Annotated in this window: 183 protein-coding genes, 3 tRNA genes and 1 pseudogene (2 of these 187 cut by a window edge); 112 read left to right on the top strand and 75 right to left on the bottom strand. The window is 56.9% G+C overall.

Annotated elements, in window-relative coordinates:
* The 24 genes from GRX76_RS16995 to GRX76_RS16880 all read left to right on the top strand — a co-directional run.
* Positions 1 to 2,630: the 3' end of an FG-GAP-like repeat-containing protein gene (locus tag GRX76_RS16995; protein ID WP_160154389.1), read on the top strand. Its footprint begins 5,359 nt before the window's first position; only the last 2,630 of its 7,989 coding nucleotides appear in the window; its start codon lies off the left edge, out of view; its stop codon occupies positions 2,628 to 2,630.
* 65 nt (positions 2,631 to 2,695) lie between these two features.
* Complete coding sequence (locus GRX76_RS16990) at positions 2,696 to 3,448, top strand: putative capsular polysaccharide synthesis family protein (RefSeq protein WP_160154388.1); 753 nt, start codon at positions 2,696 to 2,698, stop codon at positions 3,446 to 3,448.
* A gap of 3 nt (positions 3,449 to 3,451) precedes the next feature.
* Positions 3,452 to 4,351 (top strand): glycosyltransferase family A protein, encoded by a 900-nt coding sequence (locus GRX76_RS16985; RefSeq protein WP_160154387.1) that lies wholly within the window; start codon positions 3,452 to 3,454, stop codon positions 4,349 to 4,351.
* Positions 4,348 to 5,637: an O-antigen ligase gene (locus GRX76_RS16980; RefSeq protein ID WP_160154386.1), complete on the top strand. Its 1,290-nt coding sequence runs from the start codon at positions 4,348 to 4,350 to the stop codon at positions 5,635 to 5,637. The genes GRX76_RS16985 and GRX76_RS16980 overlap by 4 nt, the downstream gene beginning before the upstream one ends.
* On the top strand, positions 5,603 to 6,352 hold the full coding sequence (locus GRX76_RS16975) for a WecB/TagA/CpsF family glycosyltransferase (protein WP_160154385.1): 750 nt from the start codon (positions 5,603 to 5,605) through the stop codon (positions 6,350 to 6,352). Before GRX76_RS16980 ends, GRX76_RS16975 begins: the two co-directional genes overlap by 35 nt.
* A gap of 541 nt (positions 6,353 to 6,893) precedes the next feature.
* On the top strand, positions 6,894 to 8,417 hold the full coding sequence (locus tag GRX76_RS16970) for an MBL fold metallo-hydrolase RNA specificity domain-containing protein (RefSeq protein ID WP_160154384.1): 1,524 nt from the start codon (positions 6,894 to 6,896) through the stop codon (positions 8,415 to 8,417).
* A gap of 71 nt (positions 8,418 to 8,488) precedes the next feature.
* Complete coding sequence (locus GRX76_RS16965) at positions 8,489 to 9,853, top strand: UDP-glucose/GDP-mannose dehydrogenase family protein (protein WP_160154383.1); 1,365 nt, start codon at positions 8,489 to 8,491, stop codon at positions 9,851 to 9,853.
* Between the two features lie 12 nt (positions 9,854 to 9,865).
* Entirely contained in the window at positions 9,866 to 10,969 is a 1,104-nt protein-coding gene (locus tag GRX76_RS16960; protein ID WP_160154382.1) for an acyltransferase, read from the top strand.
* Positions 10,966 to 12,084, top strand: coding sequence for a glycosyltransferase family 4 protein (locus tag GRX76_RS16955; protein WP_160154381.1), 1,119 nt, complete (start codon positions 10,966 to 10,968; stop codon positions 12,082 to 12,084). The genes GRX76_RS16960 and GRX76_RS16955 overlap by 4 nt, the downstream gene beginning before the upstream one ends.
* 468 nt (positions 12,085 to 12,552) lie before the next feature.
* Entirely contained in the window at positions 12,553 to 13,236 is a 684-nt protein-coding gene (locus tag GRX76_RS16950; RefSeq protein ID WP_160154380.1) for an O-antigen ligase, read from the top strand.
* The gene (locus GRX76_RS16945) at positions 13,233 to 14,204 is read left to right on the top strand and encodes a sulfotransferase (RefSeq protein WP_160154379.1); all 972 of its coding nucleotides are present in this window, start codon (positions 13,233 to 13,235) and stop codon (positions 14,202 to 14,204) included. Before GRX76_RS16950 ends, GRX76_RS16945 begins: the two co-directional genes overlap by 4 nt.
* 17 nt (positions 14,205 to 14,221) lie before the next feature.
* Positions 14,222 to 15,397, top strand: coding sequence for a glycosyltransferase family 2 protein (locus GRX76_RS16940; protein ID WP_160154378.1), 1,176 nt, complete (start codon positions 14,222 to 14,224; stop codon positions 15,395 to 15,397).
* 171 nt (positions 15,398 to 15,568) lie between these two features.
* A complete protein-coding gene (locus tag GRX76_RS16935) occupies positions 15,569 to 16,582 on the top strand; it encodes an NAD(P)-dependent oxidoreductase (RefSeq protein WP_160154377.1) in 1,014 nt (337 codons plus the stop codon).
* Positions 16,583 to 16,618: 36 nt separating this feature from the next.
* Complete coding sequence (locus GRX76_RS16930; protein ID WP_201276853.1) at positions 16,619 to 18,067, top strand: mannose-1-phosphate guanylyltransferase/mannose-6-phosphate isomerase; 1,449 nt, start codon at positions 16,619 to 16,621, stop codon at positions 18,065 to 18,067.
* 64 nt (positions 18,068 to 18,131) lie between these two features.
* Positions 18,132 to 19,451: a flippase gene (locus GRX76_RS16925; protein ID WP_160154376.1), complete on the top strand. Its 1,320-nt coding sequence runs from the start codon at positions 18,132 to 18,134 to the stop codon at positions 19,449 to 19,451.
* Positions 19,452 to 19,552: 101 nt separating this feature from the next.
* Positions 19,553 to 20,593: an acyltransferase gene (locus tag GRX76_RS16920; RefSeq protein ID WP_160154375.1), complete on the top strand. Its 1,041-nt coding sequence runs from the start codon at positions 19,553 to 19,555 to the stop codon at positions 20,591 to 20,593.
* A gap of 443 nt (positions 20,594 to 21,036) precedes the next feature.
* Positions 21,037 to 21,450, top strand: coding sequence for a VanZ family protein (locus GRX76_RS16915; RefSeq protein WP_160154374.1), 414 nt, complete (start codon positions 21,037 to 21,039; stop codon positions 21,448 to 21,450).
* A 229-nt stretch (positions 21,451 to 21,679) separates the two neighbouring features.
* Positions 21,680 to 23,089, top strand: a complete 1,410-nt coding sequence (locus GRX76_RS16910; protein WP_236250441.1) for an undecaprenyl-phosphate glucose phosphotransferase — start codon at positions 21,680 to 21,682, stop codon at positions 23,087 to 23,089.
* A gap of 234 nt (positions 23,090 to 23,323) precedes the next feature.
* Positions 23,324 to 24,520, top strand: coding sequence for an outer membrane beta-barrel protein (locus GRX76_RS16905; protein WP_160154372.1), 1,197 nt, complete (start codon positions 23,324 to 23,326; stop codon positions 24,518 to 24,520).
* A gap of 50 nt (positions 24,521 to 24,570) precedes the next feature.
* Positions 24,571 to 25,128, top strand: a complete 558-nt coding sequence (locus GRX76_RS16900) for a polysaccharide biosynthesis/export family protein (RefSeq protein ID WP_160154371.1) — start codon at positions 24,571 to 24,573, stop codon at positions 25,126 to 25,128.
* Positions 25,129 to 25,137: 9 nt separating this feature from the next.
* Positions 25,138 to 27,411, top strand: coding sequence for a polysaccharide biosynthesis tyrosine autokinase (locus tag GRX76_RS16895; protein ID WP_236250440.1), 2,274 nt, complete (start codon positions 25,138 to 25,140; stop codon positions 27,409 to 27,411).
* Positions 27,408 to 28,133 (top strand): tyrosine-protein phosphatase, encoded by a 726-nt coding sequence (locus tag GRX76_RS16890; RefSeq protein WP_160154370.1) that lies wholly within the window; start codon positions 27,408 to 27,410, stop codon positions 28,131 to 28,133. Before GRX76_RS16895 ends, GRX76_RS16890 begins: the two co-directional genes overlap by 4 nt.
* Before the next feature lie 25 nt (positions 28,134 to 28,158).
* Positions 28,159 to 28,944, top strand: a complete 786-nt coding sequence (locus GRX76_RS16885) for a VpsP family polysaccharide biosynthesis protein (protein ID WP_160154369.1) — start codon at positions 28,159 to 28,161, stop codon at positions 28,942 to 28,944.
* A 291-nt stretch (positions 28,945 to 29,235) separates the two neighbouring features.
* A complete protein-coding gene (locus GRX76_RS16880; protein ID WP_160154368.1) occupies positions 29,236 to 31,059 on the top strand; it encodes a DEAD/DEAH box helicase in 1,824 nt (607 codons plus the stop codon).
* A 119-nt stretch (positions 31,060 to 31,178) separates the two neighbouring features.
* Here the strand turns inward: GRX76_RS16880 and GRX76_RS16875 are convergent, their stop codons facing one another.
* Complete coding sequence (locus tag GRX76_RS16875) at positions 31,179 to 31,727, bottom strand: cytochrome b (RefSeq protein WP_160154367.1); 549 nt, start codon at positions 31,725 to 31,727, stop codon at positions 31,179 to 31,181.
* Positions 31,728 to 32,021: 294 nt separating this feature from the next.
* Here GRX76_RS16875 and GRX76_RS16870 point away from each other — a divergent pair, with 294 nt between their 5' ends.
* Complete coding sequence (locus GRX76_RS16870) at positions 32,022 to 34,286, top strand: TonB-dependent siderophore receptor (protein WP_160154366.1); 2,265 nt, start codon at positions 32,022 to 32,024, stop codon at positions 34,284 to 34,286.
* A gap of 11 nt (positions 34,287 to 34,297) precedes the next feature.
* Entirely contained in the window at positions 34,298 to 34,975 is a 678-nt protein-coding gene (locus tag GRX76_RS16865; RefSeq protein WP_160154365.1) for a Fe2+-dependent dioxygenase, read from the top strand.
* A 34-nt stretch (positions 34,976 to 35,009) separates the two neighbouring features.
* On the opposite strand, the gene GRX76_RS16860 is transcribed toward GRX76_RS16865, so the two are convergent.
* Positions 35,010 to 35,927 (bottom strand): LysR family transcriptional regulator, encoded by a 918-nt coding sequence (locus GRX76_RS16860; protein ID WP_160154364.1) that lies wholly within the window; start codon positions 35,925 to 35,927, stop codon positions 35,010 to 35,012.
* Positions 35,928 to 36,082: 155 nt separating this feature from the next.
* Between GRX76_RS16860 and metE the strand changes: the two genes are divergently transcribed.
* Entirely contained in the window at positions 36,083 to 38,332 is a 2,250-nt protein-coding gene (gene metE / locus GRX76_RS16855; RefSeq protein WP_160154363.1) for a 5-methyltetrahydropteroyltriglutamate--homocysteine S-methyltransferase, read from the top strand.
* Positions 38,333 to 38,426: 94 nt separating this feature from the next.
* Here the strand turns inward: metE and GRX76_RS16850 are convergent, their stop codons facing one another.
* From GRX76_RS16850 to pepQ, 3 genes are all read right to left on the bottom strand, one after another.
* A complete protein-coding gene (locus tag GRX76_RS16850; RefSeq protein ID WP_160154362.1) occupies positions 38,427 to 39,308 on the bottom strand; it encodes a hypothetical protein in 882 nt (293 codons plus the stop codon).
* A complete protein-coding gene (locus GRX76_RS16845; RefSeq protein WP_160154361.1) occupies positions 39,308 to 40,579 on the bottom strand; it encodes a hypothetical protein in 1,272 nt (423 codons plus the stop codon). Before GRX76_RS16845 ends, GRX76_RS16850 begins: the two co-directional genes overlap by 1 nt.
* 165 nt (positions 40,580 to 40,744) lie before the next feature.
* The gene (gene pepQ / locus GRX76_RS16840; RefSeq protein ID WP_160154360.1) at positions 40,745 to 42,049 is read right to left on the bottom strand and encodes a Xaa-Pro dipeptidase; all 1,305 of its coding nucleotides are present in this window, start codon (positions 42,047 to 42,049) and stop codon (positions 40,745 to 40,747) included.
* A 113-nt stretch (positions 42,050 to 42,162) separates the two neighbouring features.
* Here pepQ and purU point away from each other — a divergent pair, with 113 nt between their 5' ends.
* The 4 genes from purU (at position 42,163) to GRX76_RS16820 (ending at position 46,329) form a co-directional block, all read left to right on the top strand.
* On the top strand, positions 42,163 to 42,999 hold the full coding sequence (gene purU / locus GRX76_RS16835) for a formyltetrahydrofolate deformylase (RefSeq protein ID WP_160154359.1): 837 nt from the start codon (positions 42,163 to 42,165) through the stop codon (positions 42,997 to 42,999).
* Positions 43,000 to 43,017: 18 nt separating this feature from the next.
* Positions 43,018 to 43,425: a hypothetical protein gene (locus tag GRX76_RS16830; RefSeq protein ID WP_160154358.1), complete on the top strand. Its 408-nt coding sequence runs from the start codon at positions 43,018 to 43,020 to the stop codon at positions 43,423 to 43,425.
* A 111-nt stretch (positions 43,426 to 43,536) separates the two neighbouring features.
* Entirely contained in the window at positions 43,537 to 44,271 is a 735-nt protein-coding gene (locus GRX76_RS16825; protein ID WP_160154357.1) for an MHYT domain-containing protein, read from the top strand.
* Between the two features lie 240 nt (positions 44,272 to 44,511).
* The gene (locus GRX76_RS16820; protein WP_160154356.1) at positions 44,512 to 46,329 is read left to right on the top strand and encodes a hypothetical protein; all 1,818 of its coding nucleotides are present in this window, start codon (positions 44,512 to 44,514) and stop codon (positions 46,327 to 46,329) included.
* Positions 46,330 to 46,436: 107 nt separating this feature from the next.
* On the opposite strand, the gene gcvP is transcribed toward GRX76_RS16820, so the two are convergent.
* A complete protein-coding gene (gcvP, locus tag GRX76_RS16815; RefSeq protein ID WP_160154355.1) occupies positions 46,437 to 49,328 on the bottom strand; it encodes an aminomethyl-transferring glycine dehydrogenase in 2,892 nt (963 codons plus the stop codon).
* Positions 49,329 to 49,802: 474 nt separating this feature from the next.
* Here gcvP and GRX76_RS16810 point away from each other — a divergent pair, with 474 nt between their 5' ends.
* Positions 49,803 to 51,569: a diguanylate cyclase domain-containing protein gene (locus GRX76_RS16810; protein WP_160154354.1), complete on the top strand. Its 1,767-nt coding sequence runs from the start codon at positions 49,803 to 49,805 to the stop codon at positions 51,567 to 51,569.
* 194 nt (positions 51,570 to 51,763) lie between these two features.
* Positions 51,764 to 51,994 (top strand): DUF2007 domain-containing protein, encoded by a 231-nt coding sequence (locus GRX76_RS16805; RefSeq protein WP_160154353.1) that lies wholly within the window; start codon positions 51,764 to 51,766, stop codon positions 51,992 to 51,994.
* Between the two features lie 30 nt (positions 51,995 to 52,024).
* Here the strand turns inward: GRX76_RS16805 and argS are convergent, their stop codons facing one another.
* The 4 genes from argS to GRX76_RS16785 form a co-directional block, all read right to left on the bottom strand.
* Complete coding sequence (argS, locus tag GRX76_RS16800) at positions 52,025 to 53,761, bottom strand: arginine--tRNA ligase (protein ID WP_160154352.1); 1,737 nt, start codon at positions 53,759 to 53,761, stop codon at positions 52,025 to 52,027.
* A 121-nt stretch (positions 53,762 to 53,882) separates the two neighbouring features.
* Complete coding sequence (locus tag GRX76_RS16795) at positions 53,883 to 54,335, bottom strand: VOC family protein (RefSeq protein WP_160154351.1); 453 nt, start codon at positions 54,333 to 54,335, stop codon at positions 53,883 to 53,885.
* A gap of 165 nt (positions 54,336 to 54,500) precedes the next feature.
* The gene (locus GRX76_RS16790; RefSeq protein ID WP_160154350.1) at positions 54,501 to 55,637 is read right to left on the bottom strand and encodes a DUF1501 domain-containing protein; all 1,137 of its coding nucleotides are present in this window, start codon (positions 55,635 to 55,637) and stop codon (positions 54,501 to 54,503) included.
* Between the two features lie 3 nt (positions 55,638 to 55,640).
* The gene (locus GRX76_RS16785) at positions 55,641 to 56,984 is read right to left on the bottom strand and encodes a DUF1800 family protein (protein WP_160154349.1); all 1,344 of its coding nucleotides are present in this window, start codon (positions 56,982 to 56,984) and stop codon (positions 55,641 to 55,643) included.
* Between the two features lie 195 nt (positions 56,985 to 57,179).
* Between GRX76_RS16785 and sbcB the strand changes: the two genes are divergently transcribed.
* Both sbcB and GRX76_RS16775 read left to right on the top strand, forming a co-directional pair.
* Entirely contained in the window at positions 57,180 to 58,646 is a 1,467-nt protein-coding gene (sbcB, locus tag GRX76_RS16780; RefSeq protein WP_236250439.1) for an exodeoxyribonuclease I, read from the top strand.
* Positions 58,647 to 58,820: 174 nt separating this feature from the next.
* Positions 58,821 to 59,837, top strand: a complete 1,017-nt coding sequence (locus tag GRX76_RS16775; RefSeq protein WP_160154348.1) for an aspartate carbamoyltransferase — start codon at positions 58,821 to 58,823, stop codon at positions 59,835 to 59,837.
* Positions 59,838 to 59,909: 72 nt separating this feature from the next.
* On the opposite strand, the gene GRX76_RS16770 is transcribed toward GRX76_RS16775, so the two are convergent.
* The 3 genes from GRX76_RS16770 to GRX76_RS16760 all read right to left on the bottom strand — a co-directional run bounded on the left by GRX76_RS16770 (position 59,910) and on the right by GRX76_RS16760 (position 63,728).
* Complete coding sequence (locus GRX76_RS16770) at positions 59,910 to 61,184, bottom strand: aminotransferase class I/II-fold pyridoxal phosphate-dependent enzyme (protein WP_160154347.1); 1,275 nt, start codon at positions 61,182 to 61,184, stop codon at positions 59,910 to 59,912.
* A 228-nt stretch (positions 61,185 to 61,412) separates the two neighbouring features.
* Positions 61,413 to 62,282: a DUF6279 family lipoprotein gene (locus GRX76_RS16765; RefSeq protein ID WP_160154346.1), complete on the bottom strand. Its 870-nt coding sequence runs from the start codon at positions 62,280 to 62,282 to the stop codon at positions 61,413 to 61,415.
* A gap of 102 nt (positions 62,283 to 62,384) precedes the next feature.
* Positions 62,385 to 63,728: a substrate-binding domain-containing protein gene (locus GRX76_RS16760; RefSeq protein WP_160154345.1), complete on the bottom strand. Its 1,344-nt coding sequence runs from the start codon at positions 63,726 to 63,728 to the stop codon at positions 62,385 to 62,387.
* 456 nt (positions 63,729 to 64,184) lie between these two features.
* Between GRX76_RS16760 and nagK the strand changes: the two genes are divergently transcribed.
* The 4 genes from nagK (at position 64,185) to GRX76_RS16740 (ending at position 68,799) form a co-directional block, all read left to right on the top strand.
* Complete coding sequence (gene nagK, locus GRX76_RS16755; protein ID WP_160154344.1) at positions 64,185 to 65,135, top strand: N-acetylglucosamine kinase; 951 nt, start codon at positions 64,185 to 64,187, stop codon at positions 65,133 to 65,135.
* Between the two features lie 68 nt (positions 65,136 to 65,203).
* Complete coding sequence (gene nagB-II / locus GRX76_RS16750) at positions 65,204 to 66,247, top strand: glucosamine-6-phosphate deaminase NagB-II (RefSeq protein WP_236250438.1); 1,044 nt, start codon at positions 65,204 to 65,206, stop codon at positions 66,245 to 66,247.
* A 21-nt stretch (positions 66,248 to 66,268) separates the two neighbouring features.
* Positions 66,269 to 67,396, top strand: a complete 1,128-nt coding sequence (nagA, locus tag GRX76_RS16745) for an N-acetylglucosamine-6-phosphate deacetylase (protein ID WP_160155035.1) — start codon at positions 66,269 to 66,271, stop codon at positions 67,394 to 67,396.
* 71 nt (positions 67,397 to 67,467) lie between these two features.
* On the top strand, positions 67,468 to 68,799 hold the full coding sequence (locus GRX76_RS16740) for a sugar MFS transporter (RefSeq protein ID WP_160154343.1): 1,332 nt from the start codon (positions 67,468 to 67,470) through the stop codon (positions 68,797 to 68,799).
* A gap of 331 nt (positions 68,800 to 69,130) precedes the next feature.
* On the opposite strand, the gene GRX76_RS16735 is transcribed toward GRX76_RS16740, so the two are convergent.
* Positions 69,131 to 70,177 (bottom strand): LacI family DNA-binding transcriptional regulator, encoded by a 1,047-nt coding sequence (locus GRX76_RS16735; protein ID WP_160154342.1) that lies wholly within the window; start codon positions 70,175 to 70,177, stop codon positions 69,131 to 69,133.
* Positions 70,178 to 70,544: 367 nt separating this feature from the next.
* On the opposite strand from GRX76_RS16735, the gene pgi reads away from it, so the two are divergent.
* The 12 genes from pgi (at position 70,545) to GRX76_RS16675 (ending at position 87,401) form a co-directional block, all read left to right on the top strand.
* Positions 70,545 to 72,275 carry a glucose-6-phosphate isomerase gene (gene pgi / locus GRX76_RS16730; RefSeq protein WP_160154341.1) on the top strand — a complete coding sequence of 577 codons (1,731 nt, stop codon included), beginning with the start codon at positions 70,545 to 70,547 and terminating at the stop codon, positions 72,273 to 72,275.
* A gap of 46 nt (positions 72,276 to 72,321) precedes the next feature.
* A complete protein-coding gene (gene edd / locus GRX76_RS16725; protein WP_160154340.1) occupies positions 72,322 to 74,154 on the top strand; it encodes a phosphogluconate dehydratase in 1,833 nt (610 codons plus the stop codon).
* Positions 74,155 to 74,218: 64 nt separating this feature from the next.
* Positions 74,219 to 75,676 (top strand): glucose-6-phosphate dehydrogenase, encoded by a 1,458-nt coding sequence (gene zwf / locus GRX76_RS16720; RefSeq protein ID WP_160154339.1) that lies wholly within the window; start codon positions 74,219 to 74,221, stop codon positions 75,674 to 75,676.
* Positions 75,677 to 75,756: 80 nt separating this feature from the next.
* Positions 75,757 to 76,467, top strand: a complete 711-nt coding sequence (gene pgl / locus GRX76_RS16715) for a 6-phosphogluconolactonase (protein ID WP_160154338.1) — start codon at positions 75,757 to 75,759, stop codon at positions 76,465 to 76,467.
* Positions 76,468 to 76,538: 71 nt separating this feature from the next.
* Positions 76,539 to 77,168, top strand: coding sequence for a bifunctional 4-hydroxy-2-oxoglutarate aldolase/2-dehydro-3-deoxy-phosphogluconate aldolase (locus GRX76_RS16710; RefSeq protein WP_160154337.1), 630 nt, complete (start codon positions 76,539 to 76,541; stop codon positions 77,166 to 77,168).
* A 113-nt stretch (positions 77,169 to 77,281) separates the two neighbouring features.
* Complete coding sequence (gene gap / locus GRX76_RS16705; protein ID WP_160154336.1) at positions 77,282 to 78,295, top strand: type I glyceraldehyde-3-phosphate dehydrogenase; 1,014 nt, start codon at positions 77,282 to 77,284, stop codon at positions 78,293 to 78,295.
* A 185-nt stretch (positions 78,296 to 78,480) separates the two neighbouring features.
* Positions 78,481 to 79,917 (top strand): pyruvate kinase, encoded by a 1,437-nt coding sequence (gene pyk / locus GRX76_RS16700; RefSeq protein ID WP_160154335.1) that lies wholly within the window; start codon positions 78,481 to 78,483, stop codon positions 79,915 to 79,917.
* Positions 79,918 to 80,335: 418 nt separating this feature from the next.
* Positions 80,336 to 82,987, top strand: a complete 2,652-nt coding sequence (locus tag GRX76_RS16695; protein ID WP_160154334.1) for a TonB-dependent receptor — start codon at positions 80,336 to 80,338, stop codon at positions 82,985 to 82,987.
* A 63-nt stretch (positions 82,988 to 83,050) separates the two neighbouring features.
* Positions 83,051 to 84,571, top strand: a complete 1,521-nt coding sequence (locus GRX76_RS16690; protein ID WP_160154333.1) for a tryptophan halogenase family protein — start codon at positions 83,051 to 83,053, stop codon at positions 84,569 to 84,571.
* A gap of 104 nt (positions 84,572 to 84,675) precedes the next feature.
* On the top strand, positions 84,676 to 85,356 hold the full coding sequence (locus GRX76_RS16685) for a DUF6445 family protein (RefSeq protein WP_160154332.1): 681 nt from the start codon (positions 84,676 to 84,678) through the stop codon (positions 85,354 to 85,356).
* 172 nt (positions 85,357 to 85,528) lie between these two features.
* Positions 85,529 to 86,245 (top strand): SapC family protein, encoded by a 717-nt coding sequence (locus GRX76_RS16680; protein WP_160154331.1) that lies wholly within the window; start codon positions 85,529 to 85,531, stop codon positions 86,243 to 86,245.
* A 103-nt stretch (positions 86,246 to 86,348) separates the two neighbouring features.
* The gene (locus tag GRX76_RS16675; protein ID WP_160154330.1) at positions 86,349 to 87,401 is read left to right on the top strand and encodes a sulfite exporter TauE/SafE family protein; all 1,053 of its coding nucleotides are present in this window, start codon (positions 86,349 to 86,351) and stop codon (positions 87,399 to 87,401) included.
* Positions 87,402 to 87,539: 138 nt separating this feature from the next.
* Here the strand turns inward: GRX76_RS16675 and GRX76_RS16670 are convergent.
* The 11 genes from GRX76_RS16670 to GRX76_RS16620 all read right to left on the bottom strand — a co-directional run bounded on the left by GRX76_RS16670 (position 87,540) and on the right by GRX76_RS16620 (position 96,494).
* A tRNA-Gln gene (locus GRX76_RS16670) sits at positions 87,540 to 87,614 on the bottom strand.
* A gap of 38 nt (positions 87,615 to 87,652) precedes the next feature.
* Positions 87,653 to 87,729, bottom strand: a tRNA-Met gene (locus tag GRX76_RS16665).
* Between the two features lie 117 nt (positions 87,730 to 87,846).
* On the bottom strand, positions 87,847 to 88,761 hold the full coding sequence (locus GRX76_RS16660; RefSeq protein WP_160154329.1) for a DMT family transporter: 915 nt from the start codon (positions 88,759 to 88,761) through the stop codon (positions 87,847 to 87,849).
* Positions 88,762 to 88,884: 123 nt separating this feature from the next.
* Entirely contained in the window at positions 88,885 to 89,976 is a 1,092-nt protein-coding gene (gene ychF / locus GRX76_RS16655; RefSeq protein WP_160154328.1) for a redox-regulated ATPase YchF, read from the bottom strand.
* Between the two features lie 81 nt (positions 89,977 to 90,057).
* Positions 90,058 to 90,675 (bottom strand): aminoacyl-tRNA hydrolase, encoded by a 618-nt coding sequence (gene pth / locus GRX76_RS16650; RefSeq protein ID WP_160154327.1) that lies wholly within the window; start codon positions 90,673 to 90,675, stop codon positions 90,058 to 90,060.
* 31 nt (positions 90,676 to 90,706) lie between these two features.
* Positions 90,707 to 91,333 carry a 50S ribosomal protein L25/general stress protein Ctc gene (locus GRX76_RS16645; RefSeq protein ID WP_160154326.1) on the bottom strand — a complete coding sequence of 209 codons (627 nt, stop codon included), beginning with the start codon at positions 91,331 to 91,333 and terminating at the stop codon, positions 90,707 to 90,709.
* 152 nt (positions 91,334 to 91,485) lie between these two features.
* The gene (locus GRX76_RS16640) at positions 91,486 to 92,415 is read right to left on the bottom strand and encodes a ribose-phosphate pyrophosphokinase (RefSeq protein ID WP_160155034.1); all 930 of its coding nucleotides are present in this window, start codon (positions 92,413 to 92,415) and stop codon (positions 91,486 to 91,488) included.
* Positions 92,416 to 92,727: 312 nt separating this feature from the next.
* Positions 92,728 to 92,802, bottom strand: a tRNA-Gln gene (locus GRX76_RS16635).
* Between the two features lie 21 nt (positions 92,803 to 92,823).
* Entirely contained in the window at positions 92,824 to 93,708 is an 885-nt protein-coding gene (gene ispE, locus GRX76_RS16630; protein ID WP_160154325.1) for a 4-(cytidine 5'-diphospho)-2-C-methyl-D-erythritol kinase, read from the bottom strand.
* Between the two features lie 133 nt (positions 93,709 to 93,841).
* Positions 93,842 to 94,504 carry a lipoprotein insertase outer membrane protein LolB gene (lolB, locus tag GRX76_RS16625; protein WP_160154324.1) on the bottom strand — a complete coding sequence of 221 codons (663 nt, stop codon included), beginning with the start codon at positions 94,502 to 94,504 and terminating at the stop codon, positions 93,842 to 93,844.
* Complete coding sequence (locus GRX76_RS16620; RefSeq protein WP_236250437.1) at positions 94,488 to 96,494, bottom strand: tetratricopeptide repeat protein; 2,007 nt, start codon at positions 96,492 to 96,494, stop codon at positions 94,488 to 94,490. The genes lolB and GRX76_RS16620 overlap by 17 nt, the downstream gene beginning before the upstream one ends.
* A gap of 452 nt (positions 96,495 to 96,946) precedes the next feature.
* On the opposite strand from GRX76_RS16620, the gene hemA reads away from it, so the two are divergent.
* Genes hemA through GRX76_RS16600 form a run of 4 tightly spaced genes read left to right on the top strand, consistent with a single transcriptional unit; the run spans position 96,947 to position 101,132 of the window.
* Positions 96,947 to 98,251 carry a glutamyl-tRNA reductase gene (hemA, locus tag GRX76_RS16615; RefSeq protein ID WP_160154323.1) on the top strand — a complete coding sequence of 435 codons (1,305 nt, stop codon included), beginning with the start codon at positions 96,947 to 96,949 and terminating at the stop codon, positions 98,249 to 98,251.
* On the top strand, positions 98,252 to 99,337 hold the full coding sequence (prfA, locus tag GRX76_RS16610) for a peptide chain release factor 1 (RefSeq protein ID WP_160154322.1): 1,086 nt from the start codon (positions 98,252 to 98,254) through the stop codon (positions 99,335 to 99,337).
* A gap of 4 nt (positions 99,338 to 99,341) precedes the next feature.
* The gene (prmC, locus tag GRX76_RS16605; protein ID WP_160154321.1) at positions 99,342 to 100,181 is read left to right on the top strand and encodes a peptide chain release factor N(5)-glutamine methyltransferase; all 840 of its coding nucleotides are present in this window, start codon (positions 99,342 to 99,344) and stop codon (positions 100,179 to 100,181) included.
* 51 nt (positions 100,182 to 100,232) lie between these two features.
* A complete protein-coding gene (locus tag GRX76_RS16600; protein ID WP_160154320.1) occupies positions 100,233 to 101,132 on the top strand; it encodes a cation diffusion facilitator family transporter in 900 nt (299 codons plus the stop codon).
* A gap of 48 nt (positions 101,133 to 101,180) precedes the next feature.
* Here the strand turns inward: GRX76_RS16600 and GRX76_RS16595 are convergent, their stop codons facing one another.
* The 6 genes from GRX76_RS16595 to GRX76_RS16570 form a co-directional block, all read right to left on the bottom strand.
* On the bottom strand, positions 101,181 to 103,247 hold the full coding sequence (locus GRX76_RS16595) for a prolyl oligopeptidase family serine peptidase (protein WP_160154319.1): 2,067 nt from the start codon (positions 103,245 to 103,247) through the stop codon (positions 101,181 to 101,183).
* A complete protein-coding gene (locus GRX76_RS16590; protein ID WP_160154318.1) occupies positions 103,244 to 105,085 on the bottom strand; it encodes a hypothetical protein in 1,842 nt (613 codons plus the stop codon). The genes GRX76_RS16595 and GRX76_RS16590 overlap by 4 nt, the downstream gene beginning before the upstream one ends.
* Positions 105,082 to 106,077, bottom strand: a complete 996-nt coding sequence (locus tag GRX76_RS16585) for an ABC transporter ATP-binding protein (RefSeq protein WP_160154317.1) — start codon at positions 106,075 to 106,077, stop codon at positions 105,082 to 105,084. Before GRX76_RS16585 ends, GRX76_RS16590 begins: the two co-directional genes overlap by 4 nt.
* Before the next feature lie 15 nt (positions 106,078 to 106,092).
* On the bottom strand, positions 106,093 to 106,515 hold the full coding sequence (locus tag GRX76_RS16580; RefSeq protein WP_201276851.1) for a GntR family transcriptional regulator: 423 nt from the start codon (positions 106,513 to 106,515) through the stop codon (positions 106,093 to 106,095).
* A gap of 282 nt (positions 106,516 to 106,797) precedes the next feature.
* A complete protein-coding gene (locus tag GRX76_RS16575; RefSeq protein WP_160154316.1) occupies positions 106,798 to 108,315 on the bottom strand; it encodes a succinylglutamate desuccinylase/aspartoacylase family protein in 1,518 nt (505 codons plus the stop codon).
* A gap of 143 nt (positions 108,316 to 108,458) precedes the next feature.
* Complete coding sequence (locus tag GRX76_RS16570; RefSeq protein WP_160154315.1) at positions 108,459 to 109,823, bottom strand: MATE family efflux transporter; 1,365 nt, start codon at positions 109,821 to 109,823, stop codon at positions 108,459 to 108,461.
* 149 nt (positions 109,824 to 109,972) lie between these two features.
* On the opposite strand from GRX76_RS16570, the gene GRX76_RS16565 reads away from it, so the two are divergent.
* Positions 109,973 to 110,599 carry a DoxX family protein gene (locus tag GRX76_RS16565; protein WP_160154314.1) on the top strand — a complete coding sequence of 209 codons (627 nt, stop codon included), beginning with the start codon at positions 109,973 to 109,975 and terminating at the stop codon, positions 110,597 to 110,599.
* A 127-nt stretch (positions 110,600 to 110,726) separates the two neighbouring features.
* Positions 110,727 to 112,232: an ATP-dependent RNA helicase RhlB gene (gene rhlB / locus GRX76_RS16560; protein WP_160154313.1), complete on the top strand. Its 1,506-nt coding sequence runs from the start codon at positions 110,727 to 110,729 to the stop codon at positions 112,230 to 112,232.
* A gap of 88 nt (positions 112,233 to 112,320) precedes the next feature.
* Here rhlB and cysZ read toward each other — a convergent pair whose 3' ends face one another.
* The 6 genes from cysZ to gatC all read right to left on the bottom strand — a co-directional run bounded on the left by cysZ (position 112,321) and on the right by gatC (position 118,555).
* Entirely contained in the window at positions 112,321 to 113,250 is a 930-nt protein-coding gene (cysZ, locus tag GRX76_RS16555) for a sulfate transporter CysZ (RefSeq protein ID WP_160154312.1), read from the bottom strand.
* A 4-nt stretch (positions 113,251 to 113,254) separates the two neighbouring features.
* Positions 113,255 to 113,551: a PA4642 family protein gene (locus GRX76_RS16550; protein WP_160154311.1), complete on the bottom strand. Its 297-nt coding sequence runs from the start codon at positions 113,549 to 113,551 to the stop codon at positions 113,255 to 113,257.
* A gap of 15 nt (positions 113,552 to 113,566) precedes the next feature.
* Positions 113,567 to 115,132: an amidase gene (locus tag GRX76_RS16545; RefSeq protein ID WP_160154310.1), complete on the bottom strand. Its 1,566-nt coding sequence runs from the start codon at positions 115,130 to 115,132 to the stop codon at positions 113,567 to 113,569.
* A 144-nt stretch (positions 115,133 to 115,276) separates the two neighbouring features.
* Entirely contained in the window at positions 115,277 to 116,728 is a 1,452-nt protein-coding gene (gene gatB, locus GRX76_RS16540; protein ID WP_160154309.1) for an Asp-tRNA(Asn)/Glu-tRNA(Gln) amidotransferase subunit GatB, read from the bottom strand.
* Between the two features lie 11 nt (positions 116,729 to 116,739).
* Positions 116,740 to 118,203: an Asp-tRNA(Asn)/Glu-tRNA(Gln) amidotransferase subunit GatA gene (gatA, locus tag GRX76_RS16535; RefSeq protein WP_160154308.1), complete on the bottom strand. Its 1,464-nt coding sequence runs from the start codon at positions 118,201 to 118,203 to the stop codon at positions 116,740 to 116,742.
* A 64-nt stretch (positions 118,204 to 118,267) separates the two neighbouring features.
* Positions 118,268 to 118,555: an Asp-tRNA(Asn)/Glu-tRNA(Gln) amidotransferase subunit GatC gene (gatC, locus tag GRX76_RS16530; RefSeq protein WP_160155031.1), complete on the bottom strand. Its 288-nt coding sequence runs from the start codon at positions 118,553 to 118,555 to the stop codon at positions 118,268 to 118,270.
* 374 nt (positions 118,556 to 118,929) lie between these two features.
* Here gatC and GRX76_RS16525 point away from each other — a divergent pair, with 374 nt between their 5' ends.
* The 7 genes from GRX76_RS16525 to GRX76_RS16495 all read left to right on the top strand — a co-directional run bounded on the left by GRX76_RS16525 (position 118,930) and on the right by GRX76_RS16495 (position 129,279).
* Positions 118,930 to 119,964, top strand: a complete 1,035-nt coding sequence (locus GRX76_RS16525; protein ID WP_160154307.1) for a rod shape-determining protein — start codon at positions 118,930 to 118,932, stop codon at positions 119,962 to 119,964.
* A gap of 107 nt (positions 119,965 to 120,071) precedes the next feature.
* The gene (gene mreC, locus GRX76_RS16520) at positions 120,072 to 120,902 is read left to right on the top strand and encodes a rod shape-determining protein MreC (RefSeq protein ID WP_282450215.1); all 831 of its coding nucleotides are present in this window, start codon (positions 120,072 to 120,074) and stop codon (positions 120,900 to 120,902) included.
* A gap of 5 nt (positions 120,903 to 120,907) precedes the next feature.
* The gene (mreD, locus tag GRX76_RS16515; protein WP_160154306.1) at positions 120,908 to 121,387 is read left to right on the top strand and encodes a rod shape-determining protein MreD; all 480 of its coding nucleotides are present in this window, start codon (positions 120,908 to 120,910) and stop codon (positions 121,385 to 121,387) included.
* A gap of 229 nt (positions 121,388 to 121,616) precedes the next feature.
* Positions 121,617 to 122,282 (top strand): nucleoside triphosphate pyrophosphatase, encoded by a 666-nt coding sequence (locus GRX76_RS16510; RefSeq protein ID WP_236250435.1) that lies wholly within the window; start codon positions 121,617 to 121,619, stop codon positions 122,280 to 122,282.
* Between the two features lie 13 nt (positions 122,283 to 122,295).
* Complete coding sequence (gene rng, locus GRX76_RS16505) at positions 122,296 to 123,783, top strand: ribonuclease G (protein WP_160154305.1); 1,488 nt, start codon at positions 122,296 to 122,298, stop codon at positions 123,781 to 123,783.
* 48 nt (positions 123,784 to 123,831) lie between these two features.
* Positions 123,832 to 128,235 carry a YhdP family protein gene (locus GRX76_RS16500; RefSeq protein ID WP_236250434.1) on the top strand — a complete coding sequence of 1,468 codons (4,404 nt, stop codon included), beginning with the start codon at positions 123,832 to 123,834 and terminating at the stop codon, positions 128,233 to 128,235.
* Positions 128,236 to 128,439: 204 nt separating this feature from the next.
* Positions 128,440 to 129,279 carry a hypothetical protein gene (locus GRX76_RS16495; RefSeq protein ID WP_160154304.1) on the top strand — a complete coding sequence of 280 codons (840 nt, stop codon included), beginning with the start codon at positions 128,440 to 128,442 and terminating at the stop codon, positions 129,277 to 129,279.
* A 198-nt stretch (positions 129,280 to 129,477) separates the two neighbouring features.
* On the opposite strand, the gene GRX76_RS16490 is transcribed toward GRX76_RS16495, so the two are convergent.
* Positions 129,478 to 129,759 (bottom strand): peptidylprolyl isomerase, encoded by a 282-nt coding sequence (locus tag GRX76_RS16490; RefSeq protein ID WP_160154303.1) that lies wholly within the window; start codon positions 129,757 to 129,759, stop codon positions 129,478 to 129,480.
* A gap of 95 nt (positions 129,760 to 129,854) precedes the next feature.
* Positions 129,855 to 130,763 (bottom strand): neutral zinc metallopeptidase, encoded by a 909-nt coding sequence (locus GRX76_RS16485; protein ID WP_160154302.1) that lies wholly within the window; start codon positions 130,761 to 130,763, stop codon positions 129,855 to 129,857.
* Between the two features lie 85 nt (positions 130,764 to 130,848).
* Here GRX76_RS16485 and GRX76_RS16480 point away from each other — a divergent pair, with 85 nt between their 5' ends.
* The 15 genes from GRX76_RS16480 to GRX76_RS16410 all read left to right on the top strand — a co-directional run bounded on the left by GRX76_RS16480 (position 130,849) and on the right by GRX76_RS16410 (position 148,462).
* Positions 130,849 to 131,502, top strand: coding sequence for an LON peptidase substrate-binding domain-containing protein (locus GRX76_RS16480; protein WP_236250433.1), 654 nt, complete (start codon positions 130,849 to 130,851; stop codon positions 131,500 to 131,502).
* A 73-nt stretch (positions 131,503 to 131,575) separates the two neighbouring features.
* Positions 131,576 to 134,341 carry a DUF2339 domain-containing protein gene (locus GRX76_RS16475; protein WP_160154301.1) on the top strand — a complete coding sequence of 922 codons (2,766 nt, stop codon included), beginning with the start codon at positions 131,576 to 131,578 and terminating at the stop codon, positions 134,339 to 134,341.
* 186 nt (positions 134,342 to 134,527) lie between these two features.
* Positions 134,528 to 135,826 (top strand): glutamate-5-semialdehyde dehydrogenase, encoded by a 1,299-nt coding sequence (locus tag GRX76_RS16470; protein WP_160154300.1) that lies wholly within the window; start codon positions 134,528 to 134,530, stop codon positions 135,824 to 135,826.
* Between the two features lie 234 nt (positions 135,827 to 136,060).
* Positions 136,061 to 136,729 carry a nicotinate-nucleotide adenylyltransferase gene (gene nadD, locus GRX76_RS16465; protein ID WP_160154299.1) on the top strand — a complete coding sequence of 223 codons (669 nt, stop codon included), beginning with the start codon at positions 136,061 to 136,063 and terminating at the stop codon, positions 136,727 to 136,729.
* Positions 136,730 to 136,756: 27 nt separating this feature from the next.
* Positions 136,757 to 137,119: a ribosome silencing factor gene (gene rsfS, locus GRX76_RS16460; protein ID WP_160154298.1), complete on the top strand. Its 363-nt coding sequence runs from the start codon at positions 136,757 to 136,759 to the stop codon at positions 137,117 to 137,119.
* 9 nt (positions 137,120 to 137,128) lie between these two features.
* Positions 137,129 to 137,605, top strand: coding sequence for a 23S rRNA (pseudouridine(1915)-N(3))-methyltransferase RlmH (gene rlmH / locus GRX76_RS16455; RefSeq protein WP_160154297.1), 477 nt, complete (start codon positions 137,129 to 137,131; stop codon positions 137,603 to 137,605).
* 200 nt (positions 137,606 to 137,805) lie between these two features.
* Complete coding sequence (gene mrdA, locus GRX76_RS16450) at positions 137,806 to 139,764, top strand: penicillin-binding protein 2 (protein ID WP_160154296.1); 1,959 nt, start codon at positions 137,806 to 137,808, stop codon at positions 139,762 to 139,764.
* On the top strand, positions 139,757 to 140,902 hold the full coding sequence (rodA, locus tag GRX76_RS16445) for a rod shape-determining protein RodA (RefSeq protein ID WP_236250432.1): 1,146 nt from the start codon (positions 139,757 to 139,759) through the stop codon (positions 140,900 to 140,902). Before mrdA ends, rodA begins: the two co-directional genes overlap by 8 nt.
* A 177-nt stretch (positions 140,903 to 141,079) precedes the next feature.
* Positions 141,080 to 142,069 carry a lytic murein transglycosylase B gene (gene mltB / locus GRX76_RS16440; RefSeq protein ID WP_160154295.1) on the top strand — a complete coding sequence of 330 codons (990 nt, stop codon included), beginning with the start codon at positions 141,080 to 141,082 and terminating at the stop codon, positions 142,067 to 142,069.
* Positions 142,070 to 142,275: 206 nt separating this feature from the next.
* A complete protein-coding gene (locus tag GRX76_RS16435; RefSeq protein ID WP_160154294.1) occupies positions 142,276 to 143,226 on the top strand; it encodes a septal ring lytic transglycosylase RlpA family protein in 951 nt (316 codons plus the stop codon).
* Positions 143,227 to 143,346: 120 nt separating this feature from the next.
* A complete protein-coding gene (locus GRX76_RS16430; RefSeq protein ID WP_160154293.1) occupies positions 143,347 to 144,498 on the top strand; it encodes a D-alanyl-D-alanine carboxypeptidase family protein in 1,152 nt (383 codons plus the stop codon).
* 189 nt (positions 144,499 to 144,687) lie between these two features.
* Positions 144,688 to 144,969, top strand: a complete 282-nt coding sequence (locus GRX76_RS16425) for a YbeD family protein (RefSeq protein WP_160154292.1) — start codon at positions 144,688 to 144,690, stop codon at positions 144,967 to 144,969.
* Positions 144,969 to 145,691: a lipoyl(octanoyl) transferase LipB gene (gene lipB / locus GRX76_RS16420; RefSeq protein WP_160154291.1), complete on the top strand. Its 723-nt coding sequence runs from the start codon at positions 144,969 to 144,971 to the stop codon at positions 145,689 to 145,691. The genes GRX76_RS16425 and lipB overlap by 1 nt, the downstream gene beginning before the upstream one ends.
* A gap of 28 nt (positions 145,692 to 145,719) precedes the next feature.
* A complete protein-coding gene (gene lipA, locus GRX76_RS16415) occupies positions 145,720 to 146,748 on the top strand; it encodes a lipoyl synthase (protein ID WP_370463959.1) in 1,029 nt (342 codons plus the stop codon).
* Positions 146,749 to 147,196: 448 nt separating this feature from the next.
* Positions 147,197 to 148,462, top strand: a complete 1,266-nt coding sequence (locus GRX76_RS16410) for a sugar MFS transporter (RefSeq protein WP_160154290.1) — start codon at positions 147,197 to 147,199, stop codon at positions 148,460 to 148,462.
* A gap of 83 nt (positions 148,463 to 148,545) precedes the next feature.
* On the opposite strand, the gene GRX76_RS16405 is transcribed toward GRX76_RS16410, so the two are convergent.
* Positions 148,546 to 148,872, bottom strand: coding sequence for a DUF1540 domain-containing protein (locus GRX76_RS16405; RefSeq protein WP_236250430.1), 327 nt, complete (start codon positions 148,870 to 148,872; stop codon positions 148,546 to 148,548).
* A 254-nt stretch (positions 148,873 to 149,126) separates the two neighbouring features.
* On the opposite strand from GRX76_RS16405, the gene GRX76_RS16400 reads away from it, so the two are divergent.
* Positions 149,127 to 150,611, top strand: coding sequence for a catalase (locus tag GRX76_RS16400; protein ID WP_305075867.1), 1,485 nt, complete (start codon positions 149,127 to 149,129; stop codon positions 150,609 to 150,611).
* 175 nt (positions 150,612 to 150,786) lie between these two features.
* Positions 150,787 to 154,320 (top strand): NahK/ErcS family hybrid sensor histidine kinase/response regulator, encoded by a 3,534-nt coding sequence (locus GRX76_RS16395; RefSeq protein WP_160154288.1) that lies wholly within the window; start codon positions 150,787 to 150,789, stop codon positions 154,318 to 154,320.
* Here the strand turns inward: GRX76_RS16395 and GRX76_RS16390 are convergent.
* Both GRX76_RS16390 and acs read right to left on the bottom strand, forming a co-directional pair.
* Positions 154,313 to 155,038, bottom strand: a complete 726-nt coding sequence (locus GRX76_RS16390; protein ID WP_160154287.1) for a response regulator transcription factor — start codon at positions 155,036 to 155,038, stop codon at positions 154,313 to 154,315. The genes GRX76_RS16395 and GRX76_RS16390 overlap by 8 nt on opposite strands.
* Positions 155,039 to 155,231: 193 nt before the next feature.
* Positions 155,232 to 157,199, bottom strand: a complete 1,968-nt coding sequence (acs, locus tag GRX76_RS16385) for an acetate--CoA ligase (RefSeq protein WP_236250429.1) — start codon at positions 157,197 to 157,199, stop codon at positions 155,232 to 155,234.
* A gap of 270 nt (positions 157,200 to 157,469) precedes the next feature.
* Between acs and GRX76_RS16380 the strand changes: the two genes are divergently transcribed.
* From GRX76_RS16380 to GRX76_RS16370, 3 genes are all read left to right on the top strand, one after another.
* The gene (locus GRX76_RS16380) at positions 157,470 to 158,816 is read left to right on the top strand and encodes a DcaP family trimeric outer membrane transporter (RefSeq protein WP_236250428.1); all 1,347 of its coding nucleotides are present in this window, start codon (positions 157,470 to 157,472) and stop codon (positions 158,814 to 158,816) included.
* 77 nt (positions 158,817 to 158,893) lie between these two features.
* Positions 158,894 to 159,229, top strand: a complete 336-nt coding sequence (locus GRX76_RS16375) for a DUF4212 domain-containing protein (protein WP_160154285.1) — start codon at positions 158,894 to 158,896, stop codon at positions 159,227 to 159,229.
* 3 nt (positions 159,230 to 159,232) lie between these two features.
* Positions 159,233 to 160,933 carry a sodium:solute symporter family protein gene (locus tag GRX76_RS16370; protein ID WP_160154284.1) on the top strand — a complete coding sequence of 567 codons (1,701 nt, stop codon included), beginning with the start codon at positions 159,233 to 159,235 and terminating at the stop codon, positions 160,931 to 160,933.
* 73 nt (positions 160,934 to 161,006) lie between these two features.
* On the opposite strand, the gene GRX76_RS16365 is transcribed toward GRX76_RS16370, so the two are convergent.
* The 3 genes from GRX76_RS16365 to GRX76_RS16355 all read right to left on the bottom strand — a co-directional run bounded on the left by GRX76_RS16365 (position 161,007) and on the right by GRX76_RS16355 (position 166,214).
* A complete protein-coding gene (locus GRX76_RS16365; protein WP_160154283.1) occupies positions 161,007 to 161,525 on the bottom strand; it encodes a GNAT family N-acetyltransferase in 519 nt (172 codons plus the stop codon).
* A gap of 67 nt (positions 161,526 to 161,592) precedes the next feature.
* Positions 161,593 to 163,971: an autotransporter outer membrane beta-barrel domain-containing protein gene (locus tag GRX76_RS16360; protein WP_160154282.1), complete on the bottom strand. Its 2,379-nt coding sequence runs from the start codon at positions 163,969 to 163,971 to the stop codon at positions 161,593 to 161,595.
* Between the two features lie 257 nt (positions 163,972 to 164,228).
* Positions 164,229 to 166,214 (bottom strand): choline BCCT transporter BetT, encoded by a 1,986-nt coding sequence (locus tag GRX76_RS16355; protein WP_160154281.1) that lies wholly within the window; start codon positions 166,212 to 166,214, stop codon positions 164,229 to 164,231.
* 143 nt (positions 166,215 to 166,357) lie between these two features.
* On the opposite strand from GRX76_RS16355, the gene arfB reads away from it, so the two are divergent.
* From arfB to GRX76_RS16330, 5 genes are all read left to right on the top strand, one after another.
* On the top strand, positions 166,358 to 166,774 hold the full coding sequence (gene arfB / locus GRX76_RS16350; protein ID WP_160154280.1) for an alternative ribosome rescue aminoacyl-tRNA hydrolase ArfB: 417 nt from the start codon (positions 166,358 to 166,360) through the stop codon (positions 166,772 to 166,774).
* A gap of 76 nt (positions 166,775 to 166,850) precedes the next feature.
* Positions 166,851 to 167,903: an Ldh family oxidoreductase gene (locus tag GRX76_RS16345; RefSeq protein WP_160154279.1), complete on the top strand. Its 1,053-nt coding sequence runs from the start codon at positions 166,851 to 166,853 to the stop codon at positions 167,901 to 167,903.
* Between the two features lie 105 nt (positions 167,904 to 168,008).
* Positions 168,009 to 169,070, top strand: coding sequence for an oxidoreductase (locus GRX76_RS16340; RefSeq protein WP_160154278.1), 1,062 nt, complete (start codon positions 168,009 to 168,011; stop codon positions 169,068 to 169,070).
* A gap of 133 nt (positions 169,071 to 169,203) precedes the next feature.
* Entirely contained in the window at positions 169,204 to 170,658 is a 1,455-nt protein-coding gene (locus GRX76_RS16335) for an amidase (protein ID WP_160154277.1), read from the top strand.
* Complete coding sequence (locus GRX76_RS16330) at positions 170,655 to 171,863, top strand: pyridoxal phosphate-dependent aminotransferase (protein WP_160154276.1); 1,209 nt, start codon at positions 170,655 to 170,657, stop codon at positions 171,861 to 171,863. The genes GRX76_RS16335 and GRX76_RS16330 overlap by 4 nt, the downstream gene beginning before the upstream one ends.
* Positions 171,864 to 171,969: 106 nt before the next feature.
* On the opposite strand, the gene GRX76_RS16325 is transcribed toward GRX76_RS16330, so the two are convergent.
* Positions 171,970 to 172,992, bottom strand: a complete 1,023-nt coding sequence (locus tag GRX76_RS16325; protein WP_160154275.1) for an AraC family transcriptional regulator — start codon at positions 172,990 to 172,992, stop codon at positions 171,970 to 171,972.
* 179 nt (positions 172,993 to 173,171) lie between these two features.
* Here GRX76_RS16325 and GRX76_RS16320 point away from each other — a divergent pair, with 179 nt between their 5' ends.
* Together GRX76_RS16320 and GRX76_RS16315 are read left to right on the top strand one after the other, a co-directional pair.
* Positions 173,172 to 174,674: an NAD(P)/FAD-dependent oxidoreductase gene (locus GRX76_RS16320; protein ID WP_160154274.1), complete on the top strand. Its 1,503-nt coding sequence runs from the start codon at positions 173,172 to 173,174 to the stop codon at positions 174,672 to 174,674.
* Positions 174,675 to 174,696: 22 nt separating this feature from the next.
* Positions 174,697 to 175,479 carry an alpha/beta hydrolase gene (locus GRX76_RS16315; protein WP_201276849.1) on the top strand — a complete coding sequence of 261 codons (783 nt, stop codon included), beginning with the start codon at positions 174,697 to 174,699 and terminating at the stop codon, positions 175,477 to 175,479.
* Between the two features lie 21 nt (positions 175,480 to 175,500).
* On the opposite strand, the gene mnmH is transcribed toward GRX76_RS16315, so the two are convergent.
* Both mnmH and selD read right to left on the bottom strand, forming a co-directional pair.
* Positions 175,501 to 176,613: a tRNA 2-selenouridine(34) synthase MnmH gene (gene mnmH, locus GRX76_RS16310; protein WP_236250427.1), complete on the bottom strand. Its 1,113-nt coding sequence runs from the start codon at positions 176,611 to 176,613 to the stop codon at positions 175,501 to 175,503.
* Complete coding sequence (gene selD / locus GRX76_RS16305; RefSeq protein ID WP_160154272.1) at positions 176,610 to 177,665, bottom strand: selenide, water dikinase SelD; 1,056 nt, start codon at positions 177,663 to 177,665, stop codon at positions 176,610 to 176,612. The genes mnmH and selD overlap by 4 nt, the downstream gene beginning before the upstream one ends.
* A gap of 164 nt (positions 177,666 to 177,829) precedes the next feature.
* Between selD and GRX76_RS16300 the strand changes: the two genes are divergently transcribed.
* The gene (locus tag GRX76_RS16300; protein WP_160154271.1) at positions 177,830 to 178,489 is read left to right on the top strand and encodes a peroxiredoxin-like family protein; all 660 of its coding nucleotides are present in this window, start codon (positions 177,830 to 177,832) and stop codon (positions 178,487 to 178,489) included.
* Positions 178,490 to 178,516: 27 nt separating this feature from the next.
* Here the strand turns inward: GRX76_RS16300 and GRX76_RS16295 are convergent, their stop codons facing one another.
* From GRX76_RS16295 to can, 4 genes and pseudogenes are all read right to left on the bottom strand, one after another.
* Positions 178,517 to 179,287 carry a glycerophosphodiester phosphodiesterase gene (locus GRX76_RS16295; protein ID WP_236250426.1) on the bottom strand — a complete coding sequence of 257 codons (771 nt, stop codon included), beginning with the start codon at positions 179,285 to 179,287 and terminating at the stop codon, positions 178,517 to 178,519.
* A gap of 212 nt (positions 179,288 to 179,499) precedes the next feature.
* The gene (locus GRX76_RS16290; RefSeq protein WP_160154269.1) at positions 179,500 to 180,063 is read right to left on the bottom strand and encodes a flavin reductase family protein; all 564 of its coding nucleotides are present in this window, start codon (positions 180,061 to 180,063) and stop codon (positions 179,500 to 179,502) included.
* Between the two features lie 96 nt (positions 180,064 to 180,159).
* Positions 180,160 to 181,814, bottom strand: a pseudogene (locus GRX76_RS16285) (FAD-dependent oxidoreductase).
* Positions 181,815 to 182,077: 263 nt separating this feature from the next.
* Complete coding sequence (gene can, locus GRX76_RS16280; protein ID WP_236250425.1) at positions 182,078 to 182,734, bottom strand: carbonate dehydratase; 657 nt, start codon at positions 182,732 to 182,734, stop codon at positions 182,078 to 182,080.
* Between the two features lie 245 nt (positions 182,735 to 182,979).
* On the opposite strand from can, the gene GRX76_RS16275 reads away from it, so the two are divergent.
* Positions 182,980 to 183,189, top strand: a complete 210-nt coding sequence (locus GRX76_RS16275; protein WP_160154266.1) for a hypothetical protein — start codon at positions 182,980 to 182,982, stop codon at positions 183,187 to 183,189.
* Between the two features lie 32 nt (positions 183,190 to 183,221).
* The gene (locus GRX76_RS16270) at positions 183,222 to 183,740 is read left to right on the top strand and encodes a GNAT family N-acetyltransferase (RefSeq protein ID WP_236250424.1); all 519 of its coding nucleotides are present in this window, start codon (positions 183,222 to 183,224) and stop codon (positions 183,738 to 183,740) included.
* 74 nt (positions 183,741 to 183,814) lie between these two features.
* On the opposite strand, the gene GRX76_RS16265 is transcribed toward GRX76_RS16270, so the two are convergent.
* Positions 183,815 to 184,660, bottom strand: coding sequence for an SPFH domain-containing protein (locus tag GRX76_RS16265; RefSeq protein WP_160154265.1), 846 nt, complete (start codon positions 184,658 to 184,660; stop codon positions 183,815 to 183,817).
* Positions 184,661 to 184,761: 101 nt separating this feature from the next.
* A complete protein-coding gene (locus GRX76_RS16260) occupies positions 184,762 to 185,223 on the bottom strand; it encodes an NfeD family protein (RefSeq protein ID WP_160154264.1) in 462 nt (153 codons plus the stop codon).
* 293 nt (positions 185,224 to 185,516) lie between these two features.
* Between GRX76_RS16260 and GRX76_RS16255 the strand changes: the two genes are divergently transcribed.
* The 5 genes from GRX76_RS16255 (at position 185,517) to GRX76_RS16235 (ending at position 190,982) form a co-directional block, all read left to right on the top strand.
* Positions 185,517 to 186,239, top strand: coding sequence for a hypothetical protein (locus tag GRX76_RS16255; protein ID WP_236250423.1), 723 nt, complete (start codon positions 185,517 to 185,519; stop codon positions 186,237 to 186,239).
* A 209-nt stretch (positions 186,240 to 186,448) separates the two neighbouring features.
* Positions 186,449 to 187,522, top strand: a complete 1,074-nt coding sequence (locus GRX76_RS16250) for a phospholipase A (protein WP_236250422.1) — start codon at positions 186,449 to 186,451, stop codon at positions 187,520 to 187,522.
* Positions 187,523 to 187,589: 67 nt separating this feature from the next.
* Positions 187,590 to 187,994 carry an NUDIX hydrolase gene (locus GRX76_RS16245; RefSeq protein ID WP_160154263.1) on the top strand — a complete coding sequence of 135 codons (405 nt, stop codon included), beginning with the start codon at positions 187,590 to 187,592 and terminating at the stop codon, positions 187,992 to 187,994.
* 145 nt (positions 187,995 to 188,139) lie between these two features.
* Positions 188,140 to 190,155 carry an aminotransferase class I/II-fold pyridoxal phosphate-dependent enzyme gene (locus GRX76_RS16240; protein ID WP_236250421.1) on the top strand — a complete coding sequence of 672 codons (2,016 nt, stop codon included), beginning with the start codon at positions 188,140 to 188,142 and terminating at the stop codon, positions 190,153 to 190,155.
* Positions 190,156 to 190,187: 32 nt separating this feature from the next.
* Positions 190,188 to 190,982, top strand: a complete 795-nt coding sequence (locus tag GRX76_RS16235) for an SDR family NAD(P)-dependent oxidoreductase (RefSeq protein WP_160154261.1) — start codon at positions 190,188 to 190,190, stop codon at positions 190,980 to 190,982.
* Here GRX76_RS16235 and GRX76_RS16230 read toward each other — a convergent pair.
* A complete protein-coding gene (locus GRX76_RS16230; RefSeq protein WP_160154260.1) occupies positions 190,947 to 192,179 on the bottom strand; it encodes an AraC family transcriptional regulator in 1,233 nt (410 codons plus the stop codon). The genes GRX76_RS16235 and GRX76_RS16230 overlap by 36 nt on opposite strands.
* Before the next feature lie 132 nt (positions 192,180 to 192,311).
* On the opposite strand from GRX76_RS16230, the gene GRX76_RS16225 reads away from it, so the two are divergent.
* The 4 genes from GRX76_RS16225 (at position 192,312) to GRX76_RS16210 (ending at position 196,871) form a co-directional block, all read left to right on the top strand.
* Positions 192,312 to 194,558 (top strand): TonB-dependent siderophore receptor, encoded by a 2,247-nt coding sequence (locus GRX76_RS16225; RefSeq protein WP_160154259.1) that lies wholly within the window; start codon positions 192,312 to 192,314, stop codon positions 194,556 to 194,558.
* An 81-nt stretch (positions 194,559 to 194,639) separates the two neighbouring features.
* Complete coding sequence (locus tag GRX76_RS16220) at positions 194,640 to 194,921, top strand: hypothetical protein (protein ID WP_160154258.1); 282 nt, start codon at positions 194,640 to 194,642, stop codon at positions 194,919 to 194,921.
* Positions 194,918 to 195,229, top strand: a complete 312-nt coding sequence (locus GRX76_RS16215) for a hypothetical protein (RefSeq protein ID WP_160154257.1) — start codon at positions 194,918 to 194,920, stop codon at positions 195,227 to 195,229. The genes GRX76_RS16220 and GRX76_RS16215 overlap by 4 nt, the downstream gene beginning before the upstream one ends.
* Before the next feature lie 22 nt (positions 195,230 to 195,251).
* Complete coding sequence (locus tag GRX76_RS16210; RefSeq protein ID WP_160154256.1) at positions 195,252 to 196,871, top strand: PepSY domain-containing protein; 1,620 nt, start codon at positions 195,252 to 195,254, stop codon at positions 196,869 to 196,871.
* 116 nt (positions 196,872 to 196,987) lie between these two features.
* On the opposite strand, the gene GRX76_RS16205 is transcribed toward GRX76_RS16210, so the two are convergent.
* From GRX76_RS16205 to GRX76_RS16180, 6 genes are all read right to left on the bottom strand, one after another.
* Positions 196,988 to 198,748, bottom strand: a complete 1,761-nt coding sequence (locus tag GRX76_RS16205; RefSeq protein ID WP_201276848.1) for a hemopexin repeat-containing protein — start codon at positions 198,746 to 198,748, stop codon at positions 196,988 to 196,990.
* A gap of 256 nt (positions 198,749 to 199,004) precedes the next feature.
* Positions 199,005 to 199,706: a UTRA domain-containing protein gene (locus tag GRX76_RS16200; protein WP_236250420.1), complete on the bottom strand. Its 702-nt coding sequence runs from the start codon at positions 199,704 to 199,706 to the stop codon at positions 199,005 to 199,007.
* A 125-nt stretch (positions 199,707 to 199,831) separates the two neighbouring features.
* Positions 199,832 to 200,638, bottom strand: a complete 807-nt coding sequence (gene phnX / locus GRX76_RS16195; RefSeq protein WP_160154254.1) for a phosphonoacetaldehyde hydrolase — start codon at positions 200,636 to 200,638, stop codon at positions 199,832 to 199,834.
* A 71-nt stretch (positions 200,639 to 200,709) separates the two neighbouring features.
* The gene (locus GRX76_RS16190) at positions 200,710 to 201,288 is read right to left on the bottom strand and encodes an HD domain-containing protein (protein ID WP_160154253.1); all 579 of its coding nucleotides are present in this window, start codon (positions 201,286 to 201,288) and stop codon (positions 200,710 to 200,712) included.
* Positions 201,269 to 202,468, bottom strand: a complete 1,200-nt coding sequence (locus tag GRX76_RS16185) for a TIGR03364 family FAD-dependent oxidoreductase (RefSeq protein ID WP_160154252.1) — start codon at positions 202,466 to 202,468, stop codon at positions 201,269 to 201,271. The genes GRX76_RS16190 and GRX76_RS16185 overlap by 20 nt, the downstream gene beginning before the upstream one ends.
* Before the next feature lie 45 nt (positions 202,469 to 202,513).
* The gene (locus GRX76_RS16180; protein ID WP_201276847.1) at positions 202,514 to 203,854 is read right to left on the bottom strand and encodes a DUF5690 family protein; all 1,341 of its coding nucleotides are present in this window, start codon (positions 203,852 to 203,854) and stop codon (positions 202,514 to 202,516) included.
* Positions 203,855 to 204,117: 263 nt separating this feature from the next.
* On the opposite strand from GRX76_RS16180, the gene GRX76_RS16175 reads away from it, so the two are divergent.
* On the top strand, positions 204,118 to 206,715 hold the full coding sequence (locus tag GRX76_RS16175; RefSeq protein WP_160154251.1) for a TonB-dependent receptor: 2,598 nt from the start codon (positions 204,118 to 204,120) through the stop codon (positions 206,713 to 206,715).
* 67 nt (positions 206,716 to 206,782) lie between these two features.
* On the opposite strand, the gene GRX76_RS16170 is transcribed toward GRX76_RS16175, so the two are convergent.
* The 4 genes from GRX76_RS16170 to GRX76_RS16160 form a co-directional block, all read right to left on the bottom strand.
* Positions 206,783 to 207,871 (bottom strand): M23/M56 family metallopeptidase, encoded by a 1,089-nt coding sequence (locus GRX76_RS16170; RefSeq protein ID WP_236250655.1) that lies wholly within the window; start codon positions 207,869 to 207,871, stop codon positions 206,783 to 206,785.
* Positions 207,760 to 208,269, bottom strand: coding sequence for a hypothetical protein (locus GRX76_RS19290; RefSeq protein WP_236250419.1), 510 nt, complete (start codon positions 208,267 to 208,269; stop codon positions 207,760 to 207,762). The genes GRX76_RS16170 and GRX76_RS19290 overlap by 112 nt, the downstream gene beginning before the upstream one ends.
* Positions 208,223 to 208,636, bottom strand: a complete 414-nt coding sequence (locus GRX76_RS16165) for a BlaI/MecI/CopY family transcriptional regulator (protein ID WP_160154249.1) — start codon at positions 208,634 to 208,636, stop codon at positions 208,223 to 208,225. Before GRX76_RS16165 ends, GRX76_RS19290 begins: the two co-directional genes overlap by 47 nt.
* Positions 208,637 to 208,836: 200 nt before the next feature.
* Positions 208,837 to 210,507, bottom strand: coding sequence for an isovaleryl-CoA dehydrogenase (locus GRX76_RS16160; protein WP_160154248.1), 1,671 nt, complete (start codon positions 210,505 to 210,507; stop codon positions 208,837 to 208,839).
* 296 nt (positions 210,508 to 210,803) lie between these two features.
* On the opposite strand from GRX76_RS16160, the gene GRX76_RS16155 reads away from it, so the two are divergent.
* A complete protein-coding gene (locus GRX76_RS16155; protein WP_201276846.1) occupies positions 210,804 to 211,928 on the top strand; it encodes a glycoside hydrolase family 18 protein in 1,125 nt (374 codons plus the stop codon).
* Positions 211,929 to 211,992: 64 nt separating this feature from the next.
* Here the strand turns inward: GRX76_RS16155 and holA are convergent, their stop codons facing one another.
* The 3 genes from holA to leuS all read right to left on the bottom strand — a co-directional run bounded on the left by holA (position 211,993) and on the right by leuS (position 216,334).
* Positions 211,993 to 212,997, bottom strand: coding sequence for a DNA polymerase III subunit delta (gene holA, locus GRX76_RS16150; protein ID WP_160154247.1), 1,005 nt, complete (start codon positions 212,995 to 212,997; stop codon positions 211,993 to 211,995).
* A 16-nt stretch (positions 212,998 to 213,013) separates the two neighbouring features.
* The gene (gene lptE, locus GRX76_RS16145) at positions 213,014 to 213,532 is read right to left on the bottom strand and encodes an LPS assembly lipoprotein LptE (protein WP_236250418.1); all 519 of its coding nucleotides are present in this window, start codon (positions 213,530 to 213,532) and stop codon (positions 213,014 to 213,016) included.
* A gap of 204 nt (positions 213,533 to 213,736) precedes the next feature.
* Positions 213,737 to 216,334 carry a leucine--tRNA ligase gene (gene leuS / locus GRX76_RS16140; RefSeq protein WP_160154245.1) on the bottom strand — a complete coding sequence of 866 codons (2,598 nt, stop codon included), beginning with the start codon at positions 216,332 to 216,334 and terminating at the stop codon, positions 213,737 to 213,739.
* Between the two features lie 97 nt (positions 216,335 to 216,431).
* Between leuS and GRX76_RS16135 the strand changes: the two genes are divergently transcribed.
* The 3 genes from GRX76_RS16135 to GRX76_RS16125 all read left to right on the top strand — a co-directional run bounded on the left by GRX76_RS16135 (position 216,432) and on the right by GRX76_RS16125 (position 218,387).
* Positions 216,432 to 216,914 (top strand): hypothetical protein, encoded by a 483-nt coding sequence (locus tag GRX76_RS16135; protein WP_160154244.1) that lies wholly within the window; start codon positions 216,432 to 216,434, stop codon positions 216,912 to 216,914.
* A 103-nt stretch (positions 216,915 to 217,017) separates the two neighbouring features.
* Positions 217,018 to 217,800, top strand: coding sequence for a YdcF family protein (locus GRX76_RS16130; protein WP_160154243.1), 783 nt, complete (start codon positions 217,018 to 217,020; stop codon positions 217,798 to 217,800).
* A 182-nt stretch (positions 217,801 to 217,982) separates the two neighbouring features.
* Positions 217,983 to 218,387: a hypothetical protein gene (locus tag GRX76_RS16125; protein WP_160154242.1), complete on the top strand. Its 405-nt coding sequence runs from the start codon at positions 217,983 to 217,985 to the stop codon at positions 218,385 to 218,387.
* A gap of 42 nt (positions 218,388 to 218,429) precedes the next feature.
* Here GRX76_RS16125 and GRX76_RS16120 read toward each other — a convergent pair whose 3' ends face one another.
* The 6 genes from GRX76_RS16120 to miaB all read right to left on the bottom strand — a co-directional run bounded on the left by GRX76_RS16120 (position 218,430) and on the right by miaB (position 225,561).
* Positions 218,430 to 219,362, bottom strand: coding sequence for a TIGR01777 family oxidoreductase (locus tag GRX76_RS16120; RefSeq protein WP_160154241.1), 933 nt, complete (start codon positions 219,360 to 219,362; stop codon positions 218,430 to 218,432).
* A 359-nt stretch (positions 219,363 to 219,721) separates the two neighbouring features.
* Positions 219,722 to 221,296 (bottom strand): apolipoprotein N-acyltransferase, encoded by a 1,575-nt coding sequence (lnt, locus tag GRX76_RS16115; protein WP_160154240.1) that lies wholly within the window; start codon positions 221,294 to 221,296, stop codon positions 219,722 to 219,724.
* On the bottom strand, positions 221,296 to 222,192 hold the full coding sequence (locus GRX76_RS16110) for an HlyC/CorC family transporter (RefSeq protein WP_236250417.1): 897 nt from the start codon (positions 222,190 to 222,192) through the stop codon (positions 221,296 to 221,298). The genes lnt and GRX76_RS16110 overlap by 1 nt, the downstream gene beginning before the upstream one ends.
* Before the next feature lie 8 nt (positions 222,193 to 222,200).
* On the bottom strand, positions 222,201 to 222,773 hold the full coding sequence (gene ybeY, locus GRX76_RS16105; protein ID WP_160154239.1) for an rRNA maturation RNase YbeY: 573 nt from the start codon (positions 222,771 to 222,773) through the stop codon (positions 222,201 to 222,203).
* 13 nt (positions 222,774 to 222,786) lie between these two features.
* Positions 222,787 to 223,848 (bottom strand): PhoH family protein, encoded by a 1,062-nt coding sequence (locus GRX76_RS16100; protein ID WP_160154238.1) that lies wholly within the window; start codon positions 223,846 to 223,848, stop codon positions 222,787 to 222,789.
* Positions 223,849 to 224,181: 333 nt separating this feature from the next.
* The gene (miaB, locus tag GRX76_RS16095; protein WP_160154237.1) at positions 224,182 to 225,561 is read right to left on the bottom strand and encodes a tRNA (N6-isopentenyl adenosine(37)-C2)-methylthiotransferase MiaB; all 1,380 of its coding nucleotides are present in this window, start codon (positions 225,559 to 225,561) and stop codon (positions 224,182 to 224,184) included.
* A gap of 194 nt (positions 225,562 to 225,755) precedes the next feature.
* On the opposite strand from miaB, the gene GRX76_RS16090 reads away from it, so the two are divergent.
* On the top strand, positions 225,756 to 226,088 hold the full coding sequence (locus tag GRX76_RS16090) for a DUF1820 family protein (protein ID WP_201276845.1): 333 nt from the start codon (positions 225,756 to 225,758) through the stop codon (positions 226,086 to 226,088).
* A 133-nt stretch (positions 226,089 to 226,221) separates the two neighbouring features.
* On the opposite strand, the gene GRX76_RS16085 is transcribed toward GRX76_RS16090, so the two are convergent.
* Entirely contained in the window at positions 226,222 to 227,202 is a 981-nt protein-coding gene (locus GRX76_RS16085) for a collagenase (protein ID WP_160154236.1), read from the bottom strand.
* A 501-nt stretch (positions 227,203 to 227,703) separates the two neighbouring features.
* On the opposite strand from GRX76_RS16085, the gene GRX76_RS16080 reads away from it, so the two are divergent.
* The 3 genes from GRX76_RS16080 to GRX76_RS16070 all read left to right on the top strand — a co-directional run.
* The gene (locus tag GRX76_RS16080; protein ID WP_160154235.1) at positions 227,704 to 229,077 is read left to right on the top strand and encodes a hypothetical protein; all 1,374 of its coding nucleotides are present in this window, start codon (positions 227,704 to 227,706) and stop codon (positions 229,075 to 229,077) included.
* Positions 229,077 to 229,895 carry a hypothetical protein gene (locus GRX76_RS16075; RefSeq protein WP_160154234.1) on the top strand — a complete coding sequence of 273 codons (819 nt, stop codon included), beginning with the start codon at positions 229,077 to 229,079 and terminating at the stop codon, positions 229,893 to 229,895. Before GRX76_RS16080 ends, GRX76_RS16075 begins: the two co-directional genes overlap by 1 nt.
* 165 nt (positions 229,896 to 230,060) lie before the next feature.
* A protein-coding gene (locus GRX76_RS16070) for a UDP-2,3-diacylglucosamine diphosphatase (RefSeq protein ID WP_160154233.1) crosses the window boundary here: on the top strand, positions 230,061 to 230,686 show its 5' portion. The gene runs 166 nt beyond the window's last position; 626 of the gene's 792 nt are visible here — the first part of the coding sequence; the start codon lies at positions 230,061 to 230,063; its stop codon lies beyond the right edge, outside the window.

The following is a 230,686-nucleotide window of genomic DNA, read 5'->3' as shown; positions in this document are numbered from 1 at the left end:
ACTGGCACTACCGCAGCTTCGCAGCCTACGGTAACACCCCGCTGTTTATCGACGGCAGCGGAACCCAGACCATGCGTGCAGACACCCGTGGTGACTTCAATATTGCCGAGCGGTTCATCGATGTAGCGGGCGCGGACAATGCCTTCGTATCCTCCTACTATGGCTGGAGCGGATGCCCCGAAGGGGAAGACTGTGTTTCCCAGATCAACTTCGATGGCAACTTCTGGAGTCGTAGTGACGGGGCCGAAGGCATGGCCACCAGCGACCGCGGCCTGATGTTCAACTCTGAACTGGTAGAAGGCGGAGCGCAGACGCGCTACACCTGGACCACATTCCGCGTGAAGGCGCCAGATGCGCTATCTCTCGCTGATATCAACGGCGTGTGGCACATCAGCAACTGGGGCCGCGAGTTCGAGCGTGGTAGCAGCTATTCCGAGGGCCATTACATCGGCAATGCGGACTGGCAATTCAATGGTGATGGCACCTGCCAGCAAGTGACACCGTTTGATTACCACGACATCTGGGCCAGCTTCGATGGACAAAACCTGGCACCACAGGGTATTGATGAAGAGTCCGGCCAAGATAACCTCGAGGCCTGTAGCTACACCGTGGATCCGGTCGCAGGCCGCGTGCTGGTCGACTTGAAACTGGGTGGTGACGACGAAAATACTGTGGTTGCACTCAACATTGATGCCGCCAAACAGCGCATGATCGCCGTTTACATGGACGATGAAGACTGGGGCGTGGGTGCGGGAATGGTCATGGCCATCAAGAAAGGCGACGCCGCCAGCTATGCGAGTAACGCAGTGCTGAACGGTACCGTTTTCATGACCGGTAACCTGAGCTTCCTCGACTGGGGCAACAGTGTAGACACGCGCTCTACCGGCGCCCGAATCGCCCGCGCCGTAATCGACTTTGACGGTAACGGCGCTACCGATGGCGAAGGCTACAACGCCTGCACCCTGCAGCGCGTAGAGAAGTTCCAGGGCCACAACCTCGGTGGTTACATTGGTAGCGATGGATGGCAGAGCGCCTGGCAGTACAGCAGTGTGAGCTACCCAAGTCAGTGCCGTTACCGGGTAAATGCCGATGGCACCGTGGATCTGGAACAGGGTGAACCGGATGAACTGGTGAGCACCGTATTCCAGCTGGATGCCAACGGCGAGCTGCTCACTGCCACCTACGTAGGTAACGGCTATTCCGAACAGCTACTGGGTGTCGTACTGAGTGGCGTGGCTGACCCGGTCATGGCATCCGTGCGGTTTATCGACTTCGGTTTCTTCGACACCGATGGCGACGGTATGGACGATAACTTCGAAATCGCTTTCAGCCTCGACCTGAACGGTGACGACAGCACCGGTGACCCGGACCAGGATGGCCTCACCAACCTCGAAGAGTTTGAAATCGGCACTAACCCGCTGGAAGCAGACTCCGACGGAGACGGCATGGACGACGCTTATGAAGCGGCCAACAACCTGGATCCCACCGTTGACGATGCGGCAGCCGATGCCGATGAAGACGGCGCGACCAACCTGGAAGAGTTCGAGGCGGGAACAGATCCACAGGATCCGGGCTCCGTTCCCAATACCGTCGCCGCAGTAAAAGACGACTTTAATGGCGATGGTAAGTCAGACATCTTCTGGCACAACCCAAACAACCTCTGGACCATGATCTGGGAAATGGATGGCACCAGTGTGACCAGCTCTCCCTGGGTCAAGCAGTATGCCAGTGGTTGGGAAGTGGTCGCGATGGCGGACTTCAACGGCGACCTGAAAACCGACATCCTGTGGCAAAATCCGGACAACCTGTGGACCATGATCTGGGAGATGGATGGCACTACTGTAACCAACGCCCAGTGGGTGAAGTCGTACGGTACCGAGTGGGAAGTTGCGGCAGTCGCGGACTTCAATGCCGATGGTAAGTCCGACATTCTCTGGAAGAGTGCGTCCTTGCAGATGACCATGATCTGGGAAATGGATGGCACTACCGTAGTGGCGTCGCCGTGGGTCAAGTCGTTTGCCAATGGCTGGGATATCGCCGCGGTAGAAGACTTCAACGGTGATGGCAAAGCGGACATCCTCTGGCAGAGTCAGGCGCAACAGATGACCATGATCTGGGAAATGGATGGCGCAACCGTGGTCAAGTCACCCTGGGTCAAGCAATTTGCTTCCGGGTGGGAGATTGCGAGCGTTGCTGACTTCAATGGTGATGGCAAAGCAGACATCCTGTGGAAAAGTGACTCGCTGCAAATGACCATGATCTGGGAAATGGACGGTACTACCGTTACCAAGTCTCCTTGGGTCAAGCAGTTCGCCACAGGATGGGAGGTGGCTGCGGTCGCCGATTTCAATGGTGATGGTAAGTCCGACATTCTGTGGCTGCACCCCGGTAGTCGCAACACCATGATCTGGCAGATGGACGGAACCAGCGTGGTTGCATCACCCTGGGTGAAGCAGTTCGCGGCCGACTGGGAAATCGTCAAAGTTGCCGATTTTAATGGTGACGGTAAGTCCGACATTCTGTGGCAGAACCCCCAGAACAAATGGACCATGATCTGGGAGATGGACGGTACTACGGTCGCCAAGTCACCGTGGGTAAAACAGTACGCCAGTGATTGGCTAGCAATGTAAACAGGGAAAGTGGCAATCCGGTATGGGGCGCGGCGCGCCCCATACTTGTTGAGAGCCTTGTCGCAATGCGTATATTCAAAAGACTAACAAGCACTTACAAAAAGCTCGCAAACGAAGAAAGTATTCTCGTTTATCAAATGGGAAAAGTAGGTTCTACCTCACTGGAGCGTTCAATTCCCGGTGCCGTGCAGTTGCATAGTCTGTATGGTCGCCCACCGTGTCACTTGCACGAAAAGAAATTGCGAGAAAGCCTGATTGGAAACCTGTGGCTAAAATTTCGGGATGCATTCACTCGCTTCGCAATAAATCGCCGCAAGAAAATTCGCATAATTACCCTGATACGAAACCCGCTCGACAGAAATGTATCCATGTTCTTTCAGGATCTGCTGTTCTGGGGGCGGGATTATGTCGATCAACATCGACCGGATACCCGGGAAGAGGGCGAGATATTCCTCGTAGAGGCCTTCCACAAAGCGTTCGATCACTTTTACTTTGATACCTGGTTTGATGAGGAAATCAAACGGTTCACGGGTATCGATGTATTCGAATATGCCAATTCAGAAAGCGGACACATTCGAATTCAACAGGGAAGGTTTGACATCCTGCTTCTGAAGACAGAGCAGCTGAATACGCCCCAGGCTCGAGAGGCAATGGCTGACTTCTGTAAGTCCGAAGTCAAACTCTCAGGGGAGAACAAGGGCGAAAATAAATGGTACGCAGAAGCCTACACGCGAGTGAAAGGCATCATAGCCAGTGACCGCGAGTACCGGGCTCAGATTCAGTCGACGCGAACCTACCGTCACTTTTACCTGGAGTAGCCCGTGTCGTCGCCATACTTCAGTATCGTCATTCCTTGCTACAACCGCACCACTGAATTAGAGCGCGCGCTAGAATCCTGTATTTCCCAAAGCTTTCACGATTTTGAACTGATCGTGATCGATGACGGTTCGGATGCGGATGTTGCGGGAGTACTCCAGCGATTTGACGATGGGCGGATCCACTATCACCGTAAAACGAATGGCGGTGCAAACTCTGCCCGCAACTTGGGTAGTCGGCTAGCCCGCGGCAAATACATCGCGTATTTGGACTCGGACGACTGCTTTTATCCCGACAAGCTACGGACGGTTCATGCGGCAATTGCCGCAGGTGGAGCCGATATTGTCTTTTCCCGGATTCAGGTTTGCGGAAATGGCATTACCTATGAACGCCCAATTCGCGAGTATTCACCGAATACCTCCCTCACCGAATACCTGGTTTGTAACGCGGAAAGCGTTCGGACTTCATCTATCGTCGTGTGCAGCGAGCTCGCACGAAGTACCGGCTGGAATGAAAGTGTCTGCTACGGTGATGACACCGATTTTTTGATTCGGGCATCGCAGGGAAAGGCACAAACCCTGATGTTACCCGAGGTGCTGGCGTGCTATGTCGATACAGATGCCGAGAACAGGCTTTCCGTGAATGTCAGCCGCAACGAGTTGGTACGCCTTGAGCAGAGCTTGGCCCCCTATTTGGATGACGACCTTTTGGCCGCACTCCGGGTATACCACTACGCCATGCTCGGCCTTACTCAGGCACCACTGGCAACCTTTGGTGATATTGGCCGAGTTGCCCTTCAGGGAAAAATGCCAGCGCAGAAACTCGCGTACTACACCTTGAGGATGCTGTTACCGCAAAGTTGGTTTCTCGCGATCAAGTCCAGTGTGTTGAGGCGCACGGCATGATTCGTCGGGATAACATACTGCCGTTATTCCTTCTGTTATTCCCATTGATCTGGGGCATGGGTGTCAGTTTCGTTGCTGTGCAGGTACTGGCCGCCCTGATACTACTTGCCGGCAGGGTCAAAGTGCACCTGGCGCCTCCGATGTTGGTGCCGATTTATTTTGGTATTTTCCTGTATACCGGATCACTAGTTGTTAACTTTCCATTGGTTCCCGTGGAGAGGATCGTAGCCTCGGCGTATAACCTTTCTTTCTGGATTTGCGGGCTACTGATCGCGCTGCAGGCCTGTCGTTCAACGTCGAATTTGGCTGTTAACCGCTTATCTTATATTAGCCGCCGCTATCTTTTGGTACTCGTTTTACTGACGGTATTTCTGTACTTCTCAGGTATCGGATTGCTATCCATAAAAACGCCGGCAGCGTATATCTTTGGCGGGGCCGGTGTTCCAGAACTAATCTCCGATTCGATTGTGCTCAACATAATTTCGCAGGATTGGTTTTTCGGTGGAGCCAAGCCCAGGTACGCATTTCTCTCTCCCTATGCCAATGCCTACGGTGCCTGCGTGTTCCTGCTTTTTGCCTTGGCCACCTATCGAGTCAACGTCTTTAGCCGGGCCTACTTCTTCACATCGTTAATGGCGATAGCCCTGGTTCTCTCCTCAAACTCACGGCTACTGCTTGTAATGTTCATTCTCCTTGTATTTGGCTCTGTGTATTTAGTATTGGATCGCCGTGGCAGGATTCTGCTGCTTCTGGTTGCACTAGCCAGCTGCCCTATATTTTTGCTGCTGTGGTTTGATGGGGTACTACTGGAATACTGGCTTGGCTTCGTGAATTCAAGAGAGGGATCAAATTCACTGCGGTTTGAATCTTATGCGAGGGCCATAGCGCAAACCTGGGAGCTTAACCCTTTGTTGGGGATCGGCGTGAAGCCGCGAGACGAATTGGGTATCCCCTTGGGCTCTCATTCAACCCTGCTCGGAACCTTCGTCAAATCGGGCGTTCTCGGCCTGATCGTTTTTGGTGTATTCGTGGCGAAGTTGCAAGCGCGTGCAATGCGCCGGATGTGGCGAGTTGAGCGTGATACCAGTGGTGCGCGACTACAACTGGCTCTGGCCATTTTCTGCCTGTTTTTCCTGTTTGAAGATATCGACGCTCCTCAGCTTGCCTGCTTTCTGTTCTTTTGCTTGCTGGGTCTTTCGATTCGCCAAAGCCTGCTCTGCGAAAACGGAGATAACAATAAAAGTGAAAGCAATGAGTCAAATACGCGATTCGCGGTATCGCCATAGTTCAGAGGCGGCCATTCGCCCTGAATTCAAGATACTTGGAAAAGGTGTTTCTCGCTATTTTCGAGAGGGCATTAACTTCTCTTTCTTGAATTTTGCGTCCATTGGTATTGTTGCGAAGATTCCGCAAGTAGACAGGGATCAGTTCTACTTCGGTTGTGACGGGGGGCTACTGCGTCAGTTCTGCAGTATCCGGAATATCCAGGTACAGAGGGCAAGCTTCGACTTTACGTCGCTCGCCCATGAAGTGTTCAGTTACTGCGAAAACAACCACAAGACGATTTACCTCGTTGGTGCCCAGCCAGAAGAAATGACCTCCTTCACTAACAAACTGAAAAAGCGATATCGCGATTTGCAAATCTGTGGTTTCCACCACGGTTATTTCCCCACGAAGCAAAAAGGATCGCTACTGGCTGATATCGTTAATGCCAGGGCCGATATACTTGTAGTTGGTCTGGGTGCTGGTAGGCAAGAGCAATTCCTGCTGGACGCCAGATCTGCGGGGTTTAAGGGCTTTGGTATCACCTGCGGTGCTTTTATTACCCAGACCGCCAACGCCAGAGGTACCCACTACTATCCCCAGCTCATTAATGCACTAAAACTGCGCTGGCTCTACCGGATGGTAAGGGAGCCTCACACCATCCGCCGCTACCTTGTGAACTATCCGGTCAATATTTGTCGCTTCTTGCTGGGGAAATACCGGTTCACTAGCGACTAAGTCCACTGCCTCCCACCCTTTGTCCTGGCATGCAAATTGCTCAAAGACTTTCGGTGGATGCGGGCCTCACCTTTAAATACATGTCCTGACTACGAGCAGGTGGAGCCCTGTGGATAAGTGCGAAAAGAGGGGGCGTAGAGGTACGGGCACATCTCCTCCTTGAATTGTCCTCGATAGCTGATAAAGTGTGACGCCTATCACATCCATTGCGTGTTTCGATTCTTATCTACTGGGGTGAGAGTCGAAAATGTGATCAAAATGTGATCAAAGTGATTGCGTACTGTACTGAAACCGCCGCAATCCTATAAGAAAGTGGGGATTGACTTGGGGGGAGTCGTGGCAGCTGCCAGGCCGCTACGCTCGCGGGGGCGAGTTCTCTACACCTTCCACACCAAATATTCCGTAAGCGGGCAGAGCTGATCTGATCCCCGCGGGGTTTTTGTTTCCGGTCATCCAGCGAAAGACGCACAAAAAACACGCTTGAACAACAACAGGCGCGGCAGGGATTTGCCGCGAAAAAGGCACAGGGATATTCGAGACCATGGCAGAAACCACAGTCATCAGTAGCAGTGAAGACACCGCACAGGCGGTGGGCTCGGCTGCGAGTGCAAAAAGTGCGGTTCCCGCCGGGTTTGGCCGTATCGTCCATCATGGTGCGGTCGATGGTGTTACCGGCTCCTGCCACCAGCTGTATCTGGATGCGCAAAGCTCCATCCTGATCGATTGCGGACTTTTCCAGGGAGCCGAAACCTCGCCCGGTGGCAGCAAGCACGACCACCTGGAAATTGAATTCCCCATCGACAGTGTAAAAGCCCTGGTCGTCACCCACGTACATATAGACCACTGTGGCCGTATACCTTACCTGATCGCTGCCGGCTTCCGCGGTCCCATCTACTGCAGCGAACCCAGTGCCGAACTCCTTCCCCTGGTACTTGAAGATGCTTTAAAAGTCGGCGTTACCCGCGATAAAGCCCTGATCGAACAATTCCTCGGCTACATCAAGGCGCAGCTGCGTCCACTGGCCTACAACCAGTGGCAGCCAGTGGTCGAAGGAGAGTCCGGCGGGCTGAATATTCGCCTGCAAAGGGCCGGTCACATACTGGGTTCCGCCTATGTGGAATGCGACCTCGTATCCAGCGCACAAGGCAATGAACAGACCCGCCGGATCATCTTCTCTGGCGACCTGGGAGCCCCCAATACCCCATTGCTCTATGGCCCAACCCCAAGTGAGGGCTGTGACGAGCTGGTAATAGAAAGCACCTACGGCGATCGCCTCCACGAAAACCGCGAACAGCGGGCAGAAACCCTGCGCAAAACGGTTGAGCGTGCACTGGAAGACGGCGGTAGCGTCCTCATCCCCGCCTTCAGCATCGGTCGCACCCAGGAACTGCTGTACGAGCTGGAGCAGATTATCCATGAGCAGGCGAAAAAGGACGGAGAGGGCAATAAAAAGAACCCCTGGATCGACCTCCCGGTGATCATCGACTCGCCGCTGGCCAGTCGCTTCACCGAAGCCTACCGCCGCCTGGAAAAATACTGGGACCAGGAGGCGAGGGACGTAATCCATCAAGGCCGCCACCCCCTGAGCTTTGAGCAACTGCTCACTGTAGACGACCACGCGACCCATCAGAAAATGGTCAACCGCCTGGCGCAGACCAAGCAGCCGGCCATCGTGATTGCGGCCAGCGGCATGTGTGCCGGAGGCCGTATCGTCAATTATCTGAAGGCGATGCTTGAGGAAAAGCGCCACAACATCGTCTTTGTGGGTTATCAGGCGAAAGGTACACCGGGGCGGGATATCCAGAAGTACGGTAAGCAGCACGGATATGTAGAGTTGGATGGCGAGCGAGTGACGATCAATGCAGGGATCGAAACGATAGGCGGTTACTCAGCCCATGCGGATCAAAGTGACCTGCTGGAGTTCATTCGGCTAATGCAGCGCAAGCCGCAAACAGTCCGCATCGTTCACGGGGATGATAAGGCCAAACAAGCCCTACAGGACAAGATCATTCGGGAAGGCTTGGCAGAAAAAGCGAAGGTTCCACGGGCTACTGACAAACTGTAAAACTTGCTGAGGCAAGAAAGAATACTGATTGGCGAGAAAAATAAATCTCGTAAAAAGGAATAAGTAAGTAAATGAAAGTAACCATCTTTGGTACAGGCTACGTTGGTCTCGTTACTGGTGCCTGCCTTGCAGAAGTGGGGCATCAAGTCATGTGCATGGACGTGGATGTCAACAAAATCGATCGTCTCAAAGATGGCATCATCCCGATTTACGAGCCCGGCTTGGAGCCTATCGTCAAAGCCAACATCGCCTCCGGAAACCTGCAATTCACCACCAGCGCCGAGGAAGCAACCAATCACGGCCTGGTTCAATTCATTGCTGTGGGCACCCCACCCGATGAAGATGGCTCGGCCGACCTGCAATATGTACTGGCGGTAGCCGACTCCGTTGCGTCGTATATGAATGATGAAAAGATCATCATCAACAAATCCACGGTCCCCGTTGGCACCGCAGATAAAGTCAAAGCAAAAGTAGGCGCAAAGTTACGTGAGCGTGAGTGTGAGTTGGCGTTCACAGTTATCTCTAACCCTGAGTTCCTGAAAGAGGGCGCCGCAGTAGCCGACTGTATGCGCCCCGACAGAATCGTGATCGGAGTGGATAGCGACGGTGAGTCACGCAGTGGGATTGAACGAACCATGCGAGAGCTGTATTCGCCGTTTAACCGCAACCACGACAAAATCATCTTTATGGATGTGCGCAGCGCGGAACTCACCAAGTACGCAGCGAATTGCATGCTGGCCACCAAAATCAGCTTTATGAACGAGATGGCGAATATTGCTGAGCATGTGGGTGCGGATATCGAGCAAGTGCGACAGGGTATCGGCTCAGACCCACGCATTGGCTACCACTTCATCTATCCGGGCTGTGGCTACGGCGGTTCTTGTTTCCCGAAAGATGTAAAAGCGCTGATTAGCACTTCAAACCAGCTGGGCTTCAAGGCAGAAATCCTGGAATCCGTTGAAAACGTCAATAACCGGCAGAAGCACAAGCTGTTTGAAATGATTTGCCAGCACTATGGCTGCGATCCGAAAGCTCCGGGCGATACGCTGAAGGGGAAAACTTTCGCGGTTTGGGGGTTGGCATTCAAGCCGAAAACCGACGATATGCGAGAAGCACCTAGCCGTGTGCTGATGGAACAACTTTGGGAGGCTGGTGCAAAAGTGCAGGCATATGATCCTGAAGCGATGGATGAGTGCCAGCGTATTTACGGTAATCGGGATGATCTGTGGCTGATGGGAACACTGGGCTCCGCTCTGAGTAACGCTGACGCGCTGGTTGTAGTAACTGAATGGCAAGGGTTTCGTAGCTTGAATGTGGAGCAGATAAAGTCAAGTCTGAATGACCGTGTCGTATTTGATGGAAGGCTGATATATAGCTGTTCGGTTTTCTCAGGTACAGGTGTTATTTACCGATCAATTGGCAGACAGCATCAATAAAGAATATTAGAAATGACGACAATGAGAAAAATACCAAGATTGCATTATCTGGACTCGATGCGAGGGATTGCTGCTTTACTTGTAGTTTTGATGCATGGTTTAAGAATTTTTGTGGAAGAGAAATTTACCACAAGCAGTATGGATTATATATTTACCAACATATTTACTGAATTTTTGGATGTTGGAAAGGTTGGCGTCGTAATATTCTTTTTTATATCTGGGTTTGTCGTTCCTTATAGTTTAATTGGAAAAGATGGCCGGGAAGGGATAGTTCAATTCTCTAAAAGCAGATTTTTTCGCCTATTTCCTGTGTATTGGTTAAGTATTTTGGTCGGTGGACTAGTGGTTTGGCCGTATGTACATGGAACTGAACCTGATGTCCTTACCTATATAGTTAACCTTACGATGAATCAGGCTGTATTTGGTGTAGATCACATTGTTGGAGTGTACTGGACACTTCAAATTGAAATAATTTTCTATGTATTAGTCGCTGCGCTATTTTATTTCGGGGTTCTTTTTTCATTTAAACACATATTTTTTATGTCAATGGGATTCTTATTTGTTTCGCTAGTGTTTTCATTGATTAGATGTGTTCTAGAAAAAAAGATTCCGGTGGCTGTTCCATTATCTCTCTCAATAATGTTTTTTGGAATGATTTATAGGGGATCAGTAGTTGAACACGATTTGAGCGCAAAAAAATATACGAAGCTTTACTTGGCTGCTTTCGTGCTATTTCTTCCGCCCATTACTGTTCTAGCGTATAGCTTTGACTCTGGACATTCAGAAACATGGTATCGATACTTTGTATCATATTTCGTAGGTATAATTGGTGCAGTTGTCTTATCGTCAAAAATCAGGATTGCGAATCATGTAAGTAGATTTTTAGGAAAGATTAGCTACTCGCTGTACCTTTTTCATATGCCTGTATTCATACTTTCTATTGGTCTCTTTCCCTTTTTTAAAAGTCTAGAGTTTTCACCTGCCGCCATTTTTGTTTTCACTGTCTTGGTGGCTATTGCTGTCTCTTCGATGTCTGAAAAGTTTGTTGAAAGACCATTTTATAAATTTGGGAAGTCTGTATTTAAAAAGCGGGTCGTTGGAGCGGTATATAAATGAAAGTTATAGTTTTAGCAAAATCCATTCCGCCTAGATCCGGAGGTATAGAAAGATATAGTTACGAGCTCGCGAAATCCTATAAAGCGGAAGGTTGTCAGGTAACGCTTATTACTAGTGGGATAAAAAGAAGTGTCAGTGAAGATCCTAACGTGGGAACGGTTGTTAGTGTTGGCTACGGCAACCAGGTATATATATTCCTGAAACTTATTCTGGTGTGTTTGAAAAATAGACTGCATATTAGTCGCGCTGACATTATACATGCGACTAGTTGGAGACTTATGCTGCCGACGTTTTTCTTGAAAAGACATAAAGAAAAAAGAATTGTCACCATTCATGGCAATGAAATTCTAAAGAAAAATAGGCTAATTCGTATCCTGATGACTCGCTCAATGTCAATGTCAGATGTAGTAGTGGCTGTTAGCCAGTACACGGCTAGCGCATTCGAAAATTTGAGTTTAAGTTGTCAGCCCTATCCCAATGTAATAGTTAGTTATAACGGCGTTTCTTTGTCTGCCGAAAGTTCTTTAGCTAAAAGGCTAAGTGAAAAATCTACTGTAAAATTCTTTACGGTCTGTAGATTGGAAAAAAGAAAAAATCTTGAAATGGCCATTCAGGCATTGGCTGATTTAAAGGCTTCCGGTGTTCTTACGACTTCAGGTTTTTTATATAAAATTGCAGGTTCAGGTCCTGAACTTGATTCTCTAAAGGCTTATGTGAAGAAAGTAGGTCTTGATCGTGAAGTTGAGATTCTGGGGCGTGTCTCTGATGAGGATTTACATAGATTATACGCTACTTCGGATATATTTTTACATCCTCAGTTGGAGTCTACGAAAGATGGCGATGTCGAGGGGTTTGGGCTGGTTGTGGCTGACGCTATGGCGATGGGGCTAGTGACATTTGCTGGAGGAAATGGCGGAACCAAGGAATTGATAATTCATGGAGAAACAGGATTTTTAGTTGATCCTGATAATGTATCAAGTTTGGCTGGTTGTATAGAGAGCCTTTTGGCTAAAAAATACAGCTACGAAAAAATTTCCAAAGCTGCTATTGAATATGCGAAAAGCAATTTCAAGTGGAAAAGACACGTAAGTAAAATAATTGAGGCTATTCACTAAATGGTAAATTTTAGTTGGGTAGCTTTTGGTGTGATAGTTTCCATTTTGTTCGCTGGCTTCATTGATCTATCACTTGGTGCTCAATATTACTCTCAAATCTTAATAATAAAGGCAGTAATTTATAGTGCCCCGGTATTAATTTGCTTTCGTTTTTACTATTTCCATCGTGAGAGTGTAAAACTGCTAACGCCTGTAATTCTTCTATTTATTTTGTATACGGTATCGGCAATATGGGGTAGTTCAGGGTTTGCGCATGCATATCAAATTCTAATTGTATGTTCAATTCTGTACTTGGTGAAAATAGTAAATTTCACAAAAAGTCAAATTGTATACCTGTCCACAATTGCATTTTCACTGGGCATTCTTCTGCTGGTAATTGATTTTCTAGGGATTTCTGAGAGAAGTAAGAATGCTATATCATCATACTTTTTTTATTCAGCATTTTTCTACTTATTGTCACGGAGCATCTTGTCTAAGGTAAGCTCAATAAAAATTATTTTTTTCCTTGCTGGTTTAACTATTCAGTCTTTCCTGTGGGATGTGCGAGCTCAACTTTTGCAAATAGTTATATTTGGAGTGACATACTTTACCGCGGTACTTTGGTTGGAGTGTAAGAATAAAGTCTATAACCTCATATTCATTATCATCTTATTTGGCATTCCATGTGTTGTATGGATGTACTCGAATATAGATCTAGTTATTAGTGAATCCCAGTTATTGGGTGGATTGGATGAGTCCGGTCGCACTTTAAAGTCCGGGCGACAAATAATTTGGCCGATTTTGACTGACCTCATTTCACAAAAACCTCTTTTAGGTTGGGGCGGAGGGGCACTTCTTCGAGAATTCTATTCAGATGAAAGTTGGTCAGCTCATAATTTATATCTACAGATTATGCTTCAAACGGGCATTCTTGGAGTGGCGCTTCTTCTCTGGCTTTTTTGGAAGATCTGGCAACGCTTAATTGGTATTGAAGATGATTCAATACGTGCCGTTGGTTGTGCATTTTTTTTAATGATTATGTTCCACAACGCTTTCGAGGTAATTCTCCTCCAAAATTTATTCTCAATAGGCATCCTCTTCTGGATATTCATAGGGATAGTGTTGAAATTTAATTCGCAACTTGAACGTTACAATTTTGGTGTGGTGAAATGAATCCGGTTTTTATTGTAGGGGTTCCAAGAAGTGGGACCACCCTTCTTCGTGAACTGTTATCGCAAAATCAAGAAATATCTATGCCTAGAGATGAGTTTCAACTTATCCCAAAATTTTGCCATAAGTACCCGGCAGATAGGCCATTGAATATAAAAGAAGTTTCTGAAATTGTAAAAACGGTAAACAAGTCAGCCTTTTATTATCACTTTGCAGGGAGGGTGGAGCCATTACGAGAAAGTGTTGTTTACAGAGAATTGGCTGAAGATCCCACATTATACAATGTCATTAAGTACATTCTGCTGTATTTTTCTGAAAATAAGAGTGGTAAGTATTTTGGAGATAAGACCCCTTTCAACCTATTTCACTTGGATGATTTATCTCAAGTTTTTCCGTCTGCAAAAATAATTTGTGTTTCGCGAGACCCAAGGGACGTTTGCCTATCTATGCGGAAGGCCTGGGGAAAGTCGTACTTAACTGCCGCCGAAAAATGGCGTGATGGAATTGAAGCGTTTTTTAAGTTCGAAAATCAGCACCCAAGTGACAGCTTGCATATATTTTACGAGGAATTGTTGAGTGATACGGATCTCGTAATGCGGCGTATCTGTGATTTTCTCGATATAGAGTATTCTTCGGAGATGCTCACCCTGAAAGAGAATCGAGAAAAAATGGGGGCTGCGAAAGGTGCGCATGGTGTTGTGAGAGATAATCATTCAAAATTTTTAGGGAAGATTTCTGCAAAAAATCTGAGTTTGATTGAATCGATTTGCATTGACGAAATGAAAATATGCGGATATGTGCCCGTTCAACCTACAGCTAATGTTAAGTATGGAACATTATATAGGTTTGGATGCAAATTTAACGATTTCATGTCTGGATTTAGGCGGCATATAAAAGAAAAAGGCATTGTGTTAGGTGTGGGCTATAGGCTTAAACAAGTAATTGACTCAGTGTTATTTAAAGTTTTTTGATTCCCTCTAGGATGTTTATGGATACCTTCGCTCTTATCGTCTTTTTTGGCTCTATATTTTTGCTGTTCTACGTGTTTATTGGCTTCCCTTTGCTGATTTCAATCTTGTCTCGTTTTTTCGGCCGAAGGTTAGCTTATGATGTTTCTTCGGATTTTCAGAGAGTTGCGATTTTAATTCCGGCGCATAATGAGCAGGAAGTTATAGAGAAAAAAATCAATAATCATCTAAATTTGAAATATCCAGAAGAAAGATTTTCAATTTGGGTGATCTCTGATAGTTCTACCGATAGAACTTCAGAAATAGCCAGTGAGTACGCTAAGAGGTACCCCGGAAAAGTTAATTTGATTGAGATCAATGACTTTTTGGGGAAAACAAATGCAATCAATAAATCTGTTTCTAAGATAGATGCCGATATCCTAGTGTTTTCTGATGCAAATGTTTACCTAGAGGAGAATGCACTTAAACACATTAATGGAACGTTTTTCGACCAGAAAGTAGGTTGTGTCGCCGGGCAATTAACATATATTAACCAAGATGAGGAGGGCGCAGCGGAATCCAATGGTCTTTACTGGCGCTATGAAGAAGCGATTAAGAAAGCTGAGTCGTTGACCGGATCCATGATGGGCGCAGATGGTTCCATCTTCGCAATCAGAAAAAAATTATTCAGAATACTTCCTAACTATGTGCTCGATGACTTTTGTACGTCTATGGGCGTCATCGCGCAAGGTTACTCTCTTAAATTTAATGAAAATGTTAAGGCCTTTGAAAAGGGCGCGGAGAGAAAGTCTGAAGAATTTTCGAGAAAAGTAAGAATTAGCAATAGGTCTTATAACAGTTATCGATATATGCGTGCTGAAATGTATAGTCAGTTTTCTTTTGTCGACCTTTGGAAATTGTTTTCTCACAAAGTTCTAAGGTGGTATTCCATATTTTTTATGATTACTGCTTTTGTGAGTAATATATATTTGGTGTTTTCATTTTCGAGTTTAATCTTTGATATTCTACTTTGGGGGCAAGTGGCATTCTATTGTTTTTCAGTTGCTTCTTCTTTTCTTGAGATTCCAGTTTTAGGTCGCGTTTTCAATATTTTTCAATATTTCCTGATGGCCAATTTGGCTTCGGGGATAGGTATAGCGCAGTCTTTGTTTGGAAAGAAAACAGTTCTCTGGAAAAAGGCGGTGTCTGCGAGATGAAATATTTCGCTCTATTATTACAAGTTTTGGTAAAAATTTTAAATCAGGCTTTGAAATTTTGTGTGTTAGCAATTCTCATTAAACGCCCGATTAAAATTTCCCTAATGCATCTATAGTTGTATTGCGTATATCTATTTTTTAGTTTGTCGTTTATTTATGTGGGTAAGTTTGATGGGAAAGGTTGCTGTAATTTTTGGTGGCAGTGGATTTATTGGGAGTCACTTTTCGGCATATTTACTTAAAAATAATTTGGTTGATAGTGTTGTTATTGCCGATTTGGTTGAGCCAAGATTTGATAAATTTGGCAATGTTGCTTCACAAGTATTGACTAAATCTAATGTCCATTATCAGTTTTGTGATGTGCGGGAGAAAATTACCATTTCAACTGGCAGCGTCGTCTTGGTTGCTAACTTTGCTGCTATTCATAGGGAGCCAGGGCATCAGTCCATCGAATATTTTGAAACTAATATTAAGGGCGCTGAAAATGTATGTGAGTGGGTATCTTCTGTTCGTTGTGAAAAATTAATTTTCACGAGTAGTATTGCTCCCTATGGCCCTACAGAAGAAGAGAAGTTCGAGAACTCGGTACCAGTACCTATCTCCGCTTATGGCGCGTCGAAACTTGTTGCTGAAAAGATTCACTTGGCTTGGCAAGCGGAAGATAAAAGTGCAAGGAAACTTGTAATTGTTCGGCCTGGCGTTGTTTATGGCCCCGGTGAAGGCGGAAATGTGACACGTTTAGTTCGAGCAGTGTTAAAGGGCTATTTTTTCTACATGGGTAACCGAAATACGCGGAAGGCTGGAACTTACGTTAAAGAACTTTGTAATGCCATGTGGTGGGTTCTGGAAAATAGAACGGACGAGGGTGTTGCACTATTCAATATGTCAATGAATCCTGGCCCTACTATCGAACAGTATGTGAATGTTGTTTGTGATACCGCAAAAGTTACTAAGTTCACGCCGAGCCTACCGTATTGGTTTCTGTACCCTTGCTCCGTATGCCTGGATATTCTTTCAAAACCATTTGGAATTCAGAACTCTATTAGTCCGGTTAGACTTAGGAAGCTGGTTAAATCTAATAATATAATTCCTAAATTTTTGGATAATAAGAACTACTCGTACATGTATAGCTTTCAAGAGTCGATGGCGGATTGGAAGTATGATTGTGAATCGGATTGGCAGTGAATCGCGTAGTGTTTTGTTCTCAAGTAGAGGTCAAGTATGAGTGAAGTTTCGCACCAGAGCCCGGCTTCGGTAATAATGCCAGTGATTTTGTCAGGTGGGTCTGGTACACGCTTATGGCCGCTTTCTCGGAAGCTATTTCCGAAGCAGTTTTTGGCTTTGGTTGGCGAGTGCAGCATGTTGCAGGATACATGCAAACGGCTAATTGGAATTGAATCTCTCGCGCCTTTGTTGATCTGCGGTGACGACCACCGTTTTACGGTGGCGGAGCAGCTGCGGGAAGCGAAGGTTTCTCATACTGGTATTGTGCTTGAACCTGCAGGTCGAAATACCGCTCCTGCAGTGGCGCTTGCAGCATTGCAATCTATGCAACAGCGAACGGAAGATCCTTTGCTACTGGTGTTAGCTGCCGATCATGTGATTAAAGATGTGGCTGCATTTCAGTCTTCGGTGAGCCGGGCAATTCCCCTGGCTCAGGCTGGGAAATTGGTTACTTTTGGGATTGTGCCGACCGCTCCGGAAACCGGATATGGCTATATTAGGAAAGCAGCAGCGTTAGATGACTCGGAGAGCGCTTTTACTGTCGAAGAGTTTGTAGAGAAACCGGACTTGGAAACGGCGCAGGAATATCTTCGTACCGGTGACTTTTACTGGAATAGTGGCATGTTTATGTTTCGTGCCAGTCGGTTTTTAGACGAGCTGCGCCAATTCCGTCCGGACATCCTATCTGCGTGTGAGCAAGCCATGCGGAACGCATCTTTCGATGTGGATTTTGTACGCCCAGAGAAGTCCGCTTTCTTGGCGTGCGCCGATGAATCTATTGACTACGCGGTAATGGAGCACACCCGGGATGCGGTAGTGGTTCCCATGAGCTGTGGCTGGAGCGATGTGGGTTCCTGGTCTGCCCTATGGGAAATCTCTGAGAAGGATGAAGCCGGTAACACTTCCCGCGGTGATGTGATTCTGCAGGATTCTCAGAACTGCTTTGTGCAGAGTGATCGTAAATTGATTGCCACCATTGGGTTGGATAGCGTGGTGGTTGTTGAAAGCGATGATGCCATTCTTGTGGCCGCCAAGGACCGGGTGCAGGACATCAAGAAAATTGTGGAGCGCCTGAAATCGGATCAGCGTTCTGAGGCGCAGGTGCACCGCAAGGTTTACCGCCCTTGGGGTTATTACGATTCCATCGACAGTGGTGCTCGTTTTCAGGTTAAGCGCATCGTAGTAAACCCGGGGGCGCAGCTGAGCTTGCAAATGCACCACCACCGTGCTGAGCATTGGATTGTGGTTTCGGGGACAGCAATGGTTATCTGTGGGGAAAAGGAATTCATGGTGACGGAGAACCAGAGTACATATATTCCACTGGGCGAAGTACACCGACTGGAGAACCCCGGTAGTATTCCGCTAGAGTTGATAGAAGTTCAGTCGGGCTCTTACCTTGGTGAAGATGATATCGTTCGATTGAAAGATCGCTACGCGCGAGTTTAACAGAAGTATTATTTTTATAGTTAGCACGAGTTACACGGTTACTCATTGATTTCTAGGGGGAAATTTGGATTCTTTGATCGAGCGTCTTTCGCGTAATCATGAATTGCTCTTTAGTACCGGACTTAGTTTTTTTGTACGTGTGATCGCTGCTCTGGCATTGTTTTTCGCAAGTATGATGCTCGGCCGCCAACTCGGCGCAACTGAATCTGGCTATTATTTTCTTGCTTTTAGTGTCGTTACCTTTGCGGCCGGGGTTTGCCGTTTGGGATTAGATAGCACTTTATTACGCTTTGTGGGTTCGGCTTACGCTGAAGGTGATTCTGCGCGAGTACATTCTGCGCTAGCTAAAGCGTTGGTCCTAACTGGCTTGGTTTCCGGGTCGGTTGGTGTGCTGTTTTATTTTGGAAGTGATTTACTGGCTGTAAAGGTATTCAGTAAACCCGATCTCGCCCCTGTTCTCGCAGCAATGGCGCCAGGGATAATAGGACTTGCAGTGTTTACATTGTTATCAATGGCGCTTCAGGGGCTACGTAAAATTGTAGCTTCAGTGCTCACTCTGAACATACTGAGTAATATATTCTTGGTGGCTCTGCTACTAGCTTTAGGCTTGTCCAGTGCTGAGTATGCGGCTTGGGGGTATAGTTTTGCATCGTTACTTACGATTGGATGTGGTAGCGTTTTTATAGTATCAAATTTGAGTCAATTAAAGAAAAATTTCCCTAACAATGATGAATCACAAGAAGTTACTTGGGCAGAGCTTTTTCAAAGTTGTATTCCTCTTTGGATAGTTTTGATAATGACGCAATTGGTACAGTGGTCAGGGCAGTTTATTGCGGGTGCTTATGTGGAGCCTGCCGGGGTGGCTCAGCTTGCTGTTGCGATGCGGACTGCATCGCTTACTAGTTTTATCCTGACAGCGGTCAATTTGGTCGTGGCCCCCCGCTTTGCTGCCATGTATAAACAGGGACGATTGGATGAGTTGGAAAAGTTGGCACTTACTTCTGTGAAGTTGATGGTTCTGTTTGCGCTTCCGATTGTATTCGTGATGTTGGCATTCCCTGAATTTTTCATGAGATTGTTCGGCGAGGGCTTTAGTGACGGTGCGTGTCTATTGCAAATACTAGTGGCAGGGCAATTTGTGAATGTTGTAACTGGATCAGTAGGGTATCTTCTAACTATGTCGGGGCATGAAAAAGATTTCCGTAACGCTGTACTCATTTCAGGTCCGATTGCTGTGCTGCTGGCTATCGTCCTCATACCTATTTGGGGAACAGTCGGTGGAGCGATAGCTACAGCTATTGCTTTGGCTTCTCAAAATCTGATTGCAGTTTGGCACGTTAAGCGGCGCTTAGGCTTTAATACACTTTCTGTTTGGCGGTTTTGATTCTATCTGTGTTGATCTTAAGTCATATCAATTAAAAATCTAAAACGTCTATTTTAGATTAACATTAATTTTCTCTGGGATCCGCTTAATAGGTCTTTTTGATGTTTTTGAATTCCTTTAATTATTTTAGGGCTGTGGCAATAACTTTGATTGTTGCTGGTCACTTTGCTGTTGTTTCAAATTTAAACTTAGACGGAATTGCGGCGCAAGTTTTCTATAATTTAGTTGTTGGGGGGACGGCTCTTTTTGTTTTCATTTCAGGTTTTATGTTTCATCATGTTTTTTATGTTAAGTTTCTCTATTCAAAGTTTTTAATTGGGAAATTGAAGAATGTTGCTGTCCCATATCTTATTTTGGGTGTGACTCCTATTTTGTACTACGTCGTTAATATGAAGTCATCTTTTGGCGATTTCTATTTGCCGGAGGGAGGTGGGCTATTTAATGAATACGTCGTTCCGGCTCTTAAGTATTATGGTACAGGTCGATTCTTAACTGCCTATTGGTATGTCCCGTTTATTTTAGTAATGTTTGTGCTAGCGCCGCTACATGTGCTCTTCGTGCGACTAAAATTCAAATGGCAAGTAATTCTAACAGTTTGTTTGGCTTCGGTGGCGTTGTTTGTCCATAGGCCGGTAGCTAATATTTCAGTACTTCATAGCGTTATTTATTATACGCCTATTTATTTGTTTGGAATTATATGCTCAATTTATCGAGATTCTGTGTATTCATTTTGGCGTGGAAAAGAGTTTTTTCTTTTTTTTGGCGCGATCTGCATCTCGTTTATTCAGGTCCATACTGGCCACTTAGGTAATTATCATAAAGATTTTTTTGAATTTGCTGGTCTTGATCTTATTTTTCTTCAAAAGATATTGTTGTGCTTATTTTTTATGGTTTGGCTTTCTCGGTATGAGGCCTTTAATAGTAAAGTTCTTAATCTTGTGGCGGGAGCCAGTTTTTCAATTTTTTTTCTTCACCCGTTCATGTTAGTCGGATTCGGAAAGCTTGGGATTTCTTCATACTTAAATGATTCGTGGGGCATATATTTTGTCGTCGTATTGGTGGTTATATTGGTTTGCATAGCCGTATCTTATTCGGTAAAAAAAATGTTTCCTCGGTATAGCCGATACTTAATTGGTTATTGATTTTGAGTTTTTAGTCGGTGATTGTTTTTTCGTGTGCTTGTCCCGTGTTAAGAAATGCCATTACTTCTTTTGGTCGTAGTTGTTGTGGTTAGTAGCAACATGGAGTTGACAATTTGAATGTTGTATTGATTTTCTCGGAGAAAGTTTATTGCATACAGTGTATCTCTAGATGCTACTGGCTTACCGCACTTTCGGGTTATAGAAGCCTCCTTAATGAAGTTGCAGTGTCGTTGTTCCTTTCTCCCGTTAAGTATTTGTGGGGCGAACCTTTTGGGCATAAATGAAATGTTAAACGGAGCATTGTCTACAGAAATTTTGAGTGTTATAGCGGTATGAAAGTTCTGTAGACTGCTTGGTTATCGTGTTTTGTGGTTCGGCGACTTTTAGTTGGGTTGGTATTTTCCTGTAGGTAAAACTGTGTACTTCCTAATTGCCAGACACCAGTGAATTCTTTGTTGACTCTTTCGGGCTATTTGATGCGCGCATCTTCCATGATAGAAATTCGTAACCTGAAGTTGGTTGCCCGCCTGCTGTTTCTTTTTGTGCTGGGTACTGCGCTTTTTGCGGGCATGAAGTCCCAGCCTGTGCCCCAGGTAATACCCCATTTTGATCTTTTGTTGCACTGCGGCGTTTTCGCAGTGTTGGCCGTGCTTTGGGTTTTTGCAGTAACCCGGCGCTGGCGGTATTGGGGAGTCTGTGGATTGTTGCTGCTGGGTGCCGCACTGGAGCTGTGGCAGGGCTGGATGATGCCCGAACGTACGGCGTCCATGGTGGATATGGGGGCAAACGCTTCGGGGGTTGTTATCGGCAGTTTTGTGGCCCTTGTTTTGGCCCGCTTTTTGCCTCATGAAGATTGAGGTTTGTTTATTCAGGTTGTTGTTTATTTGAACGAAATGTCAGTTTTTTTGTTCTTTGTCACTTTTAATATTTGAACCGTGTCACACCTATGGCATGATTTGCGCCAATTATTAGAGGCCTAAGATTGGGCTCATTTTTGGGGTAGACAGTGCCATACGTTCTGTCTGGTCGGCTGAGGATTAGTTGGCTAGGGCGTGATGGCGGGGAGAGCTTATGGGGGAAGGAGTCGTGAAACAGGGATGGATCCGCAGCCACCAATCGGGCCTGGCTGCACTGTACCGCTTGCTGGATGCACTGTTGATTCTCGGTACACTCATTGCGTGCTGTAATTTCTTTGGGATTACAGTCAGTAAAGACTGGATGATCGCGGGCCTGGGTGCCGCTATCGGTTTTGCCTTTATGGCTGAGTCTTTAAATCTTTACCGCTCCTGGCGGGCGGACAGCTATCTGCATATGTTCACGCTCACGGCTATCTCGTGGATAGCGGTATGCGTGTGCTTGATGTTGATCGCCTATTTCACCAAAACCGGCCACACCTTCTCCCGTCTCGTGGTGGGTAGCTGGTTTGCCACTGGCCTGGCGGTTCTCGGTATCTGGCGCTACGCCTTCCGGTTGTTTCTGTTTTATCTCCGCACCAATGATCACAATACCCGCACGGCGGTTGTCATCGGTGTAACGGATTCCGGCCTGCGCCTGGCAAAAGACATTGCCCGTGAGCCGCACCTGGGTATCCGTATTAATGGCTTTTACCGGGTGCCTGAATCCGAGGCCTGCGGCCAGGCTTTTGGCATGGTTGGTAGTGCACCGGTACTGGGTGGTGTGGACGAGGCGGTTGCCGCAGCCAAGGCCGGCAAGCTGGACCTGGTGTATATCGCGCTGCCCATGCGCGAAGAGTTGCGCATTGCGGAAATTCTGCAGGCGTTTGCCGATACCACCGCTACGGTGCATGTCGCGACCGACCTTTTTGTGAACAACCTGTTGCATGCGCGCTTTTATCAGGTGGGTAGCACCAGCCTGTTGAGTGTGCACGATACGCCGATTGAGGGGATCAACAGCTGGCTCAAGCGGATGGAAGACCTGGTGTTGTCCTCCCTTATCCTGCTGGCAATTTCACCGATCATGCTGGCGGTGGCCGCAGCGGTGAAGCTGACTTCCAAGGGGCCGGTAATCTTCAAGCAGCACCGCTACGGGCTGGATGGGCGTCCCATCAAGGTATGGAAGTTCCGTTCCATGACCACCCAAGATAATGGTGACAAGGTGGTGCAGGCCACCAAAAACGATGCCCGCATTACCCCGGTCGGCGCTTTTCTGCGTCGTACCTCCCTCGATGAGCTGCCGCAATTCATCAACGTATTGCAGGGGCGAATGAGTATTGTTGGCCCGCGCCCCCATGCGGTTGCGCACAATGAACAGTACCGTGCGCTGGTGAACGGCTACATGCTGCGTCACAAGGTGAAGCCGGGTATCACCGGTTGGGCCCAGGTAAACGGCTGGCGCGGTGAGACGGATACTGTCGAGAAAATGAGCAAGCGGGTGGAGCACGATCTGCAGTACATCCGCAACTGGTCCCTGTGGCTGGACATCCGCATTGTGTGGATGACCCTGTTCAAGGGGTTTGTTGGTAGTAACGCTTACTGAGTTTTATTGGGCTTCGGCCGGTAGTAAAAGAGTAAATGCGGTCTCTTTTGGGCCATAGTCGAACTGGTCACTCTGTGATAATGTTCGCCGCTGGTTGTGATTGGGGTCACAATTTATTGGGGGATACTCGAGGTTCTTCGTTCTGTTAGTGGGCGGGGGCCTTTGGGTACAGGCTTGTCGAGGGGTTAAAGGCAAGCCGTTGGAAATAATTTTAAGACCACTGGATAGGAAAAAATGACCAAGCGTAATTTGTCAGCGTCTATTTGCATGATCGTGAGCCTGGGTGCGGGAAGCTCCGCACTGGCGCAGTCGGATCCAGCATCCGTCGAACTGGGCAATGGGGTGGAATTCAAACCCAGCCTGAGCTTTGACGTCCAAAGCGATGACAACCTGCTTTATACCGACAGCGACGAGCTGGACAGCGTGATCGCGGTTATCAAGCCAACCTTCGAGCTGTTCGCCACCAACGGCACCAGCGAGTACAGCGTAAACTACTCCCTGAGCCGCGGTGAGCACTTTGACAGTGAAGATGATAACTACCTGGACCATTTCTTTAATGGTGCGGCCAAGTGGGAGCTGAGCTCCAAAAACCGTCTGTCTCTGAACGCACTCTACACCAATGGTCACGAGCCGCGCGGTACTCAGTTCTCTGAGGGTAAGGCCGAGCTGCTGGACGAGCCGGATACCTACGCCGATTCTGACTTGGGTGCTCTGTACAGCTTTGGTGCCGAGGGTGCCAAGGGCCGTATCGACGTGACTGTGGGTACCAAGGACCGCGACTACGACGGCGGCCTGCGTACTGCCAGCCGTGACCGTGGTACTAACTACGGTACTGTGGGCTTCTTCTACAACGCCGGTGGCAAAACCGAGCTGTTTACCGAAGTATCCCGTCGCAAGATCGATTACGATGCCACCGCGGCAAATACCGAAACCCTGAACAGCTCTGAAACCGACGTAATGGTGGGTATCAAGTGGGAAGGTACTGCGGCCACTACCGGTACTGCGAAAATCGGTCAGCGCCAGAAGGACTTCAAGAGCTTCGAGCGTAAAGACTTCTCTGCACCGCGCTGGGAAGTAGGCGTTCGCTGGAGCCCGCTGAGCTACAGCTCGTTTGACCTCAACACCGAGCGTCGCAGTGACGAGTCCAACGGCTACGGTAACTTCAGCGATACCAAGAGCACTACCTTGGCCTGGACCCACAGCTGGTCTGAAGCCGTATCCAGCACTTTCTCTTACAACTTCGAGAACAGTGAATACGCGGCTACCAAGCGTGAAGACGACGTGAAGAACACTTCCGCCCGTCTCGACTACCAGACTCGCCGTTGGTTGTCTTTCCACGCTGGTTTGAACATTTCTGATAAAGATTCCAACGTTGACGGGTTCGATTTTGAAAAGAACTTGGTATTCGTTGGTCTGAACGCAACTTTGTGATTGAGGCCCGGCCCCCGGGCCGGGTATGAATTATGGGATTCCTGAAGGCAATGCAACGGAGCGCTCTGCGCTCCGTTGCCCGTTTGTTGTTGGTGTTGGTTACGGTTGGCCTGTCGGTGTCGGTATCCGCGGAGGATAAGGCATCACAAAGTGATTATCGCCTGGGCTCAGGCGATAAGATCCTGATCAATGTGTATGGCGAAGCCGATCTCACTGTGGATACACAGCTGGGGGATAGCGGCCTGATCAACTACCCGTTTCTGGGGGAGTTGAAGGTGGCCGGCCTGACCATTGCCGAACTGGAATCCCTGATTCACAAGGGGCTGCTGGGTGACTACCTGGTAAGCCCCAATGTGCACGTTTCTATTCTGGAATATCGCCCCTTCTTTATTCACGGTGAAGTGGAAAGGCCGGGTGGTTTTCCGTATCAGCCGGGCATGACCGTGAGCAAGGCGGCGGCATTGGCACAGGGCTTTACCGAGCGCGCCTCTAAAACCAAGATTTTTGTCGTGCGTGGGGATGATGCCTCCCAGACCAAAGAAAAAGTGGAATTGTCGACGCTGTTGCGCCCCGGCGATGTAGTGACCGTAGAAGAGAGCTTTTTCTGAGGTAGTCTGATGAACGCTCAAAACATGAACTCTCAGAATTCTGAGATGCATCAGGAACGCATGCTTCAGGAAGAAGTAATCGATCTGCGCCAGTACTGGCGTATTGTGGACCGTTTCAAGTGGCGTATTGCGGCCTTGTCTATTGCGGTCGCCATGCTGACGGCGATGGTGGTCTTCTCCATGACCCCGCGCTACCAGGCCACAGCGACCCTGATGATCGAGGCGGAGCAGCCCAAGGCGCTGTCCATTGAAGAAGTGTACGGCCTGGACTCCAGTCGTAAGGAATACTTCCTCACCCAGTTTGAAATTCTGAAGTCCCGCCGCATTGCGGAAGAAGTGGTCAACCGGCTGAACCTGGTGAACCACCCGGAGTTCGATCCGGACCAGCAGTCTCCTTCCATCAAAGACCGTATCAAAGGTTGGCTGCCGTTCCTGGCGTCCCGCGAGATGCTGACGGAAGAGGAAGCCCGCCAGCTGAAACTGGAGAGCGTGACCGATGAAGTGAGCAGCCGCTTGTCGATCGCACCGGTGCGCAATACCCAGCTGGTAAAAATTACCTTTGAATCCGAGTCCCCGGAGCTGGCTGCGAAAGTGGCGAATATGGTGGCGGAGGTCTTTATTGACAGCCACCTGCAGGCCAAACTGGACATGACCAAGCAGGCTACCTCCTGGCTGAACGACCGCCTGGAAGACCTGCGTCTGAAGCTGGAGCAATCCGAATCCCGTCTGCAGACCTTCCAGGAGCAGGAAGGGCTGGTCGATGTATCCGGTGTACAGGGCCTGGCTGCCCAGGAGCTGAACCAGATTTCCAGCCAGCTGATTCAGGCGCGCCAGGAATTCAAGCAGGCGGAAAGCATCTACTCCCTGGTACAAAGCCGCGGCGCCGATGTGGATGCGCTGGCGAGCCTGCCGGAAGTGCTCAATCACAAACTGATTGAGAACATCAAACAGGCCGAGATCGATACCGCGCGTAAGGTGTCTGAGCTGTCCCGCCGCTACGGTCCCAAGCACCCGAAAATGATCTCAGCCCGCGATGAGCTGGAATCGGTGCAGGACAAGCTGCGCAGTGAAGTACGTCGCCTGATCAGCGGTATCCACAGCGACTATGAAACCGCGCAGTCCAATGTGGTGGCGCTGGAGCGCGAGTTGCAGCAGGCCAAGACGGATTACCAGCTGGTTTCCCGCAAGGAGACCCGTTACAACGAGCTGAAGCGGGAAGTGGATGTAAACCGCCAGCTGTACAGTGCCTTCCTGACCCGTTTCCGTGAAACTTCGGAAACCTCGGGTTTTGAAGCCGCCAATGCCCGTTTGATGGACCCGGCCGTTGCGCCGCGCTTGCCTGCCAAGCCGAAAAAGGCATTGATCGTGGCTCTGGCTCTGGTGGTAAGCGCCATGGCGGGTGTGATGCTGGCATTCCTGCTGGAAGCCTTAAACGATGGCATCCGCAACCCGGAAGATGTGGAAAACAAACTGAGCCAGCGCATGATTGGCGTGCTGCCCTGGGTGGATCACGACAAGCGTGAGCGCCTGAGCCTGGCGACCTTCTTCGACAGCAGCCAGCACAGCTTTGCCGAGGCGGTAAGAACCTTGCGCACCAGTGTTGTGCTGTCTCACCTGGATCGACCGGCCAAAGTCATCTCCGTGACTTCCTCGGTACCGGGCGAAGGTAAGACGACCGTTTCCGAGAACCTGGGCTTTGCCCTGTCACAGATGGAAAAGGTGTTGCTGATCGATGCGGATATGCGCCGGCCTTCCGTGGGCAAAGAGTTCAAGTTGCCGCCGTATCACCCCGGTCTCTCCAACCTGATCGCGGGCAGCAATACACTGGCCGAATGTATTTACCACGATGAAAAGAGTGGTATGGATATCATGCCGGCCGGTACCGTGCCGCCGAATCCGCAGGAGCTGCTGTCGTCCCCGCGTTTTGCCAAGGCGATTGAAGTACTGAAGAGCAAATACGATCGCCTGATCGTGGATACCGCACCGGCTCAGGTGGTGAGTGACGCGCTGATTGTTTCCCGTATTGCGGACTCCATGCTGTACGTGGTGAAGGCGGACAGCACCCGCCAGAAACTGGTGAACAACGGCATCGGCCGTCTGCTGCAGGTAGGCGCCAAGCTGGACGGTGTGGTGCTGAACCAGGTGGACACGACTTCCAAGACGGGTTACTACGGCGAGTACTACACCTATGCCGGTGAGTACGCGTATCGTGCGCCGGGTGTATCCGAAAACGCGCAGAACGTTAAGCCGAAAGCCACGTCGGAAGATCTGGAAGTCGCGTGATCGACCTGCATTGTCATATCTTGCCGGGCATCGACGATGGTGCCCGGGACCTTGATCAGGCTCTGGTGTTAGCCCGGGCCGCGGTCAGCGACGGTATCACTCACACCGTTGCCACCCCGCATATCCATGCGGGCCGCTTCCCCAATAATCTTTCCACCATCACCAAAGCATTCAACCAGCTGCGCGATGCGCTGGCGGCGGAAGGCATTCCGTTACAGCTGGGCATGGCCGCTGAGATCCGCCTCTCCGAAGAAATCCTCAATATGGTACTGCTCAAGCAGGTGCCTTATTTGGGTGAGTGGGAAGGGGATAAGGTGCTGCTGCTGGAATTGCCCCACAGCCATATTCCGCCCGGCACCGAGCAATTGATCCGCTGGCTGCGCAAGCAGAAAGTGCGGCCGATGATTGCGCATCCGGAGCGCAATAAGGATGTGATGCGGGATTTCAACAAAGTGATGCCGCTGGTGCGCGAGGGCTGCCTGTTTCAGGTGACTTCCGGCGCGGTAGCAGGGCATTTTGGCGAAGGCGCACAGGAGCGGGCGGTACAGTTGCTGGAGCAGGATCTGGTTACTATTCTCGCCACCGATGCCCACCACGAGGTGCGCCGTCCGCCGGTATTGAATGTTGGCCGCGAGGCCGCCGCAGAAATTGTCGGCGAAGAAAAATCCTGGCAGCTGGTACGCGACAACCCGGGTAAGATAGCGGCTTGCCATTTCGCGTGAGCCCGGAGCTTTATACTCCTTATTTATGCATACCCAAGCCTCCATCGAATCTCCCCGCACCCCGCGCCGCCGTCGTTCTCGCAAACGCGTGGGCGTTATACCCAAGCTGCGCGCTGCGCTGTGGCCGGCTCAAGTCGGCCCGCTGCAAAAGGGATGCACCTGGCTAGCCATATGCCTGTTGCTGGCGCTGTGCGTTCACGCCGGTTCTATGGGGCTGGCGTATTTGCAGGTGGTTACGGCGGAGAATCAGCTTAAATACTGGTACAAGCTCGGTAAGGTGCCGTCTGATGCATCGATGGAATCCGCGATGGCGGCTATCGAACGCGCCAATGAGCTGCACCCGAATAATCCCTATCAGCTGACCTTGCAGGCACGTTTGCTGGAGTGGCGCGCCTATAACGCGGGCCAGGTGATCCCAGAAGATTACCGCGCTGCGCTGGCGCTCTATCAGCAAGCCGTTGCGCTGCGCCCACTGTGGCCGGATAGCTGGGCGGAGATGGCGCAGGTCAAGGTGCGGCTGAATGAGTTTGATGCGGACATGGATCGCTATCTGGTTCGCGCTTCTGAGTTGGGGCCTTACACGCCAGCGGTGCACTTGGCCGTGGTGCAGTCCGGCCTGCCGAGGTTGCCGGCCCTTGAAGGGAACCTGCGCACATTGCTTCAGACCCATCTGGTACGGGGTTTTCAGGATCACCGCAGCAAGAAGCAGATTCAGGCCCTGATCGAGCAATACGGGCAGCAACCGCTGGCGTGCCAGTGGTTATCTGCGGCGGAAGAGGTGGCGAAAGCACCCAAATTCTGCGATTCCTGAGGCTTTTTGCGTCGGTCAAAAATTAAACTGGCAGTCTTCCGCCAAACTGGTAGACTGCGCACCCTCTTGTCCCCACCCGCCATCAGAAGGCGGCCTTGAGCGGGACATTAGTCATCATGGGTAACAGACCTCCTCGCCACAGGCCCCTGTCTCTGAGTTGAATGAGCTTGATATAGCGGTGCTGCTATTAATGGGCTTTTTCGCCTTGCCCAGCAATCCTCGGTTGTGCGCTATGGTTTTCTTTAAAGCCCGTGCATGGCCCGGCCCCTATGTAATTCAAGTGAACTCAAAATGACCGATAATTCTGCACCGATTGGCTTCGACCAGTTGGGACTGCCCGTTGAAATTCTGGAAGCCGTAACCAAGCTGGGTTACGAATCCCCGTCACCGATTCAGGCGGAGACCATCCCGTCACTGCTGAACGGCCACGATGTACTGGGCCAGGCCCAGACCGGTACCGGTAAAACGGCCGCTTTCGCACTGCCGATGCTGGCCGGCCTGGACCTGAAAAGCCGCCACCCGCAGGCGCTGGTGCTGGCACCGACCCGCGAACTGGCCATTCAGGTGGCTGAAGCATGCCAGTCTTATGCCGCCAACCTGAAAGGTTTCCACGTTGCGCCTATCTACGGTGGCGCCGACTACCGCGGCCAGATCCAGCAGCTGAAGCGCGGTGTACAGCTGGTGGTGGGTACCCCCGGCCGTGTTATGGATCATATGCGCAAGGGCACCCTGGATGTGTCCCGCCTAAAGACCCTGGTACTCGACGAAGCCGACGAAATGCTGCGCATGGGCTTTATCGACGACGTGCAGTGGGTACTGGAACAGATTCCGGAAGAGCGACAGATTGCACTCTTCTCCGCCACCATGCCGCGCGAGATCGCCCGTATCGCCCGCGACCACCTGAATGACCCGGTGGAAGTGAAGATCAAGGTGAAAACCGAAACCGCCGAGACCATCCGCCAGCGTTACTGGCCGGTGGGCGGTTTGCACAAGATGGACGCACTGACCCGTATTCTCGAAGCGGAGCCGGTTGATGCCACCATCATCTTCGTGCGCACCAAAAATGCCACCGTTGAAATTGCAGACAAGCTGGCGGCGCGCGGTTTCGCCAGTGCCGCACTGAATGGTGATATGGCGCAGAACCTGCGTGAGCAGGTGATCGACAAGCTCAAAGCGGGCAAGCTCGACATCGTAATTGCCACCGACGTTGCTGCCCGTGGTCTGGATGTGAAGCGCATCAGCCACGTGATCAACTATGACATTCCTTACGACACCGAAGCGTATATCCACCGCATTGGCCGTACCGGTCGTGCCGGTCGTGAAGGGGATGCCATCCTGTTTGTGGCGCCGCGTGAGCAGCGCATGCTGCGCTCCATTGAGCGCGCCACCAAGAAGCCGATCGAGCGTCTGGACCTGCCGACCGCGGCGGCCGTGAACGCATCGCGTATGGAAAAATTCCGCGACAAGATTACCTACACCATGGCGGGCCGCCGCGATCTGGCGCCTTTCCGCGATCTGGTGGAGAAGTACCTGGAAGCGAACGAAGTGGATCCACTGGACGTCGCTGCCGCACTGGCCGCCATGGCTCAGGGCGACCAGCCGTTGTTGCTGGATGAGCGCGACCCGGCTCCCCGTGAATTCCGCGAGCCGCGCGAACGCCGTGAACGTGGTGATCGTGGCGAAAGAGAATTTACCCGCGGCAAGAAAGGCGCGTTCGTAGAAAAAGACGCGAGAAAAATGCCTGCCCCGGATGAAGGGATGGAGCGTTTCCGCATTGAAGTCGGCCGCGAGTCCGGCATCAAGCCGGGCAATATCGTCGGCGCCATTGCCAACGAAGTGGATATCGATAGCTCCTATATTGGCCGCATAGAAATCTACGGCGATTTCACCACGGTGGACCTGCCGGAAGGTATGCCCAAGGAAATCTTCCAGCATCTCAAGGGCGTGCGCGTGGCTGGCAAGACCATGAACATTTCCAAATTCACCGGTCAGGGTGGGGAAAGGGGCGCTGGCGAAGGTGGCAGACCACCGCGCAAAAAAGGCGGCTCCTTCAAGAAGGGCAAGCCGCAGGGTGAAGGCCGAGGCCACCGCGGCAAGCCGCGTCGCGAGGACTGATTCGCCAGCGCGTATTTACGCGGAAAAACCCTAAAAAAAGGGGCACCTTGATTCAAGGTGCCCCTTTTTTATTACCTGCTTTTTATCGTTTTTTTGCAGCTGAATTTATTCGCTGGTGATTACTTGGTTTTGCCGAACGGCAGCATCTGCCGCAGGGTATTGTCCTTGGTGATCAGGTGATGCCACAGGGCGCCACCGATATGCAGTACCAGCAGTACTAGCAGTGCGTTCCACAGAAACTCCTTGTGCATAAATGCGATCTGCTTGGCGAGATCGGTATTTTTAGTCACGAAGGCGGGGAGGTCGAACAGCCAAAAGAGGGTGGTGTCACGCCCGGCAAATTGCCGCATTAGCAATCCGGTGAGAGGCATACCGAGCATGATGATGTACATCAGGCTCTGTACCAGCAGGGAAACCGGCTTTTGAAAGCCACTGCCATACAGGGTGGGGCGGCCGTGGGTGGCTCGGTAGTAGAGGCGCACCATGGCCAGCAGCAATACGGTAAAGCCGAGGGAGAAGTGCAGCACCATCCACCAACTGCGCATGGGATCATCGCGCTCATAAAACTCGTGCAACTCTACTGACCCCCAGGCGCAGAGAATACAAATTGCGATGATCCAGTGCAGGCCCTTGAGTACCGGGCTCCAGCTGTTGCTCGCACTTCCCATACAAAACTCCTCATTTCTTATTTAGTCGGGTCTTATTCAGCCCGAATTTGGCGCGCAAATTTGACGCCTAAGCTTAGCGATTTTTGCCGAAAAATGTTGCATTGAACGCAGTAAATCCCCGCCTTTTGTGGGGACTTGTGAAGCTTTTGGGGATTTCTGTGCCATTCCCCAAATGACAGGTTGCTGTTTTTGGTTATCTAAATGATAATGCTTCGCATTGCAGGCCTATCAGCCGAATAAATAAAACCTATCAGTAATCTCTTCAATAAGTAACGAAACCCCTGGGGCATATTCATGACTAAGCCGACGAGTACAAAGGATCAACTCGCCACTCACAATCTCGCGGATGCCTTCCGCAAGAAGCCGCTGGCCGGCCAATTCTCCCGCTTCTCGCAACTGTCGGTTGCCGCTGCGGTTGCCGGAAGCCTGATCAGCGGTGCACACGCCGAGGAAGTGCAGAGTGCCGCTGACAAAGCGAAGGCCGCGCAGAGCAAGCAAACCGCTGCGGAAGAGCGCGCGCCGGAGGTGGTTGAAGTCACCGATCGCCTGGAAGAGCGCAGCCCCAGCTCGGTGAAGTTTGCCCGCCCACTGCTGGATACTGCCCAGACCGTCAATATTATTTCCGAAGACCTGATGCAGCAGCGCGCCGCGACCACCCTGCGCGATGTGCTGCGCAATGTATCCGGCATCAGCATGCAGGCCGGTGAGGGCGGTGCCCCTCCCGGCGATCAGTTCTCCATTCGTGGTTACAGCGCGCGCACCGATATTTTTGTGGATAACGTGCGCGACTTCGGCGGCTACACCCGCGACCCCTTCAACCTGGAGCAGGTGGAAGTGGTCAAGGGGCCGTCTTCCGATTATTCCGGTCGCGGCTCTACCGGTGGCTCTGTAAACTTGGTGAGCAAGACCGCGAACCTTACCGACAGCACCCGCGCGAATATTCTTGCCGGGACTGACAGTTACGGCCGCGCCACTCTGGATGTAAACCGTACCCTCGACGGTATCGATAATGCCGCCGCGCGCGTGAATGTGATGACTCACCAACAGGATGTGGCCGGCCGCGACGGCGTCGACAATTCCCGTTGGGGTGTGGGCTCGTCCCTGGCCTTTGGCCTGGAAACCGATACCGAAGTGAATCTGAGCCTGTTCCACCTGTCACAGGACAATACCCCGGATTACGGTATTCCCTGGGTACCGGCCAACAATGTACCTCTCGCAGATTATGCGGATGATGCGCCACCTGTGGACTTCGACAACTGGTACGGCCTGAAATCCCGCGATTACGAAGAAGTGGAAACCACGCTGGGTACGGTACAGGTAAGTCAGCGCCTGAGCGATGACGCCACCCTGAAAAACACCACGCGCTGGGGGGTAACCAGCCGCGACTCTATGGTGACCGCACCGCGTTTTGTGAGCACCGACAGCACCGATATTCGCCGCAGTGACGACAAATACCGGGACCAGGAAGACACCATTTTCAGCAACATGACCGACCTTACCCTGACGGTGAATCCGGGCAGTGCCTGGGAGCACAAGATTCTGGTGGGTACCGAAGTGAGCCTGGAGTCAGAGAAACGTTACACCAAGGAAGTGACGGGCGAAGACTCGCCGGCGACCGACCTGTTTAACCCTGACCCCAGCGATCCCTACCTGGAAAACTACGTGCGTACCGGTACCTTCAGCATCGGTGAGTCCACCACCCTGGCTGCCTATGCATCTGATTCGATACAGATTGACGAGTACTGGCAGATCAACGGTGGCCTGCGTTACGACCGCTTTGATATGGAATACACCCCGGATGGCAGCCCGCTGATGGAGCGCACCGATTCCATGCTGAGCTATCGTGCCGGTGTGGTGTTCAAGCCGGTCTCTGCCGGGAGCTTCTACCTGGGTTACGGTACTTCCTTCAACCCGACCGCAGAGGGCATGGCCATCTCCACCAGCAGCCGCCAGCCGGGTATTGCGGATCTGGAACCGGAAGAAAACCGCAGCATTGAGCTGGGTACCAAGTGGGAACTGGCCGACGGTCGTATGCTGATGAGCGCCGCACTCTTCCGCACCGACAAAACCAATGCGCGCACCCAGGATCCGGATGACCCCAATGATGTATTGGTGCTGGATGGCGAGCAGCGTGTGCAGGGCGTTGAACTGGGTGCTTCCGGTGCGATTACCGAGAACTTCAGTGTGAACGCGGGTTACGTGTACCTGGATAGCGAAGTACTGAAGAGTAAGGATGCGGCGGAATTGGGCAATGAACTGTCCAACTCACCGCACCACACCTTCAACCTGTGGGCCAATTACCTGATGGGCGAGAAGCTGCAGTTGGGTGCCGGTGCCCAGTATGTGGGTGACCGCTACAACAGCACCGCCAATACCCGACAGGCGCCGGACTACTGGACCCTGGAGGCCTCCGGCGTTTACGCTTTCAGCAACAACATCAGCGCGCAGCTGAACCTGCAGAACCTGACGGATGAAGAGTACATCGACTACGTGGGCGGTGGTCACTTCATTCCGGGACTGGGCCGCACGGCGCTGCTGAGTCTGAACTTTACTTACTGAGGAATCGAAACGTGCTGTTGGAAATCCCCGAAATCCTCAGCCCGCAACAGGCCGCCGAGATGAAGGCGGCCTTGTTGCAGGCGGAGTGGGTGGATGGCCGGGTTACCGCCGGGCACCAGTCTGCGCAGGCCAAGCAGAATCGTCAGTTGCCGGAGAGCTCGCCACTGGCGCGGGAGCTCGGTGAGCTGATCCTGAAGGCCCTGCCGGCCAGTGGACTGTTTATGTCGGCGGCACTGCCGCAGCGGGTATTTCCGCCGCTGTTCAACCGCTATGAGGGCGGGGAGCATTTCAACAACCATGTGGATAACGCCATCAGGCGTTTGCCCACCGGTGGGCAGATCCGTACGGATCTGTCCTGCACCTTGTTTCTTTCCGATCCCGATGAGTATGACGGCGGCGAGCTGCTGATCGACGATACCTACGGTGTGCACAGTGTCAAAGCGCCTGCGGGCTCACTGGTATTGTACCCGTCAACCAGCCTGCACCGGGTCACGCCGGTAACACGCGGCAGCCGCGTCTCTTCATTTTTCTGGATTCAAAGCCTGGTGCGCGACGACGGTCAGCGCACCCTGCTGTTTGATCTGGATATGTCGATTAACCGCCTGCGCCAGGAGCTGGGAGATCACGAGGCGATCGTGGCGCAGACCGGGGTCTATCACAATCTGCTGCGGCGCTGGTCTGAGCCCTGATCCGAGCCCTGATCCGAGCCAAAAGAGCCGAACATCACGCGGTGCGGATACCATTCAGATTAGCGAAGCAGGTATCCCGCGCCGTGGTGAAAAAGTCCTGTAAAAAGGCCTGTTCCAGCATCTCTTCGCGCACTGCCGCGTAGAGAGTACTCCACAGGCCTGTCTTTCCCAGTCGCAACTGGCTGACAAAACCCTTCTGTAAATATTCGTGCAGTGCCCAGTTGGGCAGTGCACAGACACCGCGCCCACTGACCACCAGTTGCACCATCATCACCGTCAATTCTGCGGTGCGTACCGAGTCCGGTTCTATACCGGCCGGATCCAGAAAATGCTGGAAAATATCCAGCCGCTCCCGCTCCACCGGATAGGTGATTTGCACTTCGCCTTCCAGGTCTTCCGGTGCTATCCACTTTTTTTCCGCCAGCGCGTGTTTGCGGCTGACCGCCAGGCACATTTCGAAGCTGAACAGTGGCTCATAGTGAATACCTTTCAGTGCATCATCCGGGTTACTGGTGACCACCAGATCCAGATCCCCGCGCACCAGCGCCGGCAGAGGGGCGAAATGAAAACCACTGGAGAGGTCCAGTTCCACTTCCGGCCAGTCATCCCGATAGCTGTCGAGGGTGGGCATCAGCCACTGATAGCAGCTGTGGCATTCAATCGCGATATTCAGCCGCCCCGCCTGACCGGATGCCAAGCGCGCAATATCCCGCTGGGCCACCGCCACCCTCGGCAGTACATCATCCGCCAGTTGTAGCAGCCGCAAGCCGGCGCTGGTGAATCGCAGCGGGCGGGACTTGCGTACAAACAGGGCCTGGTCGTGCCGGTCTTCCATTTCTCTGAACAGGTGGGAGAGCGCCGACTGGGTCAGGTGCAGGCGCTCGGCGGCGCGCACCATACTGCCGGTTTCCCGCAGGATGCTCAGGGCGCGCAAATGTCGCAGTTCAATCATGATTAGTTAAATGCATGTTTAGTTAAATTCATGTTCTAGGCAAAAAATATGAAATTGATTGAACATGAGTGCGCCTGCAGAATCAACCCCGAAATTTACAGATCTCGTGCCTTGTGTTGTCTGGGCATGGGGAAACTCTATTTGGGGAAAGGAAGATGTCTCAAACACATATTCTCGGCTACCCGCGCATTGGCGCGCAGCGCGAGTTGAAAAAGGCTCAGGAAGCTTACTGGAAAGGTGAGATTGATCAGAAAGCACTGCTGGCGGCGGGTTCTCAGGTGCGCAGCCAAAACTGGCAGGCACAGCAGGGCGCGGGACTGGCACTGACTACCGTGGGCGATTTCGCCTGGTACGACCAGGTGCTGAATCACTCCCTGCTGTTTGGCGTAATCCCCGAGCGTTTCACCCAGGGCGCCGCGGAAAACAAGCTGGATCAGTACTTCCGACTGGCCCGTGGCCGCGCGCCCTCCGGAGAACCGGTGGCGGCCAGTGCCATGACGAAATGGTTTGATACCAATTACCACTACATGGTGCCGGAATTCGCCGACGACCAGACGTTTACCCTGGATGCCGAATGGCTGTTGTCGGAAGTACAGGAAGCCCAGCAGCTGGGTCACAACGTCAAACCGGTCGTTATCGGCCCTCTGACGTATCTGTGGCTTGGTCGTGGAGTGGATGACGCCCTCGACCTGTTGCCGAAACTGTTGCCCTGTTACCAAGAGTTGTTGATAAAACTGGCCGATGCCGCCGCCCAGTGGGTGCAGATCGATGAGCCGATTCTCGGCCTGGACCTGCCGGCCCAGTGGCGTGCTGCATTCGCGCCCGTTTACGAAGCCTTGTCCAAAGCTAGCGGTAGTAAGTTACTGCTGGCGAGCTATTTCTCGCCGCTGCGGGAAAACCTGGAAACAGTTTTCAGCCTGCCGGTAGACGGTGTGCATATCGATGCAGTGCGTGGATTGGAAGACCTGCAACCGGCGCTGGCCGCACTGCAAGACAAGCAAGTACTGTCTGTGGGGGTGATCAACGGACGCAATGTATGGCGCACGGATCTGGCCCGTTGGCAGAAAACGCTGCAGCCGGTGGCGGATAAACTTGGCGACCGCCTGTGGCTTTCTGCCAGCTGTTCGCTGTTGCACAGCCCGGTCGACCTGGAAACGGAAACCAAACTGGCCGACGCGGACAAGCAAAAGCTGGCTTACAGTCGCCAGAAACTGGATGAACTGAACACCTTGCAGCAGGCACTGAAACCGGGGGCGGAAGTACTACCGGCCACCGCGAAAACCGAGAGCCGCAGCGAGGCTGAAGTGCGTGCAGAACTGGATAACACCTGGCGCGCGCAAAAGTATCCACAGCGCGCGGAAGTTCAGCGCGAGCGTTGGCAACTGCCGGTACTGCCCACAACAACCATCGGATCCTTCCCGCAGACCGATGTGCTGCGCCAGGTACGCAAGCAGTTCCGCAGCCATGAGATATCCCAGCAGGATTACGATGCGCATTTACGTGCAGAAATTGCCGAAGCCATCCGCCGCCAGGAAATTCTCGGTCTTGACGTACTTGTCCACGGCGAAGCCGAGCGCAACGATATGGTGGAGTATTTTGGCGAGCAGTTGGATGGATTTATCCACACCGGCAACGGCTGGGTGCAGAGCTACGGCTCCCGCTGTGTAAAACCGCCGATTATCGCCGGCGATATTTCTCGCCCGACGCCTATGACCGTGCAGTGGAGCGAATACGCCCAGGGCCTGAGCAAAAAGCCGGTGAAAGGGATGCTTACTGGACCTGTGACTATTCTCAACTGGTCATTTCCTCGCGAGGATATCCCCCGCGCGGTGAGCTGCCTGCAGATTGCCAAGGCGCTGCGGGACGAAGTGCTGGACCTGGAAGCCGCGGGCATCGGCATCATCCAGATCGATGAACCCGCCCTGCGTGAAGGTGTGCCCCTGCGCGTATCCGGCCACGATGATTACTTTGCCTGGGCAGTGGGATGCTTCCGCTACACCTGCAGCGAAGTACAGTCGGAAACCCAGATTCACACCCACATGTGCTACAGCAACTTCAATGCAATCATGGAGGCAATTGTCGCCCTGGATGCGGACGTTATTACCATCGAGTCCGCCCGCTCTGACTTGCGCCTGTTACAGGCCTTTTCTAAAGGGGAAGGGACTGGAGAAGGTGGCGGTTACCCGAATGAAATAGGTCCGGGCATTTATGACATTCACTCGCCGAACGTGCCGGAGCGCCAGGAGCTGGTCAATCGACTGTATCAGCTATTGCAGGTAATTCCGCTGGAAAAACTCTGGGTGAATCCAGACTGCGGCTTGAAGACCCGCAACTGGGCGGAGGTGGGATCGGCGCTGTTGAATATGGTGGAGGCGACCCGTACGGTACGGGGAGAGGTGGCTTGATCTAGTTTAAGTTCGCCTGCAAACAGGCTCCTACAGGGTGCAGTACCATGAAGGAGCCTGCGAGCGGGCGAACGATATTGGAGGGCGCATCGAGCTATCCCGCCAAAGCCCGCTTTTTCTCCTCACTACCCATCTCAATAATCTTCAACCCAGTCTTATCCACCGTAGCCGGCCATTTGAGCGGAGGAAAGTTTTCGCTTACCGACAGGTCTGGGCAGGTCTTTCGAATCTCGGCCAGCTCCTGTTCCAGCTCAGGTGAGGGGGTTAACTGTACGCTGTTGATGATGTTGTCGATCAGTTCCTGCGCTGGTTTGGGGCTGATAGCAGCATCTCGTTTACTAAAATCACCAGGTGCATACTGCTGGTGAGAGAAGCTGAAAGTCAGAATTCTATTTTTAGATACAGGGAAGCAAAGGTAGGTTACACGCTGCATCCAAGGTTCACTTTGCACTAGAAATCGAACAGCGGGAACTGGAAGAGATTTTATTGGCTGCCAGTCCATAGGAGCGACATAATCGGCGGAAAAATCATCTGACAAAGTTTGCCCATATTCGGCAGTAAGCAACCCGGAAATTGCGGTCTCAAATGCTCTAGGGTTTAGAAAGTTTATTGAAGGGTTTTCAATGGCAGGTGCAACTGCAGTCAGGGAAAATATTGCGGAGGCCTGCTCTCCTGTAAACCAAGGGCCATAGAGTGCGTATTTCCTCAAAAATATAGTTCTAGAGATCCAAGTATCATTGTAAGTTTTTAGGTCATGGATAGATAAGTTTTCTAAGTCATTATCTGTCCAGCTTGATGTTAGCTGCTCCGATTCGGGGCGAAAAAAGTGATATTGTGTAGGTGCCCTGAATAGTAGTTTGTTCCCCTGTAGTCGGTAGGAATATTCCCTGGCAGTGAGTACATTAGGGGCTTTGGGAACGCAGAAGCCTTTGCGCTTGCGAAATTCAAACCTAGTATATTTTATAAAGTCCAGCATCAGAATTTGCTCTTTATTTTATTGTGTATTTTGGGCGCAAAATTTTCCGCTGTTGTCATTGCCGCATCCCCTAAACTCTTCGCCTTCTTTACGTAGGGAGCTGCCGACTGTAACGCTTTCAGGAATGCACCTAGAGCGGGTACGGCAGTGGCTCCGGCAACACCTAAGCTTCCTGCTATTGTTCCTATATTGACGCCAGCGGCGCCTGCGACTACCGTAATTACACCAGCGCTTGTCCCGACCAGAGCACTGAATTGGATTCCATCCCCTATTACCTGGCCAACTTTATATCCTTCTTCATGGCGAACACGATTTATTGTTACGGCTGGTTGTCCCAATATCCCAGTGAGGTTGAAAGCCGATACTCGACTTTGGTTTCTACCTATTTTCATTTCCAGCTGTCGTGCGCAATTAAGTATTTCCACTTGCGAGGTTTTTGGTTGAAATAGAAAAATTCGGTGTTTTGGAAGTTTTATTCGTTGGCTGGCTAATATTTTAAGCGCCTGGGCTAATATCGCCGATCCACCATATTCGGAAATCCAGCGGACATTTTTTATGGTTCTTGCATTGTACATAGTACGGGCAAGTAATTGGGCGGAAACGTGGATGTCTTGCTTGCCTAATGGCTTGAGGGCATCTTTCAGGTTTCTCATTCCCCCAATTTTTTTATCACCAGGCGTATAGTGGAGGTCAAAACCGGTTGCTTGAAGTGGGTCCTCTCCTTCCTCTTTGCTGTAATGGCTGGAGGCAATATCGGGAGCGACTGTCTTCACTGCTGAGATGGCGGTCTTATGTCTTGCATCACAAACAGCAATTAATCGACCTTCTTTAGCTTGAATTTGGCCACTTTTCTTCTCTTTCTTCGCTGTCCAGCCTGTCCGCATGCCATATGAGGCAGTGAAAATTCCGGGTGTTTCTATATCTTTTTGCAACTCCGCATACCCAGCATCCGCCTCAAAATACACAATCTTGAATGCATCCTTGCTCTGCTTCTCCACCGTCACCTTGCACCCGGGAAGAATCATCACAAATTCTTCCTCACCACCGCGATGCACCGGACCGGGTTTGATAAAGATATTGTTTTGATGCAAGCGGCCTGAGGCCAGCTGATGGAGGGCGTTTACGGTGATCTGCGCCCAGTAATTTCCGCGCCGGGCCAGGTTACGAATTTCTTTGTAAACCGGTTCTGCTTGCGGCGTGATGGTGACGGACTTTCCGGCGGATCTGCCGGCGATCTGTATTTCGGGCGGGTTGCCGTTACTGGCGATCATGATTCAACTCCCTTTGAATTCTGTGATGGGAGTGATCTTATATTTTTTGAATCGAGTTGGCTATTTATTGTGCGAAACTAGTACTTTCGTGCGAAACGTTCACCTGCCAGCAGTCTCCTACAGGGCTCCTTACCTCGTAGGAGACTGCTGGCAGGCGATTGGTATTCAGTAACAATCCCGCGTCATATTCTCCACGCGATCCGCATGCACGATCAGGTTGTCCTCGATCCGCACGCCGCCAAACGGACGCAGCTTTTCCACCTTGTCCCAGTTCACTTCGTCTGCCAGTTGAGACTCTTTCAGGTCTGCCAGCAGGCTTTCAATGAAGTAGAGGCCCGGCTCGATGGTGAATACCTGGTTTTCCTCAATTGTGCGCGTGGTGCGCAGGAAAGGGTATTCGGATGGCGGAGGCGTTTTGCCACCTTCCGGACCGGTTTGATGGCCGCCCACATCGTGTACCTGCAGACCCAGGAAGTGGCCGAGGCCGTGGGGCATGAAGGTACTGGTGAGGCCGGATTCCACGGCGCTTTCCGGGGATGTTTTGATCACGCCAAACTGTTGCAGTAGCTCGCCGATTTTGTGGTGGCAGGAGCGGTGCAGTTCCACGTAGGAGGCGCCCGGGGTCAGGCCGGCGACCAGCTCCTGTTCTTTCTCGTGCATGGCGGCGACCAGATCCGCGAATTCGCCTTCGCGGTAGGCATAGCTGCGGGTGATATCCGCGGCGTAGCCATTGCAGTCAGCGCCGGCGTCGATCAGGAAACTGCGGCGCTCGCTTTCCGGGAGTTGCACTGTGGATAAATGGGTGTAGTGCAGGATTGCACCGTGCTCGTTCAGGCCAACGATATTGCCGTAGGGCATCTGGTTTTCGCCCTGGCCGGCGGCTTTCATGTAGGCGAGATTGATTTCAAATTCGCTGGCACCCGCGCGGAAGGCGTCTTCCGCCGCTTTGTGCGCGCGCACGGCGATGCGGTTGGCTTCGCGCAGGCAGGCGAATTCGTAGGGGGTTTTGTAGGCGCGATCCCAGTGCAGGCGATCGATCAGGTGCTGCGGATTACGCTCGCCAATTTCCCAGCCTTCCAGTTTAGCGGTTTCACCGATAAAGGCCGCATTTTCCCCGCTGAGGAAAATCTTGGCTTCGTCGGGCTTGGCCAGCAGCTCGATATCGTATTCGTCGCTCCAGAAGGTCTGGGGAGCCGGGGGCACGTAGTGCCAGAAGTCCACTGGGCGGTAGAACAGCAGCTTGGGCTTCTGTCCGCGGCGGTAGATGACCCAGCTGTGGGGGTTGTCGGTGACTGGCACCAGGGCTTTGAACTGGGGGTTCACGCGGAACGGGTAATAGTTGTCGTCCAGAAACTGTACGGATGGCGCGCCACTGAAGACGTTCAGGGTCTCGAAGCCGCACTGGTCGAGGATCGCATCGTAGCGCTTGCGCAGCGTGGCCAGGTGTTCGCTGAAAAGTTGCTTGTCCATAAAGCCCCTAGGTGTAAAAGAGAAAAATTGGTCAATAATTGCCCTGCGTGGCAGGTACACGAATGCACATAGTGTATAGTCAGCGTTCTGAATAATTAGTCTGATTTTGGGCCATGGAAAAGAAGATACTGCTAACGGACTGCCCCGATGCCAAAGGGCTGATCGCGAAGATCACCAACATCTGCTACAAGCATCAGCTGAACATCACCAAGAACGACGAGTTCGTCGATCGCGCCCAGGGCCGCTTTTTTATGCGCACCGCCCTGGAGGGCAACTTCAACGATATCACCCTGCTGGAAGACCTGGATCTGGCACTACCGGAAGGCGCCGAGCGCAAGCTGGTGGCCAGCGGGCGCAAGCGCCTGGTGCTGATGGTGACCAGGGAGGCGCATTGTCTTGGTGACATCCTGATGAAGTGCTACTCGGGGGCGATGGATGTGGAGATTGCCGCGGTGATCGGCAACCACAAAGACCTGCAGCCTTTGGTCGAGAAGTTTGATATTCCCTTCCACTGGCTGCCTGCAGAGGGGCTGGAGCGGGCGCAGCACGAAGAGCAGGTCATGCAGCTGGTGGACAGCTATGCACCGGACTATCTGATCCTTGCAAAGTATATGCGCGTGCTTACGCCGCAGTTTGTGGCCCATTACAAAAAGCGCATCATCAATATTCACCACTCATTCCTGCCGGCGTTTATCGGTGCCAAACCATACCAGCAGGCATTTGAGCGCGGAGTAAAAATCATCGGCGCGACGGCACACTTTGTTACCGACGACCTTGATGAAGGGCCAATCATCGAACAGGATGTGATTCATGTGGACCACGGCTATTCTGCCGAGTCCATGGCCAGCGCTGGGCGTGATGTGGAAAAGCAAGTGTTGAGTCGCGCGTTGCAGCTGGTACTGGAAGAGCGTGTATTTATTCACGGCAATCGCACGGTTGTTTTTAAATAATTTTTGCAGGGGGGAAGAATGTCCAGACGGTTGTCATCGAATGCCTGTTTCGCACCCTTGGTCCTTTTATTGGCCGCTTGCGCCAGTGAACCCCAGGCGCCGAATCCCGGATTAAAAGAGTCTTTCCATACGGAAATCTTCGCGAACGGTTCCAAGCGCTTTACCTACGCACTGGAAATGGCGGCCCCGTTGATGCGCGGTCCTTATACGGAAAGCCCCAATATGCGCAGCGGCATGGTCCGGCAGCAGGCACCGAGTGGCGGTTCCGGTGGCCGCGGGAACCGAATGAACTTCGATCACGCGATGGAGTTGAAGCTGAAAGAGACCGGTTTCTGTCGCGATGGTTTTTTTGTCATTGATCGGGTGGTTTCCCATTTGGGGGGCGAAGTTCGCGGAGAGTGTCGGGACGCTGCCGAACGACCTTGAATGCATAGAAACTGATCTGATCATCACCGAGAAGCGTAAGAAGGTGTGCTGGGGGCATTGAGCCCCCAGCAAATACCGCTCTTAAACTCTTATGCTTCACTGGTGATCACCATGCTTGGCCAATACAGCATTCTATTGCTGATCCTTTCCTACCTTATTTCCGTACTTGGCTCTTTTGCTGCGCTGCAGCTGGTAACCGGAATCTCCGAAGCGATTGTGAAGCGTGATCGGCGCAAGGCGATCCTGTCCGCAGGGATCGCCATGGGGGCCGGCGCAATCTGGTCTATGCATTTTGTGGGCATGATGGCGCTGAAGTCGGACATGGTCATGGATTACGATGTCTTCAAAACGCTACTTTCCATTCTGGTTGCCATATCAGCCTGTAGCACCGGATTGGCGATCGTAGGTAGCGGTCGTTTTACCATCGACAAACTGTTGCCGGCATCGGTGTTCATGGGTGCCGGTGTGGCAGGCATGCACTATATGGGTATGGAAGCCATGCTGATGCCCGCTCGTATCGAGTACAACCTGAATATCCTGCTGATTTCGATCGTGATTGCGGTAGTAGCCGCTTTTGCCGCGTTGTGGATGGCGTTTCACCTGCACGGTCGCTGGCAGAAGTTCGGTAGTGCGTTGATCATGGGGGTGGCGGTATGTGGAATGCATTACACCGGCATGGCAGCAGCAAAGTACGTGCCGATGGCTGAAATGGCACAGGCGGGATTTGCCGGTGCGCTCAGCAGTGAGCACCTGAGTGTGATGACGATCTGTATCAGTGTGGCGGTGGTGGCGATGGCCCTGGGAGCCAATCATTGGTATCGGAACCGCCCCCAGATTCCCGCTTAAAAGTGCAGTACAGTTCGCAAAAAAAGCCGGTATCTCTTGCGAGATACCGGCTTTTTCTATGCCTGAGAAAACTCAGAAGCAGTCCATATAGATCTCTACCGGCTCCACTTGGCGGTTCAAATTGTGTTGCTTTATTCTAGGTTGGTGTTATTTTTGGAATTTATAATTCTTTGGTTGTTAACTGTTGTAGAGGTAGGGCTTCAATATCGTCGGTACTTAATCATTAGATTTGGGGGAACCATGAAAAGGGAAATTATCAAAGCGTGTTGCTTCGTTACTGTTGTAATGCTTTGTGGCTGTGGCGGCGGGGGAGGTGATAACTCAAATGGGCTGCCATCGGATGACGGCATAGGGAGTGGCACTTCTGTATTGACCGGCAAACTTGTTGAACCCCAGATATCAGGACTCAGGTATTCCACTGAGACCCAGTCGGGCTACACGACCTCTGATTCTGAATTTTCCTATCAAAGTGGGGAGAAAATTCAGTTTTACATAGGCGACACAGAGATTGGAGAGTTGGTGGAGGTCAACCAAGAGCTGGCTTTTGGGGCACTCTTTCCTAACGTGGGGTCTTTTCCTGGCTTCAATGAACTCAAGACCCTTTATGCCGCTAGACCCGAGACAGAAGAGCGAAAAAATTTCAATCAATTCCACAACTCCCTGGCACTGCTCGTTGCTTTTGATAGCGACTCTGACTTCTCGACCGGGATTGACCTGGCGAGTGGTCTCAATGACATCTTGAGTGGTGTGGGTTTTGATGTCCGTGCAGATATTTACCAGTTTACCATCGCGGATTCCGCTTTCACTTTCTACAGAAATAAGGCTTTTTCGGAAGGCCTTACGGGCACTGCGGCTTATCTTGCCGTAGGCATGGTCATGGATACCTACTATTCCTCTATCGGAAACTCGCCCGGTTTTTCATTGCCGATCTATGAGGAGGCGGATTTCAATGGAGATGGCATTCCTGAAACGGCTGCCAAGTATGTCTATGATGGAAAAGGCAATTTGGTGGAGGATGCATACAGCAGCACCGGAGCAGCGCCATTTGACACTAAGGTTGTGACTTACAATGAGTATGGGCGGGTACTCACATACTCCCGCGACGAGGATGGTGACGGTGTTGATGATTTGTATCAAGAGAGTGAGTACAACGCTGCAGGTGATTATTCAACTATTTGGACTGATAGTGATGCCGATGGCATGTTTGATGTCATCAGGAATTTCACATATGAGTATAAGAGCGATTCCTATAGTACGGAACGTAAACTAGATTATGACGGTGATGGTATAGATGATGAGGTCTTCCGCTTTGAATTTATTTTTGGTGAGCGCGGGCTTCTTCAAGCGGTTCTTTACAATGATGTAAATTACCAGACCCTTGAATATCGAGCGGATGGCACGCTTTCTGCCCTGCATTACTACGTGCTTAGGACGGGGGAGTTAGATCAGACCAAGACATTTGATCAGGCGGGCCGTGTTGTCGTAGACGAGAGCTTCGGGGCATCCCCCAGTCGAAGGGAGTATATCTATGACGCTCAGGGAATACTTTTGCAATCCAGCTATCAAACTGAAGCGTCCTTTGGGAGCTATCTCGACAGCTATGAATACAGTGCGACCGGGAAATTGATCTTTTGGGGAAGGGATTTTTATTCCGATGGTACATTGGAACTGAAGAGAGAGTATCTCTATGACAGTGACGATCGACTATTTCAGGAGGACTGGTATGAGGTTACACAGGGAGGCCAGGTTACTGATTGGCCCAGTTCCAGAATTTTGTATACGTACAACGAAAGGGGATTAGTGGGCGAAAAGGTTTCAGAGGATCTTACGTATGATGTACCGGATGATCCCAATGGCGGAAAGAATAGGACAATTTTCCAGTATGATTCTGATGAAAACCTGATTTTACTGGGGCAGGATTCTGGTGCGGACGGCCAGCTGGATTCTGAAATCAAGTATGAATTAGAGGTGGCCGGTTGGCGGGCGGCGCTCGATCGGATTAATTCCTCGCACACTTATGCGCAACAGCCGTTTGAGGCAAAGCCTTATACCAACTGAATGATCATTGCATGCTCAGGGAGCTTTCCGAGAGGAATGGATTTCTTTAGGACAGCGCCAGAAGCAATAAAGGCCGGGATTTCCCGGCCTTTATTTTATTGAGATGCTTAGTCCATGTAGCTCTCAACCGGCGGGCAGGAGCAGATCAGGTTGCGGTCGCCGTAGACGTTGTCAATACGGTTGGACGCCGGCCACACCTTGTGGTGCTTCAGCCATGCTGCCGGGCGACCGGCCACTTCGCGGCTGTAGGGGTGAGTCCAGTCGTCGGTCATGACGTCGTCCTGGGTGTGCGGCGCGTTGTGCAGCGGGTTGTCTTCCGCAGTGTATTTGCCGCTGGCAACGTCTTCCGCTTCCTGACGGATGGTCGCCATGGCCTCCACGAAGCGATCCAGTTCTTCCTGGGCTTCGGATTCGGTCGGCTCGATCATCAGGGTGCCGGCTACCGGGAAGGACATGGTGGGCGCGTGGAAACCGAAGTCCATCAGGCGCTTGGCAATGTCTTCTTCAGTGATACCACTGGCTTCCTTCAGCGGGCGCAGGTCGATCAGACACTCGTGGGCGACGAAACCGTTGCTGCCCTTGTACAGCAGCGGGTAGTGCTCGCTCAGCTTCTTGGCCACGTAGTTGGCGTTCAGAATCGCCGTCTCGGTCGCCAGCTTCATGCCGGTTTTACCCATCATGCGAATGTACATCCAGCTGATCGGCAGAATGCTCGCGGAGCCCCAGGGGGCAGCGGAGATGGTGCCGTTAACGGGATCGTTGCCCGGAACCTCGGTAACCGGGTGGCCGGCGAGGTAGGGTTTCAGGTGTTCGCCAACCGCGATCGGGCCCATGCCGGGGCCGCCGCCACCGTGGGGGATACAGAAGGTCTTGTGCAGGTTCAGGTGGGATACGTCACCGCCGAACTTGCCCGGCGCGGCTACGCCGATCAGGGCGTTCATGTTGGCGCCATCGATGTACACCTGGCCACCGGCGTTGTGGATAAGTTCGCAGATCTCGCGAATACCTTCCTCGAACACACCGTGGGTGGACGGGTAGGTGACCATCAACGCGGCAACGCGGTCGCCATGCTCTTCGATCTTGGCTTTCAGGTCGGTGATGTCGACATTGCCCTTGTTGTCGCAGGCAACCACAACCACCTTCATGCTGACCATCATCGCAGAAGCGGGGTTGGTGCCGTGGGCAGAGGCCGGGATCAGGCAGATATCGCGCTGGGTTTCACCCTTGGCTTCCAGGTATTTCTTGATGGCAACCAGGCCGGCGTATTCGCCCTGGGAGCCGGCGTTCGGCTGCAGGCTCACGGCGTCGTAACCAGTACATTCCGCCAGCATGGCTTCCAGCTGGGTGAACATTTCGCGGTAGCCTTCGGCCTGGTCTGCTGGAGCAAACGGGTGCAGCTTGCCGAACTCCGGCCAGGTCACCGGGATCATTTCCGCGGTGGCGTTCAGCTTCATGGTGCAGGAACCCAGCGGAATCATGCTGTGGTTCAGGGCGATGTCCTTGGACTCCAGGGTTTTCAGGTACCGCAGCATCTCGGTTTCCGAGTGGTGCGTGTTGAATACCGGGTGGGTCATGAAGTCAGTGGTGCGTTGCAGGCTGGCCGGTACGCCGGCGGGGCCTTTGGCGACCAGTTCGCTGTCCAGTTTGCCGAGGTCCAGGCCGTGTTCGCCATCGGCGAATACCGCCAGCAACTCGGAAACATCCGCCAGCTTGGTGGTTTCGTTCAGGCTCATGCCCAGCGCATCGCTGCCCACTTTACGCAGGTTGATTTCGGCGGCGATGGCGCGGTCAAAAATGGCCGACTGCTTGTCGCCAACGTTGACCGTCAGGGTGTCGAACCAGCTCTCGTGGGTGAGTTCGAAGCCCAGCTGCTGCAGGCCAGCGGCGAGGATATCGGTCAGGCGCTGGATGCGCGCGGCGATGTTTTTCAGGCCTTCGGGGCCGTGGTAAATCGCGTAGAAGGCGCTCATTACGGCCAGCAGTACCTGGGAGGTACAGATGTTCGAGTTGGCCTTCTCGCGGCGGATGTGCTGCTCGCGGGTCTGCATCGCCATGCGCAGGGCGCGCTTGCCCTTGCTGTCGACGGAAACACCGATGATACGGCCGGGGGCAGAGCGCTTGTAGGCTTCGCGGAAGGCGAAGAAACCGGCGTGCGGGCCGCCGTAGCCCATCGGGATACCGAAGCGCTGGTTGCAGCCAACCACTACGTCTGCGCCCATGTCGCCAGGGGCTTTCAGGGCAACCAGGCTCATCAGGTCCGCGGCTACGGTTACCAGGGCGTTCGCGTTGTGTACCTTGGCGATCAGGTCGGTGAGGTCGCGCACTACACCGGTGGAGCCCGGGTACTGGAACAGGGCACCGAACAGCTCTTCCGGCAGGTCGGTTTCCGGGTTGCCGACGAGAACGTCAAAACCGAAGTGCTCGGCGCGGGTTTTCACCACCGCGATGGTCTGCGGGTGGCAGTCGGCATCCACAAAGAAGGTGTTGGACTTATTGCGCTTCACCTGGCGCTTGCACATGGCCATGGCTTCTGCCGCGGCGGTGCCTTCGTCCAGCATGGAGGCGTTGGCCAGTTCCATGCCGGTCAGGTCCATGATCATCTGCTGGAAGTTCAGCAGGCCTTCAAGGCGACCCTGGGCGATTTCTGGCTGGTAGGGGGTGTAGGCGGTATACCAGCCCGGGTTTTCCAGCACGTTACGCAGGATCACATTGGGGGTGATGGTGTCGTGGTAACCCATACCAATAAAGGTGCGGAAGATCTTGTTGCGGCTCGCGAGGGCTTTCAGTTCCGCCAGCGCTTCCTGTTCGTCCACCGCATCGGCCAGGTCCAGGTCGTCGGACTTGCGGATGGCGGCGGGGACGGTCTTTTCAATCAGTTCGTCCAGGGTGGCGACACCGAGGGTGTCGAGCATGGCCTGGGTCTGCGCGGCATCCGGGCCAATGTGGCGGCGGATAAAGGCGTCGTGCTGTTCCAACTGCTTGAGGGAAGGCTGGGTCATGGTGGATGGATTCCTGTAAACACTGAATGTGCTGCCGGCGCACCGTAATCCGGGTAGGGCCCGGTAAATACAATGTGCCGGTAAAAAAATAGCAAAGTGGATCGGGTGTGATGATCCGTCTTAAGCCTGACCGTCGATTCCTGTGACCAGTGGTTTCTACTGGGGATATCCGTTTCGGTATCCGGTAATTCTGGTGTCACAGCGTCAGGTTACCCAATCGGTCGTTGTCCGATGGGAAAAGGCGCCAGAGAGGGCTCGGCTATTGCGCGCCCGGCTCTGGCCGGCGCGCATGTTAGCAATCGCGGTGATTGCGGGCAATTGATGCTCAATCAGGTCAAAAATATGCTGGGCCAGGGGCAATTTTGTGACAGATATCCTGTTTTAGCGTATCTGGCGTTATTTTATTCTGGAGCTGGGCCGACTTCAGCGGCGAAATACAGGTAGTGCACCATACTGAAGGAATAACAAGAACCTGTGGGACCTGACCTGGACTCTGCCGTGCTGCAATTGGCCAATCTCAACACCCTGCGCTTCAAGGCCTGTCTGTTTTCGCTGCTACTCGTAGTGGCCATGTGCCTGTTTTTTATCCTGCTCGGCAACGGCAGCCTGCAATCCCTCCTGACCAAAAACCGTGAACACCGCCACCTCAATTTTCAGTTTCAGATTTCCGGTTTGCTGCAGCAATCGCGCCAGGAAATGGCGCGGCTGGCGGAGCTAATCGCACTGAGCCCTCGCGGCCGTATTTCTTCCCGCGACGAATTGCGCAAAGCCATGGATCGGCAGTGGGAGATACTCCAGCAGAGCTGGGATCTGCACTCATTGAAAGTCTACGATGCCGGCGACAAGCCGCTGCTGAGCTGGGGCTCGCCTCACAGTAGTCTGAGTGCAGAGCAGGTCAGCCAGGTGTTACTGCGCGGCCAACCGATGGAGCTGGTGCACTGCGAACACACGTGTGTGCAGAGCCTGTCGGTACCCATGCGCGCACGCGGCGGTGATTATGTGCTGCAGGTGGACAGAACCCTGTCAAAGCAGCTGCAGCTTTTCCGGGAAATGACCGGCTCGGATATCGGCATTCTGTCTGCCGTTCGCAACGAGGCACCGGCAGAGGCGGGCGGCAAATTCCTGACGGCCTGGCGGCGTGAAATCCTGGCGCTAACCTCCCGCGAACGTATGTTGCCGCTGCTGAATCGGGTGGCGGCAGAAGTACAGGAGCTGGCCGCACTGCAACGTAACCGGGTATACGAGTTGGACAGCCGGGAGTTCGATATCCGCACCATGGGGGTGGATGTCGATGCGGCGGGTGCGCAGTTTGTGTTTATCGAAGATGTTTCCGGCCAGGTGGAGCACATTGATGAGTCGGTACAGCTGTTGCTGCTGTTTTCGGTACTGGGTGCCCTGATTTTCAGCGCTGCGGTCGCCGGCACCCTGTGGGGGCCCATCGTGCGTTTGCGTCGGCTGGCACAAGCGTTGCCGTTGCTGACCAACGGCCGCTTTAACGACGCGCGCCAACTGATTCGACCGGTACACAAATCCCTGGACAAGTTCGATGAGCTGGATGTACTCGATGATACCGGGCTAACGGTGTGCGAGCAGCTGGAAGACATGAACGATATGGTCAGCCGCAAAACCGCGCAGCTGGAACAGATTGCCATGCACGACAGCCTCACCGGGCTGGATAACCGCTACAGCCTGATGGAGCAGCTGGAGTTTCATCTGCAGCTGGGCATGCATCAGCCGGAAAACCGACAGGAAAAGGGCTACCTGTTTTTTATCGACCTGGATGACTTCAAGCAGGTGAACGATACCCTGGGGCATCAGGGTGGAGATGAGTTGCTCACGGTGATTGCACGGCGGCTGCTGAGTGTGATGCGCTGCGGTGACATAGTGGCGCGTCTCGGTGGTGATGAGTTCTGCGTGTTTGTGCGCAGCGTGCAGGAGCCGGAAGCCTACCGGATTCTGGCGGAAAAGATGCTGAAGACCGTGGCGCAGCCGGTAAAAATTGCTGACAATCTGGTGGCTGTGACCATGAGCGTGGGAGTGGTTGCGGTTGAGGATCGCGGCGATACTCTCGAGTCGATTCTACAGAAGGCGGACATGGCCATGTACCATGCCAAGCGCCACGGTAAAAACAAATACCAGCTGTATTCAGCGACCCTGCCTGCACTTTCTGCTCAGGGAAATGAAGGAACTGTTTTACCGCTGGAGTTGGTGCCGCCGTTCAAGCCCGCCGAAAAACGCTAAGTGCAGATTTGGCTTCAATTTCCCCGGTAACCCGGGCCTCGCTGGTCTATCTTTTTAAGTACCCCCTCCGCAAATTCGGTTGAACCCTACCCCGGAATACCGGCGCAGCGGAAAGGTAAATCCAGGGATATGGAAAGAAAAGCCAGGCCAAAAGCCCGGCGCAGTACGGATCGCAAAGGTTAACCAGTCGCAAAATGGCGAGCAAAATTTACACCACCAACGACCAGCTTCTCGGCAGTTATCTGCGCAACTTATTGGAAACGGCGGGGCACTCGGTGCTGACCCAGAAAATCCGGGTGGAACTGAGCCAGGGTGGCCTGGACTGGAATTCTGAGCTCTGGCTGATCCGGGATTCCGAACTGGCCAAAGCCCAGCAGATACTACAGCAGGCTCTTTCCAGTGAAAGAGCCAGTGAGAGAGCCTGACAGGCCCTCTATCCTTACCTCGAAACCCGCTTACATCTGCTCCAGCACTTCAATACCCAGCAGGTCGAGACCTGTGGCCAGGGTACGCGCCACCAGGTCACACAGTTGCAGTCGGCTCTGTTTTTCTTCTTCCGTCACACCTTCTTTCAGTACCGGACAGGCTTCATAAAAGCCCATGTAGGCGCTGGCCAGTTCGTACAGATAGGTACACAGTACGTGCGGGAAGGTGTCTTTGGCGACCTGGTCCAGCACTTCCCCAAACTGATTCAGCTTGATCGCGAGCGCGCGCTCGGCGTCGGTGCCCAGCACCATGTTGCCGGTCAATGCGGACGGCTCGATACCGGCGCGACGGAAGATACTGCGCACGCGGGTGTAGGCGTATTGCAGGTAGGGCGCGGTGTTACCCTCGAACGCCAGCATTGCATTCCAGTTGAACACGTAGTCATTGGTGCGGGTTTTACTGAGGTCGGCGTATTTCACGGCGCCTATGCCCACCACACGGCCAATTTCCGCCTGCTGTTCCGGGCTCAGGTCCGGGTTCTTGGCCGCCACCAGTGCAGTGGCGCGCTCCACTGCTTCGTCCAGCAGCTCTGCCAGTTTGACGGTGCCGCCGGTGCGGGTTTTAAACGGCTTGCCGTCGTCGCCCATCATGGTGCCGAAGGCGCAGTGCTCCAGGGTTTGCTCTTCGCCGATGTAGCCGGCCTTGCGCGCTACGGTGAACGCCTGCTGCAGGTGCAGGGTCTGGCGTGCGTCTACCACGTAGAGGGTGCGGTCCGCGTTGAGCACATTGGCACGGTAGCGGATAGCGGCGAGGTCGGTGGTGGCGTAAAGGTAGCCACCACCTTTTTTCTGGATGATGACGACACTGGGGTTGCCCTCTTTGTCTGCCATTTCCGGCAGGAAGGCGACGATGGCACCCTGATCTTCCACCGCGATGCCGCGGTCCACCAGGTCTTTCACCAGTACCGGCAGGTCGTCGTTGTACTGGCTCTCGGCGTAGACATCCTTGCGCTGCAGGGTAACGCCCAGCTTTTCATAGATTTCTTCGGCGTGGCTGATGGAGATGTCGATAAAGCGCTGCCACAGTTTCAGGCAGTCGGCGTCGCCACCTTGCAGTTTCACCACGTAATCGCGCGCACGATCGGCGAAGCCTTCCTCTTCGTCGAAGCGGACTTTGGCTTCGCGGTAGAAGACTTCCAGGTCTTTAAGGGCAACCTCGGCGTCCTGGTTCTCCATCTTGTCCGCCAAGTGCGCCAGCAGCATGCCGAACTGGGTGCCCCAGTCGCCCATGTGGTTCTGGCGGATGACGGTGTGGCCTTGGAATTCCAGCAGGCGGGCCAGGGCATCGCCGATGATGGTGGTGCGCAGGTGGCCCACGTGCATTTCTTTGGCGAGGTTGGGGTGGGAGTAGTCGAGAACCGCGGTTTGCGGTTCAGTCACCTTGGCGATGTTCAGGCGTTCGTCGGCGCGGGCGGCGGCGAGGGTTTCCGCCAGCCAGGTTTCGCTGAGGTGGATGTTGATAAAGCCGGGGCCGGCGACTTCCACTTTCTCGATCATCGGCTGGTCGCCGAGATGTTCGATGATTTTGGCCGCCAGCTCGCGGGGGTTGCTGCCCACTTTCTTGGCTGCCGCCATGGCGCCATTGGCCTGGTAGTCACCAAAGCCCGCCTTTTTGGCCGGGGCCACCGCCGGGTTACACTCCGCGGGAATACCCGCGTTGGTCATTGCGGTCTGGAAAATGTCGTTGAGCTGCTGGCGAATATTCATTGGGGGCCGTTAATCCGTGGAGGTTCTGCACAATATAGAAGAAGGCGGGATTTTAATGGGCGGGAGGGGGTTTGCAACCGGAAGCCAGTTAGGATTCCGGTTCTGTGAGGTCTGAGCGTCGTCAGGACATCTCGGCGGCACGCTTCTCCAGCTCGTCGTCTGGCACATCCTCGATGTGGGTCGCTACAAACCACACCATGCCAAAGGGATCCTTGAGAGTACCGCTGCGGTCGCCGTAGAACTGGTCGGCGGGTGCGCTGATGGAAGTTGCCCCCCGATCGACCGCTCGGGCGAATACCTCGTCCACCTTGTCCGTGTAGAACAACAGCCCAACCGGGCAGTTGCCTTGTGGCGCGTGCAGCGGGCCACAATCGCCGTGATCGTCGGAGATGGAGATTCGGGTATCGCCCAACTGGAGTTCTGCGTGCAGGATCAGGCCGTCGGGGCCCGGCATGCGGAAGAGTTCGGTCGCGCCGAAGGCTTCGCAGTAGAAATTGATAGCTTCTGTCCCGCCCTTTACGCAGAGATAAGGGGTGACGGTGTTCATGCCTTCTGGAATGGGGCTTACAGCCATGTGTGTTCCTCCTTGAGTGATGCTCAATGGTGTAGGCACGGGCGCGCTCTGTCTAGACATCAAATGCGCCAATAAGCGGGACGCACATCAAGTAGCGTCGTAGGTAAGCGCTGGGCCAATAAGGCAGCTATCTCCCGGGAATGGCGCCCAGGTATGACAGTGGTGTTAGTCTTGAATCCTGACGAGTTGCTCCGAGTAGGGCGGGTTTGCAGGAAAGATCTGTCGGATATCTGCATCGCTCATTTGCCACTTTTGTTGGATCACAGTGGCCAGCCAACTGTGAATGTTGGTTGTTGGCATCAGGTCACGATTTTCGAACAGCTGTGCAGCTTTCAGTCCAGGCCACTGGCCCAATACCCGCCCACCGGAAATACCACCCCCGGCGATAAACATGGCCCCTCCGGTGCCATGGTCGGTGCCGCCGGTGCCGTTTTCGCGCACGGTACGGCCAAATTCCGAGGCAATGACAACGGTGGTATCACGCCAGCGGTCAACCAATGCTATTTTCAGGGACTGTAAACCCTGATCCAGAATGGCGAGCTTCGCGTCCAGCCGTTCGTGCTGGCGGTCGTGTGTATCCCAGCCGCCCAGTTCCATGGCCGCAAAGTCCGGTCCGTCTTCTGCGATCAGAAGCTTCCCACAGGCTTCTACGAGAGTGTTGAAGTCCGCTTTCTTGGGCGCGCGGTCTGACAAAAGGGCTTTGGTCTCGACGATGTTTACCAGTTTCTGTTGCAGCAGGCGATCCGGTTCATAGAGTTGCGCCAAGTGGTCGAGCAAGTCGGCATCGGCTGGAGGGCCGTTGTCCGGATACCAGGTCATAGCCCGAACGCTGCCGCGGGATACGATGGGCAGTGATCTGGCGACTGCCAACCCTTTGGTCTTCTGCAGGTCAAGCATTCGGCTCAGCCAGCCGTTGTTGCTGTCAGTTATTGCCAGTCCGGACTCCAGAAAGTCCTGTCCGTCAAAATGTGAACGGCCATGGTAGGCGGTGCCGGTTGCAACGATTGGCAATAGCTGCCGATCCTGGTACAGGCTGAATAATGTTCGCAGCTTGGGGTTGAGGGCAAAATTCTCATTCAGCGTTAGTAGCTTTTCTCCATTGATGGTCTTTTGAAGTTGAGGGCGGTAGGCAAGCAGGTCGGGTTCGGATGTGGGAATTATCGTGTGGAGGCTGTCCAGCCCGCCGCGCAACAATATCCAGATTAATTTGGAGCTTGTTCGCCTGCGTTCAATCGCGATGGTGGGTAAAGAGAACAGAAGGGCGCTACACCCGGTACCCTTTAAAAATGCGCGTCTTTGCATCCGCTAGGCTCTCCGAAGAAATTCAGGGCTGAGGAGAAACAGAGTCAGCGCCTGATGCTGGCTGTCTGCACGATTTATGGTTTCACGGGTGTGATCCGACAGCGAATCGCCGTAGGTGGCTTCGATGACTGCGTTGATGTCGCGGCGAGAGTATTTAGCAAGCCCGTACGCCCAGTTGATCTTGCTGGCTAGAGCGGCGGCCCCACTCCAATCCTGCTGTGTATCCCCCCAGCCGGCCGGTGAATGAGCGCCATAAGGTTTTTGGCCCAACCGGGTGAGAAGGTGTATCAGCCTTTTGTCGGGAATATTTTGAGAATCTATTTCGAGGGCTCGATAGGAGGAAATCAAAAAATCGCGCGGAGTCTTGAGCTTTGCTGCCGCGGGACTCCAGGATTCATCGCCCTCGATCATGGTGGTAATCACGCTGCGCAGGTTACCTCCGGTATCCAGCCAGCGGGCAGTCATCTTAGCCACAAGGCTTTTGGGTGGATTATCGGTTACAAAGTGTCGCGCCAGCTTGGTCGATATGTGGTTGGCGGTTGCCGGGTGAATGGCAAGATCGCGCAAAATTTCCCGAATCTGCTGCTCGTCGACTTCCCTGTACGTTTTCCTCATGATGGTTTTGGGGCCTGGCTGGTGGGCTTTGGTTCGAAAGAAGCTTCCTGCATTACTGCCGCCTTGACCTCTGGATATGGTCCAGCCAGTCAATGCTTTGGCAAGCTCAATGACATCCTGTTGGCCGTAACCGCCGTTGACGCCAAGGGTGTGTAGTTCGAGCACCTCTCTTGCCAGGTTTTCATTCAGGCCCTTGTGACGTCGGCGTCCTGCCAGCGAATCCGGGCCGAAAGAAATGTCATTGTCCAGGTACTTCAGCATTGCTGGATGCAGCACCGCTGCGGTCAATAGCTGGTCGAAGTTGGCGAGCATATTGGGCGCAATCACCTCTCGCTCGTATACCGGCGCCAGATAGCCCAGTAGGCGCCCCTCGTGGCTGATGCTGAAGTGGTTTGAAAAGAATTCCAGCAGGCGGTAATTGATACTGTCCCGGGCGGTAATCGCAGCGCGAATATTATCTGCGGCCAGATGCAAGGCGATTTGGTTGAGCGACGCGTATTCCTCTTTCGGCAAACGCTGTTGGCTTTCTTTTAGCTGTCGCGCTTTCTTCTGAAGGGCAAAAAAGTGGGTAAGAAAATAGTTGGCGTCGTAGTCTGCTTTCGGTAAAGCGGCGGGACTCAATTGCTCGATCAGCCAGCGGCGCGGCGACTTCTCCGCTTCCGATATCTGTCCGGGTAGAGCGCCGTAGCCAAAACGCTGGGTAGCGGTGACTGCGTAAATAACCTTATCCATGGGACTGCTTAATCTCAGTTGCCGGGTCCTTGGAATCTGACAAGTGACATCCACCGATTGAGGAAATTGAATTCCTAATTTCTAATTCCTAGTTGAACAATAGTTATGGATCCTCGAAGTGATGCCCGTGTCCTATGAGAAAACACGGCATTCCCAATATTTGGCACCATGGGCAACCGGCAGGTAGGGGATGTTATGATGCGCGAAACATTTGGGGGTAAAGTGAGCGCAACCACACTCTATTGGCACGACTATGAAACCTGGGGCGTTGATCCGGGGGCAGACAAACCTTCCCAGTTTGCGGGTATCCGTACCGACGAGGAGCTGAATATCGTCGGCGAGCCGTTGATGATTTACAGCAAGCCTGCCAGCGACTGCCTGCCGCAGCCGATGGCGGCGCTGGTGACCGGGCTGGCGCCGCAAAAAGCCTTGGCCGAGGGGCTGCCGGAGATCGACTTTATCCGCCGTATCCTCGATGAGCTGGGGGCACCGGGTACCTGTGGGGTGGGTTACAACAGTCTGCGTTTTGACGATGAAGTCACTCGCCATACCTTGTACCGCAATCTGCTGGACCCCTATGAACGCGAGTGGAAGTCGGGCAACAGTCGCTGGGACATCATCGACATGGTGCGCCTCACCTATGCGCTGCGGCCGGAGGGCATTGTGTGGCCGCAGCGGGAATTGGCCGAGGGCGTGCGGGCGCCGTCTTTCCGCCTGGAGGAACTCACCGCGGCCAACGGCATCAGCCACGAGGGCGCACACGATGCGCTGTCGGATGTGCGCGCCACGATTGATATGGCGCGGCTGATTCGGGAAAAACAGCCCAAACTCTTTGACTATGTTTACAACCTGCGTCGCAAGCAGGAAGTTGCCAAGCTGCTGAATCCGCGCGACCGCAAGCCGCTGCTGCATATCTCCGGCAAGGTGCCCGCGACCCACGGCCATCTGACCTACGTTCTGCCGCTGGCCATGCACCCGGTCAATCGCAATGCGGTCATCTGTGCGAACCTCGCCATGGATCCACAACCGATCCTGGATCTGGACCCGGATGCCCTGCGCGAGCGACTCTACACCGCCCGCGACAAACTGGGCGAAGGCGAACTGCCCGCGGGCCTCAAGTTGATCCACATGAACCGCTGCCCGGTGCTGGCGCCGGCGAATATGCTCAGTGACCCGCGCGCCACTGAGCTGGGAATCGACAAGGCCGCTTGTGAGGCCAACTGGCAGACGCTGCAAGGGCTGGATCTGACAGAGAAGCTGCACAAGGTCTTTCTCGATGGCGACTTCCCGGCCAAAGATGTGGAAGCACAGCTCTACGGCGGCTTTATGAACGATGCCGACCGCGACCTGTGTCGTCAGTTGCACAGCGCACTGGCCAGTCGCGGTCCGGAAGCCCTGGCGGGGCAGGTCCCCTTTTCTGATTCGCGCCTGCCGGAACTACTCTTTCGCCTGCGGGCGCGGAATTTCCCCGAGACCCTGAATGCGGTCGAGCAGGAGCGCTGGGAAGAGTGGCGCTACCAGCGCCTGACCGACCCGGCCCTGGGGGCGAGTATTACCATGGAGTCCTACTTCGAGGAGATTGCCCGTTTGCGGGAGGAGTTTCCGGAGCGCAGCGACCTGTTGGACCAGTTGGAATCCTGGGGCGACGCATTGCTGGGTTGATGCTACTTCGCAACAGCCTGCTGTATTGGTGGGCAGTCATAGGTGGGCCGTCACTGGTGGGCAGTCGTCTCCGGGATCAAGAGTCGCTGTTCCACGGGCCTGCGCACGCGTAGAATACCGGCCCGGTAAAGAGCCGGTGATCCCGGCCAGATAGTGCATATTTGTGGAGCATCAATGGACTTTATCGGCGCCAATATCCTTTCCGTAAGCCAGTTCGAACGCGGTGACATCGACCGCATCTTTGCCGTGGCCGACACCATGGTCCCCTACGCCCGCCGGGAGAAAGTAACCCGGGTGCTTGAGGGCGCAATTCTCGGCAATATGTTTTTTGAGCCCAGCACCCGCACCCGGGTGAGCTTTGGTTGTGCCTTCAACTTACTCGGCGGCACTGTGCGCGAGACGGTGGGAGTTTCTGCCAGCTCACTGGCCAAGGGCGAATCCCTCTACGACACCGCACGGGTGCTGTCCGGCTATTCGGATGTGATCTGTATGCGCCACCCGCAGGCGGGTTCTGTGGCAGAGTTTGCCGCGGCGAGCCGGGTGCCTGTGGTGAACGGCGGCGACGGTGCCAACGAACACCCGACCCAGGCGCTACTCGACCTCTATACGATCCGCAAAGAACTGGCAGGCAAGGGCCGCTCCCTGGATGACTTTCGCATTGCCATGATCGGCGACCTCAAACACGGTCGCACCGTGCACTCCCTGTGCAAACTGTTGTGCCTGTTTAAAAAGGTGCAACTGGTGCTGGTGTCACCGGGCGAACTGGCCATGCCAGAAATGGTGGTAGAGAAGCTGCGCGAAGCGGGGCATGAGGTAACCATTACCGATCAGCTGGAGCCTTCCATCAAGCATGTGGATATCGTTTATTCCACCCGCATCCAGGAAGAGCGCTTTGAATCCCAGGCTGAGGCCGATCGCTACCGCGGCCGCTTCCGCCTGAACCGCGATATTTTCACCCGCCACGCGGAACCCAATACCGTCATCCTGCACCCACTGCCGCGAGATTCCCGCGCGGAAGCCAACGAACTGGACTCGGACCTCAACGAGCACCCGAGCCTGGCCATTTTCCGTCAGACCGATAACGGCCTGCTGGTGCGTATGGCACTGTTTGCAATGTTACTGGGGGTGGAAGATAAGGTGGCGGATTATGCGCGCCCGATTACCTGGCAGACGCGGCGCAATCAGGTCTAAAAACTTTTCTAAACGCACAATAAAAAACCCGGCAGTTTTGCCGGGTTTTTTATTTCAGGGCGCGATTGAAAATCAGGCTGCTTCCAGTGCCTTACGCACCGACGCCAGTTTCACACACAACACAAACACCGACATGGCGGTATCCAGCTCTTCCAGCGGCGGGAAGCTGGGGGCGATGCGGATGTTGGTGTCTTGCGGGTCCTTTCCGTAAGGGAAGGTGGCGCCGGCCGGGGTGAGTTTTACCCCGGCTTCTGCGGACAGGCGAATCACTTCCTGCGCGCAACCCGGGCGGGTGCTGAAGGAAACAAAGTAGCCACCCAGGGGCGTTTCCCATTCGCCCAGGTCGGAATCGGCAAAATTCTTTTCCAACTGTTCCAGTACACAGGCGAACTTCGGACGCAGGATTTCCGCGTGCTTCTGCATGTGTTCTTTCAGCTGGGTCAGCTCCGGGAACAGGCGCGCGTGGCGCAGCTGGTTCACCTTGTCGGGGCCGATGGTCATGGCAGACATCTGCTGCTTCAGGGAAGCCAGGTTGGCCGGGCTGGCGCTAACGAAGGCAACACCGGAGCCGGCGTGGGTCACCTTGGAGGTGGACGCGAACTGCAGTACAGAATCGGCAGTGTCGTTGCCCAGTGCGGCTTCGCGGATGTTCGGCAGTTTTACCTGATGGTCCAGGTCGTGAATGGCGTAGGCGTTGTCCCAGAAGATGCGGAAGCCGGGGTTGGCAATTTTGGCCAGTTGTGCCAGGCGGTCCACGGTATCGGCATCGTAGGTGACGCCGGTGGGGTTGGAGAATTTGGGCACGCACCAGAGGCCGATGATCTGGTCGTCTTCGCGGATCTTCTGTTCCAGTACGTCCATGTCCGGACCGGTGGCGGTCATGGGGACGGTTTCCATGGCGATGCCGAGCTGTTCGCAGATGGCGAAGTGGCGGTCGTAGCCAGGTACCGGGCACAGGAATTTGGGGGCGCTCATGTCTTTCCAGGGCTGGTTGCCGGCAAAGCCGAACAGGTAGCCGGTGAGTACCGCGTGGTACATCAGGGTCAGGGAGCTGCTGCCGCCCGCCAGTACTTCTTCAAAAGGAACCTGAAGGATATCTGCGCCCAGTTCGCGGGCGGCGGCGATGCCTTCGAGGCCGCCGTAGTTGCGGGTATCGGTGCCGTCGGGTGCACGGTAGTCGCCGTTCAGAATGCCGTCGAGGTCGTCAGACAGGTTCAGCTGGTCTGCGGAGGGTTTGCCGCGGGTGATGTCCAGGCTCAGGTTGTGCTGACAAATGCGCTGGTACTGCTGCTCCAGTTCGTTTTCCCACTGTTGCAGCTGTTCGCGTTGGGCGGTCTCGATACGCACGGAAAATCCTCTTCTCTTCACGGGTTATGTGGGGGTAAATGGCGGTTGAACTCGGGACGGGAGCTTATCAGCAGCGGGCGGATTGCGTCATGTTTTCTGTCATTTTTTTACCGGAAAACCCGATAAAAACAGGGTTTTTTGGCAGAAAATTTGTTGCAACTGAAACGGCCCTAAAGAATGACAGCTGGCGACGGGATCGAGGCCCCCCGCTGACGGTCGGCCGCAAGCTCAGTGCGCTTGCGCGGCCAAATGTCGAAAGTCGGCGGCGTATTCCAGCAGGCTGCTTTTTAGGTGCTGGCGTTGCTCCGGTGTCGCGCTGCCGAGAATCTCACTGGCAAGCTGTCGCCCCTGGGCGCGCAGCTGATCCTGCATTTTCCGGTATTCCGGGGACCAGAGTGATTGCGGGTTGATCAGCATTTCCCGCAGTTGCTGCAGGTAGCCTTCGGGTTTGCTGCGCAGGGTAGCGAGAAAGGCTTCTGACCATTGCTGGCGCTGGGCATCACGCCGTTTGGGATCGAAGGTAGTGGAGGCAAGCTGGCGGTCGATCATGGCGTCCTGTTCATCAGTCAGGTCGCCCAACCAGCGCTCCGCCTGTTTGCGGAATTCCTTTTCGCGCTTGCGCTTGGATTTTTCCCACTTCTTCAGGGAGTCCTCCCGCTCTTCCTGTATGTTTTCTGCGAGCTGGTCTATCTGGGCGTTGTCCAGTTGCACCAGGATCGGCAGCATCAGGTCGCTCAGCATCACGACCGAGCTTTGCCAGAAGGTGTCGACCTCCTCTTCTATCTGGCGGAGGCGCTGGGGACTGTGGTCGGGGTCATCGACTTCTTTGGCGAGCTTTTCAAAGTAGTCGGCGTAGCGGGGCAGTTGGGTCTGGCGATGCCAGCGGTGGAACTCGTCCACGCGCTGTTGCAGCAGTGCTTTCTGCGGGCCATCCAGATCCAGGTACTTGTTGAGGTTGCGATCCATCCACCAGTCCAGGTGGCCGTAGACCAGGCGGATGCTGGAGCAGCCAGCCAGCAATACCAGCGCCAGTGCCAACAATACGCTGACACATCGGCGGGTAACCGGGGATATCGGAGGCTGGTATGTGGTCATCATGGCGATAAATATAGTTGCTCAAGGAGCGACTTACCGTGACGACCAGGTGACTATTTAGGGAAATTGACTTGGGGAAATCGACGAGAGGTGAATGTCGCCCGCTCAGTTGATCCAGACTTCCACCCGGCTGTTTTTCACCGGCCCCTGTTCGCGGTCGCCGGTCAGGGGGGCAAAGGCGCCAACGGCCATTATCTGGCTGTCACCCAGCTGGTGATCGCGCAGGAGCGCGCCCTGTACCTTGAGGGCGCGGAAACGGGAGATGAGGTCCGAAATATTGCTGTTGGATTTACGGTCCGAAAAACCCACCAGGGTGAGGGCCAGGGTCCGATTGTCCTCTTGTGCCATAAAATCCTGCAGCCGATGCAGGTCGCGCAGGGCCCGGTTATCCAGTTCGCTACTGCCGTCGGCAAAGCGGAACGAGATGCTGAGGCGCGAGCCGCTCTCCATCAGTTGGCGGTAATTTTCTGGCGCGTTGGCGTAGGGCGCCATTTTCAGGGCGACCGGAGTCAGGTTGATGAAGCCACTTGCAGCGACGATCTGCTGGCCGCGCTGGGACTCGACGAAGTGGATAAAGGCGTCCACCTGCGGGTTGTAGCGCCCGGGGTTTCTATAAAGGTACAGGCGCCGGGTCAACGGAAAGTCTTCGGTGGCGATAACGCCGCGGTCAGGTACTACCGGGGCCAGGTCGCCGGATTTGATCGCCACCTTGTGCATGCCTTCGGCATCGGCAAATGGCAGGTAGCCGATGGCGCCGCGGTCGCGCATCACCAGCTCACGGGTTTCGTGGTTGCCGGCAACCTCGTAAGCGGAGGGGGCTGCCGGGCGACTGCCGCCAAATACTTCGCTGTCGAAAGTGGCGCGGGTGCCAGACTCCATATCCCGGTGCAGCGGCCGAATGGCCAGGTCCGGGCCACCCAGCTGGGCCCAGTTGTAGATTTCACCACGGTAGATCTGCCCCAGCTGCGCTACGCTCAATTGCGAAATCGGGTTATCGCGGTGTACGGCGATTACCAGTGCATCCAGTCCGATCACGTGTTCTGCCTGGGGGCCGGCGAAGTCCCCAAAGCGCTCCAGCATCCCGACTTCTTTGGTTTTGATTTTGCGTGAGGCCATACCGATATCGGCGCTGTCTTCATTCAGCGCTTTGAAGCCGGTACTGGAGCCCAGGGCAATAATAGGTACGACAATGGCCTCATCTTGTAGTCGGGCATCAATCCAGTGCTTTTCACCCTGGGTACGCTGGGTGATGTGGGTGGCACCGAGGGAAAGTAGGTAGTCCTTGACCAGGGCCGGGGCCAGGTCCGCACCGATGGTGTTGGATCCTGTAAGGCGAAACAGGGTTCTGGGCGCCTTGTCGGCGGCAGTGGCTGCGCCGGCAAACAGCAACACGAACGCTGTGAAGATGACATTAATAAAGGTGCGCTTGCCTGCAGGGCTGCGTTCCATCGATTCCCCCTTACCGCCTGAATTGGTTTCCTGAATGCATTGATCGGCCTGCCGCGCTTTGTGTTTTGGTGTGCGGGCGCGCGCTTTATCGCAGAAAACTGTGACGAAGTTATTGCAATTAGGTTGAACTCGTACGCGTGCTGCGTTTCTAAAAAGTCTCCGGGCCGGGCGTATTTGAGCTGTACGTTTTTCGTCCTTGGTTCCTGTAGCGCCCGGCTTCCCGGGATGTCAGCTACTGTTACGGGTGGAATGAGCGAGAAATAACCGTTTCTTGGGGGAAATCTTGGAGATTTTTTTGAAAAAGGGCATGACAACGCTGTCATTTGTCCTGTAGTATTTCTCCCATATTGGCACAGGCGTCAAACACGCCGCGCCGGATTTCACTGGGGCGCAGTCACTGCGGTGGGGAATCCGGTAAGGACACATAACAATAGAAAATCTTAGGGGCCGGTTCAGATGGTTGCTTTGAGAGACAGCAGGGAAATTCTTTATGTTGGCATCGATGGCGGTGGCAGTAAGTGCCGCGCGTCCATTTTTGATGCGAACAATCGCCTGCTGGGTACCGGTGTCTCCGGGCCCGCAAACCCCCTTCATGGTTATGCCCAGACGATTGACTCCATTGTGCGCTCTGCTGCATTGGCGGTAGCGGATGCTGGCCTGCCGGCGGAGACCATGGGTGATCTGGTTGCAGGCGTCGGCCTGGCGGGGGTCAACATGCCCCGGCTTTACAATGAAATGAACGCCTGGGCGCATCCGTTCCGGCAAATGTTCCTCACCACCGATCAACACTCCGCTTGTCTGGGCGCCCATCGCGGCGGCGACGGCGCGGTGATCATCGCCGGTACTGGCTCCGTGGGTTACTCCTGGGTCAATGGCCGCAGCGAGATTGTTGGTGGTCACGGCTTCCCCCACGGCGATAAAGGCAGTGGTGCCTGGCTGGGGATGGAAGCGGTCAAATACCTGCTGATGGCCATGGAAGGTCTGGCTGGCGGTTCCCAGCTCAAGCAGGAACTGCAGAAAGCACTGGGCACTGACGATCCCTACGATGTGATCGAAATGATGGCGGGCAAGCCCTCCAGCCAATACGCCAAACTGGCGGTACCAGTGGTGGAGTGCGCTGAGGCAGACGATCCGGTCGCGGTTGCGATCATGCGCGATGGTGCCGCTTACATCAGTGATCTTGCCGACAAGTTGATGGAAAGCAAGCCGCCAAGGCTGGCCATGATCGGCGGTCTGGCGCCGCGCCTGAAGCCCTGGCTCAAGCCGCACGTGGCCGAACGGGTTTCCGACCCGCTGGATCCGCCGGAGCTGGGCTGTGTTTACTTCGCGCAGCACTCCCTGGCAGCACTGGGTGACAGTGAATCCAAGTCGGCAGAAGAGGCCGATGCCAAGGCGCTCTTTGGATAAGAGCGACGAATCGTTAGAACACACAGGTTGTCGGAAGACGACGTCAGAAAAAGTTACGGATAGATTTTATGAGCGCAGTGACCTCTGGTGAGGCCAACAAGGTGGATGCATCTATGGCAATGACAGTAATGGAAACCGAGGCCCGTGAGGCCCCGAGTCGGATTGCCGAGCAGCTGAAGAACAACGCACCGATCATGGAAGCGTTGGGCGAGCGCCTGCGCGCCAAGCCGCCGCGTTTTGTGATGATCGTGGGCCGTGGTTCTTCCGACCACGCCGGCGTATTTGCCAAGTACCTGATTGAAATTGAGACCGGCACTCCGACCTTTGCGGCCGCACCGTCTGTCTCCAGTGTTTACGGCAAAAAACTGAAGCTTGAAGACGCACTGGTCATCGTGATTTCCCAGTCCGGCCGCAGCCCGGACATCCTCGCCCAGGCGCAAATGGCCAAAGACGCCGGTGCCTACACCGTGGCCTTGGTCAACGACGAAACCGCGCCGATCAAAGATATTGTCGATCAGGTTGTGCCGCTGAAGGCAGGCCCTGAGCTGGCCGTTGCTGCGACCAAGAGCTACCTGTGCACCCTGTCTGCGGTGCTGCAACTGGTGGCCAACTGGACCCAGGACGAAGAATTGAAAGCCGGCGTTGAAATGCTGCCGCAAACCCTGACCGACGCCATTGAATCCGACGTGCAGCTGCGCCCGGAAGACCTGGCTGCCGTGAAGAACCTGGTGGTTCTCGGCCGCGGTCCCGGCTACGGTATTACCCGTGAGCTGGCGCTGAAACTGAAGGAAGTGTGCAGCGTGCACGCGGAGTCTTTCTCCAGTGCGGAGTTCTTGCACGGTCCTGTGACTCTGGTGGAGCAAAAGCTCACCGTGGTGAACGTGCCCATCGAGGACGAATCCTACAAGGCGCACAGTGAGCAGATCGCCGACATCATCCGTCGCGGTGGCACCCTGATCAATCTGCATGTGCCGAGCAAGGGTGTACACCCGCGCGTTGCGCCGCTGCCCCTGCTGCAGCGCTTCTACATCGACGTTGCCCATGTGGCGGTAAGCCGGGGTATCAACCCGGACGAACCGGCGGGTCTGAAAAAAGTTACCCAGACCGTTTGATCGCGGATAAGGATTTTGGACGTGGTACAGGCATTTATCGCAGAAGAGTTATTCGACGGTGAGCAGCTGCGCAAGGATGTAGCGCTGACCGTTGATGGCGGCAAGGTGGTTTCCCTCGGTGGAACCCCAGCGGCCGACGCTGTGCGATTGCAGGGATTGCTGGCGCCGGGCCTGATTGATGTGCAGGTCAACGGTGGCGGTGGTGCGCTGTTCAATAACGACACCAGCGTCAATGCCCTTGGGAAAATGTCTGCGGCCCACGCCCAGTTCGGGACTACCGGCTTTATGCCCACCCTGATTACCGATCAGGTGGACGTAATGCAAAAAGCCGCGGATGCGGTCAGTGCGGCGATTAAGGAAGGTGTACCCGGTGTCCTCGGCGTGCACTTTGAAGGCCCGCACTTGAGTGCGCCGAAAAAAGGCACCCACGAAGAATGTTTTATTCGCCCGCTCAGCGATGAAGAGCTGGCGATTTATGCCCGGGATGACCTCGGCCTGAAGATGGTCACCCTGGCGCCGGAAAACGTCTCCCCGGAAGACATCGCCAAGCTGGTGTCTCTCGGTGTGAAAGTCTGCCTCGGTCATTCCAATGCCGACGGCAAAACGGCAGCCGCGGCGGTAGCCGCAGGCGCAAGCGGATTTACCCATTTGTATAACGCCATGTCGCCACTGCATTCCCGCGACCCCGGCATGGTGGGTACCGCATTGATCAGCGACGACTGTTGGTGCGGATTGATTGCGGATGGCCACCACGTGAGCGCCGAAGCCATGACTCTGGCGCTGAAGGCCAAGCCTCGCGGCAAGATCATGCTGGTGACCGACGCCATGTCACTGGTGGGCAGCGACGAGCAGAGCTTCCCGCTGTTTAACCGCATCGTCACCCGCGACGGCGACAAGCTGACCTCCAGCACCGGAGAGCTGGCCGGTTCGCACCTGGATATGATCGGCGCGGTACGCAATATCCGCGACTGGTGTGGCGTTGAGTTGACCGAAGCCCTGCGTATGGCCGGACTGTATCCGGCGGAGTACCTGGGTTTTGCCGGTGGCCGTATCGCCGAAGGTGCTGCCGCCGATATGATTTTGATTAACGACGACCTTCAGGTGCAAAAGACCTGGATCGGCGGACAGGAAGTCTTCTCCGCAGGCTAAACGCCCGCGACAAAAACAAAACTGATGACGAATTTAAACAACGCTAAATAACGATAATTAAAGGTGAGTCTATGAATACCGCAGTTATTAGCCAAAGCGAAACGCGCAGCAGCGTTTTGCCGATGACCATCATCGGCCTGCTGTTTTTTATCTTTGGTTTTGTGACCTGGTTGAACGGGGCATTGATTCCGTTCCTGCAAACGATTTGTGAGCTGAGCGCCTTCCAGGCCATGCTCGTTGCTTCCGCCTTTTATATCGCATACACGGTAATGGCGCTGCCCATGGCCGCGATTATTGAACGCACCGGCTACAAAACCGGTATGGCGCTGGGACTGGCGCTGGTGGCAGTGGGTGCCTTGATTTTTATTCCCGCCGCTTACAGTCGTATGTTCGGTATTTTCCTGCTGGCGCAGTTTGTGGTGGGTTCCGGTTTGACCATCCTGCAGACCGCATCCAACCCCTATGTGGTGAAAATCGGCTCCCCCGATACCGCTGCGGTGCGCATCTGCATCATGGGGCTGTTGAACAAGGGGGCCGGCATTGTTGCGCCGCTGGTGTTTGCCGCACTGGTGCTGTCCGGTATCAGCGGAATTTCTGAAGCGGAACTGTCTGCTCTGACTGCTTCAGCGAAAGACGCCAAGCTGGACGAGCTGGCCGGTCAGATGGTCACCCCCTATATCGGTATGGCGATTCTCGGTTTTGTACTGGCGGTAGCCATGATGTTTGCACCACTGCCGAATATCGAAGACGAGGTGATCGAAGGGCAGGAAGATGCGGCGATCACCCTGATGGGACTGAAAAAATTCCCGCAACTGATCCTGGGCTCCATCGCACTGTTCTTCTATGTGGGTGTGGAAGTGATTGCCGGTGATGCCATTGGTCTGCTGGGCAAGCAGGCGGGGCTGGATACCGCGGTTGCCTCGGTACTGACCTCTTACACCATGGTCTTCATGGTACTGGGTTATATCTACGGCACCATCGCCATTCCGCGCTTTATCAGTCAGCAGACGGCGCTGTTGATCTCTGCGGTGCTGGGTATGGTGTTCACGGTGGCGGTAATGACCGGCTCTCTGGAAAGCACGGCCATGTCTGCAGCCACCCTGGCGCACTTTGGTCTGCCTGAAATTCCGAACGCCGTTTACTTTGTGGCTCTGCTGGGCTTCGCCAACGCCATGTGCTGGCCGGCAATCTGGCCGCTGGCTCTGGAAGGCCTGGGCAAGTTCACCTCCAAGGGTGCGGCGCTGTTGATCATGGGTATTTCCGGTGGTGCGGTACTGCCGCCGCTGTACGGCCACTTCGCAGACACCGGTGACGGCCAGGCCGCCTATATCCTTGCGATCCCGGCTTACCTGTTCATCCTGTTTTACGCTCTGAAAGGGCACAAGATGCGCAGCTGGAAATAACCGACCAGGATGGTTGGCCAGCTGTCATCACAATCAGTCAGTGTGATTTTTGTTGGAAGTTTTTGGACGATGTATTGAAACGGATTTTGTGTTTTTGATTCTTCTTTATGAAGTTTCTCTCTTTGGTTCTCGTCATCTTTGCCCTCCTAGTGAGGGCTTTTTTTTGAGGGGAATCACCGCAAAGCTACTGCGCACATGCCTGGCGGCGTCCGGCGGTGCTCAGGATACTCATGTATTAATATACATTCCGTTCCTTCCGCTCCGGCGGCCACCACCAGGCATGTGCTCGCTACGCTTTCCGGCGATCCTCGAGTGGTGAGTGAATTCTTGTTTAGCTAGGGGAGTTGCCGGTGGAGTCGCGTACCAGGAGTTCGGGGACGAATTTTTTGGTGATGCCGGCGTCTTTGTTGGCGGCGGCGGTTTCGGAGGCGCTTTTGCTGCGGGCTTTGTTCAGTACCAGGGCCGCGGCGCACTTGGCGATTTCGCTGTTGGGCTGGTGGGCGGTGGTAAGCTTTGGCCAGGTTTGGCGGGAGAAGGGGCTGTCCTCAAAGCCGACGATGGACAGTTGCTCGGGAATTTCGATATGCATCAGGCGCGCTGCGAAGAGAGCGCCCGCCGCCATTTCGTCGTTGCTGGCGAAGATCGCGGTGGGGGGATTTTCCTTACCCAGTAATAGCTTGGCACCCTCGACGCCGGAATCGAAAGAGTATTCACCGGGGATGATCAGCTCCGGATCAATGCTGATACCCGCCTGTTGCAGTGCATCCTTGTAACCATCCATACGGCCGTGGGTGGAAACGTGCTCCTCACCCCCGCAGAGAAAGCCGATACGCTTGTGGCCGTGTTCAATCAGGTGTTTGGTGATGTCGTAGGCCGCTGCGGCGTCGTCCACCTGGATGCAGTTGTCTTCGTCGCCTTCGGCAGCGCCGCTGGATACGATGCGCACATAATCGAGCCCGAGCTTTTTGACCTCATCAATTACCGACTGGGTTTCAGAGAAGGGTGGGGTCAGAACCACGCCGGCCACTTTGGAGTGCTCTACCAGTGCCCGCAGTTCATCGTTCACGCTGGGGGACTTGGCGTTGCTGGGGTGAATCAGCAGTTCGTATCCCCGGGCCTTACAGGCTTCCAGAATACCGTTCTGCATGTCGATCACGTAGTAGGCGTTCGGGTTGTCGTAAATAAAGGCAATGGTGTAACTGCGGGTTCCGGCCAAATTGCGCGCCGCCAGGTTGGGCTGATAGTGGAGTTCTTCCACCGCATCCATGACTTTTTTGCGGGTCGCGGGACGCACGGAGGGCTCGTTGTTGATCACCCGGGAAACGGTCTTGATCGACACCCCGGCCTTTGCGGCCACATCATTGATGGTGCTTTTCATAGTCGGCGCTAGTTCCTTGTCTTGCCCAGCCGGGCAGTTTAACCGCTATACCATCGCGGGACGATGGCTTTCTGGTCATTTTGCCCCACTAACCGTCTCAATGTGGGTTTTTCAATGCGGTTGTCCGCAGGATAGTCGCTTTTCGCTCACTGCCGCCACTGAGCGCCAGATTGCTCCGCAGATTTTGGAGCAAAACTACAAACCCGATTGACAGCCTTTCGCAACTATGTGAATCTGCCACTAAATTGACAGCGTTGTCATTTGTGTGGGGGGTCGCTCGTAAAGGGTCGGGTTTCTCGCATTGGGGTAAATAAGAATAACCGGCAGTCGCCATTTCACCGCGCCTGCCACAGTCTGGGGGCACATCATGCACGAACCGCAATCTCACGCCGCAATTTCCCAATCCGCAATCTGGCGCCAGCTGCAGGAGCAGGCCGGCGAGATCAAGAAGCGTCACTTGTCAGAACTCTTTGCTGAAAATGCTGGCCGCGCTCAGCGTTTTTCGCTGGAGTTACCGGAATTTCTGCTGGATTACTCCAAAAACCACCTGGATGAAGCTGCGCTCGTAAATTTACTACGCTTGGCTAAAGAGGCTGATCTCGAGCAGTGGCGCGCGGACTTCTTTGCTGGCAAGCCGATTAATGCCACCGAAGGCCGGCCAGTCCTGCACCCGGCGCTGCGCGGTGGTTTGGCGCAGGATCTGGTGATTGGTGGTGAGTCGGTCACTGAGCTGGCAGAGGCCGAGTTAGAGCGCTTGAAAAAGTTTGTAGTTTTACTACATAATGGCGACCTGACGGGCTACACCGGTAAGCGGATCACCGATGTCGTCAATCTTGGCGTCGGCGGCTCTCATTTAGGGCCACAGACGGCCATCGAAGCACTGCGTGCCCACCGGAAGGGCGATGTCGCAGTGCATTTTGTATCCAATGTGGATGGAGCCCAGCTCACGGATGTGCTGGCCGGCCTGGATGCCGAATCGACTTTATTCATTGTCTCGTCAAAGACGTTTACCACCAGCGAGACAATGACCAATGCCCGCAGTGCCCTGAAGTGGCTGCAGCGGGTGGCGCCGGAGGCGTCTTTCGAGTCACTGCGCCAGGCACACTTTGTCGCGGTGACCTCCAGTCCTGACAAGGCACTGCAGTTTGGGGTGCTGCCGGAGCGGACTTTCCGTTTCTGGGACTGGGTGGGAGGGCGCTTTTCGCTCTGGTCTGCGATCGGCCTGCCTATCGCCATTGCCTGCGGATTCGAGAATTTCCGCGCACTGTTGGATGGGGCGGCGAGCATGGATCGCCACTTCCGCGAGGCGCCACTGGAAGAAAACGCGCCGGTGATTATGGCGTTGCTGAGTGTCTGGTACTGCACTTTCATGGGCTACCCGGCGCACGCGGTTTTGCCTTACGAACAGGCGCTGCACATGTTGCCGGCGTACCTGCAGCAGGCGGACATGGAGAGTAACGGCAAATCTACCACCCGTGCCGGGGATGAGGTGGACTACGCCACCGGCCCTCTAATATGGGGGCAGACGGGTATCAACGGGCAGCATGCGTTTTATCAGTATCTGCACCAGAGCCCGGAAGTGGTTCCCGCCGACTTTATCGGCAGCGTGGCCCCGGGGCACCACCTTGAGGGGCACCACGAGATTCTGCTGGCGAATATGTTCGCCCAGAGTCAGGCGCTGATGAACGGTGTGGACGCCGAGTCGGTAGAGCGCGAACTGGCAGCCAAGGGCTTGTCAGCGGATGAAATAAAAAGGCTGGCCCCGTTCAAAGTACACAGGGGTGGAAAGCCAAGTAACACAATACTCTTGAAGGAGTTGAGCCCCCATTCACTGGGAGCCCTGATTGCACTCTACGAGCACAAGATTTTCGCCCAGGGTGTGATCCTGCAAATTTATTCTTTCGATCAGTGGGGAGTGGAACTGGGTAAAGGTCTGGCCAACAAGCTTGAGCCAAAACTGGCTTCTGGTGACCTGGCTGGTGAAGACGGATCCACAGTCCAGTTGATCGAATACTACCGCCGGGTCAAAACCGGCGCGGTAACGCCCGCGGAGCCATCAGCAGTAGAGATGGCTGAGCCTGCCGGAGAACAGGCTTAAACACACTGTACGGCGTGCTGATAAAAAAACCGAAGAGTTAAACACAATGGCAAACAAAACAGCGGTAAACAGTCAGATACAGGCGGTGACCGATAGGATCACCCGCCGCAGCGAAGAGACGCGGGCCAGTTACCTGGCCCAGGTCGAGCGCGCCCAGGGTAAAGGTCGCGCGCGGCACAAGTTGTCCTGCGGTAACCTGGCGCACGCCATGGCGGCGTCCAGTGATCACGACAAAAATCTCATCGCCTCGGGCCAGGGTCCCAACCTGGCCATCGTCACTTCCTATAACGACATGCTGTCGGCGCACCAGCCCTACGGCACCTATCCGGAAATGCTCAAGGCAGAAGCCCTGCGCAACGGCGCTACCGCGCAGGTCGCCGGTGGCGTGCCCGCCATGTGTGACGGTGTCACCCAGGGCCAGCCGGGTATGGAACTGTCACTGTTTTCCCGCGATGTCATTGCCATGGCCACGGCCATCTCCCTGTCACACGACATGTTTGACGGCAGCATGTACCTGGGCATCTGCGACAAGATTGTTCCCGGTCTGGTGATTGGTGCTCTGTCCTTCGGCCACCTGCCGGCCATGTTCATTCCTGCAGGCCCCATGCCAACCGGTCTCGCCAATGCGGAAAAAGTGCGCGTTCGCCAGTTGTACGCCGAGGGCAAAGTAGGGCGCAAGGAGCTGCTTGAAGCCGAGAGCGCGTCCTACCACAGCGCCGGTACCTGTACCTTTTACGGCACTGCCAATAGCAATCAGATGCTGGTGGAAATCATGGGCCTGCAATTGCCGGGCAGTTCTTTTGTGAATCCGGGCACCGAGCTGCGCGACGCACTGAACGCGGCCGCCGTAAAACAGCTGGTGCAGAACAGCGAACCCAGCCAGTACACGCCCATTGCAAAAATTCTGACCGAGAAAGCCTTCGTCAACGGCATTGTCGGCCTGCACGCGACCGGTGGTTCCACCAACCACACCATGCACCTGCTGGCGATGGCGCGCGCTGCCGGTATCCAGATCACCTGGCAGGACATGGCCGAGCTTTCCGAAATCGTGCCGCTGCTGTGCCACGTATACCCGAATGGCACTGCAGACATTAACCACTTTGCCGCCGCTGGCGGTATGCAGTTCCTGATTCGCGAACTGCTGGGTGCAGGCTTGCTGCACAACGATGTGAGCACCGTGCTGGGCGATTCCGGTATGGAGCCTTACACCTACGATCCTTTCCTGAACGCGGACAAAGACGGCGTTGTCTGGCGCCCGACGGCGGAAGAGTCCGGCAATCCGGACATCATTCGTCCGGCCAGTGATCCTTTCTCCCCTCACGGTGGTCTGCAGTTGCTGAAAGGCAACCTGGGTAACAGCGTGATTAAGGTGTCTGCGCTGAAAACCCCGCAGCTGAAAGTCAAAGCGCCTGCGGTGGTGTTCAACAGCCAGGACGATCTGCTGGATGCCTTCAAAGCGGGCGAACTGGAAAAGGATTTTGTTGCGGTAGTGCGCTTCCAGGGCCCTCAGGCCAACGGCATGCCGGAGCTGCATAAACTGACCCCGGCGCTCGGCGTACTGCAGGATCGCGGTTTTAAGGTGGCGCTGGTTACCGACGGCCGCATGTCAGGCGCATCCGGTAAGGTACCAGCAGCGATTCACCTGTCACCGGAAGCGCTGGAAGGTGGTGTGGTCGCAAAAATTCAGGATGGCGACATCATCGAGCTGGACGCCGAAGCCGGTGTTCTCAAAGTAGAAGTAAGTGACGAAGAGCTGGCGGCGCGTCCGCTGGCGGAATGCGATTTGTCCGGAAACGACACCGGCATGGGACGCGACCTGTTCAAGAATATGCGCAAGCTCGCAAGCGGCGCAGAAACCGGTGCAAGCATTCTTTTTTAACTGAATTTCGCGCGGGGACGGCTGGAAAAACCGGCACCCGCGCCACTGTTTGAGAGCAAACACAATGGCTAACTCATTCGACATGGTACTGTTCGGTGGCGGCGGAGACCTGTCACTGCGCAAACTGATTCCGGCGCTGTACCGGGCTTACATTGAAGGCGGTCTTGCCAAGGGCACCCGTATCCTGCCGGTCTGCCGTCGTCAGGAAGATGCAGATGTATATTTGAAGACCGCGCAACAGGCACTGAAAACTCACCTGCGCGACGGCGAGTACAATGAAAAAAGCTGGAAAGAATTCAGCCCCATGTTGCGCGCGGTATCCCTGGATATTTCCAAGCCGGACGAGCAGTGGGATGTGCTGGTCGATCTCCTCGGTAACGACTCCAAGCGCACCCGTCTGTTTTACCTGGCGATTCCGCCGGCGGTTTTCGGCCCCTGTTGCGAAAACCTGTCCGTAAAAGGTCTGATTCACGAAAATTCCCGCGTAGTGGTTGAAAAGCCCCTGGGATACAACGCCAAGACCTCCGACGAGATCAACAGCAAAATTGCCGAGTACTTTGCGGAAGAAAGCATTTTCCGAATTGACCACTACCTGGGCAAAGAAACGGTTCAGAACCTACTGGCACTGCGTTTCAGCAACGTGCTGTTCGAACAGCTGTGGGATGCGAAGACCATTGACCACATCCAGATCAGTATTTCTGAAACCGTTGGCCTGGAAGGTCGCGCCGGCTTCTACGACGACACCGGTGCTATGCGGGATATGGTGCAGAACCACCTGTTGCAGCTGCTGTGCCTGATTGCGATGGAATCGCCCAACAGCATGTCCTCGCGCAATATCCGCTCGGAAAAAATCAAAGTGCTGGAAGCCCTGCGTCCATTGACCGGCGGCGATGTGGACAAAAATATCGTGCGCGGCCAGTACGTGGCTGGTGGTCTGGGCAAAGAACTGGTTCCCGGTTATCTGGAAGAGCTGAAGGCGCCCAACAGTACCACCGAGACTTTCGTGGCAATCCGCGCGCATATCGACAACTGGCGCTGGACTGGTGTGCCTTTCTACCTGCGCACCGGTAAGCGTATGGAGAAGCGTTGTGCAGAAATCGTAATTCAGTACAAAAACGTTTCTCACAGTGTTTACCAGCCGGAGGCCGGCGAAGTATTGCCCAACCGTTTGGTAATCCGCCTGCAGCCAGAAGAGAGCATCAAGCTGGTGTTGATGGCGAAAAAGATGGACAGCCTCACCATGGAATTGCAGCCGGTTGAACTGAACCTGACGCTGTCCGATACCTATGACAGCTTCAAGAGTGACGCCTACAAGCGCCTGATGCTGGATGCCGCTGCCAATAACTCCGCGCTGTTCATTCACCGCGAAGAAGTGGCTGCCGCCTGGGCCTGGGTTGACCCCATCATCGACCATTGGCGCGAAACCAGTAACCAGCCGCAGCTGTACCGCTCCGGTACCTGGGGGCCACAGGCTTCCAATCAGCTGCTGGCGGAAAATGGTCACCACTGGTTTAACCCCTGATTTCGCACGCGAATTAGTGGCAATCCGTAACACGTTATTCAATTTCACCAAACAGCATTTCCAAGACACGGTTCCTACACATGGTCGAAGAAAAATTTTTTGCAGACAGGGAAAGGCTCACACTGGCTCTGGCGAACGAGTGCGCCGCAGCGCTGCACGCCGGTATCAAAGCCAACGGGCAGGCTACCTTCTTGGTGAGCGGTGGTAGTTCCCCTGAACCGGTTTACCGCGAGCTTTCCCGTCGCCCGCTGCCCTGGCAGCAGGTCAATGTTGCCCTGGTCGACGAGCGTTGGGTGGAGAAAGATGAGGCGGGTAGTAACCTGGCATTTATTGCCAACAGCCTGCTGCAAAACGAAGCGGCCAAGGCTCCGTGCCTAGGTATGAAAAATGCCGCGGCAACGCCGGCAGAGGGCGAAGCGGATTGCGAGCGCACCTACCAAGAGCTACCGCGTCCGTTTGATGTGTGTCTGCTGGGCATGGGAAATGACGGCCATACCGCGTCATTCTTTCCTTTCGCTGAAGGCCTGGACGAAGCGCTGGATCCTAAATCCGACAAGCTGTGCAAAGCCATTACCGCAAAGCAGAGTGCGGTCACCGGCACGCACACCGAGCGTATGACGCTCACCCTTGCCGCGATTTTGCAGGCGAAAGAAATCAAATTACTGATTACCGGTGAAGAGAAGCTGAAAGTGTACCGCCAGGCTTTGCTGGGTGATGACGAACAGGAAATGCCGGTGCGCAGCATTCTCAAGCAGGGACTGAAGCCAGTCACTGTTTACTGGGCGCCCTAATTGAAAAAAGAGTCCTCGAACGCGGGCTCAGAAAACGAGAAACGAGAACAGAGTTTTAGGAAGAAGTGACGATGAATCAGAGTCTTGCCCCCGTACTGGAACAGGCTGGTGTAGTACCGGTACTGGTAATCGAAAATGTGAGCGACGCACTGCCGCTGGCTCAGGCACTGGTCGAAGGTGGCCTGAATGTACTGGAAGTAACCCTGCGTACTGAAGCGGCGCTGGCTGCGGTGGAAGAAATCGCCAAGCACCTGCCGGATGCGCACATCGGTACCGGTACGGTTTTGAACGCCAGCGATATTCGCCGCTCTGTAGACGCCGGTGCGACCTTTATGGTGAGCCCGGGCGCAACTGAAGCGCTGCTGGATGCGGCGGCGGATGTATCTGTGCCGATGTTGCCAGGCGCTGCCAACCCGTCTGAAGTAATGCGCTTGCTGGAGCGCGGTTACGGCTATCAAAAATTCTTCCCGGCAGAAGCGGCCGGTGGTGTGCCGATGCTGAAGTCCATTGGCGGCCCTCTGGCGCAAGTCAAGTTTTGTCCCACCGGTGGTGTTGGCCCCGGCAATGCCCTGAGCTACCTGAGCCTGTCTAACGTGGTATGCGTAGGCGGCTCCTGGATGGCCTCCCCGAAACTGGTGGCAGAAAAGAATTGGGCGGAAATTACCCGCCTGGCCAAAGAGGCCTCTCAGCTGAAGGGCTGATGCCCGGCGGCGAGCTTGAACGTTTAGTAGTAAGCGACGGAGCACCGGGGGGGAGTACACCCGGCTTCATAAAACAAAAATTTATTTTTTAAAGACACAGAGGGTGTAGCGATATGAAACTCAGAATTGCTATCAATGGATATGGGCGCATCGGCCGCAACGTAACCCGCGCTATTTATGAGTCCGGTTACAACGACCGCATTCAGCTGGTTGCCATCAATGACCTGGCGCCGGTAGAGGCGAATGCACACCTGACGCGTTTTGATACGGTACACGGTCGCTTTAACACCGAAGTGGCGGTAGACGGCGAAAACCTGGTGATCGGTGGTGACACCATTAAGGTTTGCCAGGAGCGCAACCCGGCAGCTCTGCCCTGGGGTGAATTGGAAGTCGATCTGGTGCTGGAATGTACCGGCCTGTTTACCAGCAAGGAAGCGGCTTCTCAGCACATGCAGGCCGGTGCCAAAGCCGTACTGATTTCCGCCCCTTCCGGTGATGCGGACCTGACCGTGGTTTACGGCGTAAATGACGACAAGCTCACCGCAGAACACAAAGTTGTTTCCAATGCGTCCTGCACCACCAATTGCCTGGCGCCGGTCGCCAAAGTACTGAACGACGCCATCGGTATCGAGCGCGGCTTCATGACCACCGTTCACGCCTATACCAATGACCAGAACACCCAGGACGCGGTGCACAAAGATATTTACCGTGCGCGCGCTGCTGCCGACAACATGATCCCGACTAAAACCGGCGCCGCTGCCGCCGTAGGCCTGGTACTGCCGGAACTGAAAGGCAAGCTGGACGGTATGGCGGTACGTGTACCGGTGAACAATGTTTCCCTGGTGGACTGCCAGTTTATTGCCAGCCGTGAAACCACTGCGGAAGAAATCAACGCGATCATGAGCGATGCCGCCGGCACCATCAAAGGTGGCGTTCTGTCTTTCTGTGAGCAGCCGCTGGTTTCTGTGGACTTTAACCACACCTCAGCGTCCAGCCACTTTGATGCCAACCACACCCGCGTGAACGGCAATCTGGTGAAGGTCATGGCCTGGTACGACAACGAGTGGGGTTTCTCCCACCGCATGCTCGACACCAGCCTGGCGATGGCGAAAGCCCAGGGGCTTTAAGGCCGGAACGCAATGACTGTAATAACAGTCGGGTAACGTCTGGCGTTACTACCGGAGTGGGTGCAATACCCACTCCGGATTTTCAATTCTAGCGCTCTGCTAAAGCGGTCAACGGCGACTGCAACTGTTACTGCGATAAAAACAAAACCTGTCTCACATCCATTTAAAAACGAATACCGCCAATTATGATTCGCCATACAAAAATTGTTGCCACACTCGGCCCGGGTACTGACAAGCCGCGTGTTATTGACGAGATTATTCGCGCCGGCGTCAATGTCGTGCGCCTGAACTTTTCCCACGGCAGTGCCGACGATCATCGCAAGCGTGTGGAAGAAGTGCGCCGTGCCGCTGCCGAGCAGAACAAGCTGGTGGCCGTACTTGGCGACCTGCAAGGCCCCAAGATTCGTATCGCCCGCTTTGCCGAAGGCAGTATCTTCCTGGAGAACAACGCGGAGTTTACCCTCGACGCCGATTGCCCGAATGAAGGCGGCAACCAGCAGCGTGTGGGTGTGGATTTCCCTTCCCTGATCGCTGACTGCAAACCCGGCAACATCCTGCTGCTGGACGATGGCAAAATTCGCCTCGAAGTCACCGGTGGCACTAACACCAAACTTTTCTGCCGTGTGCTGCAGGGCGGCAAACTGTCCAACAACAAAGGTATCAACCTGTTGGGCGGCGGCTTGTCAGCTCCGGCGCTAACGGAAAAGGATTATCGGGACATCAAACTCGCCGCCGAACTGGATGTAGATTTCCTTGCGGTCAGTTTCCCGCGCAGCGGGGAAGACCTGGAGATCGCACGCAAGGCCATGCGTGAAGCGGGTAGTAATGCGGCGATTGTGGCCAAGGTTGAGCGTGCAGAGGCGGTGGGTGACGATGCGCAGATGGATGAAATCATCCTCGCTTCCGACGTCATCATGGTTGCTCGTGGCGATCTGGGTGTGGAAATCGGCGATGCGGCACTGGTCGGTGTACAGAAGAAACTGATCAACCGTGCCAACGCCTTGAACCGTGGAGTGATCACTGCGACCCAGATGATGGAGTCGATGATCACCAGTCCGACCCCGACCCGCGCGGAAGTGATGGATGTGGCCAATGCGGTATTGGACGGCACCGACGCGGTAATGCTGTCAGCGGAAACCGCCGCCGGTGATTTCCCGGTTGCCGCCGTTGAGTCCATGGCGGAAGTGGTAGTGGGTGCCGAGCAGTACCTGGGGACCACTAATCGCCCGACATCAGCCAAGTCTGGTTCCGAAAGTATCGACACTGTGATCGCCCAGGCGGCTATCGAGTCTGCGGCGCGAGTGGAAAATCTCTGTGCCGTGGCCGCCCTGACCGAATCCGGTCGCACGCCGCGCATCATGTCCCGTGCCACGACTCAGTTGCCGATCTATGCCTTGACCCGTCATCCACAGGTTGCACGTCAGCTGGTCCTGCTGCGCGGCGTTGAGCCTATTGAGTTTGACCCTGCCTCTGTACCTCTTGGACATCTGACCGATGCCATCATCGAGGTACTGGGAGCCCGGGTGGAATTCCAGAAAGGGCAGCGCATTCTGATTACCCAGGGTGAGCGCCTGAATATGGGGGGCGGCACCAGCTCCATGCGTATTAAAGAGATCGAGTGACGGGGCTAACGTCCGCAGCCTTACTTGATGGCGCACTCAAAGCGCATCTAATGTGCATTCAACACTCCCGGCTTTAGCCGGGAGTGTTGTTTTTGGCTAGCCATTTGGGGTCATGGTTCGCTTATACAGTGGCCCGCTCTCTTGGGTTTGGATAACTTTTGTCCTATTTGGCGCCGAAATTTTGTGTCCCCGCCTTACTTTTGTCACTTTAGACAGTTTTCGGTTACAGAAATCGACAAAATACCCGGATATTTTCGCCGTAGGCCTGTAGCTTTTTAGTTTCTTTCTGTGTATTGTCGATCGTGAGAATGACAGCGCTATCATAAAACTGAATGACAGCGCTATCATTTGGCGGTACAAGGTGAATAAAAAGTTTCTAACCAAACCTTTATATCTATAAAAAAGGAAGGGGAAATCGATGCTAAAGCGCAACAAACTCGCTCTCTCGATCAGCGCAGCTGTACTGAGTGGTGGCCTGATGGCTCCGCTGGCAGTTGCCCAGGAAGCAGCTCTGGAAGAAATTACCGTTACCGGTATTCGTGGAGCTCTGCAAGACGCCGTAAATATCAAACGTGACGCAACCGACCTGGTTGACGCCGTTTCCGCAGAAGACGTGGGCAAGTTCCCCGACTCTGACGTGGGTGAAGCTCTGGGTCGTATCCCGGGTATCACCGTCGGCCGTGCCTTCGGTCAGGGTGCTTCCGTATCCATCCGTGGTGCTGCACCGTCCATGACTCTGACCCAGTTGAATGGTCAGAACGTTGCCTCCACCGGCTGGTTCGACCAGATCCCGGTTGACCGCAGCTTCAACTACTCCCTGCTGCCCGCTGAGCTGATCGGTGGCATCGAAGTTTACAAATCTTCCCGTGCTGACCTGAACGAAGGTGGCATTGGCGGTACCGTAATCGTCAATACCCGCAAGCCGCTGGACCTGGACGCGAACACCGCGTGGGTCGGTACCACTGCCCGTGTTGGCACCATCAGCGACGAAGTTGCTCCTGAAGTTTCCGGTTTGTACAGCTGGAAAAACGACGAAGAGACTTTCGGTATCCTGGTTTCTGCCGCTAAAGAAGACCGCGAATACGTTCGTCGCGGTACCGAATCTGACTACCGTTGGTCCGGTGACGTTGCACCGACTACCTTCCTGCAGGACCAAGAGCGCACTGCGCTGGACGTAACCCTCCAGTACGCACCGACTGAAGAGCTGTCCTTCACCCTGCACGCCATGTCCCTGGATATGGAAGCAAACAACACCAACACCAGCCTCTACCTGTTCACCCTGGCGGGTGACAATGTGACTTGTCACACCCAGAACGCTGCAGGTCTGTGTACTTCCAGCACCACCTCCAATTCCCAGTTTGGTGACTTGGCTCCGGGTTGGGCGAGCGGTGCACCGGGCAATGAAACCTTCAACCAGACTTGGGGACGCCTGTCTTCCATGAGCTCTGATACCTTCGATTTCGGTACCGAATACGAAGGCGACGGTTTCCGTGTAAGCGGTAACATCGGCTCCACCAAAGCTGAAGGTGGCACCGACTTCACTACCAACTTCTCTCACTTCCCGAGCGTACGCGCTGGCGACACCATGTCTCTGTGGGAAGGTTCCATCGACGCCACTGGCAAAGAGATCGTGATCAACCCGACCATGGATCCGAGCCTGACTCTGGACGACTACGGAACTACCTTGTCTCCGGAAGGCTGGGCTGTGGGTAGCGGTCCTGCCGAAGATGAAGAATCTTACGCGCAGATCGACGTTGAGTTTGACCTGAACGTTGGCATCCTGACCTCCTTCAAAACCGGTGCTCGTTGGACCGATCACGATGTTAATCGTCGTTCCTACGCGGGTCAGCTGACTCCGGTGGACGTTGCGGCAGACAAAATCTACAACGGCACTTTCCAGGTTGGTCAGCAGGGCTTCACTGCGCCGAAACCGAACCTGGGTGCCATGGTTGCTGCAACTCGCGCGAGCCTGGACAGCTGGGCTGAAGAGCGTGCGGGTTACTCCGACCTGAACGAAGAGAACACTGCGCTTTACGGTATGTTCACCTTCGAGTCTGGCGCCCTGACCGGTAACTTCGGTCTGCGCTACATCTCTACCGATGTAAGCCGTACCCAGTACGACCTCGACGGTTCTGCACTGCGCGATGGCGATATCGCTGGAAACAACGGCTACTCCTACTCTCTGAGCACTTACGGTGCTGACTACAGCGACGTGCTGCCAAGCGCGACCGTTCGTTACGAGTTGTCAGAGGATCTGGTATTGCGCGCGTCCGCTGCTCAGACGATTTCCCGTCCGAACTACGACGACATGCTGGTCAGCTACAACGGCTACGACGATAGCAACGCCCTGAACCAGACCGTACGTCTGGGTGACGAAGGCCTGCAGCCGATGAAGGCGACCAGTGCTGACATCGCTCTGGAATACTACTACGGCGACGGCAACCTGGTTTCTGCGACTTACTTCGTCAAGTCCATCGATGACTTCGTGACCTCCGATATCATTACTGGCCAGTCTATCGGCTTGGTTGACCCGGATGGTGGCGACAGCTGGAATATCGAATCCCTCCAGAACTCTGGTGGTGCCGATATCCAGGGTATCGAACTGCAGATTCAGCACGCGTTCGACAACGGCTTCGGTGTAGCGGCTAACTACACTTACACCGACGCTGAAGTGCCGACCGATGCGTACATGGACCAGCTGGCTCTGTTCACCGAGTCTTCTGAGCACGCGTACAACCTGGTAGGTTACTGGGAAAACGACACCTTCTCTGCTCGTGCGGCATACAACTTCCGCTCTGAGTACCTGATTCGTGAAGGTGGTTTCTGGTATGGTAACCGTATGCACGACGACTTCGGTTCACTGGACCTGAGCTTCTACTGGTACGCTACCGACAACCTGGACGTTACCTTCGAGGTGATCAACGTTCTGGAAGAAGACGACATCCAGTATGGTGCTGCCAGCGTGGCCAGTGCTGAGACCGGTATGAAAGGCCCTCTTCTGGACGGCTTCCCGGCTTGGTCTTTCGAAGGCGAAGCGGTGTACCAGTTGGGTGCAAGCTACAAGTTCTAAGAACCTGAGCTAAGAAAAAGCCCAGCTTTCAGCTGGGCTTTTTTTTGTCTGGAGATAAGTGAGATGAAAATCAGAAAAATTGCGATTGTCGGCGGTGGTACCGCAGGCTGGATGGCAGCCAACCACCTGGGTGTGGAGTTGTCGCGGGACCCTGACATAGAGATCACGCTTATCGAGTCAAAAGATGTGCCGGTCATCGGTGTGGGTGAGGGCACAGTGCCGAGAATCAAGGAAACGCTGAATAAATTCGGCATTTCTGAGGTTGATCTGCTGGCGAGCTGCGACACCACCTTCAAGACCGGTATCAAGTTTTCCAACTGGATGGCGGGTGCCGGGAGTGCGCGGGATAACTTTTACTACCACCCGTTTAGCACACCGTATCCGGAAGGCTTTGATGTTACCGACTACTGCCTAGGTGACGATCAATTCGATTTCTCCTGGTTGGCAGACAGTTACGCTCCAGCGGAAAAAAACCGCTGCCCAAAGCATAAATCCTCTCCTCCATATGTCGGCGCCGTCGACTATGCCTACCACTTCAATGCCGGTAAGTTTTCCGAGCTGATCGCTGCCAATGCGAAGAAGCGATTTGATGTGAAGCACAAGTTTGCAACGGTCAAGGATGTCCGCCTGACTGCAGAGGGCAGTATCTCATCGCTTGTTTATGCCGATGGGGAAGAAGAGGCATTTGATTTTTATATCGACTGTAGTGGCTTTAGCGCTGTGTTGTTGGGGGGAGCGCTGCAGACACCATTCGAAGATAAATCCGCACAGATATTGACGGATACCGCCCTGGTGCTTCAGGAGCCTACTGAGGCAACCAGTGCTATTCAGCCCTATACCACCGCCCATGCGCACAAGGCGGGCTGGATCTGGGATATTCCGCTCACTAACAGGCGGGGCCTCGGGTGCGTTTATTCCAGTCATCATCAGTCGGAAGCGGAAGCGCTGTCTGAGTTTTCGCAGTATCTGGGACGCGAGCTGTCCGCGGATGAGGTGCGTAAGATTCCGATGAAAATCGGTTTCCGGCAGGAATTCTGGAAGAAAAACTGCGTTGCCCTGGGGTTGGCGCAGGGGTTTGTTGAACCTCTGGAGGCCACCTCTATTCTGGTCACTGACTTTTCTGCCAATTTACTGGCGAAGAGCTTTCCCCGATTTGTGGAAGACATTCCCTCGCTTACCGGCTATTACAATCGAGCGGTACGTTACACCTGGGACAGGGTTATTGATTTTGTTCAGCTCCACTATTGCATTTCAGATCGCCGGGATACGCCGTTCTGGGTGGACTGTACCGAGAATGCGCCGCGCTCAGATACTTTAAATGAGCGGCTGGAAAGGTGGTCGGTAGCGACGCCAAAAAGTACGGACTTTTTCAGTACCTTCGATCTTTTCGGGGTGGAGAACTATCTGTTTGTGCTTTACGGGATGCATTTTCCCACCAGGGGCATCACGCTCGGTGAGCGGGAGATGGCCAGTTCCAAGGGTATTATTGAGAAGGCCAGAAAGCGTTCCGAACAGCTGGCTTCAGAGCTGATGTCCCACAGGGATTGGTTGACGGCCTTGCAGCGACACCTGAGCAGGGTTTGAGTCCAGTAGGGGGCCAATACCTGATGTCGAGGGTTGGAAACTACTGGAATTTCGGTGTTAGATTAGTGGCGCTTTGTATCTGATTGGATTTGATTACGTTGGACATGCAAGTACTAAACGTCGGCAATGAGAAAAATACGGTCGTTGTTATCGATGACTTCCTTGAGAGCCCGGAAGAGTTGGTGGCGTTTGCCAAAGCGTCCAGTTTCGCTCCCTGGCCGATTGCGGCGGAGCGCAAAGGTTATCCGGGGGTGAGGGCGTCGGCACCGCCGGAGCATGCGGAGCAAATTATGAGCCGCCTGGATGCCGTAGTGCGGGAGCAGTTCGCACTTGCCCCCGAAAAAAAGCTCACGATCCACCAGGAAACCCTCAACCTCATAACCGTGCCGGAAGAGGAGCTGGGGCCGCTGCAGCGAGCGCCCCATTTCGATACCAGTGCGCCCGGGCTTTACGCCATATTGCTGTACCTCTGCGATGAAACCCATGGCGGAACGGGGTTCTACCGGCACAGGAGTAGTGGTTACGAAACCATTACCCCGGAGAGGGTCGAGCACTACCTGGACTGCTGTTATCTCGAGTTCAACAAATATCGCCGCCCGCAAAAGTATTGCTTTGACTCTGACGATCTGTTCGACAAGGTGGGATTTGTGCCTGCCAGGTTCAATCGGGTGGTGATCTACAAGGGTAATCTGCTGCACAGTGCCAATATCCTCTCGGACAAAAGCATCAATTCCTGCCCCGTGGAGGGTCGCCTGACCGCCAATCTGTTTGTCAGTTACGAGTAGGGTGCTGGTCCGGTATCTATGTGCTGTTGATAGAGGGGCGGAGCATGCCTGCGATGCAGGAATTGCTGGCAACTTCTGTCTGTCTGGTGTATTTTTTGGCTTCCCTTTTTGAGTATAAAAAATATACTGACCGGGTTTTTTAGAATAACTTCAAATTTCAATAAGGTGTTGTATGGCCACTGTAGAAGCCCCAAAAATCGTTCCTCTGCGCAGCGACGTTCACGGCAAACTGAAAGTCCGTGAATTGGGGACCTTTGAGCACGTCAAAAACGCACACATGGTGCCGGTTACTGCTCACGAATTCGCCCGCCTGGGTGCTGAATACCCGATCGTTTTCGTAAAGAATTCCGAAACTGACCAGTTCCAGTCTGTTGCGCTGCTGAGCCTGAAAGTAGGCGAAAACCTGTTTGTTGACGGCGAAAGCTGGAAAGGTGTTTTCGTTCCTGGTGCTGTGCGCAACCATCCTTTCGTCCTGGCGCCTGCTGGTGAAGACAAAGAGCGCCTGATGGTGGGCCTGATCGAGAACAGCCCGGTTGTTGGCGAAGCAGAGGGTAACGCTCTGTTCAATGACGCCGGTGAAGAGTCCGAGTACCTGAAGGCGAAGAAAGAGTCTTTGGTGGGCTACCTGGAAAGCGACCAGATGACCAAAGCGTTCATCACCATCCTGGCCGAGAAAGACCTGCTGACCACCCAGAACGTAGCGGTTAACGCCGGTGGTGAGAAGATCAACCTGACCGGTATCTACATGGTTGATGAGAAGAAGCTGAACGAGCTGGGTGAAGAAGACTTCGCCGATTTCCGCAAGCGTGGTTTCCTGGCGCCGCTGTACGCGCAGCTGAGCTCCATGCACCAGTTCTCCCGTCTGGCCAAGATGCAGGCTGGCGCCTGAGCAATAGGCTGAGCGCGTCTGAGGTCGGATCGGGTTTCCGGTGCGACCTTCCCGGGGCCTCAATTCCTGAGGCCCTGATTCTCTCCCTACCTATGTTCCTCAAATGTTCCTCAAACGCTATTCCGCCTGGCTAATCTTCCTGGGGCTTTTTTATGCGCTCTGGGGGCTGCTGGTGTTTGTCCAGGGTTACTGGCCGCTGGTGTTAGAGCACTGGCCCATGGCCTTGTCCATGGCCGTTGGCAGTTACGCCGCGGGTTCTACCCCGATGGGGGGTGGCACGGTGGGCTTTCCTGTCCTAGTTCTTCTGTTTGATATGCCGGCGAGTCTCGGCCGGGACTTCAGTTTTGCGGTGCAGTCCATCGGTATGGTCAGCGCCACTATTTTCATATTCTGCCGCCGGCAGCCACTGGCCTGGTCCATGTTGCGCGGGGCGCTTGCCGGCAGTCTGGTCGCAACCCCCCTGGGTATCCTTTTCTTCGCGCCGCTGGTTCCTGAGTTGTGGGTAAAGCTGGTGTTTGCGGTGATCTGGGGGAGTTTCGGAATTCTTCATCTGTACCGACTGAAAGAGATTACCGGGCATGATCACGCCGGCGATCCGCGGTGCCCGCAGGATTTCCGTGTAGGCCTGCTGTTAGGGGCTGTGTCCGGGTTTAGCGCCGTATCGGTGACGGGCGTGGGTATCGATATGGTGGTTTACGCGGCACTGGTGTTGCTGAGCCGGGTCGATCTCAAGGTGGCGATTCCCACATCGGTAGTGGTGATGGCGTTTTCATCGGTGGTCGGAGTGGTCGTGAAAAGTCTGTCTGGAGACTGGCAGCCTGGTGTGTTCGGCAACTGGCTTGCCGCTGCGCCGGTAGTGGCCCTTGGTGCTCCCCTGGGGGTTTTTGTGGTCGGGTTGATCGGCCGACGTCCTACCCTGCTGGTGGTGGCCATGCTGTGCGTGGTGCAGTTTGTGTGGACCTGTATTTCCGAGCGTTCGACCCTGGGAGCCTCGGGGGCTGCCTTGGCGTTTATTTCCGTCATCGTGTGTCTCGGTGGTTTTGAAGCGCTGCGCTGGCTGGGGTTAAGGCGGCAATTGGCGAGGGAGCGACGGAGCGAGAAGAATGCGGCGGAAGCGATTTTTCCGGAAGGGGAGCGATTGCTGTCCGGATCCTGAGGTTCAGATACTGTCGTTGTCTGAGGGTGGCTATTTGGGAAAGACTGTTCGGGAAACGCTGTCCGAGAAAGAAATTGGCTAGAAAAACAAAAAAGGCGATCCACTGGATCGCCTTTTCGTTTCAGTCACTGCTGAATATGGCTGGGGTGGAAGGATTCGAACCTTCGCATGACGGGATCAAAACCCGCTGCCTTACCGCTTGGCTACACCCCAGTATCGGGTTTCGTGAAGCTGAATTCACGAGAAGAAGATGGTAGCAAGGGGGAGACTTGAACTCCCGACCTCAGCATTATGAGTGCTGCGCTCTAACCAGCTGAGCTACCTTGCCACAAACAAACTCGGCTAACCGAGGGCGCGAATAATAGGGGCATGAGGTGAGAGTGTCAACACCCTTTTTACTAAATTAATCAGTAGCTTAGCGCGCAAGGCGTCAGCCCTGACTCTATCAGCGCCCGCGGCCGATGGCGGCCAGCAGTGAGCCCATTACAACGGTTATGGCGCCAACCCAGCTGATCCAGTTCATCGGTTCTACCTCAATGTATTCTGGCCACAGGGCGCCGATGATACTGCTCAGGCCGAGCGTCATGAGTGGTACCAATGCCAGGGTGGCGCTGACCCTCGATGCCTCCCAGGCTGCCATGGCCTTGGCGAAGGCGCCGTAGGCAATGAGGGTGTTGGCGGTCAAAAACAGCAGAAGCGCCCAGCCCAGGGCGCCCAGCTGCAGGGCGCTGGAGGGTTTGGCGACCGGCAGGAAGCACAGGGTGCCCGCCAGATAAATCATGACGAGGAGATTTTGTGGGCGGGAGACGGCGACGATTTTTTTCTGGAAGAGGCCGTACACCGCCCAGGTAACCGCCGCAATGGCAACCAGGGCCACCCCGAACAGGTACTGCCGGTCTTCCCCGGCAACTAGCTCACCGATGCGCAGGTTGAAAAACAGCGGCAGGCCGATGCACACCAGCGCAACACCCATCCACTGGCGCGGGGAAAAGCGTTCACCCAGCCAGAAGACACTGAAAATCAGCAGCAACAGCGGTGCCAGCTGGATCAATACCTGTAGTGCTCCGGGCGTGATGTAGTTGAGTCCGGTGGCATAGGCGATGTAGTTGGCGAGGAGGCCGCCAACGGCCAGCAGGGTGTAGGGCAGAAGCTTGCCTTGCAGTAATTTTCCCAGCTCCAGTTCTCGCCGCCAGCCGTACCAGGCGCCGGCAAACAACGCCGCGCCAAAAAAGCGATACCAGGTGATGGTGGTGGAATCCATGTCGGCGATCAGGCCTTTCATGGCGATGGGGAGCAGTGCCCAGAGAAAGGCGGTGGTCAGCGCCAGCGGCAGACCGACTCTCCAGTTGGATGGGTACATGGCAACCTACTATGCGGTTGTTGCAGACATGATTTCCGCGGGTGGCGGATTTCAGAAGGGCCCCGGGACTCTTGTGGAGTCCCGGGTGGATGCCAAAACCTTGGCCGAGGGGAGACGCGAGGATCAGACGTTGAAGCGGAAGTGCACCACGTCGCCGTCGGCAACGACATATTCTTTACCCTCAAGACGCCACTTGCCCGCTTCCTTGGCGCCAGCTTCGCCTTTGTTGGCGACGAAATCGTTGTAACCGACGACTTCCGCGCGAATGAAGCCTTTCTCGAAATCCGTGTGGATTTTGCCCGCGGCCTGCGGTGCGGTGGCACCCAGGGGGATGGTCCAGGCGCGGACTTCTTTCACACCGGCGGTGAAGTAGGTGTGCAGGCCCAGCAGCTGGTAGCCGGCGCGAATCACCCGGTTCAATCCAGGTTCTTCCATGCCCAGTTCTTCCAGGAATTCCTGCTTCTCTTCGTCGTCCAGTTCGGCAATTTCTGCTTCCAGCTTGTTGCAGATAGGCACCAGAACGGCATTTTCTTCTGCGGCGATAGCAGCGACCGCATCCAGGTGCGGGTTGTTCTCGAAGCCGTCCTCATCCACGTTGGCGATATACATGGTGGGCTTGATGGTGAGCAGGCTCAGTTCCTTGAGGGCGGCCAGTTCGTCATCATTCAGGGCGAAGGAGCGCAGAGGCTTGGCTTCATCCAGGTGCGGTTGGATCTTCTCCAGCAGCGCTTTCATTTTGATGGCGTGCTTGTCCTGACCCTTGGCGGCGCGGGTGTAGCGCAGCAGGGCTTTTTCTACGGTATCCAGGTCCGCCAGCGCCAGCTCGGTGTTGATCACCTCGATGTCCGCTACCGGGTGCACCTTGTTGGCTACGTGGATGACGTTGTCGTCTTCAAAGCAGCGCACAACGTGGGCAATGGCGTCGGTCTCGCGGATGTTGGCGAGGAACTTATTGCCCAGGCCTTCCCCTTTGGAGGCGCCGGCCACCAAGCCCGCGATATCGGTAAATTCCATGGTGGTAGGAATCAGCTTTTGCGGCTTTACGATCTCGGCCAGCTTGTCCAGGCGCGGATCCGGTACAGGTACTATGCCGGCATTCGGCTCAATGGTGCAGAAGGGGAAGTTTTCTGCATCGATGCCCGCTTTGGTCAGGGCATTGAACAGAGTGGATTTGCCCACATTGGGCAGGCCGACGATGCCGCAAGTAAAACCCATGGTCTGAATCCTGTAGGTGGTGTTTGTGCCGTGGCGCCGGTGTCGGGGCCGCAGTACTTACTTAGGTAATTGATTAGGTGGTCACTGGGACTTGGAGGTGGCTTTGGTGCTGGTGTGCAGTACCTTCATGGCGCCATTCCAGTCGCCACTGGCAGCGGTAGGCATGACATCCACTGAGCGGTCGATGGCCTCGGCCAGTTGATCCTGTTCAACGCGGGGTGCGCGCTGCAGGACGTAATTCACAACATCGCGGGCATTACCGGGGTGTCCGACGCCGAGGCGCAAGCGCATGAAGTCCCGGTTGTTTCCCATGGCCGCAATGATGTCGCGCAGGCCATTGTGGCCACCGTGGCCGCCGCCGCTTTTCAGGCGTGCAGTGCCGCAGGGCAGGTCCAGCTCATCGTGAGCGACCAGAATAGCCTCGACGGGAATCTTGAAGAAATTCGCCAGCGGAGCCACTGCCTGGCCGCTGCGATTCATAAAGGTGGTGGGAATCAGCAGGCGGATATCCTGCCCGCCGATCCGCACACGGCCGGAGAGGCCGTGATATTTGCTGTCTGCCGTTAGCTGGGTGCCGTGAATACGGGCCAGCTCGGAGACAAAGTCGGCTCCGGCGTTGTGACGCGTCCGGTCGTATTCGGGACCTGGGTTACCCAGGCCCACAATCAACTGGATGGGCGTGTCCGGAGCCTTACTCAAGGTGCTTTACCTTAGTTGAACGAGTAACGGCTTATTCTTCGCCGGACTCTTCGCCTTCGGCAGCTTCAGCTTCAACAGCGCCACGCGGCTTGTGAACAGAAGCTACAACCAGGTCGTGATCTTCGCCGTGGGCCAGATCTACAGACTCAACGCCAGCCGGCAGTTTGATGTCGGAGATGTGTACAGTGCCGTCCATTTCCAGGTCAGCCAGGTCCACTTCGATGAACTCAGGCAGCTTGGAAGCCGGGGCAGTGATGTCCAGCTCGTTCAGGGTGTGAGAAACGATACCGCCGGCCTTAACGCCTTTGCAGGTTTCTTCGTTCAGGAAGTGCAGGGGCACTTTCACGTGAACTTTGGTGTCTGCAGAAACGCGCTGGAAGTCAGCGTGCAGCAGGATGGCTTTAGCCGGGTGACGCTGCAGATCGCGCAGGATCACGGTCTCTTCTTTGCCGTCAACGCTCAGGGTCAGAACGGAAGAGTAAACCGCTTCGTTTTCCAGTGCCTTGAACATGTCTTTCTGCAGCAGGGAGATGGACTGCGGCTCAACTTCGCCACCGTAGATGATGGCAGGAACTTTTGCTTCCAGGCGACGCAGGCGGCGGCTCGCACCTTTCCCTTCGTCGCTGCGGACGCTGGCATTCAATTTAAATTCAGACATGGGGTAAACCTCAGGTTGTCTGTCCAGAAGAACCTGCGACCGGAATCTTCTGGCATTGCTAATAAGCTGGGCAGAATCTATTGAAACGCCCAATAGTAAACGCCCGGCAGTGCCGGGCGGGCGCGTATTCTAAGGGGAAGTGCTGGGGATTACTAGCGGAACATCGCGGAGAGCGACTCTTCGTTGCTGATGCGGCGCATGGATTCGGCCAGCATCGCGGAAAGGGTCAGCTGGCGGATCTTGGGGGCCAGCTTCATTTTGTCGCCCAGCGGGATGGAGTCGGTGACTACCAGTTCATCCATCACGGAGTTGTTCAGGTTTTCGATCGCCTTACCGGACAGTACCGGGTGGGTACAGTAGGCGACTACCTTGGTGGCGCCATGCTCTTTCAGGGCGCTGGCGGCGTTGCACAGGGTGCCCGCGGTATCCACCATATCGTCCACCAGCAGGCAGGTGCGGCCACTGACTTCACCGATGATGTTCATTACTTCGGCCACGTTGGCCGCCGGACGGCGCTTATCGATGATCGCCAGATCGCAATCCAGGCTCTTTGCCACTGCGCGGGCGCGCACTACACCGCCGATATCCGGGGATACAACCACCAGGTCTTCGTAATTCTGACGCTCGATATCGTCCAGCAGGACAGAAGAGCCGTAAACGTTATCCACAGGCACATCAAAGAAGCCCTGGATTTGCTCTGCGTGCAGGTCGACGGTCAGAACCCGGTCGATACCCACGCTGACCATCATGTCGGCGACAACTTTGGCGGAAATCGGTACCCGCTGGGAGCGGACGCGGCGATCCTGGCGCGCGTAGCCGAAGTAGGGGACTACCGCAGTGATACGGCCCGCAGAGGCGCGGCGCAGGGCATCCACCAGCAGGATCAGCTCCATGATGTTGCGGTTGGTAGGCTGGCAGGTGGACTGCACCACGAAAACGTCGCGTCCGCGTACGTTATCGGTAATTTCGACCGCGATCTCACCATCGGAAAAGCGCTTAACCACCGCCTCTCCCAGCGGTATCGCCATATGGTCAACAATCTTTTGTGCCAGTTCCGGGTTTGCGTTGCCGGTGAAGACCATTAAGTCAGCCACTGCGAGTACCTTTTTCGTTGGGAGTAGATGATTTTAGTGAAATTCAGGTGAGTTTCGGAGCGCGAACTGCTTGCAGGTTAGTGTGATGCCTTTTCATTGGGCGACCATTTGATGCAAGTGTAGAGAGTGGGCCCGATCGGCCGGTTATCGGGGGTGGACCCGAAGCTCCAAAGCGAGCCATGGATGGCTCGCCCGCAAACCAGTGCAACTGGTTTGGCGGAAGCTAAGGGCGGACATGCGCCGCGCTTAGCGTCTTTTCAGGAAGTCATGGATGAATTCCTGAAAACTTAAATAAGGAAATGGCTGGGGTGGAAGGATTCGAACCTTCGCATGACGGGATCAAAACCCGCTGCCTTACCGCTTGGCTACACCCCAGCAATGTTGCAGTTAGTCAATTTAGACGCTTGCTGCAAATTTCGCGAGTTGCCTGTGTGCAGGGGATTGATCAACACCTGCAGCAACAAACCCTTTCCATCCTTCAGGCCGCAGCGCGAACACTTGGTGTGCCGCCGCTTCTGACTCGAAGCCGGCAAAAACACAGGCGCCGGTTCCCGTCAGTTGTGCCTCTCCGTGCTGGGAAAGCCACTCTCGGGCTTGCCGCACTTCAGGGTAGAGGGTTTCTACGAGCGGTTGAAAATCGTTACCGGCATAGGTGTTCAGCCAGTGTGTGTTCAGCCGCCTGTCGCGAAGGGCCGCTAATGTAATTGCGGCGGAATCTCTTGTCAAACGTGGATCGGAAAATAACGCGCCGGTGCTCACATGGCAGGCGGGGGTCAGTACCAGATACCACTTTGGCGTGATGGATACCGGGGTCAGTCGCTCGCCTACGCCTTCGGCAAACGCGCTGTGTCCGCGTACAAAGACCGGCACATCGGCTCCCAGTTGCCGCCCCAGGTCCGCCAGCTGGTTCAGGCCCAGATGGCATTGCCACAGCTGGTTTAGCCCCAGTAGCGTAGTAGCGGCATCGCTGCTGCCACCGCCGATACCCCCGCCGGCAGGTAGAATTTTATCCACAGTAATGGTCGCGCCGAGGTGCGGTTTTCCACTGACCTGGCGCAAGGCTTGCGCGGCGCGATAAATCAGATTGTCTTCGGCTTTGACGTCAACGCCGGGGCAGCTCAGTTCGATCCGGTTATCCGCTCTGGCCTCGAAGCGGAGAGTGTCGCCGTAATCCAGCAATTGAAATACGGTCTGCAGCTCGTGATAGCCGTCATCGCGGCGGCCGAGAATACGCAGCATCAGATTCAGTTTGGCGGGCGCGCAAAGGGTGAAGGGGGTCATTGTTGTTATCGGAAGTGGCCGTGAGAAGGTGTACTGAGAGGGGTTGCCCCGGGGGCAACAGGTTGGCGGCAATCTTAGCAGCCGCCAACCAGAGAGAACACCGCAGTAAAGAGCGCGGCGCTGGTAATCCCGGTTATCGGGGTTGCCAGTCCTTGATGACGACCGTGACGCTGACGGGGCCGGCAGCCTGGTTGGTCGAGGCTTTGATGCGGGTGGGTAACTGATAAGGACCTACGGACTGATAACCGCTGAAGTTCAATTGCCACCCCGCTTGTTGCAGTCCCTGCAGCAGACCCTGGGCGTTTTTCTGTTGGCCGGCAATGGCGCCGGGAGCCGCCAGTCCGCGCACCCAGTAAAACATTTCTGATACCGGCAGTGGCCAGCCCATGATTTGCTCCGTCAGCTGTCCTGCGTTGGAAGCAAATACCGCGGGTTCATTGCCGCGCTGCAGACTGACACCGCCAGGGGAGCCGCTGATCACTGTGGCACCTGCGCCCAGCGGGCCGCTCAGGTGAATGCGGTAATTGCTGTTGGCCTGTTGCCAGGTCAGGTTGGCGCTGCCGTTTTCCTTCGGTGAGCGAACGCCGAGCTTGCCCTGGGCTTCCCAGCGCTGCAGTGACGCGGCGGACTGAGCCTGAGAGGTTTGTGCCGGCGGTTGTTCTGGTTGCGGCTTCTGTGAGCTACAGCCCACCACGCCCAGAAGCAGCAGTGCCGCAGTGAGTTGCAGCGCGCGTTGCGCGCTGCGATAGGGGAGAGAGAAAGACGATAGGGAGAGAACTTCAGCTTTCCGTGACATGCTGTTCCAGTCTTTGTTGGTCTTGTAGCCGCTGCATCGCAGCGGGAATGAGTTTGCTCTCTGGGTTTTTCTGCAATCCTTGCTCCCATACCTGCATCGCCTGTTGGCGTTCACCCAGTGCCCAGAGTGCCTCGCCGAGGTGGGCCGCGATTTCGTGATCCGGCATCAGCCCCAGGGCTTTTTGCAGATATTCCACAGCCAGGCTGTGATTGCCTAAACGATGGTGCGCCCAACCCATGCTGTCGATGATGGCAGGGTCATCCGGGCTGAGTTCCAGAGCCTTGGTGATCAGCACCAGCGCTTCGTTTAGGCGATCATCGTAAGAAAGCAGTTTGTATCCCAGCGTGTTCAGCAGGTTCGCATTATCCGGATCGCGGGACAACAGTTTGCGCAAACCCAGTTCAAAATTTGCCATATCCCCCAGCTGATCGCTGGTCATTGCGTGGGCATAAATTAGGCGCTTGCTGTCACTGTTGGCCTCGATTGCACTGGCCAGCAGTGTTTGCGCTTCTTTCAGATAGCCGTGCTTTGTCAGAAGTTCAGTTTGCAATAAATAAAACTGTTCCTGCTGGTCGGCGTGGCGGTGGCGCAGTTCTTCAAACCATTTGTGCGCTTCGTCAAGTTCGCCGTTGGCAGCCAGCAACGCGGTGCCGCGGGTAATGGCCTGCACGTAATCGCTGCCCGGTCGCACGTTGTGGTAATGGGTTACTGCCTGGCGGACATCGCCCTGCTGCTCTGCGATACCGGCAAGGTAAAAATGTGCGGCTGACTCATGCTCTTCCATCGCCAGCAGTTTTTCCAGCATGGCTTTAGCGCTGTCGAACTGTTTGGTTTCGTACTGGATAAGCGCCAGGGACAGAATCAGGTTGCCGTCGTTGGGGCGTTGTTTTACCAGCTCGGCAAATTGCTGCTGTGCCATGTCCAGGTCTTCTCGAATCAGCAGGCGCGCATACTGCAGGCGCAAACGGCTTTCCTTCGGATACAGGGCGACGAGGTTTTCCAGCAGCTTGCGCGCTTCCTTTTCACGCCCCATGTCGATCAGGATATGGGATTCGAGCAGTGGCGCGTCCAGTAGGCCGGGATCCTTTTCCTGTACCTGGCGTGTCAGTGTCAGAGCCTCACTGGGTTTGTTGTTGGCACGCAGTAGCATGGCCAGCGCCAGCGATACTTCATGGTTGTTGGGGAATTTTTCCGAAAGTCGGCGGAATTCCGGCAGGACTTTGGCGGCGAGTTCCTCGTTGTCCACCGCCGTTGCCGCGACTGATTGCAGCGGGGCATCGCCGCCCAGGTCCAGTGCCAGCTCGGCATGCCGCATGGCGCTCTCAAATTCACCGGCAAGGGTCAGTTCCGCGGTAGCGGCCAATTGGGCATCGGGGTTCTCCGGCTCCAGCTCTACCCACAGTTGTGCAGAGCGCAATGCCGCGCGGCGGGCGTTCAGGAAGCGGGCGATGCGGGTGGCGCGAGCGGCTACGCCGGCATCCTTGGTGCGCTCGGCCTGAAAGTAATAATTGGCCAGTGCCAGATCATACTGCTCGCGGTTGCCGGCGACTTCGGCCACCAGCAGCGTATAGAAGGTTTCGATCGGGAAGGGTTTGGCCTTCTCTTTGTCCCGGGCGTCAGCTACCTCTTCGCGGTTGCCGGCTTGCCGGCCTGCGGGGGCTTGAGGCTGGGTGGTCTCTGTTGTCTGCGGGTCGACACTGCCCGGCTCTCCTTGTTCGGTCGTTGCTTGGTACGGCGGAGGCAGTGGGGCCGTCGGCTCTCCCGCGGCAAATTGGGGCTGCTGGGTGCAGGCGCTGAGAATGGCTGCCGAAATGGCGGTGACGAGCAGGCCCTGGCGCTGGCCCCGTGTCACGGGAGGCAGATCTTTGACGGGCTTGAGGATTCTGCGTTGCAGATGGGCGGCCTGTGGCCCTGCGCCGGTGAATATCATGGAGGTTGCCATTGAAGCTGCCATGGAGACCGACATGGAGAGTGCAAAGAAAAGCTGCATAGAAACGTGTCCGTACGTTCGCGCCCTGAATCCGGCCCGGAATAGGGGCTGGCCGGCCAAATGACAGAGGTGATACCTCAGGCAGCGGAGTTAGACGCTGGTGTCATCCGTATTGGTTGGGGGCGCCTGTTGGCGTATTTTTCCGGGTTATCGCCGTATAATTCTAGTTCTGAATTCCGGCGCCGTTGGCACCCGAGCAGTTTCAGCGGCAAAGTCAGCACCTATTTAATCCTTGTGCATAAACTGCCTTAAGGGTGTGCCTGACCAGGAGCTGTGGATGGTTCGGGCTGCGCGGTTGCAGCGACACGGACAGGTACCGGTCATCGCCAGGCTATCAGGGGCATAGGCTGCTTCCTCTTGCATGGCGTGCGGCAGCCCCGGACAATGTGCAGCCTTTTACCCCGGGGAGCCCTGTGGCTTCCCGGAAAAACGACCAATGACGACGAGTTTCTATGCCAATCCTCGCCCTGGGAATCAATCACGATAGCGCGCCCGTCGCCGTGCGCGAGCGGGTGGCGTTCGCCCCGGAAGTGATGCCCAGCGCGCTGGCGGAGGCGCGGGCGGCGCTGGACTGCCCGGAACTGGCGATTCTTTCTACCTGTAACCGAACCGAGATTTACGGTGAGGTGACTGCTGAGTCGGTGCTGGCGTGGATCTCGAACTATCACAAGGTGCCACTGGAGCAGCTGACCGGCTGCCATTACCAGTTCACCGATGAGTCGGCGGTGCGCCACATGATGCGCGTGGCCTGCGGATTGGACTCACTGGTACTCGGCGAGCCGCAGATCCTCGGACAGATGAAGTCCGCCTATGCGGTGGCGCGGGAATCCGGCAGCGTGGGTTCTACCCTGCACAATGTGTTCCAGCAGGTGTTTTCGGTGGCCAAGAAAGTGCGCACCGAGACTGCGATTGGCGAAAACCCGGTATCCGTGGCGTTCGCCGCGGTTTCCCTGGCATCGCGTATCTTTACCGACCTGGGTCAGCAGACGGCGTTACTCATCGGTGCCGGCGAGACCATCGAGCTGGTGGCCCGGCACTTGCTGGATAAAGGCGTCAAACAATTAATCGTCGCCAACCGTACCCTCAATCGCGCCCAGTCGCTGGCGCAGGATTTTGGCGCCGAGGCGATACTGCTGGCGGATATTCCCAACTACCTGCCGCGGGCGGATATTGTGATCAGCTCCACTGCCAGTCAGTTGCCGATTCTCGGCAAAGGCGCGGTGGAGAGCGCCCTCAAGCAGCGCCGCCACCGTCCCATGTTCATGGTGGATATCGCAGTGCCGCGGGATATCGAGTCCCAGGTGGGCAAGCTGGACGACGTCTATCTCTACACCGTGGATGACCTGCGCGGGGTGATCGACGAGGGCAAGCGCCTGCGGGAAAAGGCCGCCGAAGCCGCAGATGAAATTGTCGATGCCGCCGCGCGGATTTTTATGCGCGAGCACCGCAGTCTGCAGGCGGTGGATTCCATTCGCAGCTATCGCCAGCAGGCCCAGTCGGTCAGTAAAGACGAACTGGAGAAGGCTCTGGTGCAGCTGCGCACCGGTGGCGATCCGGAGCAGTTGCTGGAGCAGCTGGCCCGCTCGCTCACCAACAAATTGATTCACGCGCCCACCGTGGCCCTGCGGCAAGCGACCGCCGAGGGCGACCTGGAGCGTCTGCGCATCGCGCGGGAAATTATTGGCCTGGCGCCAGAAGCGTCGGCCCCGGAAACCGATTTGCCGGCGAATACGCCGGATAAGAAGAAACTCAAGTAAATGAAAGATTCGGTACAACACAAACTCGACAACCTGGTGGAGCGCCACGAGGAGGTCTCCGCGCTGTTGGGGGATGCGGAGATCATCAGCGATCAGGAGCAGTTCCGCGAACTGTCGCGGGAGTATTCCGAGCTGGAAGAAGTGGTCAAATGCTACAGCCGCTATAAAACCCTGCAGGAAGACATGGCCGCCGCCCGCGAGATGCTCGAAGAGAGCGACGCGGAAATGCGTGAAATGGCTCAGGAAGAGCTGCGCGAGGCCCAGGCGCAACTGGAGCCGCTGGAAAACGAGTTGCAGACTCTGTTGTTGCCGCGGGATCCCAATGACCGTAAAAACGTCTACCTGGAAATCCGCGCTGGCACCGGCGGTGATGAGGCGGCAATTTTCTCCGGCGATCTGTTCCGCATGTATTCCCGCTATGGCGAGAAGCAGGGCTGGCGCATCGAGGTGATCAGTGAAAACCCCGGTGAGCACGGTGGCTACAAGGAGATCATCACCCGTGTGGCGGGGGATGATGTCTACGCGCGGCTCAAATTCGAATCCGGTGCCCACCGGGTGCAGCGGGTGCCGGAAACCGAATCCCAGGGGCGTATTCACACGTCGGCCTGTACCGTAGCGGTGATGCCGGAGCCCGATGAGCGCGATGCGATCGAGATCAACAAAGCAGACCTGCGTACCGATACCTATCGCGCCTCCGGCGCCGGCGGCCAGCACGTCAACAAAACCGACTCGGCGGTGCGCCTGACCCATATTCCCACCGGTATTGTGGTGGAGTGCCAGGACGAGCGCTCCCAGCACAAGAACCGCGCCAAGGCCATGGCCCTGTTGCAGGCCAAGCTGAACAGCGCCCAGGAATCCGCTGCCGCCCAGGAAATTTCCGACGCGCGCAGAAACCTGGTGGGCAGCGGCGACCGCTCCGAGCGTATCCGCACTTACAACTTCCCCCAGGGCCGGGTGACCGATCACCGAATCGGCCTGACCCTGTACAAGCTGGATGAGGTGATGCAGGGCGCGCTGGAGGAAGTCATCGACCCCCTGCGCACCGAATACCAGGCGGATCAGCTGGCGGCTTTGGGGCAGCACTGAGCCCATGGCCACGGTGAAGGAAAACCTGCTGCGGGCGACGGAACTGGCACACAGCGACAGCCCGCGCCTGGACCTGGAGGTGCTCCTGTGTCACCTGCTAGGCAAGAGTCGCGCCTGGCTGTACACCTGGCCGGAGCATCCACTGGATGATACGCAGCAGGCCGCATTCGACCGCCTGTTTCAACGTCGCCTCGCTGGTGAACCGGTGGCGCACCTGACCGGTTCCCGGGAATTCTGGTCACTGCCGCTCAAGGTCAATCGCGCTACTCTGATCCCGCGCCCGGATACCGAGGTGCTGGTGGAGACCGTATTGGCGCTCTGCCCAGAAGACAATCTATCGCTGCTGGACCTCGGTACCGGCACCGGTGCCATTGCACTGGCGCTAGCCAGTGAGAAGCCCGGCTGGCAGATTCTGGCTCTGGACAAAATGCCCGCTGCGGTAGCGCTGGCGGAAGAAAATCGCCAGCAGCTGGGCTTTGCCAATGTGCGGCTGCTGCAGAGTGACTGGTTCGCGGCGCTGGCGGACGAGCGCTTCGATGTGATTGTCAGCAATCCTCCCTATATCGACCCCCAGGACCCCCACCTGCGTGAAGGTGACGTGCGTTTTGAGCCGCTGTCTGCACTGGTGGCGGAAGAGGCCGGGCTGGCGGATATCCGCCAGATCGCCGCGGACGCGCGCGGTTTTTTCCGGGGTACCGGCCTACTGCTGGTGGAGCACGGGTGGGATCAGGGTAAGGCGGCGCGCCGGATTTTTTCCGATGCGGACTACACCGACGTGGAAACCCGGCTTGACTATGCCGGGCGGGAACGTATCACCCTTGGCCGATATCACACCTCGTCGTAATTCGCCCTTGCACAGATAGGGCCATCAAAACGTCGTCGCAAGAGGGAAGCTATGCACGATCACGCCCATCACCGCGCTCACCACCACGGTAGCGGGAATCACCTCAAGCCCCTGGTATGGGGGCTCGTCATTACCCTGGCATTCGCCGTGGTGGAAGCCATCGGCGGCTGGATTTCCGGCTCACTGGCCCTGCTGGGCGATGCCGGCCACATGGTGACCGATTCTTTTTCCCTGGCCCTCGGCGCCGTTGCCGCACTGCTTGCGCAGAAGCCGGCCAGCCGGGAAATGTCGTTTGGCTGGGGGCGCGCGGAAGTACTCGCGGCCATCTTCAATGCCGTGTTCATGCTGTTGATTGTTATCGGCATCGCGATTGCGGCATTCCATCGCCTGCGCGATCCGCAGCCGGTGCAGGGCGGTATGGTGATGCTGATTGCATCCATCGGCCTGCTGGTAAATGTGGCGGTAGCCTGGGTACTGCACCGGGGGGAGCAGACCCTGAATATCCGCGGTGCGCTTTTGCATGTGATGGGGGATCTGCTGGGTTCTGTGGCGGCGCTGATTGCCGGCGCGGTGATTTACTTCACCGGCTGGACACCGATAGATCCGTTGCTGTCGGTGCTGATCTGTGTGCTGATTCTGTTCTCGAGCTTGAGGCTACTGCGGGATGCCGTCGATGTATTGATGGAGCGGGTGCCCAGAGAGCTGAGTCTTCCGGTGGTGGGCGAAGCCATGGCGGCCGTTGACGGCGTGCGCTCGGTGCACGACCTGCATATCTGGCGCCTGGACAGCAGTATGATTTCGCTATCGGCACACATCGTTGTTGATGATTTGTCCGCTTGGCCCCAGGTGTTAGAACGATTGCGGAAAACGCTTATTCAGCGTTTTGATATTGATCATATTACGTTACAGCCTGAACCGATTCGGTTGGTGTCGATTCGAGAGCCCCTGTAAAGGGGACTCGCAACCTGCTGATCTTCTTGTGTCGGCAGACGGTCGATTTTACTCCTGTAAATTGCTCCCTCCCGCACGCAGGTTTTTCTTCAGGAACCTCTCCAGCTCGGGCGATGGTTTTGTAACACCGCCGCCGAAATGTCTGTGCGCCGCCGCTTCAATTAACCACCCAAGCGCTTCTGCATTTATGCGCTCGCCAGGGCTGTGTCCCGACTCAGGATCGATCAGTAACATGGGAGTGAAGTCGGCATTCGCTTCCGCCATGTAGCGCACATTGCTCTCCACCGCAACGCGGTCGTCCTTCGCGCCCGCCCAGAGATACACCGGCGTCGTGAGGTTTTTTGCATGCATCAATGGCGAATCGCGATGCATCTGCTCGTGCCACGATTCGTCGCCATAGGGGACGCCGTATTTGGGGAAAAGCACCTCGAGTGGTGGGCCGTCTGCGGATAAGGCACTGCCGCCCTCAATGGCAATGTCTTCCATTGTCCAGGCCATATCGACCGGCGCCGCACTCGGTACCGCAAACGCGAAACGCTTGGGGTGATGTGTCACTGCCATCAGACTGGCATAGCCGCCGAAGGAGTGGCCGACAACCGCCTGTCGCTTTGCGTTGCCGATACCATTTGCAATCAAGTAATCGAGGCCGGTGATAATGTCATCCAGCACACCATGTTTGCCAAAATCACCACCTGCTGCTTTCACGTAATTCACACCGTAACCGATTGAGGCGCGGAAATTGGGTTTGAAAACGATATAGCCGCGATTGGTCAGCAGCTGTGCGCCGATATCGTTTTCGCCAAAGGAGCGACTGTAAGGACCTCCGTGAATCATTGCGATCAGTGGTGCTTCGTTTAGTGGTATCCCCTTCGGCAGGTAGACATATCCGTGCAGCAACATGCCATCCCTGCCACGCCATTGCACCGGCAGCGAGTTGCTCATCTGTTCCGGCGTGACAGCGCTTTGACTTTCCTGCTCAAAAAGCGGGGTCAGCAATGGTTCTGTGACATCGTAGAGAAAATATCGATGATAAAGCTGGTTTGCCTTGATCGCCTGAATAAGCCATCGACTACCGTCGCTTGCCGGTTTGATATCGAGATTCGCACCTTGCAAATCCGTGGGCAGTTTTGTCTTTACTGTGTCGAGTATTGAATCTGTTTCGGCAAGGCGTCCATGCCATTGGACGCGATCGGGACGGTATGCGATTGCCAGCCAGTCCAGTCCGTCGGGCTGCATAATAACGGACACGGCATCCGCTATGCGGCGCGGATCCTGATGCAATATCTCCCACTTCTTCATGCGAGTATTGAATCGCTGTAGCACCGCCCGATCTTCGCCGTTGTGCGCCAGTGCCCAGACGGACTCACTTGCTGCCCCGGCGAAGGCATAGGCAATCGGGTGGCAGCGCTCGGGTAGTGGGCAGCGCATCAGTTCATGTTTGCCCCCGTTGTCCTGCTTCCAGATTACGGTGTCGAACGCGTCACCGTCATATCCGGCGATATAGCGCAAGCTTCCGTCGGCATTGAGCAGGGCACTTTGCAGGGCCTTGCGCGATTCATAAACAACCTGGATTTTCCCTTCTGCGTCAATTGTCAGGTAGCGGTACAGCCACTCGCCGTTGTCGGCGATTTTTTCGCTCAGTACGGCAAATGCTGGTGCATACCAGTCCACCGTCCAGAGTGCTTGCCGGCGCGCGTCATCGAACCGGAATACCCGACGGCTGGTCATGGTGCCGGTGTCGAATACACCAAGGCCTTGTTCATCCGCCAGCCAGATACGCGCGCCGTCCCCAGACCAATAGACCGCGACCTGGTCGCTGTTCGGCAAGATGCGCCGTGACTTGCCACTCTCGATTTCCTGCAGCCAGAGTTCAATACGTTGTTCCGTATCGCGTCGGAAGGTCAACCAGCGCCCATCCGGCGACAGGGACAGATCCCGCACTCTGGCGCGTTGCATGAATACATCACGGGAAATATGCGGCGCAGCGTGTGAGTTTTCGGCGATGTGTTTTGCTGTTTGTAGCGCCTGATCGGTATCTCCTGCAGTCGCCTGTGTGGGGGATGTAACGGCAAGCGACAGCAGAAATACATAACATGCTCGCGCGTAAGCCGTCATATACGCGCTTCCCTTTGTTTTACTTCCCTTGGCTCTAGCAGAAACAGGCTGAGTAATGCGGGTAGCCCGATAAGCGCACAATTGACTAGCCACACGCGGCGGCGACCGACTGGCATACGCGTGCCGCGTATCCACCACCAGGCAGCGCCGGTTGATAGAAGAATGAGTACTAGTGCGGTGTACAGCGCCGGGGCGCGCGGGAATATAGTTACCGTCATCGGCCAAGTCAGCCCCTTATCGAGCGCCATTTCAGGCATGGTGCGGACCAAATCCATCACCGGCGATACCCACCAGTAAGTGCGCTGGAGTACAGGGAAATCCGGGTTGATTTCCCTCTCGCCGACCACACGCCCGTTGCCGTCGGCATCGACGAAGAGCACCTGTTGCCAGGGAGACGCAGTGGTATTGAACTGGCTGAACCCGATCTGTCGCATGCCGTTGCCATAGACAAATGATACCAGCCAACCATCCATGAGTTCCGCGAGGGTGACGGATTCCAGGTTTTGCGAGCCGCGTGGTAATTCAATCGCCCAGTCCGACAACAGTGGCTTGATATTCGCAGCGGCGCGGTGGTCTTCACGCAGCACGATCAGGCGCTGGTTTGTCAGGATTAGCACGCGGTCAAACGCGCGTTGGGGCATAGCAGTGAACTGTTCCTTCTCGCTCATCTGCAGCGCGAGTCGCTGTTCCACTGTCTGGGTATCATCGTCAATGCCGTAGAGGGTGTGCGGCGTAAGCAGATCTCCCTCGTCTGTCGCTACAGGTACCGCCAGGAAAGGTGTGGTCTCATTTGCACCACCACGCCCGAATACGCCCTTTGTGGTTCCGCTTTCTGGGTCGCGACCGATGAACAGCATTTCGTCGTGGCTGAATGTCCAATCGATCTTTCTTTCCTTGTCGTACCAGCCTGTGGGAAGTTGGAAATTGCTGAGTTGCTGGTGCAGCGGGAAGCGCTTTAGCCAGGGGCCGAACCGCGTGGGCTCGAGCAGCGGCAATTGCGTTTGCCACGAGGATGCGCGCGGATCTTCACTGTTGACCAGCCCCAGCGCAATTTCCTCATGGGGCTCGGAGCGTTCTGTTTCGATCAGCCCGCCCTTCGGGGGATAGTCCGTATTTAGCGGGTCAACGCCGAGAAGTATGCCGCCGGTGACAAACAGAAAACGAAAGATCACGGCACAGAACAGAAAAAGTCCCAGCTGCAGTGGCAACGCCGTGGCGAGCAGAGTTGCAATACCCTGAATTGGCGCTTCGCGGTTCGCGCGGAAACTGCGCAGTGTGATGTAACCAAGCCACACCAGTGTCAGCATCACTGGCACCAGTAATGCGATTGTTGAAACAAGATGCAGGCTCAGTACGAGTGGAGCAAAGAATATGGCGATAGCTGCACGGCTACGGCTGACACACGCATGCGCGCCCGCCATCCAGGCCATCATGGTGAAGCCGAGCAGGTGCGCAATCAAAAGGTAATGCCGCAGGTCGACCACTCGGGTCGTCATGACGTCGGTACCGATGACCAGTGCCAGCATGGGCAGGGAAATGGCGACGGTAAGTAGTGTCAGTGCCGATAGCGCCAGAGCGCCAAAAATGCGCGAAGGTGCAAGTGGACGATGCATCAGCCAGGTCCACTGACTTGGTTTGCGATAGCTGCCAACCTGAGCAATCGCGAGCACTAAACCTACGCTCATAAAAATAAAGAGCATTGGCAGTGCTTCCAGGAAGGACATCTGCAGCAGGTTGGTGACGCGGTTCAGGAAGACCAGTAGCAGCAGATTTACTACCGCAGCGGCCAGTGCCAGCCAGCGGAAACGGCGAAGCTCCGAGAAGTAGAGATCTTTCACAGGGCGACCTCCCTAGTGCTGTCTTTTTCTGTCTCGGTGGGCAAGGGGCGTGCGTGATTGCGAGTGAGGAAGGCATTCACTGCGCGATCCAGATCCACAGCTCCCTGCCATACGCTGCGGGCGCCCTTGTCTTTCAACTGCTGGCCAAAGCTTTCGTCTCTGTCCAGCACAATAAAGTGAAACAGCCCGTCGATACGCTGCACTTGCAGCACGCCGGGCAAGAATTCTGCACCGGAAGACAGGAAGGGGAATTCGGCAACCCATAGCGAGACGCGCTCACAAAACTCATCCGGCGGGGACATATGCACCAGCTCGCCGCGTTCCAATACGATCAGATTGTCCGCCAACCGCTCAATCTCCTCCATTTGATGTGAGCAATAGACAATGCTGCTGCCGGTATCCTCCACCGACGACAGTACGGCTTCGAGAAAGGCGCGCTTGGCGACAACATCGAGCCCGAGCGTTGGTTCGTCGAGGATCAGCAATTCCGGGGATTGGGCCATCGCTATTGCGAGATTTACCCCGGCGCGTTCGCCGCGCGACAGCTCGCGAATACGCTGGACTTCATCGACACTGAAGTGGCCAACGATGTTGCGGTAACGTGCTTCGTTCCACTGGGGATAGAGCCGGCGCTGCATTGCGACCACTTCGTTGATACGCAACCAGGAGGGGAGGCTGTGTTCCTCGTTGACGAAACCGATACGGGCGCGGTCGCATTCCCGCAAAGCGCCACAATTGCGTCCCAGGATTTCTGCGCTGCCACTGGTTTGTGACTGGAAGCCTAGCAGGATGCGAAACAGTGATGACTTGCCCGCGCCATTCGCCCCGACGATCGCGTGGATACGCCCCGGTGGAATTTGCAGAGTGAGATTTTTCAGTGCGAGCTTGTTTCCATAGCGAAGCGAGAGGTCTTTCGTTTCAATGACGAATGTCGATGTGACCGCTGGCTCGGGTATGCCTTGTTGGACGATTTTCAGTTCGGGAGAGGACATCTTGTGCTCCATGCGTCAGGCGCGACGCTTGCTATTCGTCTGGCCGAGTACCGGTTTTAGTTCCGCATCCATACGGTCAAGGATTTCGCGCTTGGTGTAATTCAGGCCGACGACCTCAGCCACGAAGCTGTCGATGGCGATCCCGAGACGGCGCTCACGCTCGTCATCGGACAGTTGTTGTCGCGGTGCGGCGACGAAGAGGCCAAGGCCCTGGCGGGAATCCAGCCAGCCCTGGTTGCTGAGTTCGCTGTAGGCTTTGGCGATGGTGTTCGGGTTTACGGTGAGCTGTTTTGCCAGACCTCGCACGCTCGGCAACTGGGCGCCTACGGGTAACTCGCCACTCGCGATCTGGAGGCGGATAGCATCGGTAATCTGCCGGCTGATCGGTCGCGGATCCGCAGCGCTAAGCTGCAACATCAATGGGACAGTTCGGGACATGGTGGCACCTGCTTCTGTATTATCTGTACTGTGTGTTGTAGTACAGTTGGGTCGAGATTAGGCGTGCGAAGCTGGGTTGTCAATACTTTGGGCTGGGCTGGGCTGGGCTGGGCTGGGCTGGGCTATCTAGTAGGGCTAGCGGGGAATTGGATGCCCTGGGGATGGCGGGTGGAGTGAGGCGCGAGTCAGGTGCTCAATTCTCCCATCCATGGGGATTGTTCCGCGAGGCCCCTCTCGCGGAGGGGCTGATGGGCTTGTCAAAACGAATAGGCGCTGAATTAGTCAGTCCTCCTCGCTCTCCTCATCGTGATCGGTAGCCGGCTGGGTTTCATCCAGAGACTCGGCCGCCGGTGTATCGGCTGACGTTGCCGCATCCTGCGGTGCCGGCGTTTCTTTACTGGCTGGTGCAGCGGCGTCATTAACCGGCTCCGCTTCAGCAGTCACTTCCTCCGGTGCCGGGATCTGTTCTTCCGGTGCCTGAATACCGATGTGGTAAGCAGCAAACCCCGGTTGTACTACCTGGTTCATGGCCATGCCGAGAATGCGCCCGTTGTACTGGGAGCGGATCTCCTTGCGCACATTGGTAATCGGGTTGGTAACGGTGCCCAGCAGGTCGCCTTTGCTGACAAATTCTCCCAGCTGCACCTTGCTGAAAATGATGCCGCCGGTGGTGGCGCGCTGCCAGGTGGAGTTGTAGTAGACCGGTTCCGGCTCGCCCCAGAGACGGAACTTGTTGACCATGCCCAACTGGTTGAGCAGGGTGCGGATACCCTTGACGCTGTGGCTGACCGAGAGTTCGTCCAGCACCATGGGTGCGCCGGCTTCCAGGGTGACGGTGGGGATACCTGCGTCAACGGCGGCGCGGCGCAAGGTGCCACTGGCGCCGTCGCTGTGCAGGACCACGGTGGAGCCGAAACCTTTGGTGAGCTTCACCACCTTGGGATCGCTGAGGTCGCCGCGCAGCTGAGGCAGGTTGGTGCGATAAAAAGATCCGGTGTGCAGGTCGACGATGGCGTTGCAGTGCACTACCACTTCGTCAAAAAACGAACGTGCAATACGTGAAGCGGAGGAGCCGTTTTTATCGCCCGGGAAGTGCCGGTTGAGGTCGCGGCGGTCGGTCAGGTAGCGGGAGCTGCGGTGAAACCCCTGCATATTCACAATGGGGACGCCGATCACTGCGCCCTTGAGGGTTTCCGGGTTCAGGTTGTACATCACCCGGCGCACGGTTTCGATACCGTTCAATTCATCGCCGTGAATGGCCGCGGTAATGCACAGGGTCGGGCCTGTTTCGGCGCCGTTCACCACCAGCACCGGTGTGGCACTGTAAACGCCCTCGAAGTGCTGGCTGGGTGACCAGGGCAGGCGGGTAGAGGTGGCCGGTGGCACTTCCGCACCGAGTATCTGCAGTGCCCGGCCCACGGGTGCTGCCGGCTGTTCCTCTGGGGTGGGCTGCGGTTCGGCAGGTTCCTGCGGCGGCGAATCCGTGGTGGGCTCGTCTGCCGGCTCCGCTTGTGGCGGTGTCACCAGCTCCTGTTCGGAAACCGGCTTGTCCAGCTCAATACTTTTTGCCTGCGGCATCGCCGGCTTGTCCTGGGTATCGGAATCCGTTGCGGCGTCGGTGGTCAGCTGCTTTTGCTGGGTTGGCGCCGTTTCTGCGTCGCTCTGAGGTTCGGGCTTTTCCGGGGTGGGTTGTGCGCTCTCCTGCGGCGCTCCGAATTCGTCGGATTCTTCCGCAATCAGGTGGGCGGAAACACTGCTGAGGCTCAGCAGCAGGGAAAGGCTCAGAGAGCGACAACGCATGAAATGCTCCGTTGACGGTTAAAAAGGCGCATTAACAGATGTATGAACAACTGGCGCCGAAGATGCAGAGGTCAGGTTGGTGAGAGCGCGAGTATAGCCAATCGGTTCCCGGCGAATTGCGCGATATTTGGCGATTTTCGCAATCAGCCTGTGGCCGGTTTCACAGCCAGGGCCCGGAAGCTGGTGCGTTTCAGGCGCAACAGTAGCAACACCGCGGCAGTGCCGAGGCCGATACAGATGCCGGTCCAGTATCCGTAGACCCCCCAGTACTGCTCTCCCAGCCAGTAAGCGCTTGCCAGGCCTACCAGCCAGTAGGAAAACAGCTGCAGGTACATGGGTACCCGGGTGTCCTTGTAGCCTCGCAGCGCTCCCCAGGCCATGGCCTGGGTGACATCCACCAGTTGGAAAGCGGCAGCGAGCAACAATAGGTTACTGGCGATGGCAATAATGTCCGGGTTTGCGGTGTAAGCGAGTACCAACAGATCCCGCAGGGCGATCAGTGCTATGCCCGTGAACAGGGCGTATACAAAGCCACTGCTGACCCCCACGATGCTGACAAAACGCGCGCGTTTGGGTCTCTTCTGGCCGAGTACCTGCGCCGTGCGAATGCTGACGGCCTGTGCCAGCGCCAGTGCAACCAGGTAAAAGGTGGAGCCGATACTCAGGCCAATCTGGTGGGCGGCGACAATGGTGGCGCCGTAGGATGCCAGCAGCAGGGTCAGGCTGGCGAAAAAGGTAACCTCACTGGCGGCGCCGATGCAGATGGGCATACCTACCGCCAGCAGGTGCCGCAGAGTAGGCCAGTGCGGTCGCGGTGGCAGCAGCTTGAGATCCAGGGCGCGGTAAGCGGGATCGCGCCCCGCATGCCAGTAAAGGGCGATGGCAATACACCAGCACACCAGGCTGGTGGCCCAGCCGCAACCGGCACCGCCCATGGCCGGGATCGGCCCCCAGCCAAATACGAACAGCAGGTCCAGCGGGATATTGAGCGCCGCCGCAGCGAGATAAATCCGCATCACCGGTCGTACCTGGCCCATTCCCTCGCAGTAACCCCGCAGTGCACTGCCGAAGGCGAAGGGCAGGGTGCCGGTCGACAGTGCCAGTAAATACTGGACCATCACCTTGCGCACCGGTTCTTCGGTTTGTACCCACTGGCTCCACAGTGGGGCTGCCAGCAGGGCCGCCGCGACCAGCAAGCCGCCGACCAGTGCAATCCATACCGACTGACTCATCTGCTGGGCACAGCCCTGTTCGTCACGGGCGCCGCGCAGGTTGGCCACCACCGGTGATATCGCCGCCAGCATACCGATCAGGGTCACCGCACACACCGCCCAGATGCTGGATCCGAGGGCCAGCCCCGCCAGATTGATCTCGCCGGACTGGCCGGCGACGATGGTGTCGGTAACACCCATGCTCACCACCGCCAGGTTGCTGACCACCAGTGGGCCGCCGAGATTGGCAAGGTGGCGCAGCTCGGTGGCTGTGGCGCGTCGGTAGAGTCTTGGCATGGGGGGACTACGGCTGGCTAAACTGTTGGGAGCTGACTTGGCGCTGAGGTTTACTCGCCCGGATTGCACTAGCCAGGACTGTAAGAATCCTGGGTTGGCTCCGACCAGTTCACTATGGCAAATCAGCCCGGCATACGGGGGAGCGAATTATGGATGGCAGCAACAGCGGGTTCAATCGGATTTACCGGCGTTTTCTGAATCTACTGCGGCCGCTGGAGGGTTTGGGGCCCTTGGGGTTGCGTCTGTTCCTGGGGCCTATCTTTATCCTGGCCGGTTTCAACAAGCTGGGCAGTATTGAGGATGTCGCCGCCTGGTTTGGCAATCCGGACTGGGGCCTGGGACTGCCGGCACCGGTATTGTTGGCCTGGCTGGCGGCATTGACCGAATTTCTCGGCGGTATCGCCCTGGTGCTGGGTTTGGGGGTACGTCTCGCGGTGATTCCGCTGATGTTCACCATGGCGGTGGCGGCAGTGACAGCCCACTGGCAGTACGGTTGGCACGCACTGCCGGAGCAAACACTGACGATGCCCTGGGAGTGGCGCAAGGATCTGATCGAAGAGGCGCTGGTGCGCAAAGAGAAGGCGGTGGAGCTGCTCAAGGAGCATGGAAACTATGCGTGGCTGACCGAGGCCGGCAACTTTACCGTGCTGAAGAACGGTATCGAGTTTGCGGCCACTTACTTCCTCATGTTGCTGGCGCTGCTGTTCACTGGTGGCGGACGATTTTTAAGCCTGGATTACTGGGTTGCCCGGCGGCGAGGGCTGTTGGAAAACTGACCCGGGTTGCTGTTAGTCATTGGGACCCTTAAACGGACTCAAAAAACGGGCTCAAAGGCGCTATAGCTTTATCTATGCATATAGATGGTATACTCGCTGAATATTTGATCATTAAGCGAGTATTCCGTTGATAGGTAAGTTCTTCCGCCGTTCGTCCGACAAGCCTCAAGCGCCCTCAGAACCCAAGGCCACCAGCTCCAAGCCTGATCGCGAAGTGTCTTCTGAGTCCCGAGAAGAGGGTAAGTCTGGCGGCGGTCGCCGGCGCAATCAGCGCCGCAGCGGTGAAAATACCCGCTCTCGTAAGCCGGCCCCGGCCAAGCCTTGGAGCCTGGACGAGTTTCAGGTGGAGCCCCAGGAAGGCAAGGTGCGTTTCCACGATCTGGATCTGCCCCTGCCACTGATGCACGCCATCTCTGATCTGGGATACCAGTACTGCTCGCCAATCCAGGGCAAGTCTCTTCCGGAAACCCTCAACGGTCACGATCTGGTCGGTAAAGCCCAGACCGGCACCGGCAAGACCGCCGCCTTCCTGATCACTGTCATCGACGACCTGCTTAAGCACCCCTTTGACGGGGAGCGTTATGCCGGTGAAGCCCGCGCCCTGATCATTGCGCCGACGCGGGAGCTGGTGATGCAGATTGCCGACGACGCCAAAAACCTGTGTAAGCACACGGATCTGGAAATTCATACGCTGGTTGGCGGCATGGATTACCAGAAGCAGCAGAAGGCGCTGAACGAGCGCTTGGTGGACATTCTCGTCGCCACCCCCGGTCGCCTGCTGGACTTCGTCAGCAACCGCGATTGCTTCCTGGACCAGACGGAAATCCTGGTGATCGACGAAGCGGACCGCATGCTGGATATGGGCTTTATCCCCCAGGTGCGCCGCATCGTGCGCCAGACCCCGCGCAAGACCCACCGCCAGACCATGTTCTTCTCTGCCACCTTCACTCCGGAAGTGGACGATCTGGTAGAGCAGTGGACCACCGACCCCATCATTGTGGAGATCGAGCCGGAGCGCGTGGCGACCGATACGGTTACCCAGCACGTATACCTGGTGTCGGGCGAGGAAAAATACCCGCTGCTGTACAACATCGTGCGTCAGGACGATGTGGAGAGTCTGATTGTCTTCGCCAACCGCCGCGACCAGTGTCGCCGGCTGCACGAAAACCTGATGGCCCACGGGATCAATGCCGGCCTGTTGTCGGGCGAAGTCGCCCAGAACAAACGTGTACGCACCCTGGAAGATTTCAAAACCGGCAAATCCAAGGTGCTGGTTGCTACTGACGTGGCGGGCCGCGGTATTCATATCGATGGCATCAGTCACGTGGTGAACTACACCCTGCCGGAAGAACCGGAAGATTACGTGCACCGCATTGGCCGTACTGGCCGCGCCGGCAAGAGCGGCACTTCCATCAGTTTTGCCTGTGAAGACGACGCCATGCGTCTGGAGCCCATCGAGCAATTGCTGGGTAACAAACTGAAATGCGAGGTGCCGCCGGAAGAATTGCTGGAGCAGCCGCCGAAAGTGCATGTGAAGCGCAATTATCCCGATCGGGATGAGCGCGGTGGCCGCGGTGGTAATCGCAGCGGTGGTGGCAATCGCCGTGGCGGCGGTGGTCGCCCCCGTCGATAAATTGTACTGAGTCGTACGATCAAAATTCGGTTCGTACGGTTAAAACAAAAAACGCGGGAAATTCCCGCGTTTTTTGTGTCTGTAAAGTTTATTGGTCCGGGCCCTCAATGCCTTTGGGCCATTTCTTTTTTGCCGTTGCCGGTGGTGTTTCTACCGGGATACTTTTTTCATTTGTCCCTTTCCCGTTTGCCCCTTTTCCATTTGGTCCTTTGCCGGGGTCACCATCGGCCCAGATTCTCTCGACCCAGAGTGCGGTACCGCCAGCCACTGCTGCGGGCATCACAAAGATATTCAGTACTGGCACCATCTTCGCCAGCATTACGCTGCCGCCGAAACCGAGGGTGGTGAGCTTCTTGCGCATCAGCACACGTTTCAGTTCGCCAAAGGAGCGCTGGTGGTTGTCCAGCGGATAATCCACATACTGGATGGCCATGCACCAGGCGCCCCAGAGGGCGGTCAGTATTGCAGGAATGAACACGGTCCAGCTGGTGAGCAGGGCAATGATGAAGATCACTATGCCCCAGCCGATGAAATACATCAGCTTGCGCAGCTCGCGCCCAAGGGTGCGGAATACCATGCTGTGCAGTGCTTCCGGGGGTGGGGGGTGTCCGGTGAGTAGCTCTTCCACCTTTTCGGCGAGAAGGCCGTTAAAGGGGGCCGCGATGATGTTGGTGATGATGCCGAACAGGTAGCCATACACCATGAAGAACAGCAGCACCACGGCAATCGCAATCAGCCAGGCCAGCCACTGGAACATACTGGCAGCCCAGTCCGCTCCTTTGGCCAGTATCGCGCGCCACCAGGACATGTTGGAGGTGTCGACGGGGGTGTCGGAAAGCAGGCTGCCGATATAGCGGCCGAGATCGTCGAACTGGCTGATCATCATGGCGCCCAGTGCGATAAACAGCACCAGGTTGATCAGCAGCGGAATGATGATGAATGGGCGCAGCTCCTTCCGGGTGAGCAGCTGCGCCCCCCGGACCAGTGCATTGACGCCGTGTACCGGGTTGGAGGTCATGGTGTTACTCGGCCCCGGCTGCGCGCAGGATATCGGCGTAGTCTTCGCCTTGCGCGTGTTCGCCAATGCGCGCCAGCAGAGTCTGGCCTTCCGGGCTCTGGCTGTTCAGGTCCAGGCCCTGCTCCTTGAACAGGCGCACAAAGGTCTCAAAGTTCTCCGCTTTCATACCGCGGTAGGCGCGCTCCAGCAGGTAAAAGTCGCGGTTGAAACCCTCTGGTGCATCCCCCTCCAGAAATCCGGCGATACGCGCATCGTCGAACACTTCACCGAGAACTTTCTGTTTGTCTTTTTTCAGGCTCATAGTTACTTCCTTCTGTCATTTGAGGCCGGAAACGGCCAGCGCGGGATCACCGCTCAGGAAGCGGGGTTCCCGGCGTTGGCGGCTGGACTGTTCGTAATTGTATGCGGCGCGGATTAGCCTGTCTTCCTGGTTGGCGCTGGCAAAAAATGAAATGCCCACCGGCAGGTGACGCACGAACCCCATGGGGACGGTGATATGGGGGTAGCCCGCAACGGCAGCAGGCGTGGTGGCCGAGCCGGTAAAGTGATCGCCGTTGATGTGATCGATTTTCCACGCCGGACTTACAGTCGGCGCGATCAGCAGATCGACCTTGTGTTGCGCCATGGTGGCGTCGATGCCCTGTTCCCCGGCCAGCTTTTTCAGCTGTGCCGCGTTTGCGGCAAACTCTTTTTCCTCGCGGCCTGCCGATGCCTGTGCCATTTCAAAAATTTCCTGGCCGAAGTAGGGCAGCTCTGCGGTGGAATTTTCCTTATTGGCGGCAATCAGTGAATCCAGGTCTTTGTATTTTGTTGTCGCTGTCGCCAGGTAATCCTTCAGTGCATCCTTGAAGTCCCATGCGAGCATTTCAAACTCAAGCTCGTGGATTTCCGGGAGGGTAGTGATATTGGCGTTGTCGACAATCGTAGCGCCCTGTTCGCGCATAACCGCCAGTGCCAGTTCGAAAGCGGCATCGGTTTGCGGGCTGTAGCCCATCAAGTTCCTGACCACACCGATACGCATGCCCTGCAGGCCCTGAGGTTGCAGAGCATCGACAAATTTCGTGGCGCTGTCGAAGCTGTCGGGGTCGCGATCGTCCTTGCCGGTCATGGCATCGAGCAGCAGTACCGCGCCGGTCACCGTGGTGGCCATCGGCCCTGCAGTGTCCTGTTGCGCAGAAATGGGAATGATTCCGGAGCGGCTGATCAGCCCGAGGGTCGGCTTGATGCCAACGATGCCATTCACTGCGGCGGGGCAGGTGACAGAGCCATCTGTCTCGGTGCCGACCGCCAGGGGCACCATGCCCGCCGCGACTGCGATCGCGGACCCGGAACTGGAACCGCAGGGGGAACGGCTCAGGTCGTAGGGGTTGCGGGCCTGGCCGCCGGTGCCACTCCAGCCACTGGAGGATTTGGTGGAGCGGAAGTTGGCCCATTCACTGAGGTTGGCTTTGCCGAGAATGAGCGCGCCATTTTTTTTCAGCTGTTCCACCAGAAAGGCATCGTGACCGGGGATGTTGTCCTTGAGCAGTATTGAACCCGCGGTATTGGGCAGCCCGTCGCTGGTGTCGATATTATCTTTGAGGAGAACGGGAATACCGTGCAGGGGGCCGAGGATCTGGCCATCCCGGCGGAGTTTGTCGAGGCGTTGGGCCTCGCTCATGGCAGAGGGGCTCAGTTCAATCACGGCGTGCAGCTGCGCATTCAGTTGCTGAACCTGCTGGCGATAGCGATTGACCAGTAATTCCGAGCTTGTGGAGCCCTGCTCGAGCGCCGCGCGAATTTGCGAGGTGGTTGCATATTCTCCCTGTGCCTGGAGGCCGGTGGCCGCGAGAGAGAGGTAGATCGGAAGTAACGCGGTAGCCAGGTGTTTTATTGTTTTCATGGGGCTCTTCCTACGGTGACAGTGTGATGAGGTCTGTAATTAGATATGTAATTAGATAGTTCCGGAAAATAAGCCGGGGATGGGTACCTCTTGCAGTGCTGCAAGCCCCGGGCCACTCCGGGACTTGCAGGTTTTTCATATCCGTTACAGCAAGGCGTCCAGCTTTTGCTTGAGGATCTGGTTGATCATCTGCGGATTTGCCTGTCCCTTGGAAGCCTTCATAATCTGGCCAACGAAGAAGCCCATCATTTTCGGGCGCTTGTCCGGATCGGCATTGCGGTAGTTCTCCACCTGGGCGCCAGATGCGGCAATCACATCGTCCACCAGTTTTTCGATGGCACCGGTGTCGGAAACCTGTTTCAGCCCTTGGGCTTCAATTACCGTATCCGCATCGCCGTCACCATTCGCCATTGCCTCGAACACCTGCTTGGCGATTTTGGAGGAGATGGTGTTGTCCTTGATACGGGCAATAAGGCCGGCCAGGTGCTCCGCGGATACCGGGGAATCCGCAATGGATTTTTCTTCCCGGTTCAATAGTGCCGCCAGCTCGCCCATCACCCAGTTGGCCGCCAGTTTCGGTTCCCCGGACTTGGCTGCTACCAGTTCAAAATAATCCGCGGTGGCGCGCTCCTGGGTCAGCTGATCCGCATCGTAAGCCGAGAGGCCGTATTCGCTTTCAAAGCGCGCGCACTTGGCATCCGGCAGCTCTGGCAGCTCACCGCGCACCTGTTCGATGTACTCGTCGGAGAGTACCACCGGCAACAGGTCCGGGCAGGGGAAGTAGCGGTAATCGTTGGCCACTTCCTTGCTGCGCATGGAGCGGGTTTCGTTTTTGTCGGAGTCGTACAGGCGGGTTTCCTGCACCACTTTGCCACCGTCTTCGATCAGGTCGATCTGGCGCTGAGCCTCGACCTTGATCGCCTTCTCGATAAAACGGAAGGAGTTGATGTTCTTGATTTCGGCGCGGGTGCCGAGCTTTTCCTCGCCTTTCAAACGCACGGATACGTTGGCATCGCAGCGCAGGGAGCCCTGGGACATGTCGCCGTCGGAAATACCCAGGTAGGTGACGATACTGTGGATCTTTTTCAGGTAGGCCACAGCTTCGGCGGCGCTGCGCATATCCGGCTCGGAGACGATTTCAATCAGCGGAGTGCCGGCACGGTTGAGGTCGATGCCAGACATTCCATGGAAGTCTTCGTGCAGTGATTTGCCCGCGTCTTCCTCAAGATGTGCGTGGTGCAAACGCACGGTTTTACTGCTGCCATCTTCCAGGTGAATCTCGATTTCACCAGAGCCCACAATGGGTTTTTCCAGCTGGGTGGTCTGGTAGCCCTTGGGCAGGTCCGGGTAGAAATAATTTTTGCGCTCGAACACCGAGCGTTTGCCGATTTCGGCATTCATGGCGAGGCCGAACATCACCGCGTAGCGGAACGCCTCTTCATTGGGTACCGGCAGGGTGCCGGGCATGGCGAGATCAATCGCGCAGGCCTGGGTGTTCGGCTCGGCACCGAATGCGGTGCTGGCGCCGGAGAAAATCTTTGATTGGGTGGAGAGCTGTACGTGTACTTCCAGCCCGATGACTACTTCCCATTCCACGTCGTGTCTCCTTATTTCCGCAATTCCGCTGCCGGGGCTGTTTTTTGATGCCAGTCGCTGTTCTGCTGGAACTGGTGCGCCACATTCAGCATGCGCGCTTCATCCAGGTAGTTGCCGGTGATCTGCAGGCCGACGGGCAGACCGTGGGCAAAACCGCAGGGCAGGGACATGCCGGGCAGGCCTGCCAGGTTGGTGGCGATGGTGTAGATATCTTCCAGGTACATGGCCACCGGATCGGCATTTTTTTCGCCCAGCTTGAACGCGGGGTTGGGCGCGGTGGGGCCCATGATCACGTCTACCTTGTTGAAGGCGTCGACGAAATCCTGCTTGATCAGACGGCGGACCTGCTGGGCCTTGTTGTAGTAGGCGTCGTAGTAACCGGCGGACAGGGCATAGCTGCCGACCAGAATCCGGCGTTTCACTTCCTCACCGAAACCCTCGCCGCGGGAGCGCATATACAGGTCGCGCAGGTCTGCGGGGTTCTCACAGCGGTAGCCGTAGCGCACACCGTCAAAGCGCGACAGGTTGGCGGAAGCCTCCGCCGGTGCGATGACGTAATAGGCGGGCACCGCGAGATGGGTGTGCGGCAGGCTGATTTCCACCAGTTGCGCACCGAGCTTTTCGTATTCCTTCAGCGCATCCTGCACCCGTGCGCCAACTTCGCTATCGAGACCTTCACCGAAATACTCTTTGGGCACGCCGATCTTGAGGCCGGCAATGGTGTCGTTCAGGTTGGCGGTGTAATCCTGCTGCGGGCGGTCGAGACAAGTGGAGTCTTTTTTGTCTGCACTGGCCATGACGGACAGCATCAGCGCCACGTCTTCCGCGGTGCGGGCAATAGGGCCACCCTGGTCGAGACTGGAGGCAAAGGCAATCATGCCCCAGCGGGATACGCGGCCGTAGGTGGGTTTGAGGCCGGTAGTGCCGGTGAGTGCCGCCGGCTGGCGGATAGAGCCGCCGGTATCCGTGGCGGTAGTGCCCGGCACCAGCTGCGCGGCAACCGCCGCCGCGGAACCGCCGGACGAGCCGCCCGGCACCCGCTCCAGATCCCAGGGGTTCTTGACCGCACCGTAAAAACTGGATTCGTTGGAGGAGCCCATGGCGAACTCGTCCATATTGGTTTTGCCCAGGCTCACCGCACCGGCCTGCTGGAAGTTATCCACAACGGTGGCGTCGTAGGGGGGCACGAAGTTGTCGAGCATTTTGGAGCCGCAACTGGTGCGTACACCACTGGTGCAGAAGATGTCTTTGTGGGCGATGGGCACGCCGCACAGGGCCGGGGCGTCACCCTGGGCCAGGCGGGTATCGGCAGCGGCGGCATCGCGCAGGGCCTGCTCGCCGGTGACGGTAATAAAACTGTTGTAGTGGCCGTCCAGCTGCTGGATGCGTTCCAGCAGGTGACTGGTAATCTCGACACTGGAGAATTGCTTGTCGCGCAGACCGCGGATGATCTCGGCGATGGTCAACTGATGCATGGGAAATCCGGTTTCTTGTCTATTCTGTATTCGCTTGCGGGTGGCCGGTTGGTCGGGGATCTGATCAGTCGATGACCTTGGGCACCAGATAGAGACCTGCCTCGGACTGGGGGGCGAGGGCGATGAATTCTTCGCGACGATTGGGCTCGGTGACCTGGTCCCTGCGCAGTACCTGGACTTCGTCCAGGGGGTGGGCCATGGGCTCGACGCCATCGGTATTGACGGCCTGGAGCTGGTCCACCAGCTGCAGCACGTCGCCCAGGCGGCTGCTGACTTCGTCTATGGTTTCTTCGGAGATGGCGATGCGGGCCAGCTCGGCCAGTTTTTCTACGGTTTGCGCGTCCACGGCCATGGGGTAGAGACTCCAGCTTCTCATTGGCTAAATTGTGGCCAGGCCCGAAATCTGGGGCCGGCAGGGAAAAAGAAGGAGCGCAAATTTACCATAACTATGGGGGAATCTCTTTATGCTTATTATTCAGCCTTGCCCTCAACCCCCGCCGTTGTTAGAGTTTGCCGATTCTGGCCAGAGCTCTGAGACATCTGGCTTATTTGACGAAGATCGGACAAAAACGCTGTCCGGAACACAGAATTATTTGCGCGGACTAATTACCCTGTAACGCTTCCCTCAACCGGGGGCGCTGGCAGGGGGCCCGGTCAGCGCTATGCGGCACCTGAACCCGATTCCACTTCAGGTGTTGTACTTCAAGATTAAGGTAACCGAATTCCATGTTTAAACGTTTGCGGGGCATGTTCTCCAGTGATCTCTCTATCGACCTGGGTACTGCCAACACGCTGATCTACGTGCGCGATCGCGGCGTAGTCCTCGACGAACCCTCTGTTGTAGCCATTCGCCACTATAACGGCACCAAAATCGTGGAAGCGGTCGGTGTAGAAGCCAAGCGTATGCTGGGCCGTACCCCGGGCAACATCACCGCCATTCGTCCGATGAAGGACGGGGTTATTGCCGACTTCCAGGTGACCGAAAAAATGCTGCAGCACTTCATCAAGAAAGTGCATGAAAACAGCTGGATGCGCCCCAGCCCTCGCGTGCTGGTGTGTGTGCCCTGCCAGTCCACCGAAGTGGAGCGCCGCGCAATCCGCGAGTCTGCCCTCGGTGCCGGTGCCCGTGAGGTGTGGCTGATCGAAGAGCCCATGGCTGCGGCCATCGGCGCGGGTATCAAGGTAGAAGAAGCCAGCGGTTCCATGGTGGTGGACATCGGCGGTGGTACCACCGAGATCGCCATCATCTCCCTGAACGGTGTGGTCTATTCCGACTCCGTGCGTATTGGCGGTGACCGCTTTGATGAGGCCATCGTCAATTATGTACGCCGCAACTACGGCAGCGTCATTGGTGATGCCACTGCAGAGCGGATCAAGGAAGAGATCGGTTGTGCCTACGCCGGCAGTGAAGTGCGCGAAATCGACGTGCGAGGTCGCAACCTGGCGGAAGGGGTGCCGCGCAGCTTCACCCTGAACAGTGATGAGATTCTGGAAGCGCTACAGGAGCCGCTGTCCGGCATCGTGCAGGCGGTGAAAAGTGCGCTGGAGCAATCTCCCCCCGAGCTGGCTTCCGATATCGCCGAGCGCGGTATGGTGCTGACCGGTGGTGGTGCGTTGCTGCGGGACCTGGATCGCCTGCTGATGGAAGAATCCGGCCTGCCGGTGATCGTTGCCGACGACCCGCTGACCTGTGTTGCCCGCGGCGGTGGCCAGGCGCTGGATATGATGGACAAGAGCCGCCTGTATCTGGTTTCCAACTGATATCGAGCGCAAAGCGGCGGCACAGGACCGGGTGCCGCCGAATCTATACACGCAGGGACTTGCGTGCACGAACAATAAAACACCGTCTTTGACCTGTTAATGGGGAGCTGCCCATTAAGCCGCTATTTACCCGAGGCCCGTCTCCGGAATCCCGCATCATCGTGCTGGGACTGGTGGCGGCTGCGCTGATCGTTATCAATCTCTACACCGATTGGCTGGATCCGGTGCGCGAGCGCCTTTCCAGTCTCGCCGCGCCTTTCTACTGGATCACCGGTACGCCCTCCCGAGTCGGGGACTGGGCGGAGGAAACGCTGCGTACCCGGGAAGAGTTGGAAGAGGAAAACGGCCGCCTCAAGCACCAGGTCATGCTGCTGGAGCAGCAGACCCAGCTGCTGGCGGCGGTGCGTGCGGAAAATACCCAGCTGAAAGAGCTGATGAACTCGGCCGAGAGTGTCGACCAGCGGGTACTGGTAGCCCAGGTCATCGGCGTTTCCCCCGATCCCCTCGAGCATGTGTTGATTATCGACAAGGGCCGCAGCGATGGCATACGCCAGGGCGCGGCCATCATGGATGCCAGTGGCTTGCTGGGCCAGGTGATCGAAGCCGGCGATTTCTCCAGCCGGGTGCTGTTGATCACCGACGCCAACCATGCGCTGCCAGTTCAGGTACTGCGCAACAGCGTGCGCGCCGTGGCCGAAGGTACTGGCGATCTTTACCGCCTCAAGCTCCGCCATCTGGCCAATACCAGCGATATCCGCGAGGGTGACCTGCTTCTGAGCTCCGGCCTTGGCGGGCGTTTCCCCGCCGGTTACCCGGTGGGCGAGGTTATCTCGGTGAAGCGGGATCCTGGTCGCGCCTTCGCAGATGTGGATGTGCAGCCGCGGGGGCTGATGAATCGCAGTCGCTTTGTGCTGGCGGTCATCGACAGTCAGGACTGAATACCATGGATGCCCACAATCGCTGGTTTATCCTGCTTACAATTTTCGTTGCCCTGCTGTTGGCGGTCATGCCTTTGCCAACCAACTGGTTGTGGTTTCGCCCGGCGTTCTGTGCGTTGCTGGTGATTTTCTGGACGACCCGTATGCCTCAGGAGCTGGGGGTGGGCTTTGCCTGGATGGTGGGTCTGGTAGAGGATCTGGTGACCGGGTCCACGCTCGGGGCCCATGCCCTGGCGCTGGGGGTACTGGCCTACTTCAGCCTGCTGACCTATAGGCGCACCCGCGCATTCAACCCCGCCCAGCAGCTGATGTGGGTGTTTGTGCTGGTGGGAATCAATCAATTGTTGGGCAACTGGGTGCACAGCCTCGCGGGCAAGACGGTACCGGGCCTCACCTTTTTGTGGCCGGCGCTGACCACCGCGCTGTTGTGGCCGCTGGTCACACCCTGGCTACACCTGACGGCATCGCGCCTGCAGGTACGTTAGCGGTTCCCGGCTCCTGCATTGGCGCCGGGCGCCACCGGGATTAACCTGCCATTAATGCAGTGCGACTAGAATGCGCCTGCCTGGGCCCGAATCACAGGGCAAAAAACTGTAAAGACCAGCGGTGAGTGCGGTTAATTTTCGAGCGCTGCCGCTATAATCTGGCCCAATGCCGATTCCGTGTCGGCCGTTTGCAGAACATCCAGACCATTAATAACCATAAGTAGTGTCCGTGCCAGACTTTGAACCCCGAGTGCCGCCATCCGATGCGCGGCCACAGCGCCTTATTCTGGCCTCCGCGTCACCGCGGCGGGCGGCGTTGTTGATGCAGATTGGGGTGCCTTTTTCCACCGCAGCGACGGATATTGTGGAAACTCGCTCGCCCGGGGAAAGCCCAAGAGATTATGTTCTGCGTCTGGCAGAGGAGAAGTCGCGCGCGGGCCTGGCGCTGGCCGGTATCGAGGGTGACCGCAACAGTAACCTTTGGTCCCTGGGGGCGGATACCCTGGGTGTTGCCGGTGGCGAGATACTGGAAAAACCCCGGGATTTCACCGATTTTGCCCGCATGATGCGCCTGATGTCTGGAACTGAACACTCGGTGCTCACCGCCATCTGCCTCTCCGGTGCCGACGCCAGCTACCGCAAAGTGGTGGAAACCCGGGTGCGGTTCCGCGCGCTGGACCGGCGCCTGATCGAGGGCTATTGGAATACCGGCGAGCCCGCCGATAAAGCCGGCGGCTACGGGATTCAGGGCATGGGCGCGCTGTTGGTGGAGTCCATCTCCGGCAGTTACAGCAACGTGGTCGGCTTGCCCCTGGAGGCGCTGGCCGGATTTCTGGAGCAGGCGGGTATCGAGTACTGGCAGTTTGACAAGCGGTCAGACGCAGGGATGATTTAGGAGTTACGGCCCCATGAGCGAAGAATTACTCATCAATGTGGCGCCGATGGAAACCCGCGTGGCGCTGGTGGAAAACGGCGTACTGCAGGAAGTCTATCTGGAGCGCACCGCCCGCCGCGGTATCGTCGGCAATATATACAAGGGCAAAGTGGTGCGCGTGCTGCCGGGGATGCAGGCGGCGTTTGTGGATATCGGCCTGGAGCGCGCCGGATTTATCCACGCCTCGGATATTGCCCCATTGGACAAAGACGGCATGGAGTCCCGCGAGGGCGAAGTGGCGGATATTCGCGCCCTGGTGCGTGAGGGCCAGTCCCTGGTGGTGCAGGTGGTGAAAGACCCGATTTCCAGCAAGGGCGCGCGGTTGACCACGCACCTGTCGGTGTCGGCGCGCTATCTCGTGTATATGCCGCAGACCCGACACATCGGTATTTCCAACCGCATCGAGGATGAAGGCGAGCGCGAGCGACTGCGCGCGCTGGTGGATCTGGCATCCGCCAAACTCGAAGAAGAGGGCCACAGCGGTGACGGTGGCTTTATCCTGCGCACGGTGGCGGAAGGGGTAAGCGAAGAAGAGCTGCTGCGGGATATCCCTTTCCTGTACAAACTCTGGAAAGAGCTGGAGCAGCGGGTCAAGGCCGAAAAAGAGCCCGCCATCATTTATGAAGACCTGCCGCTGTTTATGCGCGCCCTGCGCGACCTGGCGCGGCCCCACACGGAAAAAATCCGCATCGACTCCCGCGAGGCCCACGCCCGCGCGGCCAAGTTCTCCAGTAAGTACGCCCCGGAAATTGCCCCACGTATCGAACACTATCCCGGCGAGCGGCCGCTGTTCGATCTCTACGGTGTGGAAGAGGAAATCCGCAAGGCCCTGCAGAACAAAGTCACCCTCAAGTCCGGCGGTTACCTGATCGTTGAGCAAACCGAGGCCATGAGCACCATCGATGTGAACACCGGTGCATTCGTGGGTCACCGCAATCTGGAAGAGACCATCTTCAAGACCAACCTGGAAGCGGCTACCGCCATCGCCCGCCAGCTGCGCCTGCGCAATCTGGGTGGCATCATCATCATCGACTTTATCGATATGCAGGACCCGGAGCACCAGCGCCAGGTGTTGCGCACCCTGGAGAAATCCCTGGAGCGGGACCACGCGAAAAACAGCATTACCGGGGTATCCGAGCTGGGCCTGGTGGAAATGACCCGCAAGCGCACTCGTGAATCCCTCGGCCAGATACTCTGTGAGCCCTGTTCCGTGTGCGCGGGTCGCGGCACCCTGAAAACTGCAGAGACCGTGTGTTACGAGATTTTCCGCGAGATCATTCGTGAGGCCCGGGCCTACGACAGTGACAAGATCATGGTACTGGCCAGCCAGGTGGTGATTGACCTGCTGTTGGACGAAGAGTCTGCCAATGTGGCGGATCTGGAAGAATTTATCCGCCGCCCCATCCAGTTTCAGGTGGAGCCCATTTACAACCAGGAGCAGTACGACATTGTACTGGTGTGACTTGCTACCAACCGGCACCGCCGCGCGCTTACCGCAGGCCTTGGGGGGATGCTCCTGATGCTGTGGCTGCGCTGGTTTGCCCGCAAGTTCTGGTTGCTGGTGGTCGCGATCGTGATCTCCCTCGCGATCCTGGTGCAGACCGGGCGCATTCTGTCGCCCCAAGTCGGCAAATACAGCCCTGAAATTGGCCAGTGGCTGTCCGCTCGCCTGGGCGCTCCGGTTTCCCTCGAGCATATTTCCCTGCGTTGGCAGGCGCTGGAAGTGGCGCTGCAGATCGATGGGCTCAACATCGGTGCCGAGGGGCAGGTCAAGCTGCAGCGGGGCCTGTTTCACCTGGATCTTCTGGCCAGTCTCTGGAACCGCGAGCTGATCTGGAAAAACTTAGAGGTGGATGGCTTTTCGGCGCATCTCGAGCAGCGCGCCGAAGGTGGTTGGCAAGTGCATGGATTCCCGCTGACGGCCAGGCCGGAAGGAGAGCCGAGTTCGACAGCGACGACACGCCTTGGGGATCCCGCGCGGATATTTCAGCTGGGCCCGAAAGTCCTGGTGCGGGATGCCCACATCGGCCTGACCCTGACCGATGGCCAGTCTGCGAACCTGGATCTGCCGGAAATCCTATTGGAAAACAGCGGCAGCTTTCACCGCCTGGTGGCGAAGGCATTCGTGAGCGGTGCCATGGAAAGCCTGCACACTGGTGAAGAGAGCCTGCGTCTGGTTCTGGAAGGGCGCGGCAATCCGCGCCGCGCCGAGGATTTTTCCCTGCGCGGTTATGTGCAGCTGAACGAGTTGCTGGTCGACGCCGATCTGGTCAACCTTCTGTACCAGTTATCCCCACTGCCCGAGAAATTTTACTGGCCGGGCCGCAAGCTGGCCGGGGGGCGACTGTGGCTCAACTCGGATGCCAAGTCGGGCTACAGTCTGCGCGGGGATCTGAGTCTCGCCCAGGTAGCGGCCCCTGACGCGGCACCGGGATCGGAATCTGCGCAGGAATCGGCGCCGGGATCCGTGGGCGCCCTGGAAACCCTGAACGCGCTGTCCAGTAATCTCTCCGGGCGTTGGCGGCCGGGTCAGTCGTGGGAACTGGTATTGCAGCAGCTGGGGCTCAATTGGCAGCAGCTGGAAGTGCCTGACATCAATTTACAGGCCAGTGGCGACCAGTCAGGTAATCTGCAGCTGGCGGTGGATCAAATCGAACTGCAAGCCTGGCACCGGGTACTGCGGGTGCTGGAGCTCATTCCCGAAAAGGCCGACGAGTGGCTGCGGGCGCTGGAGCCCAGCGGCGACTTGCAGAACGTGCGTCTGTCGCGCACCGATGGTGAAGTCTCGGTGGCGGCGAATCTGCATCAGGTCAGTGCCGGTGCCCACCGCGGTGCGCCAGCGGTGTCCGGCGTTAACGGATTCCTTTCTCTCAATGGCCAGGGCGGCTGGGTAGAGCTGGACAGTCACGACGGCTTCAGCGCCCACTTCCCCTTACTCTATGACGCTCCCTTTGCCTTTGCGGCGGCCCGGGGCACCGTTGCCTGGGATATTGATCGCGATCACAACACGGTGTCTGTGTATTCCGGACCTCTGATGCTGGATGCGGCTTCGGGCAAGGCTGCGAACGCCGTAGCGGCCGCTGGCGGAGCTTCTTCTCCTTCGGGCGGAGCCTTTCGCGGCCAGTTCCTGCTGCAGATCCCGCTGGTGCCACACTCCCGCGCGGCCGACTTCACTCTCGCCCTGGGCTTGCGCAATGTGACGGTGACGGACCAGCGCAATCTGGTGCCCACGGTGGTGAGCAGTGATCTGCGCAAGTGGCTGAATGAGAGCGTTGGCCGCAACAACGACGGACAGATTCCCAGTGCCGGGTTTGTCTACCGGGGTTACAGCTACAAAGACGGTGACGACAAGGACTTGCTGGCGCTGGGGCAACACGACTATCGCCAGACGGTTCAGTTACAGGCGGATATCGCCAATAGCAGCCTTAAATATGCCGCCGGTTGGCCCGCCGCAGAAAATGTTCAGGGGCATCTGGGGATCAATGACCGCAATGTTTTGGTGGTGGCGCCCAAAGCACGCCTGTGGCATGTGGATGGGGCCAATGTAGCGGTACGGGTTTCCCCGGAAGCGGAAGGCTCAAGGCTCGATGTGCGGGCACAGCTGGCGGGTCCGGCTGCGGATGGACTGAAGCTGCTGCAGGATTCGCCACTGCGCGACAAGCTGGGTAGCGCCTTTGATCACTGGGCGCTGGACGGGGAGATGCAGGGCAGCCTGCATATCACGCAGCCTCTGGGTGGCGCGCGTTTTGAACCCAGCCAGCAGGTGGATCTGGCGCTCTCCGGCGCCAGGCTGTCACTGCAGAATCTGCGGTTGGACATAGACCAGCTGAATGGCAACGTGCGCTACCACAGTGTCGACGGTCTCAAAGGTTCGAGCTTCCGCGGGCAGTTGTGGGGGCAGCCGCTGCGCGCCACCATTCAGCACCTGGGGGCAGGGGCGGAGCGTGATACCCAGGTGGTGATTCACGGTAAGGCGGAAACCGCGAGTATTGGCGAGTGGAGCCAGCGACCGGAATTGCAGTGGCTGGATGGCGCGCTGGACTATACCGCCCGTATTACCATTCCCGCTCAAGCCAAGGAGAAACCCTACGCGGCGGTGCTGGAGCTGTCCTCAGACCTGGAACAGGTAGCGGTCAACCTGCCGGAGCCACTGAAAAAGCCCGCCGGTGACAAGTCCCGCTTTGTGATGCGGGTGCCGATTGGCGAGCAGGGCAATCTCTACCACCTCAGTTATGGTGAGCATTTGCAGGGGCAAATCTGGCAGGTAGATGGGCAATTGGAGCGCGCGGCCATTGCCCTCAACGCCGAAGCGAAACTGCCGGAGTCACCTGGAATATCCATTATCGGTGACCTGCCGCGGGTGGAATTGCAGCCGTGGAAGCAGGCGCTGACGATCTACTCCGATGCGAAAAACACCCAATCCGCCGCCGCTGCTCAGGCGGTTGCGGCCGATCAGGCACCGGTCGCTGAGGGGGCGGGTAGGCCCCAGCAGCCGGCGGAGGCCAGCGAGCCCGTCCTGCCGATTTCCCTGGACCTGAGTACCGACCTGCTGCAGGTTTCCGAGTCAACCCGCATCGAAAATATCCATGTGCGCGGTCGCGGGCTGGGTGGGGACTGGCAGTTGGCGTTTGATAGCGAAACCGCCGCCGGTGAACTCGCCGGCGCGCTCAACTCCACCACACCACTGAAGCTGTCATTGGATCACTTGCGCCTGCCGGCCCTCAGCAAGGGAAGCGAGAGCGATACCGCAGTCGCAGAAACCTCCGGTGAAACCGCCGATGCCGCCGCGCAAACGCCCGCTGTAGATCGTTGGTCGGGCTTTGATTTTGCCAGCCTGCCACCGGTGGATTTCAGCACCGAGGGCCTGTGGCTGGGGGACGAGTCCATGGGCCCCTGGTCCTTCCAGCTGCGACCTTCGGCGGAGCGTCTGGTGATCAGCGAGATTCGCGGCGCCATGCGCGGTATTCAGATCGAGGGGCGTGGCGAAGGAGAGAATCGTCTCGGTGCGCAGCTGATGTGGATGCGCGATGCGCAGGGGCGGGAGTCGTCCCAGTTTATCGGTCGTCTGCGCGGTGAAGACCTGGGGCAGGTGTTGGAAGCCTGGGGCCAGGAGGCCGCCATGCAAAGCCGCAGCGCCATTTTTGACACCGCTCTGCGCTGGGATGGGTCGCCGGCAATGGTCAACGCCAATGGCTTGTCGGGGGAGATCGGTATTGATATCCGCAACGGCAGCTTCCTGCGCGCCGAAGATAACGCGGGTACATCACTCTTGCGGCTGCTCTCGCTGTTCAATTTCGACACCTGGGCGCGGCGCCTGCGACTGGATTTTTCCGACCTGGTACAAAGCGGGCTGACCTTCGACCGGGTACACGGTGAGGTGTACTTTGAGGGTGATGGTGAGCTGTTGATTGCGGTACCCATTCAGGTTGAGGGGCCCACAAGCGAATTGCAGATGGCCGGACGGGTTAATTTACAGCGCGAAGACCTGAATCTGACGCTGGTGGCGACATTGCCCGTGGGCAACAACCTGGCGTTTGTGGCGGCACTGGCCGGTGGCCTGCCGGCGGCGGCGGGGGTCTATCTGATCAGTAAGGTATTCAAGAAACAGGTGGATCGGGTGGCGAGTGTCAGCTATCGGATCAACGGTGAATGGTCGGACCCGAAGGTGCGATTTGACAAACTGTTCGATGATGGCGCTGCCGGGCGCGAGGGGCAGAACGCGGTCGCTACCTCAAAAGCGCGCAGCGAGCTCGAGATAAAACATCCGCAGCCGATTGCGCCGAAAACAGCGGACTCTGCGCGGGCCAAGGAACCTGTGCCTTCTGGCAGCAAGTTCAGCGGTGGTGTCGATGCGCGCCGGGGCGAGGGTGCGGTTACTGAGAACGCTGCGCCGCGGGATTGGGGCGCCGGCTGACCGGGGCAGGCTCGCCGTTGCGCCGCAGTGGCAAGGTGACCGGAAATGCCGCGCTTGTCAGCTTTTGGCGAAAAAATGCCCGTCAGTAGTTGCAAAAACCGAACAATTATTCGATATTTGCGTTTCTCATCACGATTCGCATAACCACTCTCGCTGCGGAGAGTCGGGAAAAATAATAAACACGCTATCAGAGGTGCGTCGCCAATGTCTGAGGTGGTCTCTTTGGCCGGGATTCCCGTTAATCGTTACACGCTTTTTCGTCTCTTCAAGTACACCGTTTACTTCCTGCTGACTTATAACGTCTACGCCTTCTTCCTGGAAAACCATGCGGCGGCGGGCACGGTATTCGCCGATGGTGTCAGCATCGGAAAAATCATCGAAGCCTACAATGATTCCATCGATACCCTGGCCTGGGTGTTGCTGCTGTTGGTGTTTGAGCTGGAAACCTGGGTGTTGTCCGATGAAAAGCTCAAGGGATCTACCAAGTGGCTGCTAAACGGCATTTCCGTTTTCTGTTATGTGTTTATCGTCTACTCCTTCTACGGCTATGTTTCTGAGATGGTGTCCCTGACCCATCTGCTGCCGGTGACGGAAAGCGCCTGTGATCTGGCGGCGAGCGGTGGCTGGTCGATGGTGTTGGAGCAAGATGATTATGTGGCGCTGACCGCGGCCAATTGCGGTTCGCTGGCGGATGCCCATCTGCTGCGTCTGGCGGATGCGCAGATTGTGGGTGATGCGGCGGTGTGGCGTGAGATTCAGTGGCTGGCGTGGGTGGATGTGATCAATGCCGGTGCCTGGCTGCTGGTGGTGGCGATTCTGGCCTTTGACGTCTGGCTGCAGCTGCGTCACCAGCTGTCTGATTCCATCATGCGTTATTCCCAGGTGATCAAGGGGTTGTTGTATTTCACCTTGCTGCTGTGCGCCATTTACTGGGGTGTTAATGGCAGTTTCCTGGATTTCTGGGATGCGTTCCTGTGGCTGGTGGCCTTCTTCTTTATCGAAATGAACCTGTTTGAGTGGCAGGCTGAGACCAGCGCTGAGTAACTGCTGCTAAATTGCCTTGGTGGCGGTGTCGCTGCCGAGTACAGCCTTGCGAGACTCGAGCTAGGCGCTCCCCCTCAACCCATCCATGGGGGCTCTTCCGCGAGGTCCCTCTCGCGGAAGGTCTCGCAAGGCTGTACTCGGCATCGACGCCTTCGCTTCTGAATTCAGTGCAATGAACTGAAGTCAGGAGCGGATAAATCAATCTTTACGGCTGGTGACTTCTAACAGGTGATAACCAAACTGGGTTTTCACCGGGCCGTGCACCTTGTTCAACTCATCGTTGAATACGACCTTGTCGAATTCCGGCACCATCTGACCCTGGCTGAACTCACCCAGATCACCGCCGCTGCGGCCGGAAGGGCACTTGGAAAACTGCTGGGCAATTTTGCCAAAGTCGGCACCATCTTCGATCTGCTTTTTCAGATCCAGGCACTGGGCTTCGGTTTCTACCAGAATGTGGCGGGCTGTTGCTCTAGGCACGGGATTCTCCCTTATCTATAAAAATGAAATTTCCTGATGAGTGGGCAAGCTTAGCGGCAGTGCCACAGGATTTCTTTAAAAACTTTCTGGCTCAATTATTGGCCCGATAGTGCTGCAAACGTATTGCACTTGTTCACGTCGCCGGTGGTGAAGCCCTGCCTGAACCAGTAGGCGCGCTGTTCGGCGCTGCCGTGGGTGAAGGCGTCGGGGGAGACGGCGCGGCCGGAGCGTCTTTGCAGGTGGTCGTCACCGACCGCAGCGGCGGCGCGCAGGCCTTCCTCTATGTCGCCGGGTTCCAGCATGTTGCGGTCCCGGTGGGCATAAAATGCCCAGACACCGGCGTAGCAGTCCGCCTGTAACTCCAGCATTACCGACAGTCGGTTCGCGGTGACTTTGTCCGCCTGCATCCGCGCCTGCTGCACTTTGGCCGATATGCCCATCTGATTCTGCACATGGTGCCCCACCTCGTGGGCGATCACATAGGCGAAGGCGAAGTCCCCCGGCGCGCCGAGTTTTTTCAGTTCGTTCAGGAAGTTCAGGTCCAGGTAGACCTTGGCGTCCCCGGGGCAATAGAAGGGCCCCACGGCCGCGGAGCTAAGTCCGCAGGCGGAGCGCACGGCATCGTTATAAAGTACCAGCTTGGGCGCAACATATTGGCCTCCAGCCTGCTGGAACAGTTTCCCCCAGGTGTCTTCGGTATCGGCCAGCACCACCGAGACAAACTGCGCGACCTCGTCATCGGTGCCCTGGGTGCCGGGCGCGGTCTGTGAGTCCGGTCCGAGGCTCGGGGACTCGGTGCTTTGCATACCACTGAAGAGGTTGCCGCCGAAATAGTAGAGCGCCCCGAGGGCCAGCAGGATTAACCAGCCCCGCTTGCTGCGCAGTAGCAAAGGGGCCAGGGCAAGCAAATTGCCAAGACCTCCAAGGCCACCACCGCCACCGGGGGAGGGCTCTCCACGGCGATCTTCCACATTCGAACTTCTGCGACCCTGACGCCAGCGCATGGTGATACCTCTCGATGCAGTCCGCATGTCTTTCGCTTTGAGCATTGCTTTGAGCATAGAACAGCTGGCGCGATTTTTTGTTTAATTGTCGGGAGATTATCCTTACTTCAGCGGCACCGATGGTATCTTTGTCGCGTCCATGGACCTCAACAGGGTGCTTATTTTGTCGTTGATCCCACTGTTTCCGCTCAATATGGCGCTGTTTCCCGGCGTGACACTGCCGCTGCGTATCTTCGAGCAACGCTACCTGCGGCTGGTAACCGAATCCATGAAGGCGGATACCGGCTTTGGTGTTGCGCTGATTCGCAGCGGCCGTGAGGTGGGGCCGGCGGAGGTGTGGCCGCTGGGGCTCTATGTGCGGATTGTGGACTGGAGCCAGGGTGAGGAAGGGCTGCTGCATATTGATGTGGCGGGAGAGTCCCGATTCCGGGTTCTGGAGTCCTTTCCCGAAGAAGACGGCCTGTTGATGGCAGAGGTGGAGTGGCTGCCGGATGAAGAGTCGCACCCGGTGCCGGAAAGCTGTGACGGCTTGCTGGCGGTGCTGACCGAGCTGAAGCAGCATGCCGCTTCCCTGGCGCTCAAGTTTGCCCCGGTGGAATCTGCTGAGGCACTGTCCTGGCAGCTGGCGCAACTGTTGCCGCTGGAGGATGCGGCGAGGGTCGAGTTGCTGGCCAGCCAGGATCCTCTGGAGCGGCTGGCACATATCGCCGCCAATCTGGATCGCTGGGCCAGGCAGTAAGCCTTCACACCAAATGATCCAGGCGCAAAAGCCGCACCTTTTAACAGCATTACAATAACAATTCGGGGAATCTATGGACGGATTTGTCCTCCTGGGGCTGCTGCTGATTCTGACGGTGATTGTCGGGTCCCTGCTGGGAATTGTTGCCTTTGTCGAAGTGAAAAGCCTGCGCCAGGAGTTGAGCCGATTGCGTAAGGCTGTAGACGCAACGGCCAGTGTCGATGTATCCGAAGCGGTAAAAGAGCAGCCACCGCCCGTACAACCACCTGCGCCATCGTCGGAAGTGCCGGGCACTAACTCGACGGGAACTAGCGCGACGGGAACTAGCTCAACGGAAATATTCGCCTCTCCCAAGGTTCAGGCCGGGCGCGCTCATACCCATATTCCTACTCCTGCTCCTACCAGTTCTGCATTGCGCAAACAGCGAACCCGCAAAGAGCTTCAACCGCAACCACGCAAGCACTCGTTATTCCTTTCCCGACTGCAGGAAAACTGGATGGTCTGGCTGGGGGGCGCCTGTGTGGCGCTGGCGGGCGTTTTTCTCGCGCGCTACGGCATAGAGCAGGGATTGTTGGGCCCCAAAGTGCGGGTAGCCCTGGGGTTGGCGACAGCGCTGGCGTTGTACCTGGCCTCCGAATATTTACGCCGCAGAACCGGGGCCAGCCATCCCACTTTTGCGGCGCTGGCGGGTGGTGGCGCGATTACTGCCTTTGCCGCGATTCTGTCTGCGCTCCACCTGTATCACCTGTTTGAACCGGGGCTGGCCTTCGGTCTGTTGGCGGTGGTGGCGTTGGTCACCATGTGGCTGGCGCGACTGCATGGGCCTGTGCTTGCGGCCATCGGCATGCTCGGTGCCTATTCGGTGCCGGCACTGGTTTCCAGCGGCGGCGGCAATGTGCTGGGGGCCATGCTCTATGCCCTGATCATCACAGCCTCGGTACTGCTGTTGTTGCGCCGCGTGTATCGCACCTGGCTGTGGCTGGGCCTGATGCTGGGCGCTCTGGCGTGGTGGTTGATATCCCTGGCTGGGCATCAGGCAGATGGGTGGCGCGGGCCCTATCTGGCGGTGCTGGCGTATTTGTTACTGTCACTGGTGCCCGGGGACTGGCTGTTGCTCGGAAAGCCAGGCCGGAGCAGGGGAAGCGTCACATCGGGTGTCGAGAGGGCCGCAAGTTCATCGGCACCGGCCGTCGCCATAGTGCCGTTATTGCTGCCCAGCTTGCTGGTGGTGATTGCCGCGCAGTGCCTGTCGATACTGCGAGAGGGCGAACAGGTTGGGGCGCTGACAACCGCACTGTGGGTCTGGAGTCCGCTGGTGGTAGTGATACTGCTGGCCGCACGGGGGCGCGCGAATTTCGCGCTGCTTTCCTGGGGTTTGTTGCTGGGGCAGTTGGCGGCATGGTTGGCCGTGCGCCTGTATCTGGATGGCGGTAATGAGATCCGGCTCTCTCCCTGGCCGGCTGCGGACCAGGGGCCGTTTTTGTTGTACCTCGGGGGAACCGCGCTGCTGTTTTCCGGTGGGGCCTTGGCGCACTTCCGTGCAGGCCTGGCCCGCTACTGGTGGGCGTCCCTGGCCGTGATGGCGCCGCTGCTCTCTCTGTTACTCGGGTACCTGCTGGCGGCGGAATACCTGCCGCGCTACTGGTGGTGCCTGTATGCAGCAGTGCTCGGAGCCATTTTTGCCTATCTGGGAAGCCTCGGGGCGACCAGGGCCTGGCCCAAGGCGATGGTGGTCTGGCTGTTTGTCGCCGGCCACTTCGGATACAGCCTGGCGGTCTGTCTGTGGCTGGAGCAGGCCAGCCTGACCCTGGCGCTCGCGCTGCAGGCGGTTTCCCTGGCCTGGATTATCCGTCGTTTTCAGGTACCTGCACTGGGCTGGTTGCTGAAAGGCGTTTTGCTGCTGGTGGTGGTGCGGCTCACGTTCAACCCCTGGCTTCTGTCCTATGGCGAGGGTAGCCACTGGTCGCTTTGGACCTACGGTGGCTCCGCGCTCTGCGCTTGGCTGGCGGCGGTGATGTTGAGGTCCGGTAACGAGCCGCGGGGAAGCAATGATCCGCTAGCTAACCTGGCCAATTGGGCCGAGGCGGCATTCTTGCATTTGTTGGTACTGGCGCTGTGGGCGGAGTGCCGTTACTGGCTCTACGGCGGCAATGCCTTTGCGGCCGAATTCAGTTTTACCGAAGCGGTGATCAACATCTGGCTGTTTGCCGGCTTGGGGTTGGTTTATTACCGCAAAAGCCTGCTAGGGGGCAGTTTTGCCCGCTGGTATGACGGCTACGCGCGGCTGCTGATGCTGGCCTCGCTCGCCTGTTATCTGCGCATTCTGTTTGCCGTGGCCGACAGCCAGGCCTGGGCCTGGCAGGCCATTGGCGAGCGCCCGGTATTCAACCTGTTATTACCGGCCTTTGCCGGACCGGCGCTGTTGGCCCTGCTGGTGCGCCGCTTTTACCTGCCGACCTGCCGGAAGTTCGCCACTCTGTTGTCCGCGCTGGCGGCATTTGTCTGGGTGTCGCTGGAGATACGCCACCTGTGGCAGGGGGATATTCGCCTGAATACCGGGACCTCTACCGGGGAGTTGTACACCTATTCCGCGGTATGGCTGCTGTTGGCGGTGACTGCGATTCTGCTCGGCAGCTGGCGAGGCTGGCGCAACTGCTACCAAGGCGGAATGGCGGTTCTGGCACTGGTGATCGTGAAGCTGTTCCTGGTGGATATGTCCGGTCTCGAGGGGTTGCTGCGGGTGGCCTCGTTTATGGGGCTGGGGCTGGCGTTGCTGGGAATTGCCTACTTGCACCAGAAGCTGAGTGTTGCGCGCGATGCGTTTGACCGGGGAGATTGACTGGAAAGCGTGGTCGGCGACTTTGATTGCGGGCCCTGACCAGCGACTTTGACCGGGGCGGGCCTCAAGTAAGCGGTATTCGCGTTCTATGGGCAATTTTGTGTCCGGGTTACGGTATACTTCGCGACCCGAAATTTCGGGCCGACGTATACGTTCGTTGTGAGAGGCCAATCAAGGAGAGCCGCCGTGAACACCATCAGCGCCAATGAAGCCAGTCAGGATGCCGCCGACGCCACCAGTCAGATGATGCAGGTCATGGGCCGCGCCGCCCGCGCTGCTGCCCGCCTGATGGCCCGCGCTGATACCGGAACAAAAAATGCCGCCCTCAAAGCGATCGCCGCCGAACTGGATGCCCAGCGACCACAGCTGGCGGCGGCCAACGCCAAAGACATGCAGAATGGCCGCGACAATGGTTTGGATGCCGCACTGCTGGACCGTCTGGAACTGACCGACGGGCGCATCGACGGCATGATCGAAGGGCTGAATCAGATCGCGGAACTGCCGGACCCGGTGGGCGAAGTCAGCGACCTCAAATACCGCCCCAGCGGTATTCAGGTGGGCAAAATGCGTGTGCCCCTGGGGGTAGTGGGGATCATTTACGAATCTCGCCCCAACGTGACCATCGACGCCGCCAGCCTGTGCCTCAAATCGGGCAACGCGACCATATTGCGCGGGGGTAGCGAGGCGCTGCATTCCAACGGCGCTATTGCTGCCTGTATTGCCGCCGGCCTGAAACAGGCCGGGCTGCCGGAAACTGCAGTACAGGTCGTGGCCACTACCGATCGCGCTGCCGTGGGTGCGCTGATCTCCATGCCCGAATATGTGGACGTGATAGTCCCCCGGGGCGGCAAGGGCCTGATTGAGCGCATCAGCCGCGAAGCGCGGGTACCGGTGATCAAGCACCTGGACGGCATCTGCCACGTCTACCTGGACGACCGCGCCGACCCGCAGAAGGCATTTGATATCGCGCTGAATGCCAAAACCCATCGCTACGGCGTGTGCAATGCGATGGAAACCCTGCTGGTCGCCGAGGCAGTTGCGGCAGAATTCCTGCCAAAACTGGCGGCGGCCTACCAGGAAAAGGGTGTAGAGCTGCGCGGTTGCGAGCAGACCCGGGCCATACTTCCCAATGTATTGCCGGCGACAGCGGCGGACTGGGCAACAGAATACCTGGCGCCGGTGCTGGCGATTCGCGTGGTGGCGGATATGGACGCGGCAATGGATCACATTGCCCAGTACAGCTCCGGCCACACCGAATCGATTGTGACCGAAGACTACAGCCGCGCCCGTCGTTTTCTGGCAGAAGTGGACTCCGCTTCGGTGATGGTCAATGCCTCCACCCGCTTTGCCGACGGCTTTGAATACGGCCTGGGTGCGGAAATTGGCATCAGCACCGACAAAATCCACGCCCGCGGCCCTGTGGGGCTGGAGGGACTGACTTCACAGAAGTGGATTGTGTTCGGGGACGGGCATATCCGCCAGTAACGTGCCGGGTCCCGCCGAGTTCGTATATCCGGCGGGCCCGGTGGCGGCAGTGCTACCGGGTGCGGCTTTGCGAGACACGCCGTAAACCCATCCATGGGGGCTCGGCTGCGGCCATCCAGGCCGCAGACGGTCTCGCAAAGCCGCACCCGGTATCACTACCTTCTCGAATCGAATGGTGGCTATTTGAGAGTGACGGGAAGGGTTCTGGAAGGGTTAAAGAAGGCTGCTTGAAAGATGCTTGATCGCGACTCCGGAGATCAGTTGAAAACCATCGCCCTGTTCGGCGGTACTTTCAATCCGGTGCACTTTGGCCACCTGCGTATGGCGCTGGAGCTGAAAGAGCTTCTGGGCTTTGATGAAATGCGCCTGCTGCCCTCGCACCAGCCGGCTCACCGGGAAACCCCCGGCGTCAGCAGTGCCGCGCGCCGGGATATGTTGGCGCTGGCGATCGAAGGCTGCCCGGAACTGACCCTGGATGAGCGCGAGCTGAACCGGGAGGGGCCCACTTACACCGTGGATACCCTGGAAGAGCTGCGCGCAGAGTTGGGCGAGGAAGTGTCCATCAGCTTCTGTATGGGGCTCGACTCTCTTCTCAGCTTGCCCAGCTGGCATCGCTGGGAGCAGCTGACAAAACTGGGCCATCTGGTGGTGGTGACCCGCCCCGGGTGGCAGATTCCCAGAGATGGCGAAGTGGCCGAGCTACTGGCGTCACACCGGGGTGAATTACAACATTTGCGGCAGGAAGCCGCGGGCAGGATCCTGGTGCGGGAGCAGACACTGTTGCCGATTTCCGCCACTGGCATCCGCAGCCTGATCGAGCGTGGCCGTTCACCGCAGTTTCTGCTGCCGGAGCGGGTACTCAACTACATTCAAACTCATCAGCTCTACAAGAGCGAACAATAGGGGCCAAGGCTCCCACGTACAGGTGTTATGACTGATATCAAAGCAATTGCCGTAAACGCACTGGAAGACCTCAAAGGGAAAGACATTGTCACCCTGGATGTCTCCGAACTGAGCGATGTGATGGACACCCTGATCATCTGCACCGGCACCTCCAATCGCCAGGTCAAATCCCTGGCCAACAATGTGGTCGAAGACGGTAAAGAAGCCGGCGTTCGCCCCATCGGTGTCGAAGGCATGGAGCAGGGCGAGTGGGTGCTGGTGGACTACGGTGATGTGGTTATCCACGTGATGCAGGCCGAAACCCGCGGTTTCTACGACCTGGAAAAGCTGTGGTCCATGACCCCCAATACCCGCAAAGATGCGGACGGCAGCGACCCCCACCAGAACTGATCGCCCGCGATGAAAGTCAGGATTCTCGCCGCCGGCGGCAAAATGCCCGCTTGGGTGCAGGAAGGCTACAACGAGTACGCCAAACGCCTGCCCCGGGAACTCACCCTGGAAATGGTGGAAATTCCCCTGGGCAACCGCGGCCAGAAGAACTCCGCCGCCCTGGTGGAAAAGGCGCGCCAGAAAGAGGGCGAGGCCATGCTGGCGGCCCTCGGGCCCCGGGACCACGTGGTGGCGTTGGAGGTGAAGGGCAAGTCCTGGAGCACCGAACAGCTGTCGCGGGAACTGGCGGACTGGCAGATGTCCGGAGACAACGTCAGCTTGCTGATCGGCGGCCCGGATGGCCTGTCGCAAGAATGCCTGGCGCGCGCCAACCAGAAGTGGTCGCTTTCCGCCCTGACCATGCCCCATCCGCTGGTGCGGGTACTGTTGGCGGAACAGCTGTACCGCGCCTGGACTTTGCTGGCCGGTCACCCGTACCACAAGTAATCTTGAGTAGCCCCCAATTGGATTGAACTCGTGTGCCGACCTGGCGTCTGATCAGGTTTGGCGTCTTCTTCTTTGTGCGGGCTGTGCGCGCGTCTGCGCGGAAGACTCCGCAGGCGCGATAAACTTGTGTACACTTCGTGGTCATTTTTGCGCCACCGCCAATCCATAAAGACCCATAACGACAGTTCGTACCGACCACCATGTCAGAAAACCTGCGCTTCAAAGATCACCACACAGAGCAGCGACTGTTCCGCAATCGCATGCTGGTGGCGATTGTCGGCGTCGCCGTGCTGCTGGGAGTGCTGGTGGCGCGCCTGTACAACCTGCAGGTGGTCAATTACGAGAGCTACCGCACCCAGTCGGACCAGAACCGTATCCAGATGCGGCCGGTGCCGCCCACGCGCGGTCTGATCTACGACCGCAACGGCGAGCTGCTGGCGGACAACCGTCCCAGTTACACTCTCTCTATCGTCCGCGAAAGGGTCAAAGACCTGGACGCCACCCTGGAACTCCTCGGCCAGCTGGTACGCCTGGATGACAGCGATGTGGAGAAGTTCAAACGCCGCCTGCCGCGCCGCCGCCCGTTCGAACCAGTGCCGCTGCGCTATCGCCTGAGCGAAGACGAAATTGCCCGCATCAGCGTCAATGAATTCCACCTGCTGGGGGTGTCGGTCGAGGCCGAGCTGGTGCGCTATTACCCCGAGAGCGAGCTGTTTGCCCACAGTGTGGGCTACGTGGGCCGCATCAACGAGCGCGAACTGACCGCCTTTACCGAGGAAGATGTGAGCCGCTACCGCGGTACCCAGAGTATCGGCAAGGTGGGCCTGGAGCGCTCCTATGAAGACCTGCTGCTCGGCGAAGTAGGCTATGAGAATGTGGAAACCAACGCCCGCGGCCGTGTGCTGCGGGTGCTGGAGCGCCACGACCCCAAACCCGGTGCGGAACTGACCCTGCATCTGGATACCCGCCTGCAGCAGGTAGCAACCGATGCCCTGGGTGAGAATCGCGGCGCGGTAGTGGCTATCGACGTCAAGACCGGCGGTGTGCTGGCGTTTGTGAGTCAGCCTTCCTTTGACCCCAACCTGTTCGTTACCGGTATCAGTTTCAAGGACTACAGCGCCTTGCGGGATTCTCTCGATGTGCCCCTGTTCAACCGGGTGGTGCAGGGGCAATACCCACCGGGATCGACCCTGAAGCCGATGATGGGGCTCGGTGGCCTGGCAGCCGGGGTGATTACCGCGGAGACCAAAGTGGCGGACCCGGGCCACTTCAAGTTGCCCAATGACAGCCGTATTTATCGGGACTGGAAGCGCTGGGGCCACGGCAAACATGTGGACCTGATTCAAGGGCTGGCGCAAAGCTGCGACGTCTATTTCTGGGATATGGCGTCGCGCTGGAATATCGATGGCATGCATGACGTAGCCACCCGCTTCGGCCTGGGGGAGAAAACCGGTATCGACCTGCCGCGGGAATACCCGGGGATTTTCCCGTCGCGAGACTGGAAGCGCGGTGCCCGCGGCGCCCCCTGGTTCCCCGGTGACAGCCTTAACGCCGTGCTGGGCCAGGGCTTTGTATTGGCCACCCCGCTACAGCTGGCGGTGATGACCGCTACCATTGCCAACCGCGGTACTCACTATCGCCCACAAATGGTGATGGCGGTGGACGGTGTCGAGCAACCACCGGAAGTCCTGCACCACGTGGATGCCCGCCCGGAATACTGGGACTTGGTATTCAAGGGGATGGAAGCGGTGGTTTACAGCACCCACGGCACTGGCAAGAAAGCCGGCGCCGACCTGGACTTCAAGGTGGCCGGCAAGTCCGGTACCGCCCAGGTCGTCGGTATTGCCCAGGGCGAAAAATACGATTCCGAAGCGCTCAAGGAGCGCCACCGGGACCACGCCTTGTTTGTCGCTTTTGCGCCGGTGGATGACCCGCAGATTGCGGTATCGGTGCTGGTGGAAAACGGCGAGGGCGGTGGCCGGGTAGCGGCGCCGGTCGCGCGTGAGGTGTTCTTCGACTGGATGTCGCGCAAGCTGGAAGATACTGCGGCGCTCGAGCCTGGTATGTCATCCGCGCCGCTCCGCTGGCGACCGCCCATGGCGCAACCGCAGTCAATGGTTCCTATGCCCCAACTTCAGGAGATCCGCGTCCGTGGCTAGTCGCGACTATATGCACCGGTTGCCAGATGCCGGCAGTAGCCTGCGTCGCCCCGAGAGCTTTTCCCGTCGCTGGCATATCGATATGCCGCTGCTGCTCTTGCTGCTGGTGTTGGCGGGGGTGGGCCTGGTGGTGCTGTACAGCGCTTCCGGTGAAGAGATTCACTATGTGAAGCGCCAGGCGGTGTTTATGGGCCTGGCGTTTACGGGAATGTTGATTGCTGCGCAGATTCCGCTGGAATTCTATCGTCGCTGGTCGCCCTGGTTTTACCTGGGCGGCTGCTGCCTGTTGGTGGCGGTGCTCTTTTTTGGGGTTGGGGCCAAGGGCGCGCAGCGCTGGCTGCAGATCGGCGGTTTTCGCTTCCAACCCTCAGAGGTGTTGAAGCTGGCGGTGCCCATTGCGGTGGCAGCCTATCTCCACAAGCGCAGCCTGCCGCCATCTTTCCTGACCATTGCGGGGGCCCTGCTTATCATTGCGGTACCGGCGGCGTTGATCGTGCGCCAGCCGGATCTGGGGACTTCAATTCTGATTGCCGCATCCGGTATCTTCGCGCTCTATCTCTCCGGCCTCAGCTGGAAAATGATCGGCAGCGCGGGATTGCTGGGACTGATGGCGGCCTGGCCCATGTGGATCTGGGGATTGCGGGATTATCAGCGCCAGCGGATTCTCACCCTGTTCAACCCGGATGCTGACCGACTCGGCGCCGGCTGGAATATCTTCCAGTCCAAGGCGGCGATCGGCTCCGGTGGTTGGGCGGGTAAGGGCTATATGCAAGGCACTCAGTCCCAGCTGGATTTTCTGCCAGAGAGCCATACGGATTTCATCATTGCAGTACTGGCCGAAGAGTGGGGGATGCGCGGCGCCCTGATCCTGCTGGCCCTGTATCTGTTGATCATTGCCAGAGGCATCTATATTAGTTTCATGGCCCAGCACGTGTTCGGCCGCCTGTTGGCGGGCAGTATCACGCTCACCTTCTTTGTTTACGTGTTTGTGAATATCGGTATGGTGACCGGCCTGTTGCCAGTGGTGGGAGTACCGCTTCCGCTGGTGAGTCATGGTGGTACTTCGGTAATAACTCTGATGGCCGGGTTTGGCATTCTCATGGCCATCAGCACGGAAAGGCGCAGAGTACTTTTTTGACCCGCCGTTTGACGGGATGTGGCCCGGGTCAGTTTTAACCGGGCCATATTCAGGTAGGCTTCACTTTTTCTCGTGTAAGGTGCCACTTTTTGGCGCGTTTGCAGTCACAGCATCAGTTCGATTTTAATAACGGAAAAAGTAGTCGGAAGTACTTGTATGAAAACAGGAGCGGTTGTTTTGAAGTGGACCACAGGATTGCTGGCAGGCTTGGGGCTGGTGCTCAGTGCCTGCGCCCAGGAGCAGGGGCATGGGGACAATGTCCAGGCCAAGGCCTTTGTGGATTACATGGTGGCCGAACACAACTTCAATCGCGACGACCTGCAAACCCTGATGCAGGAAGCCAAGCGCAAGGATTCGATCCTCAAAGCGATCAAACGCCCGGCAGAAAAAGCCAAACCCTGGCATGAGTACCGCAAAATATTTCTGACCAATACCCGCATTCGCGGTGGTGTGGAGTTCTGGGATAAAAACGCCGAGGCACTGAAGGCCGCGGAAGAAAAATACGGCGTACCGCCGGAAATGATTGTTGCCATCATCGGCGTAGAAACCCGCTACGGCGGCAATATGGGCAGTTATCGGGTACTGGATGCCCTTGCGACCTTGTCGTTCAATTATCCGCGCCGCTCCAAGTTCTTCACCAAGGAACTGGAAAACTACCTGCTGATGACCCGGGATGAAAAACTGGACCCGAAAGAACTGAAGGGTTCCTATGCCGGTGCCATGGGCTTCGGTCAATTCATGCCATCGAGCTACCGAAATTATGCGGTGGACTTCAATGGTGATGGCCGCGTGGATATCTGGACGGACACCGAAGACGCCATTGGCAGTGTCGCCAACTATTTTGTACAGCACGGCTGGAAGCCTGGGGAGCCGGTGACGGTGATTACCCAGCCGCTCCCGAATGCGGATATGACCATCGTCAACGATGACCTGAAACCCAAGTGGACGGTGGGTGAACTGGAAGCCAAGGGTTTCCCCACCACCGCCCAGGTCACCAAAGACATGCCGGCCAACGTATTTTCACTGGATACCCAGGAAGGCGACCAGTTCTGGATCGGGCTGAATAATTTCTACACCATTACCCGGTATAACCACAGCCGCCTGTATGCCATGGCGGTGTATGAGTTGGGGCAGGAGATTATCAAGGCGCGCGGTGGCCGTTCCTGATAGGTGTTTGTTCGCTGTTTGTTGGTTTTAAATAATCTGTTTCAAGGCCGATGGTTGAACGGACAATCGGCGGAATAATGCAATATCCATAGCCGGGGACCGATGCAGTACCCGGCGGTTGATTCGCCAGCGGATGGTGGCGGGGCAACATAAAAACCATAAATCGCGGTTGCGGGCTGCTGTTTTGCCTGTGCCGGGGGAAGCTTATGAAAAATATCACGGCGGCCGAGGGGCCTCGGTCGGGTTTACTTGCTGGTTTCCAGTCTGGCGTTAGCGTCGGCGTAAAAGTTGCCGCAGCCGGTGCACTGGCTTTGCTCTCAGCCTGTAATACCACACCACTGCAAACCCCCGATAAACCCCGCGCAGGCTCGGAGGATGTCCCGTTCGACCAGGTGCGCGATAGCGGCCCGGCAGTACCTGTGGATATGTTGGCCACGCCGGAAGTGACCCCGGTGCGTGAACCCATCGGGGTGGCGGGCAACAAGTCCCCCTATGTGGTGAATGGGGTGAAATACAGAGTGCTGAAGGGCGTGGATGGCTACCGGGAGCGCGGGCACGCGTCCTGGTACGGCACCAAATTCCATGGTCGCAAGACCGCCAATGGCGAGGTTTACAATATGTACGCCATGTCGGCGGCGCATAAAACCCTGCCTCTACCCAGCTACGCCAAGGTGACCAACCTGGACAATGGCCGCAGTATCATTGTGCGGGTTAATGACCGGGGCCCCTTTGTGCCGGGCCGGATCATTGACCTCAGTTACACCGCCGCGCAGAAACTCGGCTACATCGACAAGGGCGTTGCCCGGGTAGAAGTCGAAGCCCTGGATCCCGCCAGCCTTCCCAGTGCCAGCGAAACCCTGGCGGTGGAAAAAGACGCTGCCGCGCGTAAAGGTTTACCGCAGGACGCCAGCTTCAAACTGCCGGAAAATACCTTCCTGCAGGTGGGGGCCTACAGCTCCGCCAGTCAGGCAGATGACATTCGCGGGCAGCTGGCCGCTGCATTCGGCTATCCTGTATCCGTCAGCCCGGTGCAGCGTGACGGACAAATGCTCTACCGGGTGCGTATTGGGCCCATCGCTCAGCAGCGGGCACTGGCCGCATTGCGGGAGTCCGTAGAACAGCAATCTTTTGGTCAGCCCCAGGTGGTGGTTGATTGATTGACCGCGATAATCGTCGTTGACTGAACCGTCGCGGTGATTGTTGGTCTATCGCAGCGCATACCCCGGCTGGAGCCGGGTTTTTGACACTTTTTGTACGCAAGGAATAAAGAGATACCCATGTTCAAACGCTTATTTGCCTGTCTGCTCCTGATTGTCGGCACCAGCAGTGTGGCCCAGGCCGATAAACCGCTGATTCCGGCACCGCCCCAGTTGGCGGCGACGGCCTACCTGCTGATCGACGCCCACACCGGACAGGTGCTGGTGGAACACGACGCCGACAAGCAGATTCCCCCGGCGAGCCTCACCAAGATGATGACCAGCTATATCGTGTCTGAAGAGCTGGAAAAGGGCGCCATCAAAGAACAGGACATGGTGAATATTTCGGAAAAGGCCTGGCGCAAAGGCGGTTCCAAAATGTTCGTCAAAGTGGGCGACAAGGTACCGGTGATCGACCTGCTGCGCGGTGTCATCGTGCAGTCCGGCAACGACGCCAGTATTGCGCTGGCGGAATTCGTTTCCGGCAGTGAAGAGGTCTTTGCCGAGGTAATGAACCAGCAGGCGCAACTGCTGGGAATGGACGACACCCACTTTATGAATGCCACCGGTTGGCCGGCAGAAGGTCACGTCACTACGGCCCGCGACCTGGGTAAACTGGCGCGCGCACTGATCAACGATCACCCGGATCACTACGCGCTCTACTCGGAAAAATACTTCCGCTTTAACGGTATCAACCAGCCCAACCGCAACCGCCTGCTGTGGCGCGATCCTGCGGTTGACGGTATCAAAACCGGCCATACCGAAGAGGCCGGGTTTTGCCTGGTGGCCTCTGCGGTCAAGCGCGGTATGCGCCTGATTTCCGTGGTGGTGGGTACCGATAGCGACGAAAAACGCGCTGCCGAAACCCAGAAGCTGCTGGCCTACGGCTTCCGCTACTACCAGACCCACAAAGTGTATGGCAGCAACGACGTGCTGCAGACCGAGCGGGTCTGGGGTGGCAAAGTGGACTCCGTGGGTGTTGCGGTCAAAAACGATGTGTTTGTGACCATCCCGCGCGGTGGTGAAGAGAGCATTAAGGCCGACCTGATCGTCGACGGTGAACTCAAGGCCCCGCTGGCCAAGGGACAGCAGGTAGGCAAGGTGATTGTGACCCTGGACGGTGAAACCGTCGCCGATGTTGCCGCGGTAGTGGCCGAGGATGTTGAGGAAGCCGGCTTCTTCAAGCGCCTGTGGGACTCCATCAAGCGCTTCGTGATGGGCTTCTTCCAGTAAAAGTTGCTGTCATTGACGGTCTCAGCCCGGCTGGCTTCGCCGCCGGGCCCTTCTTAAAGCAGTTTCGCCTGCAATCTTTCCTCCCTGTCCAGTCCCCGACTCGCACTGTATAATCGCCGCCCGGCCGCGTTTCCCGCAGGGATCCGTCCCCGCGTCTTCACTTCTGACCTGCGGCCAAGTGAGTGTGGTATGACCCAGGATTCAGAGCAGCAGCCTCCGAAAATCGAATTTCCCTGTGAAGACTATATGGTCAAGGTGTTGCGAAACGCCGACGAGCAGTTGCACCAGCTTGTTCTGGAAGTGATGCGCCGCCATGCGCCGGATCTGGACGAGAGCAAGATGAAGCACAAGCCCAGCCGCAACGGCAAGTTTACCTCGGTGACCTTCTTCATCATTGCAACCGGAGAGCCGCAACTGCAGGCGCTGACCGAAGAACTTGTCGCCCTTGACGGCGTACACATGGTGATTTGATGGCCGCACAAGATCTGGCCATCTGCAATCTGGGCCGGCGCGACTACGAAAGCGTATGGCGTGCCATGGCCCACTATACCGATACCCGCGGCAGCGACGCCGTGGATCAGATCTGGTGCGTTGAACACCCCCCCGTATTTACCCAGGGCCAGGCCGGCAAGGCCGAGCACCTGCTGAATACCGGCGATATCCCGGTAGTTCAGGTGGATCGCGGTGGTCAGGTGACCTACCACGGCCCCGGCCAGCTGGTGGTTTACCCGCTGCTGGACCTGCGCCGCCGCAAGGTCGGAGTACGGGACCTGGTAACCGCGCTGGAAGAGGCCACCGTCGATATGCTGGCGGAATTCGGGATTGCCGCCGCACCGCGCGCGGATGCGCCCGGTGTTTACCTCACTGATGGTCCCCGTGCCGGCAACAAGATTGCCTCTATTGGTCTGCGGGTGCGCCGCGGCTGCAGCTTCCACGGTATCGCCATCAACATCGATATGGATCTGGGCCCCTTTCTACGGATCAATCCCTGTGGATATGCGGGCATGCAGATGGTGCAGATGACCGAAGTGATCCAGCCTGCGCCGGAATGGCAAAAAGTGGCTGAGATTTTTGTAGCAGCATTGCAGCGCAGACTGCAATTACCGGCAGCCGACTGGCAGCCGGTGGACGAGAATTTATTTTTGGTGGCGGGGATTGAGCCCGATACCGAATCAGGAATGAGTAATGTCTGAACGTTTTGATACCGACAAGCCGGAAATCATCGCTACCTCTGCAGTTCCCGAAACTGCCGTGCCGGAAGCCGCTGTACCGGAAATCAGCCCGGTAAAACGCACCCGCCGCCTGCAGCAGGGCGAAAAACTGCGCGACGGCGACAAGGTAGAGCGCATCCCGGTGAAGGTAATCGCCAGTGACCAGACCCTGCGCAAACCCGAATGGATTCGGGTAAAGGTGCCTTCAGTCAAAGCGTCCAAAGAAGTTGAGCGCATTAAGAGCATTCTGCGCTCGCAGAAACTTGCCACCGTGTGTGAAGAAGCCAGCTGTCCCAACCTGGGTGAGTGTTTCAGTGGCGGTACCGCCACCTTCATGATCATGGGCGAGATCTGTACCCGTCGCTGTCCCTTCTGCGATGTGGGCCACGGCAAGCCAAACCCGCTGGATCCGAACGAACCGCAGCAGCTGGCGGAAGCCATTGCGGCCATGAGCCTGCGCTATGTAGTAATCACTTCGGTGGACCGGGACGACCTGCGCGACGGCGGTGCCCAGCACTTTGCCGACTGCATCAAGCAGTCCCGCGCACTGTCGCCGAACCTGCAGGTGGAAATCCTGACCCCGGACTTCCGCGGTCGTATGGACATCGCGCTGGACATTCTTGAAGCGGATGCCCCGGACGTGTTCAACCACAACCTGGAAACCGTGCCGCGCCTGTACCGCGAGTCCCGCCCCGGTGCCAACTACAAGTGGTCCCTGAAACTGCTGCAGGAATACAAAAAGCGCCGCCCCGACGTACTCACCAAGTCCGGCCTGATGGTGGGCCTTGGTGAGACCAAGGAAGAGATTTTCGAAGTACTGGACGACATGCGCGAACACGATATCGACATGCTCACCATCGGCCAGTACCTGCAGCCGAGCAAGGAGCACCTGCCGGTGCAGCGTTATGTGCACCCGGATGAGTTTGAAGAGTACCGGGTTTACGCCGAGCAGATCGGCTTCAAGCATGCGGCCTGTGGCCCGATGGTACGCTCGTCCTATCACGCGGATAAGCAGGCCCATGGGGAAGAGGTAAAGTAAGCGCCGATTGTTACCACCAGTGCAGTGGGCGAGTGTATGGTCATCGAAAATGTTGCGGTTGACTTGCTCGCAGAAGAGGTGGTTCCGGCTCCTGCGGTGGCAATGTATGAGCTGAGGAGCCGTTAAAAGTCCACTCAATATCAACTTTGCTCCCACTTCTCACTAGCCGTGAAAGTGGGACGCGACAGCGCAAAGTGGCACCAACCGGTGCAGATTCACCGTGATAGTCTGCCGTGATGTTCTTTATGTCTCCGCCAAATTTGTATACGGCGGGGATTGGATGGCCTGGTCTGGTACGTCTCAATCCTATGGAGAGACCGGGGGGAAGCCGGTAGAAACTACGCACACGGCGATCGTGTCCCCTGTCTCCTCTAGATCGTTACTCCATTTCGACCAGCCATTCATACGATGATGAAACAGGCACAATAACTATCATAAGAGGTGAACTATGGCCGGGACCCAGGCGCCAGTGACCAATATTCCGATTGAGACGTCCACCAGCAGCGAGGGGGGCAATTTCCGTTTCGCACTGACAGCACTCACGGTGCTGTTTTTTATGTGGGGCTTTTTGACCTGCCTCAACGATATCCTGATTCCCCACCTGAAAGCAGTCTTCAATCTCAGTTACACCCAGGCAATGCTGATCCAGTTCTGCTTCTTCGGTGCCTATGCCACAGTTTCCCTGCCTGCCGGGGCGCTGGTTAAGCGTATCGGCTACCAGAAGGGCATCGTGGGCGGTCTCGCGGTAGCGGCACTTGGTTGCCTGCTGTTTTACCCGGCAGCCGAAAGTCACTCGTACCCTGTATTCCTCGGCGCACTGTTTGTGCTCGCCTCGGGTATCACCCTGCTGCAGGTATCTGCCAACCCGTATGTGACCGCTCTCGGCGATCCGGCCACCGCATCCAGTCGCCTCACCATGACCCAGGCATTTAATTCCCTGGGCACCACCGTTGCCCCCTTCTTTGGCGGCGTACTGATTCTCTCTGCTGCTACCGTTGGTGCGGATGCGCTAAGCGCGGATGCGGAAGCGGATGCGGTGAAAGTCCCTTACTTGATGCTGGCTGGCGTGCTGGCGGCTCTGGCCGTGATTTTCAGTCGGCTCAAGCTGCCGCAGATTGACATGCAGGCTGACAAGGCCGTGGCGGAAGAGGGGAGCTCTGTCTGGTCCCACCGTCATCTGGTGCTGGGTGCCGTGGGTATTTTTGTGTACGTGGGCGCGGAAGTTTCCATCGGTAGCTTTCTTGTGAACTTCCTTGGTCTCGACAGCGTTGCGGCAATGGAAGAGGCGAAAGCGGCACACTATATCGCTTACTACTGGGGTGGTGCGATGATCGGCCGCTTTATCGGTGCGGCGGTGATGCAAAAGGTATCGCCGGGGCTGGTGTTGGCGTTCAACGCGGTCGCCGCGATTTTGCTGGTGTTTGCCGCCATTCTGGGTTCGGGTGCAGCCGCTATGTGGGCGATCCTGCTGGTGGGGCTGTTCAACTCCATCATGTTCCCCACCATCTTCAGCCTTGCGCTGCAGGGGCTGGGCAAACAGGCCGGTCAGGCTTCCGGTGTTCTGTGTCTGGCCATCGTCGGGGGAGCGATAGTACCGCTGATCCAGGGGGTTGTGGCCGATAGCGCGGGTCTGCAGATCTCTTTCCTGGTGCCAGTGGTGTGCTATGCCTACATTGCCTACTACGGGCTCAAGGGATCAAAGGTCGCCGACTGACCGGGCATCCTGCAAAACTGACGTTCGATAAAAAGGGAGGGAAGCCAAGGCTTCCCTCCCTTTTTTTGTGAATGTGAGTTTGCTCAGTGTGCGTAGGTCAGGCAATTCACGGTGTTTCCGCTGTACCCGAGTTCAATCTGATCCGCGCCGCACTCGAAGTCTTCATTGTGACTGCAGGCTGTGACCTTGCAGGCACCCACGCCGGCGTGGCGCTCGCGCTTGGTGTGATGGCTGTTATTGAAGTAGGTATCGCAGTCTGGCTGGTCACCATCGCCGATGGTGATGGCGCGGGCGTGACAGGCAGAATCGGTGTTGTAGGCACAGCTGGTGGCGGCACAGCTGGAAACTTCGGGCATGTCGGTGGCGATGATCATGGCGTGGTTCTCGTCAATTATTGTCTGGCGGCGCATGGTTTGCCGGCAGTGGTCTTGCGGTAAATACGAGGAGCAAACTCCCGCAATAAGCCTAGTTGAGCACCTCTCACTGTCAAATCGATGGCGGAAAAATATTCCAGATGCCATTCAAATTTATTTTGTTGGACTTCCGTCTAAATTGACCTGACTCAAGCGCCACTTTCCACAAGGGACAAGAATCCAACCGGTGAATGCTTGCCACCCCCTGACTCACGAGGCCGGATGGGTGTTGCAGCGGAGCTTGATGGAAAATGGAAAGAGGTAACCGAGCCATGAGCCACAACAAGCTGACGACTTCCGCCGGCGCACCCATTGCCGACGACAACAACAGCATTTCTGCCGGTGAGCGCGGCTCGCTCACCTTTGATAACTTCCGCATGTTTGAAAAACTGGCGCACTTCAACCGCGAGCGCATCCCCGAAAGAGTGGTTCACGCCCGTGGAACCGGCGCCTACGGTACCTTTCGTTTGAACAAAGACCTTAGCGACTGGACCATTGCCGATTTTCTGCAGAAACCCGGTACCGATACCGAGGTATTCGTGCGTTTTTCTACGGTGGGCGGCGGTCAGGACTCCAGTGATTACGCCCGCGATCCCCGCGGCTTTGCGGTGAAGTTTTACACCAAAGAGGGCAACTTCGATCTGGTGGGGAACAATACCCCGGTGTTCTTTTTGAATGACCCGTCCAAATTCCCGGATTTTATTCATTCCCAGAAAAAGAATCCGCGCACCAATCTTCCCGACCCTGCCGCGAGCTTCGAGTACTGGGCGAATCACCCTCAGTCGCTGCATCAGATGACTATCCTGATGTCCGATCGCGGCATTCCGCTCAGTTACCGGCATATGCACGGTTTCGGTTCACATACCCTCAGCTTCTGGAATAAAAGCGGTGAACGCTTCTGGGTGAAGTGGCACCTGAAAACTCAGCAGGGCATCAAGAATGTGCGCAGTGAAGAGGCAGCCAATTATCCGGCTTTTGGTGCACAGCAGGATCTGGTGGAATCCATCGACCAGGGCGACTACCCCAGGTGGCGAGTCCAGTTGCAGATTCTCTCTGAAAAACAGGCGAAAACACTGTCGGTGAATCCGTTTGATCTTACCAAGGTGTGGCCACACAGCGAGGCGCCGCTCATCGACATCGGCATGCTCGAGCTGAGCCGCAATGTGGAGAACTATTTTGCCGAGACCGAGCAGGCCGCCTTTGCGCCCAGCAATCTGGTGCCGGGTATCGGTGCCTCGCCGGACAAGATGTTGCAAGCGCGGCTGTTTGCCTATCAGGATGCTCACCGCTACCGGGTGGGTGCCAACGTGAACACTATCCCGGTTAATGCCCCGCGCTGTCCGGTGCACCATTACCAGCGCGACGGTGCTTTTGCCGGTATGTGTCCGCTGGGTGGCGCGGCATCGAATCAGGACAGCAGTGTAAATTTCTACCCCAACGATCGTATCGATCAGGGTGCGCCTGCACCGGTACCGGAGGTGGCCGAGCCGCCGATGCCACTGGAGCGGGATGCCTGGATCAAGCCCTACAGTCAGGACGGGGAGGACTACCACACCCAGGCCGGGGACTTGTTCCGCCTGATGAGCGATGACCAGAAACAGCAGCTGGTGGACAATATTGCCGGCGGTCTGCGCCAGGCCAACGCTTCTATCCAGGCGCGTATGTTGGCGCAGTTCAACAAGGCCGACCCGCTCTACGCGGAGATGGTGAAGTCCGCACTGTCTACATCAACGTAGCCAATGATTCGGAATAGCCAATAATTAGGAACAGCCAGTAAAAAACTGACGCAGGAAAATGCGGTGGGGAGACCCGCCGCATTTTTTTTGCGAGGCGCTTTCGACGTTTATCCAATTGCCCCCGGCTGTCGCCATCGGTTATACAGGGTCATCGGATCCGGTGCGCGAGGAATTCATGATCGGCAAACCCCTGTTGCTGCTTTTTGCCCTGCTGTATGTGGTGCTGCTGTTTGTGGTCGCCTGGCGCGCAGGCCGGCACACGCAGTGGATGCAACATTTCCGCCCCATCATTTACGGCCTCACCCTGGCGGTGTACTGCAGCTCCTGGACCTTCTTCGGCGCGGTGGGGCAATCGGTGAGTAACACCTGGAGCTACCTGCCGATCTACCTGGGACCCATCTTGCTGTTCCTGTTTGCCGGTGGTTTCCTGCAGAAATTGGTGCAGGTGGGTGAGCGCCAGAAGGTCACCTCCATCGCCGATTTTATCGGCTCCCGTTATGGCAAAAGCCGTGGGCTCTCCGCGCTGGTGACGCTACTGGCCATTGTTGGCAGCCTGCCGTACATCGCGCTGCAGTTGCGGGCCGTGACCATGGGGTGGGACGTCATTGGCGGCAGCGCGGATGGCGACAGCTTGGTCGATCTCGATACCGCGCTGGCCACCGCTCTGTTGATGGGACTGTTCGCCATTTTGTTCGGTACCCGACACCTGGAGGGCCGCGAGCGCAATGTGGGGGTGGTCGCTGCCATTGCACTGGAATCGCTGGTGAAGCTTTTTGCCTTTGCTGCGGTCGCGGTGCTGGCGCTGTGGCTGCTGATCACCGGCGGCAGCGGCCTGCCGGAAGTGCAGTGGCAGCCGCGCTTGCAGTGGCTGGCACCGGACATCAATTTTGTCACCCAGACCCTGCTGGCGATGGCGGCGATCATCTGCCTGCCGCGCCAGTTCCATATGGCGGTGGTGGAATACCGCAGCCCTGAAGACCTGCACACCGCGCGCTGGTTGCTGCCGGCCTATCTGGTGCTTTTTTCGGTGTTGATTCTCCCTATTTCCCTCGCCGGCCAGCCGCTGGTGGCGGCGGGGCTGAGTGCGCCAGACAGCCTGGTACTGACACTGCCGCTACAGGGCGGCCACAACACCCTGACCATGCTCGCCTATATCGGTGGCTTCTCCGCGGCCACGGGCATGGTCATTGTCGCGGTTTTGACGTTGGCGGTGATGGTTTCCAACGAACTGGTGGCGCCGGTGTGGCTGTACCTGAGCCGCTTTACCCGGCTCACCGCGGTGTCCCTCGGTAATCACCTGCGCCTGATCCGCCGTCTCAGTATTCTGCTGTTGATGCTGATGAGCTGGGGAGTGCACAACGCCATTTCCGGCACCGAGGCGCTGGCATCTATCGGCCTGTTGTCGTTTGCGGCCGCCGCGCAACTGGCGCCGGCATTGATTGCCGCGCTCTACTGGCCCGGTGCGCACCGGCGCGGGGTCTGGGCGGGGCTGATCGCCGGCTACGGCCTGTGGCTGTTTTGCCTTGTTGTGCCCGCCGTGTACCCGGAGGCGGAGTTGCTCCAGCGAGGATTGTTCGGGATTGAATCAATGCGCCCGCAGCAGCTGTTTGGCGTCGGCGGATTGGACCCGCTCAGCCACGGTGTCTTCTGGAGCCTGCTGGGGAACATTGTATTGCTGGTTGGGGTGTCGCTCTGGTGTCGCCAGGACGACAACGACCGGCGCCAGGCGCAGGCTTTCGTAACACCGGAACAGGGAGGAGAACCGGCTCCGGATCTGGTGCCAACCGGTATTCGCATGGGACAGGTACGCAGCCTGTTACAACCCTTTGTGGGACCGGCACGGCTGGAAGAAATCTGGAACGATTTTGAGCTGCGTAGCCAGCAGCGTCTGCTGCCGGATGACGCCGCCTCACGTTTTGTGATTGCCGATGCCGAACGCATTCTCGCTGGCATCGTCGGCTCTGCTGCGGCGAATCAGGTAATGGGCCTGCTCTACAGCAACCGCCCGCTGAAGCTGGAGGATATTGCGCGGCTGGTGGACAGCACCTCGCAGCGTTTGCGCTTCAGTCAGGAATTGCTGCAGACCACGGTGGAAACCATCAGCCAGGGCATCAGCGTAGTGGATGCGGAGCTGAGGCTGGTGGCCTGGAACCGCCAGTATCTCGAATTGTTCGATTACCCCGAGCGGTTGCTGTATATCGGTTGTCCGGTGGAGTCGCTCTATCGCCACAATGCCGAGCGCGGCCTCTATGGCGACAGGGAGGATCCCGAAGCGTTGGAGGGGCATATCGAGCGGCGCCTGGACCTGCTGCGCCACGGCAGCGCCCACCGCTTCGAGCGCCGATTGCCCAGCGGTGCCATTGTGGAAGTACGCGGAACCCCGATGCCCGGGGGCGGTTTCGTCACCACCTTTACCGACATCAGCGAATATCGCGCGGCGGTGGACGCACTGGAAGAAACCCGCCGCAGTCTGGAGGATCGGGTGCAGCAGCGCACCGCGGAACTCTCCGACAGCAACCGCGCGTTGCAGCAGGAGAATCGCCGCCGCGCTGAAGCGGAAGTGAAAATCCGTGAACTGCACGCGGCCAAAACCCGTTTTCTCGCCCACACCAGCCACGACCTGTTGCAGCCGATCAATGCCGCACGCCTGTTTATCGCCTCCTTGCAAAACAAGGCCGCCGCGGGCAGCTGGCGGGAAATGGGCGATGATATTCACTACATCGACAGCGCACTCACTTCGGCGGAACAGTTGATCGGTGCACTGCGGGAAATCAGCCGGCTGGATGCCGGTAACCTGACGCCGAAACGGGACCACTTTCCCCTGCGCCAGTTGCTCGACGGACTTAATGCCGAATTTTCTGCGCTCGCCAGTGAACGTGGCCTGGCACTGAGGTATGTGCCCACGGACGCTTGGGTCATCAGCGATCGCCACCTGCTGCGACGGATACTGCAGAACTTCCTCAGCAATGCATTGCACTATACCTCGCGCGGTCGCGTGCTATTGGGTGTGCGCCGGCGTACCGACCGCAACGGCCAGCCGCAGCTGGAGATTCAGGTGTGGGATACCGGCCCCGGTATTGCCGATAGCGCTAAAGAGGAAATCTTCGATGAGTTTGTGCGTCTCGGCAGCAGTGAGCGCAGCGCAGACAAGGGGCTGGGACTCGGTCTCGCCATCGCCCGTCGCAGTGCAGACCTGCTGGGTCACCAGCTGGGGCTGGCATCCATTCCCGGGCGTGGCTCCATGTTCAGTATCCGCGTGCCCCTCGGCGAAGCCCGCGAAACGCCGGCGGAAGCTGCCAGTGTCGCCGAGGTAGCGAATGTGTCGGCGGTGCCGGTGTTGTGCATCGACAATGAACGACAGATTCTGCGCGGTATGGAGAGTTTGCTCAGTGGCTGGGGCTGCCGGGTGGTCACGGCGGTGTCACTGGAAGAGGCGCTGGCGCGCTGGCAACTGCGCAGTCCACCGGCGCTGGTGATCGTGGATTATCACCTGGACCGGGATGCCACCGGCATCGATGCGCTGGAGGCCTTGTGTACGCACTGGCAGAGCGACTTGCCAGGCATTGTGGTCAGCGCCGATACGTCAGAAGAAATTCGCAGTGCGGCGACCGAGCACGGCTGGTTTTATTTACCCAAACCGGTGAAGCCGGCGGTGTTACGCAATCTGGTGCGGCGTCTGGCGCGCACGGCGAAAAGCAATATCAGTTGACCTGGTTACTTTTGGAGGCGGGTTTCTGGGGCGGCGAAAATTGCCCCGGAGCCTCTACATCCAGACTGCTGAGCGCCAGTACCGCCTGAGTGCGCGAATTGACGTCCAGCTTGCGAAACAGTGCGGTGAGGTGCGCTTTCACCGTGGCCTCGGTGACCTGCATTTCATAGGCGATCTGCTTGTTCAGCAGCCCTTCTGCCAGCATGGTGGCGACGCGAAATTGTTGCGGGGTCAGTGTGGCAATGACATCCACCACCTCGTTGTCGTCTGCCGTGCCAGCCGATTCATATCGCTCGGCTACCGCTGGTGGTAACCAGATCTCACCTTCCAGGCTTTGCTGTAAGGCTTCTGCGATCTGTTCCACGGGCGCCGACTTGGGCAAAAAGCCGCAGGCCCCGTAGTCGATGGCGCGACACATGATTTCCGGTTTTTCATTGGCGGAAACCACCATCACCGGCAGTTGTGGATACTGGCCGCTGAGAAAAATAAGCCCACTGAAACCGTGGGCACCGGGCATATGCAGGTCCAGCAGTAGCAGGTCGCAGTGGGGGTGGTCTGCCACACACTGCTGCAGGCTCTGCATATCGCAGGCTTCAAAAATGATCGCGCCGGGAAAGGTCTGTTGGATCGACAGGCGCAGGGCATTGCGGAACAGGGGGTGGTCGTCCGCAATAATGAATTGTCGGGCAGGTTGCCCGCTGTCGGTGTGATCGTTCATCGCTATGCATCCCTAGGCGGTGGGACTTTTCTCGGTAATACCTCAGTAGTACCTCAGTAGTACCTCGGTAACACCCGTGCTCCCAGGCAGCTTGCCAAAAGAGCACAGGTGAAAAAGTGTACCGGGAAAATCCCACCGATTCCTGTTGTTATTTTTTATCGGGGTCTGCTGCCGATCGTTCGGGGTCGCTTGATTAACTGGTCACCGCTGCGCGGTTGGCCACCAGGTTGTCCACCACGCCTGGATCGGCAAGGGTGGAAGTGTCGCCCAATTGGTCGCATTCGTCCGCCGCCACTTTGCGCAGGATTCGGCGCATGATCTTGCCGGAACGGGTTTTCGGCAGGCCGGGTGCCCACTGAATCACGTCCGGGGTGGCGATGGGGCCAATCTCGGAGCGCAGCCAGTTGCGCAGGGTTATACGCATTTCTTCACTGGGTTCGATACCGCTGTTCAGGGTTACGTAAATATAAATGCCCTGGCCCTTGATGTCGTGTGGGTAACCCACCACCGCGGCTTCGGCCACGGCCTCGTGGGCGACCAGTGCGCTTTCCAGTTCCGCGGTGCCCATGCGGTGGCCGGACACGTTCAGTACGTCATCTACACGGCCGGTGATCCAGTAGTAACCGTCTTCGTCGCGGCGCGCACCGTCGCCGGTGAAATACATGTTTTCAAAAGTACTGAAATAGGTATCGGCAAAGCGCTGGTGGTCGCCAAATACGGTGCGCATTTGCCCGGGCCAGCTGCCCAGTAACACCAGATTGCCTTCGGTGGCGCCATCGAGAATTTGACCCTCATTGTCCACCAGTGCCGGTTGTACGCCGAAGAAGGGGCGGGTGGCCGACCCGGGCTTGAGCGCGGTGGCGCCGGGCAGGGGGGTGAGCATGGCGCCGCCGGTTTCCGTCTGCCACCAGGTATCCACGATCGGGCACTGGCCACGTCCGAAGGTGCGGTGATACCACTTCCAGGCTTCCGGGTTAATCGGTTCGCCCACGGTGCCTAGCAGACGCAGGCTTTCCAGGTTGGCACCAGCGACGGCTTTGTTGCCTTCCGCCATCAGCGCGCGAATGGCCGTGGGGGCAATGTAGAGAATAGTGATCTGGTGATCGTCGATGATCTGTGCCACCCGGGTAACGTCCGGGTAGTGGGGTACACCTTCGTACATTACGGTGGTGGCGCCGTTCGCCAGCGGCCCGTAGAGGATGTAACTGTGGCCGGTGATCCAGCCGATATCCGCGGCGCACCAGTAGCGCTCGCCGCGGCGGTAATCAAACACGTATTCGTGGGTGAGCGCGGCATAGGTGATGTAACCGCCGCTGGTGTGTAGTACGCCCTTGGGTTTGCCGGTGGAGCCGGAGGTGTAGAGGATAAACAGCGGGTCTTCTGCACCCATGATTTCTGCCGGGCAGTCGTCGCTTTGCGCGGCGATCAATTCGCCATAGTCGCGGTCGATGGCCGGGTTCCAGTCGGTGGCATCGTCGGTACTGTTTTGGAGATAGTTGAATACCACCACATTTTCCACGGTGGTTTCCTTACACAGGGCCACCGCCTTGTCGACATTCTGTTTCAGCAGTACCGAGCGGCCACCGCGGCGGCCTGCGTTGGCGGTAACCAGGATGCGGGACTGGCCGTCGTCCATACGTCCGGCCAGCGCTTCCGGGGAGAAGCCGGCAAAAACCACCGAGTGCACCGCTCCGATACGGGCGCAGGCGAGCATTGCCACAGCGGCCTCCGGCACCATCGGCATGTAGATGGTCACTACATCGCCTTTGGTTACGCCAAGACTTTTCAGGCCATTGGCAAAGCGGCACACGTCCCGGTGCAGTTCCCGGTAGCTGATTTCGCGCGCGGTGCCCGGCTCATCGCCCACCCACAGGATGGCGGTGTCGTCGCCGTGCTTCTCCAGGTGGCGGTCCAGGCAGTTGGCTGCCACGTTCAGCTTGCCGTCGGCAAACCAGCGAATATGCAGGTCGTCCTTGGCAAAGGAGGTGTCCTTGACCTGGGTGAAGGGCTGGATCCAGTCGATGCGCTGGGCCTGCTCGCGCCAGAAGCCGTCTGGGTCCTGAATCGAGCGGTTGTACAGTTCGAAATAGCGGTCTTCGTCCAGCAGGGAGTTGGCGGCGTAGCTTTCGGGTACCAAATAGGTTTCTTGTTGGCTGGTCACGGTCAGGCCTCTCATCAGTGCAGATTCTTATGCGGTGCATTCTGGCACCGGGGCCGCGGCAGGTCGTATTAGACAAAAGTCGAAAGGCAGCTAAAGAGAGGGGCGGTTACTATCACTGCGTACCAGTTGCGCACCTAGACATTGGTCGAACCCGACCGCAAATTTAGACCAATGGTTAATACCCGAGTGCGCCGTGAAGTTGTTTGCTTGGAGTTGCTTATTCCCCTCTTCGATAACAAGAGCCAACAGACAACGGCAAGGACAACGGCTATGTCAGTAAAAATAATAAAAAGCAAATTGGCCGGCGCGGTGGCGCTGGCAGCGATGGTGAATGGACTGCCCGCATTGGCGGCCCAGTCAGACGATTTGGCATCGTCAGAAATGACCGCCGCCGAGCTGCAGCAGCGTATTACCGAACTGCAGGCGCAGGTGGATCAACTGGCCGCAACCCAGGCGTCCAGCGATAAGCCAGTGGTGGAAAACCCGGAGCCACCCAAGACCACGACCTTCGGCAACACCGATATCCAGATCGGCGGTTATATCAAACTGGACAGTATCTTCAGTGATTACTCCGATGGCAGCGCGGCAACCGCCGGCATCGGCGAGGATTTCCTGGTGCCCTCCACGATTCCTATCGGCGGTGAAGGTGGGGATATGCACTACAACGCCCACGCCAAATCCACCCGCCTGTTTTTCAAATCCTCTACCGAGCTGGGTGCCGGCAGTGTGAATACTCATCTCGAGATTGACGCCATGGCGGGTGCACAGGGGGATGAACGCATTAGCAACTCTTACGCCCAGCGTCTGCGCCATGCGTATATTGACTGGAATATCGATGGTGAGCGCTCGCTGCTGGCGGGGCAGGCCTGGTCCACCTTTTTCAACGTGGGCACACTGCCGGAAGGCCTGGATTTTGTCGGCCCTGTCGGCACCGTATTCGAGCGTCAGCCGCAGATCCGCTATACCCAGGGGTTAGGCAGCGGCAAGGTACAGGTTGCCGCAGAAAACCCGGCAACCACCCTGTACAACGGTACGGAAAATCCTTACGACGATAACTCTCGCCCCGACCTGATCCTGCGTTACGACAACAGCATCGGCGACCTCAACTACTCCATCGCCTCCATGAGCCGCGAACTGGCCTACGACCACACCGATGGCGGCAATGAATCGGAACAGGGTTACGCCATCAGCCTCGCCGGCAAGTGGCAACTGGGGCGCGACGACCTGCGCTTTATGTACAGCTATGGCAATGCGCTGGGGCGCTACCTGGGCCTGAACAGTTATCGCGGCGGCATTATTGATCCGGTCGACGGGGATATCGAACTGATCGACCAGCACGGCGGCTATGTGGCCCTGCGGCACTTCTGGAGCGACCAGTGGCGCAGCAACCTGGTGCTCTCCGCGACGGCCGCGGATAACCCCGATATCGTTTCCGATATGACGCCTTCCTCCTACCAGAGCTTGCACCTGAACCTGATGTACTCGCCGGTGCCGAAGATGACCCTGGGCGGCGAGTATATTTTTGCCAGCAAGGAGGTGGAAAACCTGAGCGGCTTACTGGCGGATGACAGCGGGGAGCTCCAGCGACTGCAGTTTTCCGTTAAATATGTATTCTGATGTTTTCGGGAGCGCCTTGCTCCCGGCACAGATGATTTCGATCTCAACCAGCGAACAATAATAGTGGAGTAACGACGATGAGTTTCGAGAATAAGCAGAAGGCCAGTGATTACTGGCGAGAGAATCTCAAGCTGATGTTCAGCTTGCTGGTGGTGTGGTTTGTGGTGTCCTTTGGTTGCGGCATCTTATTGGTGGATGAGCTGAACCAGATTCGCATTGGTGGTTTCAAGCTTGGCTTCTGGTTTGCCCAGCAGGGCGCGATTTATATGTTCCTCGCGCTGATTTTTGTCTACGTCTACAAGATGAATCAACTGGATCGCAAATACGGTGTCTACGAGGATGACGAGCCCGCTGCGCAGGCCGACGCTTCCGACGCGCAGCCTGAAGCACAACAACTGCAGGGAGGTCACTGAGCCATGGACGTACAGAGCCATACTTTCCTGATTGTCGGTGCGACATTCGTTCTCTATATCGGTATCGCGCTTTGGGCCCGTGCCGGTTCCACCACCGACTTCTATGTGGCCGGTGGCGGCGTGCACCCGGTGGCCAATGGTATGGCGACGGCGGCGGACTGGATGTCGGCGGCCTCGTTTATTTCCATGGCCGGCCTGATTTCCTTTATGGGGTACGACGGCGCCGTGTATCTGCTGGGTTGGACCGGTGGCTATGTGCTGCTGGCACTCTGTCTGGCGCCATACCTGCGCAAGTTCGGCAAGTTTACCGTGCCGGACTTTATCGGTGATCGCTATTATTCCCAGGCCGCGCGGACCGTCGCGGTGATCTGTGCGATCTTCGTGTGCTTCACCTATGTGGCCGGGCAGATGCGCGGTGTGGGTGTGGTCTTCTCCCGCTTCCTGGAAGTGGATATTGCCACCGGTGTGGTCATCGGTATGGGTGTGGTGTTCTTCTACGCGGTCCTCGGCGGTATGAAGGGGATTACCTATACCCAGGTAGCTCAGTACTGCGTACTGATTTTCGCCTACATGGTGCCGGCAATTTTCATCTCCATCATGATGACCGGCCATGTACTGCCGCAGACCGGCTTCGGCGGCATGCTGTCGGACGGTACCTATTTACTCGATAAGCTCGATGGCCTCTCGGCGGAACTCGGATTCGCGGAATACACCTCGGGCACCAAAAGTACCATTGATGTATTTTTCATTACCGCTGCGCTGATGGTGGGTACCGCTGGACTGCCGCATGTGATCGTGCGCTTCTTCACTGTGCCGAAAGTACGTGATGCGCGTAAATCTGCTGGCTGGGCACTGCTGTTTATCGCACTGCTCTATACCACTGCGCCGGCCATCGCCTCCTTCGCGCGGGTGAACATGATCGATACCATCAACGGCGCCGACGGCCAGGGTACCGCCCACGCGGAAGCACCGAGCTGGATCAGTAACTGGGAAGAAACCGGTCTGATCAAATGGGAAGACAAGAATGCCGACGGCAAAATGTTCTACTCCGGTGACGAGCGCAATGAGATGAGTGTCGATCGCGACATCATGGTGCTGGCGAATCCGGAAATTGCCAACCTGCCGGCCTGGGTGATCGCTCTGGTTGCTGCCGGTGGTGTCGCCGCCGCACTGTCCACCTCTGCGGGCCTGTTGCTGGTGATATCCACCTCCATTTCCCACGACCTGCTGAAGCGGAACCTGATGCCGAACATCAGTGAGAAAAAGGAACTGCTCTACGCGCGTTCTGCGGCGGCGGTGGCCATCTGTATTGCCGGTTATCTCGGGATCAATCCACCAGGCTTTGTGGCGCAGGTGGTGGCTTTTGCCTTCGGGCTTGCGGCCTCGTCCTTCTTCCCGGCGATCATCATGGGGATCTTCTCCAAACGGATGAACAAGGAAGGCGCCATTGCCGGTATGGTCTCCGGTATCCTGTTTACCGCGGCTTATATCTGCTACTTCAAGTTCATCAACCCGGCGGCGAATACCCCGGACAACTGGTGGTTTGGTATCTCGCCGGAGGGCATCGGTACCCTGGGCATGCTGTTGAACTTTGCGGTGGCCATTGCGGTGGCCAAAGTGACCCGCGAAGCACCGGAAGATGTTCAGGAAATGGTGGAGAGCATTCGCTTCCCGCAGGGCGCCGGTTCTGCCAGTGCGCACTAGTGCGGATTAAGAAGGATCCGTAGAAAACAAAAAAGCGAGCTTCGGCTCGCTTTTTTGTATTGAGGTGTGGGCCTTATTTCGCTTGGGTCCAGCCCATCAGCAGAAGTTCTTCATCGTCACCGGGCAGGGTGATATTGCCCTCTCTGGTCAGCCCGAGGTTTTCCAGCAATTGGATAGAAGCGCGATTGTCCGGCGAGGCGATGGCGACAATCCGGCGCAGCCCAAGTTGTTGTTTGCCCCAGGCCATTACCGCACTAGCGGCCTCCAGTGCATAACCTTTGCCGCGGTATTCGGGGAAAAAGGCAAAGCCGATATCCACATCATCAAGTCCCTGCCTGCGCAATAGTCCGCACTGCCCGACAGGGGTGCCATCCTTTAGCTCCACGCGGTACATGCCAAGGCCGTGTTGCCGGTACATGGTGATGGGCCCCTGAACCAGGTAGTGGCGGGCTTGTTCCACCGTGCGCACACCGCGGTCGCCGATATAGCGATGGAAGTCCGGGTCGTTGACCAGGGCAAGGGTAAAGCGCGCATCTTCGTCGCTGTCGGTCAGTTCACGCAATTGCAGGCGTTCGGTCGTTAACAGGTACATACAGTGTTATTTACCAAGAAAAACGCCCACCGAAGTGGGCGCGATAAAAAGGTCGGCCCTGAAAAAATCAGAAGCGGTAGGTTACATTGAGGGAACCCTGTTCTGAGCTCGGGCGGGCCGTCAGGTTGGCGCTTACCGCAATGGTATCGGCTGCCTGCCAGCGCAGTCCCAGTAGTGCGCCGGCACCGTCTTCAAACAGTCCCGTGTCCTTGCTGGCGTAACTGGGCATGGCGTTCATGTTGCCGGTCATGGACTTGACGCCCACTTCCAGCGAATCGTTTTCGGTACCGGTGGTGTCTTCATACCAGACTTGTCCATAGGCACTCACCTTGCCCCAGGCTTTGTCGGCGAAGGCACCGAGTCGCATGGTGGTGTAGCGGCGCTCCTGGCTACCGAAATTCATCCCGAAGGGGTCCATCTGCTCGCCGTTGGCGCCGGTGTAGGTAAAGCCGTCCATTGCGTCTTCACGGTAGCCGTCGACTTCCGCGGTGACTTTGGTAACCCCGGCAAAAGGACCGAAGCGGGAGTCGCCAGCAGAAATATTGAGACCACCGGTCAGGTCCAGGGTAGTGTTTTCGCCGCTGGTGGCCGCTTCCAGGGTGCCATTGAACTGGTTACCTAGCTGCAGCTGGCGGCCGACACGGTCGTAGTCTACATCGGTCATGGTCACGCTGGCGTCCACAAAGAACTCATTGTGATGGAAGCGGCTGTAAAGGCTGTAGTTGGTGGAAGTGGAGTCGACGTTACTCTGGCTGTTATCCAGGGACAGGTCGGAGCGGCTGACGGCGAAACCCAGCTGCACATTGTCGCGCAGTGCATAGCCGGCGCCGATCAGGCTGCCGCTGGCGTCGCCACTGGCGGTTGGCGCGAGGCTGTTGTCATAGTCGCTGTTGCCGAACACTCCGCTGACAAAGACACCGGTTTCTGCCGTGCGGTAGCGACTACCAATGAAACTCTCCTCTAACGTACTGACGTGGCTGCGAGATGCCTGTAGGCCCATATCCGGCAACTGGCCGGCAACCTGTGCGGCATTGACCACTGCGGTGTAGTAGTCCGCCAGTACAGCCTGTGCTGCCTGGGTGGGGTGTACCGCATCGTTGAATACCAGCTTGCTGGCATCCGGGGCGCTGCCGTTTTTGCCGTAGACCGGATGCTCGATACAGCTGCCGCCGTCATAGCACAGGGTGCTTTGGTCAAATTCTGTGGCGAAGCCCATGGCCGCGGCATTCTCCAGGGTGACCTTGAGAATGCCCTCCATATCCACCATCAGCACGCCGTCGATATCGCGGGCGTCTGTCAGCAGGGTGTTGTTGAACAGAGAGACGGCGCCGCTGGCCTGGGCGAGGGTGCTGTCGATGGCGGCAGCCAATTGCGCGTCCGCCTGCTCCTGGGTCATCAGTCCTGCGGTTACCGCATTGGCCAGCTGCGCGGCTTCCGGGCTGGCGGCTACCGCCTGGCTCACGGCGGCGTACATACCGGGGGTACTGCTGATATCCGGCACATTGGAAACCAGGATGTAATTCGCACCTGCATTTGAAAGTGCTTCGGCACCATCCGCGAGCATGCTGGCGGCGAGGCCGGCCTGGGCGCCAAACTGTTCGGCGGTAATAGTGCCACTGAGCGCTGCGGTAAATCCGGCCAGCAGGTCGTTGCCGCCGCCGTTTACCCAGTACAGTGCCTGGCCATCGGCGCGACCACTATTCGTTTCCAGGTAGCCGAGTCCGAGGGGGTGTGGATTACCGGTGCTGCCGGAATCGGCAACGATGGCGGCGGGCGCCGCGTCGATCTGTGCCTGCAGCCCGTCAGCCTGGGCAGTGAGTTGTGCAGCAGTGGTCGCATCACCTTGTGCTTCTGCCTGGGCGGCACCTGCGCGCAGCTGTGCCACTGCATCTGGCCCCTGGAGCAGCAGGCCCAGCAGGGTCAGGTCGGCATACAGGCCGGTGGACGTTTCGCGGGTGGGATCTGGCAACAGGGCACTGGCAAAGTTGTGGGCGTTGGGATTCAGGGTAAGGCCCTGTTCATCCAGGTATTGCAGGTAGCCGCGGGTGCCGAGGATGTTCAGCAGTACATCCGCCGCACGGTGTCCGCCTACGGCCCAACCGCCGCCCACATTGGGCAGCGCCGCGCGCACCTGTGCCTGCGCGGACGCCAGCAGTTGGTCTTCACTCAGCGTCGGGTCAACCTCGGGAAGACAAAGGTACATATCTGCGCAGGAGGGGGCCACCGGGCCCAGGCCAAGGTTCTGGGACATCAGACTGATGGCTGCCTGTTTGCTGTCGCCACTGGTGAATACACCGGCATTACCGACATCCGTAAGGCTGTCACCGAAGGCGATCACTTGTGAGAAGGGGGAGTCGTCAGCAGAGGCCTGGGCAAAGGTACTCAGGCCGGAGGTCAGGGAAGCAACCGCTATGGCGGCCGCCAGGCTGCGCTTGGCGTTGGGCATGTTTATCTCCTTACATCGCGATGCACAGTGTTATGGGTTGGCCGTTGAACGGCTTTTGGCCTGTGCTTGCGTCGTTATTTTTATGTGGTGTAAGTCCGGTTAATACCGGAACCTGTCCGATATTAACCGAGCCAAACGTGCGATTGGAAGATCTGTCGAAACTAAATTCGTCTGATTGGTCACGAACTTGTTTGGCGTGTATTTACGAAACACCAGGCCAGTTCTGGCGCCTGAATTTGCGTTATTAAGGTGCCGCCTTATCGCAAGGTATGCAGGAACTGCAGGTGGCGTTCGTACTGCGACACCATATCGGTCAGTAGTTGGTCCTTGGTCCAGCCCATCACGTCATAATCCTGGCCGCCCTCGTAGAGGTGGACTTCCGCGCGGAAATACTTGTCCGGCGAGCCATCGTCGTAGCTGTCGTCCAGCTCCTGTTCCGGATTGCTGGCATCGGGCTTGATGGTGGCTTTGGGGTGCAGGCCATAAATGAAACTGACCTCTTCACCCTGGAGTACTTCAATCTGCACCGACGCGTTTTCACTTTCCGAGATTGTCGCCTCGTAGCCATTCTTGCGTATTTCCGCGGCGAACTCCTCCAGTGCCGGTCTACCGGTATCGCGGATGAATTCGTGTACCTCTGACAGTGACGGCAGTTGCAGTGCGTTTTTCAGGCGCCGTTGCCAGACCACCGGATTGCGGGCACTGATCGGCGCGACGATGGCGCTCTGGGTAATGCGTTTGACCGTATCGGTGCGCAGCGCGGTGATCAGTCCGTACATGGCCACCAGCAGAATCGCGGAGAATGGCAGGGCGCTGGCAATGACCGCGGTCTGCAGGGAGCCGAGCCCGCCCGCCAGCAGCAGCGCAATGGCAACCACGCCAATGAGAAAGCACCAGAATATCCGTTGCCACAGCGGGGTATCGTCGCGGCCATGGGATGACAGCATGTTAACCACCAGTGCCCCGGAATCGGCAGAGGTGACGAAGAACACAATCACCATGATCACCGCCACGAACGAAAACACCGAGGAAAAAGGAAACTGCTCCAGAAACTGGAAGAGGGCAACAGACTGGTCTTGCGCGACTATCTCCCCGAGCTCGGTAAGTCCCTCATTCAGAATCATATGGATGGCAGAATTCCCAAAAAAGGTCATCCACAGCATGGTCAGGATTGCCGGTACCATCATTGCCCCGACAACAAACTCGCGAATGGTGCGACCGCGGGAAATGCGCGCGATAAACAGTCCGACAAAGGGAGACCAGGACATCCACCAGCCCCAGTAGAGGATGGTCCAACCACCAAGCCAATCGGTTGGCTGGTAGGCAAACAGGTTGAATGTCTTGCTGACGATTTCAGACAGATAGCTGCCGAAGTTCTGCACAAAAGCCTGCAACAGGTATACGGTACTGCCCAGCAGCAGCACCATCACCAGCATGATCGCGGCGAGCGTCATATTGATTTGCGACAGGCGCTTGATGCCGGCATCCAGCCCCATCACAACCGATATGGTGGCGAGAATGGTGGTAACAATAATCAGGGCTACCTGGACACCGGCGCCCACCGGTAGTCCGAACAAATGATTGAGCCCGGAGTTGATTTGCAGCACCCCGTAACCGAGGGTTGTGGCCACGCCGCATACGGTACCGACAATGGCAAACACATCGACGGCGTGGCCGATGGGACCATAGATGCGGTCGCCGATCATGGGGTAGAGTGCCGAACGCAAGGTAAGCGGCAGTTTATGGCGGTAACTGAAATAGGCGAGGATCAGGGCGACGATGGCGTAGATGGCCCAGGCGTGAAACCCCCAGTGGAAAAAGGTAATCACCATGGCTTCGCGCGCGGCCGCCACGGTACCTGTTTCACCCACCGGGGGCTCCAGATAGTGCATGACCGGCTCGGCTACGCCAAAAAATAACAGGCCTATGCCCATGCCGGCGGAAAACAGCATGGCAAACCAGGAGACAAAATCGTACTCGGGCTCTGCATGTTCCGGCCCCATCTTGATCGCCCCGAAGCTGGAAAATGCGATCATGATAGTGCCGACCAGAATGATCGCGACCACCAGCACGTAGTACCAGCTCATGTGTACCACGACCCAGGATTGCAGTGCCTTGAAGGTGGCGGTGGCGTGCTCGGGTGCAATCACCGCATAAGCCACCATCAGCAACAGCACGGTGGTAGCCGCGTAAAATACAGGCGGGTTATAGTGGGCTTGGTCCAAATTGTTTGGTTTTTCCATCCGCAGGATTCCCAGGAGTTGCCGAGGGGCGCAGGTTTAGTTCGCCGCTCACATGATTTCCGACCAGCAATTTTGACGCCGTACAGTTTGAGCATAGTTGATGGAAAAGGTTAGGCTTTGCGCGAATATCCAGAGAGTTTTTCATGTTGATTATTTCTAACCAAATTCAAATTCCCGAAAGCGAAGTAGAGATCAGCGCGGTGCGGGCGCAGGGGGCGGGTGGGCAGAATGTCAACAAAGTGTCTTCGGCCATTCACCTGCGTTTTGATATCGGAAATTCGAGCCTGCCGGAAGAGATCAAACAGCGTCTGCTAAATTTACGCGACCAGCGAGTGTCGTCGGACGGCATAGTCGTCATCAAAGCGCAGCGTTTCCGCACCCAGGAGAAGAACAAGGCCGATGCCCTGGAAAGGTTGAGCCTACTGATCAAAGGCATTTTGAAAACGCCGAAAAAGCGATTGCCTACAAAACCGACCAAGGGTTCCAAGGAGCGCCGGTTACAGCACAAGTCGCGGCGTGGACAGATAAAAAATTTACGGGGAAAAGTGTCTGACCACTGAGCTGCGTATTTCCGAGCATAAGTTTCCAGTAGAAAAAATCAGTAGGCGCTGATTAGCGTCGCAGACAGGAGAGGCAATGACACATCGTTACAGCGCAGAATCCCTCAAGCAATTTGCCAGTGACCTTTTCGCCACTACGGGTTTGGCTCCGGAACGAGCCGATGTCATGGCAGAAACCTTTCTGCAGGCGGACCTGATGGGCTTTACGACCCATGGTCTGCATCGGGTTGCCAGTAATCTCAGCTGGCTGGAGCAGGGGGCTTCCCGCCTGACCGGTGAACCCCATGTGCTCGCCGACCGGGGTAACTGTTTTAACTGGGATGCGGATTTTCTTCCCGGTCCCTGGGTAGTGAACAAGGCGCTCGACCAGGCCCTGGAACGTGTGGGCGAGTATGGCGTGGTTACCGGGACTATTCGGCGCAGCCAACATATCGCCTGTCTAGCGGCCTATCTGCCAAAAATTGTAGAGCGCAATTGCGTTGCCATCCTGACCTGTTCCACCCCTGCAGAGCGAACGGTATCTCCTCAGGGCTGTAAGACTCCGCTGTTCTCGGCCAACCCCATTGCCTTTTGTGCACCAGCAGCCGACTACCCACTACTGTTTGATATCAGCATGTCGGTGACTGCGGGGGGCTATGTGGCCCGCGCCGAGCGGGAAGGGAAAAAACTGCCCAACCAGTATTTGAAGGACCGCGATGGCAAGCTGTCGGATGACCCCGCGGCGTTTAACCAGGGCGGCAGCATATTGCCGGTGGGTGGTGCGGATCACGGTTACAAGGGCGCGGCGCTGTCGGCCATGCTCGAGATACTTTCCATGGGGCTCGGAGGTTATGGCCGCGCGGATGCAGTGGCAGATGACGATGAGGCAAACTCCGTTTTCCTACAGGTTATAGATCCCGCCGCCTTTGGCAGCTCGCACAATTTCCTGCGGCAGGTGGCCGCACTGACTCAGCTGTGGGAAGCTTGTGATACGGATGATGGTGCCGCGCCAAGGGTGCCCGGCCAGCGCGCCTGGCAATTGCGCAGTGAGCAGCTGGCGAATGGGGTCAATCTCTATCCGACCATCGTTGAAGACCTGCAGTCTTTGGCGCAACGTTACGGTATTTCGATGCCGGCAGTCTCTGGTTGAACCAGCTGAACTTGTCTTGCTGCTATGACACCACAGATGTTGGGTGTGAACGTCCTTGCGTCAAAGGCGCTGTGGATAAATAACAATAATTACTGAGGACTTATCGTGTATCAGTCAATCTATTCGCTGCTTTTCGTACTCACTGGTGGTCTGGTTACTTTTGCAAATAGTCTTGCTTTTGCAACGCCTTCCAGCACTGCGGGAGAGACGGTCCAATGGCAACGGGCGGAACTGAGTAAACCGGCATCGCTGCGCGGTAGCGCTGTTGGCCCTGGGAGTCTCTGGGTCAGTGGTACCGACAACACGGTATTCAAATCGATGGACGGTGGGCAAAGCTGGCAGGATGTCTCGGTCAAGGATCTACCCGCAACGGATTTTCGGGATATCCAGTTGTTTGACGATGACACTGCGATTGTTATGGGCGTGGGCAGTGGCAGTGACTCGCGCCTGTATCTGACGGAGGATGGCGGTAGCAGTTGGCAATTGTTGTATGAAAATCCGGATGAAACCGGATTTTTCGATTCCATCGCCTTTTGGGACCGCAACCACGGCCTGTTACTGGGGGACCCGGTCGACGGCTTTTATGTGGTCAGGATAACGAAAGATGGCGGTCGCAGCTGGACCCGGGTTGGCGAGAACAAGATTCCTGCAATATTGCCCAAAGAGGCCGCCTTCGCGGCCAGTGGCAATACCCTGATCAGCGGGGCGGGGGGCAAGGCCTGGTTTACCACCGGTGGTTTCGCGGCGTCGGTGTATAGCAGTGAAGATTTCGGCCAGAGCTGGCAGCGCAGCCCGGTGCCGCTGCATCAGAAAACCCAGACATCCGGCGGTTACGCACTGGCGCTGAACACACAGGGGCGTGTTTTTGTGCTGGGCGGCGACTACCAGGACAGGCCCGGGCGCTACAACAACCTGGCGCAGTTATCCGATGGCGAGTGGCAAGTCGCGGATAATGGACAGCGCGGATTGCGTACCGCCATGGCCTGCATTGACAGCCTGTGTGTCGCCAGCGGCAAGACCGCCAGCGATATTTCTTTTGACGCTGGAAACAGCTGGCAGGCTTTAGCGGGAGCGGGCTTTTACACCCTGGCGGCAGGTAACAATCTGATTCTTGGTGCCGGCGCAGATGGAAGTGTGGGAATTTTGCGAATCCCGTCAGTAAATTGATATTGCGAGTAAGCTTTGCAAAATCGGGGCGGCTTCTTCTACGTCAATTTCAACGAACAGGCGCGAATTAGGTCTACATTAGGGGAGTTGTCACAAAAACGACAGAGATCACCCTAGCCGGAGAATAACCCCGATGACCGAGCTGCTGCGCATGTCCGCCCTGGAGTTACTGCAAGGTTACCAAGACAAGCAATTCTCCCCGGTCGATGCCGCCCAGGCCATGCTCCGACAGATAGAGCGTTGTAACCCGGTGGTAAATGCCTTCAACCTGGTGGACGCCGAAACCACCTTGAATCTGGCCCGGGAATCCGAGCAGCGCTACCAGCAGGGGAATACCAAAGGCCTGCTGGACGGCGTTCCCGTTGCCATTAAAGACGTCTTCCTGACACCCCAGTGGCCCACCATCAAAGGGTCGAAAACCATTGATCCAAAATCCACCCTGGGCAAGGAAGCGCCCAGTGTCGCGGCACTCAATCGCAATGGCGCCGTTCCGCTGGGGAAAACCACCACGCCGGAATTTGGCTGGAAGGGGGTGACCGACAACCCGGTCGATGGCGTCACCTGTAATCCCTGGAATCCCGATAAAACCGCCGGAGGCTCCAGTGGCGGTAGTGCGGCCGCGGTTCCCTTGGGTATGGGCCCACTGGCGCTGGGTACCGATGCTGGCGGTTCCATCCGTATACCCGCTGGCTTCAGTGGTCTGGTGGGGTTAAAGCCGAGCTTCGGTGAAGTACCGCACTGGCCGGCGAGCCCCTTTGGCACCCTGGCACATGCAGGCCCCATGACCTGGACGGTACCGGACTGTGCACTGTTGATGAATGTACTGGCGGAAGCGGACAGTCGGGATACCAACGCCATACCGCGGCGCAATATCGACTATCTGTCGGCGCTGAACGGTGAACCCGAGGATCTGTTACGCGGTGTGCACATCGCCTTCAGTGCAACACTCGGTTATGTGCAGGTAGATCGCGAAGTTGAGGAAAGCGTGCGCGCGGCGGCAAAACTGCTGCAGTCCCTTGGTGCGGAAGTGACCGAGGTGGCCCCGGGATTTGACGACCCGCTGGCGGCATTCGGGCATCTGTTTTACGGCGGCGCTGCCAACGCGCTCCGTGACATCGGCAAAAAGCAGCGCAGTCTGATGGATCCGCAACTGGTAGCCGTGTCTGAGAAGGCGGCGCAACTTTCCATGCTGGACTATCTCGAGGCCGTCAATGAACGCGCGGCACTCTGCGAACGCATGGCGGCATTCCACAAAAAATACGATTTACTACTGACCCCGACGCTGCCGATCACCGCGTTCAAGGCCGGGCGGGAAGTGCCGGAAGACTGGCCCAGCACCCGCTGGCCGTCGTGGACGCCGTTTACCTATCCCTTCAATATGACCGGGCAACCGGCGATCTCGGTTCCCTGCGGTTTCGATGGTGCGGGCCTGCCGATCGGACTGCAGTTGGTTGCCGCGCGTTTTAACGATACGGCTGTGTTGCAGGCGGCTCACGCCTATCAACTGGCTGCGCCGCTTACTGACAAACGCCCGGCGCTGTTTGATGAACATGTTGAACAGGGTGCTGCGACGGGGGCGAGCCTGTGAGCCGGTTGGATTTTGATTTTTACGAGTCGGAAGACCCGGTCTGGAACCCCGCGCTACTGACCATCCCCGTGCCCGGCATTCGCAAAATGGTGAATATGGCGGCCTCCATGGAAGATGTAATTCATCTTTCCATCGGGCAGCCGGACGCGCCGACACCGCCCCACGTGGTCAATGCGGCCGTGGATGCACTGCACGCAGGGCAGACCGGGTACACCATGGATGCAGGGCTGCCTGAATTGCTCGATGCACTGGCGGAGTATTACAGCGAACGTTCCGGGCGCAGTATTACGCCGGAAAATATCCTGATCACCACCGGCGCCACTGAAGCCATATACCTGGCATTGACGGCGGTATCGGCACCGGGGCGGGAATTTATCGTGCCCGACCCTTCATTTATGTTGTATGCACCGCTCATTCGTATGAATGGCGGGGAAGTGAAATACATTCCCACCCGCGCGGAAAACAATCACCAGCTGGACCCCCAGGAAGTGATTGATGCGATCGACAGCAACACCCATGCAATTATTCTGAACTCCCCCAGCAATCCGACCGGTACTGTCTACCCGCGGGAAACGGTGGAAACCATCGTGCAAGAGGCCGCTTACCGGGGTATCTATGTCATCAGCGACGAGGTTTACGATCATCTGATTTACGATGATCTCGGCTACAGCAATTACGCCAGTGTGCTTTCCTGTTGTTCCGACCTGGATCATGTCATGGTGATGAGCAGTTTTTCCAAAACCTTCAGTATGGCGGGTATGCGCATCGGCTGGCTGATTGCCAGTCAGGGCGCCATTCGCAAATTGCGCCGCTACCATATGTTTACCACCACCGTTGCCAATACCCCCTGCCAGTGGGCTGGCGTGGCTGCGCTCAAGGGCGATCGCGGTTTTGTGGCCGATACGGTGGAGACCTACAAAAAACGCCGCAATCGCCTGGTGGAACTCGTCGATCAGACTCCCTACCTGGAAGGGTATGTGCCGGACGGCGCCTTCTACATGTTTCCGGCGTTGCCGGAAGGGGTGAATGGCAACAATGTTGCCCTGCGCCTGTTGCGTGAGACCGGCGTCTGTACCATCGCCGGTGACACCTTCGGTGAGAGCAGCCGCAATGCACTGCGCTTCAGTTACGCCACCTCCATCGAAAATATTGAGCGGGCCTTTGAGCGGATTATTCCGTGGATGAAGAAACAGGATTTCGGCTGAGCAAAGGTGGGTTTTGATACCACGGGTGGCATCTTGTTTGATCCGTTTGTACTGGTTAAGAACACCAGCGGAAAAGAACCATTGAGTAATGGTGAACGCAACCGCTTTATTTTCCCTTCTGAGCAAGCTGTGAGCGAAACCCTAGCGGCGTGGTGCCAAACCAGTCCCGGCATACGCGATTTATTGCGGATTGTTCTGAATAACCAAGAAGACCGGCAATCTGGCTAAGCTTCATGTGCGGCTCCTGTAAATAAACCCGCGCGAGCTTCCTTCTTTCTTCAGTGAGTAGCTGCTCAAATGTCGTATTCTCTTTGGCGAGCTTTCTTTGCAGGGTGCGTTTGTGCATGGACAGGGACGAAGCGACGGTCTCGTTATTGCACTGGCCGGTTGGCAGCAGGCTACGGATCAGTCGTGTGACATCTTCAGTAATGGTATTCGCATCGGGGAGCTTTTGTGAATTCAGGTAGTGTTCGGCCAGTTGCCACGTCTGGTGGTCGACGCTCGATAGGGGGATGGAGTATGTCGACGTGGGCAAGTAAAAGCCGCACCAGTTTTGCTGGAAATGTGCCGGACATTTGAAGACATCGCGGTATACCCGGGAATCGCCCAGCTGATGGTGCATAAAAAAAACACCGAGCGGGACAAAGTCCTCCCCACAAAGGAGTTTCATGACTTGCATGGCGTTTGACATGCCAAGTTCATACGCCTGGATACTGCTGTCCAGTTCTTTATCGTTTATGTGGTAGCTTAACTTGATGACTTGCCCGAGGTCGGTCTCTTCCAGGGTTTGCGTGAGTGACAGGGCCGAGCAATGCAGGGGGAGGTAGCGGGCGATACTGTCGACCGCGCTACCCACGGTGGCAGAGCTGCGGCCGATGACCGAGATAGGCCCAAGGATATCCATCCCCTGGTACTCCGCGAGTCGGAGGCCGAATTCCGGGAAGTGCAATGCTTCCGCAGTATCCTCGAACAACGCCATCATATCCTTGAAGATCAGAAAGGATTCATCGTCCCTTTCTTCCTCTGCCGCTATGCGATACCGGCGCAGCAGTGGCAGTGGATCACCGCCACGAATTCTGACCAGTTCGTCATATCCCCACAGGTTCGTCGCCCGAATAAGACTGCTCATAAGATTACCGCCGCTGGGGTTTGTACTGCGCCGGTGGCGTAGCTGGCACCGATAGGATCGCGATGACCGCGGCTTGTCGCGATTCGTCAAAAATATGTCGCGATTCGTCAATAATGTCAAATGGAAATGGATAAATATTGTTCTCTTCAGGTCATCAATAGATATAAAAAGAGGCCAATATGTCAGCGATGCACAATGAGATCATCATCATCGGCGCCGGACTCTCCGGCATTGGTACAGCCTGCCACGTAGCGGCAGCCTATCCCGATAAAAGTATTTGCATTCTCGAGCGCCGGGAAAATATGGGCGGCACCTGGGATTTGTTTCGATATCCCGGTATCCGTTCCGACTCGGATATGGCGAGTTTCGGATTTGACTTCAATCCCTGGTATTCCGACAAAGTTCTGGCCAAAGGCGGGGATATTCGCAATTACGTTGTGGAAACGGCTCGCCAATTTGGCCTCTACGACAAGGTGCGCTACGGCCTGAAAATTGTCAGTGCCGACTGGTCTGATGCCAAACAGCTCTGGACCCTGACGGCACTGCATGAAGCTTCCGAAGAAACGAAAACCTTTACCTGTAATTTCCTGGTGAATTGCGCCGGCTATTACAATTTCGATCAGGGCTATCGTCCGCGCTTTGAGGGCGAGGAATCCTTCAAGGGCGACATTGTGCACCCGCAACACTGGCCGGAAAACTTCGACTACACCGGCAAGAAAGTCTTGGTCATCGGTAGTGGCGCTACGGCGATCACGGTAGTACCGGCAATGGCGGAGAAGGCCGCCAAAGTCACGATGCTGCAGCGTTCGCCGAGCTACATAATGGCGGTGCCAGATACGGATACTCTGTCCGTTTTTCTGAATAAATTCCTGCCCAAGCGCTGGGTGTTCAAAATGGCGCGTATGCGTAATGTACTACTGCAACGCGGATTGTTTCTGGCATGCCAGCGCTGGCCCAATGCCATGCGTAAATTGCTGCTGTCACAGGTACGCAAGCGGGTGGGGCCGGACTTTGATATGCGGCACTTTTCTCCCAATTACAAACCCTGGGAGCAACGTTTGTGTGCGGCACCGGACGGGGATTTTTTCGAGGTGCTGCGCTCGGGTAAAGCCGATATCGCCACCGATCAAATCGACCATTTTTCTGAAAATGGCATAGTGTTGAAGTCTGGCGCGCATCTTGACGCCGATGTGATCGTGACGGCCACAGGACTGGACGTACAGCTGATGGGTGATCTGCAGGTGAAGCTGAACGGCAAGCCGGTGGATCTGCCGCAAAAGATGACCTACAAGGGCATACTGATCGAAGATATCCCCAACTACCTGTGGATTTTCGGTTACACCAATGCCCCCTGGACCCTGAAGAGCGATATCGGCGGCCGCTATTTCTGTCGCCTGCTGTCGCACATGCACAAGGGCGGTTTTGCTGTGGCGCGGCCTGTGGATACGGAAAATAACGCAACGGGCACTGGTATGCTGGACGCGTTCTCTCCGGGGTATATCAGCCGCGCCAAAGATCGCATGCCGCGACAGGGACGCGATGGTCCCTGGAAACTCACCATGCACTACGGCAAGGACAAGAAAATGTTGACCGAGGATGCGGTAGACGATGGTGTGCTGCAGTTTGAAGCCGCCGCAGAAAATGTTCCGTCCCCGAAGGGTGAACTCAGCGCGGTTGCCTGAGTCCGGTTGTGGAAATTTTGCTTTGAATACTGAGCACTCCAAGCCACCGGTACTGCTGATCCACGGCATGTGGGCTACTTCGGCCGTCATGCAGGAAGTCAAGGCGGCGTTCGAGGAAAAAGGCTATGCCGTCGAGGCATTGACCTTGCCATTTCACCAGCCGAAATCGACTTACGATAAGGCGGGCAAGGCGCGCCTTGCCCGCGCAAGCTTGCAGGACTATGTGGATTTCATCGTCGCCCGCATCCGCGCATTGGAAGTGGCGCCAATTCTGGTAGGGCACTCCATGGGCGCGCTGCTGGCACAGTTGGTGGCGGCACGGGTTGCCTGTCATCGATTGGTGCTGCTGTCATCGGCAGCACCTGGTGGTATCAATGGCTGGAGCTGGTCCATGATCCGGACCCTTGGGCGCAACCTGTTGCTGTTCCCGCTGTGGCGGCGTGTTACGCAGTTACGCGCGGCGAATATTCGCTACGGTGTCGCCAATTCCCAAAGTGCAGCAACCCAGCAGCAGATACTGGAACTGGCTACTTATGAGTCGGGAATGGCAACTTTTCAGATTGGTGTTGGTGGATTGTTCCGCGGCGGCTTTTCCCGGGTCGACACTGACGCGGTGCGCTGTCCGGTACTGGTTATTGGCGGCAGTGACGATCGAATTACGCCGTTCAAAATCCAGCAGCGGATTGCGGCCATGTATGGCGATCGGGCACAGTTGATCAAAATCCCCGGCGCCTGCCACTGGACAGTGGCAGGCTCCTATTTCCCGAAAATTCGTACGGTTATGTTTCGCTGGCTGGATGCCTGAGCACAGGCCCTGCCTGCATTTTTAAGCGAACTGCGCTCGGGTATATTCCACCACCGCCTGCTGTTCGCCGCGGAACACGATACGCTCGCTCTTCTTTGCCAGTTGATAGTGATACATGGGGTCGTAGTAATCTTGCAGCAGGGCAGTGATCCACTCTCGGTGGTAGTCGACGCTGCCATTCTCGATTTGTTGCGCTAGCGCCTGCTGCATGCAGCTGTCGAGTGACTGGTAGCGCGCACCACCGAGCCGTTTGGCAATGTTCGCCAGATTCTGGCGCAGGGCGCTGGCGAACATTTGCCGCCCGTTTTCTTCCCCTTGCTCGGCGACAAACTCGGCGCAGAGATCAATCACATAATCCCGCAAAATCCGCTCCACCCGGTTGGCCTGTGTATCTTCGAGAAAAATCACCGGAGACTGCTGCATTTCCTGATGGAGATTAAATGGAACCGAGCATCGCCCGATCAGGCGGCTTTCATCTTCCAGCACAAACTGCTGCTGGCCGTGGGCGCGGCGCTTGAGCAGGTCGATAGCCAGGGCGTTTTCAAAGGTGATTTGTGGTGGCTGCGGCGTGGCTCTTTTGCCAAAACTGGAGCCGCGGTGGTTGGCGTGGCCTTCGAGGTCGATGGCGTTGTCCAGTTGTGCGAGCACTTCCGTTTTACCAGTGCCGGTCATGCCGCCCACCAGCGTAAAGCGACAGTCGCGCACGGCGCTCTCGATCTCCTCGATCAGGAAGCTGCGCATGGCTTTGTAGCCACCGCTAATCCGTGGAAAGGGCAGGCCGGCTTCATCCAGCCACTGCTGACTGATCTGGGAGCGCAGGCCCCCGCGGAAGCAGAACAGGTAGCCCTCGGGATGGCGGCGGGCGAACTCTGCCCAGGCGGCGACCCGGGCTTCTTTGATCTTGCCGCCCACCAGTTGGTGGCCGAGGGCAATGGCAGCCTGCTGGCCCTGCTGTTTGTAACAGGTGCCGACTTTCTGGCGCTCGCTATCGGTCATCAGTGGCAGGTTCACCGCAGTAGGGAAGGAACCTTTGTTGAATTCCACCGGGGCGCGGGTATCGATCAGGGGCAAGTCGTTCAGGAATATTTCCCGAAAATCGGCACTGTCGGCGCGCTTCATGGAATTGCTACTCATACCACTAGCACCGCAGGTGCGTCACTGGCACTGCGCGTTTCCAGTACGCCGATTGGGGAGAGCGCCAGGCCGCTGTCGCTGGCAGCGGAGAGAAATTCCTGTTCGCTGGCCGGCTCGACCGCAACCAGTAAACCGCCACTGGTCTGAGGGTCTGCGAGCAGTAACTTTTGGCTTTCATCCGCCAGCTGAACCCGGTGGCCGTAACTCTCGAAGTTGCGTCCGGTCCCGCCGGGAATACACCCCAGCTCAAGATAGTGTTCGATACCGGGTAGCCGGGGCACGGCAGCGTAATCGAGGCGGGCGCTCAGCCCGCTGCCGTCTGCCATCTCGACCAGGTGCCCGAGCAGGCCGAAGCCGGTGACGTCGGTCATGGCTTTGACCCCCTCAATACGGGCGAACTGGCTACCCGGGCGATTGAGGGTACACATCAGGTCGCGGGCTACGCCGATGTCGGCATTTTGCAGCTTGCCCTGCTTTTCAGCAGTGGTGAGTACGCCGATTCCCAGAGGTTTGGTCAGGTAGAGTTTACAGCCGGCGGTGGCGGTATCGTTGCGCTTGAGGCGGCGCTTTTCCACCACCCCGGTGACCGCGAGGCCAAAAATGGGTTCCGGCGCATCGATCGAGTGGCCCCCGGCCAGCGGAATGCCCGCGGTATCGCACACGGCACGCCCGCCGCGAATGACCTCACGGGCGACCTCTGGCGGCAGCACATTGACGGGCCAGCCGAGTATGGCGATGGCCATCAGCGGGTCTGCGCCCATGGCGTAAATGTCGCTGATGGCATTGGTGGCCGCAATGCGGCCGAAGTCGAAGGGGTCGTCGACAATGGGCATAAAGAAATCGGTGGTGGATACCACGCCGCGCTCCTCGTCGAGGGCGTAGACCGCGGCATCGTCACGGCTGCTGTTACCCACCCAAAGCCTGGGATCGGCGACCTGGGAGCCGCTGCCAGCGAGAATTTGGTCGAGCACCGCGGGGGATATCTTGCAGCCGCAGCCGGCACCGTGGCTGTACTGGGTCAGGCGAATAGGCTGTGCGGCGCTGCTGGTCATGGCTGTCTCACTGGGCAGGTTAGAGAATACCGCTCATGTTATCAGCGGATGGCATTGCTTTCGTCAAATAGACAAACAATTAACCGCACGATTTTGTTCCCGGTAAGAAAAGTCCTGTATCTTGGGGCGCTTGCAACCGGGAAACACCCACGGGAGATATATTGATGATTCGCCAACTGATGATCTGCTTGATCACGACCTTTATGAGTAGCGGGCTAAATGCGCAGGAGGTTCGGCTGCCGGAGAAATTGCCGGAGTTGGCGGCAACGCCGGCAGAGTCCCTTGGGATCGGGGAAGCGGGGCTTGAAGTGGGCAGCCGGCCAGCGGATTTTTCGGTGTCCAGCCACAAGGGCGATCAGGTATCCCTCAATGGCTTGGTGAAAGAAAAAGCACCCATTCTGGTGGTGTTTTACCGCGGTGGCTGGTGCCCCTACTGCAATGTGCAGATTCGTCAGCTGGCGGAGGCCTGGCCGGAGTTTGAAAAACGCGGGGTGACACCGGTGCTGATCAGTGCAGACAAGCCGGATGCCAGTGCCCTGGCCAAGGCCACGTATGAGATTCCCTTCCCGGTGCTTTCCGATCCGGATCTCAAGGCGCATGAAGCCTTTGATGTGGTGGTGCAGATTGACGATGCCACCGCGGAGAAATACAAGGGTTACGGCATTGACCTGGAAGCCTGGTCGGGACGTGGTCACCACAAGATTGCGGCGCCGGGAATTTTCCTGCTGGATAAAACCGGTACCGTGCAGTGGGCCCACGTGTCCAAGGATTACAAGACGCGCCCCTGCGTAGCGCAGTTGTTAGCGGTACTGGATCAGCAATAGTGTTTCGGTGACCAGCCCAGCCGGGTTCTAGCCTGTCTGGTTGAGTTTGCCTGCGGGCTTGACCTGGCGAGCCAGAACTTCGGCGGTTTTCGCCAGGTTGTAGTCCATGATCAATTGCGGCTCGTCGGTAAAAACGCCATCCGCTTTCATCGCGGCAACCAGGCTCAGGTCGTGGGGATGGTTGACGGTAAACACGTAGCTTTTGAGCCCGCGCCTGTGCCCATCGGCAATGATTTCCGGGCACACGAAATCCAGGCTGAGGTGTAACGAGTAGGCTTGCAGTGGCTCGGCACAGGCGGCGAGATCCAGCGGCACGCCGTCGATCAGTACGCCCCTGCGCACCTGGGGAATCAGCTTGAGGCACTCGTAAACCTGGCGGTGGTCAAAGGACGAAATGATGTACTGCTCGTAGCTGGCACCGTCGTCGCGAATATAGGACTCCAGTTCTTTTGCCACCAGCGCCGCACAGTTGGGCCCTTTCAGTTCGATATTGAGCTGCACGTTATTACCGATCAGCTCCAGCACCTCGCGCAGGGTCGGCACCTGCTCGCCACCGGGCAGCAACATCTTGCGCAGGGCCGCCGGGGCCATTTCCGTGAGCAGTTCCTGGCCTGCCAATAACCTGCCCAGTCGGCGGTCGTGCTTGACGATCAGCTCACCGCCGACATTCCACACATCAATTTCCACACCATCTATATCAAACTCCAGTGCGTGGGTGATGGCCAGCAGGGTGTTTTCCGTGGCGCGTTTGGGATAGCCGCGGTGCGCGAAGCAGAACAGGGTATTGGCGGTGTGCATTTCGACGTCCACGGTTGCGGAGGCCTCCCAAGGGTGTACCAAAAGTATGACCGCGAGGTGACAGCGAAACAAAGAATCCGTCGGAATTTTTATACAAATTCCGGCGGGAGCGCTGTCTCGATATAACGGTAGGAAAGGTTGTCCCGCTGGTTGCTCTCATCAGAGACCAATTCAGGGAGGGAATGAACGCGCAGCCGGGTTATCGCCGCGGCTCAGTCCCCGGCAAGTGCGCGGTAGCTGCCGCGGTGGAAGACCAGGGGTTCCCCACCACTGGCGGAAAATTCCAGTACTTCGCCCAGCAGAATGGTGTGATCGCCGCCTTCAATATTCTGTGCCCGGCGGCAGTGGAACATTGCCGCACAGTCATCCAGCTGCGGTACATTGCCGGGCCCGGCGTGCCACTTCACCTGGCCGAACTTGTCGGCACCGCGGCCGGCAAACAGGTTGGACACGTGTTGCTGGTCGCCCTTCAATATATGCACCACAAAGCGTTCGCCCTCGGTAAAGGCGGCGTAGCTGAGGGAGGCACGGTCGATACTCCAGAGGATCAGGGCCGGATCCAGGGAAACGGAATTGAAGCTGTTGACGGTCATACCCACCGGCTGGCCCTTGGCGTCCAATGTGGTAATCACGGTTACACCGGTAGCGAAGTGTCCCAGGGTATCTCGCAGGGCACGGCTGCGCTCGGCAGGCGTTTGTCCGGCGTTCCCGGATACATCGGTGCTGCTGTCGGTGTTACTGGTGAGGCCAGAGTTGGAATTGCTGGATGCCGTCATACTTCGATCAAGATTTGTTCAAATTTTGTGCGGGCGGCCATTCTACGGGAAAAGTGACCGCTCTGCGTGATTTTCTTTATAGCCGCCGGGAAAGCCTCAATCCATCAGCGGCGCGCAGCGGCGACTCAGGCTGTCGCGCTCGGCAATGGCACTGCCGGTGAGGGCAAAGCCCAGCAGCTGGCCTGCGTCGTCGAGAAACTCTGCCTTGACGCCGGAATCCACTGTGGTGACCTGCCATTCCCCCGGGATCCGGGGCGAGGAGGGCAGACGACAGTGGGGCGCAGGGTGGTTTTCACGGCCACCGGCAGGCACCCGTACTGAACCTGGGTCGGTTTGTCGCAGAGTGTCTGTGCCAGTGCGCGGGCACTCTGGGTGAGGGGGGCGACGAAGTAGAGGCTGTGGCCATCGACTTCGGCACAGTCGCCCAGGGCGTAGATATGCGGGTCGCTGGTCTGCAGATTCCTGTCGGTGACAATGCCGCGGTTGACGGCGAGGCCGGCAGCGGTGGCGAGCCCGACATTGGGGGTGAGGCCCAGTGCGGCCAGCGCGATATCCGCTTCAACGGTCGCGCCATTATCCAGGGTGGCGCGAATACCGCCGCTGGTGTGTTCGAGGGTGGCAACACCCGCGCCCAGCTGAAAACGTGCGCCGGCCTGCTCCAGAGACTGCTGGATATCGCGGCCTGCGGCTTCCGGCAGCAGGCTAGCCAGGGGCCAGGGCTGCAGGTCGACCAGGTCTACCTGGAAGCCCGCCTGGGTCAGGTCGTTGGCAAATTCGCAGCCAATCAGGCCGGCGCCGATCAGCAGTACCCGCTTGCGGTTGGCGAGGGCGGTGCGGAAACGGCGGTAATCGCTCAGGCTGTTGACGCGGAACAGACGCGAAAGCCCATCGCCCTCCATCGGCGGCAGCGGGGTACAGCTGGCGCCGGTGGCCAATACCAGGCGACGGTAGCGCAGCGCGCTGCGGATGCCCCCGCTGTCGGATACCAGGGTTAACAGGCGGGCTTCCCGGTCCAGATTGGTGACCTGGGTGTGTACCAGTATTTCCGCATTGAGCTCCCGGGCCATGTCTTCCGCGCTGGCGGTGGCCAGTTGCTGCGGCGTTTTGCCGTGGGCGAGGGACGCGGATAACAGGGGCTTGGAATAAAAAGTGCCGTCGTCGCCGCTGATAATCACCAGGGGCGTGCGCTGATCCAGCTTGCGGAATTCTTTGGCCAGGTGGTAGCCGGCGAGTCCACTGCCGATGATGACCAGGGGATCAACGTCGTCCAGCGTTACCACTGCGGCTTCCGGGGCGGGCTCAGCCTGCGGCTCGCTCACCAGCACCATATCGAAATCTTCTTTGCCAACACCGCACTCGGGACACGTCCAGTCGTCGGGAATGTCCTCCCAGCGGGTACCGGGCGCTATGCCTTCCTCGGGGGCGCCTTTGGCTTCGTCGTAAACCCAACCGCAAACCATGCATTCCCAGATGCGGCTGGCCGGTGCGCTGGCCGCGGGCACTTTGCCGCCTGCAGGAGTTTGCGACTCGGCAGAAATTGGCGCGGAAGCAGCCGCATCGGCGCCGGGAGCGTTGCCCACAATCGCGAGCATGGAAAATTCGTCTTTGGTGGCGCCGCATTCCGGGCACACCCAGTCGTCGGGGATATCTTCCCAGCGGGTGCCCGGGGGGATGCCGTCGTCTGCGGAGCCTTTGGCTTCATCGTAAATCCAGCCACAGATCTGGCATTCCCAAACGCGAAAGTCGGACATGGATACCCCTGAAAACAGCGTTATTCTTGAAGGCGGCCAAGCAGGCCGGCGATATTGCGGGGGTGGAGTGTAGGGAAAAACGGGCGGAAAGTTAACTTGCGTTGACAGCTATTGGTGAAGGTGCCTGATGTGGTGCTTGGATGAAAGTACCGCGCTGCGCGCGCAGCGGTGCCGGTCGGGGTCATGCACCACCGGGCCCGGTGGTGCATTACTGGTGCATTGCTGTTGAGGTAGCGGCAGTGCCCGGGGGGGTTGTCGGTGTGTCAGCCTTTGCCGCGCTGCGCGATGTTGGTGAGGGCGCCGTGATAGATGTCGCTGATCTGTGCGGTGTTTTCCACGGTGATCTGCAGGTCGTTTACCAGGCCGTTGGAAAGCCCGTAAACCCAGCCGTGTACGGAGAGTTCCTGGCCTCTTTCCCAGGCGTCCCGCACCGGAGTGGTCTGGCAAACATGGATGACCTGCTCAAGCACATTGAGCTCGCACAACAAGTCCACCCGGTCTTCTTCGGGGAAGAGTTCGATCAGGGTGTGATGTTTGTCGCGCACATCTTTAATATGGCGCAGCCAGCTCTCGATCAGTCCCAGGCGTGTGTCTTCCAGTGCCGCGCGCACACCACCGCACCCGTAGTGTCCGACCACCATGATGTGTTTGACCTTGAGCGCCTCAACGGCGTATTGCACAACGGACAGGCAGTTCAGGTCAGAGGGGACCACCACATTGGCTACATTGCGGTGTACAAAGAGTTCACCGGGGAGCAGGTCGACGATCTGGTTGGCGGGGACGCGGCTGTCCGCGCAGCCAATCCACAGGTATTCAGGGGACTGTTGCTCGGAGAGCTTGAGGAAAAAGTCGGGTTTTTCCCGGCGGGTGGCTTCGGACCACTCGCGGTTTTTCTGAATAAGATCTTGAAGCTTTGACAAGGCAATCATTCCGTCGGTTTGCATTGACTGTGCAGGATAGCGCTTTTGGTAAACAGCGCCAATCAGTAACCGCACATTGATGGGGATTTGGGAGCCGGAGATCGGGCTGAAGACCGGATTAACGCTGGCTGGCCTCCTGAAATCCAGCGGTGCATCTGATACCCTGCGGCGATGGAATAAAAGCCATTTTGCATTTTCACTTTAGGCCGATTCACACATCGGCTTATTTATCAGGGACAGGCCTTATGGGGCTTCGCAATAACGTTCTTCGCCGCCCGCGTCGTTTCAACAAGCACAAGGCAACCATTGTGCGCCGGCACAAAAAAGTACGCTGGTTGGCGGCGCAGCGCGCCAGGGTGCGCAACTATCGTCGCTTTTTTCGTATCCAGAGCGAGTTGGGGGTGAAGGCGGATGAAGAGCGGCGAGATTCCAATTGCCCATCAACCAGGCAATAGCACAGGCTGGCAAACGTAGAGGTAATTGATTGATGAATGATTCACAGGCAGAGGCATCTGGCCCGATCGAAGCGCTCAATATTGTGATTGCAGACTACCAGGATCCGCAGCACCGCACGGATCTGCTGGCTTTGTTGCAGGAGTATGCGCTCGACCCCTGTGGCGGTGGCGAGCCGTTGCCGGATATTTGCCAGCGCGAACTGCTGGATCGTCTGGCGGCCTTTCCCGGAGCCTTCTCCATTCTGGCTTACCGCGATGGACAGGCGCTGGGACTGGTGAACTGTTTTATGGGGTTTTCCACCTTTATGTGTAAACCGCTGGTGAACATTCACGATGTGACGGTAAGCGAGGCCGCGCGGGGGTTGGGTGTCTGTACCCTGATGTTCGAAAAAGTGGTGGAAGTGGCCCGGGAGCGGGATTGCTGCAAGATTACCCTGGAAGTGCTGGAGAAAAATCTCCCGGCGCGAGCCGCGTATCGCAAGTGTGGTTTCAAGCCTTACGCGCTGGATGAGGAGTATGGGCAGGCGGAGTTCTGGCAGCGCTACCTGTAAGAGATCCATGCTACTGCTGAACGTCCGCTCAATGAGCGCCTGTCAGCAGTAGCTTCCCTGAATTGGGCGTTGTTTTACCGATTCAGCAGGCCTTTCACGGCATTCGGCAGGTCCGCCGGCAACAGAATGTTTTTGGCATTGGCGGAAGTGGAGAGTTCTTCCAGGGCGTTGATATAGCGCTCACCCAACAGGTACATCACCGGCATTTCCTTGTCGCCAATGGCCTGCGTCACCCGCTCAATCGCTTCGCGGCTGGCATCCGCCAGTACCACCTGGGCTTTGGCATCCCGCTTGGAGGCTTCCAGGCGGCCGTCGGCTTCCAGAATTGCCGCCTGTTTTTCCCCTTCCGCACGGGTCACGGTGGCGCGGCGCTGGCGTTCGGCGGCGGCCTGTTCTTCCATCGCTTTCTGCATGGTGACGGATGGATTGATGTCTTGAATTTCCACCGTCTTAAGGTTGATGCCCCAGTCGGCGATGTCATCGGAAATTGCTTCTTTAAGCTTGGCCTTGATCAGGTCCCGGGATGACAGGGCCGAGTCCAGCGACATTTCACCCACTATGGAACGCAGTGCAGTTTGCACCAGGTTCTGGATGGCAATCTCGTAGTCCTCGACGCCGTACACGGCCTTTTCCGGCGAGACGATATTGATGTAGGCCACGGCGTTGGCAATGATGGTGGCGTTGTCTTCGGTGATCACTTCCTGTGATGGAATATCCAGCACAATATCTTTGGTCGTGATCTTGTAAGGCACCTGGTCCACGTAGGGAATGATCACATTCATTCCCGGGTTCAGGGTACTGTGGTATTTACCCAGGCGCTGAACAATATGTTTGGACCCCTGGGGCACGATGCGCACGCCCATGCCGATGGTGATGATAACCAGTATCACCAGAGCCACTACGACGGATAAACCTTCCATGAATTCCCCCAATATATTTGTGTGTTCTTACGTGTATGTTTGAGCCATATCGCGAACCAGCGGCAACGTCATGTTCGCGATTATTCATTTACAGCCAGGAATCAATGCGGGCTGACCACCAGGGTATTACCGGAAATATTGATGACCTTTACCCGCTCACCGATACCTACCTCACTGGTGCTCATAAACTGCCATTCATCTTCTCCCAGGATCGGCGCCGGGAAGCGCAGGCGACCGCGGGATTTGCCAATATTGGAATCGATCACCGAGCCAACCTGCCCGGTGAGGGCTTCCATGGCCATGCCGGAGGTAGTTCTGTCTTTCCAGTTGGGCCGAATGAACTTCAGCCACAGAAATACCAGGGCGATGGAAAGGCCGGCCCAGAGCAGCAGCTGCAGGGTAATGGGCATATCGACCATCACCAGCAGTGCACCCATAAACAGCGCGGCCAGGCCGAACCAGAACAGAATAAAACCGGATACAAAAATTTCCGCGGTAACCAGCAACAGTCCCAGTACCAGCCAGTGCCAGTAGGCGATATGGGTATTGAGCCACTCGAGCATGATGGCTTTCCTCCTTGAGCAACATGAAGCAATAAACCGGCTGATTATGCCTCAAACTGAAAGGCGTGGTGTGAGCCATGTGAATGCCGGTTTGGCGAGGGCCTATTGGGCGTTGCAGACGGGACAGGTTCACTCACAAAAAATTCCCCGAAACGTCACAAATTCGCAGCAAAGCTGCACGCTTGTGCAATACTTTTTCAGGCGATAGCGCAGACAAGAGCGCAGTAGTTATGCATCAAATTTGTGCATTTGCACCACTCACAGCATCAAGAGAAATCACGGACGAAGATCTTATGCGATTGACTGCTAACCTGGCCCAGGGCCGCTACCAATACAGTTGCGATGGGCGCGCCATGCCTGTGCAGGATGACTGGCAGCTGGGCCGCGATGAGCAGGGCCGGCAACTACTGATCAGTCGTCGCCTGGTGGGCGACCAGGGGCACGGCATTGAAGTGCGGGCGCTGATGGATGCCGGGTTGGTAACCGAGTGCCGCGTCTTGTGGAAAGACGAGGTGGACGAGGTGAATGCCCACTATCGTCTGGCGCCGCCGCCGGGCGAGGCGCCGCAGTTGGGTAACCCGATCGAAGCCGAGTGGACCGGCCCCAATGGACTCCAGCAAAGCGTGCTGCAAGGCCAGAATCGCCTGCTGTTTCCGCTGATGCGGATCTTTATGGGGCCGCTGTTGATGCGGCTGTGCGATATGGAGTTTGGCTGTGAGGTGGTGGCGCCGGATATCGTCGATCCGTCACAGCGCGGCAAATTGCTGGCGCCGCGGGTCAGCCACCGCCGTGCCGCGATTGTCGCTGGCGACGCCAATATCCAGGGGGTACACGACCTGGGGCCGGATGTCAGCGTCTTCTCTTACCAGGGGGATGAGGCAGAGCGCGATGCCCACTGCTTTGTGGACCAGCGCGGCCTGTTGGTTGGTTACGACTGGCCGAGCAGTACCGGTCGCCTGTGGCAGGTGCGCCTGCGGGATCTGGAATGGGCGCCTGGACTCAAGGCCCTGTGCTGATGTCTTGTGGGACCTTGTGGCGGTGCTAAGCGCTCGGGCCAGATAGCCTGACCCGCCGCACACTTTCAGTCTGTAATCCATGTAAACTGGCGCCCTGAACCGATTCAGGAGCGCCCGTTTTGTTTGTATCCCGCCGCTTTTCACGACATCCATTTCCATACTCACTCCGACACTCGCTCGCGATTGCCATTTTCGCCATCAGTGCCCCTGTGTTCGCTCAAAGCGAGGGCGCGGAAGACGCCGAGCCGACGGTCGACACCTACGAAGAAATTGAGATTTTGCAGACCGACGATTCCCTGCAAAGTGAGGAAAAGCGCCAGCAAAACTGTTTGCGTGAACAGCTGCTAACAGCGCCGGCCAATATTACGCTGGAAGAGATGCGAATCCGCTGTCAGCTCTCGCTGATCCAAGATGATCGCCGGGTAGAGGAAACACCGGTGTTTGCCACGGTACCGGATGTCGACACTGGTACCTCCAACGGTGTGCAGGTGAGCAGGCGCGCCCAGGCCATTCGCGATGCCTCGCAGAACCCCTTCACCCTGGCATCCCATAAAACCAACTATCTGCTGCCGATTACCTATAACCCCAAACCCAACAAGGGTGGACTGGAAGATTACGACTTCGACGACGAGCTGGATCTGGATTCCATCGAGGTGCAGTTTCAGCTCTCGGTGCAGGTTCCGGTATGGCGGGGGTTTCTGGGCAAGGCATCGTTCATGAGCTTTGCCTATACCAACCGCTCCTTCTGGCAGGCCTACAACTCGGATGATTCAGCGCCGTTTCGCGAGACCAATCACGAGCCGGAGCTGATCATGACCTGGCTGAATGACTGGACCATATTCGGCTTCCAGAATGTCGCCAACCAGATTGCGTTCAACCACCAGTCCAACGGGCGCAGTGAGCCCCTGTCGCGCAGCTGGAACCGTATCTACACCAATTTCGCGTTTGAAAAAGACGACCTGTATTTCACATTCAAGCCCTGGTACCGGATTCCGGAGAGCCGCGAAGAGGATGACAACCCCGACCTGGAGTTCTATCTGGGCCACTTTGAATTTGTCGGCGGGGTGCAGCGGGGCGACCACAATGTATCCATTATGGTGCGCAATAACCTGCGCTCGGATAACAAGGGCGCCGGCGAGCTGCGCTGGAGTTTCCCAATGGGGAGCCGGGTGCGGGGCTATGTCAAATATTTCAATGGCTACGGCGAGAGCCTGATCGACTACGATGAATCGGTACAGACTCTGGGGATCGGTATTGAACTGGCCAGAGGCACCGGTTCCTGAGTACCCCGGTTCCTGAGTGCTGAGACCGGTACAGTAACGGACATTACGAGGGGGATAAGGTCCAGGGATGGGATTTGACGATACCTACAAACTCAGCGCCCATGCGGTGATTACCAACGATGCCGACGAAGTGCTGCAATTGCGCGCTACTTACGCGGACAAAACCTGGGGGCTGCCCGGGGGAGCGCTCGACCTCGGTGAAACCATACACGAGGCGCTGCAGCGCGAATGTCGGGAAGAGTTGGGGCGTGAAGTCGTCATCGACTACCTGAGTGGCGTCTATTACCACCGTGTGTATAACTCTCACGTGTTTATATTTCGAGCGCACTTCAAAGGCCACGGCGATATTGCACTATCGTCCGAGCACTCGGCGTACGAATTCTTTTCCCTCAATGACCTCTCACCGGTACAGCGGGTGCGGGTGCAGCACTGTTTGCACTTTAACGGGGAAGTTCAGAGCGCAAAATTCTAAAGTGATCACATTTTGTGATCATAGATTTTGCCCGGCGCCAGTTTCCCGGCAATAATCGCCAAATCCCTTTTACAGCCGGTAAACGTCGCCTGCCTCATTTAGTATCTGCCTTCTATGCTGAAAGATAAGAAGAAACATTATGGGTATGGAACAAACGATGCCTGACCTGGGCAACTTGAGTGAGCAGCGCCAGCCGCTGGAATGTCGCGTAGCACTGGTCAGTAATGACCGGGACCTCAGCAGTAACTGGGTCAGCGCACTCAACACGACCGCAGCGCAGCATGAAAACCCCTACGGCCTGCGATTCGAGTCGGTGACCACGGTGGCGCTGGAGAAGCTCCTGCGCGAAGAAGACCGCCTGCAGGCCCTGATTATCGATGCCGGCTGCAGCCCGGATGAACTCAAGGACGCGGAAGTACTGGCAGATCGGATGCACGATCTGCGCGCGCAGCTGAACGTTTTTCTGGTGGCGCAGGATTCTTTCCTGAATGACCAGGGCGGTGCTCCCGCTTCGGTGCGCAAGCGGTTTGACGAGCTGTTCGACCGTCGCGAAGGCAATTTCAACCATATGTTCCGACTGGTGCAGGCGTTTATTGCCCGTCGCGCCTCCACCCCCTTTGCCGATACCCTGAAAGAATATGTTTTTTCTGCCCGTGATGCCTGGCACACCCCCGGCCATTCCGGCGGCGACAGCCTGCGCAACAGTCCCTGGGTAGGGGACTTCTACCGGTTTATGGGCGAACACGTATTCAATACCGATCTGTCGGTATCGGTGCAGGTACTGGATAGTTTGCTGGAGCCCCATTCGGTCATTCAGGAAGCGCAGGACCTGGCGGCCCAGGCGTTTGGTGCCGAACACACCTTCTTCCTTACCAACGGTACCTCCACTGCCAACAAGGTGGTGATCCAGCAGATTCTCGGTGGCGGCGGCAAGATTATTGTCGACCAGGCCTGTCACAAATCCGTGCACCACGCCATAGTGATGAACCGCGTCGAGCCGGTGTACCTGAAATCCACCCTGCATCCGCAGTTCGGCATCTATGGCCCGGTGTGCCGGGCCGATATCGAGCAGGCACTGGACGCGCATCCGGATGCGGGGCTGCTGGTCATTACCTCCTGCACCTACGACGGCCTGCGCTACGATCTCAAACCGATCATCGACTATGCCCACGAGCGCGGCGTCAAGGTTCTGATCGATGAGGCCTGGTACGCCCACGGTTACTTTCACACCGAATTGCGGCCAACCGCCCTGGAGTGCGGTGCGGATTACGTCACCCAGAGTACCCACAAAATGCTGTCCGCATTTTCCCAGGCCAGCATGATCCACGTGCAGGATCCGGACTTTGACGAATTCCGCTTCCGTGAAAACCTGAACATGTACGCCTCGACCAGCCCGCAGTATTCGATGATTGCGAGTCTCGATGTGGCGCGCAAACAGATGGTGATGGAAGGCTACGGTCGCCTGCGTCACTGTCTGCAGATGGTGGAAACCCTGCGCCGGGAAGTGGACGCTACCGGGGTGTTCCGCGCCCTGACCCGCGAGGACCTGATTCCCGCGCCGCTTGCCAATGACAACATTCGCCTGGACCCCACCAAGGTCACTATTGATGTCACCGCCAGCGGTTATTCCGGCAAGGAAATTCAGGTAAAACTGTTCGACCAGTTCGGTATCCAGGTAGAGAAAACCACCTACAACACCGTCACGGTGCTGGTTACCCTGGGCAGCACCGAAAGCAAATTGCTGCGTCTGGTGCACGCTCTCAAGCAGCTGGCACGGCAGCCGCGCAAGCGCAGTCATGCCGGTACCGCGCGCCAGTTGCCGGAATTTACCCATCTCAACTGCTTGCCGGCCGATGCCTACTTTGCGGAAACAGAAGAACTTCCGCTGATGGACAATGGCGTTGCCGCGGAAAAGAAACTGGTGGGGCGCACCTGCGCGGATGAAATCGTTCCCTATCCGCCGGGCATTCCGGTGCTGGTACCCGGACAGCAGATTTCCGCACAAATCGTCCAGTTCCTGCAGCAGCTGTTGCAGGGGCAGAATGCGACCGAAATACACGGCCTGATTTTCCGCTCTGATGAGCCGATGTTGCGGGTGGTCTGCAACGAGGATAAGGCCAGTGCCAAATCCGCTAATGCCGGTGGCAAAAAGAAAGCCTGATTGTATTGATGGTCGCAAGGGCAGGGAAGCCTATGCCGAATCACACTAGTCCAACACCCAACAGCCTCGTACCCAACAGCCTCGCACCAAATACTATTTTACTTGCCGGTGCCAGCGGTGGTATCGGCAGTGCGCTGTTGGGCGAGCTGGAAAAAGAATACCCACAAGCCACGATTCTCACCATCAGTCGCCGTGAACTCGCGACGGCTACCGGTAATCACTCCCACCTGACGACGTCCCTGGCCGATCCAAAATCTGTCGGCAAGGTAACGGAATGGTTGCGTCAGAAGCCGTTGCCAAACTGGGTGATCAATTGCTGTGGTGCTTTGCATTGGCAGAGTGACGGGCAGAATTACGTTAAGAGTCACGCCCCGGAAAAAAGCGTCGGCCAGTGCACCGACGATGCGCTACTGCAAAGTGTGGCGACCAATGTACTGACGCACCTGCACCTGGCCCAGGGGTTTGCGCCCCTGATCCAGCGCCGCGAGCCATTGACCTGGGTTTCCCTGTCGGCAAAAGTGGGCAGTATTGAAGACAACCGGCTTGGCGGTTGGTATAGCTATCGCATGAGCAAGGCCGCGCTGAACATGCTGGTGCGTAACCTCGCGATTGAATGGGCGCGCAAAGTTGATCACTGCCGGGTAGTTGCGGTGCACCCGGGCACTACCGATACGCCGCTGTCCCAGCCGTTTCAGGAAAATATTCCCGCCGGAAAACTCTACTCGCCCGCTCAGACCGCAGGCCGCATGGTTTCTGTCATTCGCGGCTTGCGCGAGGAGGATCACGGCAAATTACTTTTCTGGGACGGTACCCCTATCCCCTGGTAGCGCGCTGATGGCAGGACGGTGGTTGTTCGATTCTGCGGCGTCCATCCTTGAATAGGTTGCCGCTTCCCTCGGGGTAAACCCGAATTCCCTCTTGAAGGCCGTGGCAAAGTTTGCGGCATTTCGGTATCCCGCCAAAGCGGCGGCTTGCTGCACGTTGAGTGACTGAGACTGCAGGGACTGCAAAGCCCGCTGCATACGCCGCTGGCGGATAAACTCCATCACGCTGACGCCTTCCCGTTTCCGGAACAATCGCTGCAGGCCGCTGACACTGATCCCCGCTGCGCGCGCGATCTGGCCTACGCTCAACGACTTGTCCAGGTTTTCCTGAATGATGTTGCGCGCACGCCGCAAGTACTGTAATTCCCGCGATGATGTATCTGACCTCGGAGCTGCTGTTGTCTGCAGGTTAGCGGGCGCTGAGCTTGTCGTGGATGTGCTGGCCAGCAGTTCGATGACTTTGGCTTCCAGCAATAATGGGTTACATGGTTCCGAAGCACGCAGTAAGCGGATGATTTCGTTAATTAATAGAAATTGTGGCTGGGTAAGACGTTGCGCATGGAAGCGTAGGTCTTCTTGCCGGAGTCCGGTCCTTTGTTCCTCACAACTTTCGCCCAGGTGTGCAACACGGCTTCGCAGCCAGTGCTCGGCAATACTGATGGAAAGATAGCGCACCTGCTGCGGACACCTGGAAATGCGCTGGATGGTCTGTTGTGATCCGGCGCGAATACTCAACAGTTGCTGCTGCTCTGTGTCGGCGACAGGGTTGGAAAACAGGTGCCGATACCGGCCGACCCGAATCTCTATCTCCCCCTGCAAAAAGATGACCAAGGAAATACCCGTCGCCAGCCCGGCGGTCGCGGTGTAGGCAAACTCTTCGCGGCTGTCGCCGTAACGCAAATGCAGGCCGTCCCCCAGCGCCTGCTGGTGGAAGTGTCCCTGCATGAAAACACTCGGTCGGGCATATCCGGTTTCAGAGAGCTGCAAGCGCACACCCGGACGACGGACGAAGTCATCGACCTTGACCACTTGATTGGCGCGCTGGGTGACTCCGGTTTGTGTCCCGGGCAACGGGGCGGAACGGGTCTTTTCTATCGTAACGGTCATGAGCTGCTGGCGTTGAAGGCAATCTAAAAAGGTGTGCTGTTGCCCACTATCGGGTGATTGGTTGTCTCGCAAATGATTCGGGTTGTTGCGCAAAGGTTTCGCCGTTGAAAGGGCTCCCCCTCGTCATTAACATCCGCCGGCAATTAAATCGCGAATGATAATGCTTATCAACTGCAAAGTTTTTGACCCGGTATTCCGGGTGCTTTTTGTTCAATTGGGGGACTTATGAACGAACGCCGATCTGTACCAGCCTGCCTGCTGGCAGCTTCTTCGCTGCTGGCTCTTGCGGTGGCCCACGCCAATGCGCAATCACAGCCCGAGAAAGCGTCGGATCTGGAGGAAGTGGTGGTCACCGCGACCGGCCTGTCCACCGCGACCTCCACCGCCAAGACCGGCATCCCGATCATGGAGTCTCCCCAGACCATCTCCGTGATCAGCCGTGAGGAAATTGACCTGCGTGCAGCCTCGACCGTCGCCGATGCCCTGTCATACACCGCCGGTGTGCAACCGGAGCCCTCCGGCATCGACAGCCGAACCGATGAAATCTCCGTGCGCGGATTCGGTGCCGGCGGCTTCTCCTCCAACAACAATTTCGTCGATGGCCTGCGGCTGCCGGCCGGTGGCCAGTGGACCCGCTTCGGTTTTGATACCTTCGGCCTGCAACAGCTGGAGGTCCTCAAGGGCCCGTCCAGTGTGCTCTACGGCCAGGCCGCTCCCGGTGGCATGGTGAACATGGTCTCCAAGCGCGCCGGTGCCGAAACCCGGCAGGAGCTGCTGGTTCAGGGGCAGGGATATACCGACCTGGGTAACTTCTCCGGTCGAATTGCCGGCGACTTCGGTGCGCCCCTGAACCAGGAGGGCACCCTCCACGGCCGCATCGTCACCGTCGCGGAAGACGGCGATAGCCAGGTGGATGATGTCTCCAAGAGTCGCTATTACGTATCCCCGAGCGTAACCTGGACCCCGAGCGACGCGACAAGCTGGACCTTCCTCACCCAGTACCAGCGCGATGAGGGCGGAGCCACTTTCCAGTTCCTGCCGGCGCTGGGCACCCTGACACCCTCGAATGGCCAGTACATCGACAACGATGCCAATATCGGCGAAGTAGATTGGAACACCTTTGACCGCGACCAGCTTCTGGTCGGCTCCTTCCTCGAGCACCATATCAACGACAACCTGACGCTGCGCAACAACGCGCGCTATACCCACATCGATACGCTCTACCGGGTGACCGTGTTGTCCGGTGATACCGTCGCCGACTGCGCCGCTACCGCTTACGGTGAACAGTGTATCGACGGCCAGACCATTGGTCGCCGTGCGGTGCAGGGCGACGGTGAGTCCGATGGCTATGCCATCGATACCCAGTTGGAGGGTCGCTTCGACAGCGGCAACCTGAGTCATACCCTGCTGGGCGGATTGGATTATTTCCATACCGAGTGGGAACACTACCGCGACCTGGTGAGCCTGCCGGATGCCCCTCGAGGCCAGGTAGATCCGCTGTGGGATATTTTCAATCCCGAGTATCGCGGCGCCGGTGATTATGTGGAAAACCTGGGGCCCCAGATTTATGGCGCTTCTATCAGTAAGCAAACGGGTTTCTATCTGCAGGACCAGATCAGTGCGGGGAATCTGCGTTTCAATGTCGGTGGCCGGTACGACCGCGCGGACGACGAGAGTGAAGATCTTCAGACAGGCGAAATCTTCTCTACCAAGGCCGATGAGTTTACCTGGCGCACCGGTGCGGTTTACCTGTTCGACAATGGTGTGGCGCCTTACGTCAGTTATTCCGAGTCCTTCCTGCCGCAAGTGGTCGACCCTTCACAGACCCTGGGTGGTGTGCTGTTTGAGCCAACCACCGGTGATCAAGTGGAAGCCGGCGTTCGCTACCAGAGTGGCAGCAATGTTTACCTGAGCTTCGGTGGTTTCGAGATCACCCAGCAGAACGTTTCCACGTCCGATCCCAATGGTGAACTGTGTGGTCGCCGTGTCTGCCAGGTACAGGCCGGTGAGGCACAGGTGCGCGGCCTGGAGCTGGAAGGGAGAGCTTCCCTGGCAACCGGAACCACGTTGATTGCTTCAGCGTCTCGCCTGGATGCGGAAATTACCAAGTCCAACGATCCGATTGTGGGTAACGCCATGACGCAGGTGCCGGATGTGTTGGCATCCCTGTTTGTGGATCACCGCATTGAGCAGGGTGCATTGGCTGGCCTGGGTTTTGGCGCGGGTATGCGCTACACCGGCGAAAGCTACGGCGATACCAATAACGCGATCAAGGTCGACGGCTACACCCTGTTTGATCTGCTGGCACGCTACGACTTTGGTGTAGCGCGTCCAGAACTGAATGGTGTTTCGGTATCCCTGAATGCGCGCAACCTGAACGATGAACGTTACCTGGTGACCTGCACCACCACCCAGTCCTGTTTCTACGGGCAGGGGCGCGTGGTAACCGCGCGCCTGCAATACAGCTGGTAAGTGTTAACACCTCAGTAATTACCAGGGCCCGCAATGCGGGCCCTCTGTCGTTTATACCTGGATGAACGCGGAGTAAGTCCTTTGACTGCACTACTTCTGATTTCCGCCACAGTGCTTATTGCGCTGGGCTCCACACTGCTCTATCTGGCGAGCGCCAACCAGCGACTGGTTTCTGCCGCGCTGCCCACGCGTGTGCTGGCGTGGGTAGGGCTTCTGCTATTGGTATTGGCGCTATTCCTGCTGCTGCAGTATTCCGGCCCAGGATCGGCGGTATTTATTCTGGTGACCGGGGTCATGTTTGTCTGGACTATTCCGCCAATGGTCATTGCCTATCTGAAACATAAAACGGAGGAGCAGTCGTGAGTAAAAGATTACCGAAAGCACAACAGCTCTCCAGCAGCAACTGGTTTGGCAAAGCCAGTGCCGGTGCTATTGCCGGTTACTTTCTCGCTATCGCCCTCTGTGGATTGTTTTCCCAATTTGGCCCTCTCGAAGTGGGTTTTTTCTCCGCACAGGCGCAGATCACCATGTGGCTGGTGTCTCCGATTTGGGCCCTGATTCTGAGCTTTTGCTTCTTGTTTCAGAGCGGCTTGCGCGCCTGGGCGTGGCTGGGCGGTGCCAATGTCGTGCTGTGGGGCCTACTTCTTATCAGCAGATTTGTAGTCGGGTAATGCGGATCAAAGGATAAATATCATGAAAATACGCAGTGACATCATCCGCATGTATCGCGATATCCACAGTTGGGTGGGGATTGCCTGTGGCCTCGCGTTGTTTATCGCGTTTTACGCCGGCGCCATCACCATGTTTGAGGCACCGTTAAATCGCTGGGCAACCGAGCCGAAAGTCTTTAGCGAACACACGCCGCTGGAACAAACGCCGGCACTGGTGGAAAAGGTGCTGGCGGAGTACCCGAAAGCGGCGGGACGCTATGAGCTGACCCTGGACGCCGGGCTGGCGGAAAGACCCGCGCGCCTGAGCTGGAGCACGGCGCCCCGCGGTGGCGGCACCACGTATTATGCGGAGCTGGCAGAAGACGGATCTCTGCTGGTACACAGCCAAGGGCCATCGGCGGTGGGGCAACTGGTGGATGATCTTCATCAGCAGGTGGGCATTTTACTGGACCACGATATGGTCATGCCCCTCGTGGGAATAGTATCTCTGCTGTACTTTATTGCACTGGTTTCCGGTGTGATTGTATTGCTGCCGACCCTGGTGAAGGATCTGTTTATCCTGCGCATCGGCAAAAACCTGAAACGCATGTGGCTGGATTTACACAATGCACTGGGTCTGTTCAGCCTGCCGTTTCATATCATCATGGCGCTAACCGCGGTGGTATTTGCCTTTCATGACCAGTTCTATGGCACCCAGTGGGCGCTACTGGAAAAGAACGGCAAGCCCGAAGCGCATGAGGAGTCCCATGCGCACCTTGAACCACTGGCTCCACACCAGTTGGTCGCGCGCCTCAAAGAGCAGTCGCCGGAATTTACGCCACTGTTTATGCAGTTCCACTATGAAGAAGAGCACGGTCTGGAGCTGCTGGTTGCGGGCAGCAATCCTCGTCACGGTTCTCGCACGCCCCACTACGGTATGGTCGCCGTAGATCCGTACACCGGTGAAAAGACCATGACCGGCTATATGCCCGGTGAGCAGGATGGCTGGTTTGCGACACTGACCAGTTTCTTTTCCCTGCACTTTGGAAACTTTGGTGGTAACCCGGTGCGCTGGGGGTATTTCCTGCTCGGGCTGGCAGGTGCGGTGCTGTTTTATACCGGCAACCTGCTGTGGATTGAGTCCCACCGCAAGAAGCGTCGCAAGGGCTATGAACACCTTGAAGTGAATCAGACCCGTGCGTCTAAACTGCTTGGTGCACTGACCGTAGGGATTTCATTGGGATGTGTGGCCGGTATTTCGGCTTCCATTGCTGCGGCAAAGGTCCTGCCGCTATTCTCGGATGCTGTCGCTGCCTGGCACACCGGCATTTACTACGCCGTGTTTTTCCTGGCGTGCGCCTGGGCTTTCTATCGTGGCGCGGCAAACGGTGCAGTGGATCTGTTGTATGTATCCGCACTGGCCACACTGATGATTCCCGTTGTCAGTTTGCTGTCTGCAATGCTGCCGGGTTTTGGCTGGAACCACGGCGGCAGTACTTATCTGATTGATACCGTGGCGGCTGTTGGCGCTGGATGCTATTTCTATCTTGCGCGCAAAACCCTGCAGCGTATTCACCGGGCGCCGGAGTACAGTATCTGGTATGTGGGTGAAGAGCCGCGGTCAGAAGAGAACGTCACGGTTCAGGCGCGTGGCGCGGTATAAATAGATTCCCGGTAAATCAATCCGGTGAATGAGATGGTGCAAGGCCGCGTAACGTCTGGTGAAGCCAGTGCGTTGCGCGGCCTGTTATTTTCCAGTGGTAAATTCGCCGGAATGAATCAGGGGTTCATCAAGCCCGGCCAGGTGTTGCCATTAATCGCGCGCGGATAACCACTGTCGACCTGGTCGCCACTAATGCTGTAGCGAAGATAGCGCTGGTTGCTAAGGAAAATGTAGGCACGGCTACTATTCCACTGGTGGGCGGCAGTAATATCCGTTGCGTAATCCGCCATTCCTGGCCAGGTACTGTTGTTGATGGGCTTGGGGTAACCGCCATCGAGGCTGTCATTATTCATGTCGTAGCGCAGGTAGCTGCCGTCCGCGAGGAAAAAGTACACCTTGCTGTTGGGCCACTTCAGTGCCGCGCGAATTTGAGTGGCATAGGGGGCTAGTCCCGGCCAGCTGCTGTTGTTCACGTCCTTCGGGTAGCCGGGATCAACACTGTCACTGTTCAGGTCGTACCGCAGATAGCGCCCATCGGCGAGGAAAAAGTAACCCTTGCTACTGGACGCCTTGAACGCGGCAACGATCTGGCTCGCGTAATTCCCGAGTCCGGGCCAGGTGTTGTCACTAATTTCCAGCGGGTAACCGCTATCGGCACTATCGCTGGTCTTGTTGTAGCGTACATACTGGCTGTCATCACGGAAGTAATAGGCGCGGCTGACATTCCAGTCCAGTGCGGCGGTAATATCCAGGCGGGAGCGACGTATTGCCACCGGTGTTTGATCCTGTACCAGCACATAGTCGGCAGTGCCATGGAAATCGCTCAGGTCCTGCCAGGCGCGGCTCAGCGCATCCACGCTATCCACCAACACACCATTGCGGTACACGCTGACCTGCCCTGGACTTTGTGCGTACCACTCTGCAGTGCTGCTGTTTCCCGGGAGTAACTTGCGTACACCAGTAGTACCGATCATCGGTGTGCCATCCAGCATCCAGTTGCTATCCAGTGTAATACCCAAGTGGCGAAGAACGGTAGGCGCGATAGCGGTCTGTGCCGAATGCCCGTAAATGCCGTTGAAATCTGTATTGCTGATATCGGTTACTTTTTCACTGTGCTCCAGGTTGAGCATCTGGTTACTGGCGATAAAGATCGTTTTTTCATTACTGGTCTGCGCACCGTGATTGCAGCCAAGGGTGTCGCGACCGTGGTCGGTGGTTACCAGTACCAGCCAGTTATCTCCCAGCGCATTGCGCGCATCGACGGCATCCAGTAGCTGGCCGAGGCGGGCATCACTGTCGGTAATGCTATTGTTGTAGGCACTGCCAAAGCAGTAACTGTGGCCGGCATGATCGGGTTCATCAAGGTGCAGGAAGAGGAAGTCCGCGATACCGCTATTGATCCTGGCAACCGCCTGCGCGGTTACCTGATCATCGGAGAGGCCGCTTTGCACCAGATCGGCATTGCTGAGGTCCTGGGTAAAGAATTGCGTATTGATAGGACTCCAGTTGACGATACTGCCGACCCAGTGATTACTGTCTGCCTCTTTGATGCGCTTGAACAGGCTGGGGAATGCACTGTTTGCCAGGCCGGAGCTGTTCGAAGTGACCTGGTGCTTGTTGGCCCAGACCCCTGTCAAAATCGTCGACCAGCCGGGTCCACTGTAGGTGGATTGCTGGCTTTCCGCACCATCAATACCACCAGTATAGGCCTGTTCGACGTAGAGCCGATCGAAGTTGGGTGTGTTCAGGGTCTGCAGCTTTTCAAACTGGACACCATCGATACCAACAAGCAATACCTTGGGTTCGCCTTGGGCGAATGTACTTGTGCTGAGCATCGTCGCGAAAAGCGCGAGGCCGCAAAGAATTAGTCGATTCATAACATCTCCTCGGAAAATTTAGTGAGTAGTTGGCCTGAATTTCTGGTCTAGACCAGTTTTGAGGTTAACCTGATGCCGTGAATCCGCGGTGAAGCTGCTGTGAAGGGACGGTGACGGATTTGTTGTATGAGGGGAGGAGGTGCCAACCGGTGTGTACTGGTTGGCAGTCTGGGTCTATACCCAATAAAAATAGAAATCGGTAGGACGAAGTTATTCAGTAACCACGAGAAAGGAAGAGGAACTGAGCTGTGAAAAATCAGCGGGTGGTGACTTCCATTTCAATGGCATGGGGTAGCCAGTGCTCGACATTGTAGTCAATCAGTTGGTCATCCTGATCGTAGCGGAGACGCAGTATCTTTAGTCCCAGGGCGCCGGTATGGATGTTCAGGGGGGCTGCGTATTCTTCTTCCAGGTGCCCCATTTGAATATTGCAGAACTCACGACTGACGCTAACGGAAAATCGAGACTTCAGTACGGCAGTGACAGATCCGGACAGGTCAGATTCGTCAAGCTGTGGGTAACTTTCCAATGGCATATAGCTGTCTTCCACCATCACCGCTCGGCCATCCAGGTAGCGCACCCGACGAAGCGCGTAAAAACGCGTGCTTTTCTCGAGTCCGAAGGCCTGATAGATATCCTTGCGCTGCTGCTGTTTGCGCAATTGTAAAATCTGGGTTGACGGTAAAAACCCCTGTTGCTCTGCGATCTGGTTGAAGTCGACCTTGTGTGCCGGTCGCATCACAAACCGTTGTGGCGCGACAAACCAACCTCTGCGATTCTGGCGATAGATCAGGCCTTCGCCTTCCAATCGATTCAGTCCATCCCGCAAGGTAATTCGGGTAAGTCTCAAATCTTCCGCCAGCTCCCTTTCAGAGGGCAACTTGTCGTTCGCTGCAAGGCGGTTGCTGTTGATCAGTCCGCTGATATGCGTCTTGATGTCGTCGTAAGCAAGGGACACGGGTACAGCACTCAAAGGTTATCAATGGTTATCGTGATCCCTATCCTAACCCAACGCCGTAGTGGCGTCAGGTTGGGAAAGGACGAGATCAGATGAAAGGAAGAGGGCACCGTAACGGCGTGCCGTTACGGTGTTTCTCCCAGTGCCAGGCGGCGATTGATGTCCACCAGCACCGGTTCTAGCTGCGACACATCGTCGATCAGGTAGTGGGCACCGCAGGACTCCAGCGATCGATAGGCGCGTGCCTTCTGTACAGACTGCTCGGACTTACTCAGTGACTGCCACTGCGATTGGGAGTAACCCAGCGCATTACCGCTACAGACGACGGCAATTGTCCACATTCCGGCATTCAGGCCCTCGGCGATACCGGGCTCGGTGTCATCGACTTTGACGCAGCTTCTCACCGAAGGGATTCGCAGGTCGATAACGGTCTTGAGCGCAGCGGCAGGGCCCGGTCGGGCACCGGGCGCCTCGTCGGCAGCCACAACCGAGTCTGGATTCAAACCCTGGTCCGCAGCCGCTACCAGCATACCCTCGATCATATGACGGCTGTAACCGGTGGTGGTGCCGATTTTCAGACCGCGTTCGCGGGCAATATCAAATGCACGTCGGGCACCGGGTACGATTTCACAATGCTGGTCAATGGCTGCCTGTTGTACGGGGCCCAGGTTGGCATAGAGCTGAGCCACGTCGTCCTCGGTGGGAAGCCGGCCATTGGCACAAAGCCAGGCATCGCGGATACGTGGAATCTGCATCAGGCGGCGGATATGCTCCTGTTTTTCGGTTCCCATGGGCGCGCGGGTTTCGGCTTCGGTAATTTCGATACCGGCGTTGGCAAACACTTGCATGAAGGCGCTGAGTGGCGCGCGGGAGCCGAAATCAACCAGGGTGCCAGCCCAGTCAAAAATGATCGCTTGGAGTGAATGTGACATATTTTAGTCCTGCATTTTTACTGCGTGAATTTGAAAATAGATATGGAAGTTGGTGACATTTTTGAAACTGCTTAAAGTTCTTCCAGGCAAAGGGTCAGCCAGTACTCCACCCCGGGAATCTCCAGTTCCTGTTGCTTGCCGCCTTCGTCCCAGCGGCGCAACTGAATGGCTTCGCGGGCATAAGGCGACTGAAGAAATTCTCCCCGCGCCACTGCACACATTGCTCCTCCCTGAATATTCAGGCTGTTTTCGCTGGTTCGGCTGAGCTTATCCTGATATTCCGCTTCATCTCCTGCCAGATACCGCTTGGCCTCAACGTGCTTCGCAACAGGCTGGTAAACTGCTGCCGAGAACCCCAGTTCGCGCAGCAGTTGGGCTCCGATGCGATCATGATCCGGGTGACCTTCCGCACCGGTGCCGGGGATATTGGCATCCAGTGCCTGTAGATGCCCGATATCGTGGAGAAAGGCCGCGCAGATCAGAGAGCGCTCGCTACCCTGCAGCTGCGCTAGCGTCGCGCACTGGCGAGCGTGTTCCTGTTGGCTGCAGTGCTCTCCGAGAGTGAGGCTTCCAAAGCGAGCAAACAATTTCCGCAGGGTATTAATGGCGTGTTCGTTTATTCTGAGCCGGTCAGGTGACAGAGTGTGCATGCAAGGCCTCTAACCCTTCTAACGCGTCGCCACGAAGTATCTGTTGAACTACGTCCTGCATGAGTGCGGGGCCTGTTGTCATGCCTTTCCCTCCGATGCCGGTAGCCAAGTGGATGTTGTCGGAAATGGAGCGCAACAGCACTTTGTTGGCACTCATATCCTGGCTGTAATAGCCGTTCCAGCTGCGACTGATATGCCAGTGTGGCAAGGCGAAAATATTCTTGGCTTCGTCCAGCATCAGCTGGTTGATATCTTCACGTACTTCGTAATCGATGGAGTGAACATCTCGGCTGTCGAAATATTCGTGGGAGTCACCAATGATGATGCTGCCGTCTTCCGACTGTCTGAAAAGCATGTGAATACCCAGCTCTGCGCATCGCGGATCGACAGTGGATTGCGGTAAATTTTGAAAACTCGGGCAGCTTTGGAAGGCTTCGTATCGCCGAATCGTGAGACCTGTCAGGAGGTTGCCCGGGAGGCGGGTGCCGGGGTAGGGCTCGGTGCGTAACATCTGCAACTTGCAGAGTTTCATATCTGGGGTTTGGGTAACCTGTGGATAAAGTTGAGACAGCTGATGCCCACAGCAAATCAATACCCTGTCCGCTAAATATTTTTCGTTGCCACTGGTGATGATCTCCGTACCGCCTCCCGTCTCCTTGATTTCGCGAACCAGGGTTACGTTTTTTAAGGCCAGGGAGGGATTGGCACTCAGCAATGACCACAATCGCGGCATCAACTGGCCACTTTCAGCACTCATTTCTTCCGGGTAGTAGAGGCCGCCGTGACAATAATCCGCTCGCAGCCCTGGAAACCGTTCCTGGCATTGTGCGGGTGTTAACAGCTTTGATGGGTAACCCTGTGCCCGGTTGATTAAATACATTTCCTCGAGGAGGGTCGCTTCTTCAGCGGTAGAGGCAATATAGGTTGAACCCTGCTGCCAGATTGCACCTTCGACCAGGGGCTGAAGCTTTTTATAAATGGCCAGTGAACGAATCCCCAGGTCACGCCATTTTCCCAGCGCCATGCCCGAAGCCACCAGTTGACCAAAATTGCGCACGGTGGCACCGCGTGCAGTTTGACCCGCTTCAATCAACAGAACCTTTTTACCTGCCTCTAAGGCCTCCAGCGCCGCAAAGCTACCGAGTACACCTGCGCCGACAATGGCAATGTCAAATTTCATAAGCAAAACTTCGATGTTGTCAGTGTTGTAAATGAACGAAAAGAATCATGTTCCCGCAATGTGAACGCCGGGCCCTTCGCGCAAAGTCAGCTGTCGTGTGGGGTTTAGCCTGCGGAAATACATCAGGGAGAACAGGATCAACCCCATACAGGTAAAGCCGACGGCATAACTGAACTGCAGCGTAAATGGCAGCCACTCCAGATCCGGTTGCGCGAAGGTTTTATAGAGAAGCACCAGAATGCTGCCGGCGTAACCCGAGGCATCGGCGAGATAGATCAGGAATCCGGCGTTCGCAAGTGAGCGGGTGCTGGCTACCAGTCGTTCAAACAGAAGGCAATTGAAAGGAATGAATCCCATATACAAGCCGGTGTTGATGGCGATCATCCAGGCGGCGCCGCTAATCAGTTGCCGTTCGAATGTGAATGTCGCCAGTACACAAATCAGGCCACCGGCTGCCACCACCAGCTGGTTACATACCAATGCCAGGTAATTGTTGCGAATAAACATAAGTAGCCAGAGGCTGCCCAGTACAACCAGCGTGACGGGCAAGGTACTGGTCAGGAAGATTTCTGGTGCTTCGCCATAGCCCAACGTTATCCACAGTTCTGCAGCGAAATTGTCCGTGAAATCCCGGAAAGCGGTAAGGAATACGTAGACCGAAATCAGTGCGGTAAGTCCAAACCCTGTTTCATTTAGCAAGGCACCGCGCATGGCAGCGTTCATTGGCGGACGGGGCTTGCGGGCCGTCATGTCCCTTTCACTGGGCGCCGGTGTTTTTGCCAGCAGCCATACAGAAACGACGAGCGGAGGAATAAACAGCGCACCGGCAAGCGCTGGCATCCATATCTCTGCTACGCCCCAGTTCAGCATCAAATAGGCAGCGACCGCTTTTACTGCACCGGAAGAGACAATCAAGGCTGCACAAAGAATCGCTCCCAGGGCTTCGGTAACTCTTCGCCCCTCGAGATAGCTGAACACCAGGCCCCACACCATCCCCAGCGGAATACCGTTCAAAAACAGCATGGCCACATTAAATGGTGCGGGTACCAGTGCGAATCCGATCAGGGCCAGATGGCTCGCCAGTACCAGGGCAACCAGCATTTTCGCCCTGCGTTGTGGCTGCATTTCAGAGATGATTTTAATGCCGGCAAACTTGGACAGGGCATAGCCGAGTACCTGCGCGATGATCAGCGCGGTCTTGTAGTCCATCGCAAACTGCCAACCTTCAATATCGCTATACGTCGCCGCGCTGAATGGTTTGCGAAAGGCGTACATACAGAAGTAGGTCGAAAAGGCGGCAAACCCCGAAAAAGCGATCAGCGCCAGCGTACTGAGCCTTTCTCTCAAGGCCGGTTGAGCGGAGCGGACGATATCTGTGAGCGACACCAGTGAATTCCCCGTTGCATTTTGAAATCTGGTCTAGACCAAATATTAGAGGCGGAAAGTTTCAGTTTGGTGACCGACATGTGACGCTCTTCGGTGGGCTCTTCGGTGCGCTCTTTGTGCGGACCGGTTTTGTAACCAAAATTAATACTCCTGTTACAAAAGCGTCACAGGTCGCCATTAGGATTCTGGTCTAGTCCAGATTTGGGCGGGAAATGAATACACAAATGACCAGATCTTTTTACTGATAACACAGGGGGCAGACGATGAATCGTCTTAAGCTATTGCCAGCAGCCATTGCACTGGCTGTTACACAGGGTGTGTACGCACAGGAAAGCACCAGTGAATCTGATGCGTTGAAAATGGAAGCAGCTGGTGAAAGCCAGACTGGCAACATCGAAGAGATTGTTGTGCTCGGTAACATGTTTGATACCGAGTTGCGCGCGCTTGGTCTGCAGCGCGCATCAGTTCGTATTGTGAACATCGTATCCGCCGATGGCATTGGCAAGCTCCCTGACCGCAACGCCGCGGAAGCCGTTCAGCGTGTTTCTGGCGTTTCTATCGAACGTGATCAGGGGGAGGGGCGCTTCGTGGCTGTCCGCGGTCTGCCTTCCGAGTGGAGTTCTGCCAGCCTCAATGGCCACCGCTTACCGTCCGCGGAAGAAGAGACAACCTCCCGGGCAACGGCATTCGACTTTTTTCCTTCCGAGCTGATTGAACGTATTGAGGTGACCAAAGCGGTTACTGCCGATCAGGAAGGGGATGCCATCGGCGGTAATGTCAATTTTATTACCCGCACCGCTCCGGATGAGCGCACGCTGCAGGTGTCTGTAGGTGGTGGTATTGCCGATAAAGCCGACGGCGACATCAAGTCGATGAACCTGCTGTACGGCGATCGTTCCGAAGATGAAAAATTTGGTTACCTAATTAATGTGACCGGCTGGAGCCGGGATTGGGCTACCGATAACTTCGAGCCGCGTCGCGATGGCAATGGTATCTACCGGCTGGAACTGCGGGACTATATCGGTAACCGTGAAACCCTGGGGATGAACCTGGGAGCCGAATACAACTTCAGCGATGACGATCGCGTTTTCGTGCGCGCTCTGTACGGCACCCTTTCTGACGAAGAGACTCACTACAAGCATCGACTGCGCTTCGACAAAGATCGCGTGGAACTCCAGCATATTCACAACGAACTGATCACCGAAATGAAAGGTGTTGAGTTCGGTGGTGAGCACGACCTGAGTGAAACCGCAAAAGTCGATTGGAGCCTGGCCAGCTACGACAACGAGTTCCGTTACGGCAATATTCCAAATGGCAAAGATCGTTCCTATTTTGTGATGCGCTTCGACCAGAAGGAAGTCGGCTACGAAGGGCTGGCGGAAGACGGTCTGGTGTATAACGAAATCGACGGCGGTAATGATCCCGCGAATGCGATTTCTACCCATCTGCCGGATGGTTTTGTTATGGATCCGGCACAGGCTGCACTGTCCTGGGTGGAGTTGTACAAGGTTTACGTCAACGAAAAAGATAAAATCGTTGCGTCTGTGGATTTCACCAGTGCGCTTTCCAGCGAGCTGGAGCTGAAAATGGGGATGAAATACCGCGACAAGGAGCGTGTATCCATTTTCGCTGACGAGTTCTACGAGTGGACTGGTGACAACCCGGTGTACCTGTCTGACTTCGCGCTTTCGAACCAGCCCGGGCGCAATGACTACCTGTCTGACATTAATGTCGATTACGCATCCCAGTTCTCTCAGGTTGCTTCCATGTCGGACCTGGAGCGTTTCTGGAGCGAGAATCGCGATCAGTTTGCCCTGGTGGAGGATGAATCTGCACTGGTCAGCAACGGTGCTGCGTTGGGTCGTAACTTCGACCTCGCCGAGCAGCACCTATCTGGTTACGGTATGGCCACCTACCAGTTGAACGACCGCACCACGATCGTTGCAGGCTTGCGCCTGACCCAGACCACTACCGAAGTGGATAGTCAGGTATATGTGGAAGACGAAAACGGGCAAGGTCGCCTGGAGCCATTTAATGGTGAAAAAGATTACCTGTCGGTATTGCCGTCCGCACACCTGAAGTACGCACTGAATGACGACAGCAATCTGCGTCTGGCCCTGACCCGGACTTTCGCGCGCCCGAACTTTGGCGACCTGAACCCGGGTGGTTACTACGCCGAACACGACAACGAGTTCCTGGGTGGCAACGCCGAACTGGAGCCCACTTACTCCTGGAACCTGGATGCCATCTACGAGCACTATTTTGGTGACGCCGGTGTGGCTTCTGCCGGGTTCTTCTATAAAGACATTACCGACCCGATTTTCGAATCCGTGCAGGAAGGTAGCTACAACGGTAACACCGGTGTGGATATCTACCGCCCGGAAAATGGTGATGACGCCTGGCTGCGTGGATTCGAATTTAACCTAGTGCGCAAGCTGGACTTTCTCCCCGGCCCACTGGCCAACCTGGGTGTGTCTGCGAACGTGACTGTGATGGATTCCGAAATGACCATCCCGGGTCGTGACGAAGCGGTACCCATTGCCCGTCAGGCAGACCTATTGCACAACTTCTCTGTTTACTACGACGATGGCGATTTCTCACTGCGCCTGGCTCAGAACCACAAGGACGAGTATGTGGAAGAGCACGGTGGTAATGCGGATGAAGATCAGTTCTACGGTAAGTACACCAGTCTGGATCTGAGTGCCAACTACACCGTCAATGATCGCCTCGTCATCTTTGCAGAAGCGATAAACCTGACGGATGAACCGCTGACCTATTACATTGGCAGTGAAGATCGACCGAAGCAGGTGGAGTACTACGGTGCGCGCGGTCAGTTCGGCGTGCGCTATAGCTTTTACTGATTGTCGTAGTTGTTCATGCGTTTGAGTCAGAAAGTAGAAGAGGCGCCCGCAGGCGCCTCGACTTCTTTTACTGGTTCGCCAGTACCATCACCGGGTGCTTTGCCTGCATTGGCACCTGGCTGGCCGGGTCGATCACCTGGCCGTCACGGCGTAGCTCCCAGTGTAAATGGGGGCCGGTGGCTTTGCCGGTGCTGCCTACCAGGCCGAGGATCTGCCCCTGCTCTACGACATCGCCTTTGTTCACCAGGCGTTTATCGAGATGGGCGTAGAGGGTTTCCAGGCCATCCCCGTGGTCGATGATCACCACTTCACCGCGCGCGCCTTTGGTGCCCGAGAAAGTAACCACGCCTGAGCCCGGTACCTGTATCTGGGTACCCCTAGGCGCCGCCAGGTCTATCCCTTTGTGCAGGCGTTTCTCCTTATATTTTGCGTCTTTGATGGGCCAGGGCCTCATACCAAATCCCGAGGTGACCTTGGCCTCTGGCAACGGGTTTATGAAGGCCTCCAGGGCTTTGCCGGCCTGCGCCAGCTGGGGTTGCAACCCCAGAACTAACAGACCACTGGCCAGGGTAAGTGACCACAGGGTGCCATTTGAGCGCTTGCCGGCGCCGGGTTTGCCGTTCAGAATGTTACGGATTCTCAAGGTGAAGCTCCTTTGGTTTTGCGTTGAGAAGGCCGCGACGGGATCATTGCCGTGAGCTGTCGCGGTGTGGCGAAGGGTCTTCAGCATTGCGTCTGCATAGGCCCTTCGCCCGTTTTGGTTTTCTTTTCTGAGTACCTCTTCATCACAGCCCTGCTCCAGGGCGTCCAGCGTCCGTTTTGCCAGTTTCTTTAACGGCCAGTTGAACCAGAGCAGGACCGTCATCCACTGCAGTGCCAGTACCGCCATCGGATCGCGCCGCGCCAGGTGCGTCAGTTCATGACCCACTACCAGTCGGATTTGTGCCAGTGACAGCTCGTCGAGTGCCCATTGGCTGAGTACCAGGGTGGGAGTAGGAAAGGTGCAGGCAAAGGGGGAAACCCGCGCGTCCACCAGCACCAGTTTCAGCCCTTCAGGCGGGTTCCGTACCCCCAGGTGTTGCGCGAGTTCCCCGTTGGCGGGTAGCGGCTTGCCCTGGCGCAGCAGTCTGGCGAGCCGTCGCTGGCCGAGCAGCAAACGCCCGAGATGGATTGTCGCCCCCAAGGCCCAGATTGCCCCCACGCGACCAACCACCCCAGCCAGAAGAAAGTCTTGTGATCCTGACCAGCAGCGAGTGCGATGGCCTCATTGCTGTCCTGAGGCAGGTTTACAACAGCGGGCAGGCTCAGTTCGATAGTGGCGGGGTGGTGCATGGAGGGCAGGAAACCCAGGCAAAAGCTGGCAAAAGTGAGTACCGCTGCGGCCAGCCAGGGTTCGCGCCAGCTATTTAGCCAGTGCAGGTGACGGGCCAGCAATACCAACAGGCTTAGCATTAAGGCGCCAATGGCAAGGCTGATGGCGCTGGACAGGGCGAGTTGCGCGAGCCACTCAATCACCTGCTGAGCCCTCTGTTGCTCCCTCTGCTGTTCCGTCATCCTTGCTTTCCCTCGCCAACAGCAATTCCAGTTCCTTAAGCTCGACCTCGCTCAGCAAGTCGCTGCCCGCGAAAAAAGAGGCGGGTACCGGCCCCTTGATTTCCAGTACGCGCTCGGCGAAATCCCGTGCATAGGCCGCCAGCGTTTCCACTTTATCCGCTTCGGCCTCAAACACTTTCAGTCCGTGGACTTCAAAGGCGTGCAGTAAACCTTTGTCCTGCATGCGATCCAGGGTTTTGCGGGTGGATGAGTAGGACCAGCCCAGTTGCTCTTCAATGCGCAGGTGAATTTCGCGGGCGCTTAGGGGCGACTGCTGCCAGAGCGCCTTGAGGATGGCGAGCTCCGTTGCTGAGGGCTGTGGCTTCATTGGGGAATGCCTTGTTCGGGGGTTTGTGACTTGTGGGATTAGTATGCGACAAGTGTCGCATGTGCGCAACATGGGTTTTGGGCAACACGGTTTTGCGCACCAAGGGTTTTGCACAAAATGGGTTTCAGGAAGGCAGTGCCGGAGATTTCAGGGCGCCTTAATTGGCACCCGGAACATGGAAAGTAGTTATTGGGTGTGACTCAGCTGACCAGCGGATTGCCGCGCTCGATGATGGTCGTGACATCCACACCAACGGGTAGGGTACCGGTGTTGCCGACACCTTGCGTGCCGAGTCGCGAGGCGATAAAAGCCTCCGCCACTGCGCTGTTGCGACTTTGCATCAGCAGGTTTGCCTGCATCGTCAGAGCCAGCTGATCTACCAGATGACGGGCCCGATACTCGATGTGATGCCTATCGGCGAGCTGGTTTTTCAGCTGGGCAAGGGCTCTGTCGTAACGCAGATCGTTGCCCTTGCTTTCATCCAGCACGTCATACCAATTGCTAAGAACGTCTGGTGTTTTCGTCAATGCACGCAATACGTCCAGCGCCTGGATATTGCCGGAGCCCTCCCAGATGGCATTGATGGGGGCGTCGCGGTAGAGGCGCGCGGTAATGAAATCTTCGATCACGCCGTTGCCGCCGAGACACTCCATTGCTTCATAGGCGTGATGGGGTGTGCGCTTACAGATCCAGTATTTCCCGACCGCGGTGCCGAGACGCATCAGCAGCTTTTGCTGCTCGTCGTCCAGATGGTCCATCGCCTGGGCCATGCGCATGGTCATGGCGATGGAGCCTTCCACTTCCAGTTGCAGGTCCGCCAGTACGTTCTGCATCAGTGGTTGGTCGATCAGGGATTTGCCAAAAGCACTGCGCTGGGAGGCGTGGTAAATCGCCTGTACCACCGCCTGTCGCTGGCCGCTACTCGACCCGATCATACAGTCGAAGCGGGTGGCGGAAACCATTTCAATGATGGCCGGCACTCCGCGTCCTTCTTCTCCCACCAGCCAGCCCAGCGCGCCGCGCAATTCGATTTCCGACGAGGCGTTGGAGACGTTGCCGGCTTTGTTTTTCAGCCGCTGTACCTGAATCGGATTTTTGCTGCCGTCCGGGCACCAGCGGGGCACCAGAAAACAACTCAGCCCTGCCTCCGTCTGGGCCAAAACCAGAAAAGCGTCGCACATGGGCGCCGAGGTAAACCATTTGTGGCCCACCAGTGCGTAGCTGCCGTCACCCTGTGGCGTGGCAGTGGTGGTGTTGGCGCGGACATCGGAACCGCCCTGTTTTTCGGTCATGCCCATGCCGATAGTGACCGTAGCTTTTTCCGTGTGTGGGCGGTTGCTAGGGTCGTAGCCGCGGTCGGTAATTTTGGGCAGCCACTCTTTCGCCAGCACCGGGTTGAGTTTGATGGAGGGGACAGAGGCAAATGTCATGGTCACCGGACAGCCGTGGCCGGATTCCACCTGGCTGTGCAGATAGTACTTGGCGGCGCGTACCACGTGGGCCCCGGGCTTTGGCTCTGTCCACGGCGAGGAGTGCAGTCCCTCGCTCAGCGCCAGCTGCATCAACTGGTGATAGGCGGGGTGGTAGTTCACCTGGTCGATGCGATTGCCCACCCGGTCGTGGGAATCAAACTCCGGCTTGTGGGCATTGGCCTGAAAACCGCGCTCGATCCACTCCGGGCGTCCACAGATCTCGCCGTAGCGCTGGAGGTCATCTTCCGCCCAGTGGCCGCCATTGCGCTGTACCGCATCCCGCAGGGCGGCATCACCGGCGTAGAGGTTATGTCCCTGTAGCGGCTTGGGTTGGTTGATCACGCTATGGGTGCTGGCGAGTTCGGATGGCTTGTCCGATGGAGTAGGGGCCTTGCTCATGGTTTTTCTCTGTTGTTCGCCTGGATCGCGGAATTCCCGCCCGGTGATTGGAATCTAGCAGTCAGTATTAGCTGCTGGGAGCGGTGTTTGCCTTTCATCCTAACCAACTTGAGTCGCGGTCACTTGTCATTTGGTGCCGGCAGGCTTGTTCGCTTGCGCCAAAATCCGCTTGAGCTTGTCTGGCGTCGCCGTTGCTGCGCCTGTGACAGCGTTGTCACTCCCTGGTGTCAGGCGTTAGGATACGGGCTCGAAAATAGTGATTGCTGTTCCGTAGAAAAAACGCAGGAGAAATGGCGATGGGGAATTGGTGGCGTTGGTGTGGCTTGTGGCTGGTGCTGATGGGCAATACGGCTGTTGCGGATAAAGGACTGGAGGCGTCGTCGGTGAGTCCCGATGCGCTGGCTGTGATGGGCTACTACACGGGCGATGGCAAAGACCTGGCACGCTATGACTTCAACAAGCTCACTCACTTGATATACAGCTTCGTATACCTGGATGGTAACGAAATGGCGTTTCGCGACGGGGAAGCACGCGATTCCTATCAGCGTCTGCTGGCACTGAAAGCGCAGTATCCCCATCTCAAAGTAATGCTGGCGCTCGGTGGCTGGGGCGGTTGCGAACCCTGCTCGGATGTCTTCTCCAGTGCGGAAAATCGCGCTGCGTTTGCGCGCTCGGTGAAAAAAACCTTGGACACTATTGGTGGTGATGGCATCGACCTGGACTGGGAGTATCCCGCCATTGAAGGTCACCCGGGCCACCCGTTTAAGCCTGAAGACCGCGACAACTTCACTGCACTGGTTCAGGAATTGCGGCGGGTGCTCGGGGAAGATTCGCTGATTACTGTCGCTGCCGGTGGCTTTGATGCATTTTTGCAGAAGTCCCTGGACTGGCAGGCAGTCACTCCGCTGATCAATAGCATCAATCTGATGAGTTACGACCTGGTTAACGGGTTCAGTACCGTGACCGGTCACCAAACTCCACTTTATTCAACGGATCAGCAGAAGCAATCCACCGACAATGCCGTGCGTTGTCTACTGGATGCCGGCGTGCCGGCACAGAAAATTGTGATTGGTGCGGCCTTCTACTCGCGGGTTTGGGAAGGCGTTGAAGGCGGCAGCGATAACAATGGACGTTACCAGGCTGGTAGGCATGTACCGGGGCTGCGCTTCGCCGAACAGGACGCGGAGTACCGGAATGAAAACGGGTACGGTGTTTTCTGGGATAAAAAGGCGGCTGCCGCCTACGCCTATAACGCTGAGCAAAAGCGCTACGCGACCTTTGATAATCCACGGTCGGTGGCACTGAAAACCCGCTATGCGAAAGAGCACCGGCTCGGGGGTATTATGTTCTGGGAACTGCCTGGGGACAGCGACGATGGAAAACTGGTGGATGCCATTTACGCGGAAAAAATCGCCGAGTAACTTTTCGATCTTGTAGATGGTCTCCAACTAAAGGGTGGGCTCGCGGGAGCGAGTCCGCCCCACGTCAGATACTGCGTTTACCGGAAAGATTGAGTGTCAGTTCCAGCAGGCCCGCCCAGGGGTCCATTTCTTTACCGCCTTTGATGGCATTGTCCACAGCGCGGGCGCGCAGCAGGAAATTTTCCAGCTGGCGAGGGTGTAGCCGCTGGCAGGCAGCCTGGATCAGAGGTTGGCGCTTCTGAATGCGCACCAGCCGATTGAGTGGTTGCCCCTCGTCGAGCTTCTGCTGGGTTTCCAGCAGTGTGCGAATCTCCCGGGCGATGGCCCAGAGCACGACCGGTGCTTCCACCCCTTCGGCGCGCAGCCCTTGCAGGGTTTTCACCGCGCCGGCGGCGTCCGCGGCCAGGGCTTTGTCGATCAGTCCGAAAACGTCGTAGCGTGCCGAGCTGGCGACGGCGTTGTTCATGGTGTCGGCACTGATGACATTGTCTTGCGCCAGCAGCTTCAGCTTTTCGATTTCCTGGCTGGCGGCCAACAGGTTGCCTTCGACCCGTTCGGCGAGTATCTGGATAGCTTCGGGTTCGGCGTCGAGGCCGGCGGCGCGCAGTCGCTGGTGAATCCAGCGTGGCATTTCTGCGGCATCTACCGGCCAGATCTGAATCAGTACGCCTTTGGCGTCCAGCGCTTTGACCCATTTGCTGTTGAGCTGGGCGCGATCCAGTTTTGGCAATACCAGGAGCAGTAGTGTCTCCTCGTTTGCCATATCGGCAAATTCCTGCAGGGCTTTGCTGCCTTTATCGCCGGGTTTTCCACCGGGCAGTCGCAGTTCAATGATTTTTTTGTCGGCAAACAGGGAGAGGCTGCCTGCGGCGGAGAGCAGTTGCCCCCAGTCGAAGTTGGCTTCGCCGTGGAGCAGGTCGCGTTCAATGAAGCCGTGATGACGGGCCGTATCGCGGATGCTGTCGCAGCACTCCTGGATCAATAGCGGTTCGTCCCCGGTTACGACGTAAATGGGGGCGAGCCCCTGGCGGAGGTTCTGTGGGAGTTGTCTGGGGTTGATGCGCGCCATAGTGCTTTGTTGCCGTTCAGGGGGCGATGGGGCTGTCGCTGACCGGTGTGCTGATTTCAATTCGGCGCAGGCGGTCGATGATACGGCTGATGAGTTCGCGGCGCATTTCTTCCCGCTGCAGGCGTTCTTCTTCGCCTTTACTCGCCACTTCGTCTTCGTCCCACTGGAGGATGCGGTAGACGTCGGCCTGGGCGTTGGTGAGGAGGTATTTGCCGTTGCGGTCGCGCACGCTGTATTCGGCGCTGGTGATGAGTTCGTATTCGGAGGCACGGCCTTTGGCGTCTACGGAGACGGTGCGCTTTTGCTCGATTTCTTTGTGTACGGTAAGGACGAAGTCGGCTTCGGTGGCGTCTTCGGCAAGCGGCAGGCCGCTGGTTTGCAGCAGGCGGGTGATGCTTTCACTCAGGTCGCTGCGCGGGTTTTCGGTGGTGATATAGAGTTTGCTGCCCGGCGGGAAGTTTTTCGGTGCACCGCGGAGTTGCCAGCCGCAGGCTGAGATTGTGACGGCTAGGATTATCGTTAGTGTGCGGAGCATAGTGGTCTTCATCGGGATCTGTTGCGTTCTTTATTGGCCTTGTGGCGGCCGGGCGCCGGGTACGGGTTTTCAGGACCGCTGTGGATACATCCCTGTACGCTGCGTCGGCGACGTCCATGTCGCCGACGCTCCTGAAAACCCGTACCCGTCACCCGTCCTTCGCATCTGATATTTGTGCTTCGTTGCCGAGGCGATGGTTGGGACTTAGTTGGCGACGATATTGACCAGCTTACCCGGCACCACGATCACCTTGCGCACGGTGAGGCCTTCGGTGAACTTCACCACGTTTTCGTCTGCCAGTGCCTTCAATTCCAAGGTGGATTTGTCGGTGTCTGCAGGTACTTCCAGTTTTGCACGCAGCTTGCCGTTGACCTGCACCACCAGGGTGATGCTGGAGCGTACCAGGGCTTTCTCGTCCACTTGCGGCCACTGGGCATCGACCAGCTCGCCAGAGTTGCCCAGCGCATTCCACAGTTCGTGGCTGATGTGGGGGGTTACCGGCGCGAGCAGCATGACGGCGGCTTGCAGGGCTTCGCGTTCTACCGCGAGGCCGTTGGCGGAGTCGCGCTCAGCAACCTTGCCCACTTCGTTCAGCAGTTCCATTACCGCGGCGACGGCGGTGTTGAAGGTCTGGCGGCGGCCGTAGTCGTCGCTGACTTTCTGGATGGTTTCGTGGGTCTTGCGGCGCAGCTGCTGTTGCTTGTCGCTCAGGTTGTTTACATCAATTTCGACGCTGCCGTCGCCGGCTTCGATATGGCCGTGGACGGTTTTCCACAGTTTGCGCAGGAAGCGGCTTGCGCCTTCCACGCCGGAATCGTGCCACTCGAGGGTTTGCTCGGGGGGCGCGGCGAACATGGTGAACAGGCGGACGGTGTCGGCACCGTATTCCTGAACCGCTGCGTGGGGGTCGATGCCGTTGTTTTTGGACTTGGACATTTTCACCACGCCGCCGGCGATGACTTCTTCGCCAGTGGCGCGCTCGATGGCTTTGATCGGCTTGCCTTTGTCATCGCGCTCTACGTCGACAGCAGTAGGGGCGATCCAGGTTTTGTGGCCGTCGACTTCTTTGTAGAAGGATTCGGCCAATACCATGCCCTGGCACAGCAGGCGCTTGAAGGGCTCGTCGTTCTTTACCAGGCCTTCATCACGCATCAGTTTGTGGAAGAAGCGTGCGTATAGCAGGTGCAGGATGGCGTGTTCGATGCCGCCCACATACTGGTCCACCGGCAGCCAGTAGTTGGCGCGGTCCGGGTCGAGCATGCCTTCTTCGAAGTCGGGGCAGGTGTAGCGGGCGTAGTACCAGCTGGATTCCATGAAGGTGTCGAAGGTGTCGGTTTCACGCTCGACGGCTTCACCGTTGTATTCGTCTTTGCACCACTCCGGATCGGCCTTGATCGGGGAGGTGACGCCGTCCAGTTCCACATCTTCCGGCAGCAGGATCGGCAGTTTCTCGGCCGGGACCGGGATCTCGCTGCCGTCGGCCAGGTTGAACATGGGGATGGGCGCGCCCCAGTAGCGCTGGCGGGATACACCCCAGTCGCGCAGACGGTAGTTGGTGGTGACGCGGCCCTTTCCGGCAGCTTCCAGGCCGTCGGCGATGGCATTGAACGCGGCTTCAAAGTCGAGGCCGTCAAAACCGCCGGAATTTACCAGATTGCCTTTTTCGGTGAAGGCTTCTTTGTCCAGGTCGATAGATTCGTCGCCAGCGGGCGCGACTACCTGCTTGATCGGCAGGTCGTATTTCTTGGCAAATTCCCAGTCGCGCTGGTCGTGCGCGGGCACTGCCATCACGGCACCGCTGCCGTAATCCATCAGTACGTAGTTGGCGACCCACACCGGGACTTCTTCGCCGGTGAGCGGATGGATGGCCTTGAGACCGGTATCCATGCCTTTCTTGTCCATGGTGGCCATATCGGCTTCGGACATGGATTGCTTTTTGCACTCGGCAATAAAGGCTTTCAGTTCGGGCTTGCTCTCGGCCAGCTCCAGCGCGATCGGGTGCTCGGCAGCGAGCGACACGTAGGTCACGCCCATCAAGGTGTCCGGACGGGTGGTGTAGACATCGAAGTGGTCAACGCCGGCAATGGTCTTCGGCAGTGCGAAGGCCAGCTCGACACCCTTGGATTTACCGATCCAGTTGCGCTGCATGGTGCGCACCTGCTCCGGCCAGTCCGGGAGTTGGTCCAGGTCTTTCAGCAGTTCTTCGGCGTAATCGGTGATCTTGATAAACCACTGGGCCAGCTCGCGGCGTTCCACGGTGGTGCCGCAGCGCCAGCAGCAGCCGTCTTCCACCTGCTCGTTGGCCAGCACGGTGGCGTCGTGGGGGCACCAGTTCACCGCGGAATTCTTTTTGTACACCAGGCCTTTCTTGTACAGGCGGGTGAAGAACCACTGCTCCCAGCGGTAGTAGGAGGGCTGGCAGGTAGCCAGCTCGCGGGACCAGTCGAAACCGAAACCCAGGGCCTTCAGCTGGCCCTTCATGTAGTCGATGTTGGAGTAGGTCCACTTGGCCGGTGCGGTCTTGTTCTGGATCGCGGCGTTCTCCGCCGGCAGGCCGAAGGCGTCCCAGCCCATGGGATGCAGCACGTTTTTGCCCTGCATGCGCTGGTAGCGGGAGATCACGTCGGTGATGGTGTAGTTACGCACATGCCCCATATGCAGTTTGCCGCTGGGGTAGGGGAACATGGATAGGCAATAGAACTTGTCGCGGCTGGGGTCTTCCTTTACCTCGAAGCTTTTCTGCTCGGCCCAATGGCCCTGGGCGGCGGCTTCGACTGCGGAGGGGTTGTACTGCTCTTCCATCTGTGGGGAACCTATACTCTGTGACTCGATCTATTGGGATATTCTGACCGGGAGCCTGATACCCGGCCGGAAAACGGCGAATTATAGGAGGGATAGGGTGAGTAAGAAACCTAAAGCGGCCGGGAAGGCCGAGAATCCCGGTCTGCCAGATGAAGATGGGCGCCTTTCTACCGAGGTGCGCCGGGACCTTGAGAAGCTGGTTGAAGGTGAGCTGGCGGTCGAAGATCTCACGGCCAGCAAGGCCGCGTTTTTGAAAGCCTGGCTGAAAGACGACCTGCATCGGGCGGAAGATTATGTTGATGAGCTGGGCTATGAGCTGCGGGTACTGGAAGAGCGCACCGGTGACTGGTTGCTCGATGCCGCCGACCCCACCAAGACCGCTTGGCCCTGTGTCATGCGCTGTATCAAGCGCGGCGAGCCCTGGGCATTGGCAGGGGAGACTGTGGGTAGCGGCGAAGAGCTGCAATGCCTGGGGTGCGGATACCGGGCTCTGCCGGAGGCGGGTAGCCAGATTACGCCCTGCCATCGCTGTGGTTACGGGTGTTTCCGGCAGATTACCGGGGGATTGTCCGCGGAGTGAATGCCAATCCCTGCTAACACGCATTTGCTCCTGGTGAGTATTTTCGCAATACCTGACCCGCGCTCTGTGAATCGAACACTGTATAAATAACGACTTGCACAAGATGGAACTGCAAACCGCATTGGCTACTCTGATCATGCCCCCTTTTGCGCCACTCGCCGGGCTATTGCTGGCGCTGGTGCTCTGGTTTTTCCCCTCCTCGAGCCCGGTCGCAAAATTGTCACTGCCGCTGGCTATTCTCTGCTTCGCCACTTTATGGGTGTGCGCAACTCCGGCCTTTTCGGGTTGGCTGGGGCAGCGTCTGGTAGACCGGCAACTGGAGACGCCCAACGTTGAGCCCGGAGCCGTGGTGATTCTCGGTGGTGGCCGCTACCGGGATGAGGCTAGTGGCTCTGAGAGGCTGTCCGCGACCAGCCTGGAGCGGGTTGCCTGGGCGGTGGCTGAGGCCCCGGAGGCGCTGCCAATACTGGTGTCTGGTGGGCGGGTCTACGTCGGAGAGAAAGCGCCCGAATCCGACCTGATGGCCGGCGCTCTGGAGAAGCTGTTCAATCGCTCGGTGACTTGGCGCGAGAATTGCAGCCGAACAACGGCGGAAAATGCCTCCAACTCTGCGGCACTCCTGCACGATTCCGGGGTCGAAACTGTGCTCCTGGTAACCCACTGGTGGCATATGCCCCGGGCCGCCGAGAGCTTTGCCCGCGCTGGTATTCAGGTTCGCCCCCTGCCGGTTGGCAGCCCGGGCGAGCTGGTGCCGCGCGCAGAGAGTGGGTTGCTGCGCTGGCTGCCCAATGCGGCGGCGCTGCTGCGTACCCAGGTGTACTGGCGTGAACTGGTGGGTGATCAGTGGTACCGCTGGCGTCCAATGCCTGAGCGCCGCAGTTGTTGAAGGTGGAATCTGGTTGAAGTTGACTGATCTGGTACTGTCGTTCCGGATCGGTGCTTGATGCAGCTTCTAGATAAAACTAGTATGGGCGCCCTTGTCCGACGGTTTCTAGTGAAACCTTTCAGGGCAAAAGCAGAGCGCTCGCTGCACATAACAACATAAGAAAAAATCGAGGTAATGTTCAGATGAAGGGTATTCCATCATCCCTGTCGCCGATTCAGTTGCATAATCGCTTGAACCGCCCTGTGTGGATTGGTTTCAAGATGACCCGGCGCGGCAAGCGCCAGCTGGTGCTCTTGTCCACGGGTACCGAGGGTGGCGCTCAGCTGAGCAAGAACTTTGAAACCTTTGTGGGACAGATTGTCCGCGAATTCAAAATCGACCCGGCGCAGACGGATTTCGTGGAGCTTCGCCAGGAAAAAGGCCAGAGCGATATTGGCGAGAATGGTGCCGTAGCCCACAGTTGGTACCGTTGGCACGCGCACTGGGTTGGCTCCGCCCCCATGGAGTGCCGGGCTGACCCGGTCACCTCGGACAGCGCCTGCAGCTATCTTGAGGAAGCGCTGCTGCGCAGTACCGCCGCCGCCTGATAGCTCCATCCCGCATACTCTCCTGAGCCCGCAACTGCGGGCTCAGCGCGTTCTGGAGGACGCCTGGGCGTTGCCATTTTCATGGTTGGGGCCGAGGAGGTCGGCCAGGGCTTTTTCCAGGGTGGGATATTGAAAGCTGTAGCCACTGTCCAGTGCCGTGCGCGGTTCCATTCTCTGGCTGGCCAGTAGCAGCTCTTCGGCCATCTCCCCAAAAATCAGCTTCAGTACCCAGGCAGGCATGCGCATCAGGCTGGGGCGGTGAAGTTGTTTGGCCAGCAGGCGGGAAAAGCTGTTGTTGGTCACGGGCTCGGGGGCACAGGCATTGAACGGGGTACACAGCTGCCGGTCGATGGCGTGCAGCATCAGGCCCACGATATCGTCCTCGTGAATCCAGCTCATCCACTGTTCGCCACAGCTCATGGGGCCACCGACGCCCAGGCGGAAAGCGGGCAACATCTCCACCAGGGCACCGCCGCGGGTCGACAGCACTATGGCGGTGCGCATGATACCGACGCAGATACCGGACTGTTGCAGCGGGAGGGTGGCCGCCTCCCAGTCACGGCAGAGGTCTGCGGCAAAGCCGCCGCCGGGACCGCTGGATTCTTTTAGCAGATCGCCGCCGCGATCCCCGTAATAGCCCACGGCAGAGCCAGAGAGTACATACCTGGGGCGTTCGGGGCGGGACAGAATCCACTGCACCAGTCGCTCGGTAGTCTCCAGGCGCGACCGGCGAATTTCCTGTTTGTTGTTGCTGTTCCAGCGTTTGGAAATGGTTTCCCCGGCGAGGTTGATGACCACATCAACCGGCTCCTCGACCTGCTGCAGGTCGCGTACCCCGCGGGCCGATTCGCCGCAGAGTTGGTGAACCTTGTCCGGGCTGCGGCTGAGAACCGTCAGGGTGTTACCCCGCGCCAGCCACTTCGCACAAAATAGACGGCCTATCAATCCAGTGCCGCCAGTGATTAAGCAATGCATAAATCAGGCATCCGTGCCGCACATCGATCTGTCTGTGCATGGAAAATCTTGTCGCCGGTCGCGGTTGAAAGCACGCAGTCGTCAATCGCTGCTCGGTACCGGCTGCCGGCAATCCCGCCGGCCATATGTTAGTGCATCAACCCCCGCGAATTGATCGCGTCAATGTGACAGCCAGGCTGTCATCTTCGGGTGAATATCTCTGGATGATAGCAGCCGCTAACATACTTGGTGCACATTGCCAGTAATAAACGGCGGCGCGAGTAGAAGCGGGCGGCAGCAGGGGGGAATGCGCGTCTCGGTAGCCGAAATGCTGGCGGGGAGGGTGTTGTGGCAGTACTGTCTGGGAAATGGCGAACCGGTTAGTCCGCCATTTCCCGTGCAAATACGGCCTCAGCGTTGGCTGCGGGGCGCCGCTGCAACAGTGCAGCGGCAATCAGCATCAGTGTGGCCAGTGCGACCAGGCCCCAGACGCCAATGAGCATAAATGGCGTGGTGCCATAGCGGGCCTCTACCGTGCCGGTGAGGGTGGCCTGCTCAAACTGCGGTAGCTGATTCGTGATACTGCCATCGGGCGCAACGATGGCAGTAACGCCGGTATTGGTACCCCGTACCAGGTAACGGCGGGTTTCCAGCGCGCGCATCTGTGCCATCTGCATGTGCTGCAGGGGGCCGATGGACTTGCCAAACCAGGCATCATTACTGAGGGTGAGCAACACTTCGGCGTCGCCAGCGCTCTGGGCGACCAGTTGCGGGTAGACGATTTCATAGCAGATCAGCGGGGCCCAGCTGAGAGAGCCCGCGATCAGCGGTGCCTGCCCTTCGGGTCCGGGGCGGATGAAAGAGGTTGGCAGGTTGAAGAATTCGATGGTGCCGCGAATCCAGTCTTCCAGGGGCACATACTCACCAAATGGCACCAGATGGCGCTTGTGGTAAAGCTGTTCGCTCTGGCCGAATACGGCAGCGGAGTTGTGCACGACCCGGCGGTGGTCCCGCTCGGTATCGTAGAGGATGCCGGTAATCAGGTCGGTTTCTGATTGCCGCGCACTGTTCTGCAGTGCGGACATCAGGTTCGGCGCCTGGTGGTACAGCAGCGGCAGTGCCGCCTCGGGCCAGATCACCACGTCGACATTTTGCTGGTGCAGGGTTTCGGTGGCAGTCTGGTAGCGCTTGATCGTCTCGCCGCGAAATTCCGGCAGCCACTTTTTATCTTGCGGGATGTTCGCCTGTACCAGGCCAACAGTCAGGGTTTTGTCGCCCGTACTGGTCCATTCCAGCTTACTCAATGCCAGTCCCAGGGGCCAGATCAGCAGTGCGGCCGCGCACAGGGCAATGGCATTGGCAGACTTCCAGGGGGCTCGTTTGTCGAATCGAAAGGCGCGCCGTGCGACCAGCGCAATTACTGCAGCGCTGAACGCCAGCAGCAGGCCAATGCCGTAAACACTCAGGACCGGAGCCCAGCCGGCAAGCCAGGTGTGAATATGTCCGTAACCGGCAAACAACCAGGGAAAGCCGGTAAACATCCAGGTGCGGCACCACTCACTCACAAACCAGAGAGCGGCAAAAGCCAGCGCGAAGGAGGTCGGCTGCGCGCGGAAGCGGGAGAGAGCGGCGAACGGCAGTGCGAAGACCACCGCAAGAATACCGACAAAGGCTGCGGTAAGGAAAACACCCAACACCGCCGAGGAACCGCCAAAATCCGTGATGGAAACATACACCCAGGAGCCGCCAGTGCCATAGAGCCCCGCGCCGTAGCACAGCGCCAGCCAGTAGCAGGTTTTGCTACTCAGCGGGGCAGGGTTGCGGGTGGGGGCGAGTAACCAGGCGAAGAGCCCAACAGACAGCAGGCTGCACCACCAGTAATTGAACGGTGCAAAGGAGAGCGTCAGCAGGCCGCCCGCAATCAGGGCGGCCAGTGAGGTAAGGTATTTGGACATCAGCCGTCTTCTTCAGCGGGCCTGTCAAATCGACTTACACGCAGCAGGTGAATCTGCCGGTTGTCGGCGTAGAGTACGCGGAATTTGAAATCGCCGAGTTTGGTCATTTCATCGCGTCCGGGCAGGTGACCGAAGGACTGCATGATCAGACCACCAATGGTGTCGAATTCCTCGTCGCTGAACTCGCACTCGAAGTACTCATTGAAGTCTTCGATGGGGGTGAGCGCCTTGACCACGTAATCGTTGTCGCTCACTTTGCGGATAAAGCTGTCCGCTTCTTCCTCATCGGTCTCATCTTCGATTTCACCGACGATTTCTTCGAGAATGTCTTCAATGGTCACCACACCGGAGACGCCACCATACTCGTCGATTACGACAGCCATGTGATAGCGATTCTCGCGGAACTCACGCAGCAGGATGTTGAGGCGTTTACTCTCGGGAATAATCGTGGCCGGGCGGATGATATCTTCCAGGCGAAACTGATCCACGCCTTTCAATACCAGTGGCAGCAGGTCTTTTGCCAGCAAGATGCCGCGGATATCGTCGATACTCTCGCCCACCACGGGGAAGCGGGAGTGGCCGGATTCGATGATCTTGGGCAGGAATTCTTTGGGGTTGTCATTGATGCTGACCACCACCATTTGCGAGCGCGGAATCATGATCTCGCGCACTTGTTGGCTGGATACGTCCAGCGCGCCCTCGATGATGGACAGGGCTTCCGCGTCTACCACTTTGTTTTCGGCGGCGTCCTTGATGATGTCCAGCAGCTCATCGCGAGATCTGGGCTCTGAAGAAAAAGCGCCCAGTATTTTCTCCAACCAGTTTTTCTCCCCCGATCGAGGGCGGTTGGAGGAGGAGCTACTTGGGGGTTCGTCGGTGGTCATGGATGTGGCCATACTCCGCGTTACTCGTCGGTTCCATCTGAAAAATTGTCTGCCGGCACCGCTTGTACCGACGCATCATTGTGTGCAGATACCGGCGCATAGGGGTCGTTAAATCCCAGCTGGGCCAGTATGCGGGTTTCGAGGTTTTCCATGATCTCGGCTTCATCGTCCTCGATATGGTCGTAACCCAGAAGATGTAGTGTGCCATGGACGGTCATGTGCGCCCAGTGTGCCGCAAGTGCTTTGTGCTGTTGTTCCGCTTCGTGGGCGACTACGGGAGCGCAGATTACCAGGTCACCCAGCAGTGGCAGTTCCAGCTCCTCGATCAATTCTGCAGGCAGGTCTGACGGGAACGAAAGCACATTGGTGGGTTTGTCTTTGCCGCGATACTGACTGTTTAGTGTCTGGCTCTCGTCTTCATCGACGATGCGCACGGTCATTTCGGCCTGGTCGTGGTGGTGGCCCAGCGCGGCGGTTGCCCAGCGCGTGAGCTCTTCGTCACTCGGCAACCCCGGTTGTTTGGAAGCCCGCTGCACATCGAGAAAGAGTTCAGCGGGCGGGAGCGACGTGGGCTCGGTTTGATTGGTGTTCATGGTGGTCGCGGCCTCAGGCCGCGTCTTCTCCGGCCGCTTTGAGTGCGGCTGCTTTGCGGGCTGCGCGCTCGGCTTCCTCTTTTGCTTCCACTTCCGCCTCGTGCACGCCGTAGGCTTCCACAATGCGCTGTACCAGCGGGTGGCGCACCACGTCTTTGGCACCGAAATGGGTGAAGCTGATGCCGTTGACCTTGTCCAGTACCTCGATCGCATGGCGCAGGCCGGATGCCTGGCCGCGGGGCAGGTCGATCTGGCTGGGGTCACCGGTAATCACGGCGGTAGAACCGAACCCGATACGGGTCAGGAACATTTTCATCTGTTCGCGGGTGGTGTTCTGGCTCTCGTCGAGAATCACAAAGGCGTTGTTCAGGGTACGGCCGCGCATATAGGCCAGCGGAGCCACTTCGATCACGTTGCGCTCGATGAGCTTGCCCACGGTCTCGAAGCCCAGCATTTCATAGAGGGCGTCGTACAGGGGGCGCAGGTAGGGGTCGACCTTCTGGCTGAGGTCGCCGGGCAGGAAGCCCAGCTTCTCGCCGGCTTCCACCGCCGGGCGCACCAGCAGAATCCGCTCGACGGAGTCTTTAAGTAGGGCTTCTACGGCGCAGGCAACGGCGAGGTAGGTTTTACCGGTACCGGCAGGGCCTATGCCGAAGTTGATATCGTTGGTCTGAACCGCGCGTACATATTTGCGCTGGTTGATCCCTCGCGGGCGCACGGAGCATTTCTTGGTGCGGATCAACACGACCTGATCGTCTTCACCTTCTTCGATCTGCTGTCTGCCGCTGATCAGCTCTTCGATCCCGGATTCCTGCAGGGCGAGGTGGATCTGTTCCGGAGTGACTTCGTCATTGGCTCCGGCTTCCTGATACAGGTTGCTCAGTATCTCGCCGGCGGCGCGGGCCGATTTGGCGTCGCCATAGAAGGCAAACTGATTGCCGCGATTGCGGATTTCGATATCCAATCGCTGTTCTATCTGGCGCAGGTGTTGATCGAATTGGCCACAGAGGTTGGCCAGGCGGCGAGCGTCGTTGGGCTCGAGGGTGATGCTGTGAGCGAGGGCTTGTGTATCCAAATTGGTTTCCGTGCACCTTTTGTCTTTGGGTTCTGACTGTAGGTTATACCCATTTCGCCAATATGGGAAAGGCTGGTTTGTGACGAATGGGTTCTAACCAGTCTCAGGGCTTATAACAGGGGAGTATGACGGTTTGTGGATACTGACTTTCCAGACGTCCACTGAGCCTGCTTGCAGGCAATGGTTGTTACTCTGTAGCGGATATTGTGGCGGCCCTGCTGCCGGAATTCGTTTCCGGGACACGCTACAAGCACGTCCATGTGCGCTCGGGCGCGGCCATCCATGGCCGCGCACGGTCCCGGAAACGAATCCCGGCATCAGCGCCTTCGATTCTTAGCCCAGTGGCCCATCCAGCTCAGAAGCTACCAAGGTGCCGCGCAGGGAGTTCGGCAAGGCTTCTTCAATCAGCACATCGGCAAATTTGCCAATCAGCTCCAGCTGGTCGCAGCGGAAGTTGACCACACGGTTGTTTTCGGTCCGGCCCTGAAGCTGTCCCGGGTCTTTCTTGGAGACACCGCTGACCAGAACGCGCTCTACGTTACCCACCATGCGACGGGCGATTTCCGCGGCCTGCTGGTTGATGCGGTGTTGCAGTAGTTGCAGGCGCTGCTTTTTCAGCTCTTCGGGTGTATCGTCCGGCAGATCGGCCGCAGGGGTGCCGGGGCGTGCGGAATAGATGAAGCTGAACGAGATATCGAAACCCACGTCCTGAATCAGCTTCATGGTGGCTTCGAAGTCACGCTCGGTTTCGCCGGGGAAGCCCACAATAAAGTCGGACGACAGGCAGATGTCCGGGCGGATTGCTTTCAGGCGACGGATCTTGGATTTGTACTCCAGCGCAGTATGGCCGCGTTTCATTGCCATCAGAATGCGGTCGGAGCCACTCTGTACTGGCAGGTGCAGGTGGTTCACCAGTTCCGGCACTTCGGCGTAAACGTCGATCAGGGCATCGGAAAACTCGACCGGGTGCGAGGTGGTGTAGCGGATGCGGTCGATGCCGTCGATGGCGGCTACGTAGGTAATCAGCTCGGCGAAGTCCACCAGCTGGCCATCGTCGCCTTCTGCACGGTAGGCGTTGACGTTCTGGCCCAGCAGGTTGACCTCGCGCACCCCCTGGTCGGCCAGGTGCGCCACTTCTTCCAGCACATCGGCCACCGGGCGGCTCACTTCTTCACCGCGGGTGTAGGGCACTACGCAAAAGGTGCAGTATTTGGAGCAGCCTTCCATGATCGATACGAAGGCGCTGGCGCCGTCGGCCTCGGGCTGCGGCAGGCGGTCGAATTTCTCGATTTCCGGGAAGGAGACATCCACGACGATAGCGCCGCTCTTCTGCTTCTTGGTTTCCATCATTTCCGGCAGGCGGTGCAGGGTCTGGGGGCCGAATACCAGGTCAACGTAGGGCGCGCGCTTGGCGATGGCCTCACCTTCCTGGCTGGCGACGCAGCCGCCCACACCAATCACCAGATCGGGATTCTTTTCTTTCAGGTGCTTCCAGCGGCCCAGTTGATGGAATAATTTTTCCTGCGCCTTCTCGCGGATAGAACAGGTGTTTACCAGCAGTACATCGGCTTCTTCGGGATCATCGGTGGGCACCATCTGGTGGGATTCACCCAGCAGGTCCCGCATGCGCGCAGAATCGTATTCATTCATCTGGCAGCCGTGGGTCTTGATGAAGAGCTTTTTCACCGGTTTTTCGGAAAGATCGGAAGACATAGCGCGCCTGGTTAAAAACTAGCCAAATTAAAAGGTGGGGCATTATACCGGCCACTCTGCGGGCTGCATAGACGGGGGGCTGAGAGAGTGCTAACCTTCCGCGCTTTTTCGGGCCCAGCCCTCCCGCACACTAGAATTGGCGGGGCTTCTGATTTACCGAGCGTTTACTTCGACCTCCCTCCACTGAGCGATCTATGGCCAACCCAATCTACAAAGTCATTTTCCACAACCAGAACCAGGTGTTCGAACTCTATGCCCGCGCTATCTACCAGAGCGAGATGTACGGCTTTATCGAGGTGGAGGAGTTCGTGTTTGGGGAGAAAGCCCAGCTGGTGGTGGATCCCAGTGAAGAGAAGCTGAAAACCGAATTTGCTTCTGTGAAGCGCTCGTATATTCCTCTGCACAGCATCGTGCGGATCGACGAAGTTGAGAAAGAGGGCGTCGGCAAGGTGCACGAGGTCAAGGGCGACAAAATTGCCCAGTTTCCATTCCCTGCGCCCATGCGTCACCCGAGTGACAGCGAGTAAGTCGCGACAGTTTGTCCCTCCCATCGCAAAAAAAACGGGCCTCTCGAGGGCCCGTTTTTTTTGCGAAAAATCACAGTGATAGTGATAAAGCTTATATTGCCGGGCACTTTCGTTTTAGGCCCGGAAATTCCGCTTACTGACTGTGTGAATGGCCGCGGCGTTTTTCTTCTGCTGCGGAGTGCTTTTTCAGCAAGTCATCCCGTTTACTGTCCCGCGGAGCACCGCGGGCACCGCTGTCCACCAGGCCGTTGAGCCAGTTCTGATACTCGGCCTCGTAATTGCTTTCCCAGCTGTTGAGATAGGCGGAATAGCTGGTGTAATCGTTATTCTTGAGCGCGTTCGTCATCGCAATGACTTCATCGTAGTGATGCTCGAACAGGAAGCGAATAGCGAGGTAACTCCAGCGGTACACCTGGTCCGTTTTGTCGCGGTAGGTGGTATCGAATACGGACGCAAGGCTGGGTTTGCGGTGGCGCGGTTTGTGATTACGTGCGACTTCGATGGCCTCTGGGTTGCTATTGCCGAGGGACAGGTATTCTGCGAGCCCTTCGGACCACCACACCATATTGCCCGGGTAGTGATTGAAACCGCCGTACGCGATAAATCGGCCATCCAGGTAGTGCACGTATTCGTGCTCCAGGTTCCAGATTGCAAATTCAGGCCTCAGCCAGGAGGCCTCGTGGGCATAAAAACTGGCCTGGTTGCCCGGGGTGGATGGGGTGCCCTCAATATAGATGCCACCGTTATTGGTGCTGATGCCAAATAGTGCATACCCGTAGCTGTCATACTGACTGTAATCATCAAACACAACGACACGCAGATCGGTGTTGTAGTCGTCTGGCACCGGGACCTGATTGGTCTGCAGGCGCTGGTGGAAGAGCGCTTCTCCAGCGGAAAGGTCTGCGCAGGTTGCATTTAGCTGGCTTGCGCTCATGTCCTGTGCTCGGATTTTTAACGTACTACTGCAGCTGTGCTGGATGGGGAGAACCTGGTCAATATCTGCGGCGGTTGTTGTCGCTGAAATCGCGGCCAGGGTAGCGACGGCTATCCACGCAAATGACCAGGTGAAATTGCTCGGTCGGGTGTGGGGCGTGATGTCTTGAGTAAGCGTCATGGAAGGTTCCTGTTGTTATTGTTCACGTCTGACGTGCTTTCTTTATTGATTTTTTGATACCAACGGATGCTTCCGCGAAATAACGGCGACGAATTTATTTGTCATTGGGTGCGAAAGCAATTTCAAGCTTATGCTTAATTTGACTTTGGGTTCAATGTCTATTTGTTTGTATGGCGCGCTATTCAACGTTTGACTCTTTCGGGATGCCTGGGCGCGGAGTAATGGCAGGAAATATCTGTAAAGTTGGCGTGAAAACTTACTGATTGGTAACGCTTTGTCGCATTGGCGACACAGAGATGCGCTGGGGGCTATTCTGAAAGTAAGGGTTTTTCCGCTATGGCGCCTTGCTCAATCTTGGCCGTCTAATGCTGGCCCAGGCGCGATTAACAGGCGTGAACAGGAGCGTTCACCAAAATGCACCTGGAGCCGGTCGCGCTGGCCGCGCCAGAAAGTGGAATACACGAAAAACCTAAAATGTAGTGGAAGTTTTTAGGTGAGCTCATGACCTCAATACCGGCAACCAAGGCCGCCATTTCCGCCCTGAAAGTTGAGCAGCGCGTTGAGCGTGATGTGAAAGCGGGCATCCCGGAAATCGATCGCCGCAGTCATACGGAAAGTGAAGAGAGCCTGCGTTCCTATGTGGTGCGGGAAATCATTGGCCGGGTACATGAAAACCGGCAGGCCGAGCTGGATGCGCAGGTGGAGGCGCGCAGCGAAGTAGAGATCCGGCAGCTGTGCCAGGAACTCAGAAACACCGACGCCTTCGTCGAGAAAAAAATTGGCAGCCGGGTAGCGAACCTGGTCAGTGGGCTCAAGCGCCGCGCACAGGAACTGTCAGCCCTGCGGATGGATCTGGAAATTTTCAAACACCGCAACGGACTTACCCGGGAGGCGATCTACCGGGAATCGAAAATCCTCCACTATTCAGTAATCTTCTTTATCGTCATTCTGGAAACGTTGCTGAATGCTTTTTTCCTGTCAAAAGGCAGCGATCTCGGGTTGGTCGGTGGCTTCTTCCAGGCATTTATCATCACGCTGGTCAATCTGGGGATTGCCGCTTTTATGGCCTTCGCCCTGCGCAACTGCTTTCATTCGAACTACATCAGGAAAGCCGGTGCCTTGGCTCTGTTACTCACCTTGCTGACCACTGGCGTTACCTTTGTACTGGGGGTTGGCCACTACCGCGAGGCCCTGGAACTGGATCCCTTTACCGCCTCGCAACTGGCCATGGCCAGCCTGTGGGAGAAGCCCCTGGCGATTCAGGATTTCAATTCGTGGATCATGGTGGTGGTGAGTGGAATCGCCCTGATATTACTGACCACCAAATTTTTTGTGGTGGAGGATCGCTACCCCGGGTACACCGCAATCACTCGCCGGGTGCGGGGTATGCAGGACGCCTGGGCCGCGGCCTACGAAGATGCGATCGACAACGTCAATGAGTTGGCGGAAGAAGTGCAGGATGAACTGGCCGAGCGGGAGAAGACGATTCGTGCACAGTTCATCCAGTTTAAGGCCAGTATCGAGCGCAGTGAGGAGATTCACCGCAATTACCAGGAAGACATCATTAAGGCTCAGGGGTTACTGGATGAATTGATCCGCTACTACCAGTCTTACTCCGCGCGGATGATGAATCGCCGCGCTGCCTACTTCGGTGAACTGTTGCGCTTTGAGTTGGACAAGATCCCGCAGTTGAACACTACAGGGCTGGAGCAGCACAAGCGCGACCTGGTGGCTTTTGAGCTGTTGGTTGAGGAGCTGGACGAGGAATACAGCGCGGCAATCACCACCGTGAATGAGCGCTGTGAAAAGGTACAGGCCTCCTTTGCGGCACTGGTTGACCGCCTGGAGCTGGAACACGGGCTGCGGAGGGCCTGATGGCGAAGCGTGCAGTGAGAGGGACCAGGCAATCCCGACGAGGCGGCCTCGGGCTGTCCGCGGAAGATAAAAAGGGCGTTGTGCTCTTTGCCTGCGGATGCCTGATCTTGCTGGCATTGGGCGCATTTGCCTTGCAGGTCATTCGATCGCCGGAGCGGGACTATGACAAAGTAACCCTGTGTAACCCGAGCCTGCCGAGGTTTGCCCAGCACCTGGTCGTGATCGATGCATCAGACACCCTGTCCGTGCACCAGGCGCACTTTCTCAAAACCTATCTTGCCGGCCTGCTGGATACCGCCGCGGTCAACGATCGCTTTTCAATCTTTGTTCTGGACGACCATTACAATGGCCTCTCGGAACCGGTGGTGGATTTATGTAAGCCGCACTCGGGCAAGGACGTCAGCGCGCTGACGGCCAACCAGCAGTTTGTGCAGGCGTTGTACCGGGAGCGTTTCGAGAGGCCCCTGGATAGCGCCATCGCCCAGGCCGTGTCCGCCGGCGAGCAGCCAGTTTCCCCGATCTATGAAGCCCTTTCGGATGTGGCGGCCCTGAACCACTTTGACCCCTCGGCGGAAAACGTCCACCTCACCATTGTCAGCGACATGATCCAGAACTCCCGAGCCGGCTCCGTGTTCAAGCGCGGCTCGGCAGCCATCGATCAGTTGCCGTTGATTGACCTGCGGCGGGCCACTACCCGCGTCTACTGGCTGGATCGGGAGAAGTACCAGCACTACCAAACGGCGGAACTCCAGGCGAGCTGGCAGGACTACCTCGGCAGCGTTTCCCGGTTGGAACAAATACAACGAGTTCGTAACTAGTAGCCGGATTAGAATCTGATTCCCCGAAATGGCGACTTACGTCGCTCCTTTCCCTTTAATGGCCAACTTGCAATAGAAGCTTCAAGAAACGGCCGCCGATTTGTAAGAAAACTCAAGCAAAGTTTCCGGTAACAGAATTGTCTAAACCAGACATGGGACTTGCCAATGAGTAATCGATATCGCGCCCTGTGGATCTCCGATGTGCACCTGGGCAGCCGGGATAGTGAACCGCAGCGGTTGGCGGACTTCCTGGCCCAGAATTCGGCGGATACGGTGTACCTGGTGGGCGACATCTTCGATATGAAAGCCCTGTCCCAAGGCAAGGGCAGCTGGTGCCAGGCGTCGACACTGCTACTCGGTATGCTGTCGGAGATCAGTAGTCACACGCCGGAAGTCATCTATGTACCCGGCAATCACGATGCGCCCATGCGCAGTTGGGCCGGCAAGCGCCTTGGCAATATCCGCGTCGAGCGGGAATGGACCCACACCACCGCAGACGGCAAACGCTACTGGATTACCCACGGCGATCAGTTCGAGCATCACATCCAGATCAACCCCGTCAGTTATCACATCGGTGATCAGAGTTATTACCTGATGCTGCGTTTTAATCGCTGGATCAATTACTGGCGCAGCCGCTTTGACCTGCCCTGGTGGTCGCTGGCCAATCACGTCAAGAATCGCGTCAATGCCGCGCGCCGCATGATGAACAAGTTCGAGGATGTGGCCATCCGCGAAACCGGTCGCCGCGGATTTGATGGCGTGATTTGCGGCCATATCCATCGCGCTGGGAT

This window comes from Microbulbifer sp. ALW1 (genome assembly GCF_009903625.1).
Lineage (GTDB): Bacteria > Pseudomonadota > Gammaproteobacteria > Pseudomonadales > Cellvibrionaceae > Microbulbifer.
This window is presented reverse-complemented; position numbering and strand designations above follow the sequence as displayed.

Bases quoted from the DNA above. Each gene is read 5' to 3' on its own strand.
- GRX76_RS16805 (WP_160154353.1), top strand. From the start codon at position 51,764: ATGGCGAGCAAAATTTACACCACCAACGACCAGCTTCTCGGCAGTTAT.
- GRX76_RS16295 (WP_236250426.1), bottom strand. From the start codon at position 179,287: ATGCACACCGCCAATACCCTGTTCTGCTTCGCGCACCGCGGCTATCCC.
- pyk (WP_160154335.1), top strand. From the start codon at position 78,481: ATGATTCGCCATACAAAAATTGTTGCCACACTCGGCCCGGGTACTGAC.
- GRX76_RS16405 (WP_236250430.1), bottom strand. From the start codon at position 148,872: ATGCGCCGCCAGACAATAATTGACGAGAACCACGCCATGATCATCGCC.
- GRX76_RS16380 (WP_236250428.1), top strand. From the start codon at position 157,470: ATGTCAGTAAAAATAATAAAAAGCAAATTGGCCGGCGCGGTGGCGCTG.
- rlmH (WP_160154297.1), top strand. From the start codon at position 137,129: ATGAAAGTCAGGATTCTCGCCGCCGGCGGCAAAATGCCCGCTTGGGTG.
- GRX76_RS16395 (WP_160154288.1), top strand. From the start codon at position 150,787: ATGATCGGCAAACCCCTGTTGCTGCTTTTTGCCCTGCTGTATGTGGTG.
- GRX76_RS16265 (WP_160154265.1), bottom strand. From the start codon at position 184,660: ATGGAAGGTTTATCCGTCGTAGTGGCTCTGGTGATACTGGTTATCATC.
- holA (WP_160154247.1), bottom strand. From the start codon at position 212,997: ATGGCGCGCATCAACCCCAGACAACTCCCACAGAACCTCCGCCAGGGG.
- GRX76_RS16365 (WP_160154283.1), bottom strand. From the start codon at position 161,525: ATGTACCTGTTAACGACCGAACGCCTGCAATTGCGTGAACTGACCGAC.
- GRX76_RS16825 (WP_160154357.1), top strand. From the start codon at position 43,537: ATGCTTGGCCAATACAGCATTCTATTGCTGATCCTTTCCTACCTTATT.
- nagK (WP_160154344.1), top strand. From the start codon at position 64,185: ATGGTTGCTTTGAGAGACAGCAGGGAAATTCTTTATGTTGGCATCGAT.
- lolB (WP_160154324.1), bottom strand. From the start codon at position 94,504: ATGTCACGGAAAGCTGAAGTTCTCTCCCTATCGTCTTTCTCTCTCCCC.
- mreD (WP_160154306.1), top strand. From the start codon at position 120,908: ATGGATGCCCACAATCGCTGGTTTATCCTGCTTACAATTTTCGTTGCC.
- GRX76_RS16975 (WP_160154385.1), top strand. From the start codon at position 5,603: ATGAGTCAAATACGCGATTCGCGGTATCGCCATAGTTCAGAGGCGGCC.
- GRX76_RS16935 (WP_160154377.1), top strand. From the start codon at position 15,569: ATGGGAAAGGTTGCTGTAATTTTTGGTGGCAGTGGATTTATTGGGAGT.
- GRX76_RS16640 (WP_160155034.1), bottom strand. From the start codon at position 92,415: ATGGTCTTCACCGGCAACGCAAACCCGGAACTGGCACAAAAGATTGTT.
- GRX76_RS16290 (WP_160154269.1), bottom strand. From the start codon at position 180,063: ATGACGGCATCCAGCAATTCCAACTCTGGCCTCACCAGTAACACCGAC.
- GRX76_RS16120 (WP_160154241.1), bottom strand. From the start codon at position 219,362: ATGCATTGCTTAATCACTGGCGGCACTGGATTGATAGGCCGTCTATTT.
- ispE (WP_160154325.1), bottom strand. From the start codon at position 93,708: ATGACCCCCTTCACCCTTTGCGCGCCCGCCAAACTGAATCTGATGCTG.
- GRX76_RS16680 (WP_160154331.1), top strand. From the start codon at position 85,529: ATGGCCACTGTAGAAGCCCCAAAAATCGTTCCTCTGCGCAGCGACGTT.
- GRX76_RS16565 (WP_160154314.1), top strand. From the start codon at position 109,973: ATGGATGGCAGCAACAGCGGGTTCAATCGGATTTACCGGCGTTTTCTG.
- GRX76_RS16210 (WP_160154256.1), top strand. From the start codon at position 195,252: ATGAAAATACGCAGTGACATCATCCGCATGTATCGCGATATCCACAGT.
- pepQ (WP_160154360.1), bottom strand. From the start codon at position 42,049: ATGGACAAGCAACTTTTCAGCGAACACCTGGCCACGCTGCGCAAGCGC.
- gcvP (WP_160154355.1), bottom strand. From the start codon at position 49,328: ATGACCCAGCCTTCCCTCAAGCAGTTGGAACAGCACGACGCCTTTATC.
- GRX76_RS16355 (WP_160154281.1), bottom strand. From the start codon at position 166,214: ATGGAAAAACCAAACAATTTGGACCAAGCCCACTATAACCCGCCTGTA.
- pgi (WP_160154341.1), top strand. From the start codon at position 70,545: ATGCACGAACCGCAATCTCACGCCGCAATTTCCCAATCCGCAATCTGG.
- GRX76_RS16335 (WP_160154277.1), top strand. From the start codon at position 169,204: ATGACCGAGCTGCTGCGCATGTCCGCCCTGGAGTTACTGCAAGGTTAC.
- GRX76_RS16990 (WP_160154388.1), top strand. From the start codon at position 2,696: ATGCGTATATTCAAAAGACTAACAAGCACTTACAAAAAGCTCGCAAAC.
- GRX76_RS16190 (WP_160154253.1), bottom strand. From the start codon at position 201,288: ATGCACACTCTGTCACCTGACCGGCTCAGAATAAACGAACACGCCATT.
- GRX76_RS16980 (WP_160154386.1), top strand. From the start codon at position 4,348: ATGATTCGTCGGGATAACATACTGCCGTTATTCCTTCTGTTATTCCCA.
- miaB (WP_160154237.1), bottom strand. From the start codon at position 225,561: ATGTCTTCCGATCTTTCCGAAAAACCGGTGAAAAAGCTCTTCATCAAG.
- GRX76_RS16760 (WP_160154345.1), bottom strand. From the start codon at position 63,728: ATGGAACGCAGCCCTGCAGGCAAGCGCACCTTTATTAATGTCATCTTC.
- GRX76_RS16940 (WP_160154378.1), top strand. From the start codon at position 14,222: ATGGATACCTTCGCTCTTATCGTCTTTTTTGGCTCTATATTTTTGCTG.
- GRX76_RS16600 (WP_160154320.1), top strand. From the start codon at position 100,233: ATGCACGATCACGCCCATCACCGCGCTCACCACCACGGTAGCGGGAAT.
- GRX76_RS16260 (WP_160154264.1), bottom strand. From the start codon at position 185,223: ATGCTCGAGTGGCTCAATACCCATATCGCCTACTGGCACTGGCTGGTA.
- GRX76_RS16245 (WP_160154263.1), top strand. From the start codon at position 187,590: ATGGGATTTGACGATACCTACAAACTCAGCGCCCATGCGGTGATTACC.
- GRX76_RS16820 (WP_160154356.1), top strand. From the start codon at position 44,512: ATGAAAAGGGAAATTATCAAAGCGTGTTGCTTCGTTACTGTTGTAATG.
- GRX76_RS16645 (WP_160154326.1), bottom strand. From the start codon at position 91,333: ATGTCTGAATTTAAATTGAATGCCAGCGTCCGCAGCGACGAAGGGAAA.
- mnmH (WP_236250427.1), bottom strand. From the start codon at position 176,613: ATGAGTAGCAATTCCATGAAGCGCGCCGACAGTGCCGATTTTCGGGAA.
- GRX76_RS16430 (WP_160154293.1), top strand. From the start codon at position 143,347: ATGTTCAAACGCTTATTTGCCTGTCTGCTCCTGATTGTCGGCACCAGC.
- GRX76_RS16225 (WP_160154259.1), top strand. From the start codon at position 192,312: ATGAACGAACGCCGATCTGTACCAGCCTGCCTGCTGGCAGCTTCTTCG.
- GRX76_RS16735 (WP_160154342.1), bottom strand. From the start codon at position 70,177: ATGAAAAGCACCATCAATGATGTGGCCGCAAAGGCCGGGGTGTCGATC.
- nadD (WP_160154299.1), top strand. From the start codon at position 136,061: ATGCTTGATCGCGACTCCGGAGATCAGTTGAAAACCATCGCCCTGTTC.
- GRX76_RS16475 (WP_160154301.1), top strand. From the start codon at position 131,576: ATGGACGGATTTGTCCTCCTGGGGCTGCTGCTGATTCTGACGGTGATT.
- GRX76_RS16425 (WP_160154292.1), top strand. From the start codon at position 144,688: ATGACCCAGGATTCAGAGCAGCAGCCTCCGAAAATCGAATTTCCCTGT.
- cysZ (WP_160154312.1), bottom strand. From the start codon at position 113,250: ATGACCTCCAACCCGGTACACGGCGTCAATGCACTGGTCCGGGGGGCG.
- GRX76_RS16960 (WP_160154382.1), top strand. From the start codon at position 9,866: ATGACGACAATGAGAAAAATACCAAGATTGCATTATCTGGACTCGATG.
- GRX76_RS16435 (WP_160154294.1), top strand. From the start codon at position 142,276: ATGAAAAATATCACGGCGGCCGAGGGGCCTCGGTCGGGTTTACTTGCT.
- GRX76_RS16125 (WP_160154242.1), top strand. From the start codon at position 217,983: ATGAAGGGTATTCCATCATCCCTGTCGCCGATTCAGTTGCATAATCGC.
- rsfS (WP_160154298.1), top strand. From the start codon at position 136,757: ATGACTGATATCAAAGCAATTGCCGTAAACGCACTGGAAGACCTCAAA.
- GRX76_RS16775 (WP_160154348.1), top strand. From the start codon at position 58,821: ATGGACTTTATCGGCGCCAATATCCTTTCCGTAAGCCAGTTCGAACGC.
- GRX76_RS16400 (WP_305075867.1), top strand. From the start codon at position 149,127: ATGGAAAGAGGTAACCGAGCCATGAGCCACAACAAGCTGACGACTTCC.
- GRX76_RS16580 (WP_201276851.1), bottom strand. From the start codon at position 106,515: ATGTCCCGAACTGTCCCATTGATGTTGCAGCTTAGCGCTGCGGATCCG.
- rng (WP_160154305.1), top strand. From the start codon at position 122,296: ATGAGCGAAGAATTACTCATCAATGTGGCGCCGATGGAAACCCGCGTG.
- GRX76_RS16085 (WP_160154236.1), bottom strand. From the start codon at position 227,202: ATGACGCTTACTCAAGACATCACGCCCCACACCCGACCGAGCAATTTC.
- GRX76_RS16660 (WP_160154329.1), bottom strand. From the start codon at position 88,761: ATGTACCCATCCAACTGGAGAGTCGGTCTGCCGCTGGCGCTGACCACC.
- GRX76_RS16345 (WP_160154279.1), top strand. From the start codon at position 166,851: ATGACACATCGTTACAGCGCAGAATCCCTCAAGCAATTTGCCAGTGAC.
- GRX76_RS16485 (WP_160154302.1), bottom strand. From the start codon at position 130,763: ATGCGCTGGCGTCAGGGTCGCAGAAGTTCGAATGTGGAAGATCGCCGT.
- GRX76_RS16375 (WP_160154285.1), top strand. From the start codon at position 158,894: ATGAGTTTCGAGAATAAGCAGAAGGCCAGTGATTACTGGCGAGAGAAT.
- GRX76_RS16710 (WP_160154337.1), top strand. From the start codon at position 76,539: ATGAATCAGAGTCTTGCCCCCGTACTGGAACAGGCTGGTGTAGTACCG.
- GRX76_RS16410 (WP_160154290.1), top strand. From the start codon at position 147,197: ATGGCCGGGACCCAGGCGCCAGTGACCAATATTCCGATTGAGACGTCC.
- GRX76_RS16545 (WP_160154310.1), bottom strand. From the start codon at position 115,132: ATGAAAACAATAAAACACCTGGCTACCGCGTTACTTCCGATCTACCTC.
- GRX76_RS16525 (WP_160154307.1), top strand. From the start codon at position 118,930: ATGTTTAAACGTTTGCGGGGCATGTTCTCCAGTGATCTCTCTATCGAC.
- hemA (WP_160154323.1), top strand. From the start codon at position 96,947: ATGCCAATCCTCGCCCTGGGAATCAATCACGATAGCGCGCCCGTCGCC.
- metE (WP_160154363.1), top strand. From the start codon at position 36,083: ATGTCTCAAACACATATTCTCGGCTACCCGCGCATTGGCGCGCAGCGC.
- GRX76_RS16185 (WP_160154252.1), bottom strand. From the start codon at position 202,468: ATGAAATTTGACATTGCCATTGTCGGCGCAGGTGTACTCGGTAGCTTT.
- leuS (WP_160154245.1), bottom strand. From the start codon at position 216,334: ATGGAAGAGCAGTACAACCCCTCCGCAGTCGAAGCCGCCGCCCAGGGC.
- GRX76_RS16695 (WP_160154334.1), top strand. From the start codon at position 80,336: ATGCTAAAGCGCAACAAACTCGCTCTCTCGATCAGCGCAGCTGTACTG.
- GRX76_RS16685 (WP_160154332.1), top strand. From the start codon at position 84,676: ATGCAAGTACTAAACGTCGGCAATGAGAAAAATACGGTCGTTGTTATC.
- GRX76_RS16495 (WP_160154304.1), top strand. From the start codon at position 128,440: ATGTCTGAGGTGGTCTCTTTGGCCGGGATTCCCGTTAATCGTTACACG.
- GRX76_RS16300 (WP_160154271.1), top strand. From the start codon at position 177,830: ATGATTCGCCAACTGATGATCTGCTTGATCACGACCTTTATGAGTAGC.
- GRX76_RS16850 (WP_160154362.1), bottom strand. From the start codon at position 39,308: ATGCTGGACTTTATAAAATATACTAGGTTTGAATTTCGCAAGCGCAAA.
- GRX76_RS16160 (WP_160154248.1), bottom strand. From the start codon at position 210,507: ATGAGCAAGGCCCCTACTCCATCGGACAAGCCATCCGAACTCGCCAGC.
- argS (WP_160154352.1), bottom strand. From the start codon at position 53,761: ATGAATATTCGCCAGCAGCTCAACGACATTTTCCAGACCGCAATGACC.
- GRX76_RS16885 (WP_160154369.1), top strand. From the start codon at position 28,159: ATGCATACCCAAGCCTCCATCGAATCTCCCCGCACCCCGCGCCGCCGT.
- GRX76_RS16080 (WP_160154235.1), top strand. From the start codon at position 227,704: ATGACCTCAATACCGGCAACCAAGGCCGCCATTTCCGCCCTGAAAGTT.
- GRX76_RS16585 (WP_160154317.1), bottom strand. From the start codon at position 106,077: ATGTCCTCTCCCGAACTGAAAATCGTCCAACAAGGCATACCCGAGCCA.
- GRX76_RS16830 (WP_160154358.1), top strand. From the start codon at position 43,018: ATGTCCAGACGGTTGTCATCGAATGCCTGTTTCGCACCCTTGGTCCTT.
- GRX76_RS16575 (WP_160154316.1), bottom strand. From the start codon at position 108,315: ATGCGTTGTCGCTCTCTGAGCCTTTCCCTGCTGCTGAGCCTCAGCAGT.
- GRX76_RS16110 (WP_236250417.1), bottom strand. From the start codon at position 222,192: ATGGCCACATCCATGACCACCGACGAACCCCCAAGTAGCTCCTCCTCC.
- lnt (WP_160154240.1), bottom strand. From the start codon at position 221,296: ATGTCCAAATACCTTACCTCACTGGCCGCCCTGATTGCGGGCGGCCTG.
- prmC (WP_160154321.1), top strand. From the start codon at position 99,342: ATGGCCACGGTGAAGGAAAACCTGCTGCGGGCGACGGAACTGGCACAC.
- pgl (WP_160154338.1), top strand. From the start codon at position 75,757: ATGGTCGAAGAAAAATTTTTTGCAGACAGGGAAAGGCTCACACTGGCT.
- GRX76_RS16235 (WP_160154261.1), top strand. From the start codon at position 190,188: ATGCCGAATCACACTAGTCCAACACCCAACAGCCTCGTACCCAACAGC.
- gatA (WP_160154308.1), bottom strand. From the start codon at position 118,203: ATGCATCAGTTGACCATCGCCGAGATCATCCGCGGTCTGCGCGACAAG.
- GRX76_RS16500 (WP_236250434.1), top strand. From the start codon at position 123,832: ATGCTCCTGATGCTGTGGCTGCGCTGGTTTGCCCGCAAGTTCTGGTTG.
- GRX76_RS16870 (WP_160154366.1), top strand. From the start codon at position 32,022: ATGACTAAGCCGACGAGTACAAAGGATCAACTCGCCACTCACAATCTC.
- gap (WP_160154336.1), top strand. From the start codon at position 77,282: ATGAAACTCAGAATTGCTATCAATGGATATGGGCGCATCGGCCGCAAC.
- arfB (WP_160154280.1), top strand. From the start codon at position 166,358: ATGTTGATTATTTCTAACCAAATTCAAATTCCCGAAAGCGAAGTAGAG.
- GRX76_RS16205 (WP_201276848.1), bottom strand. From the start codon at position 198,748: ATGAATCGACTAATTCTTTGCGGCCTCGCGCTTTTCGCGACGATGCTC.
- GRX76_RS16130 (WP_160154243.1), top strand. From the start codon at position 217,018: ATGGAACTGCAAACCGCATTGGCTACTCTGATCATGCCCCCTTTTGCG.
- GRX76_RS16765 (WP_160154346.1), bottom strand. From the start codon at position 62,282: ATGATGACCACATACCAGCCTCCGATATCCCCGGTTACCCGCCGATGT.
- GRX76_RS16900 (WP_160154371.1), top strand. From the start codon at position 24,571: ATGCAACGGAGCGCTCTGCGCTCCGTTGCCCGTTTGTTGTTGGTGTTG.
- GRX76_RS16165 (WP_160154249.1), bottom strand. From the start codon at position 208,636: ATGAAGCCACAGCCCTCAGCAACGGAGCTCGCCATCCTCAAGGCGCTC.
- ychF (WP_160154328.1), bottom strand. From the start codon at position 89,976: ATGGGTTTTACTTGCGGCATCGTCGGCCTGCCCAATGTGGGCAAATCC.
- zwf (WP_160154339.1), top strand. From the start codon at position 74,219: ATGGCTAACTCATTCGACATGGTACTGTTCGGTGGCGGCGGAGACCTG.
- GRX76_RS16785 (WP_160154349.1), bottom strand. From the start codon at position 56,984: ATGGATAAGGTTATTTACGCAGTCACCGCTACCCAGCGTTTTGGCTAC.
- GRX76_RS16090 (WP_201276845.1), top strand. From the start codon at position 225,756: ATGGCCAACCCAATCTACAAAGTCATTTTCCACAACCAGAACCAGGTG.
- GRX76_RS16945 (WP_160154379.1), top strand. From the start codon at position 13,233: ATGAATCCGGTTTTTATTGTAGGGGTTCCAAGAAGTGGGACCACCCTT.
- GRX76_RS16570 (WP_160154315.1), bottom strand. From the start codon at position 109,823: ATGCCAAGACTCTACCGACGCGCCACAGCCACCGAGCTGCGCCACCTT.
- GRX76_RS16955 (WP_160154381.1), top strand. From the start codon at position 10,966: ATGAAAGTTATAGTTTTAGCAAAATCCATTCCGCCTAGATCCGGAGGT.
- GRX76_RS16075 (WP_160154234.1), top strand. From the start codon at position 229,077: ATGGCGAAGCGTGCAGTGAGAGGGACCAGGCAATCCCGACGAGGCGGC.
- edd (WP_160154340.1), top strand. From the start codon at position 72,322: ATGGCAAACAAAACAGCGGTAAACAGTCAGATACAGGCGGTGACCGAT.
- GRX76_RS16620 (WP_236250437.1), bottom strand. From the start codon at position 96,494: ATGCAGCTTTTCTTTGCACTCTCCATGTCGGTCTCCATGGCAGCTTCA.
- gatC (WP_160155031.1), bottom strand. From the start codon at position 118,555: ATGGCCGTGGACGCGCAAACCGTAGAAAAACTGGCCGAGCTGGCCCGC.
- GRX76_RS16390 (WP_160154287.1), bottom strand. From the start codon at position 155,038: ATGAACGATCACACCGACAGCGGGCAACCTGCCCGACAATTCATTATT.
- GRX76_RS16175 (WP_160154251.1), top strand. From the start codon at position 204,118: ATGAATCGTCTTAAGCTATTGCCAGCAGCCATTGCACTGGCTGTTACA.
- phnX (WP_160154254.1), bottom strand. From the start codon at position 200,638: ATGTCACATTCACTCCAAGCGATCATTTTTGACTGGGCTGGCACCCTG.
- GRX76_RS16875 (WP_160154367.1), bottom strand. From the start codon at position 31,727: ATGGGAAGTGCGAGCAACAGCTGGAGCCCGGTACTCAAGGGCCTGCAC.
- GRX76_RS16255 (WP_236250423.1), top strand. From the start codon at position 185,517: ATGCGATTGACTGCTAACCTGGCCCAGGGCCGCTACCAATACAGTTGC.
- lptE (WP_236250418.1), bottom strand. From the start codon at position 213,532: ATGCTCCGCACACTAACGATAATCCTAGCCGTCACAATCTCAGCCTGC.
- GRX76_RS16270 (WP_236250424.1), top strand. From the start codon at position 183,222: ATGAATGATTCACAGGCAGAGGCATCTGGCCCGATCGAAGCGCTCAAT.
- GRX76_RS16550 (WP_160154311.1), bottom strand. From the start codon at position 113,551: ATGAGCCTGAAAAAAGACAAACAGAAAGTTCTCGGTGAAGTGTTCGAC.
- GRX76_RS19290 (WP_236250419.1), bottom strand. From the start codon at position 208,269: ATGACGGAACAGCAGAGGGAGCAACAGAGGGCTCAGCAGGTGATTGAG.
- GRX76_RS16155 (WP_201276846.1), top strand. From the start codon at position 210,804: ATGGGGAATTGGTGGCGTTGGTGTGGCTTGTGGCTGGTGCTGATGGGC.
- GRX76_RS16860 (WP_160154364.1), bottom strand. From the start codon at position 35,927: ATGATTGAACTGCGACATTTGCGCGCCCTGAGCATCCTGCGGGAAACC.
- GRX76_RS16905 (WP_160154372.1), top strand. From the start codon at position 23,324: ATGACCAAGCGTAATTTGTCAGCGTCTATTTGCATGATCGTGAGCCTG.
- mrdA (WP_160154296.1), top strand. From the start codon at position 137,806: ATGTCAGAAAACCTGCGCTTCAAAGATCACCACACAGAGCAGCGACTG.
- GRX76_RS16895 (WP_236250440.1), top strand. From the start codon at position 25,138: ATGAACGCTCAAAACATGAACTCTCAGAATTCTGAGATGCATCAGGAA.
- GRX76_RS16325 (WP_160154275.1), bottom strand. From the start codon at position 172,992: ATGAGCAGTCTTATTCGGGCGACGAACCTGTGGGGATATGACGAACTG.
- nagB-II (WP_236250438.1), top strand. From the start codon at position 65,204: ATGAGCGCAGTGACCTCTGGTGAGGCCAACAAGGTGGATGCATCTATG.
- GRX76_RS16930 (WP_201276853.1), top strand. From the start codon at position 16,619: ATGAGTGAAGTTTCGCACCAGAGCCCGGCTTCGGTAATAATGCCAGTG.
- GRX76_RS16920 (WP_160154375.1), top strand. From the start codon at position 19,553: ATGTTTTTGAATTCCTTTAATTATTTTAGGGCTGTGGCAATAACTTTG.
- purU (WP_160154359.1), top strand. From the start codon at position 42,163: ATGGAAAAGAAGATACTGCTAACGGACTGCCCCGATGCCAAAGGGCTG.
- GRX76_RS16795 (WP_160154351.1), bottom strand. From the start codon at position 54,335: ATGGCTGTAAGCCCCATTCCAGAAGGCATGAACACCGTCACCCCTTAT.
- sbcB (WP_236250439.1), top strand. From the start codon at position 57,180: ATGATGCGCGAAACATTTGGGGGTAAAGTGAGCGCAACCACACTCTAT.
- GRX76_RS16675 (WP_160154330.1), top strand. From the start codon at position 86,349: ATGTTCCTCAAACGCTATTCCGCCTGGCTAATCTTCCTGGGGCTTTTT.
- ybeY (WP_160154239.1), bottom strand. From the start codon at position 222,773: ATGAACACCAATCAAACCGAGCCCACGTCGCTCCCGCCCGCTGAACTC.
- GRX76_RS16360 (WP_160154282.1), bottom strand. From the start codon at position 163,971: ATGCCCAACGCCAAGCGCAGCCTGGCGGCCGCCATAGCGGTTGCTTCC.
- GRX76_RS16970 (WP_160154384.1), top strand. From the start codon at position 6,894: ATGGCAGAAACCACAGTCATCAGTAGCAGTGAAGACACCGCACAGGCG.
- GRX76_RS16965 (WP_160154383.1), top strand. From the start codon at position 8,489: ATGAAAGTAACCATCTTTGGTACAGGCTACGTTGGTCTCGTTACTGGT.
- prfA (WP_160154322.1), top strand. From the start codon at position 98,252: ATGAAAGATTCGGTACAACACAAACTCGACAACCTGGTGGAGCGCCAC.
- GRX76_RS16880 (WP_160154368.1), top strand. From the start codon at position 29,236: ATGACCGATAATTCTGCACCGATTGGCTTCGACCAGTTGGGACTGCCC.
- GRX76_RS16790 (WP_160154350.1), bottom strand. From the start codon at position 55,637: ATGCAAAGACGCGCATTTTTAAAGGGTACCGGGTGTAGCGCCCTTCTG.
- GRX76_RS16595 (WP_160154319.1), bottom strand. From the start codon at position 103,247: ATGACGGCTTACGCGCGAGCATGTTATGTATTTCTGCTGTCGCTTGCC.
- GRX76_RS16845 (WP_160154361.1), bottom strand. From the start codon at position 40,579: ATGATCGCCAGTAACGGCAACCCGCCCGAAATACAGATCGCCGGCAGA.
- selD (WP_160154272.1), bottom strand. From the start codon at position 177,665: ATGACCAGCAGCGCCGCACAGCCTATTCGCCTGACCCAGTACAGCCAC.
- GRX76_RS16740 (WP_160154343.1), top strand. From the start codon at position 67,468: ATGAATACCGCAGTTATTAGCCAAAGCGAAACGCGCAGCAGCGTTTTG.
- GRX76_RS16320 (WP_160154274.1), top strand. From the start codon at position 173,172: ATGTCAGCGATGCACAATGAGATCATCATCATCGGCGCCGGACTCTCC.
- GRX76_RS16690 (WP_160154333.1), top strand. From the start codon at position 83,051: ATGAAAATCAGAAAAATTGCGATTGTCGGCGGTGGTACCGCAGGCTGG.
- lipB (WP_160154291.1), top strand. From the start codon at position 144,969: ATGGCCGCACAAGATCTGGCCATCTGCAATCTGGGCCGGCGCGACTAC.
- GRX76_RS16275 (WP_160154266.1), top strand. From the start codon at position 182,980: ATGGGGCTTCGCAATAACGTTCTTCGCCGCCCGCGTCGTTTCAACAAG.
- GRX76_RS16370 (WP_160154284.1), top strand. From the start codon at position 159,233: ATGGACGTACAGAGCCATACTTTCCTGATTGTCGGTGCGACATTCGTT.
- GRX76_RS16240 (WP_236250421.1), top strand. From the start codon at position 188,140: ATGGAACAAACGATGCCTGACCTGGGCAACTTGAGTGAGCAGCGCCAG.